This is a genomic window from Mesoterricola sp. MK458 (assembly GCF_055384935.1).
Genome location: NZ_AP045075.1, coordinates 2398389 through 2626812, shown reverse-complemented (window position 1 = coordinate 2626812; position 228424 = coordinate 2398389). Strand labels below are relative to the sequence as shown.

Annotated in this window: 184 protein-coding genes, 2 tRNA genes, 1 pseudogene and 1 riboswitch (2 of these 188 only partly in view); of the genes and pseudogenes, 81 read left to right on the top strand and 106 right to left on the bottom strand. The window is 68.5% G+C overall.

The window, feature by feature from the left end; all coding sequences use genetic code 11:
* The 12 genes from ACZ5LB_RS11440 to ACZ5LB_RS11385 all read right to left on the bottom strand — a co-directional run.
* On the bottom strand, positions 1-199 hold the 5' portion of the coding sequence (locus ACZ5LB_RS11440) for a hypothetical protein (RefSeq protein WP_464602350.1). It extends 80 nt beyond the left edge of the window; 199 of the gene's 279 nt are visible here — the first part of the coding sequence; the start codon lies at positions 197-199; its stop codon lies beyond the left edge, outside the window.
* 287 nt (positions 200-486) lie between these two features.
* Positions 487-1380, bottom strand: coding sequence for a hypothetical protein (locus tag ACZ5LB_RS11435; RefSeq protein WP_464602349.1), 894 nt, complete (start codon positions 1378-1380; stop codon positions 487-489).
* A 129-nt stretch (positions 1381-1509) separates the two neighbouring features.
* Entirely contained in the window at positions 1510-2901 is a 1392-nt protein-coding gene (locus tag ACZ5LB_RS11430; protein ID WP_464602348.1) for a hypothetical protein, read from the bottom strand.
* 9 nt (positions 2902-2910) lie between these two features.
* Entirely contained in the window at positions 2911-3807 is an 897-nt protein-coding gene (locus tag ACZ5LB_RS11425) for a hypothetical protein (RefSeq protein ID WP_464602347.1), read from the bottom strand.
* Positions 3808-3921: 114 nt separating this feature from the next.
* Entirely contained in the window at positions 3922-5349 is a 1428-nt protein-coding gene (gene accC, locus ACZ5LB_RS11420) for an acetyl-CoA carboxylase biotin carboxylase subunit (protein ID WP_464602346.1), read from the bottom strand.
* Between the two features lie 4 nt (positions 5350-5353).
* Complete coding sequence (accB, locus tag ACZ5LB_RS11415; RefSeq protein ID WP_464602345.1) at positions 5354-5893, bottom strand: acetyl-CoA carboxylase biotin carboxyl carrier protein; 540 nt, start codon at positions 5891-5893, stop codon at positions 5354-5356.
* Positions 5894-5912: 19 nt separating this feature from the next.
* Positions 5913-6398, bottom strand: coding sequence for a transcription antitermination factor NusB (nusB, locus tag ACZ5LB_RS11410; protein ID WP_464602344.1), 486 nt, complete (start codon positions 6396-6398; stop codon positions 5913-5915).
* Entirely contained in the window at positions 6398-6886 is a 489-nt protein-coding gene (ribH, locus tag ACZ5LB_RS11405; RefSeq protein ID WP_464602343.1) for a 6,7-dimethyl-8-ribityllumazine synthase, read from the bottom strand. Before ribH ends, nusB begins: the two co-directional genes overlap by 1 nt.
* Positions 6887-6946: 60 nt before the next feature.
* Positions 6947-8191: a hypothetical protein gene (locus ACZ5LB_RS11400; protein WP_464602342.1), complete on the bottom strand. Its 1245-nt coding sequence runs from the start codon at positions 8189-8191 to the stop codon at positions 6947-6949.
* 58 nt (positions 8192-8249) lie between these two features.
* Positions 8250-9260, bottom strand: a complete 1011-nt coding sequence (locus ACZ5LB_RS11395) for an agmatine deiminase family protein (RefSeq protein ID WP_464602341.1) — start codon at positions 9258-9260, stop codon at positions 8250-8252.
* Between the two features lie 7 nt (positions 9261-9267).
* Positions 9268-10134 (bottom strand): carbon-nitrogen hydrolase, encoded by an 867-nt coding sequence (locus ACZ5LB_RS11390; RefSeq protein ID WP_464602340.1) that lies wholly within the window; start codon positions 10132-10134, stop codon positions 9268-9270.
* A 118-nt stretch (positions 10135-10252) separates the two neighbouring features.
* A complete protein-coding gene (locus tag ACZ5LB_RS11385) occupies positions 10253-11392 on the bottom strand; it encodes a Kelch repeat-containing protein (protein ID WP_464602339.1) in 1140 nt (379 codons plus the stop codon).
* Positions 11393-11595: 203 nt separating this feature from the next.
* Between ACZ5LB_RS11385 and ACZ5LB_RS11380 the strand changes: the two genes are divergently transcribed.
* Entirely contained in the window at positions 11596-12627 is a 1032-nt protein-coding gene (locus ACZ5LB_RS11380; RefSeq protein WP_464602338.1) for a hypothetical protein, read from the top strand.
* Here ACZ5LB_RS11380 and ACZ5LB_RS11375 read toward each other — a convergent pair.
* From ACZ5LB_RS11375 to ACZ5LB_RS11350, 6 genes are read right to left on the bottom strand one after another with little or no spacing between them, the layout of a single operon-like run.
* On the bottom strand, positions 12617-13381 hold the full coding sequence (locus ACZ5LB_RS11375) for an NADH-quinone oxidoreductase subunit B family protein (protein WP_464602337.1): 765 nt from the start codon (positions 13379-13381) through the stop codon (positions 12617-12619). The two genes, ACZ5LB_RS11380 and ACZ5LB_RS11375, sit on opposite strands and share 11 nt — an antisense overlap.
* Complete coding sequence (locus ACZ5LB_RS11370; RefSeq protein WP_464602336.1) at positions 13381-14892, bottom strand: hydrogenase large subunit; 1512 nt, start codon at positions 14890-14892, stop codon at positions 13381-13383. The genes ACZ5LB_RS11375 and ACZ5LB_RS11370 overlap by 1 nt, the downstream gene beginning before the upstream one ends.
* Positions 14889-16322: a proton-conducting transporter transmembrane domain-containing protein gene (locus ACZ5LB_RS11365; protein ID WP_464602335.1), complete on the bottom strand. Its 1434-nt coding sequence runs from the start codon at positions 16320-16322 to the stop codon at positions 14889-14891. The genes ACZ5LB_RS11370 and ACZ5LB_RS11365 overlap by 4 nt, the downstream gene beginning before the upstream one ends.
* Before the next feature lie 4 nt (positions 16323-16326).
* The gene (locus ACZ5LB_RS11360) at positions 16327-16962 is read right to left on the bottom strand and encodes a hydrogenase (RefSeq protein WP_464602334.1); all 636 of its coding nucleotides are present in this window, start codon (positions 16960-16962) and stop codon (positions 16327-16329) included.
* Between the two features lie 3 nt (positions 16963-16965).
* On the bottom strand, positions 16966-17895 hold the full coding sequence (locus ACZ5LB_RS11355; RefSeq protein WP_464602333.1) for a respiratory chain complex I subunit 1 family protein: 930 nt from the start codon (positions 17893-17895) through the stop codon (positions 16966-16968).
* Positions 17892-19838, bottom strand: a complete 1947-nt coding sequence (locus ACZ5LB_RS11350; RefSeq protein WP_464602332.1) for a proton-conducting transporter transmembrane domain-containing protein — start codon at positions 19836-19838, stop codon at positions 17892-17894. The genes ACZ5LB_RS11355 and ACZ5LB_RS11350 overlap by 4 nt, the downstream gene beginning before the upstream one ends.
* A gap of 132 nt (positions 19839-19970) precedes the next feature.
* Here ACZ5LB_RS11350 and ACZ5LB_RS11345 point away from each other — a divergent pair, with 132 nt between their 5' ends.
* Entirely contained in the window at positions 19971-20942 is a 972-nt protein-coding gene (locus tag ACZ5LB_RS11345; protein ID WP_464602331.1) for a YoaK family protein, read from the top strand.
* Here the strand turns inward: ACZ5LB_RS11345 and ACZ5LB_RS11340 are convergent.
* The 10 genes from ACZ5LB_RS11340 to lysC all read right to left on the bottom strand — a co-directional run bounded on the left by ACZ5LB_RS11340 (position 20926) and on the right by lysC (position 33247).
* Positions 20926-23001 (bottom strand): transglutaminase domain-containing protein, encoded by a 2076-nt coding sequence (locus ACZ5LB_RS11340; protein ID WP_464602330.1) that lies wholly within the window; start codon positions 22999-23001, stop codon positions 20926-20928. The genes ACZ5LB_RS11345 and ACZ5LB_RS11340 overlap by 17 nt on opposite strands.
* On the bottom strand, positions 22998-24953 hold the full coding sequence (locus ACZ5LB_RS11335) for a hypothetical protein (protein ID WP_464602329.1): 1956 nt from the start codon (positions 24951-24953) through the stop codon (positions 22998-23000). Before ACZ5LB_RS11335 ends, ACZ5LB_RS11340 begins: the two co-directional genes overlap by 4 nt.
* A gap of 203 nt (positions 24954-25156) precedes the next feature.
* Positions 25157-26209, bottom strand: a complete 1053-nt coding sequence (asd, locus tag ACZ5LB_RS11330; protein WP_464602328.1) for an aspartate-semialdehyde dehydrogenase — start codon at positions 26207-26209, stop codon at positions 25157-25159.
* Positions 26206-27213 carry a M20 family metallopeptidase gene (locus ACZ5LB_RS11325; protein ID WP_464602327.1) on the bottom strand — a complete coding sequence of 336 codons (1008 nt, stop codon included), beginning with the start codon at positions 27211-27213 and terminating at the stop codon, positions 26206-26208. The genes asd and ACZ5LB_RS11325 overlap by 4 nt, the downstream gene beginning before the upstream one ends.
* 51 nt (positions 27214-27264) lie before the next feature.
* Positions 27265-28407 carry a type III PLP-dependent enzyme domain-containing protein gene (locus ACZ5LB_RS11320; RefSeq protein WP_464602326.1) on the bottom strand — a complete coding sequence of 381 codons (1143 nt, stop codon included), beginning with the start codon at positions 28405-28407 and terminating at the stop codon, positions 27265-27267.
* Positions 28404-29513: a pyridoxal phosphate-dependent aminotransferase gene (locus ACZ5LB_RS11315; RefSeq protein ID WP_464602325.1), complete on the bottom strand. Its 1110-nt coding sequence runs from the start codon at positions 29511-29513 to the stop codon at positions 28404-28406. The genes ACZ5LB_RS11320 and ACZ5LB_RS11315 overlap by 4 nt, the downstream gene beginning before the upstream one ends.
* Positions 29510-30286, bottom strand: coding sequence for a 2,3,4,5-tetrahydropyridine-2,6-dicarboxylate N-succinyltransferase (locus ACZ5LB_RS11310; protein ID WP_464606307.1), 777 nt, complete (start codon positions 30284-30286; stop codon positions 29510-29512). Before ACZ5LB_RS11310 ends, ACZ5LB_RS11315 begins: the two co-directional genes overlap by 4 nt.
* A 29-nt stretch (positions 30287-30315) precedes the next feature.
* Entirely contained in the window at positions 30316-31194 is an 879-nt protein-coding gene (gene dapA, locus ACZ5LB_RS11305; RefSeq protein ID WP_464602324.1) for a 4-hydroxy-tetrahydrodipicolinate synthase, read from the bottom strand.
* Positions 31191-31907 (bottom strand): 4-hydroxy-tetrahydrodipicolinate reductase, encoded by a 717-nt coding sequence (locus tag ACZ5LB_RS11300; protein WP_464602323.1) that lies wholly within the window; start codon positions 31905-31907, stop codon positions 31191-31193. The genes dapA and ACZ5LB_RS11300 overlap by 4 nt, the downstream gene beginning before the upstream one ends.
* Complete coding sequence (gene lysC, locus ACZ5LB_RS11295) at positions 31904-33247, bottom strand: lysine-sensitive aspartokinase 3 (RefSeq protein ID WP_464602322.1); 1344 nt, start codon at positions 33245-33247, stop codon at positions 31904-31906. Before lysC ends, ACZ5LB_RS11300 begins: the two co-directional genes overlap by 4 nt.
* Before the next feature lie 113 nt (positions 33248-33360).
* A riboswitch (Lysine riboswitch) is annotated at positions 33361-33541 on the bottom strand.
* Positions 33542-33585: 44 nt separating this feature from the next.
* Between lysC and ybaK the strand changes: the two genes are divergently transcribed.
* The gene (ybaK, locus tag ACZ5LB_RS11290) at positions 33586-34068 is read left to right on the top strand and encodes a Cys-tRNA(Pro) deacylase (RefSeq protein WP_464602321.1); all 483 of its coding nucleotides are present in this window, start codon (positions 33586-33588) and stop codon (positions 34066-34068) included.
* A gap of 74 nt (positions 34069-34142) precedes the next feature.
* Here ybaK and ACZ5LB_RS11285 read toward each other — a convergent pair whose 3' ends face one another.
* Positions 34143-35837, bottom strand: coding sequence for a cytochrome b/b6 domain-containing protein (locus tag ACZ5LB_RS11285; RefSeq protein WP_464602320.1), 1695 nt, complete (start codon positions 35835-35837; stop codon positions 34143-34145).
* A gap of 195 nt (positions 35838-36032) precedes the next feature.
* On the opposite strand from ACZ5LB_RS11285, the gene ACZ5LB_RS11280 reads away from it, so the two are divergent.
* From ACZ5LB_RS11280 to lon, 4 genes are all read left to right on the top strand, one after another.
* Entirely contained in the window at positions 36033-36998 is a 966-nt protein-coding gene (locus tag ACZ5LB_RS11280) for a lysophospholipid acyltransferase family protein (protein WP_464602319.1), read from the top strand.
* A gap of 41 nt (positions 36999-37039) precedes the next feature.
* Positions 37040-37507 carry a GreA/GreB family elongation factor gene (locus ACZ5LB_RS11275; RefSeq protein ID WP_464602318.1) on the top strand — a complete coding sequence of 156 codons (468 nt, stop codon included), beginning with the start codon at positions 37040-37042 and terminating at the stop codon, positions 37505-37507.
* A gap of 75 nt (positions 37508-37582) precedes the next feature.
* Positions 37583-38827, top strand: coding sequence for an ATP-dependent Clp protease ATP-binding subunit ClpX (clpX, locus tag ACZ5LB_RS11270; protein WP_464602316.1), 1245 nt, complete (start codon positions 37583-37585; stop codon positions 38825-38827).
* Between the two features lie 19 nt (positions 38828-38846).
* On the top strand, positions 38847-41153 hold the full coding sequence (lon, locus tag ACZ5LB_RS11265) for an endopeptidase La (RefSeq protein ID WP_464602315.1): 2307 nt from the start codon (positions 38847-38849) through the stop codon (positions 41151-41153).
* Here the strand turns inward: lon and ACZ5LB_RS11260 are convergent.
* The gene (locus tag ACZ5LB_RS11260; RefSeq protein WP_464602314.1) at positions 41143-41508 is read right to left on the bottom strand and encodes a hypothetical protein; all 366 of its coding nucleotides are present in this window, start codon (positions 41506-41508) and stop codon (positions 41143-41145) included. The genes lon and ACZ5LB_RS11260 overlap by 11 nt on opposite strands.
* Before the next feature lie 142 nt (positions 41509-41650).
* Here ACZ5LB_RS11260 and dnaE point away from each other — a divergent pair, with 142 nt between their 5' ends.
* From dnaE to ACZ5LB_RS11235, 5 genes are all read left to right on the top strand, one after another.
* Positions 41651-46579 carry a DNA polymerase III subunit alpha gene (dnaE, locus tag ACZ5LB_RS11255; RefSeq protein ID WP_464602313.1) on the top strand — a complete coding sequence of 1643 codons (4929 nt, stop codon included), beginning with the start codon at positions 41651-41653 and terminating at the stop codon, positions 46577-46579.
* A 53-nt stretch (positions 46580-46632) separates the two neighbouring features.
* The gene (pepF, locus tag ACZ5LB_RS11250) at positions 46633-48480 is read left to right on the top strand and encodes an oligoendopeptidase F (RefSeq protein WP_464602312.1); all 1848 of its coding nucleotides are present in this window, start codon (positions 46633-46635) and stop codon (positions 48478-48480) included.
* Positions 48481-48516: 36 nt separating this feature from the next.
* Positions 48517-49689 carry a metallophosphoesterase gene (locus tag ACZ5LB_RS11245; RefSeq protein WP_464602311.1) on the top strand — a complete coding sequence of 391 codons (1173 nt, stop codon included), beginning with the start codon at positions 48517-48519 and terminating at the stop codon, positions 49687-49689.
* A 55-nt stretch (positions 49690-49744) separates the two neighbouring features.
* Positions 49745-49819, top strand: a tRNA-Glu gene (locus ACZ5LB_RS11240).
* 221 nt (positions 49820-50040) lie between these two features.
* On the top strand, positions 50041-50346 hold the full coding sequence (locus tag ACZ5LB_RS11235; RefSeq protein WP_464602310.1) for a helix-turn-helix transcriptional regulator: 306 nt from the start codon (positions 50041-50043) through the stop codon (positions 50344-50346).
* A gap of 29 nt (positions 50347-50375) precedes the next feature.
* Here ACZ5LB_RS11235 and ACZ5LB_RS11230 read toward each other — a convergent pair whose 3' ends face one another.
* The 16 genes from ACZ5LB_RS11230 to ACZ5LB_RS11155 form a co-directional block, all read right to left on the bottom strand.
* Positions 50376-56114, bottom strand: a complete 5739-nt coding sequence (locus ACZ5LB_RS11230; RefSeq protein WP_464602309.1) for a hypothetical protein — start codon at positions 56112-56114, stop codon at positions 50376-50378.
* Positions 56115-56165: 51 nt separating this feature from the next.
* Positions 56166-57890 (bottom strand): hypothetical protein, encoded by a 1725-nt coding sequence (locus tag ACZ5LB_RS11225; RefSeq protein WP_464602308.1) that lies wholly within the window; start codon positions 57888-57890, stop codon positions 56166-56168.
* A 7-nt stretch (positions 57891-57897) separates the two neighbouring features.
* Entirely contained in the window at positions 57898-58599 is a 702-nt protein-coding gene (locus tag ACZ5LB_RS11220) for a hypothetical protein (protein WP_464602306.1), read from the bottom strand.
* A gap of 93 nt (positions 58600-58692) precedes the next feature.
* A complete protein-coding gene (locus ACZ5LB_RS11215; RefSeq protein WP_464602305.1) occupies positions 58693-58893 on the bottom strand; it encodes a hypothetical protein in 201 nt (66 codons plus the stop codon).
* Between the two features lie 2 nt (positions 58894-58895).
* Positions 58896-59141 carry a hypothetical protein gene (locus ACZ5LB_RS11210; protein ID WP_464602304.1) on the bottom strand — a complete coding sequence of 82 codons (246 nt, stop codon included), beginning with the start codon at positions 59139-59141 and terminating at the stop codon, positions 58896-58898.
* Positions 59138-59377, bottom strand: coding sequence for a hypothetical protein (locus ACZ5LB_RS11205; protein WP_464602303.1), 240 nt, complete (start codon positions 59375-59377; stop codon positions 59138-59140). Before ACZ5LB_RS11205 ends, ACZ5LB_RS11210 begins: the two co-directional genes overlap by 4 nt.
* A gap of 429 nt (positions 59378-59806) precedes the next feature.
* Positions 59807-60025 (bottom strand): hypothetical protein, encoded by a 219-nt coding sequence (locus ACZ5LB_RS11200; RefSeq protein WP_464602302.1) that lies wholly within the window; start codon positions 60023-60025, stop codon positions 59807-59809.
* An 86-nt stretch (positions 60026-60111) separates the two neighbouring features.
* Positions 60112-60828, bottom strand: coding sequence for a P-loop NTPase family protein (locus ACZ5LB_RS11195; RefSeq protein WP_464602301.1), 717 nt, complete (start codon positions 60826-60828; stop codon positions 60112-60114).
* Positions 60825-61685, bottom strand: a complete 861-nt coding sequence (locus ACZ5LB_RS11190) for a hypothetical protein (RefSeq protein WP_464602300.1) — start codon at positions 61683-61685, stop codon at positions 60825-60827. Before ACZ5LB_RS11190 ends, ACZ5LB_RS11195 begins: the two co-directional genes overlap by 4 nt.
* A 263-nt stretch (positions 61686-61948) precedes the next feature.
* Positions 61949-62263: a hypothetical protein gene (locus ACZ5LB_RS11185; RefSeq protein WP_464602299.1), complete on the bottom strand. Its 315-nt coding sequence runs from the start codon at positions 62261-62263 to the stop codon at positions 61949-61951.
* A 314-nt stretch (positions 62264-62577) separates the two neighbouring features.
* Positions 62578-62703, bottom strand: a complete 126-nt coding sequence (locus tag ACZ5LB_RS11180) for a hypothetical protein (RefSeq protein WP_464606305.1) — start codon at positions 62701-62703, stop codon at positions 62578-62580.
* 221 nt (positions 62704-62924) lie between these two features.
* Positions 62925-63617, bottom strand: a complete 693-nt coding sequence (locus ACZ5LB_RS11175) for a hypothetical protein (protein WP_464602298.1) — start codon at positions 63615-63617, stop codon at positions 62925-62927.
* Between the two features lie 112 nt (positions 63618-63729).
* Entirely contained in the window at positions 63730-65160 is a 1431-nt protein-coding gene (locus tag ACZ5LB_RS11170; protein WP_464602297.1) for a tyrosine-type recombinase/integrase, read from the bottom strand.
* Between the two features lie 338 nt (positions 65161-65498).
* Entirely contained in the window at positions 65499-65744 is a 246-nt protein-coding gene (locus tag ACZ5LB_RS11165) for a type II toxin-antitoxin system HicA family toxin (RefSeq protein WP_464602296.1), read from the bottom strand.
* On the bottom strand, positions 65741-65959 hold the full coding sequence (locus ACZ5LB_RS11160; RefSeq protein ID WP_464602295.1) for a 2-oxoisovalerate dehydrogenase: 219 nt from the start codon (positions 65957-65959) through the stop codon (positions 65741-65743). Before ACZ5LB_RS11160 ends, ACZ5LB_RS11165 begins: the two co-directional genes overlap by 4 nt.
* Positions 65960-66024: 65 nt before the next feature.
* The gene (locus tag ACZ5LB_RS11155; protein WP_464602294.1) at positions 66025-67200 is read right to left on the bottom strand and encodes a competence protein CoiA family protein; all 1176 of its coding nucleotides are present in this window, start codon (positions 67198-67200) and stop codon (positions 66025-66027) included.
* Positions 67201-67406: 206 nt separating this feature from the next.
* Between ACZ5LB_RS11155 and ACZ5LB_RS11150 the strand changes: the two genes are divergently transcribed.
* Positions 67407-70541 (top strand): fibronectin type III domain-containing protein, encoded by a 3135-nt coding sequence (locus ACZ5LB_RS11150; protein WP_464602293.1) that lies wholly within the window; start codon positions 67407-67409, stop codon positions 70539-70541.
* A gap of 154 nt (positions 70542-70695) precedes the next feature.
* Here ACZ5LB_RS11150 and ACZ5LB_RS11145 read toward each other — a convergent pair whose 3' ends face one another.
* The 10 genes from ACZ5LB_RS11145 to ACZ5LB_RS11100 form a co-directional block, all read right to left on the bottom strand.
* Positions 70696-71316 carry a hypothetical protein gene (locus tag ACZ5LB_RS11145; RefSeq protein WP_464602292.1) on the bottom strand — a complete coding sequence of 207 codons (621 nt, stop codon included), beginning with the start codon at positions 71314-71316 and terminating at the stop codon, positions 70696-70698.
* A 26-nt stretch (positions 71317-71342) separates the two neighbouring features.
* Positions 71343-72284, bottom strand: coding sequence for an ankyrin repeat domain-containing protein (locus ACZ5LB_RS11140; RefSeq protein ID WP_464602291.1), 942 nt, complete (start codon positions 72282-72284; stop codon positions 71343-71345).
* Between the two features lie 88 nt (positions 72285-72372).
* Positions 72373-72837 (bottom strand): hypothetical protein, encoded by a 465-nt coding sequence (locus tag ACZ5LB_RS11135; RefSeq protein ID WP_464602290.1) that lies wholly within the window; start codon positions 72835-72837, stop codon positions 72373-72375.
* Between the two features lie 33 nt (positions 72838-72870).
* Positions 72871-74286, bottom strand: coding sequence for an efflux transporter outer membrane subunit (locus tag ACZ5LB_RS11130; protein ID WP_464602289.1), 1416 nt, complete (start codon positions 74284-74286; stop codon positions 72871-72873).
* The gene (locus ACZ5LB_RS11125; RefSeq protein WP_464602288.1) at positions 74286-77438 is read right to left on the bottom strand and encodes an efflux RND transporter permease subunit; all 3153 of its coding nucleotides are present in this window, start codon (positions 77436-77438) and stop codon (positions 74286-74288) included. Before ACZ5LB_RS11125 ends, ACZ5LB_RS11130 begins: the two co-directional genes overlap by 1 nt.
* Positions 77439-77451: 13 nt before the next feature.
* A complete protein-coding gene (locus tag ACZ5LB_RS11120; RefSeq protein ID WP_464602287.1) occupies positions 77452-78597 on the bottom strand; it encodes an efflux RND transporter periplasmic adaptor subunit in 1146 nt (381 codons plus the stop codon).
* The gene (locus ACZ5LB_RS11115; RefSeq protein ID WP_464602286.1) at positions 78590-79285 is read right to left on the bottom strand and encodes a TetR/AcrR family transcriptional regulator; all 696 of its coding nucleotides are present in this window, start codon (positions 79283-79285) and stop codon (positions 78590-78592) included. The genes ACZ5LB_RS11120 and ACZ5LB_RS11115 overlap by 8 nt, the downstream gene beginning before the upstream one ends.
* A gap of 195 nt (positions 79286-79480) precedes the next feature.
* Positions 79481-80557, bottom strand: a complete 1077-nt coding sequence (locus tag ACZ5LB_RS11110; RefSeq protein ID WP_464602285.1) for a DUF3187 family protein — start codon at positions 80555-80557, stop codon at positions 79481-79483.
* Between the two features lie 2 nt (positions 80558-80559).
* A complete protein-coding gene (locus ACZ5LB_RS11105) occupies positions 80560-80865 on the bottom strand; it encodes a hypothetical protein (RefSeq protein WP_464602284.1) in 306 nt (101 codons plus the stop codon).
* A gap of 280 nt (positions 80866-81145) precedes the next feature.
* Positions 81146-81805, bottom strand: coding sequence for a TetR/AcrR family transcriptional regulator (locus tag ACZ5LB_RS11100; RefSeq protein ID WP_464602283.1), 660 nt, complete (start codon positions 81803-81805; stop codon positions 81146-81148).
* A 205-nt stretch (positions 81806-82010) separates the two neighbouring features.
* Between ACZ5LB_RS11100 and ACZ5LB_RS11095 the strand changes: the two are divergent.
* The 8 genes and pseudogenes from ACZ5LB_RS11095 to ACZ5LB_RS11060 all read left to right on the top strand — a co-directional run.
* Positions 82011-82949, top strand: a pseudogene (locus tag ACZ5LB_RS11095) (aldo/keto reductase); the annotation flags it as partial.
* Positions 82950-83088: 139 nt separating this feature from the next.
* Positions 83089-84972, top strand: coding sequence for an aldehyde ferredoxin oxidoreductase family protein (locus ACZ5LB_RS11090; protein ID WP_464602282.1), 1884 nt, complete (start codon positions 83089-83091; stop codon positions 84970-84972).
* Entirely contained in the window at positions 84969-85229 is a 261-nt protein-coding gene (locus ACZ5LB_RS11085; protein ID WP_464602281.1) for a MoaD/ThiS family protein, read from the top strand. The genes ACZ5LB_RS11090 and ACZ5LB_RS11085 overlap by 4 nt, the downstream gene beginning before the upstream one ends.
* Before the next feature lie 156 nt (positions 85230-85385).
* On the top strand, positions 85386-86510 hold the full coding sequence (locus tag ACZ5LB_RS11080; RefSeq protein ID WP_464602280.1) for an ABC transporter substrate-binding protein: 1125 nt from the start codon (positions 85386-85388) through the stop codon (positions 86508-86510).
* A complete protein-coding gene (locus tag ACZ5LB_RS11075; RefSeq protein WP_464602279.1) occupies positions 86511-87401 on the top strand; it encodes a branched-chain amino acid ABC transporter permease in 891 nt (296 codons plus the stop codon).
* A gap of 1 nt (position 87402) precedes the next feature.
* Entirely contained in the window at positions 87403-88395 is a 993-nt protein-coding gene (locus ACZ5LB_RS11070; protein WP_464602278.1) for a branched-chain amino acid ABC transporter permease, read from the top strand.
* A complete protein-coding gene (locus tag ACZ5LB_RS11065) occupies positions 88392-89159 on the top strand; it encodes an ABC transporter ATP-binding protein (protein WP_464602277.1) in 768 nt (255 codons plus the stop codon). The genes ACZ5LB_RS11070 and ACZ5LB_RS11065 overlap by 4 nt, the downstream gene beginning before the upstream one ends.
* Positions 89156-89866, top strand: coding sequence for an ABC transporter ATP-binding protein (locus ACZ5LB_RS11060; RefSeq protein WP_464602276.1), 711 nt, complete (start codon positions 89156-89158; stop codon positions 89864-89866). Before ACZ5LB_RS11065 ends, ACZ5LB_RS11060 begins: the two co-directional genes overlap by 4 nt.
* A gap of 82 nt (positions 89867-89948) precedes the next feature.
* Here the strand turns inward: ACZ5LB_RS11060 and ACZ5LB_RS11055 are convergent, their stop codons facing one another.
* Entirely contained in the window at positions 89949-91118 is a 1170-nt protein-coding gene (locus tag ACZ5LB_RS11055) for an IS4 family transposase (protein ID WP_464602275.1), read from the bottom strand.
* A gap of 168 nt (positions 91119-91286) precedes the next feature.
* On the opposite strand from ACZ5LB_RS11055, the gene ACZ5LB_RS11050 reads away from it, so the two are divergent.
* Positions 91287-91631, top strand: coding sequence for a hypothetical protein (locus ACZ5LB_RS11050; RefSeq protein ID WP_464602274.1), 345 nt, complete (start codon positions 91287-91289; stop codon positions 91629-91631).
* A gap of 227 nt (positions 91632-91858) precedes the next feature.
* Here the strand turns inward: ACZ5LB_RS11050 and ACZ5LB_RS11045 are convergent, their stop codons facing one another.
* Entirely contained in the window at positions 91859-92473 is a 615-nt protein-coding gene (locus ACZ5LB_RS11045; protein ID WP_464602273.1) for a family 1 glycosylhydrolase, read from the bottom strand.
* Between ACZ5LB_RS11045 and ACZ5LB_RS11040 the strand changes: the two genes are divergently transcribed.
* The 3 genes from ACZ5LB_RS11040 to ACZ5LB_RS11030 all read left to right on the top strand — a co-directional run bounded on the left by ACZ5LB_RS11040 (position 92472) and on the right by ACZ5LB_RS11030 (position 95756).
* Entirely contained in the window at positions 92472-93062 is a 591-nt protein-coding gene (locus ACZ5LB_RS11040) for an MFS transporter (protein ID WP_464602272.1), read from the top strand. The genes ACZ5LB_RS11045 and ACZ5LB_RS11040 overlap by 2 nt on opposite strands.
* Before the next feature lie 133 nt (positions 93063-93195).
* Complete coding sequence (locus ACZ5LB_RS11035) at positions 93196-93666, top strand: (2Fe-2S)-binding protein (RefSeq protein ID WP_464602271.1); 471 nt, start codon at positions 93196-93198, stop codon at positions 93664-93666.
* Positions 93663-95756 carry a xanthine dehydrogenase family protein molybdopterin-binding subunit gene (locus tag ACZ5LB_RS11030; RefSeq protein WP_464602270.1) on the top strand — a complete coding sequence of 698 codons (2094 nt, stop codon included), beginning with the start codon at positions 93663-93665 and terminating at the stop codon, positions 95754-95756. Before ACZ5LB_RS11035 ends, ACZ5LB_RS11030 begins: the two co-directional genes overlap by 4 nt.
* Here ACZ5LB_RS11030 and ACZ5LB_RS11025 read toward each other — a convergent pair whose 3' ends face one another.
* The 5 genes from ACZ5LB_RS11025 to ACZ5LB_RS11005 form a co-directional block, all read right to left on the bottom strand.
* Positions 95757-96404: a cytidylate kinase-like family protein gene (locus tag ACZ5LB_RS11025; RefSeq protein WP_464602269.1), complete on the bottom strand. Its 648-nt coding sequence runs from the start codon at positions 96402-96404 to the stop codon at positions 95757-95759.
* 79 nt (positions 96405-96483) lie between these two features.
* Positions 96484-97623, bottom strand: coding sequence for an iron-containing alcohol dehydrogenase (locus ACZ5LB_RS11020; RefSeq protein WP_464602268.1), 1140 nt, complete (start codon positions 97621-97623; stop codon positions 96484-96486).
* 64 nt (positions 97624-97687) lie between these two features.
* A complete protein-coding gene (mobB, locus tag ACZ5LB_RS11015; protein ID WP_464602267.1) occupies positions 97688-98185 on the bottom strand; it encodes a molybdopterin-guanine dinucleotide biosynthesis protein B in 498 nt (165 codons plus the stop codon).
* Positions 98186-98208: 23 nt separating this feature from the next.
* Positions 98209-98469, bottom strand: a complete 261-nt coding sequence (locus ACZ5LB_RS11010) for a sulfurtransferase TusA family protein (RefSeq protein ID WP_464602266.1) — start codon at positions 98467-98469, stop codon at positions 98209-98211.
* Positions 98466-99719, bottom strand: a complete 1254-nt coding sequence (locus tag ACZ5LB_RS11005) for a DUF438 domain-containing protein (RefSeq protein WP_464602265.1) — start codon at positions 99717-99719, stop codon at positions 98466-98468. The genes ACZ5LB_RS11010 and ACZ5LB_RS11005 overlap by 4 nt, the downstream gene beginning before the upstream one ends.
* 140 nt (positions 99720-99859) lie before the next feature.
* Here ACZ5LB_RS11005 and ACZ5LB_RS11000 point away from each other — a divergent pair, with 140 nt between their 5' ends.
* Entirely contained in the window at positions 99860-101743 is a 1884-nt protein-coding gene (locus ACZ5LB_RS11000) for a S9 family peptidase (RefSeq protein ID WP_464602264.1), read from the top strand.
* Between the two features lie 163 nt (positions 101744-101906).
* A complete protein-coding gene (locus tag ACZ5LB_RS10995) occupies positions 101907-104645 on the top strand; it encodes a putative Ig domain-containing protein (RefSeq protein ID WP_464602263.1) in 2739 nt (912 codons plus the stop codon).
* Positions 104646-104653: 8 nt separating this feature from the next.
* Here the strand turns inward: ACZ5LB_RS10995 and ACZ5LB_RS10990 are convergent, their stop codons facing one another.
* From ACZ5LB_RS10990 to ACZ5LB_RS10955, 8 genes are all read right to left on the bottom strand, one after another.
* Positions 104654-104824 (bottom strand): hypothetical protein, encoded by a 171-nt coding sequence (locus ACZ5LB_RS10990; protein WP_464602262.1) that lies wholly within the window; start codon positions 104822-104824, stop codon positions 104654-104656.
* Complete coding sequence (locus ACZ5LB_RS10985) at positions 104821-105837, bottom strand: hypothetical protein (RefSeq protein WP_464602261.1); 1017 nt, start codon at positions 105835-105837, stop codon at positions 104821-104823. The genes ACZ5LB_RS10990 and ACZ5LB_RS10985 overlap by 4 nt, the downstream gene beginning before the upstream one ends.
* A gap of 6 nt (positions 105838-105843) precedes the next feature.
* Complete coding sequence (locus ACZ5LB_RS10980) at positions 105844-106365, bottom strand: diheme cytochrome c-553 (RefSeq protein WP_464602260.1); 522 nt, start codon at positions 106363-106365, stop codon at positions 105844-105846.
* A gap of 26 nt (positions 106366-106391) precedes the next feature.
* Positions 106392-107387: an alpha-ketoacid dehydrogenase subunit beta gene (locus ACZ5LB_RS10975; RefSeq protein WP_464602259.1), complete on the bottom strand. Its 996-nt coding sequence runs from the start codon at positions 107385-107387 to the stop codon at positions 106392-106394.
* Between the two features lie 13 nt (positions 107388-107400).
* Positions 107401-108363 (bottom strand): thiamine pyrophosphate-dependent dehydrogenase E1 component subunit alpha, encoded by a 963-nt coding sequence (locus ACZ5LB_RS10970; RefSeq protein WP_464602258.1) that lies wholly within the window; start codon positions 108361-108363, stop codon positions 107401-107403.
* Positions 108364-108517: 154 nt separating this feature from the next.
* The gene (locus ACZ5LB_RS10965) at positions 108518-109867 is read right to left on the bottom strand and encodes a GAF domain-containing protein (RefSeq protein ID WP_464602257.1); all 1350 of its coding nucleotides are present in this window, start codon (positions 109865-109867) and stop codon (positions 108518-108520) included.
* The gene (locus tag ACZ5LB_RS10960; RefSeq protein ID WP_464602256.1) at positions 109864-110349 is read right to left on the bottom strand and encodes a hypothetical protein; all 486 of its coding nucleotides are present in this window, start codon (positions 110347-110349) and stop codon (positions 109864-109866) included. The genes ACZ5LB_RS10965 and ACZ5LB_RS10960 overlap by 4 nt, the downstream gene beginning before the upstream one ends.
* A gap of 100 nt (positions 110350-110449) precedes the next feature.
* Positions 110450-110644 carry a hypothetical protein gene (locus ACZ5LB_RS10955; RefSeq protein WP_464602255.1) on the bottom strand — a complete coding sequence of 65 codons (195 nt, stop codon included), beginning with the start codon at positions 110642-110644 and terminating at the stop codon, positions 110450-110452.
* A 76-nt stretch (positions 110645-110720) separates the two neighbouring features.
* On the opposite strand from ACZ5LB_RS10955, the gene ACZ5LB_RS10950 reads away from it, so the two are divergent.
* The 12 genes from ACZ5LB_RS10950 (at position 110721) to ACZ5LB_RS10895 (ending at position 124812) form a co-directional block, all read left to right on the top strand.
* Positions 110721-112277, top strand: a complete 1557-nt coding sequence (locus ACZ5LB_RS10950; protein ID WP_464602254.1) for a PAS domain-containing sensor histidine kinase — start codon at positions 110721-110723, stop codon at positions 112275-112277.
* A gap of 125 nt (positions 112278-112402) precedes the next feature.
* Positions 112403-114829, top strand: a complete 2427-nt coding sequence (locus ACZ5LB_RS10945) for a hypothetical protein (protein WP_464602253.1) — start codon at positions 112403-112405, stop codon at positions 114827-114829.
* A 36-nt stretch (positions 114830-114865) separates the two neighbouring features.
* Positions 114866-116197 carry an OmpP1/FadL family transporter gene (locus ACZ5LB_RS10940; RefSeq protein ID WP_464602252.1) on the top strand — a complete coding sequence of 444 codons (1332 nt, stop codon included), beginning with the start codon at positions 114866-114868 and terminating at the stop codon, positions 116195-116197.
* Positions 116198-116526: 329 nt separating this feature from the next.
* Positions 116527-117366: an ATP phosphoribosyltransferase gene (hisG, locus tag ACZ5LB_RS10935; RefSeq protein ID WP_464602251.1), complete on the top strand. Its 840-nt coding sequence runs from the start codon at positions 116527-116529 to the stop codon at positions 117364-117366.
* The gene (locus ACZ5LB_RS10930) at positions 117363-118334 is read left to right on the top strand and encodes a pyridoxal phosphate-dependent aminotransferase (RefSeq protein WP_464602250.1); all 972 of its coding nucleotides are present in this window, start codon (positions 117363-117365) and stop codon (positions 118332-118334) included. The genes hisG and ACZ5LB_RS10930 overlap by 4 nt, the downstream gene beginning before the upstream one ends.
* A complete protein-coding gene (hisB, locus tag ACZ5LB_RS10925) occupies positions 118331-118891 on the top strand; it encodes an imidazoleglycerol-phosphate dehydratase (RefSeq protein ID WP_464602249.1) in 561 nt (186 codons plus the stop codon). Before ACZ5LB_RS10930 ends, hisB begins: the two co-directional genes overlap by 4 nt.
* Positions 118888-119472 carry an imidazole glycerol phosphate synthase subunit HisH gene (gene hisH, locus ACZ5LB_RS10920; RefSeq protein WP_464602248.1) on the top strand — a complete coding sequence of 195 codons (585 nt, stop codon included), beginning with the start codon at positions 118888-118890 and terminating at the stop codon, positions 119470-119472. Before hisB ends, hisH begins: the two co-directional genes overlap by 4 nt.
* Positions 119463-120218, top strand: a complete 756-nt coding sequence (hisF, locus tag ACZ5LB_RS10915) for an imidazole glycerol phosphate synthase subunit HisF (protein WP_464602247.1) — start codon at positions 119463-119465, stop codon at positions 120216-120218. Before hisH ends, hisF begins: the two co-directional genes overlap by 10 nt.
* The gene (gene hisE, locus ACZ5LB_RS10910; RefSeq protein ID WP_464602246.1) at positions 120212-121480 is read left to right on the top strand and encodes a phosphoribosyl-ATP diphosphatase; all 1269 of its coding nucleotides are present in this window, start codon (positions 120212-120214) and stop codon (positions 121478-121480) included. The genes hisF and hisE overlap by 7 nt, the downstream gene beginning before the upstream one ends.
* Positions 121474-122718, top strand: a complete 1245-nt coding sequence (hisD, locus tag ACZ5LB_RS10905) for a histidinol dehydrogenase (RefSeq protein ID WP_464602245.1) — start codon at positions 121474-121476, stop codon at positions 122716-122718. Before hisE ends, hisD begins: the two co-directional genes overlap by 7 nt.
* A 134-nt stretch (positions 122719-122852) precedes the next feature.
* Complete coding sequence (locus ACZ5LB_RS10900; RefSeq protein WP_464602244.1) at positions 122853-124034, top strand: GGDEF domain-containing protein; 1182 nt, start codon at positions 122853-122855, stop codon at positions 124032-124034.
* Positions 124035-124104: 70 nt separating this feature from the next.
* Positions 124105-124812 (top strand): cytidylate kinase-like family protein, encoded by a 708-nt coding sequence (locus ACZ5LB_RS10895; RefSeq protein WP_464602243.1) that lies wholly within the window; start codon positions 124105-124107, stop codon positions 124810-124812.
* Here the strand turns inward: ACZ5LB_RS10895 and ACZ5LB_RS10890 are convergent, their stop codons facing one another.
* Positions 124813-125055, bottom strand: coding sequence for a hypothetical protein (locus ACZ5LB_RS10890; protein ID WP_464602242.1), 243 nt, complete (start codon positions 125053-125055; stop codon positions 124813-124815).
* Positions 125056-125281: 226 nt separating this feature from the next.
* On the opposite strand from ACZ5LB_RS10890, the gene ACZ5LB_RS10885 reads away from it, so the two are divergent.
* Positions 125282-126244 carry a serine O-acetyltransferase gene (locus ACZ5LB_RS10885; RefSeq protein ID WP_464602241.1) on the top strand — a complete coding sequence of 321 codons (963 nt, stop codon included), beginning with the start codon at positions 125282-125284 and terminating at the stop codon, positions 126242-126244.
* Between the two features lie 7 nt (positions 126245-126251).
* Here ACZ5LB_RS10885 and ACZ5LB_RS10880 read toward each other — a convergent pair whose 3' ends face one another.
* The 4 genes from ACZ5LB_RS10880 to ACZ5LB_RS10865 all read right to left on the bottom strand — a co-directional run bounded on the left by ACZ5LB_RS10880 (position 126252) and on the right by ACZ5LB_RS10865 (position 130527).
* Complete coding sequence (locus ACZ5LB_RS10880; protein ID WP_464602240.1) at positions 126252-126617, bottom strand: NYN domain-containing protein; 366 nt, start codon at positions 126615-126617, stop codon at positions 126252-126254.
* A gap of 469 nt (positions 126618-127086) precedes the next feature.
* The gene (locus ACZ5LB_RS10875) at positions 127087-127749 is read right to left on the bottom strand and encodes a MarC family protein (protein WP_464602239.1); all 663 of its coding nucleotides are present in this window, start codon (positions 127747-127749) and stop codon (positions 127087-127089) included.
* Positions 127750-127826: 77 nt separating this feature from the next.
* Positions 127827-130319: a S9 family peptidase gene (locus ACZ5LB_RS10870; RefSeq protein ID WP_464602238.1), complete on the bottom strand. Its 2493-nt coding sequence runs from the start codon at positions 130317-130319 to the stop codon at positions 127827-127829.
* 133 nt (positions 130320-130452) lie between these two features.
* A tRNA-Thr gene (locus ACZ5LB_RS10865) sits at positions 130453-130527 on the bottom strand.
* Positions 130528-130660: 133 nt separating this feature from the next.
* Here ACZ5LB_RS10865 and ACZ5LB_RS10860 point away from each other — a divergent pair.
* The 11 genes from ACZ5LB_RS10860 (at position 130661) to ACZ5LB_RS10810 (ending at position 143077) form a co-directional block, all read left to right on the top strand.
* The gene (locus ACZ5LB_RS10860; RefSeq protein ID WP_464602237.1) at positions 130661-131989 is read left to right on the top strand and encodes a PhoH family protein; all 1329 of its coding nucleotides are present in this window, start codon (positions 130661-130663) and stop codon (positions 131987-131989) included.
* Positions 131990-131999: 10 nt separating this feature from the next.
* Positions 132000-132503, top strand: a complete 504-nt coding sequence (locus tag ACZ5LB_RS10855; protein WP_464602236.1) for a hypothetical protein — start codon at positions 132000-132002, stop codon at positions 132501-132503.
* A gap of 40 nt (positions 132504-132543) precedes the next feature.
* Positions 132544-133734 carry a tyrosine--tRNA ligase gene (gene tyrS / locus ACZ5LB_RS10850; protein ID WP_464602235.1) on the top strand — a complete coding sequence of 397 codons (1191 nt, stop codon included), beginning with the start codon at positions 132544-132546 and terminating at the stop codon, positions 133732-133734.
* Positions 133731-135530 carry a hypothetical protein gene (locus tag ACZ5LB_RS10845; RefSeq protein ID WP_464602234.1) on the top strand — a complete coding sequence of 600 codons (1800 nt, stop codon included), beginning with the start codon at positions 133731-133733 and terminating at the stop codon, positions 135528-135530. The genes tyrS and ACZ5LB_RS10845 overlap by 4 nt, the downstream gene beginning before the upstream one ends.
* A gap of 155 nt (positions 135531-135685) precedes the next feature.
* Positions 135686-136546, top strand: a complete 861-nt coding sequence (locus ACZ5LB_RS10840; RefSeq protein ID WP_464602233.1) for a septal ring lytic transglycosylase RlpA family protein — start codon at positions 135686-135688, stop codon at positions 136544-136546.
* The gene (locus ACZ5LB_RS10835) at positions 136536-137306 is read left to right on the top strand and encodes an IspD/TarI family cytidylyltransferase (protein ID WP_464602232.1); all 771 of its coding nucleotides are present in this window, start codon (positions 136536-136538) and stop codon (positions 137304-137306) included. The genes ACZ5LB_RS10840 and ACZ5LB_RS10835 overlap by 11 nt, the downstream gene beginning before the upstream one ends.
* Positions 137307-137360: 54 nt before the next feature.
* A complete protein-coding gene (gene lpxC / locus ACZ5LB_RS10830; protein WP_464602231.1) occupies positions 137361-138281 on the top strand; it encodes a UDP-3-O-acyl-N-acetylglucosamine deacetylase in 921 nt (306 codons plus the stop codon).
* 66 nt (positions 138282-138347) lie between these two features.
* Entirely contained in the window at positions 138348-139634 is a 1287-nt protein-coding gene (locus tag ACZ5LB_RS10825; protein ID WP_464602230.1) for an HAD family hydrolase, read from the top strand.
* Positions 139631-140254, top strand: a complete 624-nt coding sequence (locus ACZ5LB_RS10820; protein ID WP_464602229.1) for a type 1 glutamine amidotransferase family protein — start codon at positions 139631-139633, stop codon at positions 140252-140254. The genes ACZ5LB_RS10825 and ACZ5LB_RS10820 overlap by 4 nt, the downstream gene beginning before the upstream one ends.
* 7 nt (positions 140255-140261) lie before the next feature.
* Positions 140262-140897: a HisA/HisF-related TIM barrel protein gene (locus tag ACZ5LB_RS10815; protein ID WP_464602228.1), complete on the top strand. Its 636-nt coding sequence runs from the start codon at positions 140262-140264 to the stop codon at positions 140895-140897.
* Between the two features lie 8 nt (positions 140898-140905).
* Positions 140906-143077, top strand: a complete 2172-nt coding sequence (locus ACZ5LB_RS10810; protein ID WP_464602227.1) for a hypothetical protein — start codon at positions 140906-140908, stop codon at positions 143075-143077.
* Between the two features lies 1 nt (position 143078).
* Here ACZ5LB_RS10810 and ACZ5LB_RS10805 read toward each other — a convergent pair whose 3' ends face one another.
* Positions 143079-143255, bottom strand: a complete 177-nt coding sequence (locus tag ACZ5LB_RS10805; protein ID WP_464602226.1) for a hypothetical protein — start codon at positions 143253-143255, stop codon at positions 143079-143081.
* Between the two features lie 266 nt (positions 143256-143521).
* Between ACZ5LB_RS10805 and ACZ5LB_RS10800 the strand changes: the two genes are divergently transcribed.
* Both ACZ5LB_RS10800 and ACZ5LB_RS10795 read left to right on the top strand, forming a co-directional pair.
* The gene (locus tag ACZ5LB_RS10800; RefSeq protein WP_464602225.1) at positions 143522-143905 is read left to right on the top strand and encodes a hypothetical protein; all 384 of its coding nucleotides are present in this window, start codon (positions 143522-143524) and stop codon (positions 143903-143905) included.
* Between the two features lie 60 nt (positions 143906-143965).
* Positions 143966-146140 carry a hypothetical protein gene (locus ACZ5LB_RS10795; protein ID WP_464602224.1) on the top strand — a complete coding sequence of 725 codons (2175 nt, stop codon included), beginning with the start codon at positions 143966-143968 and terminating at the stop codon, positions 146138-146140.
* 1 nt (position 146141) lies between these two features.
* Here the strand turns inward: ACZ5LB_RS10795 and ACZ5LB_RS10790 are convergent, their stop codons facing one another.
* The 8 genes from ACZ5LB_RS10790 to ACZ5LB_RS10755 all read right to left on the bottom strand — a co-directional run bounded on the left by ACZ5LB_RS10790 (position 146142) and on the right by ACZ5LB_RS10755 (position 153136).
* Positions 146142-146318, bottom strand: coding sequence for a hypothetical protein (locus ACZ5LB_RS10790; RefSeq protein WP_464602223.1), 177 nt, complete (start codon positions 146316-146318; stop codon positions 146142-146144).
* A complete protein-coding gene (locus ACZ5LB_RS10785) occupies positions 146318-146731 on the bottom strand; it encodes a hypothetical protein (RefSeq protein WP_464602222.1) in 414 nt (137 codons plus the stop codon). The genes ACZ5LB_RS10790 and ACZ5LB_RS10785 overlap by 1 nt, the downstream gene beginning before the upstream one ends.
* Before the next feature lie 100 nt (positions 146732-146831).
* Positions 146832-147887 (bottom strand): tartrate dehydrogenase, encoded by a 1056-nt coding sequence (locus tag ACZ5LB_RS10780; protein ID WP_464602221.1) that lies wholly within the window; start codon positions 147885-147887, stop codon positions 146832-146834.
* Positions 147888-147962: 75 nt separating this feature from the next.
* Positions 147963-148517: an OsmC family protein gene (locus ACZ5LB_RS10775; RefSeq protein ID WP_464602220.1), complete on the bottom strand. Its 555-nt coding sequence runs from the start codon at positions 148515-148517 to the stop codon at positions 147963-147965.
* A gap of 201 nt (positions 148518-148718) precedes the next feature.
* Positions 148719-149987 carry an ABC transporter permease gene (locus ACZ5LB_RS10770; RefSeq protein WP_464602219.1) on the bottom strand — a complete coding sequence of 423 codons (1269 nt, stop codon included), beginning with the start codon at positions 149985-149987 and terminating at the stop codon, positions 148719-148721.
* Complete coding sequence (locus ACZ5LB_RS10765) at positions 149980-151230, bottom strand: ABC transporter permease (protein ID WP_464602218.1); 1251 nt, start codon at positions 151228-151230, stop codon at positions 149980-149982. Before ACZ5LB_RS10765 ends, ACZ5LB_RS10770 begins: the two co-directional genes overlap by 8 nt.
* Positions 151227-151910 (bottom strand): ABC transporter ATP-binding protein, encoded by a 684-nt coding sequence (locus ACZ5LB_RS10760; RefSeq protein WP_464602217.1) that lies wholly within the window; start codon positions 151908-151910, stop codon positions 151227-151229. Before ACZ5LB_RS10760 ends, ACZ5LB_RS10765 begins: the two co-directional genes overlap by 4 nt.
* A gap of 11 nt (positions 151911-151921) precedes the next feature.
* Positions 151922-153136: an efflux RND transporter periplasmic adaptor subunit gene (locus ACZ5LB_RS10755; RefSeq protein WP_464602216.1), complete on the bottom strand. Its 1215-nt coding sequence runs from the start codon at positions 153134-153136 to the stop codon at positions 151922-151924.
* Positions 153137-153688: 552 nt separating this feature from the next.
* On the opposite strand from ACZ5LB_RS10755, the gene ACZ5LB_RS10750 reads away from it, so the two are divergent.
* Positions 153689-154936 (top strand): ISL3 family transposase, encoded by a 1248-nt coding sequence (locus ACZ5LB_RS10750; protein WP_464602215.1) that lies wholly within the window; start codon positions 153689-153691, stop codon positions 154934-154936.
* A 641-nt stretch (positions 154937-155577) separates the two neighbouring features.
* Here ACZ5LB_RS10750 and ACZ5LB_RS10745 read toward each other — a convergent pair.
* The 3 genes from ACZ5LB_RS10745 to ACZ5LB_RS10735 all read right to left on the bottom strand — a co-directional run bounded on the left by ACZ5LB_RS10745 (position 155578) and on the right by ACZ5LB_RS10735 (position 158316).
* On the bottom strand, positions 155578-156765 hold the full coding sequence (locus tag ACZ5LB_RS10745) for an acetate/propionate family kinase (protein WP_464602214.1): 1188 nt from the start codon (positions 156763-156765) through the stop codon (positions 155578-155580).
* A gap of 88 nt (positions 156766-156853) precedes the next feature.
* The gene (locus ACZ5LB_RS10740; RefSeq protein WP_464602213.1) at positions 156854-157717 is read right to left on the bottom strand and encodes a TIGR02757 family protein; all 864 of its coding nucleotides are present in this window, start codon (positions 157715-157717) and stop codon (positions 156854-156856) included.
* The gene (locus ACZ5LB_RS10735) at positions 157714-158316 is read right to left on the bottom strand and encodes a hypothetical protein (RefSeq protein ID WP_464602212.1); all 603 of its coding nucleotides are present in this window, start codon (positions 158314-158316) and stop codon (positions 157714-157716) included. Before ACZ5LB_RS10735 ends, ACZ5LB_RS10740 begins: the two co-directional genes overlap by 4 nt.
* Before the next feature lie 76 nt (positions 158317-158392).
* Here ACZ5LB_RS10735 and ACZ5LB_RS10730 point away from each other — a divergent pair, with 76 nt between their 5' ends.
* Positions 158393-159259 (top strand): GspE/PulE/PilB domain-containing protein, encoded by an 867-nt coding sequence (locus ACZ5LB_RS10730; protein WP_464602211.1) that lies wholly within the window; start codon positions 158393-158395, stop codon positions 159257-159259.
* Between the two features lies 1 nt (position 159260).
* Here the strand turns inward: ACZ5LB_RS10730 and ACZ5LB_RS10725 are convergent, their stop codons facing one another.
* From ACZ5LB_RS10725 to ACZ5LB_RS10715, 3 genes are read right to left on the bottom strand one after another with little or no spacing between them, the layout of a single operon-like run.
* The gene (locus ACZ5LB_RS10725) at positions 159261-159440 is read right to left on the bottom strand and encodes a hypothetical protein (RefSeq protein WP_464602210.1); all 180 of its coding nucleotides are present in this window, start codon (positions 159438-159440) and stop codon (positions 159261-159263) included.
* 7 nt (positions 159441-159447) lie between these two features.
* Positions 159448-161607: a ferrous iron transport protein B gene (gene feoB / locus ACZ5LB_RS10720; RefSeq protein ID WP_464602209.1), complete on the bottom strand. Its 2160-nt coding sequence runs from the start codon at positions 161605-161607 to the stop codon at positions 159448-159450.
* On the bottom strand, positions 161608-161853 hold the full coding sequence (locus tag ACZ5LB_RS10715; RefSeq protein WP_464602208.1) for a FeoA family protein: 246 nt from the start codon (positions 161851-161853) through the stop codon (positions 161608-161610). It lies immediately after the preceding gene.
* A 119-nt stretch (positions 161854-161972) separates the two neighbouring features.
* On the opposite strand from ACZ5LB_RS10715, the gene pgsA reads away from it, so the two are divergent.
* Genes pgsA through ACZ5LB_RS10695 form a run of 4 tightly spaced genes read left to right on the top strand, consistent with a single transcriptional unit; the run spans position 161973 to position 168092 of the window.
* The gene (pgsA, locus tag ACZ5LB_RS10710) at positions 161973-162533 is read left to right on the top strand and encodes a CDP-diacylglycerol--glycerol-3-phosphate 3-phosphatidyltransferase (protein ID WP_464602207.1); all 561 of its coding nucleotides are present in this window, start codon (positions 161973-161975) and stop codon (positions 162531-162533) included.
* Positions 162530-163573: an AI-2E family transporter gene (locus ACZ5LB_RS10705; protein ID WP_464602206.1), complete on the top strand. Its 1044-nt coding sequence runs from the start codon at positions 162530-162532 to the stop codon at positions 163571-163573. Before pgsA ends, ACZ5LB_RS10705 begins: the two co-directional genes overlap by 4 nt.
* Positions 163570-167457: a hybrid sensor histidine kinase/response regulator gene (locus tag ACZ5LB_RS10700; protein WP_464602205.1), complete on the top strand. Its 3888-nt coding sequence runs from the start codon at positions 163570-163572 to the stop codon at positions 167455-167457. The genes ACZ5LB_RS10705 and ACZ5LB_RS10700 overlap by 4 nt, the downstream gene beginning before the upstream one ends.
* Positions 167458-167483: 26 nt before the next feature.
* Positions 167484-168092: a response regulator gene (locus ACZ5LB_RS10695; RefSeq protein ID WP_464602204.1), complete on the top strand. Its 609-nt coding sequence runs from the start codon at positions 167484-167486 to the stop codon at positions 168090-168092.
* Here the strand turns inward: ACZ5LB_RS10695 and ACZ5LB_RS10690 are convergent.
* The 3 genes from ACZ5LB_RS10690 to ndk all read right to left on the bottom strand — a co-directional run bounded on the left by ACZ5LB_RS10690 (position 168071) and on the right by ndk (position 171326).
* Positions 168071-169849 (bottom strand): asparagine synthetase B family protein, encoded by a 1779-nt coding sequence (locus tag ACZ5LB_RS10690; protein ID WP_464602203.1) that lies wholly within the window; start codon positions 169847-169849, stop codon positions 168071-168073. The two genes, ACZ5LB_RS10695 and ACZ5LB_RS10690, sit on opposite strands and share 22 nt — an antisense overlap.
* A 101-nt stretch (positions 169850-169950) precedes the next feature.
* Entirely contained in the window at positions 169951-170673 is a 723-nt protein-coding gene (locus ACZ5LB_RS10685; protein ID WP_464602202.1) for a GNAT family N-acetyltransferase, read from the bottom strand.
* 233 nt (positions 170674-170906) lie between these two features.
* Positions 170907-171326, bottom strand: coding sequence for a nucleoside-diphosphate kinase (ndk, locus tag ACZ5LB_RS10680; protein ID WP_464602201.1), 420 nt, complete (start codon positions 171324-171326; stop codon positions 170907-170909).
* Between the two features lie 156 nt (positions 171327-171482).
* On the opposite strand from ndk, the gene secA reads away from it, so the two are divergent.
* The 4 genes from secA (at position 171483) to ltrA (ACZ5LB_RS10660) (ending at position 177851) form a co-directional block, all read left to right on the top strand.
* The gene (secA, locus tag ACZ5LB_RS10675) at positions 171483-174128 is read left to right on the top strand and encodes a preprotein translocase subunit SecA (RefSeq protein ID WP_464602200.1); all 2646 of its coding nucleotides are present in this window, start codon (positions 171483-171485) and stop codon (positions 174126-174128) included.
* Between the two features lie 103 nt (positions 174129-174231).
* Positions 174232-175035 (top strand): RNase adapter RapZ, encoded by an 804-nt coding sequence (gene rapZ / locus ACZ5LB_RS10670; RefSeq protein ID WP_464602199.1) that lies wholly within the window; start codon positions 174232-174234, stop codon positions 175033-175035.
* A gap of 193 nt (positions 175036-175228) precedes the next feature.
* Positions 175229-175873: a PilZ domain-containing protein gene (locus tag ACZ5LB_RS10665; RefSeq protein WP_464602198.1), complete on the top strand. Its 645-nt coding sequence runs from the start codon at positions 175229-175231 to the stop codon at positions 175871-175873.
* 727 nt (positions 175874-176600) lie between these two features.
* Positions 176601-177851, top strand: coding sequence for a group II intron reverse transcriptase/maturase (ltrA, locus tag ACZ5LB_RS10660; protein ID WP_464602178.1), 1251 nt, complete (start codon positions 176601-176603; stop codon positions 177849-177851).
* 643 nt (positions 177852-178494) lie between these two features.
* On the opposite strand, the gene ACZ5LB_RS10655 is transcribed toward ltrA (ACZ5LB_RS10660), so the two are convergent.
* Together ACZ5LB_RS10655 and ACZ5LB_RS10650 are read right to left on the bottom strand one after the other, a co-directional pair.
* Complete coding sequence (locus ACZ5LB_RS10655; protein ID WP_464602197.1) at positions 178495-179607, bottom strand: right-handed parallel beta-helix repeat-containing protein; 1113 nt, start codon at positions 179605-179607, stop codon at positions 178495-178497.
* A 3-nt stretch (positions 179608-179610) separates the two neighbouring features.
* The gene (locus ACZ5LB_RS10650; protein ID WP_464602196.1) at positions 179611-183516 is read right to left on the bottom strand and encodes a beta strand repeat-containing protein; all 3906 of its coding nucleotides are present in this window, start codon (positions 183514-183516) and stop codon (positions 179611-179613) included.
* A 255-nt stretch (positions 183517-183771) separates the two neighbouring features.
* Between ACZ5LB_RS10650 and ACZ5LB_RS10645 the strand changes: the two genes are divergently transcribed.
* From ACZ5LB_RS10645 to ACZ5LB_RS10600, 10 genes are all read left to right on the top strand, one after another.
* Entirely contained in the window at positions 183772-184275 is a 504-nt protein-coding gene (locus tag ACZ5LB_RS10645) for an acyltransferase (protein ID WP_464602195.1), read from the top strand.
* A gap of 252 nt (positions 184276-184527) precedes the next feature.
* Positions 184528-184962, top strand: a complete 435-nt coding sequence (locus ACZ5LB_RS10640; RefSeq protein WP_464602194.1) for an acyltransferase — start codon at positions 184528-184530, stop codon at positions 184960-184962.
* A gap of 296 nt (positions 184963-185258) precedes the next feature.
* Positions 185259-190070, top strand: coding sequence for a hypothetical protein (locus ACZ5LB_RS10635; protein WP_464602193.1), 4812 nt, complete (start codon positions 185259-185261; stop codon positions 190068-190070).
* A 143-nt stretch (positions 190071-190213) separates the two neighbouring features.
* The gene (locus ACZ5LB_RS10630) at positions 190214-191425 is read left to right on the top strand and encodes a right-handed parallel beta-helix repeat-containing protein (RefSeq protein ID WP_464602192.1); all 1212 of its coding nucleotides are present in this window, start codon (positions 190214-190216) and stop codon (positions 191423-191425) included.
* A 41-nt stretch (positions 191426-191466) separates the two neighbouring features.
* Positions 191467-193590 (top strand): glycosyltransferase, encoded by a 2124-nt coding sequence (locus ACZ5LB_RS10625; protein WP_464602191.1) that lies wholly within the window; start codon positions 191467-191469, stop codon positions 193588-193590.
* 119 nt (positions 193591-193709) lie between these two features.
* Positions 193710-194984 (top strand): nucleotide sugar dehydrogenase, encoded by a 1275-nt coding sequence (locus ACZ5LB_RS10620; RefSeq protein ID WP_464602190.1) that lies wholly within the window; start codon positions 193710-193712, stop codon positions 194982-194984.
* Positions 194981-196015: an SDR family oxidoreductase gene (locus tag ACZ5LB_RS10615; protein ID WP_464602189.1), complete on the top strand. Its 1035-nt coding sequence runs from the start codon at positions 194981-194983 to the stop codon at positions 196013-196015. Before ACZ5LB_RS10620 ends, ACZ5LB_RS10615 begins: the two co-directional genes overlap by 4 nt.
* Positions 196015-197160 carry a glycosyltransferase family 4 protein gene (locus ACZ5LB_RS10610; RefSeq protein WP_464602188.1) on the top strand — a complete coding sequence of 382 codons (1146 nt, stop codon included), beginning with the start codon at positions 196015-196017 and terminating at the stop codon, positions 197158-197160. Before ACZ5LB_RS10615 ends, ACZ5LB_RS10610 begins: the two co-directional genes overlap by 1 nt.
* Positions 197147-198556: a murein biosynthesis integral membrane protein MurJ gene (murJ, locus tag ACZ5LB_RS10605; protein WP_464602187.1), complete on the top strand. Its 1410-nt coding sequence runs from the start codon at positions 197147-197149 to the stop codon at positions 198554-198556. Before ACZ5LB_RS10610 ends, murJ begins: the two co-directional genes overlap by 14 nt.
* Positions 198553-199455 (top strand): hypothetical protein, encoded by a 903-nt coding sequence (locus ACZ5LB_RS10600; protein WP_464602186.1) that lies wholly within the window; start codon positions 198553-198555, stop codon positions 199453-199455. Before murJ ends, ACZ5LB_RS10600 begins: the two co-directional genes overlap by 4 nt.
* Positions 199456-199707: 252 nt before the next feature.
* Here ACZ5LB_RS10600 and ACZ5LB_RS10595 read toward each other — a convergent pair whose 3' ends face one another.
* The 3 genes from ACZ5LB_RS10595 to ACZ5LB_RS10585 are packed head-to-tail and all read right to left on the bottom strand — an operon-like array spanning position 199708 to position 203040.
* The gene (locus ACZ5LB_RS10595) at positions 199708-200994 is read right to left on the bottom strand and encodes an O-antigen ligase family protein (protein ID WP_464602185.1); all 1287 of its coding nucleotides are present in this window, start codon (positions 200992-200994) and stop codon (positions 199708-199710) included.
* On the bottom strand, positions 200994-201881 hold the full coding sequence (locus ACZ5LB_RS10590; protein WP_464602184.1) for a sugar transferase: 888 nt from the start codon (positions 201879-201881) through the stop codon (positions 200994-200996). Before ACZ5LB_RS10590 ends, ACZ5LB_RS10595 begins: the two co-directional genes overlap by 1 nt.
* 1 nt (position 201882) lies before the next feature.
* Positions 201883-203040 carry a DegT/DnrJ/EryC1/StrS family aminotransferase gene (locus ACZ5LB_RS10585; RefSeq protein WP_464602183.1) on the bottom strand — a complete coding sequence of 386 codons (1158 nt, stop codon included), beginning with the start codon at positions 203038-203040 and terminating at the stop codon, positions 201883-201885.
* A 608-nt stretch (positions 203041-203648) separates the two neighbouring features.
* Here ACZ5LB_RS10585 and ACZ5LB_RS10580 point away from each other — a divergent pair.
* The 5 genes from ACZ5LB_RS10580 to ltrA (ACZ5LB_RS10560) all read left to right on the top strand — a co-directional run bounded on the left by ACZ5LB_RS10580 (position 203649) and on the right by ltrA (ACZ5LB_RS10560) (position 212017).
* On the top strand, positions 203649-204764 hold the full coding sequence (locus ACZ5LB_RS10580) for a glycosyltransferase family 4 protein (protein ID WP_464602182.1): 1116 nt from the start codon (positions 203649-203651) through the stop codon (positions 204762-204764).
* A 41-nt stretch (positions 204765-204805) separates the two neighbouring features.
* Positions 204806-205591: a DUF2334 domain-containing protein gene (locus ACZ5LB_RS10575; RefSeq protein WP_464602181.1), complete on the top strand. Its 786-nt coding sequence runs from the start codon at positions 204806-204808 to the stop codon at positions 205589-205591.
* Complete coding sequence (locus ACZ5LB_RS10570; RefSeq protein WP_464602180.1) at positions 205588-206736, top strand: glycosyltransferase; 1149 nt, start codon at positions 205588-205590, stop codon at positions 206734-206736. The genes ACZ5LB_RS10575 and ACZ5LB_RS10570 overlap by 4 nt, the downstream gene beginning before the upstream one ends.
* 635 nt (positions 206737-207371) lie before the next feature.
* Positions 207372-209963, top strand: a complete 2592-nt coding sequence (locus tag ACZ5LB_RS10565; protein WP_464602179.1) for a right-handed parallel beta-helix repeat-containing protein — start codon at positions 207372-207374, stop codon at positions 209961-209963.
* Between the two features lie 803 nt (positions 209964-210766).
* Positions 210767-212017, top strand: coding sequence for a group II intron reverse transcriptase/maturase (gene ltrA, locus ACZ5LB_RS10560; protein ID WP_464602178.1), 1251 nt, complete (start codon positions 210767-210769; stop codon positions 212015-212017).
* A gap of 644 nt (positions 212018-212661) precedes the next feature.
* Here the strand turns inward: ltrA (ACZ5LB_RS10560) and ACZ5LB_RS10555 are convergent.
* The 5 genes from ACZ5LB_RS10555 to ACZ5LB_RS10535 form a co-directional block, all read right to left on the bottom strand.
* Positions 212662-214899 (bottom strand): polysaccharide biosynthesis tyrosine autokinase, encoded by a 2238-nt coding sequence (locus ACZ5LB_RS10555; RefSeq protein ID WP_464602177.1) that lies wholly within the window; start codon positions 214897-214899, stop codon positions 212662-212664.
* Positions 214896-215303 (bottom strand): low molecular weight protein-tyrosine-phosphatase, encoded by a 408-nt coding sequence (locus ACZ5LB_RS10550; protein ID WP_464602176.1) that lies wholly within the window; start codon positions 215301-215303, stop codon positions 214896-214898. The genes ACZ5LB_RS10555 and ACZ5LB_RS10550 overlap by 4 nt, the downstream gene beginning before the upstream one ends.
* 111 nt (positions 215304-215414) lie before the next feature.
* Complete coding sequence (locus ACZ5LB_RS10545) at positions 215415-216593, bottom strand: polysaccharide biosynthesis/export family protein (RefSeq protein WP_464602175.1); 1179 nt, start codon at positions 216591-216593, stop codon at positions 215415-215417.
* A 54-nt stretch (positions 216594-216647) separates the two neighbouring features.
* Positions 216648-218648: a polysaccharide biosynthesis protein gene (locus ACZ5LB_RS10540; RefSeq protein WP_464602174.1), complete on the bottom strand. Its 2001-nt coding sequence runs from the start codon at positions 218646-218648 to the stop codon at positions 216648-216650.
* Positions 218649-219048: 400 nt separating this feature from the next.
* On the bottom strand, positions 219049-220446 hold the full coding sequence (locus ACZ5LB_RS10535) for an APC family permease (protein ID WP_464602173.1): 1398 nt from the start codon (positions 220444-220446) through the stop codon (positions 219049-219051).
* Positions 220447-220529: 83 nt separating this feature from the next.
* On the opposite strand from ACZ5LB_RS10535, the gene mltG reads away from it, so the two are divergent.
* A complete protein-coding gene (gene mltG, locus ACZ5LB_RS10530) occupies positions 220530-221549 on the top strand; it encodes an endolytic transglycosylase MltG (protein ID WP_464602172.1) in 1020 nt (339 codons plus the stop codon).
* A complete protein-coding gene (locus tag ACZ5LB_RS10525) occupies positions 221542-222273 on the top strand; it encodes a TlyA family RNA methyltransferase (protein ID WP_464602171.1) in 732 nt (243 codons plus the stop codon). Before mltG ends, ACZ5LB_RS10525 begins: the two co-directional genes overlap by 8 nt.
* On the opposite strand, the gene ACZ5LB_RS10520 is transcribed toward ACZ5LB_RS10525, so the two are convergent.
* Positions 222263-226360, bottom strand: a complete 4098-nt coding sequence (locus ACZ5LB_RS10520; RefSeq protein ID WP_464602170.1) for a DUF3857 domain-containing protein — start codon at positions 226358-226360, stop codon at positions 222263-222265. The genes ACZ5LB_RS10525 and ACZ5LB_RS10520 overlap by 11 nt on opposite strands.
* A 150-nt stretch (positions 226361-226510) precedes the next feature.
* Here ACZ5LB_RS10520 and ACZ5LB_RS10515 point away from each other — a divergent pair, with 150 nt between their 5' ends.
* Positions 226511-227062 (top strand): TetR/AcrR family transcriptional regulator, encoded by a 552-nt coding sequence (locus ACZ5LB_RS10515; protein WP_464602169.1) that lies wholly within the window; start codon positions 226511-226513, stop codon positions 227060-227062.
* On the opposite strand, the gene ACZ5LB_RS10510 is transcribed toward ACZ5LB_RS10515, so the two are convergent.
* Positions 227063-228424, bottom strand: the 3' portion of a protein-coding gene (locus tag ACZ5LB_RS10510; RefSeq protein WP_464602168.1) for a DHA2 family efflux MFS transporter permease subunit. Its footprint extends 195 nt past the window's final position; only the last 1362 of its 1557 coding nucleotides appear in the window; its start codon lies beyond the right edge, outside the window; the stop codon is at positions 227063-227065.

The window sequence follows — 228424 nt, the reverse complement described above, 5'->3', positions numbered from 1 at the left end:
GGGGCGTGGTGGCGCAGCGGCGCCCGCAGCGCGGAACGCCGGCGCAGCGCCTTCCGCCGCAGCGGCGCTGCTCCAGGTCGGCCGCGGGGGCGGTCTGGCCCGCGGGGGTGATCTCCCGGGCCGAGAGGGTGGTCGTCGCGTCCGGCAGGGCGGGACCGGCGGTGAAGAGGGAGGCGATGCCGATGAGGGTCGTGATCATGGTGCGCTCCACGCGGCAGAGGCCGCACGGGGACCCCGGGGGATCCGGATGGATGGGGGCCCGGCGGAGGCGGCCACCGGGCGGGGTGGAGGGGACAGGGTTTTTGTCCAGGCTTAGCGTTTCGAATTCCACTGCTACCAATCGGGTGACGAAAGAATGGACTTGAGCGGAAAATTCGAATTAAATTTCAATTATAATAACGTTTACACATGCATTAAAAAGCCCGGATCCGCGGCCTGGAGGCCGGTGGACCCGGATCGCCTTACGTTAAATGAATTCGACTACCCTCACTTGCCCGTGGGTTCCTTCCCTTCGGAGGAGGAGGTGGCGGGCGCGGCGTGGGGCCAGTCCACCAGGGCCTGGTTCAGGCGCTCCCAGTGGCCCTTGAGGGGGGCCTTCTGCTGGATGAACTCCATGCCCTTGGGCACCAGCCGGATGAGGTGGTCGCTCCCGGCCCGGTAGTACGCCAGCCGGGTCCGCTGCCCTTTGCGGTTGGCCCTGTAGGCGAACAGCCAGTGGTTCCTGGGGCCCGGCACGCCCGGTTCGATGCCCTTGAGGTCGGCCTTCATGGTGATCACCCCGTGGCCGCCGACGATCCAGACCTGGTGCTGGCCGGGGCGGGTGTAGGCCAGTTGCTCGGTGCCGTTGCCCAGGAAGTCGCCCGTGGCGGCCAGCAGGTCCGGATCCACCGTGAGCTCGCTGGTGTCGGCGGGGATCAGGTCGGCCTTGGGCGCCTCGGCGTCCTTGTCGAAGTTGCCGGCCACGAAGCCCTGGGAGGGCTGCCGGAGCCGGGCCCCGTTGGTGAGGACCTTCCAGCCCGGCGCGCCCTTGCGGGCGTAGATGAGGTCGGAGACGCCGGCGCCCGTGAGGTCCAGGGGGGCGATGAAGGTGTCCTCCCCCAGGTCGCCCAGGTCCGCCGGGCCGGAGGCGCCCGGGGCCGCCAGCACGGGGAAGGCCATGGTTTCGGCCGAGTCCTGGGCCACGATGCCGAAGCTGCCCTTGTCCACGGACGCGAGGCGCTGGAGGGGCTGCAGCGGATGGATCGCGCCCTCGTCCTTGGCGTTCTTGGCCTCGGCCCCGGGCTTGAAGACCCCGTGGACGAGGGAATGGGTTAGGGGGGTGGCGGCGTGGGCGGCGCACAGGCCTGCGGCCAGGGTCGCTCCAATGAGGATGCGTTGCATGGGGTGCTCCTTTATGGATAAAAAATGGACGTTATGGCGCGCCATTCCTTGAATGCCGCGAGGGGTCCCCAGGTTCACGGCGTTCTCCCGCGGCGGGCCTGGGGATCCGGCCGATGGGGCGGCGCGCCTTCAGGGCCGCGGGGAGCCCGGGCAGTCCTTCAGGGCCGCGAGGGTGCCGTCGATGCGCTGCTGGATGGATTCGGCGGCCGCGAGGACCCGTCCGTTGATGGCCTGGGACTCGGCGATGCGCCGAAAGCTCAGGTACCAGCCCAGGGCGTCGTAGGTCTCGTTGATCGCCAGTTCCACGCCCGCGATGACGGGGATCTTGCGGGCCACCCACTTCCCCGCGACCTTGTTGGAGGCGGCGAGCCTGGAGAGGTCGAGGAGGGCGTGGAGGGCCGGCGAATCGCCGCCGAAATAGTCCTTCATCCGGGGATCGGCGAACAGCGGCTCCAGGTCCCGGTTGGTGCCCTCCATCTGGGCCGCCAGGGCGGAGAGGCCGTCCTTGAGGAAGCCCTGCCAGTCGCCCATGGTGCGGGTGAAGTCCAGGAGCTCCCCGGCGGAGCTGAGCCGGCGGAGGCGCTGGACCTTGGCGCGGATTTCGGCCACGTCCAGGCCCTGGGCGGTCATCTTCCCGGCGTTCGCGTCCAGGATCCGCTCTAGGCGCCCCGCGGCTTCGGCCCGCCTGGAGGCGGCGTCCAGCACCGTACCGGTGAGGGCCTCCATGCCGTCCTGGGCGGCCTTGAGGAGCGCGGCGCGATTGGCGGCCTCCCAGATCTCCACCTGCTCCTGGGCCGACTGCACCGTCTTCTGGAAGCGGGTCCGCTGCTGGACGGATCCTTCCAGGGTGCGGGCGAGCCGGTCGCAGTCGGGGGTCCGGGCCTGGGGCTTCAGGGCCGCCTCGACCTTCGGGGCGTCCTGTTTAAGGCTGGCCGCCACCCATTCCTTCGCCTGGCGCAGGTCCACCAGCCGGGGGTCGTTGCCGGGATTCGCCAGGAACCGGATGTCCTGGATGGGCATGGTGTCGCCGAAAAAGGGGGTGGGCGCGGCGGCCGTGTCGAAGGGGGCCCGGGCGTCCAGAGCCTGGTCATCCAGGGATTTCAGGGCCAGGCCGCCGGAGCCCAGGTCCCGGAAGGCGGTGTCCTGGGCCCCCTCGAGCTGCTTGTAGGAAGCCATCATCCGCAGGTAGGCCGCCTGGGCCTCGGCGTCCCGGGCCTTCCGCGCTTCCTCGGCCCGGGCCGCAGCCTCGGCAGCCGCCTGTTCCGCGGGGGCCTTCGTCTCCGGATCGGAGGCGAACAGGGTGGTGATCAGGCTCTGGAACAGGGTCCCGGCCAGGGCGGCCTTCGCCCCCGCGGGCCGGGTTCCGGCCTTCGGCGCGGCCTTGTGGTAGGGGCAACTGGCGGCGTGGACGCCGTAGGGAAGGGGGGTGCCGCAGTGGATGCACACCGGCTTCGAAGCGCCGGGCACGGTCTGGGCGCAGAGGGGGGCGATCAGCAGGAGAGGGACCAGGAACCGGCGCATGGGGACTCCCTATTCCAGGAGGATCTCCCACTCGTAGATCTTGTCCTGGGCGCCCCGGGCGTCCTTGGCCTCGGGCTCGAGGAGCAGGTACTGCTTCATGAAGCTGATGGCCAGGCGGAACCGCCCCATCTGCGCGGAGATCAGGGCCATGTTGAAGTAGGCCGCGGGGTAGGAGAGGGGGTCGACGGCCACGGCCCTGCGGTAGAGCTCCAGGGCCCGCCCATATTCCTTCTGCTGGTTCAGGAGGTTGGCCTGGACGATGAAGCGCCGCTGCTCTTCGGTGACCGGGGGCTTGACGGCCAGGGCGCGGTATTGGACGGCCAGGGCCTGGGCGCGGGCGGAATCCGCATCCTCCATCCTCGGCGTGGCCTGCTGGATGACCTGGAGGGCATCGGCGGCCTTCTGCGCAACGGCCAGGTCCTTCTTGGCGAAATGGAGGGAGACGTGGTCGCGCAGCCGGATCACGAAGGGATAGTCGGGGTTGGCCGGGTCCCTGGCCACGGTGACCGGGTTTCCGAGGATCTCGGTGAAGGGGAGCGCGATCCGGGGGCTCAGCTGGATGCGGTCCGCAAGCACCGGGATGGTCTCGTACAGGATGTACTGGAGATCATCCCTTTGGTCGTAATGGAGGCTCTTGATGTCGGCTCCGCCCTTCAGGAGGTCGATCAGCTCCCTGGCATTGGCCCGCTTCGTGAGGTCGGAGGAGGAGTAGTCGCCGGCCCCGAAACGGATGCCCACCTGGCGGCTCCGGTCGCGCAGGAGCGCGGTCAGGGTGGTCCGGGCGGACTGGACCGATTCGACGCCGGGCGAAAGGGCCGGGGAATAGATGGCCTCCAGGCGGGCCGGCGGAGACTGGGCCCCCAGGAGGGCGCCTGCGACCAGGATGAATGCGATGCGGGACCCCATGGCCTGCCCTCCTCGCCCGTGGACGGGTCGAAACGCCGGAGGGGGGATCCCCTTTCCGGCCGGCACTCCACCTGTACGATTCCCGGACATTCTAGTCCGGATCGGCGGCGGGGGTCAGGATTCTTCGGCCCGTTCCTTTTCCAGCTGGCCGAGGAACACTTCCAGCCACTTGGTGGAGAAGTCGCCCTTGATGAAGTCGGGGTGGTCCATGATGCGGCGGTGGAGGGGGCTGGTGGTCTTGATGCCCTCCACCACGATCGTGTCCAGGGCCCGCCGCATGCGGGCCAGGGCCTCGGTGCGGTCGTTGCCGTAGGCGATGAGCTTGGCGACCATGGAATCGTAGTAGGGGGGGATGACGGCGTCCTGGTGCATGGCGGTGTCCATGCGGATGCCGGGGCCGCCGGGGAAGTGGAGCGCGGTGATGCGGCCGGGGCAGGGGGTGAACTTCCAGGGGTCCTCGGCGTTGATGCGGCACTCGATGGCGGCGCCCCGGAGCACGATGTCGTCCTGGGCGTAGGAGAGCTTGCGGCCCGCGGCGATGCGGATCTGCTCCTTGACGATGTCGACGCCCGAGACCAGCTCGGTGATGGGGTGCTCCACCTGCACGCGGGTGTTCATCTCCATGAAGAAGAAGTCGCCCCGGGCGTCCAGCAGGAACTCGATGGTGCCGGCGTTGAAGTAGCCCACGGCCCGGGCGGCGCGGACCGCCGTCTCGTGGATGCGCTTGCGCAGGTCGGGGGTGAGCGCCGGGCTGGGGCTCTCCTCGATCAGCTTCTGGTGCCGGCGCTGGATCGAGCATTCGCGCTCGCCCAGGTGGATGATGTTGCCGAAGAGGTCGCCGAGGATCTGGACCTCGATGTGACGGGGTTCCAGGAGGTACTTCTCCATGTACACCGAGTCGTCCGTGAAGGCGGCCCGGGCCTCGGTGCGGGCGGTGTTGTACATGTCCGCCATCTCGTCGGGGGAGTTGACGATGCGCATGCCCCGGCCGCCGCCGCCGGCGCTGGCCTTGACGATGACGGGATAGCCGATCTTCTCGCCCCAGACCAGGGCCTCCTCCACCGTCTCCACGATGCCGTCGCTGCCGGGCATGAGGGGCACGCCCGCGGCCAGCATGGTGGCCTTGGCCTGGGCCTTGTTGCCCATGGTGCGGATGATCTCGGCGTTGGGGCCGATGAACACGATGCCGCAGGCCTGGCACACGTCCACGAAGTGCGGATTCTCGCTCAGGAAGCCGTAGCCCGGGTGGATGGCCTCGGCACCGGTGACCTCGGCGGCCGCGATGACCTGGGGGATGTTCAGGTAGGACTTGCCGCTGGCGGGGGGGCCGATGCAGATGTCCTCGTCGGCGAACCGCACGTGCAGGGCGTTGCGGTCGGCCTCGGAGTACACGGCCACGGTCTGGATCCCGAGCTCCTTGCAGGCGAAGATCACCCGCAGGGCGATCTCGCCGCGGTTGGCGACGAGGATCTTGCGGAAGGGCGGCTCGCCGTTCCGGGCGTCGGGCTTGCGGTTGGGGGTGGCGCGCTTGACGGGGCTCATGGCGCTAGCGCACCCGCACGGCGAAGAGCCGCTCGCCGTACTCCACGGGCTGCCCGTTCTCCACCAGGACCGCCACCACTTCGCCGGCCACGTCGCACTCGATCTCGTTCATGAGCTTCATGGCCTCGACGATGCAGAGCGTCTGGCCGGGCTTCACGAAGTCCCCGGGCTGCACGTAGCTGGGGCCGTTGGGCGTGGGGCTGCGGTAGTAGGTGCCCACGATGGGGCTGGTGATGTAGTGGATGCCGGGATCCTCGGGCTTCTCCTCCGCCGCGGGCTGGGCGGGGGCCACCAGGGTGTGGGTGGGCATGGCGGCCAGGGGCATGACGGGGGCCGCGGCGACGGGCACCGGCGCGGGGACGGGGTCGCCGCCCTTGCGGATGCGGAACTTCACGCCGCCCGTCTCCATCTCGAATTCGTCGATGGGCTCCCGGGCCACGAGGCCGATGAGGGCCTTGATGTCCTCCAGGCCCAGGGCGAGGGCCCCGGAGGGAGCCTTGGCGGGAAGGGCGCGGGCGGGAACGGGTTTCTTGGCAGGACTCATGGGCACTCCACGGGGAGCGTCAGTCGACGCTCGGGGGTTCATCCGGGGTTTGCGCGAGGGCGGCGGCCTTGCGGGAGCGTCCCTTAAGGCCGGTCTCGTCGGGCCGGAATTCCTTGCTGGCGGCGTCCAGGATCCCGTTCACGAACTGGGTTCCCTCCTGGTCGCTGAATTCCTTGACGATCTCCAGCGCCTCGTTGATGACGATGGGGAAGGGGATCTCCTTCAGGAACATCAGTTCGTAGACGCCCAGGCGCAGGAGGTTGCGGTCCACCACGGCCATGCGGTGGATCTTCCAGTGCTCGGCGAATCGGGTGAGGACGGCGTCGATCTCCTCCAGGTGCCCGTGCACCCCGTCCACCAGGCGCCGGGCGTAGTAGAACGCGTCCCGGTTCAGGTCCTGGATGGCGTTGAAGCCCGCGAACACCTCGTCGGGGAGGTAGTCCGTGAGGTCCATGGCATAGAGCATCTGGAGGGCGTATTCGCGCCCCCGCCTGCGAACACCCATTATTTCTTCCCCTTCCCGGGTCCCTGGAGGGCGCGGAACAGATCCACGGACTCCAGGAGCGTCATGGCCGCTTCCCAGCCCTTGTTTCCCATCTTGGTGCCGGCGCGGTCGATGGCCTGCTCCACCGAATCGGTGGTGAGCACCCCGAAGATGACCGGGATGCCGGCGTCCAGGCCCACCTGGGCCGTGCCTTTGGTGACTTCGTTGGCGATCATGTCGAAATGGGGCGTCCCGCCGCGGATGACCGCGCCCAGGACCACCACGCCGGCGTAGTTGCCGGTCTGCGCGGCCTTCTTGGCCACCTGGGGCAGCTCGAAGGCCCCGGGTACCCGGATGAGGTCGATCTGGGCCTCGCTCCCCCCGTGCCGGAGGATGCAGTCCGTGGCGCCGCCTATGAGCCGGTCCACGATGAATTCATTGAAACGCGAGGCCACCAGGGCGAACCGATCGCCCTTGTCCACACGCAGCTGGCCCTCAAAGATCCCCATGGGAACCCCCCGAAAGGTGGTTGAATTGATGACAATAGCACAAGTGGGAGCAAAGTCGAATCAAAGGCCGTGCTCGAAGGCCAGGCCCGCGTCCACGCCGCCCCAGGGAACCAGGTGGTCGATCTGGTCCCGGCCCAGGGTGATCCCGAACAGGCGCCACACGGCCAGGGAGTAGACGTCGGGCAGGTACCGGCCCCACATCTTCACCGGCAGCTCCCCCACCTCCAGGGTGGGCGAGAGGGCCAGCATGAGCATGTATTCGATGAGGAAGGAAGCGTTGGATGCGATGCGGCCCGAATACGTCACCCCCGCGCGCTGCTCGAGGATCCGCGCCTCGTGGATGCAGGATCCGAATTCGCTTTCCACCAGGTCGGACTCGGTGGTGAGGATCACCTCGGCGCGGAAGGTGCGCTGCCCGCCCTCCACGAAGGCCGGGAAGCCCTCGGCGAGCTCCTGGGGGGTCAGACCCTTGCCGGCGTGCCGGCTCCAGTCCCAGTCCCGGGCCAGGTCCACGAGGGTGCCGGGCTCGGGCACGCTGAGGTCCACCAGGAGGTTGATGTCGTTGTAGCGGCCCCGGTGCTCCTCCTTCACGACCCCCACCACGGCGGGGTGGTTCCGGATGGCCTCCTCCATGGATTCCATCTCCCCGGGGGTGCCCACGAACTTGAGGCCGATGCCGTCGTCGATGCGAAGGTCCTCGGGCTTGAAGACCAGCACGCCGTCCCGGAAGGTGCGGCTGACGAGGCGCTCGGCCTGGTCGTAGTCCTGGGCCATCTCCTGCTTGGAGGAGAGCAGTTCCGCCAGGGGGATCCCGTAGGTCTCCGCGCGCTGCTGGGCCAGGAGCCGGGCCCGCTCGTTGATGGCCCCCGCGAGCCGGTCGGCCACGCGCCGCGAGCACTTCTCGGCGATGCGCCGCAGGCGCTTGATGCGGGCCATGCCCAGGATGGTGCCATCCTCCCTCAGGCCGAGCATGACGTCCGAGGGCGTGCCGGGGAAGAAATCCTCGGGGTGGTTCCGGTAGAGGCTGAAGAGTTCCTGCTCGCGGGGGCCGGGGTTCCGGCAGGACTTGACGATGGCGTCGCGCAGTTCGTCCTTGGACCGGAGCCGCGTGAGGGTCACGGGCCCGGGGTGCACCGACTGCTTGATGCCGGTGAGCAGGTCGCGCACCACCGGAGCCGAGATGAGGTTCTCGTAGGTGGTCACCTGGGTGAGGAACCGGCCGTCGCCCCTCAGGGGGCAGTCCGCAAACCAGCGGGTGGCCAGCTCGAACAGTTCTTTGCGGTGGGTGATGCTGGTCAAGTGCATGGATTCGTGCCTGGTTCTAACTGATCTTACTCCCCCCTGCCAGGGCCGGGGTCACCCTTCATGCCGGCTGCTGCTGCGTCATGCAGTGCATGGCGCCGAAGCCCCAGATGAAATCCCCGCTGTAGATGCCGACGATCTCCCGGTCGGGGAAGAGGGAGGCGATGAGGTCCAGGGCGTGGCGGTCGTTGGGGTCGTTGAAGACCGGGACCAGCACCAGCCCGTTGGCGACGTAGAAGTTCCCGTAGCTGGCCGGAAGCCGGATGCCCCGGTAGGAAAGGGGCCCGGGCAGCGGGAGCTCCACCACCTCCAGGGGCCGGCCATCCTGGTCCGTGGCGGCCTTCAGGCGGCGGAGGTTCTCCTGGAGCGGGGCGTGGTTGGGGTCGTCCTTCCGGGGCTCCACCACCGTCACGACGGTGCGTTCGCCCACGAACCGGGAGAGGTCGTCCACGTGGCCGTGGGTGTCGTCCCCCTTGATGCCCTCGCCCAGCCAGATCACCTTCCGGATGCCCAGGTGCTCGGCGAAGGCCTTCTCGTAGCCGTCCCGGGACAGCCCCGGGTTGCGCTCCTGGACCTGGCTGAGCAGGCACTCCTCGGTGGTGAGCAGGGTGCCCCGGCCGTTCACGTCGATGCTGCCGCCCTCGAGGACCATCCCGGCCCGCCGGGCCTTCACACCCGCGGCGCGGGCCATGAAGGTCCCCACCCGGTCGTCCTGCTGGAAATTCTCGTACTTGGCCCAGGCGTTGAAGCGCCACTTCACCGCGCCCAGGGAATCGCCGTCCTTGACGAAGCAGCAGCCGGAGTCCCGCAGCCAGATGCGGTCCGTGGGCAGTGCGTGGAAGCGCACGTTGTGCGAGAGGGCCCCGGCGCGCTCCAGGACCCGGCGGGCCCGGGCTTCCATGGCGGCGTCGCGCACCAGGATCTCCACGCGCTCGCGGCGGCCCAGGTGGCGGATGATCTCGGCGAACACGAAGGGGATGGCGGCGAACTTGCCGGGCCAGTCCATGCGGTTGTGGGGCCAGGCCAGCCAGGTGGCGGCATGGGGCTCCCATTCGGCGGGCATGCGGATCATGGGACCCTCAGTCCAGATACCTTCGGGGCAGGTCCCCGTAGGCGTCGATGCGGCGGTCCCGCAGGAAGGGCCAGTTGCGCCGGGTGGTCTCCAGCAGCTCCAGGTCGATCTCGCCGATGAGGATCTCCTCCCGGTCGTGGCTGGCCTGCGCCAGGATCCGTCCGAACGGGTCGGCCAGGAAGGAGCCGCCCCAGAATTCCAGGCCCTGGCCCGGGGCCCGGTCCCCGCGGATGTCGCCGGTCTCGAAGCCCACCCGGTTCACCCCGGCCACGAACACGCCGTTGGCGATGGCGTGGCCCCGCTGGATGGTGCGCCAGGCATCGTACTGGGCCTCGCCGAATTCGGCCTTTTCCGCGGGGTGCCAGCCGATGGCCGTGGGGTAGAAGAGGACGGAGGCGCCCTGCATGGCCGTGAGGCGGGCCCCCTCGGGATACCACTGGTCCCAGCACACGAGGGTCCCCAGCTTGCCGAAGGTGGTGTCGTGGGCCTTGAAGCCCAGGTCCCCGGGGGTGAAGTAGAACTTCTCGTAGTACAGCGGGTCGTCGGGGATGTGCATCTTCCGGTAGAGCCCCTTGACGGCGCCGTCGGTCTCCAGCACCGCCAGGGTGTTGTGGTAGAGGCCCGCGGCCCTGCGTTCGAACAGCGAGGCGAGGATCACGATGCCGTGCCTGCGGGCGACTTCGCCCAGCAGGTTCGTGGCCGGTCCGGGGATGGGCTCGGCCAGGTCGAACAGCGCGATGTCCTCCCGCTGGCAGAAATACTGGGTCTGGAAGAGTTCAGGCAGACAGACCACCTGTGCGCCTCGGCCGGCCGCCTCCTCCACGAAGGCCGCGGCCCGGCGGAGGTTCTCCTCCGGATCGGGCCCACAGGCCATCTGGACCAATCCAACTCGGAAGTGCTTGGGCGTCAAGGCGGACCTCGGAAAAGGGGAACCCAGGATAGCAGGTCGGTTTCCGGGGCGCCTTGACGGGAGTGTGCCAAGAGCCGAATCGTTACTGATAAAGGGCTGCGTCGCTTATGGGTTCCAGGAGGTAATCCAGGCCTCCCGCGACCAGGACCTTCCCGCCGGGAAGCAGCGTCGCGGTGCCGTTCGTGGTGCCTTCCGCCTGTTTGCCTGATGGCACGAACGCCAACCGGGCGGCATCGAACAATTCGGCCTGGGCCGTGACGTTGAACCCTGCGTCCGCGGTGGTCCCCCCCGTGATCAGGACGGCACCGTTGGGAAGGAGGATCGCATTATGGTCGCGGCGGGGCACCCCCATGGCCTGGACGGCGGTGAAGGTGGGGGTGGCCTTGGACAGGTCGCACACCTCGTTCCCGGCCAGGGCGCCGCCCGCGAGCCCCCCGGCGAAGAGCAACCGGCTGCCCGGCAAGAGGGTCGCCGTATGGGCCGATCGCGCCTGGAGCATCGATCCCGCCACGGCCACGGTCCGCGTGGCCGGATCATAGACTTCCACCTCGGAGGTGGCCTTGCCGCCCGCAATGACCACCCGGCCGTCCTCCAGCACCGTGGCCGTGTGCCGTGTCCGTCCCCCGGCCAGGACCGCCGGACTCGGGGCGAAGGTTCCAGCGGCGGGATCGAACACCTCCATGGAGGCCAGAGGCGCGCTGGCGGTATCCATCCCCCCGATGATCAGCACCTTGCCGGCATCGGGCCCCACCGTGAGGAGGGTGGCGGTGTGGTTGCTCCTGGGTGTGGTCATGGGACCCGTGGGGGACACGGTGTTCGAGGCCGGGTCGTACCGCTCGGCGCTGGCCAGGGCGTTCCCGCCCATGCCTCCCGCCAGAAGCACCTTCCCGTCCCGCAGCAAGGTGGCGGTGTGGGCATAACGGGGCGTCCCCATGGCCGCGGCGGGGGCGAAGGCGCCGGCGGCGGGATCGTAGGTTTCCATGGACGCCGTCGGCACGAAACCGGAGGCGGAGGTTTGGCCCCCAGCCACCAGCACCTTGCCTGACGTCAGGAGGGTGGCGGAATGCTGGGCTCGCGGGGTGGCGAGGTTTCCCGTGGCCGTGAAGGTCCCCGCAGTGGGCGCGGGCGCGGGGGCGGGACTGGTGCCACGCTTGCCCCCGCCGCCACAACCGACGGCCAGGAGGGCCGCGAAAGGAATGAAAAGTTTAAATAATTTGTTCATTGCTGGTTCTCCGATACCATAAGTGATTCAAGTCCAATCCGGGTTTCATTCAGGGAAGCGATTTCCATTCATTTCCATTTTTTAGGGTGGATGCCTGTTTTCATAGATTTTGAAAGGATCATCTTATTGGGGTCTGGCGCCGGGGCGCCTTGACGGGGAGAAGATGATAAATAAATTCTTAATAAATAATCTCCGGGCTCCCCATGACGCCGTCTGGCAAATTCCAACTTCTTTTGCTGGCCCTGCTCATCCTGGGGGCGGCCCTGGGATGCGCGGAAGGCCGGCGGACCGCTTCGCCTTTCGCCGGGGCCACGGTCTACGCCGTGGGATCCGTCACCACGGAAACCGGCAGCAGGGCGGTCCTGTGGCGGAACGGGGAACCGGCGCCCCTGGCCCACGGCGAGGACAACGCCAACGCGAAGGCGGTCGCTGTCTCCGGAGGCACGGTCCATGTGGCGGGCAGCCTTTTTTCGGAGGAGGGCTCCGTGGCCGCCCTCTGGACCAACGGGGACCTGAGGCGGCTCACCGACGGCCTCAATGGGGCGGAGGCGCTGGGGGTGGCGGTTTCCGGGGAGGACGTCCTGGTGGCGGGCTACGAGTCCAACGGCACCCACTCCGTGGCCAAGATCTGGAAGAACGGCGAGCCCACGGCCCTCAGCGGCGGGCAGTCGGAAGCGGTGGCCTGTGCCGTGGCCGTGGATGGGGACGCGGTGCTGGTGGCGGGGTGGGAGGAGATGAAGGGCGTGCGGGTGGCCCGGTTGTGGCGGGACGGCCTCGCCCACACCCTTGGCGACGGTGCCGCGCCTTCAGAGGCCACGGCCGTCGAGGTCTCCGGCGGGGACGTCTACGTCGCGGGCATCCAGAGCGTGGACGGCGTGCACCGGGCCATGCTTTGGAAGAACGGCAGCGGCGCCTTCCTCACCGAAGGCCCCGGAGGATCCGAAGCGCTCTCCCTTTGCGTATCCGGCGGGGTCGTCTACGTGGCCGGCAAGGCCTTCCCGGGTGGGTCCGCGGAAGCCGTCGTCTGGAAAAACGGAACGGCCATCCGGCAATCCGACGCCCTGGGGGCCGCCTGCGCCGGGGGCCTGTCGGGCCAGGACCTGTATTTCGGGGGCTCGGTCCTGGACCATGAGGTCCTCACGGCCGTGATCTGGAAGAACGGCATTCCCATCCCCCTCACGGACGGTTCCCGGACCTCCGACCTGGAGGGCATGGCCGTGGTGCCTAGGCCTTGACCCGGTCCAGCAGCCTCAGCAGCCCGTCCAGGATGGTCAGCGGGTGCGGGGGGCACCCCGGGATGAACAGGTCCACGTGGATGCCCGCCCCCACGGCGCCGCACAGCTGCTCCTCCTGCTCCAGGTAGGGGCCGCCGCTGATGGCGCAGGCGCCCACGGCGATGACGAGCTTGGGGTCCGGGGTGGCCTCCAGGGTCTTGGCCAGGGCCAGTTCCATGTTCCGGGTCACGGGGCCGCAGATGAGCACGGCGTCGGCGTGGCGGGGGCTGGCCACCACCTGGATGCCGAAGCGGCCCAGGTCCCAGCCGATGGTTCCCAGCACGTTCACGTCCACTTCGCAGCCGTTGCAGCCGCCGGCGCTCACCACGCGGATCTTGAGGGAGCGCCCGAAGAGGGCGAGGGCCTTCGCGTCCAGGGCGGCCGCCGCCTGGAAGGTGAGGTCGGATCGCACGAGCAGGTCCTCCCGGGAGCGGGTCGCCAGGCGGAACTCGTCGGTGAAGCGCAGGCTCTTCTCGGGGCAGGCGTCGGTGCATTCCGTGCAGAACAGGCACCGGCCCAGGTCGATGGCCAGGCCCTGGCCGGCGCTGATGGCCTCGGTGGGACACGCGTCCACGCAGGCCCTGCATTCCGGGGGGCAGGGGCCCTCCGGCAGGGAGGGCAGGCCCCGGAAACGGTCCGGCATGGGCGGGACGGCGTCCGGGTAGTGGTTGGTGCGGTGCCCTTGCCGCAGTCGGGAAGCCAGGATCTTCAGCATCAGAGGTCGAACCCGCAGTAGGAGAGGTTGAAGCTCTTGTTGCAGAGGGGGAAATCCGAGATCTCCTCCCCGCGCAGGGCCAGGGCCAGCCCGGTCCAGTTGTGGAAGGAGGGGTCCACGATCTTGTAGTGCGCGAAGCGGCCGTCCTCGTCGGTAAGGGCCACATGGGCGATCTCGCCCCGCCAGCCTTCGGTCATGCCCAGGGCCAGGTGGTTCGGGGGCAGGGCCTTCGGCGCGGCCACCTCCACCGGTCCCGCGGGCAGGGCCCCGAGCACGTCCAGCGCCCAGCGCAGGAACTCGACGCTGGCCTGGATCTCCTGGGTGCGCACCCGGGCGCGGGCCGCCACGTCCCCCAGGTCTTCGCTCACGGCCGGGATGGCCGCCTCCAGGTAGGGTCCGAAGGGGTGGGTCCGGCGCACGTCCCGGTCCAGGCCGCAGGCGCGGGCCGCGGGCCCAACCAGGCCGAGATTCTTGGCCTGGGCCGGGATGACCCGCCCGGTGCCCTCCAGCCTCGCCAGCACCGAAGGGGTGTGCCAGAGCAGGTCCAGGGCGTTGGCGGTGTCGCCCGCGGTGGCCTCCAGGCGTTCGCGAAGATCGGCGATGCGGGCGGCGTCCACGTCGAAGCGCACCCCCCCGGGCTTCACGAGATCGCGCCCCAGGCGGCTGCCGCAGAGGACCGCGGTCATGTTGAGCCAGTCGCCCCGCAGGCGCCCGCAGTAGGAACTGGTGGGCAGGAAACCCACGTCGCCGGCGATGGCCCCCAGGTCCCCGGTGTGGTTGGCCAGGCGTTCGAGTTCCAGGGCCACCGCGCGGATGAGGTTGGCCCGCAGGGGCACCTCCAGGTCCAGGAGGCCCTCGATGGCAAGGCAATGGGCCCACAGGTGGCCGATGGTGGTGTCGCCCGAGGCGGTCTCCATGTGCTTGAGGGTGGTGCGGTGGGGGCCCCCGGCCAGGGTGCGCTCGATGCCCCGGTGCTGATAGCCCAGGGCGATCTCGAGGTTGAAGACGGTCTCGCCGTTGCACTGGAAGCGGAAGTGGCCCGGCTCGATGACGCCGGCATGCACGGGGCCCACGCCCACCTCGTGCACCTGGCGGCCCTCCACCCGGTAGAAGTCGGCCACGCCGGGCAGGATGGGCCCGGTGCGGTCCCAGGCGTCCCGGGGGGTGCCCAGGGCCCGCTGGTAGCGCACGGGCTTGAACCATGGGTGGCCGAAGATCTTCAGGCCGCGCTGCTCGGCGATCTCCCGCTCGAAGAGGTGGGCTTCGGGGCAGCGGGGCGTGATGGACGGGAATCCGGCGGCGGGAAAGGTGGTGCGCAGCGCCCGCAGCACCGGGCCCGCTCCCGAGGCGAGCACCGCGGTGCCCGCCAGGTCCGGGCCCACGGACAGGGCCACGAGCCGGTGGTCGGCACCACAGGACTCCACGATGTATTCCTGGAAATCCGGGAAGGGGAGGAGGGGCACCTCCGAGAGGGGGATGGCGGTGCCGTTGGTGATGGGCGCGCTGGTCACGGCTGGCCCTCCACGAGGAGCGCCGCCCGGGAGAGCAGCGACTGCAGGGGCCCCGGAAGCCAGGTTCCAAGCACCAGGGCCAGCCCCAGCGCCAGGATCAGGGGGGCCGTGAGGCCGAACGTGTCCTCGTAGTGGGTGCGCACGCTGGCGGGGTTCGGATTGCCCTGCAGCACGGGCAGGATCACCGAGCCCATGGCCGTGAAGATGGCCGCCAGCAGGGCCAGGAAGAGCGAACCCGCCAGGAGGTGCCCGCTGCCCAGGGCCGAGGATGCGATGCCGAAGATGCTGGTGAACGGCGCGAAGGGGGGTGATCCCACGATGGCCAGGAAGCCCAGCAGGAAGCACCAGCCCGACACCGGAAGGCGCCGCATGGCCCCGCTCACGTCGGCCAGGTTCTTGCTGGAGAAGCTGCGGACGATGTTGCCCGAGCCCAGGAAGAGCACGCTCTTCACCAGGGCGTTGGCCGCCACGTGGAACAGGGCGAAGAGGGTGGCCTTTCCGCCGATGCCCACCCCGAAGGCCAGGATCCCCATGTGCTCCACGCTGGAGTAGGCCAGGAGCCTGCGCAGGTCGCCCTGGCGGATCATGAAGACGAACGCCCAGGTCATGGACAGGAGGCCCATGCCCACCAGCAGCTCCCGGCAGAAGGGCCCCAGCCCCGCGGCGGCCATGATCGAGAAGAAGCGCAGGAGCGACAGGAAGGCCATGGTGGTCACGCCCCCGGCCAGGATGGTGCCCACGATGCCCGGAGTCTCCCCGTAGGCGTCGGGTTTCCAGGTGTGCATGGGGGCCAGGCCCATCTTGGTGCCGTAGCCCACCAGCAGGAGCACGAATCCGGCCTTGAGCCAGGGGGTGGGCATGGCCCGGGCATTGGCCACGAGGCGGTCGAGGTAGATGGGTTCGCCCAGGCCCCCCTGCTGCGCGGCGTAGGCCACGAAGAAGGTCCCGAGCAGCGCCAGGGCCATGCCCACCGAGCAGATGAGGAGGTACTTCCACGTGGCTTCGAGGCTTCGCTTGTTCTTGTTGTAGTAGAGCAGCGGGGTGGTGGAAAGGGCCGTGGCCTCCATGCCCACCCACAGGACGCCCGGGTGCCGCGAAACGGCGACCAGGGAAGCCATGCCCAGGAAGCCGAGCATGGCCACGCCGAACACGCCGAAGTTGCGCTCCATGCGCAGGGCGAGGTAGGCCGGCGCGTAGAGCGAGCACAGGGTGAAGATCGTGGACACCACCAGGAGCATCCACCCGCCCAGGGGGTCCAGGCGGAACCAGGCGCCGGGCTGGAGGTGGGAGGAACGGGCCAGGGCCACCAGCACCAGCGCCAGGTGGATCAGCCCCGCCACGGGCAGGACCCGGGCCCGGTGCAGCCCGGGCTTCATGAACCACACGACGGCCGCGGCGATCAGGGGGGTGCAGATGAGGGCGAGGATCACGGCGTCAGTCCTTCAGGTGCGCCAGGCGATGGGTGTCCTGGGAGTCGAAGGCGGTCTGGATGTGGTTGATGACGATCCCCATGACGAAGATGCCCACCACCAGGTCCAGCAGCACCCCGGTCTCCACCAGGAGCGGCATCTGCTTGACCAGCAGGAGGCTGAAGAGGTAGACCCCGTTCTCCAGCACCAGGTAGCCCACCACCTGCAGGAGGGCGCGCTTGCGGGTGGTCAGGAGCAGGAACCCCGTGAAGAGGGCCATGATGGAGGCCGGCACGAAGAGGGTGCCCAGGTTGCCGGCCTGGAGGGGAAGGCGCCGGGCCAGGATGAAGGCGAGGCCGGTGCCGGCCGCGGCCATGACCAGGGTGAGGGTGTAGCCCACGTAGGGCTCGGGCTCACGCTGGGGCTTCATGCGGTCCTGGGCCCGGTTGAGCATGGCGGGGATCACCACCCCTTTGATGGCCACGGTGCTGAAGGCCATGAGGAGGACGTGGAAGGGCCAGTGGTCGTGCATGAGCAGGAGCACCAGGGCCAGGAGCCCGCCCTGGAGGGCCGCCAACTGGATGCATTTGCTGACGCGGCTGCTGGCCACCAGCATGAAGTTGATGAGCATGATCGCGGCGAGCAGGAGATTCGGGGTCATGGTTCAGGCCAGGAGAAGGAGAAGGAAGCCGAAGGTGCCCGACACCACCGCGGCGATGAGGGCCTGGGAGACGCGGCGCATGCGCAGGCGGGCCATGATGGACTCGACCACCCCCACGCCGCAGGCCAGCAGGGTCATGCCCCCGAGAAACGCGGGCCAGTCGATCCACCAGGTGCCGCGCAGCGGCAGGCAGAGCTTGACCACCAGCGCGCCCAGCACCCAGAGCTTGAGGCTGGCGCCGTAGAGCACCGCGGCCAGGGGGGGGCCCGAGTGGTCCAGCACCATGGCCTCGTGGATCATGGTGAGCTCCAGGTGGGTGTTGGGATCGTCGAAGGGAATCCGGCAGTTCTCCACCAGGAACACGATGACCCAGGCCGTGAGCACCAGCGCGAGGGGTCCGCCGGCGGCGCGCCAGCCCTGGCCGGCGGCGGTGAGCATGGGCGCCAGGGTGGGCCCGCCCGAGAGGCGCGCGAGGGTGGCAAGTCCCATGAAGAGGGCGGCTTCGGCCAGGACCGCGAAGGTCACTTCGCGGGCCGCGCCCATGCCCTCGAAGGCCGAGCCGGTGTCGAGCGCGGCCAGCACCACGAAGAACCGGGCCACCCCGAAGAGGTAGGCCAGCACCACCGCGTCCCCCGCGAAGGAGACCGGGGCCGTGGCCCCGCCCATGGGGATGAGCAGCGCGGCCGTGAAGGGCACCGCCACCGACACCGCGGGCCCCGCCAGGAAGACCCCGGTGGTGGTGCGGCTGAAGACGGCGCCCTTGCGCAGGAGCCGGGCCAGGTCGTAGTAGAGCTGGAAAACCGGGGGACCCACCCGGCCCGCGAACAGGGCCTTCACCTTGTTCACGATCCCCGGAAGCAGCGGGGCCAGGGCCAGGGTCAGGGCCATCTGGGCCAGGAGCATGAGGGCGGGTTGAGCCAGGTTCCGGATCATTGCAGGGTCCACGCGAACAGGGCCACGAGGGTGAGCACCACGTACAGGAGGTAGATGGGCAGGTGCCCGGCCTGGAGGAAGCGCAGCCAGCTCAGCACCGAGGCCACGAAGGAGGCGGCGGGGTTCATGCCGCGGTCCAGCAGGGTGTCGGGGGCCTGGGACTGGAAGCGGGTCTCCCGGGGGAAGAGCCCCTGGATGCGGGGTATGCGCTCGATGGGCAGGAGCAGCCAGCGGAAGGCGTCGGTGAGCATGCGGGAGAAGCTGGAGGCCGTGTACTGGATGCGGGCCGTGGGGGCGGCGTAGCCGCAGTCCCAGGTGATGGAGCGGTTGGAGGGGCTCCTGCGGATGGTCTGCCAAACCGCCAGCCCCACCGGGATGCCGATGACCGCCACCAGGGTGAGTGCGCCCAGGCCCGCGAGGCTGCCCAGGGGGGGCAGGCCCGGGCCCAGGTCCCCCGCCGCCGCCTGCAGGGCCCTGCCCAGGGCGGCCGGGAACAGTCCGATGAACAGGCAGATCCCGGCCAGCACGGCCATGGTCCCGGTCATGCTCCGGGGGGACTCGTGGGCGGGTCCGCCCAGCTCCTTCCGGGGTTCGCCCAGGAAGACGATCCCGTAGGCCCGGGTGAAGCAGGCCACGGTCAGGGCCCCGATGACGGCCAGGGAGGCCAGGGTCACCACCGCCCACACCCAGCCCTGGGGCTGGATGGCGCGGAAGGCCCCCAGGTAGATGAGCCATTCCCCGGCGAAGCCGTTCAGGGGCGGAAGGGCGCAGATGCCGAAGGCCCCGGCCAGGAACAGGAAGGCCGTGCGCGGCATGGCGCGGGCCAGGCCTCCCAGCCGTTCCAGGTCCCGGGTGCCGGTGGCGTGCATCACCGAGCCCGCGCCCATGAAGAGCAGCGGCTTGAGCAGGGCGTGGTTGAGAAGGTGGAACAGGGCGCCGGCCCCGCCCAGCAGCACCAGGGCCGGCAGGCCCAGGCTCTTGCCCGCCAGGGCCAGTCCCAGGCCCAGGGCGATCACGCTGACGTTCTCGATGGAGCTGTAGGCCAGGAGCCGCTTGAGGTCCTTCTGGCCCAGGGCGAAGGCCATGGACATGATTCCCGAGGCGGCGCCCAGGCCCGTGAGGAGTCCCGCCCACCACAGGGGCGGGTCAGGGGTCCAGGCGATGATCCGGAGGATCCCGAGGATCCCCATCTTGAGCATGAGACCCGAAAGCAGTGCGCTCACGTGGCTGGGGGCCGCGGCGTGGGCGCCCGGGAGCCACACGTGGAGCGGGCCCACGCCCGCCTTGAGGAGGAAGCCCCCGAGCAGCAGGAGGAAGGCCGCGGTTCCCGCGGACGTCGAGGCGAAGCCGGGACGCATGGGACCCAGGTCGAAGCCGGTGCCGGTTCCCAGGGCCAGCAGGGCGAAGCCCGCGAAGAGCATGAGGGCGCTCGTGTGGGAGGCCACGAGGTAGACCCACCCCGCTTCGCGCACCGCGGCGTCCTGGTCGCTGGTGGTGACCATGAGGAAGGCCAGGATCGCCATGATCTCCCACCCGAAGAGGAAGAGCACCGCGTTGGCGGCCGCGGTGAGCAGGATCATGCAGCCCACCGAGATGCCGAAGAACAGGCGCAGCCCCGGGGCCGTGTCGGCGTGGGCGCCGTCGCTCCAGTAGCCTTCGGCGTAGAAGGAGAGGATGGCGGGCACCAGGGTGGCGGGCACCAGGATGAAGGTCCCGATGGGATCCCCCCTGAAAAGGAAATGGGCCCCGGGAAGGGCCCACCGCAGTTCGGCCTGCCAGGCCAGACCCCCGTAGAGGACGCTCCCGGCGAGCCCCAGCGCACACAGGGCCGAACCGGTCAGCATCCAGGATGCCACCCGGCCCCCGCGGGCGGACCCCGCCAAGCCGGGCACCCCCGAAAGGGTGGCCAGGAGCAGCGCGCTGAAATAAAGACTCTGAAGCACCATCGTTCCGCCGGAGCAGCACGGCCCCGGTTCGATGCGCGAGCTCTTCCTGCGGTGCGTCGGGTCGGGGCGTGTCAGCCAAGAGTCTATCATTTAATCCCATTCCGCACCTGCGGTCGGAATAATGGAGCCATGAGCCCGCATCGCCCCACCGCCCGTACGCGGCGGCACCACCGCTACCTCCGCGTCGCCCGGAAGCGCACCGTGCGCCTCCTCCAGGGGCACCTGAACCTGGAAACGGTGCCCCACGGCATCGGCAAGGCCATCGGCACCACCTTCGACCTGCTGCCCCTGGACGCCAACCTCCTCACCAAGCAGGGCGCGGACCGGACCAAGCGCCTGAACCGCCAGTTGGCCTGGTCCATGGCCTTCATCGCCGGGGCCGTCAACGCGGGCGGGTTCCTGGCCGTCAAGAGCTACACCTCCCACGTGTCGGGGACCTTCTCCCGGTTCGCCGACGCGATCGCCCGGGGCCGCATGCGCCTGGCCTACGCGGCGCTGGAGATCCTGGTGTGCTTCACCCTGGGCGCGTTCACCTCGGGCACCCTGATCAACCTGGGGCGCCGCCTGAAGTTCCGGGGCCACTATGCCCTGAGCCTGATGATCGAGGCCGGGCTCCTCCTGCTCTTCGGCCTCATGGGCGGGACCCTGAGCCATACGCGCGAATTCTTCCTGCCCATGACGGTGATCCTCCTGTCCTTCATGATGGGGATGCACAATTCCGTGGTGACCTCCATCTCCAACGCGGAGGTGCGCACCACCCACATGACAGGCAACCTCACCGACTTCGGCATCGAACTCAGTCGCCTGGTGTACCCCAACGTCTTCCACCGCCGCGGCAGCGACCCCATCCGGGGCAACCGCGACCGCCTCAAGCTCCACGGCCTGATCCTCCTGTCCTTCGCCGGCGGAGGCGTCGCCGGGGCCATGGGCTTCCGCCACGTGGGCTACAAGGTCACGGTGTTCCTGGCGGCCTTCCTTTTCGTGCTGGCGGTGCGGCCCGTGGTCCACGAGCTGCGGGTGCGCTGGCGCATGATGGGGGGGGCGCCCGACTACCGCAGCGCCAGGGCGCTGGCGCGGGAGCTGTTCATCCGCGGGAGGTAGGCCGCCTCTTCGCCTTGGCGGGGTTGGGGCGATCGGCGGGTTTCGCGGGTCTGGCGGGATCGACGGTCTGGGCCGGGACGGCGGCGGGGGCCGGCGGCACGGTCACGGTGAGGGCCTCGTCCACGAAGGTCCGGAAACGCTTCCAGTCGCTTCGCTGGGCCGCCACGCCTTCCTCGCGGCGCTCGTAGGGATAAGTTGCCTCCCGGCGGGTCTGGCGAAGCCGGAAGTCGAGGGTATCGCCCTTGCGCTCGGCGGTGAACCGGAGAGAGCGCATGGGCGTCTCCAGGTCGGCGGCGGGCATGGCGGGGGCCTTGGGGGTGCGCAGGCGGAGCGTGGCATGCCAGTCCCAGGTGGGCCCCCCCACGAGGGAGACCGGAAGGCGCCGGGGTTCGCCCAGGCGCTGGATGGACGCGGGGGAAGGCGGAAGGCCCAGGCGCGGGAGGAGCCACTCGGTGCCCGTGGCTTCCAAGGCCTCGGGGAGCTGGAAGTTGACCTTGATGCGGAACGCCTCCTGGCCGTCCTTGGGGTCCGGAAGGGGCGCGAGGTCCCACCGGGAGCCCGCGGGAAGCTGCAGGAGCGTCGCGCAGTGTTCCCGGACGGCCCGGGCCCCACCGGACAGGGCCAGGTGCCGGAGTCCGGCGCCCTCGCCGGTTTCGGTGACCGTGAGCGTGCCCTTCAGGGCGCCGGTGTCGGTCTCGGTCCCGTCCAGGAGCACCTCCACCCTGGAGGGAATGACGGCCTCCCCGGGGATCGAGGCCCAGGCACCGCCCTGATCGGTGCAGATGAGCACGCGCCGGCCCCGGTGCGCCTCGCCCAGGCGTCCCAGGGGCGTGAACTGCTCCGTGAGGTCCACGAGCAGGAAGCGGCCCTGGGGCGTCACCACTTCCGCCGGCAGGCCCTCGCTCTTGTCCAGGCGGATGCCTGCGATGACGTGGTTGAAGGCGAAGGGGCCCACGGGTTCGTCCGGTTCGATGGAACCCTCGGCGATGCGCGCATCGACGGGGACGGCGGTGAACCCCGCGCCCCGGGCCGCGGCGATGAACAGTCCAGCGAGGTCCTTGCAGTCGCCGAACCGCGCGCGGCGGACGTCCTCGGGCAATCCGGGGACCCAGCCCCGGTCGGGGGTCAGGTAGACCTGCTTGTAGGTCAGCTCCCGCTGCATCCAGCGGCGAATGGCCCGGAGCGCGTCCAGGCCGGTGGCCCCGGCCAGGTCCAGGCCGTTGTAGGGCCGGGTCCGGGGCTCGTACATGGCATGGGTCCACTTCGCGTAGGTGTCCCAGCTGGCCAGGTCGATGGCGTTGGGCACGACGGGGTCGGAAAAGGAAAGGGCCACCCAGGGCAGAACGTTCCGGGCTGCGGGTACACCGGATTCGTGGCGGGGCAGGGCGGGCACGTCGTCCAGGGCCAGGGAGGTGGCCTTGGGGTCGGGCTGGGGGAACAGCGGCGCGAAATGGCGGGCCTCCAGGCGCAGCCCGACGCCTTCGGTGGAGGTGGCGGTGAACCACCCCACCGACTTGACCATCGCAAGCTCCCAGCGCCGGATGGGACGGGGCTCCAGGATGTTCGTGGCGTCCAGCGGGCCCAGGGGATGGGTGATGACCTCTTCGGACTCGAAGGCCACCAAGCTGCCCTTCACGACCCGCGTCAGGGCGGCGACGGTGGTGGTGCCCGTGGAGTAGCTGGCCGCGTTCGCCGTGTCGACGGTCACGACGAAGCTCCTGTCGAGCTTCACGGTCTCGCCGTCGGGGCGGAGATTCCAGCCCTTCAGGGACTTGATGCGGCTGGAAGCCCCACCCAGGCCGTGGAGGACGTACCCGCCCTGGTCGAGTCCGCGCTCCGTGAGGATGCGCACGAGGCGGAAGTTGCGCTTGCGGATCTCCCCGTCGCCCCGGTAGGCGAATTCAGTGCGGTCCAAAAGCACCCAGGCGTCCGGATCCCCCGGAGGCGGGTTGGCGGCGCCCTTGAGGGCATGGGGCCCTGCCCAATCGGGAAGGCCGCGCACGTTCTGGGCGGCCAGGGCGGTGGCAAGGAGCGCGAAGAGGAGGCGGCGGGCGGTCATGGGTTTCTCTCGAGGATGAGCTGGGCGGAGCCGGCTTCGCGGATCCATCCCAGGAATTCCTTAAACGCTTTCCATCGGCCCGGGTTGGCCACGGCCCCGACCACCTTCACCTGGAGCGTGGCGACCCCTTCCGGGCCGTCGGGGCCGTCCTCGCGCACGGCGGTGAGGCTCACGGAGCCGAATTCGTTGGATCTCAGGTAGGGCGGCGTGCCCTTCCATCCGTAGCCCTCCGGGAGGCGGAACCTGCTGACGGCCTCCCGTTCCAGGCAGTAGGACAGCACGATGTAATCCGAGCGCGTTTCGGAGAGCGCGTCCGGAACCGGCAGGGCATCGGGCGTCATGGGGAAGGGATCCACCCGGCGGTGCCTTCCCATGGCCCGGTCGATGCGGCCTGACGCCTTCCACTGGATGGGCGTGCGCGGATCGGTGGCGTGGAGCACCTGGGCCTTGTCGACAAGCGTGTCCAGTCGCACCTCGAGCTGCTCGCGCAGCTTGCGGTCCTGCTCCCGGGGCTCCAGGTTCATGAACCGCACCTTCCAGCGGTAGTCGTCGTACCCGCGGAAGTCCGCCTCCATCGTGAACCGGTCCTGGTCGGGCAGGAGCTCAAGGCGGTAGGTGTCCCGCCGCCGGTTGGTGGACGCGGCCTGGAAAGGCAGGTCCGTGAAGCGGCTGGTCCAGGTTGTGGTGTCGATCTCGATGCAGGGCGTGCCCTGGTAGTCGGGGTGCACGAGGGTGGGCGGAGCGAACCGCATGGTGGGATCCAGGTGGATGGGCGGTCTCCCGGGCTCCTCGACGCTCACCAGGTAGTCGTCGATCTGGTTGATGTTCTTTTCCTCGCGGTGCAGGACGCCCTTGTCCCGGTCCACCACCAGGAGCACCTTGGGCTTGATTCCGGACTCCTTGAGCAGCTGCAGGAAGAGCACAAAGATCCCTTCGCTGTTGGCGGTGCCGCGTTTGGCCAGCGCCTCCAGGTCCTTCATCTCGATCTCCTCCTCGGCCTGCTTGCGGGTCCTGCGGGACTGCTCCTCCAGGCTCAGCCTCCGGAGGTTGAGGACCTTGGACTGGATCCGCAGGGCCAGTTCCTGGGCCAGGGCCTGGTGGCCCGCGGGAAGGTCCTGGCGTATGGCTTCCGAGAAGGCCCTGTAGCGCGATCCCATCTTCAGGTCCTTCGTGAAGTAGTCCCTGTAGAGCTCCACGACCTTCTTCCAGAACGCGTCCGTCCCTTCACGCGAAGCGGCCCGGATGATGTCGCCCTGGACGAAGAGCTTCAGCGTGGGGCTGTTCCGGGTCGCCTTCAGGGTGAAGGGGACCTCGGTCGAGGCCGGCACGTCCTTGAGGGTAAGCACCCTCCAGTCGGGTGTGGAAACCGGGACGCAGGCCAGGCCCGCGGGGCTGAAGAACCAGTCGAACCAGTTGCGCTGGCCGATCTCGACGGTGAGGACCTGGGTGGGGTAGGTGGAAGCCAGATCCCAGGTCTCCCTTCCCCGGCCGAGCTTGGCCCAGGAGAGCCATTGCCGCGGCGCCTCCCACCGGAGGTCCACCACGCAGTCGTCCGTGAGTCCCGGCGGAACCAGCACCTTCTCCTTCACCTCCCCGTCCCGGGTGGCGAGGCTCGTCTTGAGGTGGAAGTCCTTCTCGGAATCGAAGGCCAGTTCCGTGCCGTCGCGGTAGACCACCCTTCCGGCGACGGCGGCCTCCGGTCCGAAGGACGAGAATTCCGCGGCCCTGCGGCCCCGCTGGCTGCAGATGCGGATGCGGAATTCATTGAGCGCCAAGGTGTCCGTCACGCGCAGCCGCCGGGAGAGGTTGAGGGCCCCGAGGCCCCCGGGAAGGCTGGCCTCGGTCATGGCCCAGACGTCGGCGGGAATGGGCGGCCATTTCACCGGCGCCGCGCCCGCGAGGGTCCCCAGGAGCGCAAGGCCGAGGAACGCGGATGCCAGGAAGCGGTTCATGGGGACTCCGGGGCAGGGCGGGGGGCTTGCGGCGGTTGGGCCGGGGCCAGACGCGTTGGATGGGGATGGCCCAGGCTTGCGTACTTCGGCCGGGTTCGCAAGGCCGGCTCCCGCGGGGCCCGGCCGCAGAAACCCAGGCTAAGGAACAATTTATACGATTGGACCACCTTGAAGGTGGCCGGACCCCGGTGAATGCCGGGCTTCTAGGACACGAAGCCCTGGGACACGGCCAGCTCGGCGTTGAGCACGGAGCCCCCCGCGGCGCCGCGCTCGGTGTTGTGGCCCAGGAGCGCGAACTTGAGCCCCAGGACCCCGCAGGGGCGGATTCGGCCCACGTGGACGCTCATGCCGCCGTCCATCTCCACGTCCCGGCGCACCTGGGGCCGGTTCTCGGCCGCGTGGATCCGGATGGGGACCTCCGGGGCGCTGGGCAGGCCCAGGCGCTGGGGCAGGGGCTTCCAGGCCGCCAGGACCTCGCGCACCTGCTCGGGGGAGGGGTTGCCCTTGAGCCTGACGCTCACGCTCTCGGTGTGGCCGTCGATGACCGGCGCCCGGTAGCACAGGGCGGAGACCGCCATGGGATCGGACACCGCCAGGCCGTCCACGACCTTGCCCAGGAGGCGCCCCGTCTCGACCTCCACCTTGCCCTCCTCGCCGCCGATATGGGGGACGATGTTGCCCAGGATGTCCAGGCTGGGCACGCCGGGGTAGCCGGCGCCGCTCACGGCCTGCATGGAGGTCATGATCACCGCCTCCACGCCGAAGGCCTCGTGCAGCGGGGCCAGGGCCATCACCAGGACGGTGGTGGTGCAGTTGGGGTTGGTGAGGATGCTGCCCTTCCAGTCCCTGCGGGCGCGCTGGGTCTCCAGCAGGGCCAGGTGGCCGGGGTTGACCTCGGGCACCAGGAGCGGCACGTCCGGGTCCATGCGGAAGGACGCCGCGTTGCTGAAGACGTGGCCGCCGGCGCGGGCGAAGGCGGGCTCTATCTCCCGGGCGGGGGCGTTGTCCAGGGCGCTGAAGACGATGGGGGAGAGGGCCTCCGCGGGGTCGGAGGGCACCAGCACTTGGTCCCCCAGGCCCGCGTAGGGCTCGCCCTCCAGGCGCCACTCGCAGGCGTCCCGGTAGCGCTTGCCGGCGCTGCGGTCGCTGGCGGCGAGGCACGCCACCTCGAACATGGGGTGGTTCATGAGGCGGCGCACGAAACGCTGGCCGACGACGCCGGTGGCGCCAAGGACGGAGACGGGGATGCGGTTCATGGCTGCTCCTGGAGAAAATGCCGGGCGAGGCGCAGGTTGAGCTGCGCGCCGTCGGCGAGGTCCTGCATGGTGAGGTGTTCGTCCGCGGTGTGGGCCACCGTGATGCTGCCCGGGCCCGCGAGGACCGCGGTGAGGTCCGGGATGAGTTCCCGAAGGCAGGGAGCGTCGGACCCGAAGGGCACCATGGCCCGCTCGAAGCCCGGCAGGGCGGGGTAGAGGCAGGGGGGCTCGTCCACCTGCACCTCCAGCGTGCCCCGGGCGGGGCGGAGCGCCTCCACCCGGGCCAGGAAGGCCGAGGCGGGGACGGTGCGCACGTTGAGCAGGGCCTGGGCGCGGTCGGGGACGATGTTCACCGCCCCCCCGCCCTGGATGGTGCCGAGGTTCCACACCTCGGGGCCCAGGTCGGGGTCCCTTCCCGGCGGGATGCGGCGCACGCCTTCCAGCCAGTCCAGGAGGTCGAGGATGGCGCTGTGCCCCTGTTCGGGGCTGCCGCCGTGGGCGGCCTCCCCGCGGCAGGCCAGGCGCAGGTTCTTGACGCCGCGCTGCCCGGAGGCAACCTTCAGGCCGGTGGGTTCGCCGTTGACCAGGGCCCGGCAGGAGGCGAAGCGGTCCTTCCAGGCCAGGGCCTCGCGCGCGCCCAGGCTGTCGGTCTCCTCCCCGGCCACGCCCAGCCAGGCCACGCCCGCATCCCTCAGCTGTTCCACCGCCAGGAGCTGGGCCACGATCTGGCCCTTGGCGTCGCAGGCGCCCCGGGCGAAGAGGGCGTCCCCCTCCCAGCGCGGGGGCAGGAAGGGAGGCACGGTGTCCAGGTGGGTGGAGAAGAGCACCCGGGGTTCGCCCCAGGTGGCCAGCACGTTGCAGCGCCCGGGGGCCAGCTCCCGCACCTCCACCCGGGCCCCCAGGGCCTCCAGGGCCGGCAGGAGCGCGGGGAGCAGCGCGGCTTCCCGGCCCGTGGTCGAATCCAGGGCGCAAAGGTCCTCGATGAGGCGGCGCGGCGCAAGCATGGATGCTCCCACCCTAGAACCGTCCCATGGCGAATGCGTGATTTCAACCATTCAGGCCTCCCACCGTTCCCGCGGGGCGGGGTGGGACAGGAAGGGCGTCATGGCTTCCGTGAAGCCGTAGGCCCCCGCCATGCCCATGGCCAGCAGGCTCCCGGGGGCCACCTCGGGCAGCTCCACCTCCCCCAGGCGGTCCAGGCTGGTGCACAGGGGGCCTGCGAGGGTCGCGGGGCGTTTCGCCCCGCCCGAGGCCACGGCCCGGGTCGGAAAGGCCTGGCCCGTGAGCAGGGGCCGCAGCAGGTGGTTGACGCCCCCCTCCAGGATGACGAACCGCACGCCCCGGCTCTCCTTCACCCGGGTGACGCGGGTGAGGTAGACCCCGCAGGGGCCGGCCAGGAACCGGCCCGGCTCCAGCACAAGCTCGCCCGTGAACCAGGGGCAGGCCGCGAGCAGCTCGCCCAGGCCCCGGCCCAGGGCCTCCACGTCCAGGGGCGCCTCGCCCGCGGCGTACGGGATCCCCAGCCCCCCGCCCAGGTCCACCTGCTCGAGTTCCGTGCCCAGGGCTTCCTGGAGGGAGCGCGCCATGCCCAGGACGTGCCGGTGGGTGGCCAGGAGCCTGGCGGCGTCCCGCTCGTTGCTGGCGGCGAACACGTGCAGGCCGCGGATGGCCACCTTGCGCAGGCCTCCGGCGCGCTTGAGCAGCAGGGGGAGGTCCTCCTCGTCCACCCCGAACGCCGAGGGGCCCGTGCCCCCGATGATGGGCGACCCTTCCTGGATGCCGCCCGCGGGATGGACCCGCAGGTTCACGGCCACGGGGCCCGGGGCCAGGCGCTCCAGGCGTTCCAGGTCCTCCCAGCCCTCGGCCTGGACGCGCACCCCCAGGCTCAGGGCCAGGTCCAGCTCCGCGGTGCGCTTGCCGGGGCCGGCGTAGAGGATGCGGCCCGGGGCGAGCTCGGCCACCCGCGCCAACTCCCCGGCCGAGGCGCAGTCGAAGGAGGCCCCCAGGTCCCCGAAGAGCTGGAGGAGCGTGGGGTGGGGATTGGCCTTGACGGCGTAGGCCAGGCGCACCCGGGGGGGCAGGGCCCCACGCAGCGCGCGGAACTGGGCCTCGGCGGCCGCGAGGCTGTAGGCGAACAGCGGCGTGCCCTCCCGGGCGAGCCGGTCGCAGGCGGCGTCATCGAAGGCGAAGAGGTTCATGGGGTGCTCCAGAACGGGGCCAGGCGCCGGACGCCCTCCCGGATGAGGGCGGGATCCCCCGCGTAGCTGAGGCGGACGAAGCCGTGGCCGCGCGCCCCGAAGGCCTGCCCCGGCACCACCACCACCCGGCCCTCGTCGCGCAGGCGCAGGCAGAAGGGCATGGGGTCGACTCCCGGCGGCAGGGCCAGCCAGTGGTAGAAGCCTCCGGCGCCGTGTCCGGGAATCCGCCCGAAGTGGCGCGCGAAGGCCTCCGAGAAGGCCTCCCACCGCGTCCGCAGGTGCGCCCGCGCCTGGGCGAGCACGGCGCCGGACGCCCGCACCAGGGCCAGGGCCGCCAGCTGGGAGGTGCGGGCCGGCGCGGTGACCATGTACGCGTGCACGAGCCGGGCCGGCGCCAGGAGCGCCGGGTCGCCCAGGGCCCACCCCACCCGCAGGCCGGGGGCGCCCCAGGCCTTGCTCACCGAGCCCAGGACGATGCCGCCCCGGGTGACCTCCAGGAGGGAGGGCGCGCGCTCCCCCAGGTGCAGTTCGCGGTAGACCTCGTCGGAGAGGAGCAGGACGCCGCGCTTCTCGCAGGCCCGGGCCACCCGGGCCAGGGCCTCCCGGGAGCAGCCGGCTCCGGTGGGGTTCCCGGGGTGGTTCACCAGGGCCATGCGGGCCCGGTGGGAGGCGTCCAGGGCGGCCTCGAACAGGTCCGGGTCCAGCTCGAAGCCGGGGCCCAGGGCATAGGGCACGGGCTCGGCCCCGGCGAGGCGGGCCAGGGCGGGGTAGGCCAGGAAGCCCGGGTCGGGCACCAGCACCTCGTCGCCGGGATCCGCGTGGGCCTGTACCAGCGCGAACAGCGCCCCCTGGCTGCCGGCGGTGAGCAGGACGTCGCCGGCCGGCAGGCCATGGAACGCGCCCACCGCCTCCTGCATCTCGGGCAGGCCCGTGTTGGGCCCGTAGGCGCAGGGGCCGGAAAGGCGCGCCAGGGCCTCCACCGCGGGCAGGGGCAGGTCCCAGCCGGGTTCCCCCAGGCCCATGGGCACGGCGTCGGTGGGAGCGCCTTCGGAAAGGGCCCGGATGGGGCTGGGGCGCAGGTGGGCGAGGCGCGCGGCGGGGCTCACCGGAGGGCCTCCTCCAGGGCGGTGCCGGCGTCGGTCTTCCCGTCCCGGTACTTGACGATGCAGGGGGCGCTCACCGACAGGCGCTTCTGCATGGCGAACACACCCGATGCGGGCCGGGTGCCGGGCACCACCACCGCGCCCTCGGGCACCACGCGGGTGATCTCGCGCCCGTTGACCAGGTCGAAGATGCGCGTGGAAGCCGTGAGCAGGACGCCGGGGGCCAGCACCGCCCGGCGCTTGACCACCACCCCCTCGAACAGGCCGCAGAGCCCGCCCACGAAGGCGTCGTCCTCCACCACCACGGGCAGGGCTCCGGCGGGCTCCAGCACGCCGCCCACCTGGGCCGCGGCCGACAGGTGCACGCGCTTGCCGATCTGGGCGCAGCTGCCCACCAGGGCGTGGCTGTCCACCAGGGCCCCCTCGTCCACGAAGCACCCGACGTTGAGGTAGGCCGGCGGCACGATGACCACCCCCGGGGCGACGCAGGCGCCGCGGCGCACGGCGCTTCCGCCCGGCACGAGGCGCACCCCGTCGGCCAGGGCGAAGGCCCTGGGGGGGTAGGCGGTGCGGTCGAAGCAGGGCCCGGGCCACCCCGGCATTTCGGCGGTGGCGGTGGATCGGAAGCCGGCCAGGATGGCGGTCTTCACCCAGGCGTTGGCGTGCCAGGTCCCCTCAGCGTCGGGGAAGGCCGCGCGGACGGCGCCGCGCTCCAGGGCGTCCAGGAAGACCTCGAAGACCCGGGGCAGGGCCGGGTCGGCGAGGATCGCGTCCATGGGGCGGGAATAGAAGGCCTGCTGGTCCATCACGCCACCTCGCCGCGGCGGGGAAGGAGCGCCGCGAGGCGGGCCCGGGTGGCTTCGGTGGCCGGCACCAGGGGCAGGCGCAGGGCGGGTCCGCACAGGCCCAGGAGCTCCAGGGCCGCCTTCAGGGGGATGGGGTTGCTTTCCAGGAAGAGGGCGTCCATGAGGGGCAGCAGCCTCTGGTGAAGGGCGATGGCCTCCTCCCTGCGGCCCTCCAGGGCCAACGCCACCAGCCGCGCCGTTTCCCGGGGCAGGGCGTTGCCCAGGACGCTCACGAGGCCCGAGGCGCCCACGGCGATGCTGGCCAAGGCCAGGTTGTCGTCGCCCGCGAGCAGCGTCCTGCCCCCGGGCAGGGTGCGGGCGATCTCCGCGATCTGGGCGAGGTTGCCGCTGGACTCCTTCACCGCGGCCACCTGGGGGTTCTCCCACAGCCGGGCCAGGGCCTGGGGCGTGAGGTTGATCCCCGTGCGCCCCGGCACGTTGTAGACGATCATGGGCAGGCCGGGGGCCGCCTCGGCCACGGCCTCGAAGTGGGCCCGGAGGCCGTCCGGGGTGGGCTTGTTGTAGTAGGGGGTGACCACCAGCGCGCCGTGGGCGCCCTGGGCCTGGGCCCGGCGGGTCCATGCCGCGGCCTGACGCGTGGCGTTGGAGCCTGTGCCCACGATGACCGTGGCGGAACCGGCCTCCTCCAGGGTGGCGTCCACCAGGGCGTCCCGCTCGTCGTCCAGGATGGCCGGGGCCTCGCCGGTGGTCCCCAGGACCACCAGGTGGGCCCCGCCGCCGGCCACGTGGCGCACGAGGCGGCGGTAGGCGGGCAGGTCGATCTCCCCCGCCGGGGTGAAGGGCGTGGCCAGGGCCACGAAGAGTCCAGTGAAGGTCATGGCCGTTCTCCGAAAAGGGGGTCGAGGATCTCGCGGGCGAAGTCGTCAAAGGTGCACAGGCCCTTGCGGCCCCGCAGCCAGCGCGCCGCGCGCAGGGCGCCCCGGGCGAACACGGCCCGGGAGCGGGCCTGGTGGGACAGGCGCAGGGTCTCGGCGGGGCCGTCCAGGCCCAGGGTGTGGGCGCCGAACTCGGAACCGGCGCGGATGACGGAGATGCCCAGTTGGTCGGGCGCGGGCGGGGCGAGGGTCCAGCCCGTCTTGGCGGGGAACCCGGCCAGGACCGCCTCGGCCAGCCTGCGGGCGGTGCCGCTGGGGGCGTCGGCCTTGAGGCGGTGGTGGTGCTCCAGGAGGTAGGGGTCCAGGTCCCCGTCCAGGGCCGCGAAGCGCCCCAGGATGGTGGAGAACCTCGCCATGAGGGCCACCGCCAGGCTGAAGTTGGGCGCGGCCAGCACCCCGATGCGCCCGCCGATGCGCGCCTCGAGGCCGGGCAGCGCCCATCCCGTGGCGCCGATCACCAGGTCCGCGCCGGTTTCCAGGGCCCAGGCCAGGTGACCGTCCACGGCGCCCGCGACGCTTGCGTCGATGGCCAGGTCCACGGGGGTGGGCGCCTCCCCGGAACCCAGCACCCAGGCCAGCTCCAGGCCGGGGGCCGCCTGGGCCTCCAGGGCGATGGCCGATCCCAGGCGGCCCTTTCCGAAGATGCCGATCCTCATGCCTCACCTCCCCCGATGAGGACGGCGTGGAGGCGCCGCACGGCCTCCTTCGCCTCGCCTGCCGCGACGACGATGCTCAGGTTGATCTCGTTGGCCCCCATGCTGATCATCTCCACGTTGATGTCGCTCATGGCGCCGAAGGCCTGGCCCGTGATGCCCGGGGTGTGCTTGAGCCGCTCGCCCACGATGGCCACGATGGCGCGGTCCCGGGCCACCCCCACCGTGGCGAAGGCCGACAGGTCGGCGATCAGCTCCTCCAGGGGCGCGTCGGCCTCCACCGTGAGGCTGACGCTCACCTCGGCGGTGGCGATGAGGTCCACGCTCACCCGGTGCCGGGCGAAGACGTCGAAGAGCCGGGCCAGGAAGCCGCTCTGGTTCAGCATGCGGGCCGAAGCCACGGTGAGGACCGTCACCGGGCCCCGGTGCGCGAGGGCGGTGACGGGCCGGCCCGTGCGCACCTCGGCGGTGATGGTGGTGAAGCGGCCCCCGGGCCTGCGGGTGTGGCGGACCGTGACGGGGATGCCCTTGTCCACCGCGGGCTGGATGGTGGCGGGGTGGAGCACCTTGGCCCCGAAGGCGGCCAGCTCCCCGGCCTCGGCGAAGCTCAGCTCGGGGATGGGCTGGGCCTCGGGCACCACCCGCGGGTCGCTGGTGAGCACGCCCTCCACGTCGGTCCAGATCTGGATGTCCTCCGCCCCCAGCGCCGCGCCGAACAGCGCGGCGCTGAAGTCGCTGCCGCCGCGGCCCAGGGTGGTGGTGAGGCCCTGGGCAGTGGCGCCGATGTAGCCCTGGGTGACCACGGGGCCGCCGGGACCCAGGAGGGGCGCCAGGAGCGAAGCCGCCAGCGCCTCCAGCTCAGGCCCCAGGGGCCGGGCCGAGCCGAAGGTGGCGTCGGTGCGCACCACGGTCCTGGCGTCCACCCAGGGCGCGTCCATGTGGGCCGCGAGGATGCGGGTGGAGAGCCGCTCGCCGATGCTGGCGATGGCGTCCATGCTGCGCGGCGAGAGCTCCTTGAGGAGCGCCACGCCCCGCAGCAGGAGGTCCAGCTCGGCGGCGAGGCCGGCCAGGGCCCCGTCCAGTTCCCCGGAAAGCCCGCCGGGCATGAGCGCTTCCGCCAGGGCGCGGTGGCGGTCCACGAGCGCGGCGTGGAGGGCCAGGGCCGCGGGCAGGTCTCCGGCCTCGGCCCGGGAGGCCGCCTCGAAGAGCTGGTCGGTGGTGCCGGCCGTGGCCGAGAGGACCACCAGCGGGGAACGGGCCCGGGCCGCCGCGGCCAGGGCCGCCACCTCGCGCATGCGGGGCGCGTCGGCCACGGAGGAGCCGCCGAACTTCATGACGATCATCGCGCACCCCCGGAGGGCGCGGGAACCGGGTTGGGCAGGTGTGTCACGAGGGCCTCCGTCAGGAAACGGATGAAGACCCTTGACCCCTCCCCGGCCCCTGGCGGACCGGCTTGTCGTCCTAAGGCACTCCGCGGCGAATTGGTGCCGCGACAGCCGCCGGGTGTTAGCCCTGACGTCCAGGGAGTGCGTCGATGATCCGCAACCCCTTCGGCGATCCTCCCCTTTCAGCGGAGATCAACGGGTTCATCAACCCTCCCTCGGCCTACTGATGGGAATCGCTCCTCCATCGGTTTTTCAACCGTGTCACATTCCCACCCGGAGTGCAACATACTTGGGGCATGTCCAAGGTTCCTTCCACCCCGGCCACTCGTCTGCTCAGGGAACTCAAGATCCCCTATACGGAACATTTGTACACCTACCAGGACCACGGCGGCACGCAGGTGGCCGCCCAGTCGCTGGGCGTGGACGAGCATGCGGTGGTGAAGACCCTCGTCATGGAGGACGAGGCCGCCCGCCCGCTGATCGTGCTCATGCACGGCGACCGGGAAGTGAGCACCAAGGCCCTGGCGCGGCAAATCGGCTGCAAGACCGTGCACATCTGCAAGCCCGAGGTGGCCACCCGGCACTCCGGGTACCTGGTGGGCGGCACCAGCCCCCTGGGCACCCGCAAGGCGATGCCCGTGTACGTGGAGCGGGGCATCCTCGCCCTGGAGCGGATCTACCTCAACGGGGGGAGCCGGGGCTTCCTGGTGGGGCTGGCCCCTGAGGACCTGGCGCGGGCCGTGGGCACTGTGGCGGTGGAGGCGACCCAGGAAGGATGAGCCGACCGGGGAACCCTGGATGACAACGGGCGACCCTTGGGTCGCCCGTTTTTTGAAAGATTAATTCGTCCGGATCACTCGGCGGGTTCGTCCGGATCCGGACTCGGCGCCTCGCCCACGTGGTCCAGGGGGTGCTCCTCGTGGTGGTGGTGGGGGGTCACCTTGCCGTCCAGGAAGGCCCAGTTGATGGGGTAGACCTCCGGGTCGAAGATGACGAAGTAGAAGTGCCACACGATGATGGCCAGGGTGGCCAGGATGGCTTCGTAGTAGTGGACGGTGATGGAGACGTCCACGATCCAGCGGGGCATCCAGCGGGTGAAGTACATCTTGAACCAGATGAGGGCGCCGGTGGTGCCCATGAGGAAGGTGCCCCACACCACGGCCCAGTACTCGGCCTTCTCGGCGTAGCCGAAGCGCTTGAACTGGGGCTTGGCCGCGCCGGGCACCACGAGGTACTTCAGGTGCGTGAACACGTCCTTGAGGTCCTTGGTCTCGGGCAGCATGTCCATGACGAACTTCCGGCCGTCCTTGGTGAAGATGGCGTAGAAGAGGTGCACGACCGCGCCGGTGATCATGACCACGGCCGCGATGCGGTGGCCGATGCGGCGCACCACTTCGCTCGAGCCCATGCACCAGCCCAGCCAGGAGTTGGGGTACTTGAGGGCGAAGCCGCTCACCACCAGGAAGATGAAGCTGGAGGCCAGCATGGCGTGCTGGATGCGGGCCTGGACGTTCATGCGGACCACGGTGCGGTTGGGGTCGCGCAGGGCGGCCAGGGCCTTCTTGCGCAGGATCAGGATGTTGTGGATGCCCATGCCGCCGATGGTCACGATGATCAGCGAAAGGTAGGTGTAGCGCACCCAGTGGTCCACCTTGCTGCCGATGTCCGAGACCTCCTTCTTGTCCACGTGGATCTTGCCCAGCGAGAACTTCTCGTTGGCGTTGGGGTGGCACTTCTGGCAGGTCTGGACGAGGTTGGCCTTGTTGACCGAGGAACGGGTGTCCGAGGCCGGCAGCACCAGGTGGTAGCCGTGGCAGCTGGCGCAGTTGGCGGCGTTGGCCGAGCCCATCTTGGCGGCCATGCCGTGGTAGCTCTCGAAGAAGGTGGTGACGCGGTTGTCGGGAAGGTCGAACTTGGCGTTCATGCGGGAGGAGCCGTGGCAGCGGCTGCAGACCATCTGGGAGACCTTCATGGGCGAAGCCGACTTCAGGCCCTCGATGGCGTGGTCCGAGTGGCAGTCCGTGCACACCGGGGCTTCCCGGATGCCGGCGGCCGCGGCCTGGCCGTGCACCGAGGCGTCCATTTCGGCCACCACGTCCGGGTGGCACTGGCCGCAGGTGATGTGCAGGTTCTCCCGCCGCACCGGCGAGGTGGGCGCGGTGGCCTTGACGATCTCATGGGTGCCGTGGCACTCGGCGCAGCCCGCCGCGCCGGTGTTGCCCGCCTTCCGGGCCCGGCCGTGGGTGCTGGCTTCGTAGGTCTTGGAGGGCTTCTCGTGGCAGCTGGCGCAGTCCACCGGAGCCAGCTTGACGGCGGGATGGGTGGCGGTGTCCAGGTCCGCATGGCAGCTCACGCAGCCGTTGCCCGCGTGGATGGAGGCTTCGAACTTGGCCTTGTCCACGAAGGGGGCCTGCTTGCCCTTGGCGGTGGCGGCGGGCTTGCGCCCGTGGCAGGCGAAGCAGGCCGCGTCCGGCCCCGAAGGCTGGGCTGAGAGGGTCAGGGCAGCGGCCAGGGCCAGCAGCGACGATCGTACGATTCCCAAGTTCATCAAAGGACCTTTCCATCCGAAAATCTGAAATCCCAGTCTAGGGTTTTTTCCATGTAAGAAAAGTCACTTTACCGGGGGTTTCCTTCTTTTTCGATGAAAATGAGTCTCGCATTCGTTGTCCGGAAATCCCACCGGGACCGGGAATCTGCTACGCTAGTCGTTCGCGCCTCACCATCGGGGCGCACCTTTTTTTATATGGCACCTACCTCCGCAGACACCCGCCCCTCCTTCCGCCATCGCGCGGAAGCGGGCCTGTTCCACCTGGTGGAAGGCATCGTCAGCCGCCTGCCCTGGGAGACCACCCTCGTCCTGGGCCGCGGCCTGGGGCGCCTGGCCCATGCCCTGGACCGGCGCCACCGCACGGTGGTGCGGGACAACCTGCGCAAGGCCGACCTGGGCCTGACCGAGGCCGGGGTCCGGGCCGTCTCCCTGGACTGCTTCGAGCACTTCGGCACCCTGGCCCTCACGGCCATCCACCTGCTCCACATGGACGAGGAGGAGCTGGCGCGCCGCGTGAAGGTGGTGGGGGTCGAGAACTACGACGCCGCCCGGGCCGCGGGGAAGGGCTTCATCGTCCTCACCGGCCACTACGGCAACTGGGAGGCCACGGCCCTGGCCCTCAGCGCCCTGGGGCGGACCCTCTCGGTCATCGGCCGGGAGCTGGACAACCCCCTCCTGGAGCCCCGGCTCCGGCAGCTGCGGGGGCGCTTCGGCAACGAGGTGATCCCCAAGGACGGGGCCTTCCGCGGGGCCATCAAGGCGCTTCGGGAAGGCAAGGCCGTGGGCTTCCTCCTGGACCAGGACGCCCTCACCGCGGGCGTCTGGGTGAAGTTCCTGGGCCGCTGGGCCTCCACCTTCCCTTCCGCCGGGCTCCTGGCGGTCAAGTACGGCCTCCCCGTCGTCCAGCTCCGGAGCTGGCCCAACCCCGACGGCACCATCACGGTGTCGGTCGAGCCGCCCTTCCAGGTGCCCGTGACCGGGGCCATGGACCGGGACGTCTGGACCGCCACGCAGATCATGACCCAGAAGATCGAGGCCGATATCCGGCGGGAGCCTCGATGGTGGTTCTGGATGCACCGCCGGTTCAAGACCCGGCCCGGCGAGGGCGACCCCCTCCCGGCGCCGCTACCTCCTGATGAATGGCTCCTCAACAGCCGTTGAATCCCTCCCGGGGCTTTGGCCCCCCGACCCTGGACTTCCCCATGCCCAAGCACGTTCTCGCAAAGCTCGAGGTCGAACTGAAGGCCCTCAAGCAGGCCCTGCTCGTCGACATTCCCAAGGAAATCGCCAGCGCCGCCTCCCAGGGCGACCTGTCGGAAAACGCCGAATACGAGCAGGCCCTCGCCAAGAGGGACATGTTCCAGAACAAGGTCGTCGTCCTGGAAAAGCGCATCGCCGAGGTGGCCAGCCTCGACCTGGACCGCCTGCCCAAGGACAAGGTGGCCTACGGCACCCGGGTCACCCTCCTGGACCTTGACTCGGACAAGGAAGTCACCTACAAACTGGTGCTGCCCGAGGAGTTGGGGGACCACCCCGACCACCTGAGCATCAGCTCCCCCATCGGGATGGCCCTGGTGGGCCTCGAGGAAGGGGCGGAAGTGAAGATCAAGATTCCTGCGGGCATCAAGCGTTTCGAGGTCCTGGGGCTGGTCACCGTCCACCACCAGTGACGCCCGGCACGCGATTGCCAGGTGCCCGGAGGGCGCGCAGGCCCCACAATGAACGACGCAGTGGAGGGAGATCCCATGACAAAGCCCAAGCGTGACCAGCAGTGCTCCTTCTGCGGCAAGGCCCCCAACGAGGTCGAACAGCTCCTGGCTGGCCCCAACGCCTATATTTGCAATGAATGCGTTGAGGCCGGCCAGCTCCAGCTGCGCATGAGCCGCCAGGGCAAGCCAGCGGGCAAGCATGAGCCCCGCCTTTCCCGGCCCAAGGAGATCAAGGCCTTCCTGGACGACTACGTGATCGGGCAGGAGGGCGCCAAGAAGCGCCTGGCCGTGGCGGTGTACAACCACTACAAGCGCATCCTCACCCCCCAGAAGAGCCTGGGCGCCAGCGAGGTGGAGCTGTCCAAGAGCAACATCCTCCTCATCGGCCCCACGGGCACCGGCAAGACCCTCCTGGCCCAGACGCTCGCTCGTATGCTCGATGTGCCCCTGGCCATGGCCGACGCCACCACCCTCACGGAGGCCGGCTACGTGGGCGAGGACGTGGAGAACATCCTCACCAAGCTGCTCCAGGTGGCCAACTACGACGTGGAGCGGGCCCAGCGGGGCATCGTCTTCATCGACGAGATCGACAAGGTGGGCCGCAAGAGCGAGAACCCCAGCATCACCCGGGACGTGTCCGGCGAGGGCGTGCAGCAGGCCCTCCTGAAGCTGGTGGAAGGCACCGTGGCCAACGTCCCCCCCCAGGGCGGCCGCAAGCACCCCCACCAGGAGTTCATCCAACTGGACACCTCGAACATCCTCTTCATCTGCGGCGGCGCCTTCGTGGGCATCGAGGACACCATCAAGCAGCGGGTGCGCGCCAAGGCCGTGGGCTTCGGCGCCAAGGTCACCTCCAAGGGCAGCAAGGACAACCTCCTCCGCCTGGTGGAACCCGAGGACATCATCAAGTTCGGCCTGATCCCCGAGCTGGTGGGCCGCCTTCCCGTGGTGGCCACCCTCCAGCCCCTGGACCGGGACGCCCTGGTGGCCATCCTCACCCAGCCCAAGAACGCCGTCACCAAGCAGTTCACGCGGCTGTTCGAGATGGACGACATCGAGCTGACCTTCGAGGCCGGCGCCCTGGACACCATCGCCGACCAGGCCCTGCTGCGCAAGCTGGGCGCCCGCGGCCTGCGTTCCATGCTCGAGCAGATCCTCCTGGAGCCCATGTTCGAACTGCCCAGCGAGGAGCGCACCTCCAAGGCCACGCTGCACCTCACGCGGGCCATGGTGGAAAAGGAGCTGGGCATCGCCAGCCTGCCGATCCCCGCCGCGGGCTAGGCTTCCGGGGACCCCGACGATGGCCAACCCCCTCCGCAAGACCATCACCCTCCCCGCCATCCCCATCCGGGACATGGTGCTCTTCCCGGGCGCCCGGGTGCCCTTCATGGTGGGCCGGCGCGCCTCGGTGAAGACCCTCGAGCTGGGCATCAAGGTGGGCGACCACCTGCTCCTGCTCACCCAGCGCGACCCCAAGGAGGAGCAGCCCAAGCAGGAGTCCATCCACGCCGTGGGCACGCTGGCGCTGGTGGAGTCCCTCATCCCCCTGCCGCGGGACTACTACAAGGTGGGCGTCAAGGGCGTCGCCCGGGTGCGCCTGGAGCGGTACCTGGACGACGGCGACGTGGTGCAGGCTGAGGTGGAGCTCCTCCCCGAGCCCGAGACTCCGGGCGGGCCCGCCCTCCAGGAGGCCTTCGGCTCGGCGGTGGAGGGCTTCCTCCTGCGCAACCCCGAACTGGCCCGGGTCCTGAACCTGGACCCCGCCATCCCCCTGGGCCAGGCCATCGACGCGGTGGCCGCGGTGCTGCCCGCGGACGTGCGCGACAAGCAGGGCGTGCTCGACCAGCTGGAGATCGAGCCGCGGCTCCACACCCTTCTCAAGCTCCTGGAATCGGACGCCGCGCTGCACCAGGCCGAGGGCCGGGACGAGGCCGGGAACCTCGACAAGGACCACAAGGCCTTCGTGCTGGGCGAGAAGATGCGGGGAATCCTGCCCGAAGGCAGGAAGGACGAGCTGGCCCAGCTGCGGGAACGGATCCTGAAGGCCGGGATGGGCGAGGAGGCCGAAGGCAAGGCCCTGGAGGAGGTGGACCGCCTGGAGGGCATGCCCCCCCAGAGCGCCGAGGCCACCGTGAGCCGCACCTACGTCGACTGGCTCCTGGCGTTGCCCTGGACGAAGCTCGCCGACGACCGCCTGGACCTGGACGAGGCCGAACGCATCCTGGACGAGGACCACGCGGGCCTGGAGAAGGTCAAGGGGCGGATCCTGGAGTACCTCGCCGTCATGCGCCGGCTGCGGGACCGCAACGCGGGCGCCCCCCTGCGCGGCCCCATCCTCTGCCTCGTGGGCCCTCCCGGCGTGGGCAAGACGAGCCTGGCGCGGTCCATCGCCCGGGCCCTGAACCGGCCCTTCCTCCGATTCTCCCTGGGCGGCGTGCGGGACGAGGCGGAGATCCGCGGCCACCGCCGCACCTACATCGGCTCCATGCCCGGGCGCATCATCTCCCTCCTCAAGAAGGGCGGGGTGCGCAATCCCCTCATGCTCCTGGACGAGATCGACAAGATGGGCTCCGACTGGCGGGGCGACCCCAGCTCGGCCCTGCTGGAGGTGCTGGACCCCGAGCAGAATTCCACCTTCCAGGACCACTACCTGGACGTGGGTTTCGACCTGGGCCAGGTGCTCTTCCTCACCACCGCCAACGTGCGCGGCCAGATCCCCCTGCCCCTGGACGACCGCCTCGAGGTGATCGAGCTGAGCAGCTACACCCTGGGCGAGAAGAAGGCCATCGCCAAGGCCCACCTGGTTCCCAAGGCCCTGGAGCGCCACGGCATGGGGGACCTGGGCATCACGTTCCTGGACGAAGCCCTGGAGAAGGTCGTCCAGGCCTACACCAAGGAGGCCGGGGTGCGCCAGCTGGAGCGGGAGATCTCCGCCGTGCTGCGCAAGCTGGCCCGCCAGAGCCTCCAGCCCGGGCCCTTCGACCCCGTCGTCACCCCGGACCGCCTGCCCTCGCTCCTGGGCCCCGAGCGGTTCCTGGAGTCCCCCCTGTCGCGCCAGCCCGCCCCGGGCGTGGTCAACGGCCTGGCCTGGACGCCCACCGGCGGCGACCTCCTGACCATCGAGGCCGCGCGCCTTCCGGGCAAGGGCGTCCTCAAGCTCACGGGCAAGCTGGGCGAGGTGATGCAGGAGAGCGCCAACCTCGCCCTGAGCTACGTGCGCATGCGCGCCGACAGCCTGGGCCTCGCGCCCGACTTCCTCGAGAAGACCGATCTCCACGTGCACCTTCCCGAGGGCGCCATCCCCAAGGACGGCCCCAGCGCCGGCATCACGCTGGCCACGGCCCTCGTCTCGGCCCTCACGGACGTTCCCGTCCGCGCCGACCTGGCCATGACCGGCGAGCTCACCCTGAGCGGCAAGGTACTGCCCATCGGCGGCCTCAAGGAGAAGCTTCTGGCCGCCCACCGCATGGGGTGCCGCGCCGTCGTCATCCCCGCCGACAACGCCCGGCACCTGGAGGAGCTGCCCGCCGAGGTGCGCGAGGGGCTCGAGATCCACCTGGTGAGCCGCATGGACGAAGTGATCCCCCTGGCCCTGGTCAGAACTTGACCTTCACGCCGGCGCGGTAGTAGTTGTCGGCCACCACGCCCGCCTCCAGGAACACCGAGACCACCTGGAACCGCCGGCGCCAGGGCCGGGGCAGGGCGTAGCTGATGGCCGCGTGGGCCGCGACGTTGAGGATGCACAGCTGCGTGATGGTCTTCGCGCTGGGGTGGCGGGGCAGGAGGGGGTTGCGCTCATAGCGGTTCCCGTCCTCGATCTGCCGGCTCTGGCTGCAGTCCATGGCCACCATGGCCACGTAGGAGAGCTCCCAGGCGGTGTCGGCCTTGGACCAGGGGTCCGCGGCCCGGGCGGGCATGGCGAGGCAGAGGGCCGCCAGGCCCCAGGTGAGGCTTTTCAACATGGTTCACGACCCTCCGGCGATCGGGGTGAACCCAAATATGATTAATTAATTCTTCCGCGCAAGCCCCGTGCCTGCTCGTTTACAACTGCAACACTCGAGCAACTTTCCCCAACCCGCCCCCGGCAAGCGACAATGACCTTCTATGACCTTCGCGCACCTCCACCTCCACACCGAGTACTCCCTCCTCGACGGCCTCACCCGCATTCCCGATCTGGTCAAGAAGTGCAGGGCCACCGGCATGAATTCCGTGGCGGTGACCGACCACGGCAACATGTTCGGCATGATGAAGCTGTTCGACGCCTGCGAGAAGACGGCGGACAAGGACGGGAACTGGGCCGTCAAGCCCATCCTCGGCTGCGAGGTGTACGTGGCCCCCCGGTCGAGGCACGACCGCAAGCTGGACAACGCCGCCCTGAACGCCGAGGGCCTCGAGGACTGCCTGGATCCCTCCGGCCAGCGGGACGCGGGCTACCACCTGGTGCTCCTGGCCAAGAACCCCGTGGGCTTCCGCAACCTCTCCAACCTGGTCTCCAAGGGCTTCACGGAAGGCTTCTACTACAAGCCCCGGGTGGACAAGGAACTGCTGCGGGAGAACAGCGAGGGCCTCATCGCCCTCACGGCCTGCCTGGGCGGCGAGGTGCAGGCCCGGCTCCTCTCGGGCAACATCGACGCCGCCGAGCGCGTGGCCCGGGACTACCAGAGCATGTTCGGCGAGGACTTCTACCTGGAGATCCAGGACCAGGGCTTCGAGGCCGAGCGCCTGATCATCCCCAGCCAGTTCGAGCTCTCCCGGCGCACCGGCATCCCCCTGGTGGCCACCAACGACGCCCACTACCTCAACCACGACGACGCGGACCTCCACGACACGCTCCTTTGCATCGGAACCAAGCGGTTCAAGAGCGAGGCCAAGCGCATGCGCTTCTCCACGGACCAGTTCTTCGTGAAGTCGCCCGAGGAGATGGCCGCCGTCTTCCCGGACCACCCCGAACTGCTCGAGCGCACCCTGGAGATCGCCTCCAAGATCGACCTCTTCCCCATCACCCGGAAGCCCATCACGCCGCAGTTCCCGGTGCCCTCCGGGCACACCCTGGAGAGCTACTTCGTGCAGGTGGCCCGGGAGACCTTCGAGGAGCGTCTCCGGGAATGCCAGGTGCTGTGGCAGGCCGGGGCCCTCAAGCACTCCGAGGAGAAGTACCGCGCCCGCCTCGAGTTCGAGCTGGACACCATCCTGAAGATGGGGTTCCCAGGCTACTTCCTGCTGGTGTGGGACTTCATCCGCAAGGCCCGCGAGATGGGCGTCCCGGTGGGCCCGGGCCGCGGCAGCGCCGCCGGCAGCATCGTGGCGTGGTCCATGCACATCACCGACATCGACCCCATGCAGTACGACCTGCTCTTCGAACGGTTCCTGAACCCCGAGCGCATCTCCATGCCCGACGTGGACATCGACTTCTGCCGGGACGGGCGCCAGAAGGTCATCGACTACGTCACCGAGGCCTACGGCAAGGAGCGCGTCAGCAACATCGTCACCATCAACCAGCTCAAGACCAAGGCCGTCATCAAGGACGTGGCCCGGGTCTTCGAGAAGGACTTCGCCTTCGCCAACAACCTCACCAAGCTCGTGCCCCAGGAGCCCGGCAAGCCCATCACCGTGGCCATGGCGCTGGAGCAGAGCGACAAGCTGCGCGAGCTCTACGACTCCGAGCCCGAGGTGAAGAACATCCTGGACATCTCCGCGCGCCTGGAAGGCCTCGCGCGAAACACCGGCGTGCACGCCGCCGGCGTGATCATCGCCCCCGACGACCTCACCCGCTTCGCCCCCCTCAGCCGGGACAAGGACGGCAAGGTCATGGTGCAGTACACCATGACCGAGGCCGAGCGCGCCGGCCTCCTGAAGATGGACTTCCTGGGCCTGGAGACCCTCACCCAGATCGCCAAGACCCAGGGCTACATCGCCCAGACCCAGGGCCACCCCCTGGACATGACGCTCATCCGGACCTTCGACGACAAGAAGACCTTCGACCTGTTCAGCCAGGGGGACACCGACGGCATCTTCCAGTTCGAATCCGGCGGCATGAAGTCGCTGCTGGCCAAGCTGCGCCCCGACCGCTTCGACGACCTCATCGCCCTCAACGCGCTGTTCCGCCCCGGCCCCCTCGGCGCCGGCATGGGCGACACCTACGTGAACCGCCGCCACGGCCGCGAGCCCGTGACGTACATGTTCCCCACCCTCGAGCCCATCCTCGCCCCCACCTACGGCGTGATCCTGTACCAGGAGCAGGTGATGCAGATCGCCAGCCTCATCGCCGGTTACTCCCTGGGCGAGGCCGACATGCTCCGGCGCGCCATGGGCAAGAAGGACAAGGAGAAGATGGCGAAGGAGAAGACCAAGTTCATCGAGCAGGGCGTGCTGCGCGGCTACGAGCGGGACAAGGTCTCCGAACTGTTCGACCTGATCGAGTACTTCGCGGGCTACGGTTTCAACAAGTGCGTCCACGGCTCCACGCGCGTGATGCATGCGGACACCGGCGAGGTCCGGACGGTGGAGGAGATCTTCAACGAGGATCTGCCCTGGAGGATCCATGCCGTGGGCGCCTGCGGGAAGCTGAGGGCGCGGAAGGTCGAGAACGTGATCTCCAACGGGCGCAAGCCGGTCTTCCGGCTGACCACGGCCCAGGGGAAGCAGGTCATCGCCACGGGCAACCACCCCTTCCTGACGGTATCGGGATGGGCCAATCTGGAAAACCTCAAGGCCGGGGATCGCATCGCCGCCCCGCGCGCGCTCAACGTCCCCACCCGGAAATCCTGGCCGTCGCACGAGATCATCGCATTGGCCGGGCTCCTCTCCGAAGGGAATACCTGCCATCCGACGTGCCTCTATTTCTTCAATAACGATCCATCACTCATTGATGATTTCGCGGCCGCGGCCCAGGCCTTTCCCGCCTCCGTTCCTCGCATCGACCACCGGCCCAATGGCCGGATGGAAGTCTGCGTCAGCACGGGAAAGGACACGCGATTCCAGCTTGGCGGGGCAGGGAATGGCCATTCCGGGGCCCGCAGCGGGATGTTCGAATGGGCGAAGGCCCTGGGGCTCCTCGGGCTGAAGGCGGATTCCAAGCGCATCCCGTCGGGCGTATTCACGCTTCGGGACGAGGACATCGAACTGTTCCTAGGCCGTCTGTGGTCGGGCGACGGGTGCCTGGGTGATGCGGTCCTGAAGGTCCCCTACTACGCGACCTCCTCCAGGGAACTCGCATGGGGCGTCCAGGCCCTTCTGGCCCGCCTGGGCATCCTTTCCGGGATCCACGAGAAGGCTTTCAATTATCGTGGAGGCAGCCGCACAGGCTACACCGTGCACCTTTTTGGCGAGCGGTCCCTGGAGAAATTCCTGGGCAGGGTGGGACCCCACCTGTTGGGCCGGGCCGATCAGGTTGCCGTCCTCCACGGGCACATCGGCAACACGGACCGGGATCGAACGAGCCTCGACACCGTGCCCGTGGAGGTGCGGATCCATGTGAGGGAGGCCAAGCAGAGGCTGGGCATCACCTGGGATGAGCTGGAAACCCGGAGCGATCTCAGCATGAAGGAGTTCTACGGGAAGGGATCCGCGAACAAGCGTGGGTTCCGGCGTTCCACCCTGGCCAGGCTGGGCGAGGTGCTGGGCTCCGAGCCCCTGGCGCGCGAGGCGGCTTCGGATCTTTTCTGGGACCGCATCCTCTCCATCGAACCCATGGGGGAAGCCGAAACCTATGACCTCACCGTGGAGGAGGACCACAATTTCGTGGCCGAAGGCCTGGTGGTGCACAACAGCCACTCCGCAGCCTACGCCCTCGTCGCCTACGAGACGGCCTACCTCAAGGCCAACTTCCGCACCGAGTTCATGGCCGGGCTCCTGTCCACCAAGGCCCAGCGCACCGACGACGTGGTGAAGTACATCCAGAACTGCAAGGAGATGGGCCTGGACGTGCTGGGCCCGGACATCAACGAGAGCCAGCTGGACTTCACCATCACCGGCTCCCGCCAGATCCGCTTCGGGTTCGCGGCGGTCAAGGGTCTCGGCGAGGCCGCCCTGGAGGCCATCCTCGCCGCCCGGGCCGAGGAGGGCGGATTCAAGGACTTCTTCCACGCCCTCAAGGCCACCGACCTGCAGAAGGCCAACCGCCGGGTGTGGGAGGCCCTCATCAAGGCCGGCGCCTTCGATTCCATGGAACCCAACCGCGCCGCGCTCCTGGAGGGGCTGCCGTCCGCCATGGAGAACGCGGGGAAGGGGGGCCAGGACCTGGGCCTGGTCTCGCTCTTCGACGAGGCCGAGATGGCCAGCCTCGCCGACAACTGGGCCGTGCCGGAGGACGTCGAGTACTGGAGCCGCAAGGACCGCCTGCGCTACGAACGGGAATCCCTGGGCCTCTACGTGTCGGGCCATCCCCTGGAGGAGTTCAAGGACGCCATCAAAGTGCACACCGTGGGCACCATCACCTCCCTGAGGGAGGCCGCGGCCGCCGGCAAGTACCGGGACCGGGACGAGGTGTCCATCGGGGTCATGGTGAGCAACGTCCAGTTCAAGACCAACCAGAAGGGCGAACCCTGGGCGATCCTCTACCTGGAGGACCTCACCGACAAGGTGGAAGCCCTGCTCATGGCCGGGAGCTACAACCCCGTGACGCGCAAGCGGGGCCGGCCCTTCGAGCTGTTCCGCCACCTGGCCCTGCCCGACGCCCTCCTGCGCGTCACCGGGGAACTCAAGATCGAGACCACCGGCGCCAACGGCGAGGAGGACGAGGAGGAGCAGACCTCCATCAAGCTCTTCGTCACGTCCCTGGAGCCCCTGGAGGATTTCCAGGGCAAGGGCTTTTCCGGCGCCCTCATCCGGCTGCCCCGGGGGGAGTATCCCAGCCGGCTGCTGCCCCTCCTGCGCCTCTACCACGGCAACCTTCCCCTGCACCTGGAATACCGCGGCCCCCAGGGCATCCTCGCCCGCGTGAGGGCCGGCGGCGACCTCAATGTCCGCTTCGACCCCGACCTTTCGGAAAAGGTCGCCAAGGAAGCCGGATGCGCCCTGAGCTGGACCTACTGAAAAGGAGCCCCGCCATGTTCCGCCACACCCTCCCCCTGCTTGCCGGAGTTGCGATGATCGCAGGACAGCCCATACCCGACTTCTCCCAGACCGAGCGCGCCAAGGTGCCCGAGATCCACAAGTGGCGCGCCTCGGACATGTACAAGGACGATGCCGCCTGGCGCACCGAGCTGGACGCCGTCAAGGTCCTCATCGCCGCCCTGGACCCCCTGGGCAAGGCCTGGACCGCCTCCCCCAAGGCCATGGGCGACTTCATGGCGCGCCTGGACGAGGTCAACCTCCGGGGCGGGCGCCTCTACCGCTACGCCAGCCACCAGGGCGACATGGACCTGGGCGACACGAACTACCAGAAGATGAAGGGCGAGATCCAGTCCGTGCTGGTCGGCCTGGGCGCCAAGCTCGCGTTCATGGACGCCGACCTCATGGCCCTGGGCCAGGAGAAGGTGGAAGCCTACGTCAAGGCCGACCCCCGCCTCGCCTCGCACCGGGTGGGCTTCCTGAAGACCCTGCGGATGAAGGCCCACATCCTCCCCGAGGGCGAGGAACGGGTGGCCGCCACCGCCGGCCTCTTCGCCGAAGCGCCCTCCGCCGCCGCCGGCATGCTCAACAACGTGGACATGCCCCACGGAACCGTGACCCTCTCCACGGGCGAGAAGGTCGTCCTCAACACCGCCAACTACAACAAGCTGCGTGCCTCCAAGATCCCCGCGGACCGGCGGATGGTCATGGAGACCCACTTCCGCGAGCAGGCCCAGTACCAGAACACCTTCGCCACCCTCCTGGACGCCAACGTCAAGCGGGACCTCTTCCAGGCGAAGATCCGGAAGTATCCCACCTGCCTGGACGCCGCCCTCTATCCCGAGGCCATCGACACCGCCGTCTACCGGAACCTGGTGGCCACCGTGAAGGCCAACCTGGCGCCCCTCCATCGCCTCATGCGCCTGCGGGCGCGGATGCTGGGCCTGACCGACATGAACTACGGCGACGTGTACGCCTCCGCCGTGCAGTCCGTGGACAAGAAGTACACCTTCGAGGAGGCCCGCGACCTGGTGCTCAAGGCCACCGCCCCCCTGGGTCCCGACTACCGCAAGGGCCTGTCCCAGGCCTTCACCAACGGCTGGATCGACATCTACCCGAACAAGGGCAAGCAGTCCGGGGCCTACTCCGACGGCGTCTACGGTGTGCACCCCTTCGTGAAGATGAACTTCGACGGCTCCTTCCACGAGGTGTCCACCCTGGCCCACGAACTGGGCCACGCCATGCACTCCTACCTCTCGGACGCCGCCCAGCCCTTCCCCATGGCCGACTACCCCATCTTCCTCGCGGAGATCGCCAGCACGTTCAACGAGAACCTGCTCATGCACCACCTGCTGGACACGGTGAGCGACGACACGCTCAAGCTCTACCTCCTGGACAGCTACCTGGAGACCATCCGCGGTACCCTCTTCCGACAGACGCTCTTCGCGGACTTCGAACTGGCCATGCACGAGCGGGTGGAGCAGGGGCAGTCCCTCACCCCCGACTGGCTCGACGCGAAGTACCTGGAACTCACCCGCCTCTACTACGGCCACGACAAGGGCGTCATGAAGGTGGACGACTACATCAAGTCCGAGTGGAGCTCCATCCCGCACTTCTACTACAACTACTACGTCTTCCAGTACGCCACGGGCATCGTGAGCTCCATGGCCCTGTCCGAGGCCGCCCTGAAGGATCCCGCGGCCCGGGACCGGTACCTGGCCTTCCTTCGGTCGGGCGGCAGCCGCTTCCCCCTGGACACCCTCAAGGCCGCCGGTGTGGACCTCGCCACGCCCCAGCCCGTGGAGGCCGCCCTCAAGGCCTTCGACGCCCTGGTCGGGCGCATGGAGACGCTCTACGACCGCACCCGGACCGCCGGGAAGTAGCCCGGCCCGTCACCGCAAGCCCGGGGGACCCTGCCATTGCTAGCCCTGATCTTCATCGCCCTCATCGTCGGCCTTCAGTACTGCCACCGGCAGCTCATCCATCGGCTGCTGCCCGAGGGCTATGACCGGTGGGTGACCCCGGTGCTGGTCCTGATCCACCTTCCCCTGGCCCTGTACATGGCGATGCGCTTCACCGGCAACGCCACCTGGCTGCCGTGGCTCCGCCCGTTCTCCCGGGCGGGGCTGTACTTCCAGATGTTCAGCGCCTTCAACCTGACCCTGTGGCTGCTGTCCGAAGCGCTCTGGCGCCTGCGGCACCTGTGGCGGCCCCAGCCCGGGCAGCCACCGGAGGACCCCGGCCGGAGGACCTTCCTCCGCCAGACCACGGTCGTCGGCGTGGGCCTGGCCTCCTTCGGCGTGATGAGGGGGCGCCGCGAGGCCCTGGGGGACCCGGACATCGTGCACCTCCAGCTCTACTTCCACGACCTGCCCCCCGGCATGGACGGCCTGCGCATCGCCCAGATCAGCGACCTCCACGCCGGCCCCCTGGTGAAGTCCCCCCTGGTGGCCCGGTGGCGGACCCTCGTGCAGGCCGAGCGCCCGGAACTCCTCCTCCTCACCGGGGACGTCACCGACAGTGTCCCCGCGGAGGCCGGCATCGTGGAGGAGGCCTTCCGGAACTTCCCGGCCCCCCTGGGTTGCTACGCCATCCTGGGCAACCACGACTACTTCACCGACCCCCGTCCCATCTGGAAGATCCTGGAGCGCACCGGCTTCCAGTGCCTGGAGAACCGCTACGCCAACGTCTACCGCAACGGCTCCCGCATGGCCCTGGTGGGCCTGCAGGACCCCATGGCCCGCCACGGCCACTTCCAAGGCATCCGCTACGGTCCCGGCCCGTCCCCGAAGATCGCCACCGAGGGCCTGCCCCCCGACGTGTGGCGCCTGTGCCTCAGCCACCGCCCCAGCGACTGGCCCCTTGCCCGCCAAGCCGGCGCCCGCCTCACCCTCTCAGGCCACACCCACGGCGGCCAGATCAACATCATCCCCTTCGTGAACAGCGCCCTCCTCCTGGGCCCCTACGCCCAGGGCCTCTACCGCAAGGACGGCGACGTCCTCTACGTGAACCGCGGCCTGGGCGTGGTGGCCCTCCCCATCCGCATCGGCGCCCCCCCCGAAATCACGATCATCACCCTCCGCCGCCGTTGAAAACATCTTCCCCATCCGAGGTTCATGCGCTAGAATCAAGGTTCGGCATAACCGTGGCTCCATCGTCTAGCGGTTAGGACGGCGCCCTCTCACGGCGTTAACAGGGGTTCGATTCCCCTTGGGGCTACCAGTAAACAGAAGACTTAGGCCCGGGAAACCGGGCTTTTCTCTTGTCACAGTAAAACGACAGTAAAAACATGCCCCTAGTGATGGACATATCACCTTGGAGAGGCATGGAATAAATCGTTCGAAACAAACGGTTTCAGCCCCTTGGACCTAGAGGCTTGTTTTTTGTCATCCTACAGCTGTCCTACAGGGACGATGGAATCTCTGATCGGAATGGAGACGACCATGACCCTCCCCGCCGCCCTTCGCCTCGAGCTCCTCCGGGAAATGCTGCCGGAGGGCTACGTCATCGCCACCCAGGCGGAGCTCACCCGGGCCACCGGGGCGGACCTGCTGACGGAGAAGGAAGTGGCCGATGAGATGCACGTGGCGGTGGCCACCCTGCGGAAGTGGCGCACCACAGGGGAGGGGCCCCTCTTCGTGAAGGTCCCGGGCTTCCGGGCTCCGCAGTACCGCCGCTGCGACCTGGAGGAGTGGAAGGCCCACCTCCCCGGGCGGAGGTCCTCCCTGGAATGCCGCAAGGGTACATGAAGAGGCCCCCGAAGGGGCCTCGTCCACGTTCACTTCTTTTTCGGCGGCGCCCCGAAGGCGAGGCCTGAGAGCACGTCCCCAGGGCCTTTGGGCTTGACCTTCCCCTTCCGCACCTGGTTGAGGTACTGCGCGATGGTGGCCGCCTGGGAGGATCCGCCGACGCCGAAGAGCACGCCGAAGGATCCCAGGGCATCGATGCCGAGGTCGGCCAGGTCGTGGCTCTTGTCACCGGCCAGGATCTTCCCGCCCATCACAAAGGTCCTGCCCGCCCTCTCGATGGTGGACACCACCGGCGAGAACTTGTAGTCGACCTGGCGCCCGGAGAGCCCGGACTCGATCATGCCCGCAATATCTCGGAAGCCGACCATGGTCCCGGGGATGGAAAACGCTGCCTTCTGCAGGGCCCACTTCACCTTGTCCTCCCCGGGCCGGGGCCCGCGGTTCTTGATCAAGTCGACCAGGATCGCCGGCAGCATCGCCCCGAAGAACACCGCGGCCGCCACCTTGGGAATGTCCTTCGCTCCCGTGGCCTTGTGGATGGAGTCCCGGATCCACCCATAGACCGGTGTGGCATCGCCCATGTACATCGTCATGAAGGGCGCAATGCCGTCGGTCTTGTACTTGATGGCCGGCTGGTCCTTGGGGGCGTCGGCGCTCAGCAGGAGGCGCACGGTCCGGTTGGCCTCCTGCACCGCCTGGCCCTCCTGCCCGTGGGTGTCCATCCCCTTCCGGTAGACGGCCCACCAGGTGGGATAGCTGGTGATGGTGTCGGCCATGGCCAGGCCGTACATCCCGAAGCGTTGGACCTCCGCCCAGTTCGAATTCTTTCCGGCCAGGAGCTGGGCCTGCTTGCGCATGTCCCGGTCCAGGTTCTCGGAACGGCTCCGCATCTCGCCGGAGAGGGCCTGGACCTTTTCCACCAGCAGGTTCCTCCCGGGGCGAATGCTGGTGGTGAACTCCCGGATCCCGTCGGCGAGATACACCCCGTCGACCCGGGGCGAGGCCGCCACCCGCACGAAGTCCGTCGCCTGGGCCAGCACGGAGGAGGCCCGAAAGCACAGGGTCCCGATGACGATATTGGACCTGGAGGTGAAGGCCGCGCGGTTCAGTCGGGAGAGCGCATCCGCCGGGCTCCCGTTCCGGTCGTTGGCAACGTGGCGGAGCCAGTTGTCCAGAACGGACATGTATTCCTCGCCCCGGGTCTCCATGACCGCCTTGCGCACCTGGTCCTGCTTGAACAGCTTCCAGATGTCGGAGAGGGCCTCCTGGTGCGTCACCCGGTGGATGACCTGGGCCAGGTGCCGGGTGAGGATGGATTCGAAGTCCAGGAGGATGGGCCCGGCATACTTGGTGCGCTCCTTGGTGAACCCGTTGGGGGTGTTGGGGGCCAGGAAGCCGCGGTCCGTGAGATCCAGGATGTTGGTGTCCTGCATGGCGCCGTGGGTGTCCCGGGTGGAGTCGTACTTGACCGGGAAGTAGCCGCCCTTCAGGTGCATCTCCACGCCGTCGGAGGTGGTGATGGTGAAGGGCGAGGCCTCCACCCACTTGGGCTCCAGGCCGGTCATGCGCCGCTCCAGTTCGCCCAGGGCCGGCCGGAGGGCGTCCAGCGTGTCCCAGGTCTTCTGCACCAGGGCCCAGTCATGGGAGGTGAGGGTTCGCAGGGCCGCGTCCACCTTGTCCAGTTCCAGGTTCCAGCCGTAACCGTTGATTAGCTTGGTCCGCTGTTCCTGGTTCCCCCAGTTGAAGGCCATGGAGAGGACCTGGCGCCGGATGAGGTCCCGGTCCATGCCCGGGAGGCGGATCCCGACGGAGTCCGTCCCCTTCAGGCGCATCTCCTTGGGCATGGACTCCAGGGCGTCCAGGATGGGGCGAGAGACCTTCTGAGTGAGGTCATAGGCGGCGGTCTGCGCCTCCGAAATCCGATTGAAGACGAACGTCGACCAGGGCCCCTTGATGTCCCCGCCGTCCAGCTGCTCCATGACCTGCTCCGGGCGGAGTTGGATGGAGGAGAAGTACCGCTCAGCCTTGGCCAGGCGTTCGCCGGCGGAGAGGTCCGATCCGGAGAAGGGAACCGCCTTGGCCTTCCCGTTGGTGTAGGCCGCCTTCACCAGGGCCGCCGTCTGGTCCTCCCGCGTGACCCGGATGCCTTCGATAACGCTCTCCAGCTGCCGGCGCGCCACCGTCTCGATGTTCCGGAGGGCATCGTGGACCGCCTCCAGCTCCGTGATGGTCGCCTCCCGGTAGTTGATCCTCCGGGACTCGTTCATGACCGCGGGGTCGATGACCAGTTCCTCCCCTTCCTTGCGCTGGGCCTCCACGAATTCGGCGAGCGAGGTCTGCCGGGCGGCCAGCTCCTTGTTGGTGATCCGGGCGAACTCGTAGCGGTCCCGGATGGCGTTCGCCTGTTCCAGGAAGGGTCCGCCGGCCTTGCCGAAGTTGGCCCTCACCGATGGACGGTCGAACTTGGCCTGGTACCGGACGATGGTCTCCGCCCGGGCCTTGGCCTTCACCGCCTCCAGGTAGAGGAAGTGGTTCAGGATCTCCCTCTCCTTGGCGTCCCCGGCCGGGCCATACTCGCCCTTCCCGAAGGCGCGGAGGACCTCCCGCGAGGCCTGGCGGCTGGCGATGATGTAGCGGTCCGGCGTGAGGTCCTTGATGGCGGTCTTGGCCACCAAGTCGCGCGCCGCCACCCGGAAGGACTGCATGGGCGGGATCTCGTTCTGCAGGCCCCGGGCCCAGAACCGCTCCGCTCGGGCCTGATCCTTGAGGGCCAGGTCCACGAAGGGCCGGACCTCCCGCTGCTTCTTCCGAAGGCCGCGCAGCTCCATGGCCAGGACGTCCTCCCGCTTCTGGTTGTGGAGGGCCTCCATCGCCGCGTCGGCCACGGTGCCGTCCAGGCGCATGTCCCCGTGGCGCTCCTTCATCAGAGCGTCGGAGGTCGTCCGGATGGCCTCGCTGCGTTTTGGCGCACCTTCCAGGGCCTCCACCAAGTCCCGGCCCGAATCGAACCCCAGGGCCAGGGCGGCCGCCTCCGCGTCCATGCCGCCGTCCACCCGGTACACGTTCGGGTGCAGCTCGTGCAGGGCCCGCACCCGCTCCTCCCCGAACTGGTCCACCAGGGCCTTCCGGTTCAGGGTGACGGCGTCGCCTTCCTCCGTGGTGCCCTTCCGGAGGGCCTTGATGGCCTGGTATTCCGGCTTGGCGTCGATCTCCTTGGCGACCTGCTCGCGCACCTGGTCCAGCTCCGCCCGCCACTGGGCGGTGCGTTCCCGCTGCCCCTCCTTCATGAACTTGGCCTGGAGGATGTCCTGGGCCGTCTTGCCCTGGGTCGCATAGGCCTTGTCGTAGAGCGCGAACTCGGCCTGGCTGACGCCCATGTCCTCGGCACGGGCGAAGAGTTTGGACCCGCCCAGGCGCTGCCGCGCCGCCTCGATCTCCTGGTCCGTCGCGTACATGCGGTCGAACACGCCCCGCACGTCCTCATTCAGGCTGACGCCTAGGTTGGCCGCCTTCTGGTAGATCAACTGCATCCACGCCTTCACCCGCTGGAACACCCCGTGCAGGGCCTCGCTGGGGGCCTTGCCCTCCATGAGGTAGGCCTCGTTCGCCCGGGCGAACTTCTCGTGCTGCTTGGTCCCCACCTTCTCCCAGGCGTCCACGCCCATGAACTTCAAGACCTTCTGGAAGTCCTCCCGGATCTGGGGGGAGGCGCTCTCGCGGGTGGCCAGGTCGCTCATCATCTCCAGCCAGAGGTGCCCGGTTTCGTGGGTGAACGTGGAGAGGTCCCGGCCGGCCAGGAGGGCGATGTTGAACTGGCGGCCCTCGCCAACCTGGATGAAGCCGCGGGTCTCCGTTCCCCCCTCCGCCGGCCGTGCGGCGCGGAAGGTCTCCCCGGAGGGACCCTGCAGGAGCGGGGCCTCGAGGCGCTGGGTGATCATGTCGGCCAGATTGGCCGGAGCCTCCCCGGCCGGGCCGGAGATGACCGGCGCGTACATGGCGTGCAGCTCCGCCGGGTTCAGGCCCTCGCGCTGCGCCGCCGTGGCCATCCGGGCGGCGTAGAGGGTGGCGTTCGTCTCGGCGGTGCTGGGCTCCATCCCGACGGCCACCAGGCGCGCCTTGATGTCGGCCTTCACCTGCATCAGCTCCGGGGAGGGCAGGTTCGTCAGGTCCTGCTGCGCCGCCTGGACCCGGGCCTGCTCGTCCACCTGGCCCGCCTGGGTCTTCAGGGCATCCTCCGCCGCGGCTTGGGCCTCCGGAGGCAGGTCCCGCAGCTCCCGGATGGAGAGGTGCCCCGGGCGGAACCGCACATCCTCCAGGAGGCCGGCGTGCTCACCTCCCGCGATCTTGGCGGCGAGCTGGGCCGTAGGGATGACCAGGTCCGTGCCAGCGGCCCGGGCCTCCTCGAAATTCTTGGCGCCCAGGTCCTCCGCGGCTGCCCGGGGGTCGATTCCCTTGGACTGGAAGTAGGTCGTGAAGGCCTCCACCGGGACCAGGGCGTCCTCCAGGGCGGTGTCCTTCAGGATGGACTGGGTGAGCTCGCCGAACTTCTCCGGGGCCCGCTGGCGGAGCCTGGACTCGGCGGCCGCGTCGAAGATCCGGGCGCCCACCGGCGCCAGCTCGAACCCGATCATGGAGAGGATGTTCTGGCCGGCGCCCTGGAAGAGGGGCTGGGTGCTGCCGTGGAGCATGGAGAGGGCATTCTCCCCGGCCGTCACACCCAGGCCCAGGGCCGTGCCCCGCCCCGCCGCCTGCACCACGGCCCCGGGGATGGTCCGGGTGGGCAGGGAGGGTGGAAGCTTGGTCATCAGGGCCAGGTTCAGGCCGGCGCTGCCCAGGGCCTCGGCGCCCGCGGTGAAGGGGTTCGCACCCTCGGCGATGGCCTGCCGGTACTTCTCGGTCCCTGCGTTGAAGGCGAAGACCCCGGGCCCGGCCTTGCCCGCCACGCCAAAGGCGGCGATGGTCCCGGGCAGGGCCTCCGCCGTGTTCACCAGGGGGCGGCCCCACCAGGCGTAGTCGGGGTTCTCGAAGGGCTTGCCGGTGCTGGGGTCCACCAGGGAAGGGTTGGGCCCCTGCTTCACGTAGCCCCCCATGAACCGCTTGCCGGCATCGGTGAGGCTGCCCACGGCGCCGGCCAGGGTCCCCTCCCGCTGGGGGTTCCGCCACTGGCCCGCGATGTTCTCCGCGGTCTGGTTGAGGGTCTGGGGCCCCGTCACAAAGTTCCCCAGTTCGGAGGCCGTGCCCGCCGCGGCGCCCGCCCAGTGGGCCGCGGACTTCAGGAGGTCCAGGACGGGGGAGTAGAACGCCTGGTCCGTGTTGGCCAGGGCCGAGTTCACCTCGTTCCGGGTGTAGTTGTGGAGAAGCACCCGCTTCCGCTCCTCCACCACGGCCGCGCGCTGGGTCGGGGGGAGGTTGTAGAGGTTGGCCGCGGTCGAGGCGGCCTCCATGGACGCCAGGCGGTCCAGGTCGTCATGGGCGATCGCGGCGTTCTCCGGGCTGGAGGTCCACTGCGCCAGGCGTGGCGTCTCGCCCACGAACCGCTCGAAGTCGATGGCGTTGAGCTTCCCGGCCCGTTCGAAGTTGCTCCGTTTGTCCTGGGCGAAGGCGGGGGAGGTCCCCATCGCGGCGGCCGCGCGCTGGACCTTGGCCCGTTCGTCCGGGTCGAACTTCATCCCGAACCCCAGGGCTACCCGGGACTGCTGGGCCGTATCGGACTGCTGTATCGTCTGCCTCAGCATGGCGCCGAGGGGGTCATTCTCACCAGGATTCATGGTGGTCTCCGGAAGGGCCGGGGGAACCGGCAAGGGAGGTTGAGGGTGGGTCTACTTGGGGTTGCCGTTCTCGTCCACCAGGTCGCGGTCCTTGGCGTCGAACCAGAGCTGGGTGATCTCCTTCTTGGTGGGCTCCCGGAGGCCGCCCTGCTGCGCGCGGGTGCGCAGCGCCTGGATGAAGGGCTGCGGCACCTGGTCCTCCACCTGGAAGAGGCGTTTCTCGGTATTGCCGAGCCATCCCCGATTGGTGACGACCGTCTCCAGCTCACGGTCCATGACGGCCTCGGTCTCCTGCAGCGTCCAGGGCTTGCCGGAGGCCTGCTTCATCTTCTTGACCTTGTATTCCAGGACGGAAAGCAGGTTCTTCTCTTCGCCCGTGGGGTTCGCCTCGTCGGAGATGAGGCCTGCCGCGAACGCGCGGGACTTGAGCTGGTCCTGGTCCACCTTCAAGGCGCCCCACTTGTTGGGGTCCATCCGCACGTCGTTGAGCTCCTTCAGGAGGTCCACGGTCATCTTGGGCCCCAGGGCCGGGGCGAGCTTGCGGATCTGGTTGTCGGTGAGGGTCGGGAAGTTGGGGTCGTGGATGACGTTGTAGTAGGTCAGGTTCCGCTCCAGCTGCACCCCGGGCTCCTCCTCGTTCCGCTTCCGGAAGGCCTCGATCTGGCCCACTAGCCGGGCCTGCCGGGTCCCGTCCATGCCGAACTTGAACTCCGGCATGGCCCGGATGGCGCCCAGGGACTTCCCGGCCAGCACCTGGCCCCAGATGGTTCCCTGGTTGACGTCCTCCCTCTGCTTGACGCTGTAGTCGTGTTCCTTGGCCCGGTCGTTCAGGCTGGCCAGTGCGATTTTCTGGGCCTCCGGGTCGCTCGAGAACCGCTTGCGGATCTGCTGCCCCATGGCGTCCAGGTTCACGGCGGAGGTATCCCCCTTGGGGCCGCCGGCCGCCCACACCTCCTCAACGGCCTGGTCAACCTGCAGGGACCGGCCAGTCTTCCGGATCTGGGATTCCATGGTGGAGATCAGCTTGGGGTCCAATTGGTCCCGGTGGAGGTCGAAGTAGGCCTGGGCGGCCTGGGGGTTGTTCGCCTGCAGGAGGGACCCGATCACCAGGGAATGAGTGCCGCTCTGAGCTTCCATGATGCGACTCTGGCGAACCTCCGGGCCATCCCCCAGGACGTCGGAGAGGCGGCCCGCCGCGAAGACCTTCCGGTCCAGGGCGTTGATGATGGTGGTGGCACGGAGGCGCCCATCGGGTCCGACGGCGTTCTGGGCGACGTCCTGATCCGCCACCGCCGCGGCGCCCTTGTAGGTGTTCTGCTCGTAGTCGAGGTATTGCTGGTCCTGGTGGGCCTGCAGGTGGCCTTGGAGATCCAGCCTGAGACGCTGGGACGCCTGGGCGAACATCCGGCGCTGGGTGTCGTCGGCCAGGGACCTGGAGAGTTCCTCGACGTTCTGATCGAAGGCTTGGAGCCCGGTCGTCCGAAGGTCCTGGGGCATGCCGTCGTCGGATTGGTTCGTGTTCAGGACATTGATGCCCCGGACGGAGTTGCCCTGGGACTTGAGGTCCAGGGCCTGCTGTTGAAGCTGCGTGACGACGTCCTCCACCCGGGCTACCCGGGCGTCCTGCTGGAGCTTGGCCATGACCTGGCCGGCCTCATTCAGGCCCGCGGCCAGCCCCTCACCGAAGGTTCCCGGCGGGGTGCTGGTGGTGCGCATGCCGCCCTGCGCGGTTTGCGCCTGGACGTTGGAGTTGTAGACGGGGATGGGGCGCGGCATGGGTCACCTACCCGATACCGTATTCATTGATTACATCCGCCCGGAGCTGGGGCACCTCCCGCGTGTCCAGGGAGGGCAGGACAAACTCCAAGAACGCGGGCCAGCGCATGCACCCCTCATAAATTGCAAACGCCCGGTGCAGGGTGTGGAGTGCCTCCTTGGGGAGCTTGTTCAACTCCTCGGCCACCATATGGGTGATGGCCAGTTTTTCTGCGGCCTCGACGGCCAGTTCCTCGGCGCTCAGTTCAGGGGCGGGAGGGTTCTTCGCGACAATGGCCTTATGGCGGTCCTTCGCCGTCTCCAGGGCCAACCGCGCCTTCCGCAGTTGGGCCTGTGCCTTTTCCTCGCCCGGCGTGTCTACGGCCACGGCGAGAGCATCCATCGCATCTTCCACCGCCTGCTCCGCCTCGATCACCTGCTGATGGGCGGCCGCGGTTTGCATGGAGCCTTCCTTCCCCTGTTCCGTGGCATCGGTGATGGCCTTCTTGTGCCTCTGATACGTGGCCAGTGCCTTCTGCAGGGTTTCGGAGCTGGTGCAGAACCGGGAGTGGAAATTGTTGCTGCCGGGCAGCGCATCCGGGGCCGGGGTTGGGGCTGGTTCCGAAATACGCTCGGCTCCCAGGGTGGCCATCACCTCAACAAAGGTCGGGGTCCCTGCAAGAGGTGAAGGGTGAGATTTGGTTTGCACAGGGTTGGTGTGGTTGAACATTTGAATCTCCTATGGGGCCGGGATGACCGGCAAAGGGTGAAGGGTGCCCGCTAGGCCGGTCCGATCCGGCAAGGGCGGGGTGGTGAGTGCTGCCTATTCGCCGATGAGGGTCTTGGGACGGGTGGTGGCCGGGGCCATGACGCCCTGGCCGCTGGTGAGGACGGTGGACTTCAGGCCCTTGGCCTGGAGCTGCCGCTGCCGCTCGGCATCAAGGCGGGCCTGCACGGCAGGGTCCTGCGCGGTGGGGGTGGCGGGAATCTGGGGAGTGGAGACGCTGGGGGATCCGAGGCACATGGTCAGGACTCCTTTTCTGCGGGGGTGGTGCTGGGGTGGTGGAAGGAAGCGACCACCAGGTCCTCCAGAGTGGGGCCGGCCCCTTCCTTGAGGACGTCGTCCGGCACGAACCGCCGGATGATCTCCCTGCAGTGGGTCTTGTTGTTCTGCGCCCACCTGCGCAGCTCGTCCCATCCGCCCATGGCCTGGGCCGCGGCGTCGAAGGCAGCCTCCGCTTCCAGGGCTGCAATTCTCTTTTCGCTGGTCACAGATCCTCCTTCTTCGCAAGGTGGAGGAGCTCGCCGAGCGTCATTTGATTGTTGATCTCGCCTTTCCTCTGGCCTCGGATGATGTCCTCAGGGACGAACCGGGCCAGCACTTTCAGGAAGTCCGCTGGGTTGCTCCGCGCCCAGGATTCGAAAACCTGGACACCTCCCATCCGGTCGAAGGCATCCACCAAAGCGGCTTCAACCTCCAGCATTATGATACGTTTAGATATTTCCATTGGTTCCTCCAAGGGGCCGGTCTATTCCGGCAAAGGGGAAGTGAGAAGTTCAGTCCAGAATTGGACTATGAAACTCGCAGTTAGGCTGGGACGTCTCCATTTCCATGGATAGGGACGCGCACCAGCCCGGCCCGAGCGGGTCAGTGCGGGAGAAATGAATGCAGGTGCTGCAGCCCTTCGGAACGACGACGCTAAGACCGCGCCGACGAAACTCGTTCTGCAGTTCCTCCTGGTAGGCCTTGTACGGGAGACCACGTTGATAGGGCGCGCGCTCGTTTGAATCTAGGGTGCCCTTCTCGCATGCGATGGCAACCAGGAGGTCCGCGTCACTCATGGCCCGCACCTCCCTCCGGACCTCATGAGGAAGCTGCAGGTCGGGCGGGAGAGCCTTATTGAGGCATTCCGCCTGGTGGATTTTGTGATCATCCTTCACGATATTTTCCTCCTAATTGAAAATGAACGATATTCCAGCTTCTGGATGCGGTCCTCCATGTTGTGTCCCGAGAGGATGCTGGAGCAGGTCAGGGCGGCGTAGATCAGGACGCGGGCCTTATCGGGCTTCATCCGGTCGGCGGATGCTTCCGTGAACACCCAGGCGATGGCCCGCCGGCAATCCTCCTGAGACTTCAAGCGGCGCTGGGATGGCATGGGGGTCTCCTATCTTGGTCAAGTCGTGGCGGTGGTTCTAGCCGGTTCTATAGGGCAAGAAGTGGGGGTGATGGGGCAGAATTGGGTCATCCCCGGAGGGTTTGGAGACGCCTGTCAGGGAGGTTGGGGAGCATGATGGGGGGCGCGAGGGCCTGGAGGCGTGAGAAGGTGCGGGCGCCGTATCGTTCCGCGATCTCAAGAGGCGTGAGGTTCGAGGTCCAGATGATGGGTCCCTGCTGACGGAGGCGTTCATCAATCACCCGGGCCAGGACCTCGCCGGCCCAGTCCGTGCCCGTGGCGCGGTCGGCGCCGATGTCGTCCAGGATCACCATCCGGGAGGGGTCCTGGAGGGTCTGGATCCACTCCTCAACCTCGCCCTGCCGGTTCCTGCTGAAGAGGAGGGCGCGATTGGCTGCAACCTCCCCGGGCCAGTTGGTCCACGCGAACCAGGGGGATAGGGACACCTCTCCGTAAATGAGCGTGTCGAGGTTCCCACCCTTGACTATCTCCTCCATATGGGCGTCCACGCATCTTTCAGCGTTTCGCCGGATTACCGCGGCGATGGCGAATGTCTTGCCCACGCCGAACCCACCGATGAGGCCAAAACCTCTCCATGAGTTCGGGAGGAGGTCCCGAATCGCCTTGGAAACCTGGTCCCAGGTTGCGGTTAGCTCGTGGGGCGCCATGTGCACCCTGTCCATGTATGCCCGGATGAACCGCTCCCTCCGTCCGCGGAATGCGGAGATGGCCTCCTCCAGGGTGGGTGGGTGGTAGGTCTCAATTGCTTCTCTGGCGGTGGTCATGCTGGCTCCCTCCAAATTTCGGCCATTTCTTCCTCGGCGAGGGTCTCAACCTGGTGGGGCTCCATGGCGGCCAGTTGCTCGAGGTACTCCTGATCAACGGCGCTACGGTGGGAAGGAGCGCGTCCCGTTCCGCCGGCAACCTTGGGAAGGTCTGGGGTGAGGTAGCCTTCCCCCTCCAACCAGGTGCTGAGCTTGGGCATGAACTTCTCTTCGGAGGTGGCCTTCCTCAGGTTGTCGGCCCGGTTCTGGATCCGCTCTGCGGTAGTGCCGGCCTTCAGGGCACCCACATAGAGCCTTGCAGAGGTCTTGGGCGCCGGGTTCTTGGACTGCCCCCCGAAAGTGGACACCAATTTCCAGTACGCCTCCCAGGTTGGAGTGCCCTTCCCTCCATGAAGAATCTCTTCCAGGGACTCACCACCTTTAGTAACCCGCTTCTGGCGTCCGCCCACCCTGGGCGGAGAAGTGGATTCAAGTTTGGTGGTTCTGGGTTCTTCAGTTAAAGGGATTAAGGGATTAACGGATAGGCTTTCGATTGGCTTTCGATTGGGTTGACCTTCGCTTTCGATTGGGTTAACCGATGGGTTATCCGATGGGTTTATTCGAGGAGGACGACCACCCTTCGATCCATTGATTGCGTACGCTTCCCGCAATGCTTCAGCCTCAACCCGCATTTCGTGGCCGATCGTGAACCCAGCCAAGAATGGAACCGTGGCGCTATCCCGCGCAGTCCCTCTATTCATACCGCGGGAGAGGCCGGACAAGAACTGTGATAAGTCCTCGTCACCATCAAGGCTGGCGAATCCGGCGTTGAAATCGTCCAGATTCAAGCGCAGGTTCCAAGTCCTGGAGATCGCCATGTCAACGCCTCCTCTGGATGGGGACCAGGCCGCCTGTCCTTCGGCGAGGCTGCGGGGTGACCTTGGACGGAGGAATGGGCATGGCGTCGTTGCCGTACATCTCGGCAAAGATCCGAACCGAGGCCTCAGGATCCGCACCATGTTCCGGGTTGGCCTCCAGGAGTGGCCAAAGGGCAGGGTGATCGAGGGGGTTCACAAAACCCTTCCCGAACGCTTGGTTAAGGCTCAGGACGATATCGTGAGCGTCCCGTTTTGAATTCATCCTAGGCCCCCGCCGCGACCAGGTGGGCCGTCTCTTCCATCCAGGCTTTGTGGGCCTGGTGGACGTGCTTCATCCAGGTATCCGTGGAGACCAGACGGTCGTGGGGCTCGTTCTCCCAGATGGAGAGGGCGGCGCGCTCCCAGTTCTGGAGCCAGAGTTCGAAGTCGTTCTCCACCTCGTCCGCGGCCGCATTGACCATCGGCCGGATGACCTCGAAGACTTCTCTCCCCCTCGCACGGCCAACCTCCTTGATGCTGTTGAGCAGATCCTGGGACGTGCCTTCGGCAGTGAATTGGTGAAACGCGTTGACGGCCATTGCGGCCTCCGAATTAAATTCGCTAGGATTTGGCCCAGCGGTAGGTTGGGATACGTCGATCCCAGTGCACGGCCTGGAACCGGGAGTTTCGAACGGGGCATGTAGAACCCCTGCCCGTATTCGCCCCTGAGGGCTGTTGTATTTCGGGCACTCCCGGCATTGATGCCGTGGTGCCGCTTGTCGTGGTCCTGACTGTCGAGGGCGGTTCCCCGCTACATGGAGGTTCGAAGCTCCGAATCCCAAGTTACGGCTGAAAACAGGTGAATGCAATGCCTTATTTTCGCGCCCCGCAGCGCGTCCGAACCGACTCTCCATCACGCAGCCCAGGGGCCTTGGGGGAGGTGCGTAAGGCAGGCAGTCATGTCAGAAACCAGGATGAGCCTGCGAGCTCTCACCTTAACGAAGCGGAGTTTCCCCGACTTCATGAGGTCGTAGAGCATGCTCTTGCTTAAACTCGTTGCTTCGGCGGCTTCTGAAACGGAAAGGCTCAGCCTTGGGACCTGTGGCAGGAGTGCAGGGGCCTGAGGGATTGCGAGTGTCTTGAGCTTCGGCATGGGTCATCCTCCGTGCACTTCCACTCATGGGTGGTTGTGTAAGGAAAAGAATCAGCCCAGGACGAGCGCGGGGAAAGGCATGGCACAGGGCAAAGAACGGCCCTTAGTCATCCTTTGGGAGTGCGCTTCTTGTGGAAGATCCCCCATTCATCCTGCTTGGGTAGGTGCCCAGTAGCTGCCCAATGTGCTTTCTTGGCAAGGAGGAGCCCATCCTCCTTGGACCTCATTTCCTTCGTCGCCAAATTGATAGATCGGCTGATTAGCCACTTTTGGGGTGTCGTGGTGGCCTTTGGAAGGGGCATGTCAACGTACCCTTCAGCACGGCTTGCAGCCATTTGTAGGGCACTTCGAAGCATGTCAATAGCTGTCGGTTCACTACTCTTCCAGAATATATCCGGCTCAACAACGCCTTCCTCGTGCTGTTGTTCTATTCCAGAAAGCCAAGTTCCCAGGTCATCTTGGAGTCTCTCTGGGAATTGCGGATCGCCTAAGAGGTTTACCAGGGCTTCAGCATGGGTTCTTATCTTGACCGCAAAACGCTTTTCAAACTTCGCCGTCGTATCTCGATCCGAAGACGCAATGCGGTTTGTGTAATGCCGGACCATTTGGTCAAGGGATCTTGATAAAGAAATCGTCTTCAGTGATTCCGAAATCAACTTCGCCTTTGCTTGAGCGTCCAATTTCGCCAAACTCCCGTCCTCAAGACGAGGGGTCATTTCCGCACCGAGCAACTCAAACGCCTCCTTTTTGAAACGAGTTAGGCGCGTCTCGAATGGGTCAATAGTATTCGCCGTTCCCATTGCACCTCCCGTCGGTGCTTCCCGCAAAGGAGACGCGGCAACTGGTGCGGGAACCAGCGTTCGGGCCGTCGCCCTAGCCGCGTCATGCCAAGTGTAGCGCCGTCGCCTGCTGTCAACCTGTCCCGACAACTTTCAAAGGAATGACTTTCGCGGTGTCCATGAGGCCCAGCTTGGGCATGAGGGCTCGAACGGACTCTGCAAGGGCGGTAGGGGCCAAGTGCCCGTAATGCTTCTCAACCATCCGGGTATCCGTGTGCCCCAACTGGGCCGCCACGTAAGCCAGAGGGCAGCCGGCGTTCACCAGCATGGAGGCATAGGAATGGCGCAGCTCATGGAAGCCTAGAGGATCCAGGCCCGAGGTGGTGCACGCATCGGCCATGAACCGGCTCTGGTCACCATGGCCCCAGGCGGTGCCCACGTCCTGCCGCTTCCGGCGCGCAACCTTGGCCCGCTGGAAGATTAGTTCAACAGCGGAGCGGCCGGCGACGATCTCCTGGAAGAAGGCCTGGCCCTCATCGGTCAGAACCACCCGGCGGGGCTTTCCTTCCCCGGTGCCCTTGCCGATCAGGAAGAGCGTTCCGCCGGTGGCATCGAAATCCTGAACGGTGGCGCCGGCCAACTCGCCGTATCGGCCGCCGGTGTAGAGGGCGCCCTTGACCAGACTCCGGAAGTCCACCGGGCAGGCGTTGACCAGGCGCACCTGATCTTCAACGCTCAGGAAACGCACCCGGGCCTTGGTGGTCCCGCGGTAGGGCTTGGCTTCGCGCCATGCCTCCCCGGTGCAGGTGACGCGGCGGCGGTCCAAGGCGTGATTCAGGGCGGCCTTCAGGATCGTCAAGACGCGGTTGGCTGAATCCCGGCGGGCCCGCTTCTCATCGTCCGTGGCGGGCGGGGCAGGGGGCAGCGGAACGGGCTTGGGTTCCTTGGGCGTCTTGAAATTCCGAGGCTTCGCTGGGGCCTTGCGCGGGCGGATCCGCCGGGCGGAATCGGCCATCTCGGCAAGCCATGTCTCCAGTCGGCGGCGGGTGAGCTTCGTCACTTCCAGCTCCCCCAGCTTGGGATAGATCCAGAGGGCGGCCCGGGCTTCATCACGCTTGAGGCCCTTCACGCCCCGCCGCTTCCCGTCTTCGAAGTAGGCTTTGAGGGCATCGGTCACGGTGTAGGGGCCCACGTGGGCAGGCTCCCCGCCGGCAACCCGGGCGGCCTCGCTGGCGCAGTCCTTGAACCACACATCGGCGGCGTCCTGGGCTTGCTTGAAGTCCAGGACGGTGGCCCCGTCTGCGTCCCGATAATCATCTGCGGTGCCCATGGCCTTCATCTTGAAGGAGCGGGATTCAGGCAGGTAGAGCCGCGCGCGCCAAGTCCCTGCGCCCTTCTTGGGCTTGTGGTAACCGATCGCCTGGTTTGGCGCCACCACGAGCCAGTAGGGATTGGATGGTGAAGCCTTCAGCGATGCCCGGCCGGACCTGCTGCCCAGGTTTCCATCTCGAACGGTCCTGGTCATGACTGCCATTCCCCCACAGTAAAACCACAGTAAAAACATACCCCGGGAAGCGCATGGAGGCAAGTGGAGAGAAAACGTCCTATTTGCAGGCAGTTCAAGGGTATCCCGTGTCCATAGCCTTCCACGGGTGAGGCGCCAATGGCCTCTCTAGGCCCTCTCACGGCGTTAACAGGGGTTCGATTCCCCTTGGGGCTACCAGCAAACACCCTCGAGAATTCGAGGGTGTTCTTGTATCTGATCGGCATCCGGTTTTGCTCGACCCCGTCCGACCGGGTTCTTCGTTGCACGGGGATTCTAGGGTCGTAGGGCTTCCAGGCCTTGCCGGGAAGTCGCTGTGGATCAAGCCTGAGGCCGCGGGGCCCGGCGCAGGTCGGCGGTCAGTCGAACAATGCCCTCATTACCTCCTCCCGGCTCTGGCTCCGTGCCTGGGCCACCTCGTCCAGGATGCCGGCCAGGGTTCCAACCTTGAGCGGATCGTGCCTGGGAATGGTCAGGTGGTGCTGCGGAGGGCCCGGGCATGTCACCCGAACGTGGCTGCCGGTGGCCCGGGTTTCGTGGTAGTCCAGGCGCCGGAGGGCCTTGATTAGGTCGGCCCCGGAAAGGTCCCGGGGAAGGCGGGTCATACGGCCACCAGGTAGTCCTTCACCAGGTGCAGGCGGATCATCAAGGGGGCCTCGTCCTCGTCGAAATGGCAGAGCACCGCGTCCCGCACGGCCACCTTGAGGGCCTCCAGGTCGTCGGCTTGGGTCAGGATGCTCGCCCCCAGCGCGCGGGCGCATAACCCGCCCTCCGGGTCCTCGGTCACTTCGAAGATGATCTCCTTGATTCGGTCGGCCATGGGGCAGCTCCGGGATCATTATGAGGCATGATTTGCAGCCTGCCACGCCTGGGCCATACCCTCTCCTACTTCGGGAGGCAATCCGTTTGGCACATGGGCGTCCACGGCAACGGCAGTACGCCGATGCTATCTGCACCGCAATGAGGGCAAATGAACGCCAAAGGCCGGTTGGTCCCGTTCAAGGGCAGGCGATGCAACCGCTTGAGGTCAGGGGTCGCCCTGAGGCTCGGAACGGCTTCGGCGGGGAGTGGAACGACTGCCCAGGGGCGGTTGGCGTTTCTCGGGAACCCGAAGGAAACGTGGATGGTCCCTCCATCGGCGGCATGGAGGATCACCTGGGGCTCCAGGGCACTGCGAAGGGAGGAGGCCATCTCAGCCCCAAGGATCTTGTTCCGGACCAGGATTCGGGAGTTCTGTTTCCGGCACGACGGACACCGCCAACAAACCATCGGTTTCCTGCGGCGATGCCCTGACTGAAGCCAGCCCTGGATCTGTTCATGGAACCCGGCAGCGGCAAGCTGGGAAGGGTAGTCGCCAAGATCGGTGATCTCGGACATCGAGGACGGGTCAAGCCGGCTGATGCACGTGCAGATCAAGCATCGGCCGCTCCAGGGGTGGAGGCCCTGGCAAGGTCTCCAGGTTCGGGGGGAGGACAGAACGTGCATGGCATCCAGTTCGATCCAGGGCATGGAGGTCCTTACCGCTTTCTCCCGGTCGACCGCATGGCTCACCCTAACTTCAATGCCCAGAATGGGACGGCCTTCGTGCAGAAGCATCACGTCGGGTCGCAGCCCATCCGGTGTGGCGCGCTCCACTGCAACTTCATCAAAGGCAAGGTCGGCCAGGGAGAACCATGCTTCGCGTGGACAACGCCAGGAATCCGAAATGCCATCGGCATGCAAGGGCCCGGCGCAAGGCGCGAGAATCCGGGGCGCCCATGCCCGGCGCCCATTCAACATCCTGCCGAGCATCTGGGCGATGCGGTTCTTGACGCCCTGATGCAAGGCGGTTTCAGGGGAACAATAACCATCGCATTTGTGGGCAAAGTGAGGGGAACGGATGGCCCCCCGGCGAAGCACAAGCGGACGTGCGCAGCCAGGGCAGCGGTACTCGACGTCGCGACGGGCATCACGCGCACGCACCAGGCGGCCATTCGGGGCCTCACCTGCCGGGACCTTGAAGAAGGAGGACGTTGGAGCCTGGCCCTTTTCGCCCATGGATGAATCGAGGTCGGCTTCCATCATGTTTTCCAGAACGAGGCCGGGACCGGCTCTGTCTTGGATGAAGGGCAGGGCGCCGGGGTTCCAGCACTCCAACAGGGCATGAGGCCTATCAATGGCGGGTTGCGGAAAAAACCGTCACTTCCGCCGGAGCATGGTGCAGAATGGATTCACCGCATTCAACCTGTTTTTTCCCGGAGCGCCCCATGCACCCTGGCCGATGGCTGTTGCCAGCCCCACTCCTTCTCTGCCTTGCCTGCGGAGGCGGCGGATCCTCGGCGCCGGCGCCGGTGCCGGTGGCCAGCCCATCCATGCTGCCGCCCACCGTGGATGCGGCCTCGGGTTCGATCACCATCCAGTGGCTTGCGCCCTCCGGGAGCATCGACGGCTTCGACCTGGAGGCCCGGTATGGCGCCGAGGCCTATCAGAAGCTCAACACGAGCCTCCTTCCGGCCGGCACGCTCACCTATTCGCTCACCCTTCCGGCGTCCGTGGCCGAAACCACGGACTGCGCATTCCGGGCGAAGGCCCGCCGTGGGACCGAGGCCAGCCCCTATTCCAACGAAGTCACCTATCACAAGCCCCTTCTTGCCGCTGGGCAACCGGCCGCATCGTACGACTGGGCCAAGGCCGGCATGGTCCTCTCCTGGTCCAGCCCGTCCACCCAAGCGAACGGCTTCATCGTCAAGCGGGCCGAGTGCACCAATGGGGGCAGCCTCCTGGGGGACTGGGTCGCCCTCCAGACGGTCGCTTCCAGTGCGACGACCTGGCTGGACGTATCCGCCCGCCTCGGCACCTTCTACGTCTACCGGATCACCAACGTCAAGGGCGCAGAGGCCAGCGCGGACGGCCTGCCGTCGGCGGTGGTCTCCACCCAGGTACCCTCGCCCACCCAGCTGGTGGCGGTCTTCGATGCGGCCCAGGGGGGGGTGAACCTCACCTGGGGCAATTCCTTCTCGTATGGGGACGGTTTGCTGCTTGAGCGCGCTCCCGCCGATTATGGCGGCAACGCCGTCGGCGCCTGGGCGGCTCTGGCCACGCCTGCCGCGGGCGCCGCGGCCTTCCTGGACACCCAGGTGCAGGAAGCCCAGAATTACCTCTACCGCATCAGCAATGTCCGAAGTTCAGTGGACAGCCTGCCCCTGACCATCCAGGCCTGCGTCACCGTGCCTCCGGGCATGCCCACGGGTCTCACGGCGACCTTCAACCTCAGCCAGGGCGCGCCTTCGCTCACCTGGGTCTCCAATACGACGCGCGCCACGGGCGTGCGGGTGGAACGCGCGGAAGCGGGCGCATCCGGCCTGCCGTCCACGCCCTGGGTCAGTCTTCCGGTCCCCGCCGGGGTCATCACCTCCTTCACGGATTCCGGCGCCCAGGAATTCACGCGGTACGTCTACCGGGTCACCAACGGCTTCGGCGCAACCTGGGGCACGGCCAGCGCCATCTCGCCCAGCGTGGTCACGCCGTTGGCCGCGCCCACCCAGGTCGTGGCCACCTTCGACGCGGTCGCCAACAAGATGAACGTCGCCTGGGTGTCCAACACCACCAAGGCGGATCACGTGCAGGTGGAGCGGGTGGCGGCGGACGCCAATGGCCTGCCCGCCAGCACCTGGAGCTCCCTGACCTCCTACGGAGCCACCACCGGCTACACGGACCTTTACACCAGCGAGCTGACCTCGTACCTCTACCGCGTCACCAACCTGGCCGCAGGCGTTCCCAGCGCGGCTTCCGCGCCTTCGGCGCCCATCCGGACCCCCCTGGCCCTTCCCAGCTATCTTGACGCCTATGCATCCTCCAATGGGTCGGTCCAGGTGAGCTGGTCGGCCTCCTCTGCGAACAACTGCATCTACCTCCTGGGCCGGGCCGAGGCCGATGCGTCCGGGACCCCCACCAGCGCCTGGTCCTCCCTGACGTTGCCTGCTGGCCGCTCGTACGGCTACCAGGACACCGCGGTCACGGAGGGGAAGGCCTACGTGTACCACCTGGCCATTTCCCTCGATGGCTACACGACCCCCTTCCTCCGGACGACACGGCCGGTCCAGGTGCCCGTGTCGGCTCCAGTCCAGGTCCAGGCGACGCCCAAAGTCGCGGGCGTCGACCTAGCCTGGGTGAACAAGAGCACCACGGCCACGCAGATCGTCATCCGCCGCTCCGATAACCAGTCCACCCTGGACGTAGCCAGCCTTCCGCCCGGCACCACCTCGTATTCGGACACCGATCTTCAATTGGGCACGTACGCCTACCGGGTGGTGGCGAAGGTGGGCACGACGGAGACCGCGAGCAGTGAGGTCAAGGCCACCACCCTGAACCCCCCTGATGCCCTGGCACTCACCGCCACCACCCTTTCGGTGCTCCACGCCGATGACGCGGCCCTGTTGCCGACGGGCGCCTGGGCGTTCGCGGGGCAGAGCCCCTTCGGCATGCTGGCGAACCCCGGCGACCCGTGGGCGGCCTTCTACCCCGACACCGCCTCCCTGCTGAACGCCTCCCTGGTCCAGACCGATGCCTCCGGGCACCCGCATTCGGTCTACCTGATCCCCAGCACCACCGTGCCCACCCAGACCGTTGTCCGGCACCTCTGGCATGATGGGTCCGCCTGGCAGACCGAGGACCTGTGGGAGGGTACAATCCCGCGCTCCTACAGCGTGCAGAGCTTCCATTACACCCTTGATCAGGGCGGCCGGCCCCAGGTCCTGCTGAACACCAGCACCTCCTACTACCCCACGGTGGGCGCCATGCGGCACCTCCATTACAACGGAAGCGCATGGGTGTGCGATTCCCTAGCGGGCGCGGCGAACTCCACCCTTTCCATCTCCGGCTTCAGTCTGAGCCTCGACGCCGCCGACCAGCCCCACCTCCTGTTCCTCATCGATACTGCCGCGGTGGAATTCCTGCCCAGCGGCCCCGGCACCTGGACGTCCGCGACCCTGACTTCCGAACCCCTCGGAACCGGTTCCTCGTCCTACGTCCAGGGCGTCTGGGCGGATGCGGACAACGGGTGGCTTTTCTACACGCCGGTTCTCTCCAATTCCTATTCCAGGACCTCCCTGAAGGCCCGACAGAAGATCGCCGGTGTCTGGCAGGCTCCCCAGACGCTCATTTCGAGCGTCTCCGCATACTCCGCGGAAACGTCCATCAGGATCTGCACCACGCCTTCACGGTCCAAGGTCCTGGCCGGAATGGCCACGAGCGCGGGACTCAAGGTCTACCACCAGGCCGCGGGCGCGTGGCACGAAACCCTCGTCAACACCCCGAGTGTTTCCGTGTCCTGGTTCCGCCTGGGCCTGGACGGCGCGGGCCTCCTCCATGTGCTGGTTCCGGCCTCGGGTGGTACAGTCACCTACGCGGATTACCACCAGTAGCCCACCTTCGAACGTGTTCCTGGGGCCGGCCAATCGCCGGCCCCAGCCCATTCTGCCTTTCTTTGCCGATCCTCCCCGGAAAACGCGCGTTCACGACCTGGCTGACACGCGTTCAACCCGAAGATCCAGGTGATCTGTCATCCTGCGACCGGGCCTAGATCAGCCTGTCCTGGGCGAGCCGCTCGATGATCTTCGCCACCACCTCCCGGGAATCCATGCCGATGGCGGATTCCCCGGAATAGATGGCGCCCGGGGGCCCGAAGCTGGCGGCGCTCCATTCCAGGGAGACCATGGCCTTCCAGACGTCCTGTCCATCCCCCGAGGCCTTGAGGCCCAGCCTGAACCGGGCCGACGCCTTGCCTGCGCTGCGTCCGGTTTCGACCATCTGGAGGGTCATGAAGAAGGCCGGTTTGAAACCCGCCTGGATGGCCGCATCGCCGGGGGTGGGCAGGGCGGGGGCCACGGTGGGTTTGCCGTCGCCCAGGGGGAGGGTCGCGTAGGGAACGGAGAGGGTTCCGCCTCCTGCGCCGGGCTGGGCCGGTTTCACGACGAGCACGGCCGCCCGGATGTTCCGGGCCTCCAAGGCGGCCTCCAGGCTACCCTTCAGCCCTTCGAAGAAGGGTGCGTCGATGCTGCGCGCGCAGCTCGCCAGGACACAGAGATCGCTGACCTTGCATTCGTAGCTGGGGCGCACGCTGGATTCGATGTTCACGCTCGCGCACCCGGTGAGGGCGGCGAGGCCGAGGCAGAGGGGGATCCGATGCAGGTTCTTCATGGGCATAGTCCAGTCTCAGGGTTGGGTCAGAGGAGGTGGTCCGCTTCCAGTTCCGCCTGGAGGGCGGTGGCGAAAACCCGCGCCACGTCCTCCGCCGGCCCGAAGGGCGAGTGCTGCTTCGAGTCATGGGCAGTCAGGGACCTGGACCAGAGCACGTCGGGCGAGCCGGAAGCCCGCAGGGCGATTTCGAAGGTGGCCTCGAGGCGCATGGGGGCCGTCTTCTCCTGCCATGGGAGCCTCTTCGCCTTCCGCAGGGTGCCCGAGCCTTCCCACACCGTGAGGACAAACCTGGCCTTGGTGGACGCCACCTGCGCGGCCAGCGCCTTCTCCTCATCCAGGGCGAGCGGGTTCTGGCGGAAGAAGGTGAACTGGATCTTCCTGTCCTCCAGGCCGAACGCCAGGGAATTCTGCACGGCCGTCAGGAACGTGTCGGGCATCTCGCTTCCGGAGCCGAGCACGATCACCACGGGCGTGATCCGGCCGATGGTCGCCGGGGCGGGGCGGGCGGCCTCCGGGGCCTTGACCTTGCCCTCCAGGCGCGCGAGGCATTCGACGAACCCGAATTGCCGGGCCAGGTCCGCGGGCCGGACGCCCTTGGCATCCGCCAGGGAAGGGTCGGCCTTGCCGTCCATGAGGATGGCGATCCCGCTCTCGAAGCCGTAATAGGCGGCCACCGTGAGGGCCCGCGCGCCGGGGGCGAAGGAACGGTACGGCTGGGTGGCGGCGATGTTGGGATCGGCCCCCTTGGCCAGCAGCCAGCGCATCGCCGTATCCTGCTGGTAGAACGTGGCCCAGAGCAGGGGCGTCCAGCCCCATCGGTCCAGGGCGTTCACATCCTTCCCGGCTTCCGCCAGGGCGATCAGCCTCGGCAGGTCACCGGCGATGGCGGCCCTGGAAACCTCGGAGTCGGCCCCCAGGGAGCCCCCCGCCAGGGAAAGGCACAGAAGGGTTGCGAGCGGAACGCGCATGGGCAAATCCAGAGAGGAACGCTGTTGACGGATGGTCAGCAGTGTACTCCGTGCGAGGCGGCCTCGCAACGCGCGGCCCGTGGCGCCCTCAGGGCCGTGGGGTGGTTCCGGACGATTGCCGCCCGCCCTGCTCCAGGAAGTCGCCCAGGCGCCCGCCCTTCTCCAACGCCTGGCGGAGACCGCCGAACCAGCGAACGTCGTCCGCCTCCCGTTTCAGGGAGGCCAGGAGGAACGCCGCCCCGCAGAGGAGGGCGGCGATCCCCATCAGCGCGACGGCTTCCAGCCCGTTGCCCAGGGCTTCGGACACGTCGGGGTAAAGGTGCTCCGCGGCGGCCCAGCAGGCCATCAGGACGATTCCCGCGAGGGAGGCCCAGGCGGCGCGGTCGTGGAAGGGCCGGATGTCCTGGCGGTAGGCCAGGTCCTGCACCCTGGAGACGGACGCGAGGAAGGCTTCCCGGCTCAGGGTTCCGGCGTCGCAGTCCTTCTCCAGGCGCTCCAGTTCGGCCATGACCACGCTGGTTTTCCCTTTCCGCTGAAGGCGATGGAGGCTCATGGAGAACTCCGTGGGTTGGGGGAACGAAAGGTCCTACTTGCCGTCTTTCCCGGGCCGCCCGCCGCCCAGGACCTTGTAGAGGGTCACCAGGTTGCCGGCGCGGGCCCTGCGGAGGGCGATGAGGCCCTGCTGGGCCCCGTAGAGGGAGCGCTGGGCGTCCAGGACGCCCAGGTAGCCGTCGGCGCCCGCCTCGAACCGCAGGGTGGCCAGCTTGAAGGTGCGCTCCAGGGCCTTGGTGAGGGCTTCCTGGGCGGCAAGCTGCTCGCCGAGGGTGCCCCGCTGGACCAGGGTGTCGGCCACCTCCCGGAAGGCCACCTGGATGGCCTTCTCGTACTGGGCCACGCTGATGTCGCGCTCGGCCTTGGCCACGCTCAGGCCCGCGAAGGTGGCGCCCGTGTTGAACAGGGGCAGGACCACCTGGGGGGTGAAGGACCAGGTTTCCGAACCGGACTTGAACAGCGCCGAAAGCTCGTTGCCCATGGTGCCGAACCCGGTGGTGAGGGAGATGCGCGGGAAGAAGGCCGCGCGGGCGGCGCCAATGTTGGCGTTGCTGGCCTTTAGGAGGTTCTCGGCCATGAGGATGTCCGGGCGGCGCATCAGGGCCTCGGAGGGGAGGCCGGGGGTGAAGTCCCGCAGCGGCGCCAGGCCGTCCAGCCCCTCGGGAAGCCATTCCGCGGGCACGGGGGCGCCCGCCAGGAGCGTGAGCGCGTTCTCGTCCAGGGCCACCATGCGCGTGTAGGCCGCCACATCCGCCCGGGCCGTTTCCATGCCCACTTCGGCGCGGCGCGCGTCGAGTTCCGAGGCGATGCCCGCCTCGAAGCGGCGCTGGATGAGCGTGTGGGTCGCCTCCTGGCTGGCGAGGGTCCCCTTGGCGAGCCGGAGCCCGTCCCGGTCCGCGGCCAGGGTCACGTAGGCGTTGGCCACTTCGGCCAGGAGCGCGATGCGGGCCCCGGCCTGGGCCTGCTCGGAGGCGAAGTACTGCTCCAGGGCCCGGTTCTTGAGGCTGCGGACGCGGCCGAAGAGGTCCAGCTCCCAGGCGGTGACGCCCACCGTGGCGCTGTCCTGCTCGGCGATCATGGCCTGGCCCGTGGAGGACACGCTGGCGGGAATGCGCTGGCGGTTGCCCACGGCGGAGGCGTTGATGGAGGGCAGCAGCTCGGCCCGCTGGATGCGGTAGGCGGCCCGCACCTTCTCGGTGGTCAGGGTGGCCACGCGCAGGTCGCGGTTCTGGGCCAGCGCGAGGTCGAGGACCTTCCTCAGGCGCTCGTCCACGTAGAAGTCCCGCCAGGCAACGTCGGCGGCCGTGTTGGTGGCCCCCGCCGGGGCTTTGGAGGCCTCCGGCCACTGGTCGGCGGTGGGGCGGGGCGGCACCTTGTACCGGGGCGCCATGGACATGCAGCCGCCCATGGCCGCGAGCATGAGGAGGGAAAGGCCTTGGGTCGGTTTCATCACTGTGCCTCTCCGGTGGACCCGGTCGACGGGCGCTTTTTCGCGAACAGTTGGCTGACCAGGATGAAGGCCAGGGGAATGTAGAACACCGCGATGACGGTGGAGGTGATCATGCCGCCGATGACGCCGGTGCCGATGGCGTTCTGGGCGGCGGCGCCGGCGCCGCGGGTGATGGCCATGGGCAGCACGCCGAAGGTGAACGCCAGGCTGGTCATGAGGATGGGGCGAAGGCGCAGGCGCGAGGCCTCAACCGCCGCTTCCAGGAGACCCACCCCCTGGGCCATCTGCTCCTGGGCGAACTGCACGATGAGGATGGCGTTCTTGGCGGCCAGGCCCAGGGTGGTCAGCAGGCCGATCTGGAAGTAGACGTCGCTGGAAAGCCCCCGCGACCACGTGGCCAGCACGGCGCCCATGACGCCCAGGGGCAGGATGAGCAGGATCGAGAAGGGAATCGTCCAGCTCTCATAGAGCGCGGCCAGGCACAGGAAGATGACCAGCACCGACACCGCATACAGGGCCGGGGCCTGGGAACCCGCCTGGCGCTCCTGGAAGGAGAGGCCGGTCCATTCGAACCCGATGCCCGGGGGCAGCTGGGAGGCGAGGCTCTCCATGGCCAGCATGGCTTCGCCGGTGCTCTTGCCCTTGGCGGGTTCACCAAGGACTTCGATGGAGGGGAAGCCGTTGTAGCGCTGGAGGTTGGGCGAGCCGTACGACCACTTGCCCGTGGAGAAGGAGGAGAACGGCACCATGCTGCCGCTACGGCTGGGGACGTAGAGCTTGTTCAGGTCCTCCAACTGGCTGCGGAAGGGCGCGTCGGCCTGCATGTAGACGCGCTTGACCCGGCCGCGGTTGATGAAGTCGTTCACGTAGGAACCGCCCCAGGCGCTGGCGAGGGTGTCGCTGATGGCCGGCAGGGGCACGCCCAGGGCTCCGGCGCGGTCCTGATTGACGCTGACGTTGTATTCCGGCTGGTCGTCCAGGCCGTTGGGGCGCACGGCCTTGAGGGCCGGGTCCTTGGCGGCGAGGCCCAGCAGCTGGTTCCGGGCCGCCATGAGTTTCTCGTGGCCCACGCCGGCGCGGTCCTGCAGCTGGAAGTCGAAGCCGGTGGCGTTGCCCAGTTCGAGGATGGCCGGGGGGGCGAAGGCGAAGACCATGGCGTCCCGGCGGGGGCCGAAGGCGCGCATGGCGCGGCCGACCACGGCATCGGCCTTGAGGTCGGGGCGGTCGCGCAGGTGCCAGTCCTTGAGCTTGACGAAGGCCATGCCGTTGTTCTGGCCGCGGCCCGCCACGCTGTAGCCGGCCACGGTCATGCAGGAGGCCACGGCCTCCTTCTGGTCCACCAGGAAATGCTGCTGGACCTCCTTCATGATCTTCTGGGTCTGTTCCATGGTGGAGCCCGCGGGGAGCTGGATCATGGTCATGAGGATGCCCTGGTCCTCCTCGGGCAGGAACGCGGTGGGCATCCGCATGAAGAGCAGGCCCGTGCCGGCGACGATCAGGCCGTAGACGACGATGTAGCGCACGCGCTTGGCCAGCACCCGTCCCAGCTGCGCGACGAAGTAGTCGTTGAGCCGGTTATAGGTCTTGTCGAACCAGAGGAAGAAGGGGCGCGTGACCTTCCAGCCGGTTTCGGCGGCCTCGTGGCCCTTGGCGACGGGCTTCAGGAAGCTCACGCACAGCGACGGCGTGAGCACCAGGGCCACCACCACCGACAGCATCATGGCGGTGATCAGCGTGAAGGAGAACTGCCGGAAGATGATGCCCGTGGACCCGCCGAAGAAGGCCATGGGCCCGAACACCGCCGAGAGCACCAGGCCGATGCCCACCAGGGCGCCGGTGATCTGGCCCATGGACTTCCGGGTGGCCTCCAGGGGGGACAGGCCCTCCTCGTGCATGATGCGCTCGACGTTCTCCACCACCACGATGGCGTCGTCCACCAGGAGGCCGATGGCCAGCACCATGGCGAACATGGTGAGCATGTTGATGGACATGCCCGCGTACTGCAGCACCGCGAAGGTGCCCAGGAGCACCACGGGGACGGCGATGGTGGGGATCAGGGTGGCGCGGAAGTTCCCCAGGAAGAGCAGCATGACCAGGAAGACCAGGACCACCGCTTCGATGAGCGTCTTCACCACCTCGTTGATGGCCACGGACACGAAGGGCGTGGTCTCGTACGGGTACTCGGCCCTCACCCCGTCGGGGAAGTAGGGGGCCAGGGTGTCCATCTTGGCCTTGATGAGCTTGGACGTGTCCAGGGCGTTGGCGCCCGAGGCCAGGCGGATCAGCATGCCCGCCGCGGGCTGGCCGTTGAGCCGGGTGTCGCTCTCATAGGATTCGGTGCCCAGCTCCGTGCGGGCCACGTCCCGCAGGCGGATGGTGGAGCCGTCCGGGTTGATGCGCAGGGGGATGGCGCCGAACTGCTCGGGGGTCTGGAGGAGTTCCTGCACGTTCACGGTGACGTTGAGTTGCTGGCCCTTCATGGCCGGGAGGCCTCCGGCCTGGCCCGCCGAGATCTGGGCGTTGTAGGCCTTCACGGCCTGGCGCACGTCGTCGGGGGTGATCTTGTAGCCCACCATGCGGTCCGGGTTGAGCCAGATACGCATGGCGTACTGGGTGCCGAAGGAGGACACCTCGCCCACGCCCTCCACGCGGCTCAACACGTTCTCGATGTTCGAGGCCATGTAGTCCCGCAGGTCGTCGGCGTTCATGGCACCGTTGGAGGAGGTGATGGAGACGATCATGAAGATGTTCTTGGTGGACTTGGACACCGTGATGCCCATCTGCTGGACCACCTGGGGCATGAGGGGCTTGGCCAGCTCGAGCTTGTTCTGGACCTTGGCCCAGGCGGCGTCGGGGTCGGTGCCGGGCTGGAAGGTCAGGGTCACGCTGCCGTGGCCCGCCGAGTCGCTGCTGGCCGACATGTAGAGCAGCCGGTCCAGGCCCGTCATCTTCTGCTCGATGATCTGGGTGACGGTGTTCTCCACCGTCTTGGCGGAGGCGCCGGGGTAGAAGGCGTCCACCGAAATGGCCGGCGGCGCCACGGGGGGATACTGGGACACCGGCAGGGTCTTGATGGCCAGGAGGCCGGCCAGCATCATGACGATGGCCACCACCCAGGCGAAAATGGGCCGGTCGATGAAGAAATTGACCATGGTTCCGGCTCCCTTACTTCGACGCTGCGGTGAAGGGCACGACCTTGACGGCCATGCCCGGCCTGATCTTCTGCAGGCCCTCGAGGATCAGGCGGTCGCCTGCCCCCAGGCCCTCCAGCACCAGCCATTTGGCGCCCACGGCCCGGTCCACCTTGAGGGTGCGCTGCTGGACCTTGCCGGCGGCGTCCACCACCATGGCGATGGCGTTGCCCTTGGGGTCGCGCGTCACGCCCTGCTGGGGTGCGAGGATGGCCTGTTCGGCCACGCCCTCCTCCACGATGGCCCGCACGTACATGCCCGGCAGCAGGACCTGCCCGGGGTTGGGGAAGACCATGCGGAGCACCTGGGACCCGGTGGAGGGATCCACCGTCGCGTCCGAGAACTTCAGGACGCCCGTCTTGGGGTAGGGGGTGCCGTCCTCCAGGAGGAGCTTGACCTTGGCCTGTTCGCTTGAGCCGCCCTTGATGCGCCGGGTTTCCAGGTTCCGGCGCATGGCCATGAGGATGGCGCTGGACTGGGGGGAGTCCACGAAGACTTGGTCCAGCTGCTGGATGGTGGTGAAGGCCGGGCCCTGGTAGGCCGTGGCCAGGGCGCCAGGGGTGACGGCGGACCTGCCGGTGCGCCCGGAGATGGGGGCCGTGACGCGGGTGTAGCGCAGGTTGATGCGGGCGGCCTCCACCGCGGCCTTCCCGGCCAGCACTTCGGCCTCGGCCTGCTTGTGGGCGGCGGCGGCGTCCTCGTAGTCCTGCTGGCCCACGGCGTTGGACGCGACCAGTTCCTTGAAGCGCTCGGCCCGCTTGCGGGCCGCGGGCAGGTTGGCTTCGGCCCGGGCCAGGGCGGCCGAGGCGGTATCCAAGGCGGCCTGGTAGGGGCCCGGATCGATCTGGTAGAGGAGGTCGCCGGCCTTCACCAGGCCGCCCTCCGTGAAGACCTGCTTCTGGATGATGCCGCTCACCTGGGGGTGCACCTCGGCCACCAGGAGGGCGGAGACCCGCCCGGGCAGTTCCGAGGTGAGCACGGCCCGCTCGGGCGCGAGGGTCACCACCGCCACTTCAGGGGTGGCGGCGGGCCGGGCTTCCTTGGAGCATCCCGTCGCCAGGAACCCCGCCAGGGCGGCGCAGGAAAGGAGGACCGCTTGGTTTCGGATGGATCTAGGCATGGATGGGCTCCTTGGGCTTGCCGGGGGCGGGGTCGAGGGGGAAAGATCCGGGGGCGCCGAGCCCCCTGCATGCGAAATCCGTCAGCCGGTCCGCCATCCCCTCCAGGGAGAGGGTGGTGTCAGCGGCCGGCCAGACGAGTTTGTGAAGTTCTCCGTGAAGGGAATGGGCCATGCACATCCCCTGCAGGGTGATGCCCCAGAAGGCCAGCTCGGGCTCGGTCAGGTCCGGGCGGAGCGCCAGGAGGCAGGCCCGGATCTCCGCCACCAGAGGGGCGATGCGACCCAGGATGAGGTCCTTGACCTCGTCCTTGGGGCAGTGCAGTTCGGCCATGAAAAGCCACGCGGCCTGCTGCTGCAGCGGATCCTGGGAGCGCAGGTGCTCTTCCACCTGCCGCAGGAGGCGCCGGAAATGATGATTGAGGCGCTCCCGGGGGTTCCCCGGCGCCGCGGCGGCCGGTTCCTCGGGCTCGCACCCCTGGAAGCGGAGCAGCAGGTGCTTGAAGACCTCCCGGTAGAGGCCTTCCTTGCTCTTGAAATAGTAGGAGATGAGGGAGGAGTTCTTCCCGGCCATGGAGGCGATCAGGCGGATTGATGTGGCGTCGTAGCCGTATTTGGCAAAACAGGCCAGGGCCGCTTGCAGGAGGGAATCCCGGGTGTCGGGGCAGGTTGTGGGTAGGGAGGTGCTCATGGCGGATCACCTAATCGGTCGTACGACCGATTTAGAGAATAGTTCGATCGTCCAACCAAAACAAGCAACTTCTCCGCGAGCCTTCCCAACGCGCCGGAATTGGATATTCCTGGGAGTGCCCCCTGTTTTCCCACCCGGGATCCCCGGTGGCGGCCTGCTGTTCGTACGAACGATTGATCCATATGCTCCCGCTGGTCAGAAGGCCGTGGAAAAGCTGAGGCCCAGGCCCATGTCCGCGGTGTTCTCGTTGTGGGTGATGTTGTTGAGATACCGGAAGGTCAGCGCGGCCCTCCCGGGCAGGAGCCAGTGGAATCCCACGTCGTGCTGCAGGCTGGGGCGGTGGAGCTTCTGGTGGGGCTGCGCCGGCAGGAAGCCGCTCTGGGCGAAGAGCTGGATGAAGGGCCGGATCCGCTTCCAGCGCCGGTACTCCCAGGTGCCGTGGCCGCCCCAGCCACCGGACATCCGGCCGAAAGGCAGGTTCGAGTACGCCAGGGTGCCCCGGGGGCGGCGGATGAGGCCCAGGCCCCCATGGAGGACATGGTCCGGCGCCGCCTGCCACCGGGCCGCCACGCCCAGGCCGTGGTCCCATCCGGAGCGGAAGGTGCCGTACAGGGCGGTGACCGGCGGCTTCAGGGTCACATGGAAGGAAACGTCCAGGCCTGGCCGGGCGAGGAACCGGTGCACCACCCCGAAGGTGGGGTCCTGGGCCCGGGTCCGCAGGGGCTGGTCCGTGTAGAACGCCAGCCGGCCGTAGGCCATGACGGCCACGGTCATCTGGTCCTGCCGGACCCGGTCCCGGCCGAACTGCTTGAACCCCAGGGCATGGACCCCCTCGATCGCCCCGTCCAGTTCCCCCCCGCCGTGGCTGACGAAGGGCACCTCCACCCAGGCGTCCGTGCGTTCGGAGAGACCCACCCGGACGCGCAGGGAGGTCCGCTGCACCTCGTCATCGAAGTAGAAGAGGACGGGCATTTCCGGGTGGGCGGCGGCGGTGGCCTCGGCGCGCTCCCGGGTCGCGGTGATCCGCCCCGGGGGTTCGCCGGGGGGCACGCTCTTGAACACGTCCGAGAATTCAAAGGTGTTGGCCCGCATGTGGTCCAGGTCCACCCGCCAGCGTCCGCGGCCCAGGGGCGCGGGGGCCACCGGCTGGTAGGCCAGGGTGCTCAGGTACAGGGGGAACATCTCCCGGGTGGGGGCGGGTCCCGTCTCAAGATCCTGGGCTCCCAGGGCGAGCCCCGCAGCCAGGGCTAGGGCCCCCGGCCGGGGGCGCACGGTCAGGCGCCTTTGCGGAGCCGTCCCCAGGGGTTGGCGGGCGCTTCGCGCCTTCCGCACCCAGTGAAGTGGTAGCTGGCCATGCCCCCGGCCAGCAGGGGGTCCTGGGCCAGGAAGGCGATGAGGGCCGCGCCGGTGCCCGCGGGCGCCAGGGCGATGGGGGCCGTGTCACCGTCCGCCGATCCAAGCAGGCGGAAGAGACCGCGTCCCTCCCCTTCCCGGAGCAGGTCCTGGTGGCCCCGCATCCGGAGGGGGCTGATGTCCTTGGGCGGCACATGGTAGGTGAAGGTGACGAGGCGTTGCGTCATGGCGGGCTCCTGGGGCCGGACGGACGGCTTGAGGCGGGGGCGCTGAGGACTGGTGGTGGGATTAATCGGTCAGTTGTTCAAATTGATGATTTAGGATCAGTCTTTTGGATAACTTCCGCAATAGGTATATTTGTCATATTTTGATGACGCTTCTGTCACGAATGTACAGTTTTCGTGACACTCCTCTGGAGGGGAGTCATGCGCTCTAAATCGGACGTTCGACCGCGCCGAATAGGCCCGGCCGGGCGGCCAAGGGCACCCGGCCTCCGCCTTTTTCCCCTTAGTCCAGCCGCGCGCCGCCCAGGAGCCCGCCCAGGGCCAGGTCCACCAGGCGCTCGCAGGCCGCGAACTGGCTTTCGGGGGTGACGTCCTCGCCCCAGACCACCCGGTTCAGGCCCGCCATGGAGCCGTGGCCCGTCATCATTCCCATGATGGAGGCCCCGGTGAAGAGCACCTCGCCTTCGGTCAGTTCGGGACGCAGGGTCTGGATGCAGGCCTTCATGGTCGCGGTCACCGGGCCGATGTACTGGATGAAAAGGGGCCGCAGGCATTCCCGCGGGGAGCGGACCTCCTGGAGCCAGAGGCGGGATCCGCACTCATGGAGGGGATCCTGGTTCCTGGGGTCCCGGGCGATGTCGGCGAAGAGGTCGTGGATCAGTTCCCGGAGGATGCGGATGGCGTCCTGCTTGTCCCGGGGGGTGAATCCGCCTTCGGGAATGGGCGGCTTGCCCTTTCGCATCAGTTTCGTCTCGAAGAGGAACTTGAAGACTTCAAAATACATGCCTTCCTTGTTCCGGAAATAGTGGGCCAGCAGGGACAGGGGGCGCTGGGCATGGTCCGCGATCATCCGCGTGCTCGTGCCGTCGAACCCGCGCTCCGCGAAGCAGGCCAGGGCCGATTGCATCAGGACCGTGCGGGTGTCTTGTGCTGCGTTTTCCATGCGGATTCCCATCCAATGGACCCATCTTCCCGCATCGGGGGCGCAGGGTCCATCGGTTGGGCGGGCCGCGGGCCAGTGCGGGAACAATTGATGGGCCGGGGTTCAGGCCATAGGATCATAGGACCACCTTCCCGGGGATTCCGCCATGACCTCCACCCAGGCCCCCAACGCGACTCCGCCGGCTCCGGGGACCCCCAGCCCCGGGATGCGGCCCCTCGGGTCCACGGGCCTGAGGGTGGCGCCGCTGGTCCTGGGGTCCAACGTGTTCGGGTGGACCATCGACGAGCGGACCAGCTTCGAGCTGCTGGACGCGTTCGTGGACGCGGGCTTCAACGCCATCGACACGGCCGACATCTATTCCGTCTGGGCGGCCGGCAACCGGGGCGGGGAGTCCGAGGGCATCATCGGCCGGTGGCTGCGGGCCCGTCCGGGCATGCGCGAGCGGGTGCTGGTGTTCACGAAGGTGGGGGGTGACTTCCGCGACGGGCGCCGGGGCCTGTCGGCGGCCTGGATCGTCCGTGCGGCGGAGGACTCCCTGGCGCGGCTGCAGACCGACCGCATCGACCTGTACCAGGCCCACTGGCCGGATCCGGGCACCCCGCTGGGGGAGACCCTGGGCGCCTTCGGGAACCTGATGTCGGCGGGAAAGGTCCGGGCCATCGGATGCTCGAACATGCTTGCCGTCCAGGTGGAGGCGTCCCTGAAGGCCGCGCGGGCCCTGGGCCTGCCCGGCTACCAGACCCTGCAACCCGAGTACAACCTCTGCACCCGCACCGGCTTCGAGGGCGGGCTGCGGCGCCTGGCGGTGCGCGAAGGCCTGGGCGTGCTGGCCCACAGCGGCCTGGCCCGGGGCTTCCTCACCGGCAAGTACCGCTCCCGGGCGGACCTGGACAAGAGCACCCGGGGCGCGGACCTGGCGCGCTTCCTGGGCGGGCGGGGCCTGCGGATCCTGGGCGCCCTGGACCAGGTGGCTGACCGCCACGGCGCCCAGCCCGGGGAGGTGGCACTGGCCTGGCTCCTCACCCGGGAAGGGGTGACCGCGCCCATCGCCAGCGCCACCAGCCGCGCGCAGCTGGCCAGCCTGGTGCGCGCCGCGCGGCTGGAGCTCTCCGGCCCGGATCTCCGCCTGCTGGAGCAGGCCAGCGGAACGGCGTGGGACGCCGTGGGCCTGGGGGGCCTCCGGGCCCGGCTGGCCGGGACATTCCGCCGGCTCGCCTTCGCCCTGGGGCGCTGACCGCCTTGGGCTATACTTCGGTCGCCATGCCGGAGACCGGGAGGGACATGTGATCAAGGGATTCGCCGGGCGAGTGCTGGAGATCGACCTGGGGTCCCGCACCTTCGCCTTCCGGCCCCTGGACGAGGCCATCGCCCGCCTCTACCTGGGCGGCAAGGGCTACGGCACGCGGCTGCTGTACGACCTGACCCGGCCCGGGATCGACCCGCTGGGGCCGGAGAACCCCCTTATCTTCGCCACCGGACCGCTCAACGGATCCCTGGCGCCCCAGTCCAACCGGTTCGCGGTGGTGTGCAAGAGCCCCCTGACCGGGGGCATCGGGAGCTCGGCCTGCGGCGGTTCCTTCGCCTTCGGCCTGAAGAAGGCGGGCATCGACGTGGTGGTGGTGCAGGGGCGGTCGGAGGTCCCGGTGCGCGTGGAGATCGACGGCGACGCGGACGCGGTGCGGTTCCTGGACGCGGCGGAACTCTGGGGACTGGGCACGGAGGCCACCCAGAAGGCCCTGGGCAAGGGCATGCACCATGCGGTCATCGGGCCCGCGGGGGAGAACAAGGTCCTCTACGCCGGCATCGTTTCCGACGCCCGCATCGCGGGGCGCTGCGGCGTGGGGGCGGTCATGGGCTCCAAGGGCCTCAAGGCCCTTTCCGCCCAGGGCACCCGCAAGCTCGAGATGGAGGACGAGGGGGGATTCAAGAAATACACCCAGTGGGTGCGCCAGGTCTTCAAGGGGCATCCGGTGCTCGGCGAGAAGCTGCGCCGCTTCGGGACCCTGGGTATCGTCAACACCACCAACGGCCGCAACATGCTCCCCACCCGCAACTTCCAGGCGGGGCACCACCCCGATGCCATGGGGCTGTCGGGCGAGTACCTCGAGGACCACGGCCTGGTGGGGGTGCGCTCCAGCTGCCTCCACTGCCCCGTGGCCTGCGGCCGGGAGGTGGAGGTGCCCGGGGCCGGGCGGGTCAAGGGGCCCGAGTACGAGACCGCCGGGATGATGGGCACCAACCTCGGCATCACCGACCTGCCCCTGGTGAACCGGTGGAACTGGATGGCCGACGACCTGGGCCTGGACACCATCAGCCTGGGGGTGACCCTGGGGTTCGCCATGGAGCTCCAGGAGCGCGGCATGCTCGCCACGGGTCTGGCCTTCGGCAACCCCGAGGGGGTGGCGGAGATGATCGACGCCATCGCCCACCGGCGCGGCTTGGGCGATGAGCTGGCGGAGGGGACCCGGCGCATGAGCCAGAAGTTCGGCGGCAAGGAATTCGCCATGCACGTCAAGGGCCTGGAGCTTTCCGCCTACGATCCCCGGGGCTCGTTCGCCCAGGGCGTGGAGTACGCCACCACCAACCGCGGCGGCTGCCACGTGCAGGGCGCCAGCATGTACTTCGAGAGCACCGGCCCCCTGACCATCAACCCCCAGAACCTCAAGCTCAAGGCCGAGATTCCCGTGGTGCAGCAGAACCTGGCCTGCGCGGTGAACTCCATGGTGCTGTGCGTCTTCACGACCTACGGGCTCATCCCCAGGCACGTGCACGCCCTCAAGCCCGGAGGCTGGATGCACCGGCTGGCCCGGGTGCTCTTCGAGAACAGCGGGCCCGCCTACCGCCTGATCATGGGCGCCAAGCTCTTCCAGGCGACCTGGCTGGACATCTGGCTGTCCCGGGTCACCGGCATGCGCTTCACCCCCGGCCACCTGCAGGAGATCGGGGCGCGGATCTTCAACCTGGAGCGCATGTACAACCTGCGGGAGGGCCTCACCGGGGCCGACGACACCCTGCCGGACCGGATCCTCCACGAGCCCACCTTCAAGCACATGACCTCCGGGCACCCCCTGGCCGAGCTCCTGCCGCGGTACTACCAGATCCGCGGCTGGGACGAGCGCGGCGTGCCCCTCCCCGAGACCCTCGAGCGGCTCAAGGTGCGCGTATGACCGTCACCGTGGAACTGACCTACGACATGGCCAAGGTCCTCGGAACCCGGGCGATCCCCCTGGAGGGCCCCCGGACCGTGGGGGAGGCGCTCCGGGGGGCCCGGGACCGGTTCGGGGACCAGGGGGCTGCCTTTGACCGCATGGCCGCGGTGGCCGCCGTGGCCGTCAACGGCGTCCTGGTGGCCCATCGCCGGGAGGGTTTGCGGCTCGCGGACGGGGACCGGGTGACCTTCGTGAAGACCGCCGCCGGGGGGTGAACGGACCCCCGGGCGCCGGGGCATCCCCGGCCTTCCGTCCCGGGGCCGGTTTCAGGGTATTCTTGGCCAACGACTCCCGTACCCTCCCGTCCTCCAGCCCGACCCCGCCCCCTTTCCGGGACGGCGCCGGCCATCCCCAGCCCGAGGATCCTCCGCATGAAACCCGCCCTCCTGCTCCTGCCGATCCTTTTGGTCCTCCCCGGCTGCAAGCCCAAGGGCGACGCCCTGAAGATCGGTGTTTCCGCGCCCCTGACGGGGGACATCTCGGCCCTCGGGCAGTCCACGAAGAACGCCATCACCCTGGTGCAGGAGGAGGTCGCGGGGGGGATCGCCCTGGGCGGCCGGCAGGTGAAGGTGCGGTTCCTGGTGGAGGACGACGAGAACAAGCCCGAGTCCACGGCCACCGTGTTCCAGAAGCTCATCAGCCAGGACCGGGTGGTGGCCATCATCGGCTCCCAGTCCAGCAAGTGCTCCAACGCCGGCGCCCCCATCGCCGAGGCGGCCCGGATCCCCCAGGTGACGCCCTGGTCCACCAACCCCAACGTCACCCGGGGGCGCAGCTTCGTGTTCCGCGCGTGCTTCATCGATCCGTTCCAGGGCCGGGTGGTGGCCCAGTTCGCCGCGGGCAGGCTCAAGGCCCGTACCGCGGCGGTGGTCTACGACGTGGCCAGCGACTACAACAAGGGCATCGCCGAGGTGTTCCGGGACGAGTTCACGCGCCTGGGCGGAAGGATCGTGGGCTTCGAGACCTACAACACCAAGGACACCGACTTCTCGGGCCAGCTCACCAAGATCAAGGGCGCCAACCCCGAAGTGCTCTTCCTCCCCAATTACTTCAACGAGGTGCCCCTGCAGGTGCAGCAGGCCCGCAAGCTCGGGCTTTCCGCCACGATCCTGGGCGGCGACGGCTGGGACAACCCCGAGCTGGTCAAGCTGGGGGGCGCGGTCATGGACGGCGCCTACTTCTCCAACCACTATTCCCCCGACGCCGACAGCCCCGTGGCCAAGGCCTTCATCGCCGCCTACACCGCCCGCTTCAAGGCGGTGCCCGACGCCGCCGCGGCCCTCACCTACGACTCGGCGCGGCTCCTGCTCCAGGCCATCGCCAGGGCGGGCAAGGCCGACCCCCGGGCCATCCGGGACGCCCTGGCCGCCACCTCGGGCTTCCAGGGGGTGACGGGCGCCATCTCCTTCGCGGGCACCGGCGACCCGGTGAAGGGCGCGGTGGTCATCCGCATCGAGAAGGGGAAGTTCGTCTTCGACAGCGCGGTCAATCCCTGAATGGGCGTCCTTCTCCAGCAGCTCCTCAACGTCGCCCAGCTGGGCGCGGTGTACGCCCTCATCGCGCTGGGCTACAGCATGGTCTACGGCATCATCCGGCTCATCAACTTCGCCCACGGGGACATCTTCATGCTGGGGGGCTTCATCGGGCTGCTCATCGGCGTGCACCTGGCCTGGCTCCCGGTCTACGTCATGATGCCCCTGGCCATGGTCGTCACGGCCCTGGCCGGGGTGCTGGTGGAACGGGTGGCGTACCGGAGGCTCCGCAACGCCAACCGCATGTCCGTGGTCATCACGACCCTGGGCGTGGGCATCTTCCTGGAGAACCTGGTGCGCCTGGCCGTGGGACCCGAGACGCGCCAGATCCGGGCCGGCATGCCCACCGCCTCCGTGGCCTGGCTCCAGGCGCGCCTGGGCGTCTACGTCACCTGGGACAAGGTGCTGATCATCCTGGTGTCCCTGTCCCTCATGGCCATCCTGTGGCTGGTGGTGAACCGCACCCTGGTGGGCACGGCCATGCGCGCCGTGGCCGACAACAAGGACGCGGTGCCGCTGATGGGGGTGAACCTCGACCTGATCATCGCCGCCACCTTCGCCATCGGGTCGGCCCTCGCGGCGGCCGGCGGGATCTTCTACGGGCAGGCCTACGCCCTGGACCCCTACATGGGCATCGACCTGGGGTGGAAGGCCTTCATCGCCGCGGTCATCGGCGGCATCGGCTCCATCGAGGGGGCGGTGCTGGGCTCGTTCCTGCTGGCGGGGGTGGAGGTGGCGACCGTGGCGTACCTTTCCTCCAACCTGAAGAACGGCATCGCCTTCGGCCTGCTGATCCTGCTGCTGCTGGTGTGGCCCTGGGGCATCATGGGCAAGCCCGGCATGAGGAAGGTGTAGCATGGGCCGCGACCGGTTCTGGAAGGTGTGCGCGGCGGCGCTGGCCGTGGCGCTGGGGCTGCAGCTTGCGGTGGACGCGGGCGTGTTCCCGGACGTGCTCAATCCGTACTATCTGCACCTCCTGACGGTCATCGGGATGAACATTATCCTGGTGGCGAGCCTGAACCTCCTCAACGGCTACCTGGGGGAGTTCGCCCTGGGGCACGCCGGGTTCATGGCCGTGGGGGCCTACACCGCGGCCATCCTGGCCACGAAGGTGCTGCCCGCGGCCGCCGACCTTCCGCCGGTGCTGGGCCCCTGCCTGGTGCTGGGGGTGACCCTGGGCGGCGCCATGGCCGCGGCGGCCCTGGTGGGGTGGCTGGTGGGGCTGCTGACCTTCAAGACGGTGGGCGACTACCTGGCGATCATCACCCTGGGCTTCAACATGATCATCGTCAACGCCATCCAGAACCTGGACGTGGTGGGCGGCCCCCGGGGCTTCCCGGGCATTCCCCGGAACACCAGCTTTTTCGCCGTGGCCCTGTGCGCGGCGCTCACCCTGGCCATCCTCCGCAACCTCATCCAGTCCAGCTTCGGGCGGGTGTGGGTGTCCATCCGGGAAAACGCCATCGCCGCCGAAATGATGGGTGTGGCCGTGAACCGCGCCAAGAACCAGGTGTTCACCCTGGCCGCGGCCTTCGCGGGCCTGGCCGGAGGCCTCTGGGCGCAGAACCAGCAGTTCATCACCCCCCGCAGCTTCGACTACATCAAGACCACCGAGATCCTCGTGATGCTCTACCTGGGAGGCATGGCCAGCCTGTCGGGCTCCATCCTGGGGGTGGTGGCCTTCACCGTCCTCATGGAGGTGCTGCGCAACGTGCTGAGCGCCTTCGCACCCCAGCTCGCGGAATGGCGCATGCTCATCAGCCCCCTGGTGCTCATCGTGATCATGCTCACGCGCCCCTACGGCCTCATGGGCAACCGGGAATGGTCCTGGATGAGGAAGGCCCCATGACCCTCCTTCGCGCCGAGAACCTCGCCAAGACCTTCGGCGGCCTCCAGGCGGTGGCCGGCTTCAGCCTCGACCTGGGCCCGCTCGACATCCAGGGCGTCATCGGCCCCAACGGCGCGGGCAAGACCACCGTCTTCAACCTGCTCACCGGCGTCTACGCCGCCGACGGGGGCACGCTGGCCCTGGACGGCCTGGACCTGGCCCGGCTCGCCCCCGACGCCATCGCCCGGGCCGGCATCGCGCGGACCTTCCAGAACATCCGGCTCTTCGCGCAGATGACCGTGCTGGACACCATCGCCCAGGCCCTCCATGCCCGGGCCGGGTACCGCCTCCGGGACGCGGCCTTTCGCACCGGGGCCTTCCGGCGGGGCGAGGCCGCGCTCCTGGCCGAGGCCCTGGGCCACCTGGAGCGGTTCGGCCTAGCCAACGTGCGCGACGAGCCCTCCGGCAGCCTCCCCTACGGCGAGCAGCGCCGGCTGGAGATCGCCCGGGCCCTGGCCACGGGGCCCCGGGTCCTGCTCCTGGACGAGCCCGCCGCCGGCATGAACCCCCGGGAGGTCGAGCAGCTCATCGGGCTCATCCGCAAGGTGCACGAGGACTTCCCCCTGGCCATCCTCCTCATCGAGCACCAGCTGCCCGTGGTCATGGAACTGTGCGGGTTCGTGCAGGTGCTGGACTTCGGCCGGACCATCGCCGCGGGCGCCCCCCGGGACGTGGTGAAGGATCCGCGGGTGATCGAGGCCTACCTCGGCGTGGAGGAGGCATGACCTGCATCCGGGTGGAAAACCTTTCCGTGGCCTACGGGCCCATCCAGGCCCTGCACGGCGTCTCCCTGGAGATCCGGGAGGGCGAGATCGTCTCGCTCCTGGGAGCCAACGGCGCCGGCAAGTCCACCACCCTGCGGGCCCTTTCGGGCATGGTCCCCGTGCGCGGCGGGGACATCCTCTACCGGGACCAGAGCATCCGCCAGGTGCCCGCCCACCGCCTGGTGGCCCTGGGCATCGCCCACGTGCCCGAGGGACGAGGCATCTTCCCCAGCCTGACCGTGAAGGAGAACCTCGCCCTGGGGGCCTGGACCCGCAAGGACAAGGCGGGCCTGAAGGCTTCGTACGACGCCGTCTTCGGACTCTTCCCGCGCCTTTCCGAGCGGCTCTCCCAGCTGGGCGGAACCCTGTCCGGCGGCGAGCAGCAGATGCTGGCCGTGGCCCGGGCGCTCATGACGGACTGCCGCGTGATGCTCCTGGACGAGCCGAGCATGGGCCTGTCCCCGCTCCTGGTGAAGGAGGTGTTCCGGGCCCTGAAGGACATCAACGCCCGGGGCACGACGATGCTCCTGGTGGAGCAGAACGCCCGCATGGCCCTGAAGATCGCGCACCGGGGCTACGTCCTGGAAAACGGCCGCATGGTGATGGAAGGCCCCGCGGAGGTCCTGGCGACGGACCCGCGGGTGAAGGAGGCGTACCTGGCGGGGTAGGGGCGCCAGGACGGGACTTCCGGGAACCTTTCCTGGAATCAGGCCACCCGTTCATTCCCACTGTCACGTCACTAGTGTCCGGTTAGATCTCCAGCGGAAACAATGGTTTAGAGATCCACCCATTGTCGTTTTGGGGTTCGGGCTCCGCAAAGGCGCGCCGAAGCTCGGTTTTCTCGAAGACGGAAACTGAAAAGACCTGGAGCAAAGTGTACATGGAGGCCTCGATTTGCAGTTCCTTCTTGGCGATAGCGATCAGGGCATAGGTGGCCACGGCGCACCAAACCTGCGACTTGACGGCGTTCTCGCTAGTGCCCAGGAACCGCTTGATCCGCAGGTGCTGCTTGATCCACTTGAAGAACAGCTCCACCATCCACCGTTTCTTGTAGAGGGCGCAAATCGTCAGGGCTGGGAGGGCCATGTTGTTGGTCAGGAAGACCAGCGTCTTGCCCGTCTCCGGGTCTCGAAAGCGCACGCGGCGCAGTGGCTCGGGATAACCCCGCGAGGCGTAATGGCCGTTCAGCGCGATGTGTTGGTCGCAGATCACGCCCTGTTCCCGGTCGGAGGGCGCAGAACGCAGGCGCCGGGCATCCATGCCCACCTTGGCGCGTGTCACGAAGAACGCGCCGCTCGCTTGGAACCGATGGAGGCGGGCGAAATCGATGTAGCCTCGATCCATGACATAGAAGGCACCCGGCTCGACGGGAAGGATGTCCAGGACCCGCACATCGGCCATCTTGCCCGTGCTGATGTGGATGAAAGTCGGGATCGAGCCACGCAAGTCAATCATTGTGTGGAGCTTCACGGCCGACTTCGTGCTGCGGAAGTGGGCCCAGGGGAAGAGCGTCATGCACAGGTCGATCGTGGTGGAATCCAGGGCGTAGACCGTGGCTTCGAGGTCCAGGCCCAGGTCATCCCCGGCGTAGAGCTTGCGGGCCTTGTTGATGAGGAGCTGGGCCAGTTCCGCCCATATTCGCCAGTCGCGCTGTTCAAGCGCATCCGCCAGCGTGGAGCGGCGAACTGGCTGGCGGAAGCCCATGCCATAGAGTTTGTTGGGATGGGCGGCCAGGCATGCCTCCAGGTCGCGCAGGCTTTCGCGCCAGGTGAGCTGCACGAAGGCCATGGCCCGGAACTGCTCGGTGCACGGGAAGGTGCGAACGCCGTAGTCTCCCTGGTGTCGCCGAACGATTCGGTCGAAGCTGGTCCATGGCACCCAGGCCATCAGTTGGGCGAAAAGCGTCTTGCCCGAATTCATCGGCGACCCCCTCTACACCATCCTGGGGGCACTGCGCAAACGCCGTTTCAAATCGACACCAAGGTTTTGCGCCGGGATCGCGTTGAAATTACAGGCGCTTTTCAGAAAGATGCGTTAGGGAACCAGACGCCAGTGCTGTCACGTGGGGTAATTCAACGGGAGGCGATTATGAAAACGCCATTCTGCAAGCTGGCAGAGCGGGACCTTGTAAGCGTTCGTGGTGGCCAATTCTCTGTTCAAGGAAACGGCTGGAAAGGAGGCCGTGTCACGACACCAGGCGGTAATGTCATTGAAACAACCCCGCTGTATTCGACTGTTATACTTACAGATGGTTCTGCTGGGCGCATTGCCAACGGATTGAATACAATGGCCGCGGCTATGGCAATTCCATTTCCTCCCGCTGCCGCGGCGGCTGGTATAGCAGGTTGCATGATGAGTTTCATGAACAACGGAAACGGTGTGAGAGTCACAATTCCTCATGTGATGCCGAGTGTGTTTATCACCCCAATGTAGGTTTTAAATATCTTTGATGTCGCCCTTGCTAAAAATGATAATGATTGTTTCTCCATTGCTAACGGTAGCAATTGCGTACATTCATGTCTGGTGGAAGCCCGGATTTGCGAAATATGGAGTGAAGTTAAAGATTCTACTGATTTTGTTGAATTTGATTGGATATTTCTTGGCCTTGGCCATTTGGGGCTGATTGGCCACCCTTATCATCCGGGCCCTGCCCTGTGCCGCTACTCCAGCACCTTCCCGTTGGAGCGCGCCACCTCCGAGAGGAAACGCGCACTGGCCTTGGGGGTGCGTTTCAAGGTGGCATAGTCCACGTGGACGATGCCGAAGCGCTTGGCGAAGCCCAGGGCCCATTCGAAGTTGTCCAGAAGCGACCACGCCGAGTACCCGCGCACGTCGGCGCCTTGGGCCATGGCGTCGCGCACGGCCAGGATGTGGCTGCGGAAGTAGTCCACCCGCAGGATGTCCTGGATGCCGCCTTCGGGCACCGTGTCGGGGTCGGGGAAGGCGGCGCCGTTCTCGTTCACGTACAGCGGCAGCTCGCCGTAGCGCTCCCGCAGCCAGAGCAGGGTCTCCGTGAGGCCCTCGGGGTAGACCTCCCAGTCCATCTCCGTGCGCAGGTGCGTGGGGTGGGGCACGCTGCTCCACTGGCCGAAGGGGGCCGCGGGGTCGTGGCGGGTGATGCCGCGGCTGTAGTAGTTGACCCCCAGGCAGTCCAGGGGCTGGCGGATGAGCTTGAAGTCGCCGCCGGGGAATTTCGGCCAGGCCTCGCCGAAGAGCGCCGGCAGTTCCTCGGGGTGCCGGCCCAGGAGGACGGGGTCGAGGAACTGGCGGTTCATGTACGCATCGGCCCAGAACGGCACCCTCTGGGCCGCCGTGGGCATCGCGGGCGTGTTCCCGATGGTCTGGCTCTCGAAGCGCCTGGGGAAGAAGGGAACCGTGATCCTCAGCTTCGCCGTCATCTCGCTGGGCAACCTGCTCAAGGTCGTGTGCTACAACCGCGCCTTTCCCCGGCTCACGTTCCTGCCGACGATCTGCCTCTCCCTGGGGATGGTGATCTGCTTCTCGCTGGTGAACTCCATGATCTCGGACATCTGCGACGAGGAGGAGGCGCGGGTGGGAACCCGGCAGGAAGGCGTGTACTTCGCCGTCTACAACTGGTGGTGGAAGATGGGCGTGTCCATCGCCTCCGTCACCGGCGGCTACCTGCTCCGCTGGACGGGCTTCCTGGAGGGCGTCGGGACCCAGACGGCGAGCGTGATGTTCTGGATCCGGTTCTGGGAGATCGGACTGCCCACGGCGCTGTGCGTGGCGGGGATCTTCCTGCTGGCGAGCTATCCGCTGACGGAGGAGAGCGCCTACGAGACCAAGGCGCTGCTGGCGGAGCGGAAGGAGGCGGCCGTGGCCCTCGGGGGGGAATCAGTTTAAACATTTAATTGGGCGCCCTGGCGGGGCTCCTTCGGCAGTTCCGGCTTGACACGCCCGCCCGGCGGCGGGAGATTCAGCCTGTTCCCAGGCCGTTTCCGCACGCATTCCAGCTCCCCCACGGAGGAGAAGACCCATGGCGCAGACCACATCCTTCACCCTCAACGGCCGGCCCGCGCGCGTGGCCGGCGACCCTGACCGGAAGCTGGTGGACGTGCTCCGCTACGACCTGGGCCTCACCGGCACCAAACAGGGGTGCGGAGCCGGGCTCTGCGGCGCCTGCACGGTACTGCTGGACCACGAGCCGGTGCCGTCCTGTTCGACGGCCGTGGCGGACGTGGCGGGCAAATCGGTGATCACCATCGAGGGCCTCCTGAAGGGGGGGATCCTGGATCCGGTGCAGCAGGCATTCATCGACCACCACGCCTTCCAGTGCGGGTTCTGCACGCCTGGGATGATCCTCACGGCCTATGCGCTCCTGCGCCGGAAGCCGGGGGCCACCCGCGCCGAGATCGTCGAGGCCATGGAGGGCAACCTGTGCCGCTGCGGGGCCCATGTCCGGATCCTCGCCGCGGTGGAATCGGTGGCGAAGGGAGGTGCGAAGTGAAGCGCCGTTCCTTCCTCCAGGCCACCGGGGCCACGGGCCTCTTCCTCTTCTTCCGCGGGGTGCCGCTGGACGCGGCCCCGGCGCCCCTGGTGGCCCCGCGCCCCGCGGGCTATCCCGCGGACTGGAACGCCTACCTGCGCATCGGTCCCGACGGCCGCGTGGGCTGCTTCACGGGCAAGGTGGAGCTGGGCCAGGGCATCATGACCGCGCTGCCCATGCTCATCGCCGAGGAGCTGGACGTGGCCCTGGACAAGGTGGACATCCTCATGGGGGACACCGACCTCTGCCCGTGGGACAACGCCACGGGCGGGTCCACCACCCTTTGGCAGACGGCCCCGGCGCTGCGCGGGGCCGCGGCCGAGGCGAGGGCCGTCCTGCTTCGCATGGCCGGCGAACGCCTCGCGTCGCCGGTGGAGGCCCTGGAAGTCCGCCTGGGCGTGGTCTCGGTGAAGGGCGCCCCGGAACGGCGGGTGTCCTATGCGGAACTGGCGCAGGGCAGGCGCCTGGAGAAGTTCCTGGGCGTGGTGAAGCCCAAGGACCTGAAGGCGCGCACCCTGACCGGCATGTCCCCGGTCCGCAAGGACGCGCTGGAGAAGGTGACGGGGGCGGCCCGCTACGTGGCCGACCTGGGCTTTCCCGGCACCCTCCACGCCTTCCTCCTCCGTCCCCCGGCCCACGGCCTCAGGCTCAAGACCTTCGACGGCGCCGAGGCCGAGCGCGTCCCCGGGGCGCGCGTGGTGCGGGACGGCGACCTGGCCGCGGTCCTCCACGAGGACCCCGCCGAAGCGCGCAGGGCCCTGGCCCGGGTCAAGGCGACCTTCGAGGGCACGGAGCCGGCGGTGGACGATGCGACCATCCATGCCCACCTGGTGGCCAACGCCCCCGCCCTCCGGTCCGGGGCCAAGGCGGGGGACCTGAAGGAGGGCGAGGCCCGGGCGTCGGTGCGCGCCGAGGCGGAGTACCTCAACGACTACGTGGCCCACGCGCCCATGGAGCCCCACGGGGCCGTGGCCCGGTGGGAGGGCGGCAGGATGACGGTGTGGCTGAGCACCCAGGCCCCCTTCGCGGCCAAGGCCCAGGTGGCCCAGGCCCTGGGCCTGCCGGCGGACAAGGTGCGGATCATCACCCCCTACGTGGGTGGCGCCTTCGGCGGCAAGCTTCCGCCGGCGCCGCATGCCGTGGAGGCCGCGCGGCTGGCCCGCATCACGGGCCGGCCCGTGCAGGTGATGTGGACGCGCAAGGAGGAGTTCTTCCTGGACACCTACCGCCCCGCCGCGGCGATCCGGATCCGTTCCGGCGTGGACCGGAACGGGCGCATCAGCTTCTGGGACTACCAGGTGCACGGCATCGGCGACCGCGAGTCCGACATCGGCTACACGCTGCCGGTCCAGCAGGTGCGGTTCTCCGGGGATGTGCCCGCGGTCCACCCGGTGCTCACCGGCGCCTGGCGCGCCCCCGCGGCGGTGACCAACACCTTCGCCCGGGAGTCGCACATGGACGTCCTGGCCGCCAAGGCGGGCCGGGACCCCCTCGCCTTCCGCCTGGACCACCTCACCGACCCCCGCATGATCAAGCTGCTCAGGAAGGTGGCGGACCGCTTCGGCTGGACCCCCGGGCCCGCGGGCCGCGGTTGCGGCATGGCCATCGGCGCCTGGCGCGGCGGCCTCGCGGCGGCCATGGCGGAGGTGGCGGTGGACCGCAAGACGGGCCACGTGCAGGTCAAGCGGGTCGTCCACGGCCTGGACCTGGGGATCGTCGTGAATCCCGAGGGCGTCCGCCAGCAGGTGGAGGGCGGCACGACCATGGGGCTGGGCCAGGCGCTCACCGAAGGGCTCCGCTTCAAGGGCGGCAAGGTGCTGGACGAGAACTTCGACACCTACACCCTTCCGCGCTTCTCCTGGGTGCCCAGGATCGAAGTGGTGCTGGGCGACAGTCCCGAGGTGCCCTCCCAGGGCTGCGGGGAGCCGGCCATCGTGTGCATGGGCGCGGTGCTGGCCAACGCCGTGGCCGACGCCATCGGGGCGCGGGTGTTCCAGCTGCCCATGACCCCGGAGCGGGTCCTCGAAGCGATCCGGAGGGGCCGGGGGTGATCAGGCCTCCCGGCCCAGCCCGAAGCGGCGGCCGGCTTCCAGGACGATGCGCTCCACGCAATCCTCCAGGCCTTCCCCCGAGGTGTCCAGCACCAGGTCGAAGTGCCGGGGGTCCCGCCAGTCGGCGCCGGAAATGGCCCTGATGAACCCGGCCCGGCCCCGGTCCGAGTCCTCGATGGCGGCCAGGGCGGCGCGCCGGTCACGGACCCTGTGGCGCCGGATCAGGGACTCGATCCGGGACTCCAGGTCCGCGTGGAGACTCACGTGCAGCACATCCGGGTGGTCCTTCAGGGCGATGAATCCGCCCCTTCCGACGATCACGGAGGGCGCGTGCTCCACCATGCGCTCCATCACGGCCTTCTGCACGTCGAAGAGGTCCCGGCTGTAGATGGGCACCTCCTGGAGCAGCGTGCAGGGCGCCTCCGGGGAGCCCAGGGCGAAGATCGTCATGAGCCAGTCCTTGAAGCCGCTGGGATGGTCCTCCTGGTGGGCGAGGCTGGCGACGGAATGTCCCATGGCCCCCGCGGCCAGCCGCAGGATGCGGCGGTCGCAGAAATGCCAGCCCAGCCTTCGCGCCACCAGGAAACCCACCTGGGTGCCGCCGCTGCCGAGGCTGCGGGAGATGGTGATGGCAGGGTGGATCGTCATGGACGCCTCCGCATCCAGTTTTCGCCTTCCCGGACCGGATGTAAAATGTCATTTCACATCCACGGCCGAATTTCCGGGACTACAGGGCCCGCTCCAGGACCCTTCGCGACACGTCCAGGGTGACGTCCTTACGCTCGCCCAGGGCCGTCATGCCGTGGGCCTCCAGGGCCGCGAGCAGCGCCGGGATCGCTTCGGCGCCCACGCCGTAATCCTTCAGGCGGGTCCGGACGCCCAGGCTTTCGAAGAAGGCCCGGGTGGCCTCGATGGCTCCGGAGGCCGAGTCCAGGCCCCACACCCGCTGCGCGTACTGCTCGAGCTTGGCCCGCTTGGCCTCGAGGCGCTCCTCCAGCATCGGTGGCAGCACCACGGCAAGGCTCTGGGCGTGGTCCAGCCCGTGCAGGGCGGTGAGCTCGTGGCCGATCATGTGGGTGGCCCAGTCCTGGGGCACGCCCGCGCCGATCAGGCCGTTGAGGGCCAGGGTGGCCGCCCAGACGAAAGCCGCGCGCGCATCGTAGTCCCCGGGCTCGGCGAGGGTCTTCGGACCCACGCGCACGAGGGTCCGCAGGATCCCCTCGGAGAACTCGTCCTGCATGGGGGCGTCCGCGGGATAGGTGAGGTACTGCTCCAGGGTGTGCACGAAGGCGTCCACCACCCCGTTGCCGATCTGGCGGGGGGGGAGCGTGAAGGTCTTGCAGGGGTCCAGCACCGAGAAGCGGGGAAAGAGGAGGGGGCTGCCGAAGGGCAGCTTGGTGCCGAGCGACTTCCGGGTGATGACGGCGCCGCTGTTCATTTCGGAGCCGGTGGCGGGCAGCGTGAGCACGGTGCCGAAGGGCAGGGCGGCCTTCACGGGTGCTTTCTTCACGACGAGGTCCCAGGGGTCCTCTCCGGGGTAGGGCACCGCCGCGGCGATGAACTTGGTGCCGTCCATCACCGAACCGCCCCCCACGGCGAGGAGGAATTCCGTGCCGCTCTCCCGGGCCAGCTTCACGGCGCCCATCAGGGTCTCGTAGCTGGGATTGGGCTCGATGCCGCCGAATTCGGCGACCTGCGCGTGGGCCAGGGCCGCGCGGACCTCGTCCAGGGTGCCGTTGGCCTGGGCACTGCCCCCGCCGTAGGTGACGAGCACGCGCTGGCCGGCGGGGATCTCCCGGGCCAGGTCCTGGATGCGCCCCTTCCCGAAGAGGATCTTGGTGGGGTTGCAGAACGTGAAATTTTGCATGGGGTTCCTCGAAGGGTTTCAGGTAACGGGCGCGGCCACGGCGGCGCCCCGGGTCCACCGGGCGTCAGCCCAGCCCGGTGTGGGCCAGGATGAAGTCCGCGATGGCCGCGGGGTCGTTCAGGTCCAGTTGGGGAAGGGCGAGGTCCGGAAGGCGGGTGTCCGTGGCCACGGCGACGATGTCGGGGTCGCCGGGGCAGAGCAGCGGCTTGCCTTCGGATTCCCTGTGGATCTCCAGCTTGGGGTGGGGGTGGGTCTTGAAGCCCTCGATGAGCAGAAGGTCCACCGGGGTCATGCGCTGGATCAGGGACTCGATGGAGGGTTCGGGCTCCTCGCGGGACTCGTGCATGAGCACCCAGCGGCTGGAGGTCACCACGAGCACCTCGGAGGCGCCGGCCTCCCGGTGCTGGAACGAGTCCTTGCCGGGGCGGTCCACGTCGAAGCGGTGGTGGGCATGCTTCATGGTGGAGACCTTCAGGCCCCGCGCCCGGAGGAGGGGCAGCACCTGGACCAGGAGGCTGGTCTTGCCGCTGCCGCTCCAACCGACGATGCCCATCACCTTCATTCCGCCGACCTCCGGAATCGATCCTAGCTGGATTTCCGGATGCACGTATGGAAGGACCCGGCCTCTTCCCCGCACCACACTTCCATGCGGCGGTCCCGGAAGACCTGCAGGAGGGGCGTGGGCTCGAAGGCGCTGCGCAGCTCCACGATGTCCCCGGGCGCGGCGGATTCCAGGGTCTCCTGCACCTGCTGGAGGGGGTGGACGCCGCGGGCCAGCATCGCGCTCACGTCCACGGAGAGGATGACCCGCGCGGGGTCGAACCAGAGGGGTGGGGTCGTCGTCATGGGGCCTCCTGGACCTGATCGTACTGCAGGAGCCGGCGCTCTCCGCTCAGGGCGCGGAGCTGGCTGAGTTCCTGGGTGACCTCCAGGGTCCCCAGGTACGCCCCCGTCTCGCTGCGGACGGCGAAGTAGCGGATATGGACGAACTTCCCGCCCATCTCGATCCAGAACTCCGCCACGCTCTGGCGGCCTTCCCGGAAATCGGAGAGGATCCGCTCGACGATGGCCATGCTCTTGGGCGGGTGGCAGTTCTGCACGGCGCGGCCGATGATGGCCCGGCTCCGGGCGAAGACCCGGTCCGGCCCTTCGCTGAAGAACCCGACCCGGTCCTGGGCGTCCACGAAGGTGAGGTCCACGGGCAGGGCGTTGAAGATGCCCAGGAGCTGCTCGAAGGAGAGGGTGCCGCTGGGGAACTGGACGGCCTTGGCCGCCGGCAGCAGGAGCGCGTCCTGGGGCAGGCTGGCCTGGGGCGGCCGCCAGCCTTCCACCGGGGCCACCAGGCACCAGCCGTACTCCTGGCTCTGGCTGAACACCTCGCCCCATTCCTCCTCGGTGAACAGGTGCAGGGCCATGGGGAAGAGGATCTTCTCCTCCTTGTAGATCATGGATTCCAGGGCATCCAGGGCCGGAACCACGGCCGAGGCGGCCAGGATCTTCAGCTCGGCCCCGCAGAGCGTCTCTTCCCGCAGCCCGGCCATGGCGCCCTTGAGCAGGTCCCGCACCTCGTCATCCTTGCCCCACATCACCTTGGAGGGGCCGGTGTTGCCGTGGCGCTCCAGGATGGTGAACACCAGGTGCTCCTTGCGGCTGTAATGCTTCTCCACGTCCATGAGGGGAGCCAGGGCCTCCAGCAGGGCCAGGCGCTCGGCGGAAGGCGTTCCGGAATCCGGCAGGGCGGCGCAGGCCGCGGCGCGCTCCCGGACGATCCCGGCCGCCGCCTCCAGGGCGCGGTTCTCCCGCTGGAAGGTGTCCACGGGGTGTCCCGGCTGGAGCACCGGGGGCGCGCTGGGCTTGGCCATGACGTCCTTGAGCACGTCGGCGTGCAGGTCGCACATGCTTCGCACCTGTTCCGCCGTGAGCCCCTCGGCCATCAGCTGCTGCTCCATCGCGGCGATCTCGTTGGCGTCCACCTCGGACACGAGCCCCTTCAGGCGTTCCCGCACCGCCCCGGGGGCCTCGCCCCGGTGCAGGTGGAGGATGACCTCCTTGAGGGTCTGGATTCTCAGTTCCTGGTTGTTGATCAGTTCGCTCATGTTCACCGTCCCGGTTCCGACTATCGGTTCCGGTGGAGGGTGCCGCCTTGACGCAGGTCAATCCCGGATCCTTTTCCGGGGGGAATCCACCCGGAAGGTGTAAAATTCCGTCGAACCAAGCTTTCCAACGTGGAGGAATTATGAGTCGACGTCTTTCCGGGTGTCTCATGGCGGGTCTGCTGAGCGCCGGCCTGCTGGCCGCCCCCCCGCCTTCCGAGGTCCCCCCGACCCTCAAGGACTTCTTCCGGAACCCCGAGAAGACCGGTTTCTCCCTGTCGCCCGACGGGAAGTACCTCAGCTGGGTGGCTCCCTACGAGAACCGGCTGAACGTCTTCGTCAAGCCCCTGGCGGGCGGCGCGGAGCGGCGGGTGACCTCCGAGACGGCCCGGGACATTTCCGGCTACTTCTGGAAGGGGGACCGCATCCTCTACGTGAAGGACTTCGGGGGCGACGAGAACTTCCACGTGGTGAGCGTCGACCTTGAGGGCAAGGACCTCAAGGACCTCACCCCGGGCGAGAAGATCCGGGCCGAGATCGTGGACGACCTGGAGGACGACGCCGGGTACATCCTGCTCAGCCACAACCGCCGCGACCCCCGCGTGTTCGACGTGTTCCGCGTGGACGTCAAGACCGGCAAGGAGGAGCAGGTGGCCCAGAACCCGGGGAACATCACGGGCTGGATGACCGACCACGCCGGACGCCTCCGGGTGGCCACGGCCACGGACGGGGTCAACAACAGCCTGCTGTACCGCGCGACCGAGAAGGATCCCTTCAAGGTGATCCTGACCACCAACTTCAAGGAAACCGTCGCCCCCATGCTGTTCACCTTCGACAACAAGGGGCTGTACGTGGCCTCCAACCGGGGCCGGGACAAGTCCGCCATCTTCGAGTTCGACCTCGCCACGGCCAAGGAAGGCAAGCTGATCTTCGAGCACCCGCAGGTGGACGTGTCCGGGCTCGCCCACTCCAGGCTGAGGAAAGTCCTCATCGCCGCCACCTACACCACCTGGAAGAGCGAGCGCCACTTCCTGGATCCCGAGTACAAGGCCCTGTACGAGAAGGTCGCGGCCCGCCTCCCGGGCTACGAGGTGGCCTTCACGGCCAACGACAAGGCCGAGAAGCATTTCGTCATCGCCGCCCACAACGACCGTTCCCGCGGCGCCCGCTACCTGTACGACAAGGCCACCGGCAGCCTCACCCTCCTGGCCCAGGTCTCGCCCTGGCTCAAGGAGGCGGACATGGCGCCCATGAAGCCGGTGACCTACACCTCCCGGGACGGCCTCACCATCAACGGGTACCTGACCCTTCCCAACGGCAAGGAGGCCAAGAACCTGCCCGTGGTCATCAACCCCCACGGCGGCCCCTGGTACCGGGACGTGTGGGGCTTCAACCCCGAGGTGCAGTTCCTCGCGAGCCGCGGCTACGCCGTCTTCCAGATGAACTTCCGGGGCTCCACGGGCTACGGAAGGAAGTTCTGGGAAGCCAGCTTCAAGCAGTGGGGCGGCACCATGCAGAACGACATCACCGACGGCGTGACCTGGCTCGTCAAGCAGGGGATCGCGGATCCCAAGCGCGTCGCCATCTACGGCGGCAGCTACGGCGGCTACGCCACCCTCGCCGGCGTCACCCTCACGCCCGACCTCTACGCGGCGGCCGTGGACTACGTGGGCGTCGCCAACCTCTTCACCTTCATGAAGACGATCCCGCCCTACTGGAAGCCCTTCCTGGACATGATGTACGAGATGGTGGGCAACCCGGAGACCGACAAGGCCCGCATGGAAGCCACCAGCCCCGCGTTCCTGGCGGATCGCATCAAGACCCCCCTGCTCATCGCCCAGGGCGCCAAGGACCCCCGCGTGAACAAGGACGAGAGCGACCAGATGGTGGCCGCCCTCAAGAAGCGCGGCGTGGAGGTGGAGTACCTGGTCAAGGAGAACGAAGGCCACGGGTTCCACAACGAGGAGAACCGGTTCGCCTTCTACGGGGCCATGGAGACGTTCCTGGGCAAGCACCTCAAGCCCTGAATCGTTCTCCGCGCCAGCCGCCCTTGGTACCGGCAGGCCAGAGACCAAGCGTGCTGTAATAGCGACACATTCACAACCGAATCGCCACCCCTTATTCATATAATGGGGTGGCGATGTTTGCCGCGGGGGCAGAATGCTACCTTATCGATGGATCGGCCTTTCCATGGCCGGTGTTCTCCTTGTCAACCTTGGCTGTGGCGGCGGCGGTTCCTCCGCGCCCGAGGTGAAGGCCCCCACGAACCTCACGTACGCCACCAATCCGGCGGTCTTCACCCTGGGTCAGGCCATCACGAACGATGTGCCGTCCTCCTCCGGGGGGGCCCCGACGAGGTACGCCGTCTCCCCGGCGCTTCCCGCCGGGCTCACCCTGGATTCCACGTCCGGCGTCCTGGGCGGGACCCCTTCGGCGATCACGCCCAAGGCGACCTACACCGTCACCGCGTCCAACACGGCCGGCGGCACCACCGCGGCCCTGGTCATCACCGTCAACGACATCGCCCCCGCGAGCCTCACCTACAGCGCACCCACGGCCACCTATCCCCGTGGCGTGCCCATCGCCGCCAACGTCGCCTCCCACACGGGGGGGAACCCCACCTCGTACACCGTCGCGCCGGCCCTCCCGGCGGGGTTGACCCTCAACCCCTCCACGGGCGCCGTCACCGGGACGCCCACCGCCGTCACCGCCGAGGCCGCCTATGTGGTCACGGCTTCCAACGATGCCGGAAGCGTGACCGCCACCCTGAACCTCGCGGTGGCGGACATGGCCCCCACCGGCCTCACCTACACCCTCACCACCGCGGTCTATCCCCGGGGAACCGCCATCGCGGCGAACGTCCCCTCCTACGGAGGCGGCGCGCCGACATCCTACTCCGTGGCGCCGGCCCTTCCCACGGGCCTGTTCCTGGATCCGGTCCGCGGAATCATCAACGGGACCCCCACCACGCTTTCCGCGCCGGCCCCCTACGTCGTGACCGCCTCCAACCTCATCGGCAGCACCATGGCCACCCTCACGATCTCCGTGGTGGAAGCGGCCCCCACCGGCCTGGCCTACGCGGTGCCCGTCGCCTACTACGCGGTGGGCACGGCCATCGCGCCCAACACGCCTTCCTCGGGCGGAGGCCCCGTCTCCTCCTACGCGGTCAGCCCCGCGCTTCCCGGCGGGCTCAGCCTGTCGCCGACCACCGGCGTCATCACCGGAACGCCCACCGCCACGTCCGCCAAGGCGACCTACACGGTCACCGCCTCCAACGCGGGCGGCTCCAGTTCGGCGGCGATCTCCATCGTGGTCTTCCCTCCCGGCACCACGCTGGACCTGACGGTGGGGCAGATCGAGTTCACCCAGAGCACCCAGACTCCGGACAACACCGTGCCCATCGTCGCGGGCAAGAACGGCCTCGTCCGGGTCTACGTCCTGGCCAACCAGGCCAATTCCTCGGCGCCCCTGGTGCAGATCACCCTCACGAACAACGGGGTCCCGGTCGCCGGGTATCCCAAGACCGCGGCCGCCGCGGCCTCCAGCACCCCGCAGGCCGTGTCCGAGGGCAGCCTGGCCTCCAGTTGGAACCTCGCCATTCCCGGCACGGACCTGGCCGCTCCCACGGGCACCGGGTACGCCATCCAGGCCGCCGTCGACCCCGGGGGCCTGGTGACCGAAGGGGACCGCACCAACAACACGTCCCAGGTGGCCCTCGCCGTGACGGCGGTGCCCACCTTCCGCACCACGATCTTCCCGGTGGTCCTCTCCAGCGGCACGGGCAACGTCACCGAGTCCAACAAGGCCGCGTGGGTGAGCCGCCTTGCCAGGATGTGGCCCATCGCCGACGTGGACATCCGGGTGGGGGATCCCTTCACCCCCTCGGTCTCCGACCTGGGAGCCGATGACGACACCGCCTGGAAGAAGGTCCTGAGCGACCTCGCCGCCAAGCACGCCGCGGACGGCGCCACGGACCGCTACTACTACGGCGCCCTGAAGGTCGCCTACTCGAGTGGCACCGCCGGGATGGGCTACGTCCCCTCCGTGAATTCGTCCTTTTCCTCGCGCACCGCCATCGGGTGGGACAAGTCCTCCGGCTACGCAGACGGCGGCCACTTCCCGGAGGTGTTCGCCCACGAGGTCGGGCACAACTTCGGTCTCTCACATGCGCCGTGCGGAGTCTCGTCCTACGACACCTCCTACCCCTACCCCAACGGCAGCATCGGCGTCTGGGGCTATGATACCGCCACCAACCTCCTGGAGCCCCCCGCCTCCGTGGAGGACGTGATGAGCTACTGCAGCCCTGTCTGGGTGAGCGACTACAACTACAAGAAGGTCCTGGCGACCCGAGCGGCCACCGGGGCCTTCGTGGCCGTGGCCGCCGACGCCGGCCAGGAGTGCCTGCTGGTCCGCGGCGTCCTGCACCCGGACGGCACCGCCGAACTGCTCCCCGGTTTCCGCACCCGGGCGGTGGCTTCCACGGTCCACCCCGAGGGGGACCTGCGCCTGGAGGGGCTCGACGCCTCCGGCAAGGTGCTCCTCACTTCCACCTTCGAGGCGGAGGAACTGGGCTGCGATCCGGGCCCCCACGACCGGCACTTCGTGGTCGCCCTCCCCATGGCCGCCTCGGACCTGGACGCCCTGGCCGGTGTCCGGATCCTCCGGGACGGCCAGGTGCTGGCCAGCCGCACCTCGCCCCGGCGCGACGCCGGGGAGCCGTCGCTCCGCCGGATCTCCCAGGAGGAGGTGGCCCTGGCCTGGGACGCATCGGCCCAGCCCGCCGTGATGGTGCGGGACAACGCCACCGGCAAGGTCGTCGCCATCCTCGAGGGCGGCCAGAGGACCTTCCGCTCCGCCTCCACGTCGCTGGACCTGGTGTTCAGCGACGGGGTGAAGGGCCACACCATGCGGATGAAGGAAGTGGACTAGACAGCCTCCTACGCCTGGAACCGGTTCAGGAGGGTCCGGAGGCTGGTTTCCCTGGCCTCCAATCCCAGCTTGAATTCCAGGTTCCTGGCGTGGTGGATCTCCACGCGGGTCTCCTCCAGCTCCTTGACGAGGAGGAGCCTAAGGAGATCCGCGTCCTGCTCGGCGAAATCGATGTTCATGGCGCCCCCCCGGGGTTGGCTGGGCCTGGACGTGCGGGTCCGGAGGGAAGCGTACGGCCGTCCGCGGGGCCGCGCAAGGATTCGATCCATTCCCGGATGAGGCCCGTGGCCTCGGGGTCGGGCAGGGCGTTCCCCAGGGGGGGCATGCGCGCCTCGGGACGGGTGGAGGTCATGCGGTGGAGAAGGGAGCTGTGGGCGGGGTCCCCGGGGCTCACGAGGAGGCTCGCGGCCTCCCCGGGGATGGTGTAGTGGCCCGGGCGGCCCACGGCGGTGTCCGGACCGCCGTTGGCGGTCAGGTCCAGGCTGACGCCCCGGATGGGGTTGGCCGGGGTGTGGCAGGAGCCGCAGTTGGTTGAGAGGTAGCCCAGGGCGGCGCGGGCCAGGGGGGTGGCGGCCCGGATGCGCGGGGCGGGGCCCGGGGGAAGGGGCGGGTCCAGGAGCCGGCCCGCGGCGAGGGTGTCCAGGGTCGCCATTCCCGGGGCCAGCGGCTCGGCATGGGGAGCCAGGGGGTCCCGGTCCGGGGAGAGCTGGAGGGCGGTGAACCCCAGCACCGGCGTGGGGCCGTTGCCGTGGCAGGCCAGGCAGTCGGCGGTGGACGGAATGCCGTGGCTCAGCCCGCCCCCCAGGTCCGCGGCGTCCGCCACGCCCGAGGCGGGCGCCAGGTCGGCGTCGCGCTGGTCCTCCCGCCAACGGTAGGCGGCGTAGACCCACGCGTCCGCGGAAGCCCGCCAGAGCATCCGGGTCTCCACCTTCCGGCCCCCAAAGGCGAACTCCTTCCAGAGCTTCGTGCCCACCGGGAAATCCCAGGCCTGGGGGTCGCGCGTGCCGATGCGGGTGCCCGGGGGCAGGGCGATCCACCGCGCCTTGCCCGCGCCGTCGGACCAGAGCGGGTACTGGGGGGAGTAGGGCAGGACGTCCGGGGCCACCCGGTCCCCCTCGTAGAGCCCGGTGAGGGAGAGCTGGGCGGGAGGCGCGGCGGCCAGGGCCAGGGCGAGCAGGAACCGGGGGGACACAAATCCTCAGGAATGGGGCGGGAGGTAGTCGGGCACCGCGTTGCGGACAGGCTTCGTGGTCTGGAGGAACGCATAGATGGCCTTGATGTCCTCGTCCGTGGCCTCGTTCACGGAGGCGACGGGCATGGGGGGCATCACCGGACGCCCCTTGCCCAGGTGGCGTCCCGTGCGGAAGATCTGGAGGAAGTCCTTCTCGGAAACCCCGCCCATGCCGGTCTCCTTGTCCGAGGTGAGGTTGGCGGAGAAGGTGGTGCCCCAGGGGCCGGAGAAGGCGGTGAGGCTGCCGCTGCCCGCCCAGGCCCAGGGGCCCTTGCCCAGATCGGGCGCGGCGGGCATCTTGAGATCCGCGGGATGGCCGGAGAGGAACCGGTCCATGTCGGGTTCGGGCCCCTTGGGCCCCATCTTCAGGGGGGTGTGGCAGTCGTTGCATCCCATGATCTTCACCAGGTAGGCGCCGCGGGCGGCGGGGGTCTGGGCCTGGAGGGACGCGGAGAGGGCGAGGACGGCGAGAGCCGGAAGCAGGTTCATGGGAATTCCTTGGAAGGTGCGGGGGATCAGGCTCCCGCGGGGGTGGGGACGAGCCGGGATCCGGCGTGGGAGGTCAGGCGCAGCGCGGCTTCGACCACGGCGGCGGCCTGGGGGATGTAGGCCTGCTCCAGGACGTAGCTGGAGGGCGGGGGCACGTCGGGGCCGGTGAGGCGCACGATGGGGGCCTTGAGGTCGGCGAAGGCCTTCTCCGAGAGCAGGGCGGCCACTTCGGCGCCGACCCCGCACAGGCGCCCGGCTTCGTGGACGATCACGGCGCGGCCGGTCCTGGCCACGGACGCCAGGAGGGTGGCCTCGTCCAGGGGCTTGAGGGTGCGAAGGTCGATCACTTCGGCCTCCACCCCCTGACTGGACAGGGTCCTTGCGGCCTCCAGGCAGGTGTCGACGGTCTTGGCGTAGGAGATGAAGGTGACGTCCACGCCCTGCCGCACCACCGAGGCCACGCCCAGGGGCACCACGTGGTCCCCGTCGGGAACCTCGCCGGCCTTGAAGGAGAGGGCCATGTCGGTGAAGAAGAGCACCGGGTTCTCGTCCCGGATGGCGGCCTTGAGCAGGCCCTTGAAGTCGGCGGCGTTGCTGGGCATCACCACCTTGAGACCGGGGGCGTGGACGAACCAGGACTCCAGGTTGTGGTTGTGGTGGGCGCCCACGGTCCAGCCGCCGCCGGTGAGGGCCATGACGACCATGGGGAACTTGAACTGGCCGCCGGACATGTAGCGCAGCTTGCCCGCGCTGTTGACGATCTCGTCCATGGCGAAGCAAAGGAAAGGCGCGAAGAGCAGGTCGACCACGGGGCGGAGGCCCGTGGCCGCGGCGCCCGCGGCGGTGCCGGCGATGATCCCCTCGGCCAGGGGGGTGTTGCGCACGCGGGAGGCGCCGAAGGACTCCAGGAGGTCCTTGCGCTTGGTGGCGACGCCCTCCCCGAAGATGAGGACGGAGGGGTCGCGGTGCATCTCCTCGGCCAGGGCCTGGCCCACGGCGGCTTCAACGGTGATGGTCTGCATGGGTGGGGTCCTTTCAGGCGTAGACGTCGGTGAGGAGTTCGGCGGGGTCGGGGAAGGGCGAGGCGGAGGCGAAGGCCGCGGCGGCCTCCATGGCCTCCCGGGCCCGGGCGGCCATTTCCGCGAGGCCGTCCTCGGTGGCCAGGCCCCGCTCCAGGAGGCTGCGCTTCATGCGGAGGATGGGATCCTGCGGGCCCCAGAAGGCCAGTTCGGCCGGGTCCACGTAGGATTGGTCGTTGGGCTCCATGTGCCCGCGCAGGCGGTAGGTGTAGGTTTCCAGCAGGAAGGGCTTGCGGGTGGTCCGGACTTTGTCGGCGGCCTCCTTGGCGGCGGCCAGCACGGCCTCCACGTCGTTGCCGTCCACGGTGAGGCCCTCGACGCCGTAGCCGGCGGCGCGGGGCGAGATGCGGTCGCCCACCATGGTCTCGTTCCGGTGGACGAAAGCCTGCCAGTGGTTGTTCTCGCACACGTAGAGGACCGGAAGCTGCCAGACCGCGGCCAGGTTCAGGGACTCGTGGAAGATGCCCTCGGCCGCGGCGCCGTCGCCGAAAAAGCACACCGCGATGGCGTCGCTGCCCTGCATGGCCAGGCTGAGCCCGACGCCCGTGGCCAGGGAAAGCTCGCCCCCCACGATGGTGGAGGTGAGGATGACGCCCAGTTCCTTGGCGGAGACGTGCAGGGTGCCGCTCTTGCCCTTGCAGTAGCCGCCGGAACGGCCCATGACCTCGGCCAGGATCCTGCCGGGATCCGCGCCCCGGGCCAGGAGGTGCCCGGCGCTGCGGTGGTTGGTGAGGATGAGGTCCTGGGGCTCAAGGGCGGCCACGACGCCCACCGCCGAGGCCTCCTGGCCCACGGAGGTGCACACGTGGGGGAAGGGTCCCTTGGTGTGGAAGTCGACGATCTGCTCCTCGTAGGCCCGGATGAAGAGCATCCGCTCCAGGAGGGCCCGGGGGGTGGGTTTAAAGGGATAGTGGTTCATGTTCTCCTCGTTAATTTGCAAGGGGACGCCAGACGCGGCGCATGGATCCGAAGGAATTGCTGCCTCGGGTGACATGCAAAGCTACGCCCCTGGACGGGAAGTGGATATTCCAACTTCCTTAATAATAAATATTTAAGGTTTCCTTAAGGTTTCCTTAGGATTGCGGGACGTCCTCGAGGTGGAGGGCCCGGTCCACGCGCAGGCGGAAGCGGCCCCGGCCGGTCTTTTCCATGCGCACGCAGGCCTCCCGCTCCACCAGGCGCCGCCCCAGCAGCACCAGGCGCGCCTCCAGGTTGTCGCTGAGGCCGGGCAGCTTGATCCTGGGGTCCAGGCGCAGCTCCCGGTTGTTGAACGTGGTGCGCTGCTGGGTGACGTGGTCCCTCACCAGGGTCCAGAAGATGCTTCCGGCCACCCCCTTGATGAGGTAGTCGCCGTCCAGGAAGATGCTGTCGTCCTCGGCGTAGTGGCGCACCACCAGGGGCCCCCCGGGGACGCATCCCGGCAGGGGCTCGCCGGGCTCGGAGGCGGGCTCGTCGGGGGATTCCTGCCCCGTCTCCAGGTCCTGCACGACCATGCCGAACTGGGCGGCCACCACCATGAGGGCGTCCTCGTCGTCGCACGTGAAGCGGGAATCCTGCGGGCTCTCCACGTAGAGCACGCCCAGGAGGCGGCCCCGGGCCTGGATGGGGACGGCCAGCTGGCTCGCGGGCTCCGCCAGGCCGGGCAGGGGGATGCGGGTGTCCAGCCTGTCGCCCATGCCCTCCTCCTCCGCGCTGCGGCGCAGGGCGCGGCCGTAGCCGTACTCGGAGGTGGCGTGGCCGATGCGGATGGGCGTGCCCATGCGGGCGCACACGCCGATGACGCCTTCGCCGATGGGGATCTCCGAGCCGATCCCGGAGCGGTCGTAGCCGCGGGTCGCCAGGGTGTAGAGCTTCCGGCCCGCGGTGTCGGCCATGAGGACCATGGTGTGGGCGATGTCGAAATCCTTTTCCATGCAGTCCAGGACCCCGCCCAGGAGGCTCTCCAGGTCCTGGGCCGCCGCCAGGCGCGCCGCGGAGGAGCGCAGGGCCGTCATGCGGCTGGGCTGCGCGGGCGGGGGCAGGGGGTGTCCGGCCACCGGCTCGATGTCCAGGACCTCGAAGACGTCCGAGCCCAGGAGGCGGAACACGCCGGACATGCCCTCGTGGGAAGCGATGCCGGCGAGCTTGGCCTTCATGGTCTCGAAAAGCGGTCCCTCGGTCTCGGTGCGCAGGTAGCGCAGCGTCATGCGGTACTGGGCCGCGGTGAGGGGGCTGGTCAACTGGAGGCGGGCGATGGGGTTGGCCAGGATGTTGCGCCGCGTCTTGTTGAAGAACTGGTAGGAGAGCGCCAGGTGGCGTGCGTCCACGTACTGGGCCTGGGAGAGGGCGGTGATGTTGGGGGTGCCGTCCACGTCGCAGGTGGCCAGATGGCCCGGCACGGAGCCCTCCAGGCAATCGCGGATCGTCTCGAGCCGGATCTTCATGGGGCCTCCCCCAGGGGATCGCCCGCGGACGGGCCCGGGGTCTGGCTGAAGGCGGAGGTGGGCGTGAAGGTCACGGCCACCCAGTCCTCGGGGGTTTCCGGGGGGCTGGCGAAGAGGGCGCGGATGAGCCGGGGGGAGTAGCCCTCGGGCTCCACGACCCGCACGAAGGTTTCCACGTAGGCCCGGACGCGGGCCGCCTCGCCCCTGCCCAGGGGGCGCACGGCGGCGTCGGTGCCCTTGAACTGGTAGGAACGGTGGGTGAGGGGGTGGGAAGCCACCAGGGCGATGGCGCCGTGGGCCCGCACGTCCTCCAGGACGTCCGCGGCCTGGGACCGCGCGAGGAAGACCGACAGGCGGCGCCGGTCCCGGGAGACCTTGCAGCCCAGGGCCCGGCTCAGCGACGGAAGGCCGTCCCGGCCCCGGGTGGCCACGCACACCGACACCCCGCCCTCAAGGAGGGCGACCAGGGCGTCATGGGCCAAGGGAAAAGATTGCGGGTTCATCGGGCTGGAATGGTACCAGACCCGGCGGGCAAACCAAGGGAAAGTCGATCAAATCCGTAGGGGATTTTCCCCGCGGCCGTCATCCCTTCTTGGCGTCCTTGGAGCATTCCTTCTTGCAGCACGCCTTCTTCTGCTCGGAAGCCTTCTTGTCGCAGGCCTTCTGGTCCTTGCAGGACTCCTTGCAGCAGGCGGCGGCCTTGGCCGGCTTCTTGGGCTCCTCGGCGCGGGCGGTGGCGAACGCGAGGATGGCGAGGGCTGCGATGAGCGTCTTCATGATTCCTCCAGGGGGTTTCGTCATGATACCGCCGTTTCATATATTGGCATAAGAAAAAGAATAGGAATATACCCGCATGATCCGGCGCCGAATCGTATACTTGAACATGTTCTCGCTGGGCCGCAAAGCCAAGTCGCCCGCTGACCCGGGGGCTCTCCTGGACTGGATCCTGGACAAGGACCGGGAGGTGGTCTACACCCTGGGCGCCGACCGGCGCTTCCGCATGGTGCGGGGGGCCTCGTCCCGCCTGTGGGGCTACGGCAACGAGGAACTGCTGGGCAAGGATTTCGCGGACATGGTGGTGCCCCGGGAGCGGCGGTCCGTCCTGTCCATGTTCGATGGGCACATGCGGGGGAAGGTATCCGGTATTCATGAAAGCCATTTCCAGAAGCGGGACGGAACCCCCGTCCGCATGGTCTGGAAGCTGGCGGACCGGCCCACCGGGGACGCCATCCTCGGGGAGGCCCGGGAATACGCCGTGCGCAAACCCCGGCTGGACGCCCCGTCCTGGGAGGCCGTGGGGCTGGAAAGCTACCGGCGGGCCCTGGACGAGCATGCGATCGTGTCGCTCGCGGACGTCAAGGGCCGGCTCCTGGCCGTGAACGACAAGTTCTGCGCCCTGTCCGGCTACGCCCGGTCCGAACTGCTGGGCAGGACCTTCCAGCTGGTCAACAGCCGTTTCCACGGCGCGGCCTTCTTCCAGGACCTGTGGCGGACCATCCTGGCCGGCCAGGTCTGGAAGGGCGAGATCCGCAACCGGGCCAAGGGCGGCGAACCCTTCTGGGTCGCCACCACCATCGTGCCCGTGGCGGACCCGGCCGGCGCCCCCGGCCACTTCATCGCGATCCAGGCGGACATCACGGCCCTCAAGGGCGCCGAGGCGTCCCTGCGCGAAACCCACAAGATGGAGAGCCTCAAGGCCTTCGCGGGGGGGGTGGCCCACGACTTCAGCAACCTCCTCACGGCGATCCTGGGCAACTGCAACCTGGGCGTGCGGGAAGTGCATGCCGAAAGCCGCGCCCGGGCCAACTTCGACCGGATCGAACAGGCCGCGATGCGGGGGGCGGACCTCACCAACCAGCTCATGGCCTACCTGGGCCAGACGGTTTCCGCCCTGCGCGCGGTGGACCTCAACGGGCTGGTGGAGGACGCCCGGGATCTCCTCACCGCCATGCTGCCCCGGAACACGCGCCTGGAAATCAGCCTGGATCCCGCGGCGCCCCGGGTGCGGGGCGACCCCAGCCAGCTCCTCCAGGTGGTGCGGGCCCTGGCCGTGAACGCGTTCGAGGCCCTGGACCCCGCCTCCCCGCATGAGGTGGCCATCCGCACCGGCACCGGGCGCCTGGATCCGTCCCGGCCCGCCGTTCCGGCTCCGGCCCCCGGGGCCGGCGAGAAGCTCTACGCCTTCCTGGAGGTGCGCGACACCGGCGAGGGCATGACGGCGGAGGTGCTGCGGAAGGCCTTCGACCCCTTCTTCACGACGAAATTCATCGGGCGGGGCCTGGGTCTGCCCGCGGTGGCGGGGATCATCGGGAACCACAAGGGGACCGTGCAGATCCAGAGCGAGCCGGGGCGAGGCACGGGGGTGAGGGTGCTCCTTCCCCTGGAAATTCCGGAAAGGCCCGGACATTAAAACGACCTATAGATCATCTTTTAGGCCTGAAAAATAAGCATCTTTTGAAGTTTTTTTGTGGAAGACGTTCGCGAAGGCGTCTACGCTCGGGACCCAATCCATCAACCCGCCTCCCGAGGTGAAGAATGCATGCCTTCCTTCGAACGTCGCTGACGTGCGCGTCCCTCCTGGTCCTCGCGGCCTGCTCCTCCCGCCAGGAGGCGGTGCCCAACCCGGCTCCCGACACGAGTTCCAACGCGGCAGCCTTCGATCCGGCCTCGGGGGACGTGCCCCTGCCCAACATCCTGGCCACGGCCGCCGCCCCGGACCCCCTGGCCGGCCTCGCCGCCGGCACGGGCATGGATCCCAAGAAGGCCCTGGCCTACATCAACAAGTACGAAGTGGCCGGCACCAATGCGGTGGCCGGGGTGAACGCGCCCATCTACCTCCATTTCACCTATCCGCTTCTGGCCTCCACGGTTTCGCCGGCCAACATCAAAGTGTTCCAGATCACCCCTGACGCCGGGGGCACCGAAAACGGCCCGCTGGGGTTCACGGACGTCACCGGCATGTTCACGTTCAAATACCCCGCTGGCGGCACGGACCTGTGGCTGTTCCCGTCCTTCCCGCTCACCCCCGCCGCCCGATACGTGTACGTGGTCACCAGCCGCGTCCAGGACGCCGCCACCGGGGGCGCCGTGATCCCCTCGGTCTACTTCAACTACCTCAAGTCCACCGTTCCCCTCACGGGGACCCCCGCCGCCCTTGAGCCCATCCGGGCCAACGTCACTTCAGGCTCGACCATCCTGCTCTCGGGCTACGCCAAGGTCATGGACGACCTCATCGCCGCCAAGGCCACCACCACCATCGCCTCCCGCGCCGACATCGCCCTCATGGGCCGGTTCATCACCTCGGGCGCTGGGTTCGTCGTCCCCAACCCCGCCAGCCCCACGGCGGTGATCCCGGTGGAGTCGGCCCTGCGGGCCTTCGCCGCCGGCGCGCCTCTGGGCGGACTTTCCGGCAAGACCTGGGACAACGCCGTCACCGTCACCGCCACCTTCACCAAGGGCAACGCCAATCCCGCCCTGGACGTGGGGGCCTTCTGGCAGGGCGCCACGGGCGCCCCCGCCGCCACCGTGCCCGCCACCCTCGGCACCGTCGTCCTGGGCACGATCAACACCGCCTTCCTGAATGTCGATCCCGTGCTGGCCCGGGCCAACGCCGCCTCCATGGACCTGGGCGCCGTGACCGGCGCCTTCAACCCGCTCTCGGGCGTGGTGCAGCCCTTCCGGGGCGCCGGCGGGGTCCTCACCGGGTACTACCACGTGCCCACGACCATCCCCTTCGTCTACATCGCCCCCGACGCCGCGGCCCCCGCCGGCGGCTACCCGGTGGTGCTCTACCAGCACGGCATCACCAGCCAGAAGGAGACCGTCATCGGCCTGGCCCAGGTGCTCACGGGCGGCGGCTACGCGGCCCTGGCGGTGGACCTGCCCCAGCACGGGGCCCTCGCGACGGCCTCCCTGCAACTGGCCCCCGGCGACAGCGCCGCGGTTAAGGCCCAGAAACAGGCCGGCTGGGGCCAGGCCTTCATGGCGGTGGGAACCCCGCTGGCCACCCGGTCCAACATCCAGCAGGCCGCCTTCGACCTCCACCGGCTCGAACTGGTGCTGGCCACCCACGGGTTCGACGTCCTGGGCGCCAAGGCCCCGGCCACCACCGGTGCGAAGTTCGCGGGCCTCAGCCTGGGTTCCATCGTGGGGGCCTACTACCTGGCCGGGAACACCACCCTGGCGGCCACGGTGCCGCCCTACGCCCAGGCCACCCTCGCCAACGACATGAAGGGCCTCCTCAGCGTTCCGGGCGCCCGCATCGCGTACCTCATCCAGGCCAGCCCGGCCTTCGGGGCCACGGTGGACACGGGCCTGGCGGCCGCGGGAATCCCCAAGGGCAGCGTCACCTACAACGCCTTCTTCCAGGCCACCCAGACGGTGGTGGACACCGCGGATCCGGCGAGCATGACCACGCCGCTGGCTGCGGGCCTTCCCAGCCGGCTCTCGGGACGGGTCCTCATCCAGGAGGCCACCTCCTCCACCTTCGACGCCAACGGCAATCCCACCGACGGCGACCTGGTGATCACCAACCCCTTCACCCGCTACTTCGGCAACGCCCTGGGAGGCCGGGCCGTGCTGGGAACGCCGGCCGCGGCCGCCGTGGCCCCGGGCTTCTTCCAGCTGGGCTACGGCGCGGCGGACCGCATTCCCGCGACCTTCATGTACACCCTGAACGGCACCACCCCTGCGCCCAAGACCCAGCCTGCGGCGCTGCTCCCCTCCGACACCACCCCGGTGGAGGGCTACTTCCAGTTCGACCAGGCGGGGATCTCCCACGGCGGCCTGCTGGATCCCGCCCATCCCGCCAACGCGGGCCTCATGCAGAAGCAGCTTCTCTACTTCCTGGGCGTGACCGGGACCTCCATCGCGCTGGACCCCACCCAGACGCCCTCCGGCCTGGTCATGGGGGTTTCCGCCGAGGTCCAGGTGCCGGCCATCTGGACCGTCCCCGGCCTCTGATCCGATCCCCCCATCCGAACGAGGAGCCCCCTTCCCATGACCAAGCGCACCCTTTCCTCCCTCACCCTCTTCCTCGCCATCGCCTCCACCGCCTCCGCCTCGGGCTTCATGCTCCGGGAGCAGAGCGCCTCCGGCCTGGGCAACGCCTTCGCCGGGGCCAGCGCCGGCGCCCCGGACCTTTCCTCCCTCTTCTGGAACCCCGCGGTGCTGCCGCTCTTCCAGGGCGGGGAGGTCTCCCTGAGCGGGTCCTGGATCGGCATCCACATGGACCTCTCCAACGCCGCGGGGTCCCGCGCCCCGGTGTTCCAGCCGGCTTCCCGGACCATCTCCGGCTCCCCGGACCTGCCCAACGCCACCAGCCAGCCCATCCTTCCCGGCATCTACGCCCACTGGGCCGTGAACGACAAGGTCCACCTGGGCCTCTCCGTGAACGTGCCCTATGGCCTGGTGACCAACTACCCCGACAGCTTCATCGGCCGATATCACGGCCTGCGCACGGACCTCAAGACCTTCGACGTGGCCCCCAGCGTGGCCCTGCGCGCCGGGGATGCCTGGACCTTCGGGGTGGCCTTCGTGGCCCGCAAGGCCGAGGCGACCCTCAGTAACGCGGTGGACTTCGGCGCCATCGGCAACGCACTGGGCGTCCCGGGCTTCACGCCCGGGAGCGCGGACCGCGTGGCGACCCTCAAGGGCGACTGCTGGGCATACGGGTACAAGGCCGGCTTCACCTTCCAGCCCTCCCAGGACCTGCGGTTCGGCGTGGGCTACCAGGGCAAGACCACCCTGAAGGTGAAGGGGCAGATCGCCTACGAGACCGTCCCCGCCCCCTTCGACACCACCTTCGTCAACGGCGGCGGGGCCGCGGACGTGAACCTGCCCGCCACGGCCTCGGCGGGCTTCACCTGGCAGGTCACCCCCACCTTCAGCCTCCAGGGCGAGGCGGCCTGGACCGGCTGGTCGGACTTCAAGGAGCTGCGGGTGAAGTTCGCCTCCGGCCAACCCGATTCCGTGGTGGACGAGAACTGGAAGGACTCCTGGTTCCTGTCCGTGGGCACCCTCTGCAGGGTGTCGCCCGAGTGGGCCTTCCGCTTCGGCCTGGCCTACGACCGGTCTCCGGTGGACAACGCCCACCGCACCCCCCGCATCCCCGACGCCGACCGCAGGTGGGTTTCGGCAGGGGTCTCCTGGACCCTCTCCAAGGCCACCACCCTGGACTTCGGCGCCACGCAGATCTTCGGCTCGACGGTTCCCCTGGCCCAGGTGTCGGGCGTCTCGCAGTCTGACCCGGACTTCTTCCGCGGCAGCCTCTCCGGCACGTACAAGGTGGGCGCCACCATCCTCGCCCTGGGTGCCCGGTTCCGGTTCTGAGAGCCCCATGACTTGACGGCCACCCCCTTGCGGCGCTAGATTGTTGGCTTCGAGGTATCCGTGACCTTCTCCGTCATCCATCATCGCCATACCCACGCCGTTTCCGGCGGGGCCGTGGCATGCGGGACAGACGCCTAGCGAGCAAGGCGAAACGAACCCGGCACGAACCCCCCGGCCTTGACCCCCGGGGGGTTTCCGCATTCAAGGATCCACCATGAACCTGAACTTCCGCCATCACGCCCATCCGCCCCTTCCGGGCTAGGCCGGGCCCTGCAAGCCCGCAACCTCGCCCCGGAGCCATCCGGGGCTTTTTCTTTTCTGGAGAGAACATGGACACGATCAACCTGGCGATACCCAAGGGCCGCATGGCCGAAGGGGTCCTTCGCCTCATGGAGGACGCGGGCTTCAAGGTGCTGGCCAACGGCCGGAACTACCGGCCCGCCTGCGCCGACCCCCGCTTCCAGCTCAAGCTGCTCAAGCCCCAGGACATCGTCCGGATGGTGGAGCTGGGCCGGCACGACCTGGCCTTCGCGGGCCACGACTGGGTGGTGGAACTGGACGCCCGGGTGGATGACCTCCTGGACACGGGCCTGGACACGGTGCGCCTGGTGGCCGCCGCCCCCCGGGCGTCGGTGGCCTCCCTGCGGAGCCGGCCCATCGTGGTGGCCAGCGAGTACGAGCGGATCACCCGCACCTGGCTGGACCGGGAGGGCTACGACTACCTTTTCGTGCGCAGCCACGGCGCCACGGAGGTGTTCCCGCCCGAGGACGCCGACATGATCGTGGACAACACCGCCACAGGCCGGACCCTGGAGGAGAACGACCTGGAGATCGTGGACACCCTGCTGACCTCCTCCACCCGGCTCATCGCCAATCCCCGCCTGGGCCGGCGCGCCGAGGTGGACGAATTCCTCCTCCTGCTCAATTCCGTGCTCGACGCCCGCAAGCGGGTGATGCTGGAGATGAACGTGGCCGCCTCCAACCTGGACGCGGTCCTGGGGATCCTGCCCTGCATGCGCATGCCCACCGTCATGCCCCTGGCCGGGGAGGGCGGCTTCGCGGTGAAGTCCGCCGTCCCCGCCCGGGAGGTGCGCCGCCTCATCCCCCTCCTCAAGGCCGCCGGCGCCACGGACATCCTGGAATTCTCCTTCAGCAAGGTGGTGTCATGAGCGCCTACGCCAACCCCGCCTCCGGACGCGCGTCCTTCGTGCGCATGGACTTCAACGAGGGCCCGCCGCCCGACCCCGACCTGCTCGCCGTGGACCTGCGGGACTGCCTGTCCCGGTACCCCGAATACGAGGCCCTCACAGCCGGCGCCGCCCGCGTCTACGGCGTGGAGCCCGACCGCATCGTGCCGGTCAACGGCGCCGACGAGGGCATCCAGCTGCTGCTGAAGACCCTGGGCGGGGGTGGCCTGGTGCTGCCGGTGCCGGCCTTCTCCATGTACCGGGTGTACGCGGACCAGCTGGGCGTCCCGGTGCGGGAGGTGCCCATGGACGCCTCCTGGGATGTGGACGTGGAAGCCGTCCTGGCCGCGGAAGGCTCCGTGGTGGCCCTCACCAGCCCCAACAACCCCACGGGGCGCCGAGTGGATGACGAGACGGTGCTGCGGGTGCTCCGCCAGGGGCGCCCCGTGCTCCTGGACGAGACCTACGGCCCCTACTGCGGCCAGGACTTCGCGCCGCTCCTGCGGGACTGGCCCAACCTCGCCATCCTGCGCTCCCTGAGCAAGGTCTACGGCGTGCCGGGCCTCCGGTGCGGGTTCGTCCTGGCCTCCCGGGACCTGGCGGCCCGGCTCGAAGCCCTGCGCTCCCCCTTCAACGTCAACGGCCTCGCCGCGGCCCTGGGCGCCCGCCTCCTGGAAGGGGACATCCGTTTCCGGGACCGCATCGCCGCGGCGGTGGCGGCCCGGCGTTCCCTGCAGTACCGGGTGGAGGAGGCGGGGTACCGCACCATCGCCTCCGACGCCCACTTCTTCCTGGCCGAGCTGGGCCCCGGCGCCGCGGACCGCCTGAGGGAGCGCGGCATCCTCGTGCGCGACATGGCCAAGGCCATGCCCGGCTGGTGCCGGATCAGCGTCACGACGGCCGACGAGGCGGCCGTTTTCGAGCGCGCATTCCTGGGAGGCAGACCATGACTCGGTTCGAACGCATCACCAAGGAGACCCGGGTCGTCCTGACCCTGGGGGCGGGGGGCGCCGTGGCCACCTCGGTGCCCATGCTCACCCACTTCCTGGACCAGCTCAACCTGTACGGCGGCCTCGGCCTGGACCTGGAGGCCGTGGACCTCATGCCCCTGGGCGACGGGCACCACCTGGCCGAGGACGTGGCCATCGCCCTGGGCCGCGCCCTGGACCAGGCCCTGGGCGGCCGCGAAGGCCGGGCCCGCTACGGCCAGCGCCTGCTGCCCATGGACGAGGCCCTGGCCACGGTGGCCCTGGACATCGGCGGCCGGCCCTTCCCGGTGGTCGACCTTCCCTTCCGGGCGGAGATGCTGGGCGGGCTCGCCACCGAGAACATCGCGCACTTCTTCCGGACCCTGGCCCTGGAGGCCCGGTTCACGCTGCACCTGAAGGTGACGGGGGAGAATGCCCACCACATGGCCGAGGCCGCCTTCAAGGGCGTGGGGCTCGCCCTGCGCGAGGCCATGGGCGAGGCCGAGGGCCTGCGCTCCACCAAGGGGGTGCTCCGTTGATCGGCATCGTGGACTACGGCTGCGGGAACCTCCGGAGCCTGGAGAACGCCCTGGAGTTCCTGGGCCTGGAATCCCGGCGGGTCGCGGCCCGGGAGGACGTCCTGGCCATGGACCGGCTCATCCTTCCCGGCGTGGGGAATTTCGGCCACGCCGGCGCGGAGCTGGCCCGGCGCGGCCTGGGGGACGTCCTGAAGGAACGGGCGGCCCTGGAACGCCCCCTGCTGGGCATCTGCCTGGGCATGCAACTGCTCTTCGAGGGCTCGGAGGAGGCCCCGGACACCCCCGGCCTGGGGCTCCTGACGGGACGCGGCGAGCGTTTCGCGGACCCGTCCCTCAAGGTGCCGCACATGGGCTGGAGCGCGGTGGACTTCGGGGAGCTCTCGGGGGCCGCCTACTTCGTCCATTCCTACTTCGTCCCGGCCTTCCCCGGCGGCCGCGGGGCGGCCGTGGCCACGGCCCGGTACGGCCGGCCCTTCCTGGCGGGCTTCCGCAGCGGGAACCTGGCCGGCTTCCAGTTCCACCCCGAGAAGAGCGGCGCCTACGGACTGAACCTGCTCAAGGAGGCGCTCGCATGGTCATGAAACGGATCATCCCCTGTCTGGACGTGAAGGACGGACGGGTCGTCAAGGGCGTGCGGTTCCAGGACCTCAAGGACAGCGGCGACCCCGTGGAACTGGCGGCGCGCTACGGGGCCGAAGGCGCCGACGAGCTGGTGTTCCTGGACATCACCGCGGGCATCGAGAAGCGGGACACCGCGGCGAGGATGGTTGCGGCCGTGGCCCGGGAGGTATTCATCCCGTTCACGGTGGGCGGAGGCATCCGCACCGTGGCCGACGCGGAGGCCCTGCTCATGGCCGGGTGCGACAAGGTGGCCGTGAATTCCGCCGCGGTGCGCCGCCCGGAGCTCATCACGGAGCTGGCCACGCGGTTCGGCAGCCAGTGCGTGGTCCTCGCCGTGGACGTGCGGCGACCGGCGTACGGGATCCTGGTGGCCGTGGACGCGGGGCGGACCCTCACCCAGCTCACCATGGGCGCGTGGCTGGCCGAGGCCCAGGACCGGGGCGCGGGGGAGATCCTCCTCACCAGCATGGACAAGGACGGCACGGGGTCGGGCTACGACCTGGACGTGCTGCGGCGGGCCTCCCGCGGTCTGAGGATCCCCCTGATCGCCAGCGGCGGCTTCGGGGAGGCCAGTCACGCCGTGGAGGCCTTCGAGGCCGGCGCCGACGCCGTGCTCGCCGCCGGGGTCTTCCACACCGGCGGCCTCACGGTGCGCCGGCTCAAGGAACAGCTTGCCCGCGAGGGCGTGGAGGTGCGCCCATGCTGATCCCCAGCATCGATCTCATGGACGGCAAGGCCGTGCAGCTGGTGGGGGGACGCACCAAGGTCCTGGAGGTGGAGGACGTCCTCGGCCTCGCCCGGCGCTGGCGGGTGTACGGGGACCTGGCCGTCATCGACCTGGACGCCGCCCTGGGCCGCGGCGACAACCTGGCCCTGGTGAAGGAGCTCTGCGCGGTGGCCCGGTGCCGGGTGGGGGGCGGCGTGCGCACCCCGGACCGCGCCGTCGAGCTGCTCCGCGCGGGCGCGTCCTCGATCATCCTGGGCACCGCCGCCTCCGAGGACCTGCTGCGCCGGCTCCCCCGGGAACGCACCCTGGTGGCCGTGGACCAGCGGGCCGGAAGGCTCCAGTCCCGGGGCTGGACGGAGGACGAGGCCGAGGCGCCCCTGGACCGCATGCGGCGCCTGGGCGCCTTCTGCGGCGGCTTCCTCATGACCGTGGTGGACAAGGAGGGGCGGCTGGAAGGCCTGGACTGGGATGCCGCGCGGGCCGCGCGGGCCGCCACGGACCTGCCCATCGTCTACGCCGGCGGCGTCGCCACGGCGGCGGACGTGGCGGCCCTGGACCGGCTGGGGCTGGATGCCCAGGTGGGCATGGCGCTCTACAAGGGCCTCCTCGACCCCGCCGAGGCCTTCCTGACCTGCCTGGACTGGGACAAGCAGGGGGGACTGATCCCCGCCGCGGTCATGGACGAGGCCGGCAGGCTGCGCATGGTGGCCTACGAGAACCCCGCCTGCCTGCGGGAGGCCCTGGAGCGGGGCAGGGGCGTCTACTGGTCCCGCTCCCGCCAGGGCCGGTGGGAGAAGGGGGAGCGCAGCGGCCACGGCCAGGAGCTCCTGCGGGTGGAGGCGGACTGCGACCGGGACACCCTGCGCTTCGTGGTTCGCCAGGACGGGCCCACCTGCCACACCGGGGCCGGAACCTGCTTCGGCCGGGCGGAGTTCTCCCTGGAGGACCTGGAGACCACCCTCCGCTCGCGCCTGGAACGCGCAGCGCCGGGCAGCTACACCGCGCGGCTCTTCCGGGAGGAAGGGCTCCTGGCCGCCAAGCTCGTGGAGGAGGCGGGGGAAGTCGCCGCGGCCGAAAGCCAGGATGATCTGGTGTGGGAGGGGGCCGACCTGCTCTACTTCCTCATGGTCCGCCTCGCCCAGGGCGGCGTGCGCATGGAGCAGGTCCTCCGCGAACTCGAGCGCCGCGCCACCACCGACACCCGCAAGCCCGGCAACGCCAAAGGAGCGCCCACATGCTGAAGACCCTCTCCTTCGCCAAGGCCATGGACCAGGCGGGGACCGTGTTCCCGCCGGTACCGCCCGAGGTGGGCGCCATCCTCGACGACATCCGCAGGCGCGGCAACGAGGCCGTGTTCGACTGGGCCCGCAAGCTGGACGGCTTCAAGGGCGGCCCCTTCGAGGTGGACCCCCGGAAGGTGGAGGAGGCCCCCGGCAAGCTGCACCCCGAACTCCGCGGCCACCTGGAGGAGGCCATCCGCCGCGTGGAGGCCTTCTCCCGGGCCCAGAAGGAGAGCATCCGGGACTTCAGCACGGAGGTGGACGGCATGGTGCTGGGCCAGCGGGTGCTGCCGGTGGGCCGCGCCGCGTGCTACGCCCCCGGCGGGCGCTACCCGCTCCCCAGCTCCGTGGTCATGGGCGTGGTGCCCGCGCGGGTGGCCGGGGTGAAGGAGATCCTCGTCCTCAGCCCCCGGCTCCACCCCGTCACCCTCGCCGCCGCGGCCCTGGCCGGGGCGGACCGGGTCTTCGACCTGGGCGGCGTGCACGGCATGGCCGCCGTGGCCTGGGGCCTGGCCGGCGTCCCCCGGGCCGACCTGGTGGTGGGGCCCGGCAACCGCTTCGTCACCGGCGCCAAGCGCCTCCTGTACGGCGACGTGGGCATCGACTTCCCCGCGGGCCCAAGCGAACTGCTGGTCATCGCCTCCCCCGGGGCCCGGCCCGCCTGGATCGCCGCCGACCTCCTGGCCCAGGCCGAGCATGACCCCGACGCCCGGCCCCTGCTGGCGGTCTTCGACGCCGCCCTCATCCCCCAGGTGAACGCCGAGCTCAAGGCCCAGCTGGCCGCCCTGCCTCCGGACTCCCCGGCCCGGGACAGCCTGCGCAACGGCTTCGCCGTGGTCCTGGCCGGCGACGCCGAGGCCGTGGCCCTGGCCGACGCCCTGGCCCCCGAGCACCTGGAGCTCCAGGGCGCCCGGGCCGAGGCCCTGGAAGGCCGCTTCTCCAACTTCGGAAGCCTCTTTGTGGGCGAGGACGCCGCGGAGGTCTTCGGGGACTACGGCAGCGGCACCAACCACATCCTGCCCACCTCGGGCGCCGCGCGCTTCACCGGCGGGGTTTCCGTGGCCACCTTCCTGAAAATCCTCACCTGGCAGCGCACCCTCCCCGCGGGCCGCGCCGCCCTGGCCGCCCAGGCCGCGGCCCTGGCGAGGGCCGAGGGCCTGGCCGCCCACGAGGCCTCGGCCCGCACGCGGATTCCGTGAGTTGGATGGAAATGCGATGAATAGAAAATATTGCATGTTTTTTCCATAGCAAACGCCATGTCCATTGACTGGAGGCGGGTGGTGAAGGAATATTGAGGTTCCAAACGTGAAGGCTGGCCTCCCACAGGAACCCCATGACCTCGCCGCTCGCGGCAATCTTCGCCCTGGATGTCCGTACCGTCCTGGTGCTGCTCTTCACCGGAAACGCCGCCATGGCGGCCTTGATCTTCGTGTTCGAAGGGTTCGCCGCGGAATCCGGCCACCGGCATCCCCTGCGCTGCCATGCCCTGGCCCGGCTCCTGCAATCCCTGGCCTGGCTGCTGATGCTCCAGCGGGGGGAACTGCCGGGGGTCCTCTCCATCCTGGCCGCGGACAACCTGCTCGTGGCGGGCTTCTTCCTGGAATCCATGGTCGCCCTGGAGCTGGCCGGCATCGACCGGCCCCGGGCGCGGCGGGTCCACGTCGTCCTGTCCGGTGCGGCCCTCCTGCTCATGAACCTGGTGACGCTGCTCCAGGGCACCCCGGGCCAGCGCATGGCCGCCACGTCCCTGGGCGTGGGGGTCTGCATGGCGATCCCCTCGGTGCTCTTCGTGACGGCCCCCCGGGAATCGGCGTTCCGGCGGATCCTGGGCACCGCGAACCTCGCCTTCATCACGATCCTGGGGGTGCGGGCCGTCCTGGCCGTTTCCGACAGCTCCTTCACCCTCTACTCCACCGGCATGGTGCAGAGCCTCACCTTCTTCCTGCTGATCCTCATGATGATCCTCGGGGGCGCGGTGGTCCTGCTCCTCGCCAAGGAGGACGCGGACCGGGAGCTGCGGGAACTGGCCACCCAGGACTCCCTCACGGGCCTGTCCAACCGGAGGGCCTTCACCGCCCAGGCCGCCCGGGTCCTGGCCTACCACCAGCGGTACGGTCTGGAGGTCTCGGTGCTCTTCATCGACATCGACCACTTCAAGGCGGTGAACGACCGCCACGGCCACGCCGCGGGGGACCGGGTGATCCAGCACCTGGCCGCGGTGCTCCGCCGCACCATCCGGGAATTCGACCTCCACTGCCGCTACGGCGGGGAGGAGTTCGTGCTGCTCCTGCCCAATTCCTCCCTGGCCGAAGGCCTCCACGTGGCCGAGCGCATCCGGGAGGAGGTCGCCCACGGGGGGGCCGCCACGGTGCCCTACACGGTCAGCGTGGGCCTCGCCTCCAGCCAGGCCCAGGCCCGGGATCCCCTGGAGGACCTCCTCGCCCGGAGCGACGCGGCCCTGTACCGCGCCAAGAAGGCCGGCCGGGACCGGGTCGAGGTGGATGGTGGGTCCTAGCGGACCTATACTTGCGGTGGTCCTACGGAAACGTTCACCTGCATGCGTCGGCATCCCCGGGAGGTGCGCCATGACGTCCGGAACGAACCTGCCAGCCAGCGTGGAGGAGCGCCTGTCGGGGTGGGTGGCCATCCAGGAACGCCGGGGCCAGGCCCCCGTCAAGGCCCGGCCGGGGCCGGCCATCACCCTCTCCAGGTCCTACGGGTGCGAGGCCTTCGCCGTGGCCCAGCGGCTGCAGGAACTCTTCTCGGAAGGGAGCGGCGAGCCCTGGAGCCTGTTCGACAAGGCCCTGCTCGACAAGGTGGCCCTGGACGAGGGCATCTCCAAGAACCTCCTGGAAGGCCTGGGGGACGCCACCCGGAACCTGGAGGCCTTCGGCTTCCACCCCAGGGGGGGCGTCACCCAGGACGAAATGTTCGACAAGGTGGCCGGGACCCTCGTGGGCATCGCGCGGCAGGGCAACGCCATCATCGTGGGCCGCGGCGGGGCCGTCCTGTGCCGGGGCCTGGACAACGCCTTCCATTTCAGACTGGACGCCGGACTGCCCTGGCGGGTGGCGTCCCTGGCGCGCCGCCTGGGCATTCCCCGGGAGGAGGCGGAACACTTCATGAAGATCGAGACCCGGCGGCGGGACCAGTTCGTCAAGGAGCGCCTGGGGGCCGACCTGGCCGATCCTGCCCACTACGATGCGGTGTTCAACAACGAGCACCACACCGCCCGCCAGGTGGCGGCCGCCATCCACGCCTACGTGCGCAGCGCCCTGCAGGACCGCGGCTGATCAGAAGCGGAACCCGGCGGGAAGCCCCTCCAGGCCGCGGCGGGGCTCCGGCTGGCCGGGGCGCACCAGCCGGAAGGCCTCGCCGGCCTTCAAGGGGCGTCCGCCCTCCGGGATGAGGGCCACGGGGCGCTGCTGCGCCGCGGGGCGGTGCGGGGGGGGACCGAAGAGGGCCCGCTGGCGCTGGGGCCCCAGCATCCAGGCCGTGGTCAGGCAAAGCATCAGCCACCCTTGGCGCATGGGCATGGTTCCTCCTGGTGTCGTCGGGGTCCGGGGTCGGGACTGTATGAGTCAATTATAGGAACCGGAAAAGTCCTGGCGAGGGGACGGGAACAAAATATCTGCTGGGTGCACCCCCGGCCGGGCGTGTTGTCCAAATCAACGAAGGGACGCCGGTTTCCTCCCGGTCCGGCCCCGGATCCTCCGGGAGCTTTGTGTATGCTTGTTCCTGAACCTGTGAACGAGGCTTCCCATGAACCCAGAAGCGCGACCGGATCAAGGGAACCCCGCCCCCCTGGGCCCCGTGGTGGAAGCCCTGTGCAGGGCCGGCAAGGGCTGGGAGGGCGCCCACTCGAAGCCCAACCTCCGCCGGGAATTCCCGTCCCGCCAGGCGGTGGTGGACCTGGTGGAGGACCTGCGGTCCGTGCTCTTCCCGGGCTATTTCGGGCCTTCGGAACTCACCGCCGAGACCATGGGCTTCCACGCGGGCGCCGCCCTGGACCGCATTCTCCAGGGCATGCAGGAACAGATCCGGCGCGGCTTCTGCGCCGTTTCCGGAAACGGCGGGGAGGCCTGCACCTCCCCCGAGCGCGCCCGGGCCCTGGCCGAGGCCTTCGTGGAGCGCCTGCCCGAGGTGCGGCGCATGCTGGGCACGGACGTGGAGGCCGCCTACGAGGGCGACCCCGCCCTCACCAACCCCGACGAGGCCATCTTCTGCTATCCGGGAATCCTCGCCGTCACCAGCCAGCGCCTGGCCCACGAACTGCACGTGCTGGGCGTTCCCCTCATCCCCCGCATGATCACCGAGCACGCCCACAGCGTCACCGGCATCGACATCCATCCCGGCGCCCGCATCGGCGAGGGCTTCTTCATCGACCACGGCACCGGCGTGGTCATCGGCGAGACCACCATCATCGGCCGCAAGGTCCGCCTCTACCAGGGCGTCACCCTGGGCGCCAAGAGCTTCCCCCTGGACGAGCACGGCAACCCCATCAAGGGGGTGGACCGGCATCCCATCGTGGAGGACGAGGTGACGATTTACTCCAACGCCACGATCCTCGGTCGCATCACCCTGGGCCGCGGCTCCACCATCGGCGGCAACGTCTGGCTCACCCAGAGCGTCCCGGCCGGGGCGATGGTGACCCAGCTCTCCCAGTACACAGCCACTCAGATCCACGGGGCCTTCAACCCAGCCTGGTCGTCCTGGATGATCTAGCGAGGAATTAGCCGAGAACAACGTCCGCGTGGGCCCTGAGTTCGTCCCTGATGCCTACCTTGCTACCGAGCGTGTGAAGGAAGATGCGAATTCCCTCCTTCCTCGCGAATTTCATCGCGGGAACCATGTCTGAATCCCCACTGACCAGGACCAGGGTTTCGGCAATCCGCTTTAGGGCAATCCAGGCAATGTCCAAGCCGATCTTGATGTCGACCTGCTTCTGTTCCAGATCGGGTTTGAAGTCGTCCGGACGGAGGAGGCGAGGCCCGGTTTGCAGGTCCGCCACGGCTTGCGACGTCAATCGCCAACCATGGTGGAGGAGCGTTCCCCGTCGAACTGCGAAATCCGGCTGCAGGTCCAGTTCATGCAACAACCGAGAATTCCGAGCCGCGGTGGGTTCGGAGCTGTAACGGATCTGTTGGCGACTGATGGGGTGCGTGGCTCCGCCGGCATAGGGTGGGGAGTCATAGAAGAACACCCTGAACAGGACCTTCCCGATTAGCCTGGGGTGCTGGAGGATGCAGGCGCATTCCGTTGCGATGTCGGAGGCGGTTGCATGTCGCTTCAGTGAGGAATGGAGACGTCGTTTGACGAACCCCCCATCCATGAGGATTGCTACTCGGTCGTTCATAAGCACCTATAAAATTGCCCCATCATGCGCGGGGCCTTTCGGTCCTCTTGAATGGGTGGCGCAATCCGGGGCGGTATATCTCGACCCCATCAGTATGGTGAATTCGATTCCTTTTCTCCAGGGGGGAAGTAGCTACAAAATCGTCATAACATACTTAATAATTAATCAAATGAGTGGCGTCTCAACGCCGCCACGGCTGCAGGTTCCGCGATCATTGAACCGCCGCCACCACGGGATTCCGGATCTCCGCGGCCACCTCCTTCACCCCGTTGATGAGGAACTGCATGGCCACGGCGGCCAGGATCAGGCCCATCAGCTTCGTGACGATCTTCGTGCCGGTGCCGCCCAGCCGGTCCGTGATCCACCGCGCCTGGAGCAGGAACATGTGGATCAGCCAGCCGTTCACCAGGATCGCGGCCAGCAGCACCAGGGCTTCCGAAATGCTCAGGCCCGCGATGAACCCCATGACCGTCGAGATGGTGCCCGGCCCGGCCAGCATGGGGATGCCCAGGGGGATGACCGCGATGTCCGAGGACTTGGGCTTCTCGTGGGTGGCGTCCTTGAGGTGGGGGTCCTCGCCGTAGAGCATCCCCATGGCCGAGTGCATCACCAGGATGCCGCCCACGAACCGCATGGCCAGGGCGGTGAAGCCGAACACCCCGAAGACCACCTTGCCCAGGAGCGCGAAGCCCACCATGACGCAGGTGGCCGTGAGGCTGGCCCGGAAGGCGGTCTGGCGCACCCGGGCCCGGTCCCACCCGGCGGTGAGGCCCGAATAGATGACCGCGGCGCTGGTGGGGTTGATCACCGAGAACAGGGAGGTGAAGACTCCCAGGGCGAAGGCCAGGGTGGGGAAGGGGCGCAGGTGGAACATGGGGGGATTCTAGCGCGATTCGTCCCGGCGCCCCCTCGCGGGAGGGGATGCCGGGACGGGGTCTTGCATCCAGCGGATCAGCGGCGGGGCGGCGCGTTCTTCACGTAGGCGTCGAACCAGTTGAGCATTTCAAAGACAAGGTGCTCGTTGGATTCCCGCGCGGTGTACCAGTGGGGCTCGTGGGGCAGCATGACGAGCCGGGTGGTGCCGCCGTTGCCTCGGATGGCCTCGAACAGTTTGGTGGCCTGGAGGGGGGTGGTGCCGGGGTTGGCGTCGTCGGCGCCGTGGACGATGAGCAGGGGCGCCTTCACCTTGTCCGCGAAGAAGAAGGTGGAAACCTGCCGGTACACGTCCGGGGCCTCCCACACGGACCGCCGCTCGCTCTGGAAGCCGAAGGGCGTCAAGGTCTTGTTGTAGGAGCCGCTGGTGGCCACGCCGGCCCGGAACAGCCCGGAGTGGGCCACCAGGTTGGCGGTCATCAGGGCGCCGTGGCTGTGGCCGGTGACCCCGATGCGGTCGGGATCGGCCACGCCCAGCTCGACGGCCTTGTCCACGGCGGCCTTGGCGTCGGCCACCAGCTGTTCAAGGTAGGTGTCGTAGGCCTTCTTCGGGTCGCCCACCACCGGGAAGGAGGCGTCGTCGATGATGGCGTAGCCCGCCATCAGCAGCAGTCGGTAGTCCCGCAGCCGGGTGAAGGTGTACTGGGACCCGGTGACCTGGCCGGCCTTGGAGGGGTCGGCGTAGTCCAGGGGGTAGGCGTAGAGGATGGTGGGCACCCGCTTCCCCTCCTGGTACCCGGGGGGCGTGTAGAGGGTGAAGGACAGGTCAAGGCCGTCGGCGCGCTTGTAGGTGACGAGCCGCTTCTTGATCTGCCGGACCGCCGGGGTGGGATCCGGGATGTGGGTGAAGGGCGCGCGCTTGGAAACGAAGGCCGCTTCGCCCGCCGGGGCCTTGCAGGCCGAACCCAGGGTGTGGATGAAGGCGTTGGGCGGATCGGTGGGCGTCTGGTGCCAGGTGAGGAAGGTGCGGGAGCCCGGGCCCGTGAAGGCCAGGAACCGCTCGAACTCGGTCTTGCCGCTGCGGAACAGCCGCTCGGTCTTGAGGGTGCGCAGGTCCAGGCGGTCCAGGAAGGGCCGCTCCCCTTCGGGGGAGGCCCCCATGCCCGAAAGGAAGATGAAATCCCCCTCCTGGCGGAGCACGGAGGTCCCGTTGGGCAGCGTGCGTCCCACGGGGCTGCCCGGGTCGCCGTACTGCTCGTCCGTGGACAGGTCCCACAACAGGCGGGGCGCCTGCTTGGCCTGGTCGAAGTCGATGATGTAGGTGCGGAACCAGTGGCGGTTGTTGTCGTATTCATAGAGGAGGGCGACCCCGGGGCGCTCGCCCCAGGCCAGGCCAGAATAGCGCTGCTCGGTGCGGAGAACCTCCACCGGCGCGGCGGTGAAGGGGGCCTTGAGGGCCATGACCTTGTCCCGGTGGGGCACCTTCACGTTCCAGTCGCCCCCGTCCAGGGCCTCGGCCCACACCAGGGTGGCGGCGTCCGTGGGCCTCCAACTGAAGGCGCGGGGCCCCAGCGGCGAGCCGTGGACGGGAACCCGGTCCGCCAGGGGCAGCGAGGCGATGGGGTGGGTGGCCGCGACGGCGCGGCCGGCCAGGTCCCAGACCTCCACCTGCCGGGGGAAGCGCTCGTAGGTGGTGACGTAGGAGTAGGGCTTGCGGAGGGTGGAAACCCGCACGTGGGCGCCGTCCGGCGACGGGCTCAGCTCCAGGAGGCGGTCGGCCTTGCCCAGGGGGCTCACGGCGCCGGTTTCCGCGTCCACCAGGGCGGCCTGGGAGGTGCCGTAGTAGTCGAACAGGTCCTCGTCGTGGGCGTTGCCCAGGGTGTCGCGGTTCTCGTAGGTGCTGCTCTGGCCCTTGCCGCCGAGGGATTCCTGGATGCTGGGGCCGGCGGGGACCGCGGGCGCGGGCGGGGGCGCCCCCTGGCCCGGGGGCACCAGCTTGACCAGCAGGCTCTTCTGGTCGGGCATCCACTGGAGTTCGCCGCCGAGCATGGGGTTCAGGCGGACACCGGGCACGCGGCGCACGGCGCCGGTGGTGCCGTCGCCCACCCACAGCTCCACGGCGTCCGTGGCCACGTTCTGGAACGCGAAGCGCTTCCCGTCGGCGCTCCACACGGGCCCGCCCGGGCAGCCGCCCTTGGGCAGGTCCACGTGGATGGAGGTGCCGTCGGGAATGCGCAGGAGGTCGTAGCTCTGGGCCGAGGGGGTGATGCCGTAGCCCCCGGGCGTGTCGTGCCGGCTGTGGTTCTTCGGCTCGACGCGGACGCCCGCCAGGCGCAGGAAGGGCGTGGCCACGCGCCCGATGGAGGGGTAGGCCTCCCAGGCCACCAGGAGCATGCGGTCCCGGGTGGGGTTGAGGAAGGGGACGGGCGCGGAGGGCGCCCGCATGACGTCCAGGATGGCCTGGGGCGGCTGGCGGTAGCCCTGGGCCGGGGCCTGGGCGAGCCCCGCGAAGGGAAGGGTGGCGCACAGCAGGGCTGCCCTGCCGGCGATCTGGAACCGTCCTGGTGACATGGATACCTCGTGGCTTGGGGTTGGGGGTATTTGACTCCCCAAGTCTCACACCCGCCCGGTCCCTTTTCCAGGCGGAACTGCGCGCCGGTGCCGCAAAAAACCCCCCAGGGCGAGAGGCCATGGAGGGCGGTTCTGGAGCCGGTAGAGGGATTTGAACCCCCGACCTACGGTTTACGAAACCGTTGCTCTACCCCTGAGCTATACCGGCTGGTCCTGTCGGGCAGGACCCCTAGACTAACGCGGCTTGGGCCCGGGGTTCAAGCCTCCAATTGGGCGGCACCCTCCCGCGGGGACGGTGCTAGGCTTGCCCAGAGCTGCCCCAGCCGATGGAGGTTCCCAAGATGGTCGCGTCCAGCAAGAAGGTGTTCGTCCTGGATACCAACGTCCTCCTCCACGATCCCGCCGCCATCTTCCACTTCCAGGAGCATGAAGTGGTCATTCCGATCGTGGTCATCGAGGAGATCGACACGTTCAAGAAGGACCAGACGGAAATCGGCCGCAACGCCCGCAACGTCTCGCGCCAGCTGGACAAGCTCCGGGCCCTGGGCAACCTCAGCGCGGGCGTGCCCCTGGAGGGGGGTGGATCCCTCAAGGTGGACGTGGCCCACCACCCCCTGGACCTGACCATCACGACGCTGGACAAGCACAAGGCGGACAACCAGATCCTGGCCTGCGCCCTGGCGCTCCTGGGGACCCGCAAGGAGAAGGTGGTCATGGTGTCCAAGGACACCAACCTGCGCATCAAGGCCGACGCCCTGGGCCTTTCGGCCGAGGACTACACCACCGACCGGGTGGCCCTGGACGAGCTCTACACCGGCACCGCCGCGTGGACCGTGGACGCCGTGAAGGTCGACCAGCTCTTCGACGGCGGGCTCCAGCCCGAGGCGGACCAGGTCCTCAACCCCAACCAGTTCGTGACCCTGGTGGACAGGGCCAACGAGACCCACACGGCCCTGGGCCGGTTCTACGCCGCCGACGGGCGGGTGCATCCCCTCAAGCGCCTGGAGATGCCCCCCTGGGGTGTCAAGCCCCGCAACCGCGAGCAGCAGTTCGCCCTGGACCTCCTCCTGGACGATTCCATCCAGGTGGTCACCCTCATGGGCAAGGCCGGGACCGGCAAGACCCTCCTGGCCATCGCCGCGGGCCTCCAGCAGGTGGTGGACGAGGAGCGCTTCAACAAGCTCCTGGTGAGCCGCCCGGTCATGCCCCTGGGCCGCGACCTGGGCTTCCTGCCCGGCGACATCAGCGAGAAGCTGCGGCCCTACATGCAGCCCATCTACGACAACCTGGACTTCATCGTGGCCGCCAACATGGAGCAGCGCCGCAGGTCCTCCATGACCCCGGCCCAGCTGGAGGAGGGCGGCTACATGGCCGTCGAGCCCCTCACCTACATCCGCGGGCGCAGCATCCCCAACCAGTACATCATCGTGGACGAGGCCCAGAACCTCACGCCCCACGAGGTCAAGACCATCCTCACCCGCGCCGGCGACGGCACCAAGATCGTGTTCACCGGAGACCCCTTCCAGATCGACAATCCCTACGTGGACGCCTCCAGCAACGGCCTGAGCTACCTCGCCGAGCACTTCAAGCACCTGGAGCTATCCGGCCACGTCACCCTGGTGAAGGGCGAGCGGAGCAGGATGGCCGAACTGGCCAGCAACCTTCTGTAGGAGCCCGACCATGCCCGATTCCTCCTGGGACCAAGCGGCGCCCCCGCCCCCCAAGAAGGGGCTTTCCCTCTTCGGCAAGGTGGCCATCGGCTGCGGCGGGGCGCTGCTGTGCTTTCTCCTGGCCATCGGGGCCATGGCCTGGGTGGTCTTCAGCAAGGCCACCAAGGCCCTGGACCAGGGCTGGGCCGAGCTCCACACCGAGTTGCGAAGCCTTCGCACCGAGCAGGGCGCCCGGACCCTCTACCGGGAGAACCCGGGCCTGGCCCAGAACTACCCCACCGAGGAGGAATTCGTGAAGGCCTCGGCGGTGTGGCGGGCGAAGCTGGGCGACATCCCCGAAAAGCGCCCGGAGCTCAAGCAGATCCTGGAGGGCAAGGCCCCCGGGGGCATCACCCTGCGCCGGCGGGACGCCGGGGGCCGGAAGGCCCTTTCCGTCAGCATGCGCATGTCCACCGGCGCCACCCTGACGGTGGAGCTGGAGAACGACAAGCTTGTGGACATCCAGGTCGACTGAACCGCTGGAGAAAATCGGCTGGATACGCCACTATGCTTGCATGGCAAATGCTTCTCCCCTGGATGCCCTGGACCTGCTCAAGAAAGGCACGGTTACGTGCCACACGGAGGAACTGCTGCTGGCGCGCCTGCGCTCCGGCAAGCCCCTGCGCGTGAAGGCCGGCTTCGATCCCACCGCCCCCGACCTGCACCTCGGCCACGGCGTGCTGCTGCGCAAGATGGCCCAGTTCCAGGAACTGGGTCATACCGTCATCTTCCTCATCGGCGACTTCACGGGCATGATCGGCGACCCCACCGGCAAGAAGGCCACCCGCCCCCCCCTCACCCGGGACGAGGTGCTGGCCAACGCGGAGACCTACAAGGCCCAGGTCTTCAAGGTGCTCGACCCTGATCGCACCGAGATCCGCTTCAACAGCGAGTGGATGGGCGGGCTCCACGGCGAGGACTGGATCCGCCTGGCGAGCCGGTTCACCCTGGCGCAGATGCTGGAAAGAAATGATTTCCAAAAGCGCATGAACGCATCCGAACCCATCGCCCTGCACGAGCTGCTGTACCCCCTCGTGCAGGCCTACGACTCCGTGGCGCTCACCTGCGACGTGGAACTGGGCGGCAACGACCAGCTCTTCAACCTCATGAAGGGCCGCGACCTGCAGGCCGCCCTCGGCCAGCCCCCCCAGGTGGTGCTGACCGTGCCCCTGCTGCTGGGCCTGGACGGCGTTGAGAAGATGAGCAAGTCCCTGGGCAACTACATCGGGTTCATGGAGGACGCCGACACCCAGTTCGGCAAGGCCATGAGCATCTCCGACGAGAACATGTGGAACTGGTGGCTTCTGCTCACCGACCTCCTCCCCCGGGACATCGAGGCCCTCAAGCAGGGCCACCCCATGGACGCCAAGAAGGGCCTGGCCCGGGAGATCGTGGGCCAGTTCCACGGCAAGGCCGAGGGTCTGGCGGCGGAGGAGCGCTGGGTGAAGCGCTTTTCCGAGCGGAAGACCGACGACGCCCCCGAGGTGGAAGTGGCCGCCTTCCAGGGCGAGATCCTGGCCAAGCTCCTCGTGGAGCGGGGCCTGGCCGCCTCCCGCAAGGAGGCCGAGCGCCTCATCCAGCAGGGGGCCGTGAGCCTGGACGGCGTCAAGGTGCAGGACCCCCGGCTGGCCGTGGACCTGGCCCCGGGCGGCTCCCTGCTGGTCAAGGCGGGCAAATTGAAACTTCAGAGGTGGGTGGTGCGATGAGCTTGCTGGCCCTCCAGGATCTTTTCCGGCGGTACCGAGACAGGGCGACGGGGGTCTGGAGGCTGGGCCAGGACCCGAGCCGAACCATCTACATGGACTACGGCGACACCGTCTTCGCCCAGAGCACGCACCTGGCGGACCGCCTCACCACCATCCTCGTGGAGCGGGGCCGGATCACCCAGGCGCAGATGGATTACGCCCTGGCCAACCTCAAGCCCGGCATCAGCATCGGCAAGAACCTCATCGAGATGGGCTTCATCACCCAGCGGGACCTCCTGGACGTGGCCAAGATCCAGGTGGAGCGCATCATCTACGGCTGCCTGGCCCAGCCGGACATGCTGCCGGTGTTCGAAGCCCGGGAGCTGGACGCCCACGTGGTGCGCCTGCCCCTGAACACCGCCCAGTTGCTCCTGAGCGGCATGCTGGCCATCCAGGACCGGGAGGCCCTCCTGGAGCTGCTGGGCCCCCTCAACCAGGTGGTGGTCCTCCAGGGCCGGAGCCTGCTGGACCTTTCCCTGCCGCCGGACCTGGGCCGGCTCACCGGCCTCCTGGACGGCACCCACACCCTGCTGGAGCTGAGCCGGGAGGCCCAGGCCGAGCCCATGCGCGTGGGGGCCTTCGCGCTGTTCCTCCGCGAGATGAACTGGGCCCGGCTCCACGAGATGCCCCCCGTGGACCGCCAGGCCCTGGACCTGGCCCTGTCCCCGGAACCCGAGCCCCTTTCCGTGATCCTGCCCGAGCCGCCGGTGGAAGCGGCGCCCTCCCTCTTCGAGACCATCCAGGAGGCCGCCCGGCCCACCACGAACCTGGAGCACCTGTCCCAGGCCCTGGACGAGGAGCCGCCCCCCGCCCCCGAACCGCTCTACCTGCCCGAGGGCCTCCAGGTTCCCGGCATTCCCGACCCCCCGCCCCCGCCGGCGCCCGAGGTGCACGTGGAAACCGGCCAGGCCGAACTTCCCACCCCCTCCGTGGAACTGCCCCCCCTTCCCGAGACCCTGGCCGAGGAGCCCCGGGTGATGCTGTCGGTGCCCCCCGAGCCGGCCCTGGTGGACCCGCCGCCGCCCGAGCCCGACCTGCCCCGGTCGTCCAGCTTCCGCTGGGCGGGATTGGGCCTCCTGCTCGCTGCTTGCCTTCTCGGTGGCTTCTTCTGGATGCGCCGCAAGGGCCACCCCCCCGTGCCCAAGGCCCTGCCCGGGGAACCGGCCCAGCCCGTGCCCGACAAACCCAAGGCGGAACCCGCCCCCTCCATCGCGGTGCCGGCCCCCGCCGAACCGGCCCAGGCCGAACCCGCTCCCCCCGAACCCCCCAAGCCTGAACCCAAGCCCGAGCCCAAGGCCGAAGCCAAGGCCGAGCCCAAGGCCAAGGCCGAGCCCAAGGCCAAGGCCGAGCCCAAGGCCGAGCCCAAGGCCAAGGCCGAACCCAAGGCCAAGGCCGTGGGCGCCACCCTCCCCGAGCGCCTGGAGGCCCTGCGCAAGGGCGACCTGACCCGGGCCGTGGCCCAGGGGGCGCAACACGTCAAGGAAACGCCGGCCGGCCACTTCGTCCTTCGCCTGGAGATCGCCTGCCAGGGCGAGACCATCCGGCGGGTCTCCGAACTCTTCAAGGACGGCAAGCCCGATCTCTTCATCCTCCCCATGACCCTCCGGGACGGGAGGACCTGCTACCAGGTGCTTTACGGCAATTTCTCCGGCAAGGACGCCGCCGAGAAGGAGATCAAGCGTCTCCCCCCCGCCTTCCAGGGCGAGCGGAACCGTCCGAAGGTCTTCCGGTTCTCCGAAATCCCCAAGGAGCAGTAAAAAAGTTCTGCAGTATATTATTCGACATACTCGATTAAGGCGGCCGATTTGTAAATTCGGTACCCCTGCCGGTTGGATGTCAATTTACAAATGCGAAGAAATGGTTAAAATGGAAGTTTGGGATACAAACCGCCCAAAGATCTTTCCGGAGAACCATGGACTTCAATGCGCTGTGCACTCAGAACTGGAGCAGGCATTTCAGCGTCTGGATCGAAGACATCCAGGTGGTCTGCCATCCCGTCGTCGCGGCGCCTTCCCTGATCCAGGTGAACCTCCTCCGGAAGGCCCGGGCCCTGAGCCGGGTCACGGCGGTGGTGGTGGTCCTGCTCTTCTCCCTGCACTGCACCCGGCCCGAGGCGGCCCCCGTCGTGACCGTCCCCGAGGCTCCGGCCCAGGAGGAGGCCGGCGAGCGCTCCGAGGCCAAGGTCTACACCGAGACCGGTGAAGCCAGCTGGTACGGCGGCGAGGACGACGGCTTCGCCGGCCGGGCCACGGCCAACGGCGAGACCTTCGATCCCCGCGAACTCACCTGCGCCCACCGCACCCTGCCGTTCGGCGCCATGATCGAGGTGCGGAACCTGGACACCGGGAAGCGCGCCATCCTCCGGGTGAACGACCGCGGCCCCTTCATCCGGGGGCGCATGCTGGACGTGTCGGAGCGGGCAGCCAAGGACCTGGGCATGCACGGCCGCGGCACTTCCCGGGTGCGCATCCGCTCCGTGGACACCCAGGGCAAGCCGGCCCCCATCGATCCCGCCACGATGCTGGGCGACGCCTACACCGTCCAGGTGGCGGCCCTGTCGGACCCTGCCAACATCGCGCGCATTTCCAAGGAATTGCAGTCCGCCGTGGGCCCCGTGAACCTCGTGGAGGCCCGGACCCGGGGGGGCGTGACGGTCAAGCGGGTGCGGGTGGGCAGCTACGCCACCCAGGACGAGGCCCAGAAGGCTTCGGACCTCATCACCAAGCTTTTCAAGGACCGGGGCCTGGAGCCCTTCATCACCCGTGAGAATTGATATGAACGAGGGGGGACCCCACGGGGAAGCCGGGCGGCCCTTCCTGGTGATTCCCGCCGGCGGGCGGGGGGTGCGCATGGGCGGCGGCACGCCCAAGCAGTTCCGGGACTGGGGCGGCGTCACCCTTCTCGAGGCCACCGTGCGGGCCTTCCTGGCCCCTGGCATGCCGGACCTGGCGGGCATCGCCCTGGCGGTGCCCGAGGACCGGCTGGACCAGGTGCGGGCCTGGCGCTTCGGCGTACCCCACTGGACCGTGGCGGGGGGCGACACCCGGCAGGCCTCCGTGGCCCTGGCCCTGGCCGCCCTGCCGGAAGTCCCCTCGGCTCCGGTGCTCATCCATGATGCCGTGCGCCCGTTTCCGCCCGCCCTTCCGGTCCATGAAGCCCTGGCCGCCCTGGACGCCTGGGACGGCGCGGTGCTGGGGGAACCCTCCACCGACACCCTCAAGCGGGTGGACGCCCAGGGCCTGATCCTCGGCACCGAGCCCCGCGAGGGGATCTTCCGGGCGCAGACGCCCCAGGTCGCGAGGCTGTCCCTTTGGCTGGAGGCCTTCCGGTGGGCCGGGGACCGGGGGTTCGCCGCCACCGACGACGTCTCCCTGCTGGAAGCCATGGGCCTGCGGGTGAAGCTCATCCCGTCCACCCCCGCCAACCTCAAGCTGACCACCCCGGAGGACTGGGATCGCTGGCACCCCGGGACCACAGGGTGTGGTGGATCGGCCCACAGTCGGGCGGGTGCCATTTCGGATCAATCCCTTTAGATTCAATTATTAACGGGTAGGCATGGTTCTTGCTCAATGCGTGGCGAGGATTTTATGCACCGGAACCGCCACGCCCAAACGCTCCGCCAGGCCGCGACACTGTCGGGCCGGGGGCTCCATGGCGACCTCCCCTGCACCGTGGTTCTCCGGCCGGCCGAACGGGCCTCGGGCATCACCTTCGTCCACACCCCCACCGGCGTGGAGATTCCCGCCCGCGCCGAGTTCGTGGGCGACTGCAGCCTGGCCACCTCCCTGACCCGGGACGGCGTCCGACTCCAGACCGTGGAACACCTCCTCTCCGCCCTCATGGGCCTGGGCATCGACCACGTCACCATCGAGGTGGACGGGGAGGAGCTTCCCATCCTGGACGGTTCCTCCGAACCCTGGGTGCGCCTGATCCTGGAAGCCGGCATCCGCCCCATGGCCATCTGGCCCCGCGCCCTGCGGATCCTGAAGCCCGTGGAAGTGCGCATGGGCGACAAGTGGATGCGCGTGACCCCCTGGAACGGCCTGCGGCTCGCCTACACCATCGTCTACGACAACCCCTACATCGGCCGCCAGAGCCGGGAACTGTCCCTCACCCCGGAGAAGTACGTCCGGGAGCTGGGCCTGGCCCGCACGTTCTGCCTGGAGAGCGACATCACCTTCATGCGTTCCCGGGGCCTTGCCAAGGGCGGCAGCCTGGACAACGCGGTGGTCTTCGGCGCCGACGGCCCCCTCAACGAGTCGCTGCGCTTCGAGGACGAAGCCGTCCGCCACAAGATGATGGACCTGGTGGGTGACCTTGCCCTGCTGGGCGCGCCCCTGGAGGGCTTCGTGGAGGCCCACTGCGCCGGCCACGCCGTCCACGTCGCGCTGGCCAAGGCGATTCTCGACGATCCCACCGCCTGGACCTGGGCGGATTCCGAGTCGGAGCTCCGGCCCAGGAAGCTTTTTGCTCAGGGCCTCCCCGCCGCCCACGCCATTCCCGCCTGATTTCCCCGCGCCCGACCCGCGCCCCTGGGCTAAGCTGGAAGAGTGAAGGCAATGGGAGAAGGCATCGTGGAGAACAGGACCCTGGCGGCGCTGGGCGCCCCCCCGGGCGGAGCCCTGGCGGGAGCGTCCATCGACGCCCTGCTCCAGGCCCTGCTGGCGGGACGCGCCCCGGTGCGGGTCTGGGTGGCGGAATCCCTCCGCCCTGAGTGGGAGGACCGGATCCGGGCCGCCGGAGCCGAGTGCCGCTCCCTCTGGCTGGAAGGCCGGGAGGTGCTGAACACCCTCATGGACGCCGCCTCCGACTGCGGCCCCCGGGAGCAGATCTGGCTGAACCTGGACCGCACGCCGACCCTGGACGCCATGGACCTGCTCACCCTGGACGCCTTCCTCGCGTTCGCCGCCACCCGGCCCCACCCGCCGCTGGTGGTCCTCATGCGGGACGACGCCCCGGGCCTGGTGCGAACCCAGCGCCTGGCGGTGGATCGGCACCGCATCGCGCTGCTGCTGCGGGAGGGCCCCTACGGGGCCTGCGCCCTGGGCCAGCCCGAGGTGCTGGCGACCCTGGGTGGGGCGGGCGGTGGCCGTCTGCCCGCGACCTTCGCCACGGCCGAAGGGGAGCGCCGGCTTCTGGCCCTGGACGTGGACGGCGTGCTCATCGATCCGGGCCGGTCCTTCGTGGAGGCCGTTTCCGCCGCCCTGGCCGAACTGGCGCCGTCCCTGGCGTGGGACGACGAGCACTTCGCCGCGTTCAAGCGCGTGGGGGGCTTCAACAACGATTTCCGCCTCACCGCCGGGGCCCTGGCCCTGGCCGAGATCGGGGGCCTGGACGGCCTGCGCCACGCCACCGGCAAGGGCTTCCCCCACCTGGAGTCGCGCATCCGGGAACTGGAGCCCCGCTGCCGGGACACCGTGCAGAAGCACTACGCCCGCACCCGGCGCATGGAGCGCCCCATGGTCAGCCGCCAGGACCTGGACGCCTTCCCCGGCGACCTAGCCATCTTCACCGGCCGCCCGCCGGACGAGCTCACCCTCGCCTTCCAGGTGCTGGGCTTCCGCATCCCCGCCGTGGCCGACAGCGCCCCCCACCTGCGCAAGCCCCGGGCCGAGGGCCTCGTCCAGCTCGCCGACGCCTTCCGGAGCACCCAGGTGATCTTCGTGGGCGACACCTGCGACGACGCCTCCGCCCTGCGGGGGGCCCGGGACCTGTGCCCCGGCGTGGACTGGATTTTCGCCGCCGTGGGCCCCGACCGGCAATGGATCGCCGGGGAGGGGGACCTCCAGGCCCCCCGGCTCCGGGATCTCCTGTCCACCCTGGATGCCCGGACCGCCGCGGAGCCCCGGCCGGCCCCATGATCACCCTCGTGGAAACGGGCGCCGAAAGCCTGCACACCCTGGAGGGGGCGCTGGACCACCTGGGCTTCCTGCACCGCCGGGCCCAGGACCCGGATTCCGCCGGATCGGTCGGCCCTCTGGTCATCCTCGGATCCGGCCCCTTCGACCCCGCCTGCGCCGCCCTGAAGGCCAGCGGCTGGTGGTACGAACTGCCCCAGCTGGCGGCAGCCGGCCGCCCGGTTCTGGGCATCGGCCTCGGCCTCCATCTATTGGCGGAAGGCAGCGAGGAATCGCCCCGGGGCGCCGGCCTGGGCCTGATCCCCGGCATCGTGCGGAGCCTGGGCCCCGGCGTGAAGCTCCCCCACGACGGCTGGACGGTCATCACCCGGCACAGCCCCCACCCCGTCATTCCCGAGGCCAGAGGGGCCTGGCTCTACTTCAAGCACGCCCATGCCCTGGAACCCGGCAGCCGCACCCTCCACACCGCCGTCCACGGACGCCCCTTCTCCGTCCTGGAAATGCGCGGCCAGACCCTGGGCCTCCAGGCCCACCCCGAGAAGTCCGGCTCCTTCGGCCTGGCCTTCCTGGAAAAGATCCTGGCGGGCCTGGGCGAATTTCCCGCCGCCCGCGCCGGAAACTGAGGTCCCCATGGATGCCAAACGCCTGGTCCCGGTGGTCCACGTCCTGGAAGGCCGCGTGGTGGACCCCGCCGACGCCGCCGACCTGGGAGCCCCCGCCGAATGGGCCCGCCGCCTGGAGCTGGAGGGCGCCGACGGCCTCCTGTTCGTGGAACGGGGCCGGGGAAGGCGTCTGCGCCAGGCCTGGATGGTGGACGTGGCCCGTGCCCTCTTCCTCCCCTTCGCCCTCGAAGCCCCCTTCCAGGACCCCGCCGAAATCCAGGAGGCCCTGGAGGATGGCGCCGACCGCGTGGTGCTCCCCGCCCGGGACCTGGACGCCCTGGACGCCGCCCGCTTCGGCCGCGCCCGGATCACCGCCTCCCTGGAGGTCGCCTGGTCCGGCGGCTGGGACACGGCCCAGGAGGACCTGCGCAACCTGGGCGGGGCAGGGGAGATCCTCCTCAAGGCCGGCGACCGCCACCTGGCCGACCTCTGCGCCTGGGCCGCCCACCTGCCGACACCCATCCTGCTCAGCTGCTCCGACCCCGCCCTGGCCGCGGAGGCCCTGGCCCACGGGGCCGACGGCATCGCCTATCCCGCGGCGCTGATGACCGCGGGGGCGTTCAAGGACGCGCTGGAACCGGCCGGAATCGCGCTTAGAAGGTAGACTGGCGCATGCGTCCGAGACACCTGTGCCCCCTGGCCCTCGTCAGCCTGCTGCCCCTCTACGCCCAGGACACCCTGGAAGGCGCCCTCAGGCACGTCCGCCCCGGTGGCTACGCCCTCCTCATCCGCGCCGAGGACGCCAGTGCCTTCGCGGCCCAGTGGGACGAGGATGCCCTGCGGCTCCGCCTGGACGGCCAGTTGTACCGCAATGCTGTGGGGCCCCAGACGGCGGCGAGGCTCTGGAAGGCTCACGGCTGGGGAAACGGGATCGGCTGGATCCTGGTGGACGGCCGGGGCACCGAACTGGATGCCGGCACCGGCGCCCTCTACGGGACCCGCGCCCTGGCCGTCCTCCGGGACAAGGGCCTCGTGCCCCGGTGGGAGGCGCGCCGGACCTTCCTCAAGGAACATCCGGAGAACGGCGAGGCGTGGTCGGAGGAGGTCATGCGCTGCATGAGCATCGCCAGGCTCCACATGACCGCCCTGGCGCGCCAGGGCAAGGCGGCTAGGGGCGCGGAGACGGTGCTGGACATGGTAGGAGCCCTGGCCCTCACGGAGCCGGACCCCGAGGTGCGGGAGCGCCTGGCGGACCAGGTCTTCGGAGAACTGGCGGTGGCCCTGGAGGGGGCGAAGTCCGTGGTGGACTGGTGGAGGAATGAGCTCGACCCCTCGATCCTGCTGGTAATCGCGGGGGCCCAGGAATCCCTCCGCATGCGGGAGGTGTGTTCCCGACTCGCGGCCGACCTCGAGGAGGCTTACGCGCTGGGCGGGTGGGACCAAGGGATCGAGCGTCGCCTTGCCCATTACCGCACCGCTGCGGGGCGGCCCCTGCGGGACTTGCCGGACCGGGTGGCACTCCCGGGGCCGGAATTACCGCCCATGACCCTTCTCCTGGCCTGTGTGGCCACCCGGGAAGCGGTGCAGGACTGGGAGGGAATCCTGGCGTTCCTGGACAATTCGGCCCTCTTGGGGGAGGGGGAAGTGCGTTCCTCCGCGGACTGGGGGTCCCGATGCGCGGCCAGGTCCCTGATCGCGGCCATGAGGGTCCGGCCCCTCATGGAGCTGGGCCGGACCCGGGAGGCCCGGGAGGCAATCGCCGATGCGCGGTCCTGGGGCGGCGAATCGATGGAGGAGTCGTCCCTCGGCTTCATCCTGGGCCGAAAGGTGGCGAACCAGACCCTCTTCAAGGAGGTCATGAAGGAACCGGTCCGCCCGGCCCCCCTCATGCCCCCCCTGCCTCCGGCCCCCCGCCTGGCCCTGCTGGGCGCCCCCGTCTGGCTCAAGGACTGGGAGGCCCTGCGCGGTTCCGAAGCCCTCCTCCCCTGGTCCCGGTCCGAGCTGGCGTGGACCACCCTGGCCCCGGCGGAGGCCGAGGCCTTGCGGGCCCGCATGGGCTGGGGTCCCGAGCCCCGCTGGGTGCTGCTCCTGGGCGAGGAATCCGTGGCTTCGGGCACCCGATGCCCGGTACCCGGCCTGCTGGCCGGGATCCTGGAGCGGGAGCGACCCTCCACCCTCCAGCGCCTGGACCGGATCTTGGAGCGCCATCCCGGCCACCTGGGCGCCCGCCGTGCCCGCATGGCCCTGCTGAAGGGGCGTATGCCCGAACCCCGGCTGGAGCGGATCCTGGCCGAGGACGCCCGGGTGGCCTTCCAGCCGGCGGAATGGAGCTTCCAGGATTACCTCCTGGATTTCGCCCCCGACGCCCCCTGGAAGCCGGATCCGGCCCTGTGGCAGTGGTCCGCCCAGCAGGTCCTGCCCCGCCTGGAGACCCTGCTCCGCAGCTGGCCGAACAATCAGGCGGTATGGAAGGCCTGGGTAGCCTGGGCCCGCTTCCATCCCGACCGCCCCTCGGTGGTGGCCTTTTCCGGGACCCTGACCCTCTGGACCAGCCGGGAGCGGTGGATGGGGGGCCTGTCCCTGGAGGTGCTCCGGGCCGTCACCGAGGAGCTGCGCCGGGACCGGAACTACCCCGAGCTGGTCCGTTGGCTGGACGCGGCCTGGCGGGCCCGCCTCGAGGAACGCAGGAACACGACGACGACCATGGAGGTCGAACGGCGCAAGGACTGGGAAGCCCTGGGCCCGGCCCTGGTAACGCCCCTGGTCGAGACGCTGCGCCTGACCGGTCGACCGGACCAGGCCCGCGAGGTGGAAACCACCTACCGGGACATCCTGGCCCGCTAGATTACTTCCCCTTGTTGCCGCCGTTCCGGTGGGCGATGGACGTGCGCGCGGGGCGGATGCTCTCCCGCTCCGTGAGGGAGCTCTTGGGCTTGGCCTCCGGCCTGGGCGCGGCGGCGGGGGCCTCCTTGGCCTTGCGGATGGCGGCGAGGATGTCCGGCGAGATCGTGGGCTTGGCCACTAGAAGATCGGATCGCCCGGCTTGCGGCGCCAGGCCTCGGCGCGGTTCGTGCCGCCCTCGTTCTTGGCCTTGGCATCCTTGGCGGCGTTGGCCAGGCCCATCCCGAGAAGTCCGGCTCCTTCAGCCCTGCCTTCCTGGAAAAGATCCTGGCCGGCCTGGGAGCCCCCGCCGAATGGGCCCGCCGCCTGGAACTGGAGGGGGCCGACGGCCTCCTGTTCGTGGAACGGGGCCGGGGAAGGCGCCTTCGCCAGGCGTGGTTGCTGGACGTGGCCCGTCTCCTCTTCCTCCCCTTCGCGCTCGAAGCCCCCTTCCAGGATCCTGCCGAAATCCAGGAGGCCCTGGACGACGGTGCCGACCGCGTGGTGGTCCCCGCCCGGGACCTGGACGCCCTGGACGCGGCCCTGGAGGACTTGCGCGACCTGGGCGGGGCAGGGGAGATCCTTCTCTGGGCCGGCGACCGCCACCTGGCCGAACTCTGCGCCCAGGCCGCCCACCTGCCGACACCCATCCTCTTCAGCTGCTCCGACCCCGCCCTGGCCGCGGAGGCCCTGGCCCACGGGGCGGACGGAATCGCCTATCCCGCGGCGCTTTTGAGCGAGGGTGCGTTCAAGGAACGGCTGGAACTTGCGGGGGTTCCCCTGAGGCGGTAGAAACCCGGCGAGGTACCTCTCCGGTCGAGGAAGCAAGGTCCACATGGATTAGACTTGGATATGCCTCCCACCAGCCGTTACGCCGCGATGGCCCTTGTCAGCTTCCTGCTGCCTAGCCCCGCCCACTCCCAGGACACCCTCGAAGGCGCCTTGAGAGGCCTGCACCCCGGAACCTATGCCGTCCTCACCCGGCGGGAGGACGCCGGCGCCTTCTCCGCCCAGTGGGACGCGGACGCCCTGCGGCTGCGCATCGAGAACCAGGCGCTACGCGTCGTCCTGGGCCCCCAGACGGCGGCCCGGCTCTGGAAGGCCCATGGATGGGGAAACGGGGCAGGGTGGATCCTGGTGGAGGGCGACGGCCGGGAGCTGGACGCCGGCACCGGGGCCCTTTACGGCGCGCGGGTCCTATCCGTGCTGCGCGACAAGGGCCTCGTGCCCGCCTGGGAGGCGCGCCAGGCCTTCCGCAAGGAGCACCCGGAGAACGGCGAGGCCTGGGCCGAGGAGGTGTTCCGGTGCAGCCGGCTCGCCATGGCGCACCTGAACGCCCTGGCCGCCCAGGGCAAGGCGGCCTGGAGCCCGGCTCCGGGACCCTTTGGGATGCGGACGATGACGTTCACGGACCCCGATCCCGAGGCCCGGGAGCGCCTGGCGGACGAGGTCTTCGGCGACCTGGCGGCGGCCCTGGAAGGCGCCTGGTCCGTGGAGGGCTGGTGGCGGAATGAGTTCGATACCTCCATCGCCCTGGCGATGGAGGGGGCCCGGCTATCTCCCCGCGTTCGCGACGTCTGCCTCCGCCTCGGGGCCGACCTGGAGCAGGTCCTCGCCCGGGGAGACGGGGGGCCTTCCCTGGAGGCCCGGATGACCCATTTCCTGGCCGCGGCGGGGCGGCCCTTGCGGGAGCTTCCGGAGCGGGTGGCGCTTCCGGACCAGGAACTGCCGTCCCCGGCCTTCCTGCTGGCCTGCCTCCAAACCCGGGAAGCGCTTGGGGACTGGGAGGGCATGCTGGCCTTCCTGGGGAACCCGGCCCTGGTCCGCGACGGCGCCACGGCGTCGAAGGCGGCGTGGGAGTCCCGCTGCGTGGCCCGGGCCCTGGTGGCCGCCCTCAAGGTCCGCCCCCTCATGGAGCTGGGCCGGACCCGGGAAGCCCGGGATGAGTTGGCCGAGGCGCGGTACTGGGGGGGCGATCACATGGTGGAGTCGAATCTCGCCGTCTTCGCGGGACCCAAGGTGGTGAACCAGCCCCTCTTCAAGGAGGCCATGAAGGAACCTGTCCGCACGGCCCCTCCCATGCCCCCCCTGCCGCCGACCCCGCGCCTGACTCTGCTGGGGACCCCCGACTGGCGGCAGGACTGGGAGGCCCTGCGCGCCTCCGAGGCCCTCCTCCCCTGGTCTCCTTCCGAGCTTGCATGGACCTCCCTGGCCCCCGCGGAGGCCGCCGCCCTCCGGGCCCGCCACGGCTGGGGCCCGGAACCCCGCTGGGTCCTCCTCCTGGGCGAGGCGTCCGCGGCCTCGGGCACCCGGTGCCCGGCCCCGGCCCTGGTGGCCGGGATCCTGGAACGGGAGCGCCCCTCGGACCTGCAGCGCCTGGAACGGATCCTGGAGCGCCACCCGGACCACCTGGGCGCCCACCGGGCCCGCCTGGCCCTGCTCAAGGCGCGCATGCCCGAACCCCGGCTGGAGCGGATCCTGGCGGAGGACGCCCGGGCGTGTTACCCGCCGGCGGAATATGGCTTCTTGAACTACGTCCTGGACTTCGGACCGGACGCTCCTTGGAAGCCCGACCCCACCCTATGGCAGTGGTCCGCCCAGCAGGTCCTCCCCCGCCTGGAGGTCCTCCTGCGCAGCTGGCCGAACCAGCCCGCCATCTGGAAGGCCTGGGTGGCCTGGGCGCGCTTCCACCCCGCCCGCCCATCGGTGGTGGCCCTGGCCGGGACCCTGACCCTGTGGACGGACCGGGAGCGGTGGATCGGCCGGCTCCCCCTGGAGGTTCTCCGGGCCGTCACCGAGGAGTTGCGCCGGGACCGGAACTACCCGGAGCTGGCCCGGTGGCTGGGCACGGCATGGGAGGCCCGCGCCCGAAGGAAGGGCAGGGCCCTCCAAGGCTGGGAGCGCGACCAATGGGAAGCCCTGGGCCCGGCCCTGGTGACGCCCCTGGTCGAGACGCTGCGCCTGACCGGTCGACCGGACCAGGCCCGCGAGGTGGAAACCACCTACCGGGACATCCTGGCCCGCTAGATTACTTCCCCTTGTTGCCGCCGTTCCGGTGGGCGATGGACGTGCGCGCGGGGCGGATGCTCTCCCGCTCCGTGAGGGAGCTCTTGGGCTTGGCCTCCGGCCTGGGCGCGGCGACTGGGGCCTCCTTGGCCTTGCGGATGGCGGCGAGGATGTCCGGCGAGATCGTGGGCTTGGCCACTAGAAGATCGGATCGCCCGGCTTGCGGCGCCAGGCCTCGGCGCGGTTCTTGCCGCCCTCGTTCTTGGCCTTGGCGTCCTTGGCGGCGTTGGCCAGGCTCTCCAGGAGGCTGCCCCCCACCCGCGTGGCGGCGGCCTTGGTGATCCCCGGGGTGTGCACCCGGTCGGGACCCTTGGGGCTTTCGGCGGCATTGTTCGTGGCGGCCTCGGCCTGCTCCCGGAGCCGCTTCTCGTACCAGAGCTTGCGCTTGGGATCCAGGGCCCGCACCTGCTTGATGCCGCCCCCCTTCCGCGTGGCCGTGGGTTTGGGTTTCAACTCCCTCTTGTCCTCCCGATGATCGGATTCAGGATCGGAGGCTTCTTCCAGGATCTTGGCGAGGTCCGCCAGGCTTCCAAGGCCGCGCTGCTTGCTCATGTGTCGACACGACTCCCAAAGGACCTAGACCAGGCCCAGTCCTCAAGCCTACCCCGGTATCCCACGGCGGCCAAGACTCTTTAACGGTCGTGACGAAATTTCAAAGGGCGTCCGCGATGGCCTTGCCCATGTCCGAGGTGGTGGCCCGGCCGCCCAGGTCGGGGGTGCGGGGGCCTTCGGCCAGCACCTTCTCGATGGCCCGCATGATCGCTGCGGCCGCCCCGGGCTGGCCCAGGTGGTCCAGCATCATGGACCCGGCCCAGATCTGGCCCACAGGGTTGGCGATGCCCTTGCCGGCGATGTCGGGGGCCGAGCCGTGCACGGGTTCGAACATGGAGGGGTGCACGCGCTCGGGGTTGAGGTTGGCCGAGGGGGCGATGGCGATGGTGCCCGCGCACGCCGGGGCCAGGTCGGAAAGGATGTCTCCGAAGAGGTTGGAGCCCACCACCACGTCGAACCAGTCGGGGTTCCGCACGAACTGGGCTGTGAGGATGTCGATGTGGTACTGGTCGACCCGCACCTCGGGGTAGTTCCTGGCCATGAGGGCGAAGCGCTCGTCCCAGTAGGGCATGGTGATGGCCAGGCCGTTGGACTTGGTGGCCGACGTGACGTGCTTTCCACGGACCATGGCCTGCTCGAAGGCGTACTTCAGGATCCGGTCCACGCCCTTGCGCGTGAACGTGGCCTCGCCCACGACCCGCTCGTCCTCGGTGCCCTTGTGCTCGAAGCGGCCCTGGGTGCCGTACTCGCCCTCGGTGTTCTCCCGGACGATCATCATGTCGATGCTCCCGGGCTCGCGCCCGGCCAGGGGCGACTTCACGCCCGGCATGAGGTACACCGGGCGGATGTTGGCGTACTGGTCGAATTCGCGGCGGATGGGGATGAGCAGACCCCACAGGGAGACGTGGTCGGGCACCCCCGGAAAGCCCACGGCGCCCAGGAACACCGAATCGAAGGGCCGCAACTGGTCGATGCCGTCGGCGGGCATCATGGCGCCGTGCCGGGCGTAGTATTCGCAGGACCAGTCGAAATGCGTCCAGTCCATGCGGAAGCCGAACCGCGTCGCGGCCGCGTCCAGGACGCAGATGCCTTCGACCATGACTTCCTTGCCGATCCCGTCGCCGGGAATGGACGCGATGCGGATGGGGGTGGACATGACGGGCCTCCGGGGGGCGATGGACTGGGCGGGGACCAGTATGATCCCAACCGCGCCCCCCGGAGGGGCCGGAGGTCAGTATTTCATCTTGATGTCCACGGGGTTCTTGAACGTGTCGTACAGGGGCGAGGTCCTGACCACGGCCTCGTGGAGCTCCTTCACCTGCTGCGGGGTGCCGTTGCAGGTGAGGTTCACCTTGATGCGGATCTGCGAGAGCCCCGGCCGGATCTTCTTGTCCAGCTCCATGAACCCGCGCAGGTCGGTGTCGGTCTCCACGTCGAAGCTCAGGCTGTGGATGTCGATGCCCATGGCCGTGGCGTTGTAGGCGTAGGTGACGTTCAGGCAGCTCGTCAGGGCGTGGAGCGCCGCCTCCCCGGCGTTGGGCGCCAGGTCCGTGCCCAGCAGGGTCGCGGGCTCGTCGCCCTCCAGGAAGGCCGGGGTGCTGCGCTTGTGCTCCTTGCCCAGGGCGTAGTGCGAGTCGAAGGTGCTCTGGGAATGGGCCCCGTTGATCCACTTGGACCGGGAACGGAACGTCAGCTTGCCCAGGGAGGGCGTGGCCTTGACCTTGTTCATGAGGCCCGTGAGATCCTCCACGGAGACGCCGTTGTGGGTGGCTTGCATCGTGCTCATTTCGCCTCCTCGGGGGCGGCCTGATCCGTTGAGACACACCCTGGCCGCCCCCGTACCGTGGGGTGGACGTGCCGGTCCCTGGAGAACCGCTGAACCGGGAAGGTGCCCGCGTTCGTGCCCTCGCTGGTAAACCGAGGCCAAGGTAGGTCAAACCGGTATCGAGTCAAGGTCGCGGCGCGGGCCGCTTCCCGGCTCCCATGATCAGCGCATGGCTTCCATGGGGCTGAGGCGCATGGCCCTGAAGGCGGGATACATGCCGAACACCAGGGACAGGGCCAGCGCCACGCCCCAGGCCATGAGGAGGCCATACATATTCACCACCAGGCCGTAGGGGAAATTGCTCGAGAGGGCCTGGCAGAGGGCGCCGCCCGCCAGGGTGCCCGTAAGGGCGCCAAGCGCCGCCAGCACGGCCGCCTCCAGCAGGAACTGCACGAAGATCTCCTGGTCCGAGGCCCCCAGGGCCTTGCGCAGGCCGATCTCGTAGCGGCGGTCCGAGAAGGAGATGAGCATCACCGAGAGCACCCCCACGCCGCCCACCAGGAGCACCGTGCCCGCCAGGCTCATGAGGACGATGGTCCAGCCCCGCATCTGCTGCATGAAGTTCTGCCAGCTGCGTGCGGCCTCGGCGTCCAGGTCCAGGATCTCCACGTCCTCGATGCCGTGGTGGGCCTGCTTGGCCCGGCCCAGCACCAGGGCGGTTACGTCCTTGGCGTCCCGCTTGGCCTTGAGCTTGACGCCCAGCTGGCTCAGCTTGTGCGTGGGGTCCAGGCGGTCCATGTAGGCTTCCAGGGGGATGAGCATGCCGTTGGCGTCCACCCAGGAGTCCTCGTTGAAGATCATGAGGGGGGCCAGGACGCCCACCACCCGGAAGGGGATGCCGTCGACCATGATGTCCTTGCCCACCGGGTCCGCGCCGCCCAGGAACTTGGAGGCCAGGCTAGCGCCCAGCACGGCCACCGTGGAGCGGCGCTTCTGGTCGTCCACGGTGAGGCCGCGTCCGGAGGCGATCCTGCGGTTCATGACGGGGATGTAGTCCGGCACGTTGCCGGCGACCATGATCCGCTCGTTGCCGCTGGCCACACGCACACTGGTCTGTTTCACCGCCCGGGGCATGAAGGCCATGACCTTGTCGTAGGGCGCGGTGAGGCGGGGAACGTCCTCCATGCGCAGGCCCGGGCTCATGGCGAAGCGCTTCTGCTCCTCGGAGGTCTCGGCGGTCTTGGGGGCCATGACGAGGGTGCCGTCCCAGCTCATGCCGGAAAAGCCCGTGCCGATCTTGTCCAGGATGCCGTCCAGGACCGACGTCATCACCACCAGGGCGAAGACGCCCAGCATGAGGAGGGTGAGCGTGAGGATGCTCCGCATCTTGTGGGCCCACAGCTCGGTCAGGCCGCTGACCACCACTTCCCAGGCCAGGGCGGCCTGGTGCCCGATGCCCCGCGCGGCCACGGGAGTCGACGTTTCACTCATAGCGAAGGGCCTCCATGGGGGAGAGGCGGCTGGCCTTCCACGCGGGATACAGGGCGAAGGCGAAGCCGAAGACGGCCGCCAGCAGGAAGGCCCACACGAAGCTGGAGGCCCGCATGTAGAGCGGCACGCCCAGGCTCAGGCAGATGCTCCAGGAGAAGAGAACGCCCGCCGTGAGGCCCAGGAAGGCGCCCAGCAGCGTGAGGAGCAGGGCCTCGGTCATGAAGCCCTTGAAGACTTCCCGGCCCGAGGCGCCGATGGCCATCTTCACGCCCACCTCGCGCACCCGCTCCTTGAGGGAGGCCATCTGGATGTTCACGTTCACGATGCCCCCGCCCAGCAGGGCCAGGACGCCCGAGAGCAGGAAGATGATGTTGTAGACGTCGCCCTGGCTGCGGCGCTTGGCCATGCGCGCGGCCACGTCGTCCAGGCGGAAGTCCTCCTGCTGGCGGTGGCTGGCCTTGAGGAAGGCGCTGAGGCCCTTGGCGAAGCCCTGGATGGCGTTGACCTCGGGCAGGCGGAAGGTGACGCGGTCCGTGCGGCGGTACTGGTCGCCCTGCATGCGCTTCTGCACGAAGGACGAGGGCAGGGCGATGATGCGGTTGCGCCACTGGAAGATGTTGCCCTGGCCCTCCCGGAACCGGAAGACGCGTTCCTCGAAGAGCCCCACCACGGTGACGGGGATGTTGCCGATGGTCATGACCTGCCCGATGGCGTCGCCGGCGGGGAAGAAGGTCTGGGCGGCTTCCGCGCCCAGGATGGCCACGGCTTCGCCCTGGTCCAGGTCGGTGGCGCTGAAGGAGCGCCCCGTGGCCACGGCGTAGCCCTCCATGGGGATGAAGTCGGCGCCGATGCCGGTGATCTGGCGGTCCTGGTCGGCGTAGGGGGACTTGGTGCGGGCCCTGGCGTTCCTGCGCACGCTCACGCCGGCCACGGCCTTGGTGTCCAGTTCCGCGCCCTGCTCGGCGTCGTCGTGGCGCAGGCCGCGGTTGGCGGTCTGCAGCGCCGTGGCCTGGCCGTCCTTGACGATGGCGTTGGGCTGGACGTTGAGCTTGTCCAGGCCCCCCAGCTTCACGAAGAGCCGGTCGCTCTGGGCCCGCTGGCTGTCGGAGATGGAAAATCCCCCCAGCACCGAGGCCACGCCCAGGATCACGCCCAGGGCCTGGAGGATGGAACGGCCCAGGTTCTCCCGGATCTCCGCATAGGATTCCAGGAGCCGTTCGCGGAAGGCGCCCGAGCCGCTCATTCCTGTTCGCCCGTGGCGATGAGGCCGTCGCGGATCTCCACCTTGCGCTGGGCCATGGCGGCGATGCCCAGGTCGTGGGTGACGAGGATGACGGTGTTGCCCTGGCGGTTGAGCTCCTTGAACAGGGCCAGGATCTCGGCGCCGGTGTGGGAGTCCAGGGCCCCGGTGGGCTCGTCGGCCAGGAGGATGGTGGGGCGGTTGGCCAGGGACCTGGCGATGGACACCCGCTGCTTCTGGCCCCCGGAGAGCTCGCCGGGTAGCTTCATGGCCTTGTCGGCGATGCCCACCCGGTCCAGCAGCTCCAGGGCCCGGGCCCGGCGCTCCTTGCGCCCCACGCCCGCGTAGAGCATGGGCAGTTCCACGTTGCGCACCACCGAGGCCTTGGGCAGGAGGTTGTAGGCCTGGAACACGAAGCCGATCTTGGTGTTGCGGATGCGGGCCAGGTCGCCTCCGGAGAGGCCCTGGACGGGGTGGCCGTCCAGTTCGTAGGTGCCGGCGGTGGGCCGGTCCAGGCAGCCCAGGATGGCCATGAGGGTGGACTTCCCGGAGCCGCTGGGGCCGATGAGGGCGATGAACTCCCCGGCTTCCACCTGCAGGTCGATTCCGCGCAGGGCGTGGACGGCGGTGCCGTTGGCGCCGAAGACCTTCTTGATCTCCCGCGTTTCGATGACGAGCGGCATGATGGCTCCAGCTAGAAGTTGTCTTCGTCCTTTTCCACCTTCTTGCGGGTGGGGTCCTCGAGGCACACCTGCTCGTCCTTGTTCAGGCCCGAGAGGATCTCCACACGCTCCAGGGTGGCGATGCCGGCCTTCACGGGGACCACGTCGAAGTAGTCCCGCCAGTGGTCCGAGAGCCACACGAACTTGGACCGGCCGGAAAGCCCTTCCTTGGCCGCGGCCATCTTCTGGGGGTCCAGGTCCTTCTTCAGGCGGAACACCACGGTGCCGCCGTCGCGGCGCTGCAGGGCCTCCAGGGGCACGCTCACGGCCTTGTCCCGCTTCTCGCCCAGGATCTCGACGTTGGCGCTCATGCCGGTGCGGTAGGCTTCGCTCAGCTCGTCCAGCTTGACCTCCACCTTGAAGACCTTGATCTTGTCCACCAGCTCGGCGGCGGGGGACACGAAGCGCACCCGGCCGTTGAAGGTCCGCTGGGGGAAGGCGTCCAGGGTGATGCGCACCGGCTGGCCCACCATCACCTTGGCCACGTCCACCTCGTTGACGTTGACCTTGATGATCAGGGACTTCAGGTCGGCCACGGTGTAGACCACCGTGCCGGCGTTGAAGCTGTTCACGCCGCTCATGATGGTGTCGCCCAGCTCCACGCCCTTCTTGATGATCATGCCGCTCATGGGGCTGATGACCTTGGCGATCTGGGTGGAGGCGTTGCCGGCGATGGGGATGCCCCGGTCCTCGACGATCTGGTACCGCGTCTGGGCGGACTTGAGCGTCTCCTGGGCCATGTCCCGGGCGGTGCGGGAGGCCCGGAAGGCCTGCTCCGACACGAGCCCCTCCTTGAAGAGGGCCTCCTGCTGCTTGAAGTCCTTGTCCGCGTTCATGAAGGCCACCTTGGCCGAGGACACGCTGCCCTGCACGTCGGAGAGGGTCTGGGCCTGGTTCACGTCGGGCTCCACCTCGGCGAGCACCTCGCCGGCGGTGACCATGTCGCCCTCGCGCACCTTGTAGGAGAGGACCCGGCCCGAGACCGTCGACTTGATGTCGACCTTCACGAAGGGATCCACCACCCCCACCTCCCGGACGCTGACCTGGAGGTCCTCGGCCTGCACCTTGCCCAGGCGGAAGGGGGTTTCCTGGTTCCCCTTGGGCTTATGGGTGCTCTTGGCCGCCACAAGCAGGCCGCCCACCAGCACGACACCCGCCACGCCTAGGATCCACCAGCGCTTTTTCATAACTCTCCCGCATGTCCATGAGCTTGGAACTGAAATGACTACGGCTCAAGTTTCGCCACGTTTAGGGGGCGGATAACCGGTCATTCGGCGGCCACGGGGCGGGAGTCGGCCAACGCAGGTCTGTCGCCGGGGAATGGCCGCTGCATAGCGAGCGGGCGGCATTTTTCGTTGGAATGCATGGACGGTTGATCGTACGTTCCAACCCATTCGTGTTGGCAGAGTTAGGTAAAAAACAGGCCCGTCGCTGTTTCGTGTGGGTAACCAGCGCATAAACCGCCGACCTGTTCCGTGCTGTGGCCCAGTTCCGCAAGGTTTCCTGGAACGGTGAAACCAGGACTCGGATCCCAGGAAAGAAGTGGCTCAAAACCATGCTGCTGCTGACCGTCGCTGTGGGCGGTGTGGGAAACGCGTCAGCGTTTTCCAGGCGGAGCCCGAGGGTGTGGGAAGGACGCGGACCCGAAGGGCGGCCATAGGCCGTTCCGCGGAGCGGAATCCGCCGGGCTTTCCATTCCCGAGCACCGGCCACAGAGGGTGGGTCGGCGCGCCTGTTCCATGGACAATGGGGCCATGGACACCAACACCCTGTTCACCATGGCACTCGGCCTCCAGGCCCCTTGGGAGGTCAAGAATCTCCAGTTCGACGAGGAGGCCAAGCGGTTGGACATCACGATCGATTTCACCCGTGGGGCTGACTTTCCATGCCCGGTCTGCGGCCAGCCCGCCAAGGTCCACGACACCGAGGAGAAGACCTGGCGGCACCTGGACTTCTTTCAGCACGCCGCTTACCTGACGGCCCGGGTGCCTCGCTGCAAGTGCGATGTGGACGGGGTCAAGCAAGTCCAGGTCCCCTGGGCTCGACCCGGATCAGGTTTCACCCTCCTGTTCGAAGCCTTGATCATGACCTTGGTCCAGGCCATGCCGGTAGCCACAGTCGCCAAGCTGGTCGGCGAGCACGATACCAAGCTCTGGCGGTTGGTACATCACCACGTGGATGAGGCCCGGGCAAAGGTGGACATGTCCACCGTCACCCGGATCGGCATTGACGAGACCGCCGCCAAGCGCGGGCACAACTACATCACCCTGGTCATGGACATGGAGGAGAAGAAGGTCCTGTTCGGTGTGGCCGGGCGAAGCCATGAGACCGTGCAGGCCTTCAAGGCCGACCTCGTGGCCCACATGGGTGACCCAGAGAGGATCGAGGAGGCCTGCCTGGACATGTCTCCCTCGTTCATCAAGGGGCTGAGAGCGCATTTCCCGAAGGCGCACCTGACCTTCGACCGCTTCCATGTCATGCAGATGATCAACAGGGCCGTGGACGACGTGCGGCGCGGAGAGGCCAAGGATCGGCCCGAGCTCAAGAAGACCCGCTACATCTGGCTGAAGAACCCCTCGAACCTCAGGGCGACCCAGGCTGGGAGGCTCCAGGAGCTGCGGGGCGCGAACCTGCTGACGGCTGAGGCCTACCGAATGAAACTCACCCTCCAGGACTTCTATGAGCAGGCGAATCCACAAGCGGCTGGGATGTTCCTGAAAGAGTGGATCACGATGGTCCGGGAGTCCGGCATCCAACCCATGGTCAAAGCCGCCGACACGCTCAAGGACCACATGGCTGGGGTTCTGCGCTGGTTCAAGAGCGGCCTGGCCAATGGGCTGCTGGAAGGCATCAACTCGCTGCTCCAGGCCGCCAAGTCCAAAGCCCGGGGCTACCGGACCATCCGCAACCTGGTGACGATGGCCTACCTCATCGCCGGCAAGCTGAAGTTCGATCTGACCCCAGCCTGGCAAACCGCCCGGTTATAACCGGTCGCTACCCACTCGATTCAGCGAGGAACCAAAAAACAATGACGCTGAGGTCGCCGAGTCGCCGAGGACGCGGAGGGAGCGCCGACCCATCCACGCACGGGCCCTGGCCCGCTGACGCGGGCCGCAGCGCTGGCGCGCTGCCCTTTCGAGGCGGAAGCCTGTCCGCATGCAAGCATGCGGACAGGCCCCCGCCTCGAAAGGGCGGACGGGCCCATGCTGCCTTTCAGGTTCGTGCCTCTGGCACTCACGTGCGATTCAGGACGCCTCGAAACCGGTTCATCCAACGGTGGGCGGTGAACCCGAACCTCTGAATCCGATCCCGGGTGCCGTCAAGGCTGTTGTCCTGGTTCCGGTCCCTGGACTTGAGTCGGGGGGGGGACTCGAAGGCTAGCACGGGCCCGATCACCCTTTCGATGCGTGGGCCTGTCCGAATGCTTGCATGCGGACAGGCCCACGCATCGAAAGGGGCAGCGCGCCAGTGCTGCGGCCCGCGTCAGCGGGCCAGGGCCCGTGCGAGGATGGGTCGGCGCTCTCTCCGCGTCCTCGGCGACTCGGCGGCCTCTGCGTCATTGTTTTTTACATAACTCTACCGACGCAATGGGATTAGCCCGAGCGTTCGCGTCGACCGAGATGGGTTTTCAGTGCGAGGAAGTCAGCCGCTTGGCTTCCCGGGCGATCATGAGTTCCTCATTCGTGGGCACCACCACCACGGCCACCTTGGAGTCGGGCCGGGAGATGAAGCGGTCCGCCTTGCTGCGGGTGGCGTTGATCTCCTCGTCCAGGGACACGCCCAGGAAGCCCAGGCGCTGGCAGATCCAGCTGCGCAGGCCGGGGGAGTTCTCGCCGATGCCGGCGGTGAAGCAGATGGCGTCCACGCCGTTCATGGCCGCGGCGTACCCGCCCACGTACTTCAGGACGCCGTAGCACAGCACCTCGTGGGCCAGCTTGGCGCGCTTGTTCTTCTCCATGGCCTCCTCCACCTCGCGGCAGTCGGAGGAGACGCCGGAGATGCCCAGCAGGCCGGACTTCTTGTTGAGCAGGGCGGAGAGGGCAGGGCCGTCGAGCTTCTCCTGCTCCATGAGGGTGGTGAGCACGCCCGGGTCCAGGTTGCCGCTGCGGGTGCCCATGACCACGCCTTCCAGGGGCGTGAGGCCCATGGAGGTGTCCACGCTGCGGCCGTTGTGCACGGCGGTGATGCTCGAGCCGTTGCCCAGGTGGCAGGTGATGATCTTGGTGGCTTCCAGGGGCTTGCCCAGGAGGTTGGCGGTGCGTTCGGCCACGTAGCGGTGGCTGGTGCCGTGGAAGCCGTAGCGGCGCAGGCCCAGGCGCTGGCAGAGCTCGTAGGGCAGGCCGTAGGTGTAGGCGTATTCGGGCATGCTGTGGTGGAAGGACGTGTCGAAGACCGCCACCTGGGGCACGCCGGGGAAGAGCTCCTGGGCGGTGCGGATGCCCGAGGCCGAGGCGGGGTTGTGCAGGGGCGCGTAGAAGGCCAGTTCCTCGATCTCCTTCAGCACCGCCGGGGTGATCACCTCGGAGTCGCCGAAATTGGGACCCCCGTGGGCCACGCGGTGGCCCACGGCGTAGACCTCCTGGTCCTCGCCCAGCACGGTGTGCCTGAGCTGGTCCATGATCGCGGCCAGGGCCTTCTTGTGGTTCGCCATGTCGAGCTCGAGACGGCCCTTCTCGCCCTGGATGGTCCAGCGGATGAAGCCCTCGGAGATCCCGATGCGCTCGGCGATGCCATCCGCCAGCGTCCTCTCCTCCTCCATGTCGACTAGGTTGAACTTCAGCGAGGATGAGCCGGCATTCAGGACGAGGATCAACACAAGATACTCCTATCGTTAATTCGATTCTCCCTAGTCTAAACCGAACGCAGGCCCGATCCGCATGGGATCGGCCCACTTTTGAGCAAGATCACCGGCCCGCTCTGCATAGGTCCACCAGGGGGCACGCGGCGCATCCCGGCAGGCGCCGCACGCCGGGGCAGTCCCCGAGGATCCCCAGGTGGGCCATGGGGAAGTCGTAGCGGAGGGGGTCCTCCGGGCACAGGGCACGCAGCGCCTCGGTGATCTCCCGGGCCAGCTTGCCGTCGGGGGTGCGGCGGCGGCCGATGCCGATGAACCCCGAGATCCTCGCCACGTGCGTATCCAGGGGCATCACCAGGTCCGCTTTCGGGTAGTCGCGCCAAAGGCCCAGGTCGGGCCACTCGTCCCGGACCATCCAGCGCAGGAACATTCGCCAGCGCTTGCAGGCCGCGCCCTGGAGCGGATCAGGCAGATTGAATCTCAGTCCCGCGGTTTCCGGCAGTTCCTTGCGCAGCCGCAGGACCAGGGCGGAAAGCCGCTGGTCGGCGCCGGCGCCCTCCCGCGGGACCAGGTGGGGCTCCAGGCCCCGCCCTCCGCATTCCCGGGACAGCCGCGCCCAGGCGTGGATCCACTGGGCCATGTCCTCGCCGGTGTGGAAGCGCCAGGTCCAGCCCTTCAGGGCGGACCGCAGGTGGTCCAGGGCGCCGGGTTCCGCGGCCGCGGCCGCCGGATGGGCCCCCAGGGGCGCCAGGGCCGCCGCGATGGCCGTGAGCATGGGCGCGACCCTGCCGTAGGCCAGGTGCGCGGCGACGAAGGCCGCCAGCTCCTGGTCCGCCGCGGCGTCGAAGGTGCGGGGGATCGCCAGGGGATCCAGGGCCAGGGACGCCTCGCCCAGGTACCGGTCATGGAGCGCGTCGAGGCGCACCTTCAACGGGTCGAGGGGGGGCTTTCCGGGGCGGGGCGGTTTCTTCAAGGGCGGGGGACCTGTATCCACAGGCCTCCATCATCGCAGGTCAGGGTGACCCCCAGGGGAGCCGCCAGGGCCCAGGCCCACCGGGCGCCGATGTCGCCCGGCCGCTCTGGATCCTGCGCGGCGAGCCCCTCGGGCAGGAGGTTCACGGGCTCCATGCGGATGCACCATCGGGTGGGCTCCGCGGCGCAGCGGATCGTGAGGAGGTGGTCGCGCACGTAGGGCAGCGCCTGGCGCGCCACGGCCCGCAGGTACGAGCGGAGCCGGGTGCCGGGCCACTGGTCGGCCCCGCCCCGGGGCTCGAAGGTCACCGCGAACGCGCATCTGAAAAGGACACCCATGGGCTTGAGCTCGTCCAGAAGCTGGGCGCGCCAGTCGGATCCCTCCTGGAGGGCGGCCTCCGGGAGCGTGCCCATGGCCAGATGGCGGGCACGCTCGAGGGTGGCCATGCCTTCCTCCACCACGGCGTCCAGGCGGTCCTTGTCGCGGGTGCCCAGGGGCCGGCCGGGATCGGTGAGTTCCAGAACCCCCTGGATGCCCGCAAGCACGTTGGCCATGTCATGAAGTGCGGCCCGCATGAGAAGTTCCGCTTGTTTTTCCATGTTCACAACTTTCTGGGCAACGGAGGCATAGTGTGATTAAACTTCTGGGATAGTAACCTGGAAAGGCCCACCCCAAATGCACCCGGAGACCAAGAAATTGGGAGAAATGCTGGTGGACGCCGGCCTGATCACGCCGGCGCAGCAGCAGGAGGCCCTCCGCTACCAGAAGGCCGCGGGTGGGCGCATGGGCAGCAACCTGGTGGCCATGGGCATCATCAGCGACGACTCCCTCATGGATTTCCTGGCCCAGCAGACCGGTGTCCCGCGCCTGGACGTCAAGCATCTGGAGGTCGTCCCGGCGGTGCTGGAACGGATCCCCCGCCGGCTGGCGGAGCAGATGATGATGCTCCCCGTGGCCTTCAAGGAGCCCAAGTCCCTGGTGCTGGCCATGGCGGACCCTTCCGACCTGAACGCCGTGGACAGCGCGCGCTTCGCCTCCGGGCTCACCATCGAGCCCATGGTGGCCTCCCACTCCGCCCTGCGCCTGGCCATCGCCGACCAGTACCGCAAGCTGGAATCCGGAACCCTGGGCGTGACCATCGACGTGGGCCGCACACCGGTGGAGGAAAGCCTCCCGGTGAACTTCGAGCTGCCGTCCTCGGTGCCCACCCTCAAGCTGCCCCCCGCCGCCTTCCCCCGGGACCCCTTCTTCGACGGCCTGCCCTTCAAGGCGGAGACGACGCCTGCGGGACCCTTCGAGTTCTTCGTGGAACCGGAACCCGGGAGTCCCGCGGAGCCCCCGGCCCAGATCATCCACGCCCGCTCCGCCGTGGGCGAGCAGATCCAACCCATCGACCGCATCCCGTCCCGGGCCCTGCTGCTGGGCCTCATCCGGCTCCTGCAGCGCAGGGGCATCCTGGGCGCGGACGAACTGCAGCGCTTCATCGCCAACCTGGTGGAAGCAGGTGAATTGCCGGACGGGAGCAGCAGCCAGCAGCTGTAAGTCACACCTGCGAGTGCGAATCCTCCAGCCGGGCGCGGATGGCCTCCAGCTTCTTCGCGGGGCACTCCTTGGACTTGCAGGAACCGCATCCGGAGCCGCAGGCGGACTTGAACAGGCCCCGGGCCAGGTAGGCGCCGGCGAGGGTCGTCAGGGCAAGCATGATCCAGTGCTGAAGCGTCATGGCATCCTCACACGTAGCCCAAAAGGTGGCCGCCCACGACCGTCAGCCAGGCCATGAACCAGGCCAGTCCGGAACCGTAGACGATGGTGAAGCCGGCCCACAGCACGCTCCGGGTCTCCTTCATGATCATGCCCACCGTGCCCAGGCAGGGGGTGTAGATGAGCGTGAAGACCATGAAGGCCAGGGCCGTGAGGGGCGTCAGGCCGGAACGCTGCTTGAGGGCCTCCTGGAGGGCGCGGGCCTCGTCGCCCTCCCCGCCCTGGGCCTGGTGGATGACGGCCATGGTGCTCACGACGATCTCCTTGGCCACGAATCCCGCGGTCAGGGCCACGGTGTCCTTCCAGGCTTCGGGGCGGGTGTGGTAGGGATCGAGGATGGGGGCCAGGGTGGGCTGCAGGACCTTGCCGAACCGGGCCGCGAGGCTGGAGTTCACCACCCGGCTCTCGTGGGCCCGGTCCAGGGCGGCGAGCCGGATCTCCCGGTCGGCCTCGGGGAGGTTGAGGGCGCGCACCGCGGCGTGCTGGCTGTGGAGCTCGGCGGTCCACGAGGCGTTGGCGATCCCCGGGTAGTGGGAAAGGAACCACACCAGGGTGGAGCCCGCCAGGATCACCGTGCCGGCGCGGTTCAGGAAGACGCTCCCCTTCTCCCACATGTGGATCACGGTGCTCTTGAGCACCGGGAGGCGGTAGGGGGGCAGCTCCATGACGAAGGGCGCGTTCTCGCCGCGGAAAATCGACAGGCGCAGGAGCTTGCCCATGGCCATGGCCAGGAAGAAGCCCAGGAAGTGCATGGCGAGGATGGCGAAGGCGGCCTGCACGGGCCTGAAGAAGGTGCCGGCGATGACGATGTAGATCTGCAGGCGGGCCGAACAGGAGATGAGCGGCGCCACCAGGATGGTGATGAACCGGTCCTCCCGGGCCTCGATGGTGCGCGTGGCCTGCACCGCGGGCACGTTGCAGCCGGTGCCCATGATGAGGGGGATGAAGCTCTTGCCGTGGAGGCCCATGAGGTGCATGAGGCGGTCCATGATGAACGCCGCCCGGGCCATGTACCCCGTGTCCTCCAGGAAGGCGATGCAGCCCATGAGGAGCATGATCACCGGCACGAACACGATGACCGCGCCCACGCCGGGGATGATGCCGTCCACGAGGAGGCTGGCGAGCTCCCCGGCGGGAAGGTGGGCCGAGGCGTAGCCGTGGAGCCACCCGAAGGCCGCGGCGATCCAGTCCTGGGGGTACTTCCCCACCACGAAGGTGACGGTGTAGACCCCGATCATGATGGCGATGAAGATGGGGATGCCCAGGTACCGGTGGGTGAGCAGGGTATCCAGGCGGCCGGTGATGTCCGCGTGCTTGCGCCCGGTGCGCTGGACCACCTCCTCCACGAGCCCGTGCACGAAGCCGTAGCGGCCCTCGGCCAGCAGCGTGGACCCGTCGGACCCCAGGTGCGACTCCAGGAACGCGAGGCTGGCCTTCACCTGCGCGCCGACGGCCTTGCGGGCGTGGCTGCGTTCGACCAGCTCCAGGGCGTGGGGCACGCTCTCCAGCAGCTGCAGGGCGAGCCTGCGGGGCGGCTGGACCTGGGCGAGCTCCTCGTCGCGCAGGATCTCCTGGACGATTTTCTGGATCTCGCCCTCCATGTCCGGGCCGTAGTTCACCGAGGCCAGCTTGGCCGCGGACGCGCCGGCCACCTTGAGGACGGCTTCCTTGAGGGCCAGGATGCCCTCCTCGCGGTTGCCCACGGTGGGCACCACCGGGCCCCCCAGGAGCCTCTCCAGGGCGGGCACGTCGATCTTCAGGCCCTTCTCCTCGGCGTCATCCATCATGTTCAGCACGAAGACCATGGGCCGTCCCAGCTCAAGGAGCTGGGTGGTGAGGTAGAAGTTGCGTTCCAGGTTGGAGGCGTCCACCACGTTGACGATGACGTCCACGCTGGGGTCGGCCACGAACACGGCGGCGATGCGCTCGTCCTCGCTGCGCGCGGAAAGGGAGTACGTGCCGGGCAGGTCCACGACCTCCACGGTTCCCTGGGGCGTCTCGAAGGTTCCGCTGCGGCGCTCCACCGTGACCCCGGGCCAGTTGCCGACGTGGTGGCGCGACCCGGTAAGGGCATTGAAGATGGTGGTTTTCCCGCAGTTGGGGTTACCCGCAAGCGCCAGGGTGGTCATCTAGGTCTCCTCGGACACGAGGATGCACTGACCCTCTTCCCGCCTCAGAGAAAGGTGATAACCCTTGATTACAAGTTCCATGGGGTCACCCATGGGGGCGAGCTTCTCCACCTTGATGCGGGCGCCGCGGATGAATCCCATCTCCAGGAGCCGGTGGCGGATCTTACCCGTGGCCAGGATTTCGGTTACCACGGCCTCGGCGCCTGGCTGGAGGTCGCTGAGGGTTCTGGCTTGTACATGAGACATGATCTCAACTCCGTTCATTCAGAATAGAACAACAGGCCCCTGAAACAAGCGGGAATGCTGCGACACTAATCACAAGACCGCCAGGTTCCATTGCTACAATGCTTGTATAAACGGCTCCCATGGTCATCACATTTCCCAACATCCTGACGCTTCTGCGCATCTGCGCCGTCCCGTTCTTCGCGATCGCCGTGTGGTACGGGCGCACGACGGAGGCCTGCGTCCTGTTCGCCTGCGCGGGACTCACGGACCTCCTGGACGGGTGGATCGCCCGGCGCTTCAACCAGAAGTCCACCCTGGGCGCCGTCCTCGACCCGGCCGCGGACAAGCTCCTCATGACGACCGCCTTCGTGCTCCTGGCCTTTCCCCGGGAGGTGTACACCGTTCGGGTGCCCGCCTGGGTCGCCATCCTCGCCATCTCCCGGGACGTGATCATCTCCCTGGTGGCCCTGGTGGCCTACGAGCGTCTGGACCCCAGCAAGTTCGCGCCCTCCTGGCTGGGCAAGGCCACCACGTTCGTGGAACTGGTGGCCATCTCCCTGGCGCTGCTGTTCAACCACCTGGGTCCCCGGTACTGGTACAAATACCTGGTGCCCTGGGTCTTCTATCTCATCGCGGCCATGGTCGTCGCCTCGGGGGTCCATTACTTCTTCCGGGCCACCCACGTGACGGAACCTTCGTGAACGGGCCGGGCAGGGTGCGGATTCCCCTGGGGTTCCTCGCCCTGGCGGGGGCGGCCCTGGCGGCGCTGTGGTTCCTGCGCAGCGCGCTGGCGCCCTTCTTCCTGGCCCTGGTGCTGGCCTACGTGCTGGAACCCCTGGTGGCCCGCGCCGCCCGGAAGGTGGGGCGCGAATGGGCCTCCATCCTGGTCATCCTGGGGGCGGTGGCCGTGGCGGCGCTTCTGGCCTGGGCCCTCCTGCCGCTGCTGTGGGACCAGGGGGAACGCCTGGTGGCGTCCCTCCCGGATTACAAGGTTCGCCTGGAGGGTCGTTTCCTCCCCTGGCTCCAGGCCCACCCCGTGGTCCTGGCGAAGCTCCGCCAGGGCCTGGAAGGGCTGGAGCCCATGGCGCTCGTGAAGGAGGTGGGCATGGCCGGCGCGGGCCTCCTGGGCTGGCTCCTGTCGCTCATCACCCTGATCCTGGTGCCCCTCATCCTCTACTACCTCCTGGTGGAGGGCCACCGCCTCCTCCAGGAACTGGACGAGCTGGTCCCCAGCCGCCACCTGGAGCGGGCCAAGGGCATCGCGGACGAGATCAACCGGCGTCTGGGCGGCTACATCCGCGGGCAGCTGGCGGTGTCGCTGGTCATGTCGCTGCTCCAGGGCCTCGCCTTCCAGATCCTGGGGGTGCCCAACGCCTGGCTCCTGGGGCTGGTGGCGGGCTTTTCCAACGTGGTGCCGTACTCCCCCTACATCACCGCGCTGCCCCCCGCGCTGCTGTTCGCCGCGGTGAACGGGACCTCGGGCGGCGGCCTCCTCCTGGTGGCCCTGGTCTTCACGGTGGTGCAGAAGGCCGAGACGGTCTATTTCACCCCCGTTTGGGTGGGCCGCGCCAGCGGGCTCCACCCGCTGGAGGTGCTGCTGGCCATCCTGTCGTTCGGGTACGCGTTCGGGCTGGTCGGATTGATCTTCGCGGTGCCCCTGATGATCGTCCTCAAGGTGGCCGGGCGCATCGCCCTGGAGCACTACAAGGCCCATCCCTGGTTCGTGGGCGACGCGCCGTGAGGCGCGCGCTGGCCGTCCTGGCCCTGGCGGCGGGGTTGTGGGCGGGACAGCCGGGGGAATTGGGCCTGCCCTTCATCACCAACTACCGGCCCCGGGAGTATGCGGGACCGCCCCAGAACTGGGACTTCGTGGAGGACGTCCGCGGCGTCCTGTTCGCCGGCAACACGGCCGGGGTGCTGGAGTACGACGGCAACACCTGGCGCCTGATCCCCACCCGGAACCGCACCGCCGTGCGGTCCCTGGGCATGGATGCCGGCGGGCGCATCTTCGTGGGCGCCAAGAACGAATTCGGCTACCTGGCCCCGGATGCCAGCGGGCAGTTGCGCTACGTGCCCCTGGAGGACCTGGTGGAGCCCTCGGCGCGGCACTTCTCGGACGTGTGGAACGTGCTGCCCACCGCGGATGGCGTCTACTTCCAGACCCGCGAGCACCTTTTCCTGTACGACGGGAAGACCGTGAAGGACTTCAAGGCCGACACCTCCTTCACCCTCGCCTGGAAGGTCCGCGGCCGGATCCATCTCTACGAGCGCGGGATCGGGCCGGTGGTCTTCGACAACGGCCGGTTCGTGCCGTTGGCGGGGGCCGACCGGTTCGCCAAGGAGCTCGTGAACTTCATGCTCCCCTGGGGCTCCGGCCAGTCGATCATCCTGGGCACCAGCCACCAGGGGCTCTTCCTCTACGACGGCTGGGACATCGTGCCGTTCCCCACGGACGCCGACGCGGACCTGGCCCGGATCACCATCAGCCACGGGGCGATCCTGCGGGACGGAAACCTCGCGGTGGCGGCCATCCGGGGCGGCTGCTGGATCTTCGACCGCCAGGGCCGCCTCCTGCTGCGCCTGGACCGCCAGGGCGGCCTCCAGGAGGAGTTCGTGAACCGGATCTTCGTGGACCGGAACTCGCGGCTCTGGCTGGGCCTGAACCGGGGCATGGCCCGGGTGGAGTGGCCGTCGCCCTTCACCACCTTCGGCGAGGAGGCGGGGCTGGAGGGCACCGTCAACGCGCTGACCCGGCACGGGGGCCAGCTGTACGCGGGCACCAGCAAGGGGCTGTTCGTCCTGGGCCGCAGCCGCCCCAAGGCGCCGGCCGAGGACGCCCTGCCGCCGGGGGGGCCCCTGTGGCGCTTCCGCCGGGTGGAAGGCATCCGCGGCCAGGTGTGGGGCTTCCGCACGGTCAGGGACCGCCTTTTCGTGACCTGCAACGCGGGGCTCTTCGAGGCCCGCGGGGACCGGGCCGTCCTGGCCGTCTCCACCGCCGGCGAGCGGGACGCCTTCTGTCTCCTGCCCTCGCGGCGGGACGCCTCCCGGTACTACCTCGGGCTCACCACCGGCGTGGCACTCCTGCGCTGGAACGGCGCCCGGTGGAAGGACGAAGGGCGGATCCGGGACCTCAAGGCCGAGGCGCGCACCCTCGCGGAAGCCGAGGACGGGAGCCTGTGGGTGGGCACCCAGTCCTCGGGCGTCCGGCGCGTGAGGATGGGCCCCGGGGGCGCCCAGGAGGTGGAGTCCTTCGGCCTCGCCCAGGGGCTGCCCTCCATGGCCCACGACTTCGTGCGCGAGCTCTCCACGGGGCTGGTCTTCACCACCCACGCCGGGTTCTACCGGTTCGACGAGGGGACGAAGCGCTTCCGGCCCGATCCGCGGTTCGCGGCGCTGTTCCCGTTGGGCCCGCGGTACCCCGACGGCGTGGTGGAAGGGCCCGGCGGCCGGATCTGGATGCACGCCCAGGACGAGGCGACCCAGGAGCGGGACACGGGATACGCGGCGGCGGGCCCCGGGCTCCCCTACCGGTTCGAGAAGGGCAGCTTCCGGCGTCTGGGGGACGCAACCATCTACGCCATCCTGCCGGAGGCGGACGGCGCGGTGTGGATGGGCGGGCCCGAAGGCCTCGTGCGCTACGATGCCGGCCAGGAATTCGGCCGGCCCTGGACCAGCGGGGCGCAGGTGCGCCGGGTCACGGGCCCCGGGCGGCAGACGCTCTACGGCGGGGAAGGGGCCTGGAACGGCTCGGACCGCCTGCCTTACGCCTCCAATACGCTGCGGTTCGAATTCGCGGCCCCGGGCGGTTCCCCGGAGTCCGCCACCCAGTACCAGGTTCGCCTGGAGGGCTACGACCGGGCCTGGTCGCCCTGGACGTCCGAGACCTTCCGGGACTACACCAACCTGCCCGAGGGCACCTACCGCTTCCGGGTCGCCGCCCGCAACGGGGAGGGCCAGGTGGCCCCGGCCAGCTCCGTGGCCTTCCGCATCCTTCCGCCCTTCTACCGCACGTGGTGGGCCTACATGGCCTACTTCGCCCTGGGGGCCGTCCTGCTCAACCTGGTCATCAAGTGGCGCCTCTGGCGGAGCCGTCTGGCCCGGCGGATCCTGGTGCGCAAGGTGGTCGAGCGCACCGAGCAGCTGCGGCGCAAGACCGTCCAGCTCGAGCTCGCCAAGACCCAGGCCGAGGCCGCCACCCGCGCCAAGAGCGAATTCCTGGCCAACATGAGCCACGAGATCCGCACCCCCCTCAACGCCATCCTGGGCTATTCGGAGATCCTCCGGGACGAGGTCGGCGAACCGCGGCTGAGGGACCACCTCGCCGCCATCAGCAGCGGCGGCAAGGCCCTTCTGGGCATCATCGGCGACATCCTGGACCTCTCGAAGATCGAGGCGGGCCGCACGGAGATGGAATACGCGCCCGCCGACGTGGGCGGACTCGTGCGGGACGTGGTGAACACCTTCGCGCTGCGGTGCCGGGAGAAGGGACTGGACCTCCGGGTGGATGCAGATGCCGCGCTCCCCAGGATCCTGGTGGTCTCCCAGGTGCACCTCCGCCAGATCCTCTTCAACGTGGTGGGCAACGCGGTCAAGTTCACCGAGAAGGGCTCCGTGACCGTGGCGCTGCGGGAACGGGGACGGGGCCCGGACACCGTGGACCTGGCCATCGAGGTGAGCGACACGGGCATCGGCATCCCCGCCGGACAGGTGGAGACGATCTTCGAGGCCTTCCACCAGGTTTCGGGCCAGGACGCCGCCCGGTACGGCGGGACGGGCCTGGGCCTCGCCATCTGCCGGCGCCTGGCCGGCATGATGGGCGGCGAGTTGCGCGTGGCCAGCACCGAGGGCCTGGGCAGCACCTTCACCCTCCTCCTCCACGGGGTGGCCGTCTCCAGCGAGGACGAAGTGCGCGAAGACCAGGACGCGCCGTTCCGGGGCGAGTTCCTGCCGGCCACCCTGCTCCTGGTGGATGACCTGAAGGCCAACCGCGACCTGCTCAAGCACCTCTTCGGGAGCTACCCCTTCCGCTTCGAGGAGGCCGCCGACGGCGCCGAGGGCGTGGAGCTGGCCCGGAAGGTCCGCCCCGACCTCATCGTCATGGACCTGCGCATGCCCGTCCTGGACGGCATCCAGGCCACCCGGATCCTCAAGGCCGACGACCGCCTGAAGTCCATCCCCATCATCGTCCTCACCGCCTCCACGACCCAGGCCGACGAGGCGCCGGTGCTGGAGAGCGGCGCCGACGCCTTCCTGCGCAAGCCGGTGTCCCGGTCCAGGCTCGCCGCCGAACTGGCCCGGTTCCTCCCCGTGCGGGCCGAAGCCGCCGCCGGCGCCCCCGCGGAGCCGGCGCCCGAGGTGCGCGCCGCCCTGCCGCGGCTCCTGGCCGAACTGGAGGGCCAGGCCATGGAGGAGTGGGGCCAGCTCAAGGATTCCTTCTTCATCGACCGCATGACGGGCTTTGCCGCGCGCATGTCGGCCCAGGCCGACGCCTTCGGGGAACCGGGCCTGAAGGCGTGGTCGGCCCAGGTGCTTGACCAGGCCGGGGCGTTCGACATGGAGAACCTTCCGGCGACCTTCCGGCGCTTCCCCGAAGTGGTGGAGGCCGTGCGCGGCCACTGCCGGTAGACTTGACCCAGCCCAGGACCCTGACCGTGCCTGACACCATCCCCCATATCCTCATCGTGGACGACATCCCCCGGAACCTCCAGGTGCTCGCGCTTCTCCTGGACAAGGCCGGATACCGGGTGTCCATGGCCATGGAAGGTGGCAGGGCCCTGGAGATGATCAAGGTGGAGCCGCCCGACCTCATCCTCCTGGACGTGATGATGCCCGGGCTGGACGGGCTGGAGGTGTGCCGCCGCCTCCAGGCCGACGAGGCCGTGCGCGACATCCCCGTCATCTTCCTCACCGCCCGGGCCGAACTGGAGGACCTGGAGGAGGGGTTCCGCCTGGGGGCCGTGGACTACGTCACCAAGCCCTTCCGCGGCGCCGAACTCCTGGCCCGGGTCGCCATCCACGTGCGGCTGCGCCAGGCCCTGGAGCGCGAGCGCGAGCTCAGGCGCAGCCTGGAGGACACCCTGGCCCAGGTCAAGACCCTTTCGGGCCTGCTGCCCATCTGCGCCCGGTGCAAGAAGATCCGGGACGACAACGGGTACTGGAACCAGATCGAGGCCTTCATCTCCGCCCACAGCGACGCGGACTTCACGCACGGCATCTGCCCGGAATGCTCCAGCGCGCTCTATCCCGAGATGGAGGCCTGACCGTCGGGCTTCCAGGCGCCGTCGCGGGGCCGAGTAATACTTGGACAGCCTCCTGGACCCAGCGTCGACGCGTCCCCCTCGAAGATCCGGATCAGCCGGCTGACCAGGGCGCTGCGGAAGGCCATCACCCGCAGGGTCGGTCCCACCGGCCGCCCCATGGTCCTCAGGGCCGAGATCAGGGGGGCGGGGATGATCCGCTTGAGGATGGCCCGCGCGTGGCCCGAGTTCGCGATGGGCATGGCATCGCTGCGCAGGGCGGCCTCCAGGGAGGCCCGGAACGGCGGCGGCAGCAGGCGGTTCAAGGATTCGCCGTGGAGCTCGTCCTGCATCCAGGTCTGGTACGGTTCCGTGTGCAGGAACTGGTTGCGGGAATCGTCGGCGGCCAGGACCGCGAAGGGGATCGGCGGGCTCAGCGACCTGACCAGCTGCTCGTAGAGATTCCGCCGTACGCGGAGGTGGTCGGGCAGCTGGCGCACGAACTCCATGACGGACTGGGCGAGCATGGGGTTGGCGACCTCTACGAAGGGGGTCTTGACGTCCGTGAGGGCGGCCAGGGAGATGGGAATGAAGCAGGTGTGGATGAGGCGGTCCCCGTAGGTCTGCAGGGACTCGTCCGGGTAGCGCTTCAGGTCGTCGGGGAGCGCCTGCCGGCCGTCGGAGATCATCCCGGCGGTCTCCTCCCCCAGGATCTCGGAAAGGAGGACCATGTCCTGGGCGTACCGGTGGTGCATCTCGGGCCGGGAGATCGTGCCGAAGCCCTCATCCCCCCGGATGATGCCTCCCACCCCTTCGCGGGCGAGGCGGGTCCACATCCTGAGACCGTCGAGGTAGGGGAACAGGGCGTCCGTGGTGCCGCCGTGGGCGGCGAGGAACGCGTCCACCACCTCCCGGGGCGCGGCGTCCGACCGCTCCGTGAGGAAGTAGTCGTTGGCCAGCCCGTAATGCCTGGCGAGGCGTTCGGCGACGAAGGCGTCGTTGCCCCGCTGGGTGCGCGACGAAGCCATCCCCCAGGTCACGGTGCGGGGCCGGAACCCGGTGCCGTCGAGGGCGGCGAGCACCATCCGGCTGTCGTAGCCCCCCGACAGGGGCACCACCCATTGGGGCGAACGGGTGCGGCATTCCCGGATGGCGTTGCCCAGGACCGCGCCCAGGCCCTCCAGGGCCTCGGCCGTGGTCATGTTCCGGTTCTGGAAGACCACCGGGGTGGTGTGCAGGTCCAGGGTCCAGCGCGCCCGGTCCAGGGTCAGGCGCGCGCCCCGGGGCAGGCGCCGGATGCGGGCATCCCACGCGTCCGTGGGGCCCAGGGATCCCGAGGAGAGGAACCACGCGAAGGCGGACCGGTTGAAATGAAGATCCCGGAGGAGGCAGATGAGCGCCCGCTGGGAGGTGGAGGCCAGGAATTCGCCGTCCAGGAAGGCGTACCAGAGCGTCCGGGTCCCGCTGAAGTCGGAGCAGAGCTCCGTGGTCCCGCCGTGGGAGCGCACCAGCGCGTACGTCCCGTCCGGGAGCGCGGTCCCCGGGAGGTGCCAGTCCTTCCAGTCCCCCACGAAGGCGCCCAGGTGGGCCGAGAACCCCTCGATGCAGGCCGTGCCGTCCGGGCCCGTCACGCACAGCGCCTGGCCCGCCTCCTGGCGGATCCGGTGGGGGAATTCCCCCCGCAGGGCGTCTGGCGTGATGCGGTCCGCCACCCGCGCAAGGCTGTCCCCGGCCGACCCGCCGAGGCCAACGGGGCGGCACATGTAGATCAGGTTTGCCATGGGGCCATCATGTCGGGTCGATCCTGTTCACAGAGATTCCATTCTTGCAGGGGGATCCCTTCACCCCTGCGGCCTGGATGGGTTTTCGGAAGCAGGCTCCATCATACCTCCGGTACGCGTTCCTCCGACGCCCGGGCGCGGGAGTCCGAAGGGCCGGCGAGGACCCCCGGCGGCAACGGGAGGAGGCGGATCTTCCAGACCATGGCCAGCACCATGCGGACCCGGAGGAGGCCCAGGCACCTGGCCGGACTCTTGGCGAGGCTCGCCTGGGAGGCGCGGTTCTCCACGGCCACCAGCATGACGACCCGGGTGCCCACCGGCATGTGCCCAGTCACGTAGGCGAAGAACGCGCCGTTGATGCCCCGGCCCCGCCATTCGGGACGCACCCAGGCGCTGCCCAGGTACACCGCGTCCGGCCCCAGCCACCGTGCGACCGGGTCCCAGGGGTACCGCCAGCCGTGGGCCACCGGTTCCCCGTCGATGCTGAGGACGTAGGCCACCGCCTGCCGGCGGAAATGATGCATTTCATCCCCTCCGCCCGCCCGCACGAGCCGGTCGATGTCCGGGTCCCCCTCGCTGTGGAACATCTGGACGGTCCAGCCTTCGGGCAGGCTGGGATTCCCGCCGACGGTGCGGTACTCGTACACCAGGTTCTCGGTCAGCTCCGTCACCCGGCTCAGAAGGTAGGAGGCGGCGGCGCGGAATCCCTGGGTCCTCCCCTTACGTACCAGGTCCAGGAGGAAGGGGCGCGCCCGGCGGAGCACATCCCCGGCCGCGGCCCGCAAGGAACGGGACCGGCGGTGAAGGGGGGGTGTCTCGCTCATGCCTGGCCTCTCCTGGGGAGATCTCCGGGCCTCGCGACGTTCCGCGGGGGTGGGGATTCTTGCGGCGCGGAATTCGGGGGGGTAGGCGATCGGGTGCGTGGAATTTAGCCTTGACTATGACAAAACGGTTCCGGCCGATCAAGCCCTCGAATTATTAACCTTCCCTGAAAGCAAAAATAAGGACGTCCTCCGGAGGTCCTCCGGGGGACGTCCCAGGCCGGGCCTGCGCGGGATCAGACCCGGTCGAAGGCGCTGAAGAAGTAGCTCACCTCGCGGGCCGCCGACTCCGGGGAATCGGAACCGTGGGTGGCATTGCGCCCCATGTTCGCGCCGTAGAGCTTGCGGAGGGTGCCCTCGGCGGCCTTGGCGGGGTCCGTGGCGCCCATGAGCTCGCGCCAGCGGAGGATGGCGTTCTCGCCCTCCAGGCAGAGGAGGACCACGGGGCCTTCGGTCATGAAGGCCTCCAGTTCGGGGTAGAACCCCTTGTGGACGTGTTCGGCGTAGAAGCCCTTGCAGATGGCGGGGGTGAGGCGGGCCATGCGCATGCCCCGGAGGGTGAAGCCGGCCTTCTCGATGGCGGAGAGGATGTTGCCGATGTTGCCGTCCTGGACGGCGTTGGGCTTGATGATGCCAAACGTCTGTTCCACGCTCATTGATGCTCCATAAACAATCCCACAGTTTGCCTGGGGGTCCTGGAACACTCAAGCGTTTAGGTCAGGAATACAACCCTCCGGCGAATTGCGGACGCAAGGTGGGCAATTCGGCCCGCCGCATGTAAAATGGAGGGCTTGACGGAACTGGAACCCAGCATGCTTGATAATATCCTTAAGAAATTCATCGGCTCGAAGAACGATCGCGAGCTGAAGCGCCTCTGGGCCAAGGTCCAGGAGATCAACGCCCTCGAGGCGGGGATCCGCGAGCTCTCCGACGACGAGCTGAAGGCTAAGACTCCCTATTTCAAGGAGCTTCTGGCCGGAGGGGCGACGCTGGACGAGATCCTGCCCGAAGCCTTCGCGGTGGTCCGCGAAGCGTCCAGGCGAGTTCTTCGCATGCGTCATTTTGATGTGCAGCTCATAGGTGGCATGGTCCTCCACTACGGCAAGGTCGCCGAGATGCGCACGGGCGAGGGCAAGACGCTCACCGCCACCCTGCCCCTGTACCTGAACGGCCTGGCCGGCAAGGGCGCCCACCTGGTGACCGTGAACGACTACCTGGCCCGGCGCGACGCCGAGTGGATGGGCCGCCTCTACGGCTGGCTGGGTCTCACCGTGGGCGTCGTGCAGCACGGCCTCACGGACGAGGAACGCCGCGCCGCCTACGGCTGCGACATCACCTACGCCACCAACAACGAGATCGGCTTCGACTACCTGCGCGACAACATGAAGTGGTCGCTGGAGGACTTCACCCAGCGCGGCTTCACGTTCGCCATCGTGGACGAGGTGGACTCCATCCTCATCGACGAGGCCCGCACCCCGCTGATCATCGCCGGCAGCAGCGAGGAGGACACCTCCAAGTACTTCCGCATCGACGCCGTGGTGCCCAAGCTCAAGCCCGAGGTGGATTTCAAGGTGGACGAGAAGGACCGCCAGGTCACCCTGACGGACGAGGGCATCCGCCACGCGGAGCAGATCCTGGGCGTGGCCAACCTCTACGACCCCTCCGCCATCGAGACCCTGCACGGCCTCAACCAGGCCCTGCTGGCCCACAACCTCTACAAGCGGGACGTGGAGTACATGGTCCGCGACAAGGAGGACGGCAAGGGCCTCGAGGTGGTCATCGTGGACGAGTTCACGGGCCGCATGATGCCGGGCCGCCGCTGGTCCAACGGCCTCCACCAGGCCATCGAGGCCAAGGAGGGCGTGGAGGTCAACGCCGAGAACCAGACCCTGGCCACCGTGACCTTCCAGAACTTCTTCCGGATGTACGAGAAGCTCGCGGGCATGACCGGCACCGCCGAGACCGAGGCGAGGGAGCTCCTCCAGATCTACAAGCTCGAAGTGATCGTCATCCCCACCAACATGCCCATGATCCGTTCGGACTTCGCCGACACGGTGTACGCCTCCAAGGCCGGCAAGAAGGCGGCCATCATCGCCGAGATCAAGGAACTGCACGCCAAGGGCCAGCCCATCCTCGTGGGCACGGCCAGCATCGAGAGCAGCGAGGACCTTTCCGAGGCCCTCAAGACCGCGAAGATCCGCCACGTCGTCCTCAACGCCAAGCACCACGCCAAGGAGGCCGAGATCATCGCGCAGGCCGGGCGGAAGGGCTCCGTGACCATCGCCACCAACATGGCCGGCCGCGGCACCGACATCGTGCTGGGCGGCAACCCCGAAGGCATGGCCAAGATGGAGGCCCCCAAGCGCGGCATCGAGATCTACAGCGAGGACGGCCGCGAGACGGCCGAATTCCTCGCCCTGGTGGACGAGATGGCCCGCCAGACCGAAGCCGAGAAGGCCGAGGTCATCGAGGCCGGCGGCCTCCACATCCTGGGCACCGAGCGCCACGAGAGCCGGCGCATCGACAACCAGCTCCGCGGCCGCGCCGGCCGCCAGGGCGACCCCGGTTCCTCCCGCTTCTTCCTGAGCCTCGAAGACGACCTCATGCGAATCTTCGGCGGGGAACGCATCAAGAGCATGATGAGCACGCTGGGCATGAACGACGACGAGCCCATCGAGGCCGGCATGGTCACCCGCGCCATCGAGCGCTCCCAGAAGCGCGTGGAAGCCCACCACTTCGAGATCCGCAAGCACCTGCTCGAATACGACGACGTCATGAACAAGCAGCGCATCTTCTTCTACGGCCTGCGCTGCGAGATCCTGCGGGGCAACACGAAGGAGTACGTGCTCCGCGTGGCCGCCGAGATCGTGGAAGGCCTGGTGCACGACTACCTCCCCGAGAAGGGCGAGCGGGACGTGGCGGGCTTCAAGGAGCGGTTCGAGCAGCTCTACGCCCTGGAAGGCGTGGACCTGGACGAGATCGCCACCATGGGTCACAACCAGGCCATCGACCGGCTTACCACCCTCGTGACCGAGGCCTACGAGGAGAAGGAACGCCGCCTGGGCAGCGAGGACGTGCTGCGCTGGCACGAGCGGGTCGCCATCCTCCAGATCATCGACTCCGCCTGGAAGCGCCACCTCCTGGTCATGGACCACCTCAAGGAGGCCATCGGGTTCCGGGGCTACGGCCAGAAGGATCCCCTGGTGGAGTACAAGCGGGAAAGCTACGAGTACTTCGAACAGATGCGCTTCGGGTACGAGGACGAGATCATCAGCTACCTCTACCGGGTCGAGCCCCAGCCCGCCTACATCCCCGACGACGACGCCTTCTTCCGGGAACCCGCCGAGATGCACGAGCTTGGGCCCAACGAGCTGGGCTCCCTGGAGGAGATGGGCCTTCCCGGCGACGTGGTCAAGCGCGTGATGCGCTTCTCCGCCGGCGGACTCGAGGAAGAGTAGCGGCGACTGGAAAATTCCGCCTGACATCCGCCCTGCTTTATGTTTCGCTAGTTCCATGGAACTGGTGATCGTAACGGGGATGTCGGGAGCTGGAAGGCGTTCGGTGCTGAGCGCCCTGGAGGACGCCGGCTGCACCGCGCTGGACAACGTGCCGGCGCGCCTTCTGGAACCGCTCCTGGAACTGGAGGCCAAGCTGAACCCCAGCCGGCCCCGGCTGGCGGTGGGCATGGACAACCGCCACCCCGAGTTCGCCGAGGAGCTTCCGGCCCTGGTGGACCGCCTCATGGACAGCTCCATCCCCGTCTACATGGTGTTCGTGGAGGCCCAGGACGACGCCCTCCTGCGCCGGTTCTCGGAATCCCGCCGCCCCCATTTCCTGGCCAAGGACGGCGGCCTCAGCGAGGCCATCAAGCGCGAGCGCGAGAGCCTCGTGCCCGTGCGGGAAATGGCCACCGCCATCATCGACACCACCAACCTCACCCTCTCCCAGCTGCGCCACCGCATCTCCGAACTGCTCCCCGACCTCCCGGTGGAAGGCACCACCCTCCGGCTCATCAGCTTCGGGTTCAAGCACGGGGTCCCGCCCGAATCGGACATGGTCCTGGACGCGCGATTCCTGCCCAACCCCCACTATGTCGCCGAGCTCAAGCCCCTCACCGGCAAGGACATCCCCGTCAGGGATTTCCTCCTGAAATCGGACATCTTCGGCACCTTCCTGGCCCTGACCGAGAACTGGATCCTCTGGGCCTGGCCCTACATCCAGCAGGAGGGGAGGGCCTACCACACCATCTCCATCGGCTGCACCGGGGGCCAGCACCGCAGCGTCGCCCTGGTGGAGATGCTGGCCCAGCGGCTGCGGCGGGACATCCCTAAGTTAGTATTGACACATAGAGAGTTGCACGGCTGACCCCCCCCAAGGGCCCCCCTGGGACGGTTCGACGGGACCCCAAGGAACTCAAGAAATCCCCGTGCCGTGTCGATATTCCTTTCAGCAGGGCGAATTTTTTCTGCCCAAGTGCCGAGTTTTTGCAAGAATGGATCTTGCATCAATGTGGGCGAGAGGTAATCTTCGGGCAGCAATCCTCCTTGGGAGGCACACCATGAGCGGGACCATTGAGTCGAGAACGGCCAAGCGAATTCCCCTGGGCGCCCCTGTCAAGGTCCTGGTCAAGGGGAAGGTCATCCTCGCGGCCATCGCGGTGAACATCAGCATGGGCGGGATCTATCTCAATGCCTCCCAGGCCCTGCCCGTGGGCAGCCAGTGCGAGGTCGCCATCGGCCTTCCGGAGGGCTCCGGGGCCGAGAGTTTCCTGACCCTGGGCCGCGTGGTGCGCACCGGCGAGGACGGCACGGCCATCCAGTTCGCCAAGATGCTGGCCGACCAGACCCTGGAGGTCCTGGCGCGCCCGGCGAACCCGTCCTGGGCCGCCTCGGTCTTCAACGCCTACCTGAACTACTTCAAGGTGAGCCAGAGCCGCATCGGCTACGACAGCGAGCGGGTGTTCGGGATCACGGCCAGGACCTTCCGCAGGGTCTCCACCGCGTCCTTCATCACCTGCATCCCCACCGCGATCCTCCCCGTGTGGGCGCTCCGGGCCTACATCCCCAACATCCCCGACTGGGCCAAGATCATCGCCGCCTTCGCCTACGGCGCCGTATGGCTTCTCGTGCTGCAACCCCTGGTGGACCTCACCATCTTCAAGGCAATGAAGTCCCGGATCCAGCACCGCAGCCAAAGCACCTAGTAGCCCGATTTTAGGCTTCGGTATCTTCGGGCAAAGGACACGTACGGTGCGCCAGGCAAAGCTTGGGCGAGGAGGACGGATGACCTAATCACCTGAAACCTCGCAATGGGACCCGATGGGTAGCCAACCCCATCTGGCAAAGCTGGCCAGCAGCCAGAAGCGAGTCTTGCGTGGTGGTGGGGTGACCCACCCTTCGAAGCGTAGACAGCGAGCGTATAGGCCGTGTGATCGAGCCTCGAAAGTCTTATTACCGTGGGAGCCGACGTTTTCGTACGAACGGAAGGCCGCACCTGAGAGCCGCAACGGCCTGGCTCAAAGGTCCCGCCGGGGTCGCAGAGCAGGGCATGTCCGCAGGGGGTCCCCCAGGAACCTGGGAGGCCCTGTCGTTTCCGCCTGGACCCGTGGTTGGGGACGCCACGATCCAAACAACCCTGGCCTGGACGGGGGGCACCGACCCGATCAGGAGCGAACAACCGGATGCGAAGGCGGTACCGCCAGCCGGAACCAAATGACGGCGGCGGGAAGGGCGGCAGGGAGTCGGAGCAGCTCGTAGTAGCGATGAAGGTGGGGAACCGTTCCGAGGGACCCGCTGGAGCCAAGGGGCTGCCAGATCACGGAATCGTTGGAGGGAAAGACCATGGGAATATCGACTCCCAGCTCGGTCTGCACGAAACAACAACGGATAGCGGAACTGTCCCGGCAAATGCCGGAGGCGGCAATTCGCAGCTTGTCCCACCACATGGACATCGAATGGCTTCAGGAAGCCTACCGGCAAACCCGTAAGGACGGGGCAGTAGGGGTGGATGGCCAAACAGCCCAGGAATACGCGGAGAATCTGGAGGCAAATCTCCAATCCCTGCTGAACCGAGCCAAAGCCGGCGACCCCTACAAGGCCCCTCCGGTGCGAAGGGTATACATCCCCAAAGCGGATGGAACCCAGCGTCCTCTGGGCATCCCCACCTTCGAGGACAAGGTCCTCCAGAGGGCGGTGGTCATGCTCCTGGAACCCCTCTATGAGCAGGACTTTCTGGACTGCTCGTATGGATTCCGGCCCGGGAGGTCGGCGCACCAGGCACTGCAGGCGATCTGGCAGCAGACGATGAACCTGAGCGGTGGGTGGCTGCTAGACGTGGATATCCGGCAGTATTTCGACACGCTGGACCACGGCTGCCTGCGGGAAATCCTGGACAAGCGGATGCGGGACGGAGTGGTAAAGCGTCTGATCGGCAAATGGCTGAAGGCGGGGGTTCTCGACCAAGGATGCATCACGCACCCGGAAACGGGCACTCCCCAGGGGGGTGTGATCTCCCCGACCCTGGCCAACATCTACCTCCACGAAGTGCTGGACGTATGGTTCGAGCGGGAAGTGAAGCCCCGTCTGCGGGGTCAAGCCTTTCTGGTCCGCTACGCGGACGACTTCGTGATGGGCTTTGCCCTTGAGGAAGATGCCCGGCGAGTCCTGGAGGTGCTGCCGAAGCGCTTCGAAAGGTTCGGACTGAGGATCCACCCGGACAAGACCCGGCTGGTGGAGTTCCGGAAACCGAAGGAACCGCGGGACCCCGGAGGGGGACCCGGCAACTTCGACTTCCTGGGATTCACCCATTACTGGGGCAAGTCCCTCAAGGGGGCTTGGGTGGTGAAGCGGAAGACCTCGAAGAAACGGTTCAGCCGCGCCATCAAGGCCACAGGGGACTGGCTGAAGAAGAACCGGCATAACCGGCTCTCGGACCAGCACAAGACCCTGCGCCAGAAGCTAATCGGACACTACAACTACTACGGGATTACGGGGAACTTCAGATCCATCAGGAACTTCGCTCGGGAGGTGAGTCACCTCTGGAAGAAGTGGCTGGGCCGAAGATCCCAAAGGGCAGTCCTGACCTGGGAGGCCATGGAGAAGGTGTTGAAGCGGTTCCCGCTCCCGCCCCCAAGGCTGAAGCGGACAGTGACGCTCATGCCCGCAGCTACTCACGTGATCTGAGGAGCCGGATGCCTTAATCGGGCACGTCCGGATCTGAGGGGGGCCTGGGGCGGCAACGCCCCGGGCCTACCCGACCCGAGCACGCCGAGGCGCAGAGTTGCGCAGAGGTGCTTCGCAACTCCATTTCGCGACCCATGCCGCCCAGGCCCTGACCGCTATCGCGGTCCGCACCGCTAACGCGGCGCGCGGCAGGGTGCGCGGGCCCTTCCGCATGCGAGCCTGAGGAAGGACCCGCGCACCCTGCCTTGGACGGTCCTGGGCTTGATGCGGCGGATGCCGGAATCCGGCGAGGCAAGTACATTCTTGTGCGTGCCAGACCCCCTTCCGGGAGGGTCCCTTTCCCCCCAGGAAGATCCCCCACCTGACACCTGAACCGATTGCTGAGCCCAGGCCCGTTCAAGGCAGGGGGCGCTGGCCCGCCACAGGCTTGCATGCGGAAGGGCCTGCGCCCCCTGTCGCGCGCCGGTCACGGCGCGGCCCGCGACAGCGGGCGGGGCCTGGGCGGCATGGGTCGGCGCCAAGGATGCGAAGCCGCCTCAGCGTAACTCTGCGCCTCGGCGTGCTCGGCGTACGTGTTCTTTACTCGAATATTTCTCAACATTCCATTTGGGCGAAAGGGTTCCGCTAATCCAATTGCCCTGCACTAGCTTCCGTTTCCCGCCACCTGGTTTGCCCCCAGCGAAGCCCCGTTGCCCCGGTCCTGGCGGATGCCCCGGCCCCTGTTGCCGCGGACCACGTTGCCCTCCACCCAGGTGCCCGGACAGGACTCCAGGTAGATGCCGTCCCGGGTGCTGCCCGTGACGGTGTTCCCCTGGACGGTCATGCCTGTTGCGTTGGTGCGCAGGTGGATGCCGTACCCGTCGGTGGACTGGATCGTGTTGTCCTTGATCAGGTTCCCGTCGCACGCCGAGATGCCCACGCCGAAGCCGCCATTCCCTGAGATGACGTTGCGCAGGATCTGGGAGTTGTTGAAGAAGGCGGAATTGCTGTACCTGGCCGGGGGGCCGCCGGCGATTCCGCCGCCCCGGTTGCCGGTGACCGTGCAGTCGGCGATGACCAGGCGGGTCACCGTCTCCCCTGCGTTGGGCTCCACGTCGATGCCGCATTCGGGCGGGGTCCCCTGGGTGTTCCGGAACGTGGAGGCCTTGACCAGGATGTCCTGGCCGCCGACGATGGACATCCCCTGGCGGCGGTTGCGGTCCGCGACCACCTTGCTGAAGGTGAGCGCCGAGCAGGCCTTGGCCACGTAGAACCCGTCCCCCCAGCAGTCCGAGACGGCCAGGCCCTGCACGAGGATCCGGCTGGAGGAGATGACCGAAAGGCCCATGCCCCATTCCCCGGCGAGGCCCTGGTGGGTGTCCCGGTCCCCCTGGAGGGACCCTCCCTGGATGGTCACGTCGCTGGCCCCGTCCAGGGTCAGGATCGAATAGCGCGGGGCCGCGGAGGGAAAGGCCTTCAGCACGGCCCGGGGGGCCAGGCGCAGGGTCATGCGGCTGCCCAGGATCAGGCCGTTCCGCCCGTCCCGGGCGGTGGCGTTGATCATGTACGTTCCGTCGGGGATCTCCACCGTGCCCCCGCTGCCGGCGACCGCGTCGATGGCCCGCTGGATGGCCGCGGTGTCGTCGGTGATCCCGTCGCCCCGGGCGCCGTAGGGCGCCTTGCGGACCTGGGCGTGGGGCATGGCCGGCGGCTTCGGCGCCGCGACGGCCACACCGGCCACCTGCATCAGTGCGAGCATCAGGGTCAGGGGCTTCATGGGCTACTTGGTCGTATTGGTGCCCACGGTGGCGGACCCGTCGGCGTTGCGGATGGCGGTTCCGGTGTTGCCGAGGACGGTGTTGCCGTTGACGACGGTCCCCGTGCAGTAGGACAGGTAGATGCCGTCGCCCTGGTTCCCGGTGACGGTGTTCCCCGTGATCACGAAATCCATGGCGTAGTAGTCGATCCAGATGCCGTCCCCCTTGTTGTTCCGGATCGTGTTGTTGGTGAAGGAGATGCGCTCGGACTCGTCCCAGGCGATGCCGCCGAGGTGGTAGTTGCTGCCGCCGTTGTCGGTGATGGTGCAGCCGGTGACGACGCAGTCCGTGCAGAAGGCGGTGCCGTTGCCGGTGGGGCCGTTCTTCGTGGAACCGCCGCCGGCGATGCCGCCCCCGGCGTTGCCGAAGATGTTGCAGCCGATGACCTGGACGTTCTTGACGGTGGAACCCGAGTTGGGCTCGAAATCCAGGCCGCAGGCCGGGTCGTTGCCGTTGGTGTTGCTGAAGGTGCTGTACTGGATGACGACGCCGTTGCAGTAGACCAGTGAACAGCCCTGGCGGCGGTTGTTGTCCGAGGTGCAGTCGGAGATCACGACGCCGGACACGTTGTTGTAGATGTAGAAGCCGTCGTTGCAGTTGTTCTTGGAGGTGACCCCCAGGAGGGTGATGCCGTTGGCGGTGCCGATGGAAACCCCGTTGCCGACCTCCATGTCCGAGCCGACCCCGTTGATGTAGGTGGGAAGGTTCCGGGCCACCCGGTCGCCGATGAGGGTGCCGCCCACCAGGGCGATGTTGCTCTCCCGCATCCCCACCAGGGCGTAGCCGCTCCCGATGCTCATGGTCTTGCACTGGAGCACCGCGCCCGGATCCAGCAGCAGCGTGTTGCCGGAATTGAGGTAGAGGCCGAACTGGCTGGAGGACGCGACGGGATTGATGAGGTAGGTGCCGGCGGGGACGTAGCAGATGCCCGAGCCCGTGGCGGCCAGGGCCCGGTTGATGGCGGCGGTGTCGTCGGTGGTGCCGTCACCGGTGGCGCCGTACTGGGTCTTGGCGTTGAGGGTGGTGTTGCTGGCCACCGTCAGGATTCGCACGCTGGCGCTGACCGAAGGCGTCGAGACGGAGGTGGCCGTGATCCTGCGGATCGCCTTGGCGGATGCGGCAGGGCAGGTGTAGACGCCGGCGGAGCTGATGGTCCCGACGGTGGAATTGCCGCCGGTGATCCCGTCCACGCTCCAGGTCACGGAATCGGTGGAGGAGCCGGTGATGGCCGCGGAGAAGGTCAACTGGCCGCCGCTGCCGATGGCGGTGGGCGTGCCGGGGGTCAGTTCGATGGCCGAGGTGGTGCCGGGGGCCGCCACCGTGACCACGGTGGAGGAGGACTTGGTCGGGTCGGCGACGCTGGTGGCCTTCACCGTGTGGGTGCCGGCCGCGGCGGGGGCCGCGTAGGTGACGGTTCCCCCGGTCCCCGAGAGGGTGCCGACCGTGGAATTGCCGCCGACGATCGTGTCGACCGTCCAGGTGACGCCGGTTTCGCTCGTCCCGGTCACCGTGGCCGTGAAGGAGAGGCTGCCGGAGGTGGCGACGCTGGCCGTGGCCGCGGGGCTCAGGACCAGGACCACCACCGGGGCGGTCACCGTGACGGTGGCCGAAGCGTTGCGGGTGGTGTCGCCCACGCTCTGGGCCAGGATGGTATGGGTCCCTGCGGCGAGGGGCGCGGTGTAGGTGACCGTGGTGCCGGTGCCCGAGAGGGTGCCGGTGGTGGCGTTGCCGCCGGGCACGTTGTCCACGTTCCAGGTGACCCCGGCGGTGGATCCGGTGACCGTGGCGGTGAAGGTCTTCGTGGTGCCGCCCGTGACGGTGGTGCTGCCCGGGCTGAGGGTGACCGTCACGCCGGTGGTGACCGTGACGGTGGAGGAGGCCGACTTGGTGGTGTCGGCGGTGCTCCTGGCCGAGACGACGTGGGTGCCCGCGGCGGCGGGCGCCGTGTAGGTGGCCGTGCTCCCCGTGCCGGAGATGACGCCCACGGTGGCGTTGCCGCCGGCGATGTCGTCCACCGCCCAGGTGACGCCGGTCGCCGTGGTGCCGGTGACCGTGGCGGTGAAGGTCTTCGTGGTGCCGCCCGTGAGGGTGGTGGTGCCCGGGCTGAGGGTGACCGTCACGCCGGCGGTGACCGTGACGGTGGAGGAGGCCGACTTGGTGGTGTCGGTGGTGCTCCTGGCCGAGACGACGTGGGTACCGGCTGTGGCGGGCGCCGTATAGGTGACCGTGGCTCCCGTGCCGGAGATGACGCCCACGGTGGCGTTGCCGCCCGCGATGTCGTCCACCGTCCAGGTGACGCCGGTGGAGGTGGTGCCGGTGACCGTCGCCGTGAAGGAGAGGGCCGTGCCTGTGGCGAGGGAGCCGGTCCCCGGCGTCAGGGTCACGGCGACGCCGGACTGGACCGTGACGGTCCCGGAGGCGGACCGGGTGGGGTCGGCGACGCTGGTGGCGACGATGGTGTGGGTGCCCGCGGCCGCGGGGGCCGTGTAGGTGCGGGTGTTGCCGGTGCCGGTGAGGGTGCCCACGGTGGTGTTGCCGTTGGCGATGCTGTCCACGGTCCAGGTGACGGCCGTGTTGGAGGTTCCGGTGACGGTGGCGGTCACGGAGGCCGTGGCGCCCGTGCTCAGGGTGCCTCCGGACGGGCTGATGCTCACCTGCACCGGCGGCAGCACCGTCATCACCGCCGTGGCGGACCGGGTGGCGTCCGCGGCGCAGGTGGCGGATACGGTGTGGGATCCCGCCGCGGCGGGGGCGGTATAGGTGACGAGGTTCCCGGTGCCCGTGATCGTGCCCACGGTCGCGTTGCCGGAGGGGATGCCGTCGACGTACCAGGCCACCCCGGTGGTGTCCGTTCCGGTGACCGTGGCCGTGATGGAGGCGGTGCCGCCCGGGGAGAGGCTCGCGGAGGCGGGCGTGAGGGCCACCTGCACGGGAAGCGCCACGGTGATGGCGGCCGCCCCCGAACTGGCGGGGGCCGCGGCGCTGGTGGCCCTGACCGTGTGGGTCCCGGCGGTGGCGGGGGCGGTGTAGACGACGGTGCTGCCGGTGCCGGTGAGGGTTCCCGTCGAGGCGTTGCCGCCCGCGATGCCATCCACGTCCCAGGTGACCGCGGGGTTCGTGGAGCCGGTGACGGTGGCCGTCAGGGAGACGGTGCCTCCGTTCGGGATGGAGGCGCTGGCAGGGCTTACGCCCACGACGATCGCGCCCGGGGCGACCACAGTCAGGACGGCCCTTTCGAAGACCTGGGGATTCACGGAACTGGCGGCCTGGATGGTGTGGCTCCCCGAGGACGCGGGCGCGGTATAGGTCACGGTGGAACCGGACCCGGTGATGATGCCCGTGGACGCATTGCCCCCCGCGACGCCGTCCACGGACCAGGCGACGCTCGTATGGCGGGTTCCCGTCACGGATGCCGTGAGGGTCAGGGTCTCGGATGGGGCCAGGCTGCCGGAGGCCGGTTCCAGGGCCACCTCCATGGCCGGTGCGAAGACCCGCACGGGTGCGGTGGCCACCCGTTTGGCGTCCGCCGTGCTGACGGCCGTGATGGTGTGGAGGCCGGGGAGGGTCGGGGCCACGTAGGTGCCCGCCGTGCCGGTGCCGGAAATGGTGCCCACGGCCTCGTTGCCGCCCGGGATGTTGTCCACCGACCAGACCATCCCGGTGTCCGAGGCCGTGTGGTTGGACACGGTGGCCGTGACGATGTCATTGCCGTTGGTGTCCACGTAATCGAGGTTGAGGGTCAACGGCGCGGCGCCGGTCGCCGTCAGGCCCGGGTTCGGGGACCCCGCCCCGCCGCAGGCGATGAGGGAGCAGACGGTTCCGATGACGAGCAGACCCAGGAGACGTAATTGGATGCCAATACCGTTCATGGGCTCCTCCGCCCTCACGCCCGTTCTATCGGGTCCTTTTTGGCAACCCATTAGACATGAGATCCAAGGAATTTTATATTCATTGCAGAAACACGGGGTGTAAAAAGGAAAAAGGAATGATTTTCGTTCCCTTCGGGGAAATTCTGATTAATAAAATATAACTTTCGCCGCAGTCCAGGGTAGCCGCGCCCCAAGGATTCCTCCCCGTGGCCGCATCCACTACACTGGGCGGGCCCAACCGGAAAGGTGTACCCGATGCTCGGATCCCTGATCTACAAATGGCGACTCAGGGGCTACCTGAAGCAGGGCCTTCAGGTGGCTCCCGACTGCCGCATGGTGAGCATTCCGGATTTCGGCTCCGAGCCTTACCTGATCAGCATCGGCCGGCACGTGACCCTGGCGAGTAATGTCACTTTCATTACACATGATGGGGGCACGTGGGTGATCCGGGACCAGGAGCGGTTCCGGGAGGTCATCCGCTATGGGCGCATCACCATTCACGACAACTGTTTCATCGGGAAGGGGGCCTACCTCATGCCCGGCGTCAGCGTCGGGCCCAACGCGGTGGTGGCCAGCGGCTCGATCGTGACCAAGGATGTGCCCCCCAACAGCGTGGCGGCCGGGGTTCCCGCCCGGGTCATCCGGGACATCGATTCCTACGCGGAGAACCTCCTGGCCGCCAACCCGCCCTATGACCGGGAGGCGTACCGCAGGGACAAGGTGCGGGAACTGCTGAGGCTGTTCCCCCGTCCCTGGTGATCCCTTTTCCCTTCCAGGACCGTGGTTGCGGTTGAAAAAAATAGCCTTGATCGGTTGAATGCTTCGAGTGCATGATCCTTAGGGCAACCACAGGTGTCAATGATGGGCATTATCAGGGAGCTCAAGAATTTATATAAAAGGATAAGGATTTGGCAGGCTCGCAGGGCCGGTCTGGTCCTGGGCGAAGGCTGCCGGTTCGCTCGCTTTCCTTCCTTCGGTACGGAACCCTACCTGATCACCCTCGGGAACCATGTGGCCATTGCTTCGGATGTGGTCTTCATCACCCACGACGGAGGGACCTTCGCCTTCCGCCATCAGGAGCGGTACCGCAAGGTCATCAAGTACGGCCGGATCAACATTCTGGACAATTGCGTCATCGGGGAGCGGGCCATCCTCCTGCCGGGGGTCACCATCGGTCCCAATTCGGTGGTCGCCGCGGGCGCCGTGGTGTCCCGCAACGTCCCCCCCAACGTCCTGGCGGCGGGGAACCCGGCCAAGCCGGTGATGACCATGCTCCAGTATGCGGAATGGTCGCTGGCTTCCACGCCGGATTACGACGAGGCCGCCTACCACCGGGACAAGAAGACCTTCCTGATGAACATGCGTATGCGAGGTTCTTCCATGAAGCCCCGGGAGCCCCAGGCTGCGGACCCGGGCCGGGTCGAAGGCGTCGACACCGAGCCCTGAAGCTAAGATCCATAAATATAATTTTTATGTTTTGACGACCCGTCCCTTCGGGACGTTGGCGGCGTGCTGTAAAAAAATCTTTTAATTGGGTTATTGAATGGATTGTAGAAAACATGCATCCTAGGGTGTTCCTCAAGCTTTCTGAACCCGGCTTGTAATGCACCACACCTAAGAAGGCCTCCCATGGGCCTTCGCGGTGGTTTGACCTTCAAGGAGCAACAATGGGCGCCGCCTTCCTCGATCACCCCCCCCAAAAGGGCACCTTGCGAACGGTTCTATCCGGCCTCGCAACCTCCGTGGCACTTGTCTTCATGGCCGCCTGCAGCAGCGGGGGGGGTTCCGGCCCCGCCCCGGTGCCTGCGCCCACCGTGCCGGTGGTGACGGCCCCGGCCAACGTTACCGCGGGGGCCACCGGCCTGGCCGCGTCCACCACCGCCCAGGCGAACTGCACCTTCTCCTGGACCATCACCAACGGCACGATCACCGCCGGCGCGTCCAGCACCGCCGTCACCTTCACGGCCGGCGCCACCGGCACCGTGCAGCTGTCCTGCGTGGCCACCAATTCGGCCGGCGTCTCCAGCGCCGCGGGAACCAAGTCCTGCACCATCGTCGCCGCCCCCGTCCTCCCGGTCATCACCGCGCCCGCCAACGTCGCCCCCGGCGCCACCGGCCTGACGGCCTCGGTTCCCGCCCAGGCCGGCTGCACCTATGCCTGGACGATCACCAACGGCACCATCGACGCCGGCGCGACCACCGCGAGCATCACCTACACGGCCGGCACCACCGGCACCACGGATCTCGGCTGCGTGGTCACCAATGCCGCGGGCACCGCCAGCGCCAAGGGCGTCGCCTCGTCCACCATCGTGACCATGACCCTCGTCCAGCCCGTCATCTCCGCTCCCGCCGCGGCCACCGCCGGGGCCACGGGGCTCACGGCCTCCGTGCCCCCCCAGGCCGGCGCCACTTTCGCGTGGACCATCACCGGCGGCACCATCACCGCCGGGGCGGCCACCACCAGCGTCACCTTCACCGCCGGCGCCACCGGCACCGTCGAACTGGCCTGCGTCGCGACCAACGGCGTCGGCGCTTCCACCACGCCCGGCACGGCCACGGTCACCATCGTCGCCGCGCCCACCACGCCCGTCATCACCGTCGCCTCCAAGGTCACGGCCGGCACCACGGGCCTGACTGCCTCCGTCGCCGCCCAGGCCGGCAGCACCTACGCCTGGACCCTCACTGGCGGCACCATCACCGCCGGGGCCACCACCAACGCCATCACCTTCACCGCTGGCGCCAGCGGCACCGTCGGGCTGAGCTGCGTCGTCACCAACGGCGCGGGCACCGCCAGCGCCCCGGGCACCGCCTCCAGCACCATCTACGCCGCGCCCACCACGCCCGTCATCACCGTGGCTTCCAAGGTCACGGCCGGCACCGCGGGCCTCACGGCCTCCGTCCCCACCCAGGCCGGCAGCACCTACGCCTGGACCCTCACCGGCGGCACCATCACCGCCGGCGCCGCCACCAACGCCATCACCTTCACCGCCGGCGCCAGCGGCACCGTCGGGCTGAGCTGCGTCGTCACCAACGGCGCGGGCCTGGCCAGCACCGCGGGCACCGCCACCAGCACCATCTACGCCGCGCCCACGACCCCGGTCATCACCGTGGCCGACAAGGTCACGGCCGGCACCGCGGGCCTCACAGCCTCCGTGCCTGCCCAGGCCGGTTCCACCTATGCCTGGACCCTCACCGGCGGCACCATCACGGCGGGTGACGCCACCGACACCATCACCTTCACCGCCGGCGCCAGCGGCACCGTCGGGCTGAGCTGCGTCGTCACCAACGGCGCGGGCACCGCCAGCACCCCGGGCACCGCCACCAGCACCATCTTCGCCGCGCCCACGACCCCCGCCATCACCGTGGCCGACAAGGTCACGGCCGGCGCCACGGGCCTCACGGCTTCCGTGCCTCCCCAGGCCGGTTCCACCTACGCCTGGACCCTCACCGGCGGCACCGTCACGGCGGGTGACGCCACCGACGCCATCACCTTCACCGCCGGCGCCAGCGGCACCGTCGGCCTGAGCTGCGTCGTCACCAACGGCGCGGGCCTGGCCAGCACCCCCGGCATCGCCACCAGCACCATCTTCGCCGTGCCCACCACCCCGGTCATCACCGTGAGCGACAAGGTCACGGCCGGCGCCACGGGCCTCACGGCCTCGGTGCCCACCCAGGCCAGTTCCACCTATGCCTGGACCCTCACCGGCGGCACCATCACGGACGGCGCCACCACCGACGCCATCACCTTCACCGCCGGCGCCAGCGGCACCGTCGGCCTGAGCTGCGTCGTCACCAACGGTGCGGGCACCGCCAGCACCCCGGGCACCGCCTCCAGCACCATCGTCAGCGCGCCCACCACTCCCGTCATCACGGTTGCGCCCTACGTCACCACCGTCTCCACCGGGAACGCGGCCTCCGTGCCTCCCCAGGCCGATTCCACCTACGCCTGGACCATCACCGGCGGCACCTTCACCGCCGGCGACACCACCGCGGCCCCGACCTTCACGGCCGACGCCTCCGGCACCGTCCACCTCACCTGCATCGTGACCAACCTGGCCGGAACGCCCAGCACCGCGGGCACCGCCGACAGCACCATCGTCCCGGTCGCCACCCAGCCGACCATCACCGTGGTGTCCTACGTGACCCAGAACAAGGTCGGCGGCTACACCGCCACCGTCACGGACCAGGGGAACAACTCCACCTACCTCTGGACCATCAACGGCAACGGAACCCTCACCAGCGGTGACACCACGCCGACCCTGACCTTTATGCCCACCACCGTCGGCACCGTCACCCTCACCTGCACCGTGACCAACGCCGCGGGCCTGGCGGCCACCGCCGGCACCCAGGACACCACCTGCGTCGCGGCGCCCGCCGTGACCTCCTTCGCCCCCGGCGCCGCCATCATCGGGACCGGCGCGGCCACGACGCTCAACGCCGTCTTCACCGGCTCCGGCGCCACGGTCACCGGAGGCGCCTTCACGGACGCGGCCATCACCAGCGGCGCGCCCCTGGCCACCGGCAACCTGGCCTCCACGACCACCTACACCCTCACCGTCTCCAACGAGGCCGGCGACACCACCCCCGCCACCGCCAAGGTCCTGGTGGGTTCCCTGGAAGCCTTCTCCGGCATTCCCTCCGGCCAGGGCAACACCGAAGGCGCTTACCCCGACGCGCGGTTCTGGGAGCCCAACGGCATGGTCCTCGCCCCCTCGGGCAACATCTACGTGTCCGACTACGACAACAACACCATCCGGATGATCAACGCCGGAGGCGTTGTGTCCACCCCGTACGGCGTTGCCGGCACCCACGGCACCACCGACGCAAAGGACACCGACGCCCGGTTCTTCGGACCCAGCGGCCTGGCCGTGGACGGCACGGGCGTCCTCTACGTCGCCGACGCCTGGAACCAGACGATCCGCAAGATCGACACCGGCGGCAATGTCAGCACCATCGCCGGCACCCCCGGAACCGCCGGCTCCGGCCCCATGCTCTTCAACTTCAGCACCAACAACGTTCCCGTGGGCATCGCCCTGAGGGGGACCGACCTCTACGTGGCCGACCACCTCAACAACGCGATCCGCATCGTGCCCACGGGTGGCGGCCTCATCTCCACCCTCACCCTCACCGGCGCCGTGACCACGCTCGACTGGCCCACGGGACTGGTCTACGATTCCTCCAACGACGTGCTCTATGTGACGAACAAGGGCGACCACAGCATCATCGGGATCGACCCCACCAGCGGTAATACCCTTGTCGTCGCCGACGCCTTCACGAACCCGGTTGGTCTCGCGCTGTCCCTGGACAACAACACCCTCTACGTGTCCGACTACGAGGACAGCCTGATCAAGGCGGTCGACCTCGCGAATCCTGACCTGCTGACCAACACGACCGTCATCGCCGGCGTCGCCGGATCCACCGGCAGCAACGACAACGCCACCGGCACCTTGGCACGCTTCCTCTACCCCACGGCCCTCATGATGGACGGGGCCGGCGTCCTCAACGTCGCCGACTTCGGCAACAACACGATTCGCACCGTCAACACCACCGCCCCCCATGCCGTGGCCACCATCCATGGCGTCCCCGGCGGCGCGGCCCACAGGAACCGTACGGCTCCCATGGAAGTCGCCCAGTACAACAGCCCCCGCGGCATCGCGGTGGACTACGCGCACAACATCGCCTTCGTCGCGGAAACCAGCGGCAACTACATCCGGGCCATCGACCTCGCCACCGGCCTCACCGGCGACGTGGCCAGCCTCGGATCCGGCGCCTCGCCCAACGGCATCGCCGTGAGCGCGGACGGCACCCAGATCTACTTCTCCGAAACGGGCCACAACCTGATCAAGGTCGTCACCTATAACCTCGGAGACGTCACGGATCCCGGTTCCTTCAGCGCGCCGGTCATCCTGGCGGGTTCGGGCGCCACCGGCAGCGACAACAACGCCACCGGCACCCTGGCCACCTTCAACAAGCCCATGGGCCTCGCGGTGGATGGCACCGGCAACGTCTACGTCGCCGACCAGGGCAACCACCTGATCCGCATGATCTCCTCGGCCTCCGGCAACGAGGTCACCACCATCGGTGGCCAGGCGGGCATCGGAAGCTTCACGAACGGGGACAGCACCGTCTCCACCTTCAACAACCCCACCGGCCTGGCCCTTTCCGGGACCAACCTCTTCGTGGCCGACCAGAGCAACAACGCCATCCGCCAGATCGCCCTCGGCCCCAACACCGTGAGCACCTTCGCGGGCCAGGCGACGCCGGGCTCCGGCGACGGCAACGGCATCAACGCCTCCTTCCTCAACCCCAACGCCCTCTCGGTGGACGGGGCCGGCAACCTCTTCGTGGCTGACACCTACAACAACACCGTCCGCATGATCACCCCCGCGGGCGACGTCACCACCATCGTGGGAATCGCCGGAATGATGAAGAACGTGCTCTCCTCCACGCCGCTGTCCGCCACCCTGGCCTTCCCCGTGGGGATCGCCGTGCCCGCCTCCCTTGGCACGATGTATATCGTGGTTCCGGACGCGATCATGAAGGTGGCCTTCTAGTCGAAAACGCATGTGAAGCAGGGAAAGGGGGATCGCTTGCGATCCCCCTTTTCTTGCGAAATTCAGGGTGTTCCCGGGCGGCAATGAGGGTACCATCACCGACGCGCACACCTTTCTCCCACTTCTTTTTCTAAGAGACCTTCATGTCCTTCAATCCTTCGGGACCCGCCTTGGCCGGGTTTGTGCTTGGGGCGCTCGCGCTGCTGGCGTCCTGCGGGGGGGGCACCCAGGCCCTGGGCACCGTGGTCACGCCCGCCCCGCCCCCGCCACCCGTCACGGACCCCTGCGCCCCGGCGGTGGGCTCCGCCACCTTCAACGTCAGGAACTCCCCCTACAACGCCAAGGGGGACGGCGTCACGGACGACACGGCGGCCATCCAGCGGGCCGTGAACGCGGCGGCCGGCTCCGGCGGGTCCGTGGTGGTTCCCGACGGCACCTACCTCATCGACGCCGCCAACGGCGGCGTCTCCCTCCGGAGCGGCATGACCCTGGCTCTTTCCGCCGGGGCCGTCCTCCAGGCCATTCCCAATTCGGTGGGCAACTACAATGTCCTCTACCTGGGCGGCGTCAGCCGGGTGAACGTCACCGGCGGGACCGTGGCGGGGGAGCGCGGCAGCCACACCGGCACCTCCGGGGAATGGGGCATCGGCATCGCCATCGAGAGCTCCAGCAACGTCGTGATCCAGGGGGTCCTGGTGAGGGAATGCTGGGGGGACGGCATCTACATCTCCGGCGCCAGCCAGTCGGTGGTGGTCTGCTCGGTCAAGCTGGACCACAACCGGCGCAACGCCTTGTCCATCGTGGAGGGCCGGGACATCCAGGTGAAGGACTCCACCTTCAGCAACACCCGGGGCACGGCCCCGGAGTGCGGGCTGGACATCGAGCCCAACGCGGGCGACGCGGTCACCGGGGTGACGGTCTCCAACTGCACCTTCACGGCCAACGCCGGCTACGGGGCCGCCCTGGGCCCGGCCTTCGTGAACATCGCCACCTCCTCCGTGACCGGGACGGTCATCTCCGGCTGCACGTTCTCCGGCAACGGCGAGGGGAGCCTCTCCGGCAACGCGGCGGGCATCGCCATCTCGGCCTGCGACGGCAACACCATCACCGGCAACACGGTCACCCGGACCACCGGCCAGGGCATCATGGTGGTGGCCCTGGCCACCCACACGACGGTCTCCAATAACACGGTCACGGCCAACAGCCAGAACGGGATCCACCTGGAGAACTGCGCGGGTTCGGTGGTTTCGGGCAACACCTGCACCGGCAACGGGCAGTACGGGATTCGCAACAGCAGCGGCAGTGGCGCTACCCTGAGCGGAAACTCCGTCTCCGGGAACGGGATCGCGCCTTGACGGGCGGCTCCGCACCGGGACCTTTCCCGGGATCCCCAGCCATGGACGTCGTCTTCATCACGGACCACCTGATCCGGGGCGGCGCGGACCGGCAACTCCACCGCATCGCCACGACGCTGCAGCGCCGGGGCTGGCGGGTGGGGGTCATCACCATGCTGCCTTCGGTGGCCTACCTGGACGACCTGCGGGCCTCGGGGGTGGCGGTCCACGAATGCTCGCCCACCCTGGGATGGCCGCCGGCCATGGCCTTTCGGGTAGCCCTGCGCATGACCGCGCAGCTGCGCCGCTGGCGGCCCGCGGTGGTCATCACCTTCAACTACCACGGCGACATCATGGGCCGCCTCTGCGGGCGCCTGGCGGGGGTCCCGGCCGTGGTGTCGTCCCTGCGCACCGCCCACGTGAAGAACGGCCTGCGCCGGCAGCTGTACCGGCGCACCGAGCGCCTCATCGCCCTGACCGCCTCCAACTCCCATGCGGGCATCGCCTACATGGTCGCCCGGGGCCTGCTCACCCCCGCCAAGACCCTGGTGATCCCCAACGGCATCGAAGCGGCCGACTTCCCGTCCCCGGTGCCCCGGGAGGAGGTGCGGGCGGAGTTCGGGCTGGGGCCCGGCGACTTCACCTGGCTGGCGGTGGGCAACCTCCGGGCGGCCAAGGACTATCCCACGCTCCTGGCGGCCATGGCCCGCTGCGGGGCGGGGCGCCTCCTCATCGCCGGCGACGGAGAGGACGAGGGGGCCCTGCGGGCGGAGGCCCGGCAAAGGGGCCTGGACGCGCGCGTGCGCTTCCTGGGGTCGCGCACGGACGTGGGGCGGCTGCTGAAGGGCTGCGACGCCTATGTGCTCTCCTCGGCCTGGGAAGGGCTGCCCAACACCGTGATGGAAGCCATGGCCGCGGGGGTCCCCGTGGTGAGCACCGATGCCGGCGGGGTGCGGGAACTGGTGGTGGAAGGCGTCACCGGCCACATCGTCCCCTGCGGCGATGCGGAGGCCTTGGCCCGTCGCATGGGCGACCTCATGGCCCTGCCTCCGGCCGAGCGTATGGCCATGGGCGCCGCCGGCCGCACGCGCATCGAGACCCACTTCGACAACGACCGCGTGGTGGACCGGTGGGAGACCCTGATCCGGCAGGTGGTCCACGCCGCCACCGGAACCCCGCCCCGGGTGGAGGCCGCGGCCGCGCGCGCGGCCGCGCCGCCCCCGCCCGCCTTCGTCATCTCATTGGATTTCGAGCTCATGTGGGGGGTGAGGGGCGGCCGCACCGTGGAGGGGTACGGCGACCACATCCTGGGGGAGCGGGAGGCCGTGCCGGCCATGCTCGCCCTCTTCAAGCGCCACGGGGTGCGGGCCACCTGGGCCGCGGTGGGCATGTCCCTCTTCGAATCCCGGAAGGACCTCCTCGCCCATCTGCCCGAGCTCCGCCCCGCCTACGCGCGGCGGGAGCTGAACCCCTACCTCGCCCTGGACGAGATCGGGGAGGACGAACGGGCCGACCCCTACCACTTCGGCCTGTCCCTGGTGCGGCAGGTGCTGGACTGCGAGGGGATGGAACTGGGCAGCCACACCTTCTCCCACTTCTACTGTCTGGAGGAAGGCCAGGACGCCGCCATGTTCAAGGCCGATCTGGCCGCCTGGCAGGAGGCCGCCCGGCCCCTGGGCGCCGGCGGAAGCTTCGTCTTCCCCCGCAACCAGTTCAACCAGGCCTACCTGGCCGCCTGCCAGGAACTGGGGTTCACCGTGTTCCGGGGCAACGAGGCGGCCTGGATGTACCAGGAAGGCTCCGGTCCGGGCCAGTCCCTCCTGACCCGCGGGGCGCGGGTGGCCGACCACTACCTGGACCTTTCCGGCCCCAACGGCTTCGTGCCCCGGCCGTGGCTGGACACGGGGCTCGTGAACTGCCCCTCCAGCCGCTTCCTCCGGCCCTTCTCGCCCCGCCTCGCCGGCCTCGACGGATTGCGCGTGGCCCGGATCCGGAAGGCCATGGAGCGCGCGGCCCGCAGGGGGGAGTCCTTCCACCTGTGGTGGCACCCCCACAACTTCGGCACCCACCTGCGGGAGAACCTCGCGATCCTGGATGACCTGCTCAGGTTCCACGTGGCGCTGAGGGACCGGTACGGCGTCGTTCCCATGACCATGGGCGAGGTGGGGGAACGGTACGGCGCCTGACCGGGGGAAGTTCCAGGGGCGTTACCGGAAGTGTGCCTTAAAAATCCTACCCGCCCCCAACGGTTCATGGGATGATTCCTTCCTAACCGTTACCGGAAACCAGCTTGAAAGGGACATCCATGCGAATCGCCGTTGTGGGCCTTGGATACGTGGGGCTTCCCCTCGCTCTGTCGCTTGCCAAGAAGTTCCCCAACACCATCGGGTTCGACATCCACCAGGTGAAGGTGCAGGAACTGCGCGACGGCATCGACCGCACGCGCGAGGTGGATCCCGCCGAGCTGAAGGCCACCACCCTCGTCATGACCAGCGTCCTGGAAGATCTTCGCGGGTCGGACTTCTTCATCGTGGCCGTGCCCACGCCCGTGGACGACTGGAACCGCCCCGACCTCACGCCCGTGGTGAAGGCCTCGGAGTCGGTGGGCAAGGTGCTCGGCAAGGGCGGCATCGTCGTCTACGAATCCACCGTGTTCCCCGGGGTCACCGAGGACATCTGCGGGCCCATCCTCGAGAAGCTCTCGGGCCTGAAATGCGGCGTGGACTTCAAGCTCGGCTATTCCCCCGAACGCATCAACCCCGGTGACAAGGTCCACACCGTCGAGAAGATCGTGAAGGTGGTGTCGGGCCAGGATGCCGAGAGCAGCGAGATCATCGCCGGCGTCTACAGCGCGGTCATCACGGCGGGCGTGCACCGGGCCTCCTCCATCAAGGTGGCCGAGACCGCCAAGGTCATCGAGAACACCCAGCGCGACATCAACATCGCCCTGATGAACGAGCTGGCGATCATCTGCGAGAAGGTGGGCATCCGCACCAGCGAGGTCCTCGCCGCGGCCCGCACCAAGTGGAACTTCCTGCCCTTCAGCCCGGGCCTGGTGGGCGGCCACTGCATCGGCGTCGACCCCTACTACCTCACCACCAAGGCGCAGGAACTGGGCTACCACCCCGAGGTGATCCTCGCGGGCCGGCGCATCAACGACAGCATGGGCTCCTACGTGGCCCAGAAGCTCGTCAAGCTCCTCATCCAGCAGCAGCTCAAGGTCAAGAACGCCAAGGTGGGCATCCTGGGCCTGACCTTCAAGGAGAACGTCCACGACATCCGCAACAGCAAGGTGCCCGACATCATCACCGAGCTGAAGGAGTTCGGCATCGCGCCCCTGGTGCACGATCCCATGGCCGACCCGGCCGAGACCCGCCACGAGTACGGGCTGGACCTGCAGCCCCTTGCGGATTTCCAGGAGCTCGACGCCCTGGTGCTGGCGGTCAACCACGCGTCCTTCCTGGAGGCGGGGGTCGCCGACCTCATCAGGCGCATGAAGCCCGCATCGGTGTTCATCGACGTGAAGTCCTGCTTCGACCCGGCCCAGTTCCCTGGCCAGATCGCCTACTGGAGTCTTTGATGGCGAAGTACGCCGAGGTTTCCCAACAGCTCCGGGAGCGTCCACGCACCTGGCTCGTCACGGGCGTGGCGGGGTTCATCGGGTCCAACATCCTCCAGCGGCTCCTGGAACTGGACCAGAAAGTGGTGGGCCTGGACAACTTCTCCACCGGCAGGCGGGAGAATCTCGAGGACGTGCGCCAGTGCGTCAAGCCCGGCGCCTGGGAGAACTTCACCTTCCACGAAGGGGATACCCGGGATCTGGACACCTGCCGGCGCGCCTGCGAGGGCGCCGGGATCCTCCTGCACCAGGCGGCCCTGGGCTCCGTGCCCCGTTCCATCAAGGACCCCATCGCCAGCCACGAATCCAACGTGAACGGCTTCCTGAACATGCTGGTGGCGGCGCGGGACGCCGGCGTGTCCCGCATGGTCTACGCGTCCTCCAGTTCGGTCTACGGGGACGACGCCCAGCTGCCCAAGGTGGAGCAGCGGGTGGGCAACCCCCTGTCCCCGTACGCCGTCACCAAGGCCATCAACGAGGCCTACGCCGCGGTCTTCGGCCGCGCCTACGGCTTCCAGGCGGTGGGCCTGCGCTATTTCAACGTCTTCGGCCCCCGCCAGGACCCCGACGGCCCCTACGCGGCCGTCATGCCCAAGTGGATCGACGCCCTGGTCAAAAGCCAGCCCTGCCAGATCCATGGGGACGGCGAGACCAGCCGCGACTTCTGCTTCGTGGCCAACGCGGTGCAGGCCAACATCCTAGCGGGCACGGCTCCGGGGGAGGGGCTGGCGGACGTCTTCAACGTGTCGTATGGAGGCACCACCACGCTGACGCAGCTCTACTGGATGATCGCCGAGCGCCTGGCTGCCCTCAGGCCTGGCCTCACGCCGGGGGACCCGGTGTACGCGCCCTTCCGGCCCGGGGACATCCGCCATTCCCAGGCGGATCTCACCCGGATCAAGACCCTCCTGGGGTATGAACCCACCCATTCGGTGGCGCAGGGCCTGGACGAGCTGGTGCCCTGGTTCGCCGCCACCCATGCCCGCTCCTGATGCGCGTCGGCGTTCTGGGCACCCAGGCCAGGGATCTGGTCAATTTCCGCGGACACCTGCTTTCGGAACTGGCCCGGGCCGGTCACGAGGCCTTCGGCATCGCGCCGGGGGGCAATGAGGCCACCCGGACGGCCCTGGCGAACCTGGGGGCCGTCTTTGTACCCATCCAGCTGGACCGCACGGGCCTCAACCCCGTCGGCGAAGCCCTGGGCTTCCTGCGGCTCTGGCGCACCCTGCGGAGCCTGCGCCTGGACCTGCTCCTGTGCTACGAACTGAAATCCGTGGCCTTCGGGACCCTGGCCGCCCGGCTCGCCGGGGTGCCCCGGCGTTTCGCCATGATCACCGGACGGGGCACCACGCTCCAGGGGGCCACCTCGGGCTTCCAGGAGAAGCTGGTGAGGGCGGTGGTCACCCGCCTGTACCGCATGGCGCTGCCCCGGACCCGGGGCGTATTCTTCCAGAACCAGGACGACTGCACCTTCTTCCGGGACCTGGGCATGCTTCCGGATTCGGTGCCCCGGCGCATCATCAACGGATCGGGCGTGGACCTGGCCCACTTCGCCCCGCGTCCCCTGCCCGGGGGGCCCGTGACGTTCCTGTTCGTGGGACGGCTCCTGAGGAACAAGGGGGTCTTCGAGCTGGTGGAGGCCTGCCGGATCCTGGCGGGCCGGAACGTGCCCTTCCGCGCCCGCATCCTCGGGCCGCTGGACACGAACCCCAACGGCATCACCGCAGGCCAGTTGGAGGCCTGGGTGGACGAGGGGGTCGTGGAGTATCTGGGCGAACTCGCGGACGTGCGGCCCGCCCTGGCCGCGGCCCACGTCATGGTGCTCCCCTCGTACGGCGAAGGCACCCCCCGCTCGGTGCTGGAGGCCCTGAGCGTGGGCCGCGCCGTGGTGACCACGGATGCCCCCGGCTGCCGGGAGGTGGTCGCCGAAGGCGTCAACGGGCACCGGGTGCCCGTGGGGGACGCGGGCGCCCTGGCGGACGCCATGGAGAACCTGGTTCGCAACCCCGAGCTGATCCAGCGGTTCGCCCAGGAGGGGCGCAGGCTGGCGGAGCGGAAGTACGACGTGCGGCTGGTGACGGCCGATATCATCGAATTCATGGATTGCGGGAAAGGGAAGGCCCATGGAGCCCACTGAGACGCCTGCGCCATCCGGCGCGGCCGGCTGGCTTCAGCGGGGCCGGGCCTCGTGGCTCAGGCTCACCACCGGCAGCGCGAACCGGCGGATCTTCGGGGCGGCCATGGTGGTGGGCGTCCTGACCCTGGGCATCAAGGTCTTCTCGCTGCTCAAGGAATCGTTCGTGGCGGCCTGCTACGGCACGGGCAACGACTACGACGCCTTCATCATCGCCATGATCGTTCCCGCCTCCCTGGCGGCCATTTTGTCCGGTTCCCTGGACGCCGCCCTGATCCCCACCTACATCGAAGTGCGGGAGACCGAGGACACCGAAGCGGCCCATCGCCTCTACGCCACCATCCTCCTGTGGAACACCGTCATCCTGGCCGGAACCATCGCCCTGCTGGCGTTCACCGTGGACCTGTGGCTGCCCCTCCTGGCGTCCCGCTTCGACCCGGCGAAGATGGCCCTGGCCCGCAACCTGGTGTTCGCCTCCCTGCCCATCGTGGTGCTCACGGGCTTCTCGACGGTGTGGGGCGCCCTGCTCAACGCCGGGGAGCGGTTCGCCGGGGCGGCCCTGGCGCCCGCGCTGCAGTCGGTGGCGGTCATCCTCCTCCTGGCCCTCTGCTTCCGCAGCCTGGGGATCTGGGCCCTGGTGGCCGGCTCCCTGGTGGGCATCCTGGCCGAGACCGTGATGAAGGGCTGGCTCCTGAAAAAGCGTGGGCATCCGCTCATGCCCAAGTGGCACGGGGTCACCGCGGCGTTCCGGAAGGTGCTGGGCCAGTACGCCACCGCCATCGCCGCCTCCTTCATCGTCAACGGCATGAGCCTGGTGGACCAGGCCTTCGCCTCCACCCTGGGGCCCCGGAGCAATTCGGCGCTCAGCTACGGGAGCCGGCTGCAGGCCTTCGCCCTGTCGCTGGGCGTGACGGCCCTGGCCACGGCGTGCCTGCCCGCCCTGTCCAAGATGGTGGCCCTCCGGGACTGGGGCGGCATCCGAAGGTTCCTGCGGTTCTACGGGGGCATGATCCTGGCCGTGACCGTTCCGGCCACCGTCCTGCTCATCCTCCTGTCCCGGTTCCTGGTCCAGACGATGTACCAGCACGGCTCCTTCACCGCCGCGGACACCGAGCTGGTGGTGCAGATCCAGATCTTCCACCTGCTGCGCATCCCCTTCGCCACCTGCCACGTGCTGGTGACCCGGACCCTCACCGCCATGAAGTCCGTGCACTTCCTGCTGATCATGTCCTTCAGCAGCTTCGCGCTGAACGCGTTCATGGACTGGCTCCTCATCAAGAAGTACGGGATCGCCGGCATCACGCTTTCCACCTCGGTCTGCAGCGTCGTGACGCTGGTGTGCCTGGGGTTGGCGCTGAACCATCTGTTGAAGAAGAAGGCTCAGGAGGCCAGCGCATGAGGTTCCTTCCCTGGATCCGGCCCGTTCCCCTCACCCAGGACCCCGCGCCCGACGGCCAGGTGCGCAGCACCCGCCGGGGCGGCAGGATCAAGGTGGTCGAGACCTGGTTCAACGACGACCCCGCCAGCCTGGACGGCGTGGACGTGTGGATCGCCCACCAGCGCCCCTCCCGCCTCACCCCCTGGGGCTGGCACTACCGGTACACCCTTCTGGTGGACCTCACGGCCTCCGCGGAGGAGATCCTGGCCCGCATGAACCGCACCACCCGCCAGGAGGTGAGGAAGTCCATCAAGGACGGGGAATTCACCTGCACCTTCATTCCCTCGCCCACCGACGCGGAGCTGGAGGCCTTCGCCGACGCCCATGACGCCCACCCCATCCACCCCGACGCGCCCAAGCTGGAGCGGGACCGCCTGCGGGAGCTGCACGCCACGGGCATCCTGCAGCTGTCGGAATGCCGGGACCGGAACGGGACGATCCTGGTGTGGCATGGCGTCCTGGGCCACCGGCGCGCCGGCATCGCCCAGCCGGTGTACCAGATCTCCAACTACCATCAGGCCGAGGACCAGGCCAGCGCCAACGCCACGGGCCGGGCGAACCGGGTGCTGTACTACCAGGAGTTCGTCCATTACAAGGAACAGGGCTACGCCACCTACGACCTGAACGGCTGGTACACCGGCTCCGAGGACGCCAAGCGGCTCAAGATCAACAAGTTCAAGGAGGCCTTCCGGGGCCGCCTCTGGTTCGGCTACGACTGCGAGGAGCCCCTGACGTTGCGCGGGTGGGCCTACGTGGCGCTGAAGACCCTGAAGCGCTGGCTTTTCCTGAGGGGCCGGGCCAGCGAATTGAGGCGGCTCAGGCAGAAGCCCGTCCTGAATTTGCCGGAGCATCTTCAATAGGCCACCAGAAATAGGGTCCTCACTGAATCGAGTGGAGACCTCCACCTGCACTCACTTTGGCCTGCGCCTGGAAGGGTCTTGGGAGGGGTGGTCGAAGGCCGTCCTGATCCCGTCGTCGAGGCAGGTCGAAACGAAGAGCCTTGTCGCCGAGGCGCCGAAGACGCCGAGGATCGCCGATGAAAAAAGAAGATCATTTCTCGGCGAACCCCGGCGCGCCTTGCCATGCTTCGGAGATGGTCGTCACGCTCTGGGCTATCGGGTCTGGCCGGTGGCCTCCAGCTCGGCCAGGGCGGGGCTCACGGGCAGGAGGAACATCAGCGCGAAGGCCACCATGCCCTCGAAGCTGAAAAGGAGGCTGTGGCTGAAGAACAGGTACGTGAGGTTCACCAGGCACAGGGACACCAGGGCCCACTTTACCTGGGGGCCGCCCCGGTAGGTCAGGGACCGCTTCGCGTAGTGGTAGATGATCAGCAGGAACGCGAGGAAGCCCACGGGGCCCACGTCGATCCAGACGCCCAGGTACGTGTTGTGGGTGCCCAGCATCACCCGGCCCAGGCCGACCACCTTCATGGTGTCGTCGTCCACCCGGGTGCCGGCCATGGCCTGCATGCCGTAGCCGTACCAGGGCTCCTGGTCCAGCTGGGAGGACCACTCCTCGAAGAGGTCCAGCCGGGTGGTGCCCCCGCGGGCGGTGGTGTTCTTCTCCTCCACGTCCAGCATGCGGGAAAGGGCGCCGCGGCTCGAGGCGCTGCGAACCTGGTGGCGCATGGACTGGCTCAGGGAGAAGGCGATCACCAGGAAGACGGCGGTGACGATGCCCCCGACCCACCACCGCAGGTCCTTGCGTTTGACGATGAGCAGGTAGAGCACCAGGACGAACACGAAGAAGAGGCCCGCCCGGCGGCTGGCGGTGAGGTAGATGATGGGCACGGCGCAGAGCCGGCCCATCCAGGCCAGCCAGGGGGTGGCGAACACCGAGAGGATCACGACGAGAAGGGCGATGTACCCGCCCACGTTGGGGTTGCCCCACATGCCGCCGTAGCGCCCGGAGCCCTCCATGTTGAGCATGCCCGACCGCTGGGTGACCGCGAAAATGACCGAAGCGACCTTGGAACTCAGGGGGATCAGGAACAGGAGCAGCAGGTTCGCCGCCACCGCGAACTGGGCCGCGTTGGCGAAGGACCGCAGGGCCTTGGCGCTGGAGGTGAGCAGGGCCACCGCGCCGCCCAGCAGAAGCGTGATGACCCAGGCCTTGATGGCGAAGGGATAGTCCCGGGTGGGCGCGACGATGAGGCCCCAGATGAAATAGAACGTGAACCAGGCCATGTAGGGCACCATGGGGCCCATCAGCCGGGTGTACTTCAGCCGCATGGCCGTGCACACCAGGATCGTCAGGACCAGCATCCAGACCATCCAGGTGAAGCCCCGGAAGAAGTAGGAGAGGAAGGGCAGGGCGCCGGCCAGGACCAGGCCCATCAGGAACGCCATGGCGCTGCCTCCAAGGGCCAGCCATGGGGAATCGTCCCGGGTCCAGTCCATCAGGGCTTCTCCTCTCCGAAGGGGGCGGCGGGCAGAGGCTCTGGGAACCTTACGGCCGTGCCGTGGCCGTCGCTGCGTACGATGGTACCTTCCAGGACCACCGAACCGCCACCGGGATCGGCGCCGGGGACCGTCACCTGGATGGTGGAGCCCACCGGCCGGTCCACCGCATCCAGGAGCAGTCCCCCGGGGCCCAGGTTCACCACCCGCGCGGGCGTTCCGTCTGCCATGACGGTTTCCGGGGCGGGCCGGGGACCCCGGTCGAAGGCCCGGCGGTCACCGGGCTTGCGGGGCGCGATGGGCGGCCGCACCAGCCCCAGGGTCGCCAGGATGATCCGGACGTTTCCCCAGAGGGTCGCCTTGGCGGCGTATTCAAGGTTGATGCGGATCTTGTTGGGCAGGACGTTCTCGGCGTAGAAGCGGCCGGGGTCCTCCCCGCCGTGGAAGATGTGGTTCTCGTGGCGGTACACGATGGAGGCCGCGTCGGTGATGCCCGGGCGGACATCCAGCACGCGCCTCTGGGCCTCGGTGTAGAGGGCGACGAACTTGGGCACCTCCGGCCGGGGGCCCACCAGGCTCATGTCGCCCAGGACCACGTTCACCAACTGGGGCAGCTCGTCGATCTTCAGGTCCCTGAGCCACATTCCGATCGGCGTGATGCGGGCGTCCTGGGCCACGGTGAGCAGGTCCCCCACCTTGTCGGCGTCCACGCGCATGGTCCTGAACTTGAGGATCCGGAAGGGCCGGCCTCCCTTGCCGATGCGCTCCTGGCGGTAGAAGACGGGTCCCCCGTCGCCCAGCCGGATGGCGGCCCCCACCAGGATCAGCAGGGGGGACAGCACGGCGAGCCCGAGGATCGACCAGAACAGATCGAACAGCCGGAACATCCTAGGCCCGGTGGGCCGCGACGAGTTCCTCCACCGCGGTGCACACGTCGTCCACGTCCTGGTCCGTGAGGCCCGGGTGCAGGGGGAGGGAGAGCATCCGGGAGAAGGCGTCCGCGGCCACGGGGCAGTCCTCGGGGCGGTAGCCGTACTTGTTCCGGTAGAAGGGCTGCATGTGGACGGGCAGGTAGTGCACGGAGGTGCCGATCTGGCGCTCCTTGAGCTTCTCGATGAACTCGTTGCGCCCCAGGGTGAGGCGTTCCGGGCGCAGGCGCAGGATGTACAGGTGGAGGCTGGATTCCGCGTCCGGGTCCTCCACGGGGATCTGCAGCTCGGGCAGGCGCGCGAACCGGGCGTTGTAGGCGTCCACCACCTGGCGCCGCCGGGCCTGGAAGGCTTCCAGCCGGGTCAGCTGGTGGAGGCCGATGGCGGCCTGGAGGTCGGTCATGTTGTACTTGAAGCCGGGCAGCAGGACCTCGTAATACCAGGAGCCGGACCGGTCGAACCGCTTCCAGGCCTCCTTGTCCATGCCGTGGTGGCCGATGATCCGGGCCTTGGCCAGCAGTTCCGGGTCCCCCGTCAGGGCCCCGCCTTCGGCCGTGGTGAGGTTCTTGGTGGCGTAGAAGCTGAAAGAAGCCAGGTTGCCCCGGGAGCCCACGAGCCGGCCCTTGTACCGGGTGGGAAGCGCGTGGGCGGCGTCCTCCAGGATGTGGAGGCCGTGGGCATGGGCCAGTTCGAAGAGGGGATCGAGCTGGACGGGGTGCCCGGCGTAGTGCACCGGCATGATCGCCTTGGTGCGGCCGGTGATGGCCCGGGCGGCGGCCTCGGGGTCCAGGGTGAGGGTTCCGGGGACGACGTCCACGAGGATGGGCTTGGCTCCCACGTGCTCCACCACGTTGGCCGTGGCGCAGAAGGTGAGGCTGGGGACGATCACCTCGTCGCCCGGTCCCACGCCCAGGACCGCCAGGCCCACATGGAGGCCCGCGGTGCAGGAATTGAAGGCGGCCAGGTCGGGCGCCCCCAGGTAGCTCTTCAGGTTGGCCTCGAAGAGGCGGGTCTTGGGCCCGGTGGTGATCCAGTCCGACATCAGGGTGTCGAGGACCTCCGATCGCTCTCCGTCGCCGATGGAGGGGGGGCTGAACTGCAGGAAACGATCGCGCATTCGAGGGCCTTTCAAGGGGAAGGGGTCGGCCGCCTGGAGAGGTGGGGGTGGCAACGGAAAATAATTAAGGATATAGAGACCATAACATCCTATTAATCAATCTAATACAAACCTTACGTTGAAGAAAGCTTATTTCATCCGGAAGCCCTGGGCTGTCCCTGGGGCGTTTATATTAAATGCTGCTTAAAAAGGGTTTGCCTTGGCGCGAAAACAAAATACTATTGATTAATAGTATGAAATTCATAAAATCAATCGTTATTTTCATAAAAAGGCACTCCCTGCAGCCCCGGCGGGACCCCCCTGTGTCCTTGGCCTCGGATGGGGAATCTTGTATGGGCGTCTGGGTTTTCATCTTTTTTTTCATAAATACCCGTTCCGATCAGTGCCCGCCCCCCGCGGGGCCGCAGTGGCTTAAACGGGCAGGGTAGAAGGGTTTTCTTGCCCCAAGGCCTCCTCGTCCGGTAAACTCCACCCATGATCTTCTTTATATCTCAGGGGCCAAGGCCGAGGTCGCGTCGCTTGACCGCCTCACCCCGGTTGTGGGCAAAAAAGGGCCATTCCCTGATCCTGGCCTGGGAGTTCCGGTGATCGAGGGGCCGCCGGGAAACGTGACGCTGGTCGTCAACCAGCTCTACGCCGGCGGCGCGGCTCGGGTCGCCGTGAACCTTTCCCGGGCCTGGGCGGAGATGGGGCGCACCGTCACGATCCTCACCACGGACAACGGGGAAGTGCCCCCGTCCTTCCCGCTCCATCCCTCGGTCGCCCACCGGCCCCTTGGCCTCATGCACAATTCCCGGAACCCCCTGGAAGGGCTCTGGCTGAACCTGGGCCGGCTCGCGCGCCTGCGCAGGGCCATTGCCGACACCCGGCCCGACGTCCTCATCTCCTTCCTGGACAAGAACAATATCCTCAGCCTCCTGGCGGGCCGGACCCTGCCGCGGATTCCGACCCTCGTGTCCGAACGCACCGACCCCAGTGAACGCACCATCGGCTGGCCCTGGGAGTGGCTGCGCCGGTGGACCTACCCCATGGCCGACTGCCTGGTGGTCCAGACCCTCCATGCCAAGGGCTTCTTCTCTCCCGCCGTGCAGGCCCGCACCCGGGTGATTCCCAACCCAGTCATCCTCCCGCCCCCGGGTCCGGCCCTGGAGGGGCCCCCCGGCCGGCACCACCTGACAACCCTGGGGCGCATGGACCCCGTGAAGGGCCACGAGATGCTCATCGATGCCTTCGCGGCCATCGAAGGGCGATTCCCGGACTGGGACCTGGTCATCCACGGCGACGGACCCACCCGCAGGGCCATGGAGGCCAAGGTGCGGAACCTGGGCCTGGAAACGAGGATCCGGTTCCCCGGCGCCACCTTCGAGGTGGGCGCCCGCCTGCGGGAGGCCGATGTGTTCGTGCTCACCTCCCGGGCGGAGGGCTTTCCCAATTCCCTGGCCGAGGCCATGGCCTGCGGCCTTCCGGTGGTGAGCTTCGACTGCCGGAGCGGCCCCTCGGAGCTCATCCGGGACGGCGTGGATGGACTCCTGGTGCCGCCCCTGGATGTGCCCGCCCTCTCCGCGGCGCTCGCCCGCCTCATGGCCGACCCCGGCCTTCGGGCGCGCCTGGGCGCTGCCGCGCCGGACGTTCTCCAGCGGTTCAGCGAATCAAGTGTCCTGGCCCAATGGGAATCCGCAATACAATTAGCGGTCCTGACCGCCCGCGGAGCGCAGCCCTCATGATCAGGCCAGCGCCAGGCCCCCAGGTTAAGGAGTAAGTCGCAATGGCCAAGAACAGCTATCTCCTGCGCTTCGATGACATCTGCCCCACGATGAACTGGGCGGTCTGGGAAGCGATTGAGCGGGAACTGCTGCTCCATGACGTTCGCCCCATCCTTGCGGTGGTGCCCGACAACCGGGATCCCGGGCTCAAGCTGGACCCCCCGGCGGCGGATTTCTGGGAGCGGGTCCGGCGCTGGCAGGCCATGGGGTTCACCATCGCCGTCCACGGCTACCAGCATCTCTACACCAACCGCGAGAAGGGGCTGATGAAGCTGACCCCCCACAGCGAATTCGCCGGCCTGCCCTACGAGACCCAGCTGGACATGCTCCGGAAGGCCCTGGCCATCTTCGCGGAGAACGGGGTCCGGGCCGACGGCTTCGTGGCCCCTTCCCATTCCTTCGACCAGAACACCCTCAAGGCGCTTGCCGAGTTGAAGATCAACGTCGTCAGCGACGGGCTCTGGCCCTGGCCGCACCAGGACGCCAACGGGCTCTTCTGGGTCCCCCAGCAGCTCTGGCGGTTCAGCCCGAAGCCTGCGGGCGTCTGGACCGTCTGCCTCCACCACAACAAATGGCCGGACAAGACCCTGCAGCTCTTCCGCAGCGAGCTGGCCAAGTACGCCGATCGGATGACGGACGTGGCTGCGGTGAAGGCCGCCTTCGCCGGCCGGCCCCAGACCCTGGGCGACCGGATCAGCGCCTTCCATAACCTGATGTGGTACCACCGGGTCCTGCCCGCCCTGGGGGCCCTCCGGCGTACCCTGGTCCCCTCCAGGCAGGGGGCATGAGCCCGGACAGGCGGCGTCTGCTCTTCCTCATCAACTCCCTCAACCCCGGGGGGGCGGAAAGGCAGCTCACGGAACTGGTGGCCAACCTGGACCCCGCTCGGTTCGAGACGATGGTGGTGGTGACCTACGATCCCGCCGGCCCCGGCAAGGACGGCTTCTACCGGCAGGTGGCCGCCGTGCCGGGGGTGACCCTGGCCAGCCTGCACAAGCGCCACGGGGCCCTGGGGTATGTCCGTTCGCTTCCGCGCCTCTTCGGCCTGGTGCGGGCCTTCGACCCCCACGTCCTCCATGGGTACATGGAAGGGAACCTGCCCGTCCTCCTCGCCGGGGCGCGCTTCCGGAAGCCCGTGGCGTGGGGCATCCGCAGGAGCAGCGTCGACCATTCAAAGATGGACCTCCTTTCCCGGTGGCTGCTCCGGGTGACGATCCGCCTCTCGGGGTTCGCCGACATGGTCATTTTCAATTCCGAGGCCGGACGGACGAACCATGCGCGCATGGGCATGCGGTGCGCCCGGATGTGCGTCGTGCCCAACGGCTTCGACATGGACCGGTTCCAGGCCGACCCGGGCGCGGGCAGGGCCTGGAGGCGGGCCCAGGGACTGCCGGAGGACGCGCCCCTCATCGGCATCGTCGGCCGCCTGGACCCCGTCAAGGACCATCCCACCTTCCTGCGGGCGGCGGCCCGGATCCGGAGCCAGTGGCCCGGGGCGGCGTTCGTGTGCGTGGGCGGAGGGCCCGAGGGCTACACCCGGACCCTCCAGGCCCAGGCCGAGGCGCTGGGCCTGGGGGCCAGCGTGCATTGGCCCGGCACCTGTCCAAGCATGGCCGACGTGTACAACGCGCTCACCGTGCTGGCCCTGACGTCCACGGATGAGGGCTTCCCCAACGTCCTGGGGGAGGCCATGGCCTGCGGGGTGCCCTGCGTGACCACCCGGGTGGGGGACGCCGCCCTCCTGGTGGGCGAGACGGGCACCGTGTGCGAGGTCGGCGACGACGCGGGCATCGCGGCGGCCGTCCTGGCCCTCCTGGGGGAGGGCGCCCCGGCCCGCGAAGCCCGTTCGGCGGCCGCCCGGGAACGGATCCGCCAGAACTTCAGCGCCCGGGCCCTGGCCAGGAACACTGAGGCCCTGCTGGCCTCCCTCTGATTCCCCGGACCGGTTTTCCGACCCACCCCAACTATCACTAACGATGCAAACACATATCAGATGCCGACGCCTGTCCCCTTCATCCTGTTCATCCGATTCATCCCCGTTTCTGCCGGGCCTGCGATGAGGTGGGGCGTTGCGTAGGTGACCTGCGGGCCCCGACCCATCCCGGCTCCGGCCCTGCTGAAACGGGGATGGGCTGGATGAAAAGGATGGATGGGATGGGAAAGGGAATCACCGGCGGGGCCTCCGGGTCGGGAGGGCCTTTTCTCCCTTGAAAAAATCGAGCAGGTCGGATGAGAAATTTTAGCGAAATTATTTATCGGTTTATCAATTTCTGAATGCACATTAAGGCTTAACTACCATTTAAGAACATATAGCTACCATTTTGGTCATAATTTTTGATGAATAATTCGTTTGAAAATACCGGCGTGACGATTTGCACTAGCGTGTCCACAGGGGCAGGCCGATACTCCTGGCATCTGGTTCTCTGATCGGTTTCAAGCAGAGCGACCGGGTCACTCACCAACCCCATAGCGTCCACCGGCACTCCACCTTCTGGAGGGTGTGCCAACGTTCCCACCCTTGCTCCATGCCCGCCGGTCGTTTCCGGCGGGCTGTGGATTGGAGATCGCATGTCCGAGAACCGCTTTGCCGGAGGCCTGTCCCGCAGCCGCGCCGCCTTCCTCAATGCCTCCATGGCCCTGGCCGTGGTGGGTGGGGGATTCGCGAGCCTGCCCGCCGCAGCTCAAACCACCTCCACCTGGCTGAAGGTGTCCCCTTCCGATTCCCTGACCATCACCGGCGGGACCAAGGTCGCCTATTCGGCCAAGGTTTCGGGCCTCACGAGCTACACGACCAAGTGGTACGTGGACGGCATCCAGAACGGCAACGCCACGGTGGGAACCCTGGCGCCCGGCTCCAGCCAGAACTCGGTGGTGTACCAGTCCCCCGCCGGGGCCGGCAAGCACACCATCCTGGCCATCGCCACCAAGGATTCCTCCCACTACACGGCCGGCTCCAAGTCGGTTACCGTCCTGGCGGGCACCACCGCCACGCCGACCGTGACCGTGGCCGCCAGCCCCTCCACCCTGTCCATGGGCACCGGCGCCTCGGCCTCCGTTTCCGCATCGGTCTCCGGGTCCACCAACACCGCCGTCATCTGGTCGGTGGATGGGGTCGCCGGCGGCAATTCCACCGTGGGAACGCTGACGGGCACGGGCACCACCGTGACCTACAAGGCCCCCGCCACGGCCGGGAGCCACACCATCAAGGCCACCAGCTCGGCGAACACCGCCTCCAGCGCCACCGTGGGCGTCTCCGTGGTGGCCCCGGCCGTCACGGTCTCGACCAGCCCTTCCTCGCTCTCGCTCTTGGTTTCGGCCTCAGGCACCGTCTCCGCCACGGTCTCCGGCTCCTCCAACACGGCCGTCTCCTGGTCCGTTGACGGCGTGGTGGGCGGCAATTCCACGGTGGGCGTCGTCTCCGGCACGGGGAACACCGTCACCTACACGGCCCCCGCCACGGCCGGAAGCCACACCCTCAAGGCCACCAGCGCGGCCAACCCCGCCTCCAGCGCCACCGTGGCGGTCTCCGTGGCCGCGCCCGTGGCCATCTCCCTCAGCCCCTCGGGCACCACGTCGGTGACCGCCTCCGGGTCCTGCACCTTCCAGGCGTCCGTGACCGGGACCTCCAACACGGCCGTCACCTGGACCGTGGACGGCATCCTGGGCGGCAACGGCACCGTCGGCACCCTCAGCGGGTCCGGCTCCTCCGTCACCTACGCGGCCCCCGCCACCGGCGGCAACCACACCATCACCGCCACCAGCGCGGCGGATTCCACCAAGACCGCCTCCGCGACGATCTCCGTGGTGGCCCCCACCGGCACCGCCACGGGCATCACCCTCACGCCTTCGGTCCCCACCGCGGTGGGCAGCGGCGGCCAGGTCGCCTTCTCCGCGGCCCTCGCCGGCACCACCTCGGGCGCGGTCACCTGGAGCGTGGACGGCATCGCGGGCGGCAACAGCACCGTGGGCACCATCTCCTCCTCCGGCGTCTACACCTGCCCGTCGGTCACCACCAAGACGGTCCGCCTCATCACCGCCACCTCCGCCACCACCCCCTCCGTCAGCGCCAGCGTGCGCATCCTGACGGTGGCCAGCAACACCACCATCAACGCCAAGACCCAGTACGGGGCCACCGGCAACGGCACCACCGATGACACCGCGGCCATCATCAAGGCCCTGGCCGCCACGGGCTCGGGCATCTGCTACCTGCCCGCCGGCAAGTACCTCATCAATCCCGTCGCCTCCTCCAGCCAGTTCGGCCTCTACCTCAATTCCGGCAACACGCTGCTGCTGGATCCCGGCGCGGTGCTCCAGTGCAAGACCATGACCACCTCTGGGGGCTACTCCGTGGTGGGGATGAAGGAGAACAACATCGCCCTGGTGGGCGGCACCATCATCGGCGACCGGGTCGCCCGCAACCTTCCCACCTACATCAACGGTTCCGGCTCGGACTTCGAAGCCGGCAACGGGGTCGCCATCGGCAACGCCAGCGGCATGATCATCCTGGGCGTCACCTCCAAGAACAACTGCAACGACGGCTTCTACATCTACAACAACGTCTCCAACGTCCTGATGTCGGACTGCATCTCGGACAACAACCGCCGCCAGGGCTGCTCACTGGTCTACTGCAACGGCGTCATCATCCAGTACAGCACCTTCAGCAACACCAACGGCAACGATCCGGCCTGCGGCCTGGACTTCGAACCCAACTCCGGCTCCACCGTCAAGAACGTCCAGGTGATCGGCTGCAACATCTTCGGCAACGCGGGCGGCGGCATCGCCGGCGGCGGCTCCACGAAGAACGGCCCCACCGGCAACGGCACCGCGTTCTGCACCGACTGCATCGTCACCGGCAGCACCATCACCGGCAACGGCGGCAGCAACTACCAGCTGGGCGGCATCGCCTGGGACGAGTCCGAGCGCATCACCTTCTCCAACAACATCATCAGCAAGAACAAGGGTGACGGCATCTGGATCGACTACTACTCCATGGACTTCCGGATCAACGGCAACACGATCACCTCCAACCAGGGCGACGGCATCTACCTGTCCTACTGCACCGGCACCGTCGTCAGCGGCAACACCCTCAGCGGCAACACCGGCACCGCCATCCGCAACGCCGACGGCAGCGCCACGGTGGGAACGAACACCATCAAGTAAGGACCTTCGGGTCTTGATCGAAACGGCCGGCCCGGACTTCCGGGCCGGCCTTTTGGTTGGAATAGCGGAACTTTCTTAGCCCGATTTGAAGCTTCGGCAGCTTCGGGTAAAGAACACGTACGGTGCGCCAGGCAAAGCTTGGGCGAGGAGGACGGATGACCTAATCACCTGAAACCTCGCAATGGGACCCGATGGGTAGCCAACCCCATCTGGCAAAGCTGGCCAGCAGCCAGAAGCGAGTCTTGCGTGGTGGTGGGGTGACCCACCCTTCGAAGCGTAGACAGCGAGCGTATAGGCCGTGTGATCGAGCCTCGAAAGTCTTATTACCGTGGGAGCCGACGTTTTCGTACGAACGGAAGGCCGCACCTGAGAGCCGCAACGGCCTGGCTCAAAGGTCCCGCCGGGGTCGCAGAGCAGGGCATGTCCGCAGGGGGTCCCCCAGGAACCTGGGAGGCCCTGTCGTTTCCGCCTGGACCCGTGGTTGGGGACGCCACGATCCAAACAACCCTGGCCTGGACGGGGGGCACCGACCCGATCAGGAGCGAACAACCGGATGCGAAGGCGGTACCGCCAGCCGGAACCAAATGACGGCGGCGGGAAGGGCGGCAGGGAGTCGGAGCAGCTCGTAGTAGCGATGAAGGTGGGGAACCGTTCCGAGGGACCCGCTGGAGCCAAGGGGCTGCCAGATCACGGAATCGTTGGAGGGAAAGACCATGGGAATATCGACTCCCAGCTCGGTCTGCACGAAACAACAACGGATAGCGGAACTGTCCCGGCAAATGCCGGAGGCGGCAATTCGCAGCTTGTCCCACCACATGGACATCGAATGGCTTCAGGAAGCCTACCGGCAAACCCGTAAGGACGGGGCAGTAGGGGTGGATGGCCAAACAGCCCAGGAATACGCGGAGAATCTGGAGGCAAATCTCCAATCCCTGCTGAACCGAGCCAAAGCCGGCGACCCCTACAAGGCCCCTCCGGTGCGAAGGGTATACATCCCCAAAGCGGATGGAACCCAGCGTCCTCTGGGCATCCCCACCTTCGAGGACAAGGTCCTCCAGAGGGCGGTGGTCATGCTCCTGGAACCCCTCTATGAGCAGGACTTTCTGGACTGCTCGTATGGATTCCGGCCCGGGAGGTCGGCGCACCAGGCACTGCAGGCGATCTGGCAGCAGACGATGAACCTGAGCGGTGGGTGGCTGCTAGACGTGGATATCCGGCAGTATTTCGACACGCTGGACCACGGCTGCCTGCGGGAAATCCTGGACAAGCGGATGCGGGACGGAGTGGTAAAGCGTCTGATCGGCAAATGGCTGAAGGCGGGGGTTCTCGACCAAGGATGCATCACGCACCCGGAAACGGGCACTCCCCAGGGGGGTGTGATCTCCCCGACCCTGGCCAACATCTACCTCCACGAAGTGCTGGACGTATGGTTCGAGCGGGAAGTGAAGCCCCGTCTGCGGGGTCAAGCCTTTCTGGTCCGCTACGCGGACGACTTCGTGATGGGCTTTGCCCTTGAGGAAGATGCCCGGCGAGTCCTGGAGGTGCTGCCGAAGCGCTTCGAAAGGTTCGGACTGAGGATCCACCCGGACAAGACCCGGCTGGTGGAGTTCCGGAAACCGAAGGAACCGCGGGACCCCGGAGGGGGACCCGGCAACTTCGACTTCCTGGGATTCACCCATTACTGGGGCAAGTCCCTCAAGGGGGCTTGGGTGGTGAAGCGGAAGACCTCGAAGAAACGGTTCAGCCGCGCCATCAAGGCCACAGGGGACTGGCTGAAGAAGAACCGGCATAACCGGCTCTCGGACCAGCACAAGACCCTGCGCCAGAAGCTAATCGGACACTACAACTACTACGGGATTACGGGGAACTTCAGATCCATCAGGAACTTCGCTCGGGAGGTGAGTCACCTCTGGAAGAAGTGGCTGGGCCGAAGATCCCAAAGGGCAGTCCTGACCTGGGAGGCCATGGAGAAGGTGTTGAAGCGGTTCCCGCTCCCGCCCCCAAGGCTGAAGCGGACAGTGACGCTCATGCCCGCAGCTACTCACGTGATCTGAGGAGCCGGATGCCTTAATCGGGCACGTCCGGATCTGAGGGGGGCCTGGGGCGGCAACGCCCCGGGCCTACCCGACCCGAGCACGCCGAGGCGCAGAGTTGCGCCGAGGTGGCTTCGCAACTCCATTTCGCGACCCATGCCGCCCAGGCCCTGACCGCTATCGCGGTCCGCACCGCTGACGCGGCGCGCGGCAGGGTGCGCGGGCCCTTGCGCATGCGAGCCTGTGGAAGGACCCGCGCACCCTGCCTTGGACGGGCCTGGGCTTGATGCGGCGGATGCCGGAATCCGTGGCCTGGAGATGACGCTTGGGGATGCAAGGTCGTTCTTGTGCGTGCCAGCCCCCTTCAGGGAGGATCTCCCGACCTGACATCCGAACCGATTGCTGAGCCCAGGCCCGTTCAAGGCAGGGGGCGCTGGCCCGCCACAGGCTTGCATGCGGAAGGGCCAGCGCCCCCTGCCGCGCGCCGGTCACGGCGCGGCCCGCGAAAGCGGGCAGGGCCTGGGCGGCATGGGTCGGCGCCAAGGATGCGAAGCCGCCTCAGCGTAACTCTGCGCCTCGGCGTGCTCGGCGTACGTGTTCTTTGCTCGAATATTTCTCAACATTCCATTTGGGCGAAATGGTTCCCCTAATCCAATCGACCCAAACTAGCTTTCCCCCCGGTGGTACTTGTAGTCGAACTCATACCGGTAGTACCCGTACAGCCCACCCACGCTCACCAGCTTGATGTCGTTGAACACGCATCCCTTCAGCTTGCCTTCCAGGTGCTTCAGGCGGTTCTGGCAGGTGCGGATCTCCTCGATGGGGTGCGCCCCGTACTTGGCGACCAGGAGGATGGTCTCCACCTTGGCGCCCAGGACGGTGGCATCGCTCACCGGCAGGATCGGGGGGGCGTCGATGATGACGAAGTCGTAGGCTTCGGAAACCTGGGCCGTGAATTCGGCATACCGGGCGGACATGAGCAGCACCAGAGGATCCGGCGGCAGGATTCCGGTGCTGAGGAGGCTGAGGCCGGGGACCGTGGTCTCCTTGACCTGGGTCTTCCAGTCCGCCCTGCCGGCCAGGACTTCCGCCAAGCCGCCAGCGCGGCCCTTCACGCCGAAGGTGCGATGGAGCTTGCCCCGCCGCAGGTCGGCGTCCACCAGCAGCACCTTGGCCCCGCCCTGGGCGAAGACCGTGGCGAGGTTGGTGCTCACGAAGGACTTCCCCACCTGGGGCGAAGGCCCGGTTACGAGGATGATGCGGTTGGCGGCCTTCTCCATGGTGAAGTGCAGGAGGGTCCGGAGGCTCCGGAGGCTTTCGGTGGCGATGTCCTCGGGTTCCCCGACGGCCAGGAGGTGGATGCCGGGGTGCTGGCGGTTGATCAGCTTGTCGAAGTTCTTCTGGCCCTCGCTGTGGGGGATCGTCACGAGGATGGGAAGGCCGAGCTTGGCCTCGATGATCCGGTGATCCTGGATGCCCCGGCGCAGGAGCCGGCGCACCACCGTCAGGCCGAACCCGACGACCAGCCCTATGAAGGTGAAGAGCACCATCAGGACCTTCTTCTTGGGGGCGACCGCATCATAGGCCGGGATGGCGTAGTCCACCACCCGGGCATTGCCCACCGAACCGGCGAGGGTGTTCTGGAGCTGCTGGATGCTGGTGAGCAGGGAGGTGTACATCTCGGACTTCACCTGGGCGTCCCGGGTCAGGCGCACGATCTCCTGCTGGGTCCGGGGAAGGCCCGTCACCCTCCCGTTCACCTTGTTGGCCTCGGCCTGGAGGTGGGCGATCTGCTGGTCGGTGGTGGTGACCAGGTCGGAGTGCTCGGTGTAGGTGCGCAGCAGTTCCTGGCGGCGCTGCTTGAGGGTCGAGATCTGGGCCTCCAGCGAGGCGCCCTGCTGGAGGAAGAGCGCGCCCTCCTGGGCGATGTCCACGGCGGCGTTCTGCCTGCGGTATTCGTTGAGGCGGCTCTCGGCCTCCGAAAGCTGGGCCTGGAGCGCGGGACGCTGGCTCTGCAGGAGGGCGAGGGCCTTGGAGGAGTCTCCGGCCTTGCGCTCGATGGACTGGCGGACGTACTGGTTGAGGATCTCGTTCAGGATCAGGGCGCCATGGTCCGGGTCCGGCGCCTGGAGGGACAGGCCCAGGATGTTGGAGGACTGGTTGGCGTTCTTGCCGCGCTCCTCGACCATGAGGGCCAGCCTCAGGTTGGTGATGCAGTCCACGATGGGCGTCACGGAGAGCAGGAACTGCTGTCCGGGCTTCCCGCGGAGGTTGCGCACCTTCAGCCGCATGGGCATGCCGTTCCAGGTGGCGGTGACGCGCTCCCCGGGCCGGCCCTGGATGAGCTCGGACCCGTCGGGGCCGCTCAGGCGGTAGGCCCCGCCGTTCAGGGCCGTGGCCTTGAAGACGATGCCCCGGAGCTTGTCGGGGACCTCGAAGGCTTCGATGTCCAGGCGCGGGCGGGTGAGCGGATTCCGGTTGAAGAGGCGGCCGATCACGGGGGTGAGGACGGGGGAGCATTCGATGTCCAGGCCCAGGTTGGAGACGACCCGGCCCAGCACGAGGTTGCTCTTGATGATCTCGATCTCCCCCTGGGCCACCGTCAGCTGGGTGTAGACCCCCTCCATCTTGGTGAACTCCTGGTTCTGGGTGCCGTAGCTCTTGGGCACCTCCGTCTGCAGGAGGCCTTCGACCTGGTAGATGGGGGTGGCGGCCAGCACATAGATGAGGCCGGCGGCCACGCACACCACCAGTGACCCGAGGATCAGGCCCCTGCCTTCCCAGAGGTTGGCAAAGACCTCGCCCAGGTTCAGTTCGGACCCGCGGTCGGGGCCGTCCGGGCCCGGGGCGGACCGCTGATGGGCCATGGGTGGCCTGGAATCGGGATTCAGTTCATTGTTCATATGGACCTTTGTTCTGGATTCACACGGGAAAGCCAGTCCCCCACGGACAGTTTGATCTGGTCGAAGGCGCGCCGGAAGGCCGCGGGTCCCCGGCGGAACGGGTCCGGGATCTCCCGCTGGTCCTGGGGACGCCAGTGCCCGAGGAGGAAGACCCGGCCCCGGGTCCGGGGCGCCTTGTTCTCGCACTCTGCCTTCTGCTTCTCGTTCATCACCAGGATGAGGTCCGCCGCCATGGCCAGGGCGGGAGTGAACTGCCTTCCCCGGTGGGCGGAGAGGTCCAGGCCCTCTTCCGAGGCGACGCGCTGGGCGTCCCCGTCGGCCGGGAGGCCCTCCAGGGCCGAAAGACCCGCGGAACTGACGGACATTCCCTCCCCCGTTCCCGAACGGAACAGGGCTTCGGCCATGGGACTGCGGCAGTGGTTGCCTTCGCAGATGATGAGAACGGACGCGATTCTAAGCGGTGAAATCAGCTGGGGACCTCTGGGATGGCGGGAGGGGGTGGAGGGCTAGGAGGCCTAGAGCCGCTTCTGGAAGTAGTACACCTGGGCGCTGGTGGAGGCCCCGGCCGTGACCGCGTTGATGGTGGGCAGGAGCAGGTTCATGACCCGGCTGAACCGCACCAGCGTGCCCGCGTCGACGTAGACGATGTCCCTGGGGTTCAGGGCGAACTTGTCGGCCAGGATCATGGACGCGGGGTTGCGAGCGTCCAGGTGGAAGACGTCCACCTTGTTGGAGGCTCCGGCGGAACGGATGACGTAGACCGACGTCGCGTCCGCGCTGGCGACCTGGATTCCGCCCACTTCGGAGAGCGCCTTGGCGAGGGTGAGCTTGCCGTGGACCAGGGGGACGTTCCCGGGCCGCATGAGTTCTCCCATGAGGTACACGGGCTCTTCGCTGGCGTTGGGGATCTGCAGGGAGTCGCCGTCCTGGAGCAGGATCTGGCCCGAGGCGGTGCCCATGGCCAGGAGGGCCTGGAAATTCAGCGTCCAGGACTTGCCGCCCCGGGTCAGCACCATGCGGCTGTCGTCCGCGGCGGGGAGCAGACCGCCGGCGCGGGCGATGGCCTCGGCGAGGGTGAAGGGCACGTCGGTGACCGGGTAGATGGCCGGATTGCGCACTTCACCGCCCACGTACACCTTCTGGGAACGGTAGACCAGCACCTTCACGTCCACCTGGGGATTGCGCAGGGACTTGGCCAGCTGGGTGGTGAGGGTGTCGCGGACCTGGCCGATGGTCATGCCCGCGACCTTCAGCTTTCCGACATAGGGGAAGAAGATGTTGCCATCCTCGTCCACCAGGTTGCCGTACGACGTGTCCGTGCGGTTGGGACCCATGGGCAGGGAGATCTCCGGGTGATCCCACACCGTCACGAGAAGCACGTCCTGGGAGCCCAGGCGATAGGCCTGGGCCCGGTCGGAAACGAGGGCGGAGAGGTCCACGGGGACCGCGGGACGCGCCGCCTGGCGGTTGACCAGGTCCGGCGAGAGGGGGTGGAGCGTGACGGAAAGGCCGCCCACGTCCTCGGCCCGGCCGTGGCTGTTGGGCCGCGAGGTGAGCTTCATTCCCGGCGACTGGCATCCGGCGAGGAGGGACAGGGCCACCACCCCGAGGCCCAGGACCAGGCGGGGCCGCGAAGGGGCCACCCGGCCCGGCATGGAGGAAGGAACTTGAGCGTGGCCCAGGGTTCGCAACACGTTGCGCTCCAAAGAAAAATGGCTAGGTGGATGGTTGTGGATCCAAGTATGGCATCAGATGAAGGCGCGCAGGCCCAGGCTTTCGGGGGACCTGAAATCGATGGGCGCCGCGGGCGCCAGGCCCTTGCCGCTGATGGGCTCCGCCGAGGCGTCCAGGTAGCGGCCCAGGCCGTGGGGGGAGGGCTGGAAGGTGGGAAGAAGCTTGCTGAAGCACCGGAGCATCCTCGGGTAGCAGGCCTCGCCTCCGCCGTCCTGGATCTCCTTCAGGATCGCCAGCCCCTCCGTGAGCAGGTCGGGGTCCACGGGGTATTCCCGGGCCTCGAACACCTTGGGATGGACGGTGGTGCGATGCACCCGGCCTTCGGTGAAGAGCTCCTCCACCAGCTTCTCGCCCGGACGGACCCCGGTGAACCGGATGTCCACGTCCACCCCGGGGGAGAACCCCGACAGGCGGACCATCTCCTCGGCCAGGTTCACGATGTGCACGGGCTCGCCCATGTCCAGGGCGAAGACCTTGCCCGTGTCGCCCAGGATGCCCGCCTGGAGCACCAGCTGGGCCGCTTCGGGGATGGTCATGAAGTAGCGCACCATGTCCGGGTGGGTGATGGTGACCGGTCCGCCGCCCCGGATCTGGTCGCGGAACAAGGGGATCACGCTGCCGCGGCTGCCCAGGACGTTGCCGAACCGCACGCTCACGAACTTGGAGGCCGGGCATTCCACCGCCGCCCGGGCCACCAGGAGCTCGCCCACGGCCTTGGACGCCCCGAGCATGTTGACGGGGTTGACGGCCTTGTCGGTGGAGACGTTCACGAAGATGCGCGTGCCGCAGGCCTTGGCGGCCTCGATGACGTTGCGGGTGCCGAAGATGTTGTTCTCGATGGCCTCCTCGGGGTTGGCCTCCAGGAAGGGCACATGCTTGTGGGCGGCGGCGTGCAGGACGACCTTGGGCCGCCACTTCTCGAACACCTGGTGCAGGCGGGCGGGATTGCGGATGTCGCACAGGGCGATTTCCACTTCCTGGTTCGGGAAGAGGTTCACCAGCTGCCGCTGGACCTCCCAGAGGCTGTTCTCGCCGCGGCCCAGAAGCACGAGCCGGCCGGGGTGGATGTCGGCCACCCGGCGGGCCAGTTCGCTGCCGATGGAGCCGCCGGCGCCGGTGATGAGCACCACCTCGTTGTCCAGGGCCTGCCGGATGGCCTCGGTGTCGAGGGTGATGGGATCGCGGCGCAGCAGGTCCTCGATGGCGATGTCCCGCACTTCGGGCTTCCAGGGGCGGTCGCCCACGAGGTCCATGATGCCGGGCACGGTCTTGAGCTTGATGCCCTCGGCCATGACGATCTTCGAGAGCTCGCGGAGCCGGGCGCCGCGCACCCCAGCCATGCCCAGGATCACCTGGGAGACGTTCTGTTCGCGGATGATGAGCGGCAGGAGCGCGGTGGGACCCAGGACGGGGATGCCCAGGATCCGCAGTCCCTGCTTCTCCAGGTCGTCGTCGATGAAGCCCAGCACGTTGCAGCGCAGGCGCGGATGCTCCCGGAGCTCCTGGCACAGCAGGACGCCGGCGCGTCCCGCGCCGATGATGAGGGTGCGCTCGGCCAGCGTGGCTCCGGGCACCATGGCCGGATGCGCGTGGCGCCGCTGGTGGATGGCCAGGGCGGCCATGCGTACCACCACCCAGAGGATGCCGGTGATGAGGCTGGCGCCCAGGACCACGTCCGGGCGCACGTTGTCCGTCCAGCCGCCCCGGATCAGGCAAAGGGTCATGTTGGTGCCCGCGAGGGTGGCGGTTCCCAGGACGAGCCACCGGGCATCATGGATGTCCAGCGCCCGGTAGTGCTGGGTGTGGAAGCGCAGGCCGAGGTTGATGAACATGGCGATGAGCACGAAGGCCACCATGCCCCGGCCCACGTTCATCCCCTGGAGGAGCACGCTGGAAGCGGCCACGAAACCCACGCAGGCCACGAAGGTGTCCAGGCCGATCTTGACGAGCTTCCTCAGAAGGGGACCCTTCAGGAACCGGTTGCCAGCCTGGGGAGGGTCTGCGGATTCAGCCATGGCAAGGATCTCCGGTCTTCAAGGAACGAGCCGTTCGGGAAGGTGACGCCAACTGTCCTGCTTGAAGTTGAGGCATCGGTGGACCTGCTGGATCCGTGGGCTGCGTTGGGGTGGAAGTCGGAAGCAATTGAGTCGCAAGCAAGGCATGTGGGATTCGAGGTGAAGGGGTTGTCTTGAATTATTCTTCATACCTGCTCCCTGGTGGCAAGCGGTATTTTCGGGTACGGCCTCTCAAGCCGTGCGTAACTAACGTTTTGCCGGGCGGAAACCTTCCGCCGGCACCGGTATCGGAAGTCAAAGGGCCAGCATTTCCCAGTCAATTCATTGGGACACGTTGCAAAGTAAAAAGTAATTCATTTCTGGCCTCCCCACCCATTTCTTTTTCGTGGGGCCGGGACGGCTACCGCTTCCGGAACACGGCCAGATAGACGGGAACCCCCGCCGCCACCAGGATCAGGCCGGGCCAGGTGAAGGATGGCCGATAAACAAGCAATGCAGCCATGAAGGCCAGGGAGCCGGTCAGGTAGAGGAGGGGCGGCAACGGGTAGGCGAAGATCTTCACCGGCCGCGCCAGGTTCGGACGCTTTCGCCTGAGCACGAATATCCCGCCTACTGTCAATACATAAAAGAGCGTTGCGGCCATCATTGAAAATTCAAGGAGCTGGGCGTAGCTGCCGGTGAGGGTGAGGAGGCAGGCCCAGGCCGCCTGGAATCCCATGGCCCAGGCGGGGACCCCGAAGCGGTTCAAGCGGGCGGCCGATGCAAAGAACAGGCCCTCCGCCGCCATGGCCTGGTAGAGCCGGGACCCGGCCATCACCAGTCCGTTGGCGCACCCGAAGGTGCTCACCAGGATGGCCAGGGCCATGGCGCTGGAGCCGGCCGGCCCGAACAGGGCGTGGAGGGTGGCGGTGCCCACCCGGTCACCCTCGGCCGACGCGATGCCGCCGGGTCCCAGGACCCGGAGGTAGACGGCGTTGGCCAGGAGGTACAGTCCCAGCACCAGGAGGGGGGCCACCAGGAGGGCGAAGGGGATGGACCGGCGCGGCTCCCGGATCTCCCCGGCGATGAAGGTGACGGAGTTCCAGGAATCCGACGAGAACAGGCTTCCGCTCTGCACAACCAGAAGGGCGGCCAGGAAGGGCAGGGCCTCGCCGGGGGGGAGCACCGCCCCGGCGGGGTGGGCGGGGGCGGCCGCCAGGAGCCCCACCAGGATGAGGGTGGCCAGGCTGCCCAGTTTGGCCACCGTGAAGACGTTCTGGATCCAGACCCCGATGCGCCCCCCGAAGGCGTTCACGGTGCTCAGGAGGATGATGACGACGATGGCCGCCAGCCGCGCGGGGGTCAAACCCAGGTGGTAGGGCCCCACCACGACGCCGGGCGCCACGGCCAGCGCCGGCACCTCCAGGGGGCCCGCCAGGTAGCGGGTCTCGCTCACCGCGGGCAGGAAGGTCGCCAGGAACTTCCCGAAGGCCATGGTCACCGCCGCCAGGGCCCCCGTCTCGATGATGAGGAAGGTGGTCCATCCATATAGAAAGGCCACCAGGCGCCCGTAGCTTTCCTTGAGGTACACGAACTGCCCCCCCGCCGAGGGGAACATGCCGGCCAGTTCCCCGTAGGCGTGGGCCCCGAGGAGGGTGAGGGCGGCCGTGAGGCCCCAGGCCAGGAGCAGGAAGGCGCCGGTGCCGCCGGTGCGGACCATTTCCGCGGGGACGATGAAGATGCCGCTGCCGATCATGGAGCCGGCGATGAGCATGGATGCGGAAAAGGGGCCGATGTGGCGGCGATACGAATCGCTCATGAATAATCCATAAACTAGATAAATGCCTGTTGGCCGCCGGGGGTTCCATGGCAAGGCGACGGATTTGCCCTTAGGCTGGAACCATGGCCCGATCCCGCACTTCCACCCGTCTTGCCGCCGCCGTGGCCCTCGTGGCCCTGCTGCCCCTGTCGGGCCTTTGGCTCTGGAAGCGCCAGGGCCCCCTGGCCGCCCAGTCCATGCTCCTGGTGAAGCGGGGCACCACCGTGGACGCCCTGGCCGAGCAGATGGAGCGGGACGGCCTCATCCGGAGCGCGGCCCTCTTCAAGCTCTGGGCCCGGGCCCGCAAGCTCCAGCTCATCCGGGGCGAGTACACCATCGAGCCCCGGGCCTCCCTCGCCGACGTGGCCAACAAGCTCAAGCGGGCCGACATCCATTACACCAACATCGTGCTGCCGGTGGGTGCGCATGGCTGGGCGGTGCAGCACCGGCTCCGGGACTTCGTGCCCGAGGACGTGTTCTGGGCCCTCTGGAAGAGCCCGCGCCTGGCGAAGACCGCCGGGTTCCCCGAGGCGGAGACCCTGGAGGGGCTGCTGGCCCCGGCCACCTACCGGGTGAACCACGCCCAGGAACCCGAGGAGATCCTCCTGGCCATGGTGGAGGCCTTCCGGGACAAGGTGCTGCCCACCCTGGAGGGGGGGGCCCTGCCACCCTACCAGACCCTCGTCCTCGCCAGCCTGGCCGAGAAGGAGACCCGCCTGCCCGAGGAGCTCACCAAGGTTGCCGGGGTCTACGCCCAGCGCCTGCGCATCGGCATGCGGCTGCAGTGCGATCCCACCACCCTCTATGCCCGGTGGGCCGCCGGCGACATGCGGTTCACCGCCCCCACCTCCGAGGACCTGCGCCGGCCCAGCCGCTTCAATACGTATGCCGTGGGCGGGCTGCCGCCGACGCCCATCGCCATCCCCAGCGCGGCGGCCATCGAGGCCGCCAAGGTCCCCCAGATGGGCAGGGACCTCTATTTCGTCGCCACGGGCCGGGGCGGGCACTCCTTCGCCCCCAGCCTGGCCGAGCACAACCGCAACGTGGGCGCCTACCGCAAGGAAGTGAAGCGCCAGAAGAAGGCCATGGCCCTCCATGGCTAGGACGCGCCTGGATCTCCTCCTGGTCCAGCGGGGCCTCTGCGAGAACCGCAGCAAGGCCGCCGCCCGCATCATGGCCGGGGACGCCCTGGTGGACGACCGTCCCGTCACCAAGGCCGGCGCCCTCGTGGCCGAGGAGGCCGTCCTGCGCCTTCGCGGGGAGGCCCTGCCCTACGTCAGCCGGGGCGGCCTGAAGCTGGCCCACGGCCTGGACGTTTTCCAGGTGGATCCGGGGGGCCGCGTGTGCTTCGACGCCGGCAGCTCCACCGGGGGCTTCACGGACTGCCTGCTCCAGCGCGGCGCCGTCCGGGTCTACGCCGTGGACGTGGGCACCAACCAGCTCCACTGGAAGCTCCGCAGCGATCCCAGGGTGGTTTCCATGGAACAGGTGAACCTCCGCCTGTGGGACCCGGCCCGCATTCCCGAGCCGTGTTCCCTCCTGGTGGCCGATCTGAGCTTCATCTCCCTGCGCCTGGCCATCCCGCCCATCGTCCCGTCCCTGGCCCCGGGCGCCGACGCCGTGCTCCTGGTGAAGCCCCAGTTCGAGGCGGGCCGGGACGACGTGGGCGCCGGCGGCATCGTGCGCGACGCCGCGGTGCACGACCGGGTGAAGCGGGAGATCTGGGACTTCTTCCTGGAGACGGACCTCCGGCCCCTGGCCTGGGACGTGAGTCCGATCCTGGGGGGGGAGGGGAACCGGGAGTTCCTATTGCACCTCAGACGGTAGGGGCCTGGCGGAGGTGCCGCAGCCGCCTCGCGGCAAGGGCGTGGCAGGTGTCCATTTCGATTTCGGTCTCGGCACCCTCCTTGGGCGGGGTCACGCGCCGGTAGCTGTCGATGGCGGCGGCGGTCTCTCCCATCTGCTCGGCGATGCGGCCCAGGAGATACCAGTCCTGGCTCCGCGGCTCGTCCTCTTCGAGGTTCGACATCTCCTTCTGGAAGATGTCCAGGGCCTCGGCGGTCTCCCCCCGCTCGGCCAGAAGGGCGGCGAGGGTGTTCTGCGCCGCGTCGTTCTTCTCGGCCTTGAGGAGCACTGAGCGGCGGGCCCACTCCACGGACTGGTCCGTGACCCGGTCCCGCACCAGGGTGCCCCAGGCCAGGTTGTTGAAGTCGGCGGAGGTGGCCTTGCCCGAATCCACCAGGGCCTTGAGCACGTCCTCCCGTTCCTGGTGCCGGCCCAGCATGCCCAGGGCCTTGGCCTTCCAGTTGGTGAATTCGTCGTCGTCGGGGGTCCCGGCGAGCGCATCGTTCGCGGCGGCCAGGAGCCGGGTCCATTGCCGGGTCCCGTTCAGGCTGCCGCCCAGGGCGCGGGTGGCCACCTTGGAGGCGGGATGGGCCTTGAGGAGGCGTTCGGCGAGGGGCAGCGCGGCGGCCCATTCCGAGCGGGCCAGGTGGGCGTTCATGAGGACCAGATCCCGGCGCTCCGAGGGCGGGTCCTCCCGCAGGATCGGCATCGCCCCGGCGCAGTCCTTGTCCATGCCCTCCAGGGCGGCGGCGGCGAGGCGGATCTCGGCGGGGGCGCCCTGCCGGCCCTTTTCCCAGAACAGGCGGAAGGGGTGGCCCGAAAGGGGATCGTCCTGGGTTCCCGGCCTCACCTGCTCCAGGGCATGGTCCAGCATCGCCCGGGCCCCGGCCTCGTCGCCCCGTTCCAGGCGGCGCCGGGCCTCGATTCCCAGGGTCGAGGGGATGGTGTCGGTGGCGGCGAGGAGGAGCCGCCCCTGGTCCTGGGCCACGAACCAGGAAAGGGCGTTGTCGTCGTTGGCGCCGGGCGTCTTGAGGGCGACCTTGAACCCCGAGGCCGCGTCCCCGGTCACCACCACCTGGCTCAGGACGCGGAGGACGTCCACCGTGACCACGGGGGCCACGCCGGTGCCGTCGCGCTTCTGGGTGTTGAACCCCAGGCCCTTGCGGAAGTCTTTGACGCCGCTTTCCTTGCCCATGTTGGCCCGCAGGGCGGGTGTGAAGAGGTCGAAGAACTCGGCGTCCGTGGCCCCGGGGGCCGCCGCGATCTGCAGCAGGCGCCACACCGGCGTGGCGGGGTGGGCGGGATCCAGTTTGCGGGCGTCGAAGGGGCGGGTCCTGGCCAGCACGGCGACCCGGCCCCGGATGGCCGGGGCGTTGGCCGCGCCATCCGCCCCGGCGGACAGGAGCGTGGCCGCTTCATCGTATTTCCGGGCGCCTGCGAGGAGGTCGCCCGCTTCCAGGAGGGCCGTTCGGCGCTGCCCCTGGTCCGGGATGAAGCCGGCGCCTTCGGTGATGGCCGCCTGTCCTCCCCGGGTGGCGGCCACCGCCGCCAGGAACCACGCGTGGCCCTCCCGGGGCACGGGCAGGGTCCGGGCGCACGCCTCCACCTCCCCGTAACGGCCCGCCCGCCAAAGGGCGGTCAGGAGGTTCACGTTCATGTCCTCCACCTTGAGGTCCTTGCGAAGGTCCCGGTATTCCTTGACCGCCCCGTCCAGGTCGGCGCCGGGGCCGTAGCGCACGCCCTCCGGGTTGTGCTCCAGGAGGATGGCCAGGTTCTTCCGGGTCAGGGCGTCCTGGGGGGCCAGTTCCCGGGCCCGTCGGTAGGCGGCGAGAGCCCCGGCGCGGTCCCACCCCGGGTGGTAGGCCCGGTTCACGAGGTCGTGGAGATACACCCAGCCCAGCGCCCGGTGGGTGAACATGTGGGTGGGCTCCAGGGTGCAGGCCTTGCGGGCGGCATCCCGGGCGGCCCCGCCCAGGCCGGCCCGCAGCAGGGCGATGGCCAGGCGGCTGAGGGGGATGCCCTTGGTGGGCTGGGCCTCGGCCTGGGTGCGGAAGGTCTGGATGGCCTCCTTCACGCGACCCGCCGCCAGGTGGGCCTCACCCACCTGGTCGAAGAGCAGGCGCGTGGGCGCCGACGCGCCGAAGGCCTCCAGGGCCTCCCGGGCCGCCTCCACCTCGGCGGGGGTCCACCGGGCCTTCCCGGAATCGAAGCGGAAGGTGGCCAGGATCAGGCCCTCCGGGCTTTTCGCGAAGGTCCGCTCCAGGCTGGCGGGGCCGAAGGGGAGGCGGTCCGAGGGCGGGAGGGGGCGGGCCTCGAAGCCCGCGGGGACGGCGATGCGGTACCGCCACTCCACCGCGTAGGGTTCCGGCAGGATCAGGTCCTGCTTCCGGCGCTGGGCCGGTTCCTTTGCCTTGCGGTCATACGAAGTGGGGATCAGCTTGCGCAGCCGGGAGCTCATGTCCCAGGCGTTGAGGGTCACCAACGCGTCCACGTCGGTGGTGATGCCCATTTCGCAGTCCAGGGCCTCCAGGCGCAGGGTGAAGGGACGTCCCAGGTCGGCGGCTTCGGCCACCTCGCAGGCGCCCAGGTCCCGGGCGGCGTAGGCGCCCTGCATGTATTTCTTGAGGTTCTCCCGCTGCTTCTTCGGGTCCGCGGGCGGGAACTCGCTCCGCAGCTTCATCTCGGCGAGCCCGGAGGGATGGGAGGTCTCCACGACCCGGGCCTTCCCGGAATCCGCCAGGAACACCTCCCGGGTCTCCAGGGCCAGGTTCGCGGTGGACGGGGCGGCGGGGATGGTCACCAGGCCCGTGGTGGCCCGGTCCACGATCAGGGCCAGGCGGCCCTGGTCCATGAACGGCAGGTCGCCGGCGCGGGCGAACTCGGCGGTGGCGTCGATCCACAGGGGCTCGGGGCCGGGCACCACGACGATGGCATGGTCGAAGTGGTTCAACCCGGGCAGGGCCGGGTCCACGTCCTGCCCCGGGCCGGTCTCCAGCAGGGCCAGGCGGGCTTCGATGCCGGCCTGGCGGAGCAGGGCCACCAGGAGCGCGGCCTTGTCCTTGCAGTCGCCGTAGCCGCGCTTGAGGGTTTCGGCGGGGGTGCGCGGCACGATGCCGGCTTCCCCGAATTCCACGCCCGTATAGCGGATGGTCCGGTTCATGTGGGCCAGGAGCCGGTTGATCTTCTCCCGGGGCTCCGTGGCGTCGCCCAGGGCCGTGCGGGCCCAGGCGGCCAGGTCGGAACCGGCGATCTGGCGCTCGGCGATCTCCAGGTAGCTGGCCGCCGCCGCCGCCCAGGAAGGCACGGTGGAGAAGGTGAGGCGGGGCCTGGGCTGGGCCTCGGGATCCGCGTAGGCCTCCCGCTCCTCGGGGGGCTCCATGGGGCCCAGGTCCACGGCCAGGCGGATCCGGCCGTCGGCCCGGGTCTCCTGGGGCTGCACGGGGCCCAGGCCGGACAGCTTCCACTGGAAGGGCAGGGTCCCGGGGACGTCCACCCGCACCCGGGTGCGCTCCACCGGCACCGACTGGTGCAGGAAGAACGAGACGAGGGTTCCCGACGCATGCACCGGGGCCGTCTCGCGGGTGACGATCTCCACTTCGGCCACCGCGCCCAGGGCCAGTTGGGGCAGGGGCCCGGCCAGCTTCCTGCGGTCGTCGTAGAGGGTGGTGTCGTCCTCGTTCATGGGAAACTCGCCCAGGGTGCCGGGATCCAGGGTGTGGACCCGCCCGTCGGGCGTGATGACCCGGGCCCGGATGACCGGCCGTTCCTGGTGCCAGGGCGCCCAGGCGCAGCCCACGGTGCGCCAGGCATTGACGCCCGACTCGTGGTCGACCTTGAAGACGTAGCGGTAGACGGTTTCGCGGCGCCCCTGGGCGTCGAAGGTGACCCGGGTGTCCTCCAGCAGTTCGTGGACCGCATGCCCTTCCTGGGGCTTGCGCTTCGCCCCCTCCCTCAGCAGGAGGGCGGGGTCGGCGGAAAAGGCCGGAAGGAGGTGCCAGTCCGTTTCCGGGGGCGCGGCCAGCGCGATGGCGCAGGGAAGGGTGGCAGCAAGAAGGACATGGGCTCGCATGGAGGCTTCCTCGGCTCGGAGAAAACGGGCGGCACAGGGGCGGGACCGCCTGGGCTGGTGTTGGAGTTGCCTTGACGGTATCAGCAGACCGGGTCCCTGGGGATCCCCGGCGGGCGTTGACAAATCGCAAAATAATGTCAAACCTTGGGTATGGGCAAAGAACGGGACCAGAAGATCATCGAGGCCGCGACCTCCGTCTTCCTGCGCTACGGCTTCCGCCGCACCACCATGGGCGACATCGCCGGGGCCGCCGGGATCTCCAGGCCCGCCCTTTACCTGAGGTTCTGCAACAAGGAGCAGATCTTCGAGCGCGCCATGGCCGAATTCATGGCGCGGACCCTGGCCGGGATCGAACGGGGCCTGGCGGACCGTCCGACGCCCCTCGAGCAGCTGCGCTTCGCGTTCGAAGGCTGGATCGTGCAGCCCTACCGCATGATGCAGGGTTCGCCCGACGCTCGGGACCTGGCCAGCTGCGGCCTGCCCTTCGCCGAGGACGTGAAGGCCAGAGGCTTCGCCGCCTTCGAGGCGCTGCTGGTGCCCATCCTCCGGCGGTGCCCGGCCCTGGGGGCGAGGGACGACGCCTCGCTGGCGGGCGTCGCCCGGGTGCTGGCGGCCTCCGCCCGGGGCTTCAAGGCCGAGGCGCGCGACGAGGAGGAGTTGCGGGGCATGCTCGAGACCCTCCTGGGGCTGGCCATCCGGTGATTAGTGCGCCATGGGGCGGTGCGTGCCGTCGCTCCGGAAATGCCGCATGAGCAGGACCAGGGGCAGGGCCATGGCCAGCGACCCCGCCAGGAACGCGAAGATGTCGATGAAGCTGAGAAGGTAGGCCTGGCGGTTCACCTCGGCGCCCACGAGGCCCGCGGCCAGGCCGGGCATGGAGGCCGGATCGAGGCCGGCCTTGGGGAAGAGGCCGCGCGCCAGCTCCACGCCGCGCAGCTGGAGGCCCGGGCTGAACAGGGTGACGTGCTCGGCGAGGCGCGCGTGGTGGAACTGGGCCCGCTGGGCCAGCACGGTGGTGCAAAGGGCGATGCCGACGCTGCCGCCTTCGTTGCGCATGAGGTTGAACATGCCCGTGGCCGTGCCCACCAGCTGCGGAGGCACCCGCCGGATGGACTCGCTGCCGATGGGCACCAGCACGAGGCCCATGCCGAAGCCGAACATGCACATGGCCAGGGCCAGGAAGGCCACGTCCGTGGAGAGGCTGATGCGCGTGAGGAGCCAGACCCCGGCGCTCATGCTCACGAACCCCGCGCCCACCAGGATGCGCACGTGCACCTTGCCCACCAGGAAGCCCGCCAGGGCCATGGCGAGCATGGAGCACGCCCCCGCCGGGGCCAGCACGATGCCCGCCCAGGTGGGGGTGAAGTGAAGGAAGGTCTGGACGAAGATGGGCACGCAGATGAAGGTGCCGTACATGCCCATGCCCGCCACGAAGATGAGGGCCATGCCGCCGGAGAATTCCGGCAGCCTGAAGATCCGCAGGTCCACCAGGGGGTTTTCCGCCGTGAGCGAGCGCCAGATGAAGAGCGCGATGCCCAGCGCCGCCAGGCCCAGGAAGGTCTTGACGATGGGGCTGGCGAACCAGTCGTAGCGCTCGCCCCGGTTGAGGAACAGTTCCAGGCAGCCCAGTCCCACCGCGATGAACAGCAGGCTCCAGTAGTCCACCCGGCCCTTGGGCTTCTCCAGGTAGGACGGGTCCTTCACGAAGACCGCGGCCGCCACGAAGGCCACGAGACCCACGGGGATGTTGATGTAGAAGATCCACGGCCAGGACCAGTTGTCCGTGATCCACCCCCCCAGCAGGGGACCCAGGATGGGCCCGCAGATGGCGCCGATGCCGTAGATGGCCGCGGCGTAGCCCTGTTCCTCGGACGGGAAGGCCTCGAAGGTGATGGCCTGGGAAAGGGGCACCATGGCGCCTCCCGCCAGCCCCTGGACAACCCGCATGAAGATCAGGAAGGACAGGGACTGGGCGGCCCCCGAGCCCAGGGAGGCCAGGGTGAAGATGCCCAGGCAGGTCAGGTAGAGCCGCTTGCGCCCGAAGAAGTTCCCCAGCCAGCCCGT

Excerpts from the sequence above, each read along its gene's own strand:
- ACZ5LB_RS11435 (WP_464602349.1), bottom strand. The coding sequence starts at position 1,380 with ATGCAACGCATCCTCATTGGAGCGACCCTGGCCGCAGGCCTGTGCGCC.
- ACZ5LB_RS11430 (WP_464602348.1), bottom strand. The coding sequence starts at position 2,901 with ATGCGCCGGTTCCTGGTCCCTCTCCTGCTGATCGCCCCCCTCTGCGCC.
- ACZ5LB_RS11425 (WP_464602347.1), bottom strand. The coding sequence starts at position 3,807 with ATGGGGTCCCGCATCGCATTCATCCTGGTCGCAGGCGCCCTCCTGGGG.
- accC (WP_464602346.1), bottom strand. The coding sequence starts at position 5,349 with ATGAGCCCCGTCAAGCGCGCCACCCCCAACCGCAAGCCCGACGCCCGG.
- accB (WP_464602345.1), bottom strand. The coding sequence starts at position 5,893 with ATGAGTCCTGCCAAGAAACCCGTTCCCGCCCGCGCCCTTCCCGCCAAG.
- nusB (WP_464602344.1), bottom strand. The coding sequence starts at position 6,398 with ATGGGTGTTCGCAGGCGGGGGCGCGAATACGCCCTCCAGATGCTCTAT.
- ribH (WP_464602343.1), bottom strand. The coding sequence starts at position 6,886 with ATGGGGATCTTTGAGGGCCAGCTGCGTGTGGACAAGGGCGATCGGTTC.
- ACZ5LB_RS11400 (WP_464602342.1), bottom strand. The coding sequence starts at position 8,191 with ATGCACTTGACCAGCATCACCCACCGCAAAGAACTGTTCGAGCTGGCC.
- ACZ5LB_RS11395 (WP_464602341.1), bottom strand. The coding sequence starts at position 9,260 with ATGATCCGCATGCCCGCCGAATGGGAGCCCCATGCCGCCACCTGGCTG.
- ACZ5LB_RS11390 (WP_464602340.1), bottom strand. The coding sequence starts at position 10,134 with ATGGCCTGTGGGCCCGATCCGGAGGAGAACCTCCGCCGGGCCGCGGCC.
- ACZ5LB_RS11385 (WP_464602339.1), bottom strand. The coding sequence starts at position 11,392 with ATGAACAAATTATTTAAACTTTTCATTCCTTTCGCGGCCCTCCTGGCC.
- ACZ5LB_RS11380 (WP_464602338.1), top strand. The coding sequence starts at position 11,596 with ATGACGCCGTCTGGCAAATTCCAACTTCTTTTGCTGGCCCTGCTCATC.
- ACZ5LB_RS11375 (WP_464602337.1), bottom strand. The coding sequence starts at position 13,381 with ATGCTGAAGATCCTGGCTTCCCGACTGCGGCAAGGGCACCGCACCAAC.
- ACZ5LB_RS11360 (WP_464602334.1), bottom strand. The coding sequence starts at position 16,962 with ATGACCCCGAATCTCCTGCTCGCCGCGATCATGCTCATCAACTTCATG.
- ACZ5LB_RS11355 (WP_464602333.1), bottom strand. The coding sequence starts at position 17,895 with ATGATCCGGAACCTGGCTCAACCCGCCCTCATGCTCCTGGCCCAGATG.
- ACZ5LB_RS11345 (WP_464602331.1), top strand. The coding sequence starts at position 19,971 with ATGAGCCCGCATCGCCCCACCGCCCGTACGCGGCGGCACCACCGCTAC.
- ACZ5LB_RS11340 (WP_464602330.1), bottom strand. The coding sequence starts at position 23,001 with ATGACCGCCCGCCGCCTCCTCTTCGCGCTCCTTGCCACCGCCCTGGCC.
- ACZ5LB_RS11335 (WP_464602329.1), bottom strand. The coding sequence starts at position 24,953 with ATGAACCGCTTCCTGGCATCCGCGTTCCTCGGCCTTGCGCTCCTGGGG.
- asd (WP_464602328.1), bottom strand. The coding sequence starts at position 26,209 with ATGAACCGCATCCCCGTCTCCGTCCTTGGCGCCACCGGCGTCGTCGGC.
- ACZ5LB_RS11325 (WP_464602327.1), bottom strand. The coding sequence starts at position 27,213 with ATGCTTGCGCCGCGCCGCCTCATCGAGGACCTTTGCGCCCTGGATTCG.
- ACZ5LB_RS11320 (WP_464602326.1), bottom strand. The coding sequence starts at position 28,407 with ATGAACCTCTTCGCCTTCGATGACGCCGCCTGCGACCGGCTCGCCCGG.
- ACZ5LB_RS11310 (WP_464606307.1), bottom strand. The coding sequence starts at position 30,286 with ATGGACGCGATCCTCGCCGACCCGGCCCTGCCCCGGGTCTTCGAGGTC.
- dapA (WP_464602324.1), bottom strand. The coding sequence starts at position 31,194 with ATGACCTTCACTGGACTCTTCGTGGCCCTGGCCACGCCCTTCACCCCG.
- ACZ5LB_RS11300 (WP_464602323.1), bottom strand. The coding sequence starts at position 31,907 with ATGAGGATCGGCATCTTCGGAAAGGGCCGCCTGGGATCGGCCATCGCC.
- lysC (WP_464602322.1), bottom strand. The coding sequence starts at position 33,247 with ATGATCGTCATGAAGTTCGGCGGCTCCTCCGTGGCCGACGCGCCCCGC.
- ybaK (WP_464602321.1), top strand. The coding sequence starts at position 33,586 with ATGTCCAAGGTTCCTTCCACCCCGGCCACTCGTCTGCTCAGGGAACTC.
- ACZ5LB_RS11285 (WP_464602320.1), bottom strand. The coding sequence starts at position 35,837 with ATGAACTTGGGAATCGTACGATCGTCGCTGCTGGCCCTGGCCGCTGCC.
- ACZ5LB_RS11280 (WP_464602319.1), top strand. The coding sequence starts at position 36,033 with ATGGCACCTACCTCCGCAGACACCCGCCCCTCCTTCCGCCATCGCGCG.
- ACZ5LB_RS11275 (WP_464602318.1), top strand. The coding sequence starts at position 37,040 with ATGCCCAAGCACGTTCTCGCAAAGCTCGAGGTCGAACTGAAGGCCCTC.
- clpX (WP_464602316.1), top strand. The coding sequence starts at position 37,583 with ATGACAAAGCCCAAGCGTGACCAGCAGTGCTCCTTCTGCGGCAAGGCC.
- lon (WP_464602315.1), top strand. The coding sequence starts at position 38,847 with ATGGCCAACCCCCTCCGCAAGACCATCACCCTCCCCGCCATCCCCATC.
- ACZ5LB_RS11260 (WP_464602314.1), bottom strand. The coding sequence starts at position 41,508 with ATGTTGAAAAGCCTCACCTGGGGCCTGGCGGCCCTCTGCCTCGCCATG.
- dnaE (WP_464602313.1), top strand. The coding sequence starts at position 41,651 with ATGACCTTCGCGCACCTCCACCTCCACACCGAGTACTCCCTCCTCGAC.
- pepF (WP_464602312.1), top strand. The coding sequence starts at position 46,633 with ATGATCGCAGGACAGCCCATACCCGACTTCTCCCAGACCGAGCGCGCC.
- ACZ5LB_RS11235 (WP_464602310.1), top strand. The coding sequence starts at position 50,041 with ATGACCCTCCCCGCCGCCCTTCGCCTCGAGCTCCTCCGGGAAATGCTG.
- ACZ5LB_RS11230 (WP_464602309.1), bottom strand. The coding sequence starts at position 56,114 with ATGAATCCTGGTGAGAATGACCCCCTCGGCGCCATGCTGAGGCAGACG.
- ACZ5LB_RS11225 (WP_464602308.1), bottom strand. The coding sequence starts at position 57,890 with ATGCCGCGCCCCATCCCCGTCTACAACTCCAACGTCCAGGCGCAAACC.
- ACZ5LB_RS11220 (WP_464602306.1), bottom strand. The coding sequence starts at position 58,599 with ATGTTCAACCACACCAACCCTGTGCAAACCAAATCTCACCCTTCACCT.
- ACZ5LB_RS11215 (WP_464602305.1), bottom strand. The coding sequence starts at position 58,893 with ATGTGCCTCGGATCCCCCAGCGTCTCCACTCCCCAGATTCCCGCCACC.
- ACZ5LB_RS11205 (WP_464602303.1), bottom strand. The coding sequence starts at position 59,377 with ATGGAAATATCTAAACGTATCATAATGCTGGAGGTTGAAGCCGCTTTG.
- ACZ5LB_RS11200 (WP_464602302.1), bottom strand. The coding sequence starts at position 60,025 with ATGCCATCCCAGCGCCGCTTGAAGTCTCAGGAGGATTGCCGGCGGGCC.
- ACZ5LB_RS11195 (WP_464602301.1), bottom strand. The coding sequence starts at position 60,828 with ATGACCACCGCCAGAGAAGCAATTGAGACCTACCACCCACCCACCCTG.
- ACZ5LB_RS11190 (WP_464602300.1), bottom strand. The coding sequence starts at position 61,685 with ATGGCGATCTCCAGGACTTGGAACCTGCGCTTGAATCTGGACGATTTC.
- ACZ5LB_RS11185 (WP_464602299.1), bottom strand. The coding sequence starts at position 62,263 with ATGGCCGTCAACGCGTTTCACCAATTCACTGCCGAAGGCACGTCCCAG.
- ACZ5LB_RS11180 (WP_464606305.1), bottom strand. The coding sequence starts at position 62,703 with ATGCTCTACGACCTCATGAAGTCGGGGAAACTCCGCTTCGTTAAGGTG.
- ACZ5LB_RS11175 (WP_464602298.1), bottom strand. The coding sequence starts at position 63,617 with ATGGGAACGGCGAATACTATTGACCCATTCGAGACGCGCCTAACTCGT.
- ACZ5LB_RS11170 (WP_464602297.1), bottom strand. The coding sequence starts at position 65,160 with ATGTTTTTACTGTGGTTTTACTGTGGGGGAATGGCAGTCATGACCAGG.
- ACZ5LB_RS11165 (WP_464602296.1), bottom strand. The coding sequence starts at position 65,744 with ATGACCCGCCTTCCCCGGGACCTTTCCGGGGCCGACCTAATCAAGGCC.
- ACZ5LB_RS11160 (WP_464602295.1), bottom strand. The coding sequence starts at position 65,959 with ATGGCCGACCGAATCAAGGAGATCATCTTCGAAGTGACCGAGGACCCG.
- ACZ5LB_RS11155 (WP_464602294.1), bottom strand. The coding sequence starts at position 67,200 with ATGGAAGCCGACCTCGATTCATCCATGGGCGAAAAGGGCCAGGCTCCA.
- ACZ5LB_RS11145 (WP_464602292.1), bottom strand. The coding sequence starts at position 71,316 with ATGAAGAACCTGCATCGGATCCCCCTCTGCCTCGGCCTCGCCGCCCTC.
- ACZ5LB_RS11140 (WP_464602291.1), bottom strand. The coding sequence starts at position 72,284 with ATGCGCGTTCCGCTCGCAACCCTTCTGTGCCTTTCCCTGGCGGGGGGC.
- ACZ5LB_RS11135 (WP_464602290.1), bottom strand. The coding sequence starts at position 72,837 with ATGAGCCTCCATCGCCTTCAGCGGAAAGGGAAAACCAGCGTGGTCATG.
- ACZ5LB_RS11130 (WP_464602289.1), bottom strand. The coding sequence starts at position 74,286 with ATGAAACCGACCCAAGGCCTTTCCCTCCTCATGCTCGCGGCCATGGGC.
- ACZ5LB_RS11125 (WP_464602288.1), bottom strand. The coding sequence starts at position 77,438 with ATGGTCAATTTCTTCATCGACCGGCCCATTTTCGCCTGGGTGGTGGCC.
- ACZ5LB_RS11120 (WP_464602287.1), bottom strand. The coding sequence starts at position 78,597 with ATGCCTAGATCCATCCGAAACCAAGCGGTCCTCCTTTCCTGCGCCGCC.
- ACZ5LB_RS11115 (WP_464602286.1), bottom strand. The coding sequence starts at position 79,285 with ATGAGCACCTCCCTACCCACAACCTGCCCCGACACCCGGGATTCCCTC.
- ACZ5LB_RS11105 (WP_464602284.1), bottom strand. The coding sequence starts at position 80,865 with ATGACGCAACGCCTCGTCACCTTCACCTACCATGTGCCGCCCAAGGAC.
- ACZ5LB_RS11100 (WP_464602283.1), bottom strand. The coding sequence starts at position 81,805 with ATGGAAAACGCAGCACAAGACACCCGCACGGTCCTGATGCAATCGGCC.
- ACZ5LB_RS11085 (WP_464602281.1), top strand. The coding sequence starts at position 84,969 with ATGACCGTCACCGTGGAACTGACCTACGACATGGCCAAGGTCCTCGGA.
- ACZ5LB_RS11080 (WP_464602280.1), top strand. The coding sequence starts at position 85,386 with ATGAAACCCGCCCTCCTGCTCCTGCCGATCCTTTTGGTCCTCCCCGGC.
- ACZ5LB_RS11075 (WP_464602279.1), top strand. The coding sequence starts at position 86,511 with ATGGGCGTCCTTCTCCAGCAGCTCCTCAACGTCGCCCAGCTGGGCGCG.
- ACZ5LB_RS11070 (WP_464602278.1), top strand. The coding sequence starts at position 87,403 with ATGGGCCGCGACCGGTTCTGGAAGGTGTGCGCGGCGGCGCTGGCCGTG.
- ACZ5LB_RS11065 (WP_464602277.1), top strand. The coding sequence starts at position 88,392 with ATGACCCTCCTTCGCGCCGAGAACCTCGCCAAGACCTTCGGCGGCCTC.
- ACZ5LB_RS11060 (WP_464602276.1), top strand. The coding sequence starts at position 89,156 with ATGACCTGCATCCGGGTGGAAAACCTTTCCGTGGCCTACGGGCCCATC.
- ACZ5LB_RS11055 (WP_464602275.1), bottom strand. The coding sequence starts at position 91,118 with ATGAATTCGGGCAAGACGCTTTTCGCCCAACTGATGGCCTGGGTGCCA.
- ACZ5LB_RS11050 (WP_464602274.1), top strand. The coding sequence starts at position 91,287 with ATGAAAACGCCATTCTGCAAGCTGGCAGAGCGGGACCTTGTAAGCGTT.
- ACZ5LB_RS11040 (WP_464602272.1), top strand. The coding sequence starts at position 92,472 with ATGTACGCATCGGCCCAGAACGGCACCCTCTGGGCCGCCGTGGGCATC.
- ACZ5LB_RS11045 (WP_464602273.1), bottom strand. The coding sequence starts at position 92,473 with ATGAACCGCCAGTTCCTCGACCCCGTCCTCCTGGGCCGGCACCCCGAG.
- ACZ5LB_RS11035 (WP_464602271.1), top strand. The coding sequence starts at position 93,196 with ATGGCGCAGACCACATCCTTCACCCTCAACGGCCGGCCCGCGCGCGTG.
- ACZ5LB_RS11025 (WP_464602269.1), bottom strand. The coding sequence starts at position 96,404 with ATGACGATCCACCCTGCCATCACCATCTCCCGCAGCCTCGGCAGCGGC.
- ACZ5LB_RS11020 (WP_464602268.1), bottom strand. The coding sequence starts at position 97,623 with ATGCAAAATTTCACGTTCTGCAACCCCACCAAGATCCTCTTCGGGAAG.
- mobB (WP_464602267.1), bottom strand. The coding sequence starts at position 98,185 with ATGAAGGTGATGGGCATCGTCGGTTGGAGCGGCAGCGGCAAGACCAGC.
- ACZ5LB_RS11010 (WP_464602266.1), bottom strand. The coding sequence starts at position 98,469 with ATGACGACGACCCCACCCCTCTGGTTCGACCCCGCGCGGGTCATCCTC.
- ACZ5LB_RS11005 (WP_464602265.1), bottom strand. The coding sequence starts at position 99,719 with ATGAGCGAACTGATCAACAACCAGGAACTGAGAATCCAGACCCTCAAG.
- ACZ5LB_RS11000 (WP_464602264.1), top strand. The coding sequence starts at position 99,860 with ATGAGTCGACGTCTTTCCGGGTGTCTCATGGCGGGTCTGCTGAGCGCC.
- ACZ5LB_RS10995 (WP_464602263.1), top strand. The coding sequence starts at position 101,907 with ATGGCCGGTGTTCTCCTTGTCAACCTTGGCTGTGGCGGCGGCGGTTCC.
- ACZ5LB_RS10990 (WP_464602262.1), bottom strand. The coding sequence starts at position 104,824 with ATGAACATCGATTTCGCCGAGCAGGACGCGGATCTCCTTAGGCTCCTC.
- ACZ5LB_RS10980 (WP_464602260.1), bottom strand. The coding sequence starts at position 106,365 with ATGAACCTGCTTCCGGCTCTCGCCGTCCTCGCCCTCTCCGCGTCCCTC.
- ACZ5LB_RS10975 (WP_464602259.1), bottom strand. The coding sequence starts at position 107,387 with ATGCAGACCATCACCGTTGAAGCCGCCGTGGGCCAGGCCCTGGCCGAG.
- ACZ5LB_RS10970 (WP_464602258.1), bottom strand. The coding sequence starts at position 108,363 with ATGAACCACTATCCCTTTAAACCCACCCCCCGGGCCCTCCTGGAGCGG.
- ACZ5LB_RS10965 (WP_464602257.1), bottom strand. The coding sequence starts at position 109,867 with ATGAAGATCCGGCTCGAGACGATCCGCGATTGCCTGGAGGGCTCCGTG.
- ACZ5LB_RS10955 (WP_464602255.1), bottom strand. The coding sequence starts at position 110,644 with ATGAAGACGCTCATCGCAGCCCTCGCCATCCTCGCGTTCGCCACCGCC.
- ACZ5LB_RS10950 (WP_464602254.1), top strand. The coding sequence starts at position 110,721 with ATGATCCGGCGCCGAATCGTATACTTGAACATGTTCTCGCTGGGCCGC.
- ACZ5LB_RS10945 (WP_464602253.1), top strand. The coding sequence starts at position 112,403 with ATGCATGCCTTCCTTCGAACGTCGCTGACGTGCGCGTCCCTCCTGGTC.
- ACZ5LB_RS10940 (WP_464602252.1), top strand. The coding sequence starts at position 114,866 with ATGACCAAGCGCACCCTTTCCTCCCTCACCCTCTTCCTCGCCATCGCC.
- hisG (WP_464602251.1), top strand. The coding sequence starts at position 116,527 with ATGGACACGATCAACCTGGCGATACCCAAGGGCCGCATGGCCGAAGGG.
- ACZ5LB_RS10930 (WP_464602250.1), top strand. The coding sequence starts at position 117,363 with ATGAGCGCCTACGCCAACCCCGCCTCCGGACGCGCGTCCTTCGTGCGC.
- hisB (WP_464602249.1), top strand. The coding sequence starts at position 118,331 with ATGACTCGGTTCGAACGCATCACCAAGGAGACCCGGGTCGTCCTGACC.
- hisF (WP_464602247.1), top strand. The coding sequence starts at position 119,463 with ATGGTCATGAAACGGATCATCCCCTGTCTGGACGTGAAGGACGGACGG.
- hisE (WP_464602246.1), top strand. The coding sequence starts at position 120,212 with ATGCTGATCCCCAGCATCGATCTCATGGACGGCAAGGCCGTGCAGCTG.
- hisD (WP_464602245.1), top strand. The coding sequence starts at position 121,474 with ATGCTGAAGACCCTCTCCTTCGCCAAGGCCATGGACCAGGCGGGGACC.
- ACZ5LB_RS10900 (WP_464602244.1), top strand. The coding sequence starts at position 122,853 with ATGACCTCGCCGCTCGCGGCAATCTTCGCCCTGGATGTCCGTACCGTC.
- ACZ5LB_RS10895 (WP_464602243.1), top strand. The coding sequence starts at position 124,105 with ATGACGTCCGGAACGAACCTGCCAGCCAGCGTGGAGGAGCGCCTGTCG.
- ACZ5LB_RS10890 (WP_464602242.1), bottom strand. The coding sequence starts at position 125,055 with ATGCCCATGCGCCAAGGGTGGCTGATGCTTTGCCTGACCACGGCCTGG.
- ACZ5LB_RS10885 (WP_464602241.1), top strand. The coding sequence starts at position 125,282 with ATGAACCCAGAAGCGCGACCGGATCAAGGGAACCCCGCCCCCCTGGGC.
- ACZ5LB_RS10875 (WP_464602239.1), bottom strand. The coding sequence starts at position 127,749 with ATGTTCCACCTGCGCCCCTTCCCCACCCTGGCCTTCGCCCTGGGAGTC.
- ACZ5LB_RS10870 (WP_464602238.1), bottom strand. The coding sequence starts at position 130,319 with ATGTCACCAGGACGGTTCCAGATCGCCGGCAGGGCAGCCCTGCTGTGC.
- ACZ5LB_RS10860 (WP_464602237.1), top strand. The coding sequence starts at position 130,661 with ATGGTCGCGTCCAGCAAGAAGGTGTTCGTCCTGGATACCAACGTCCTC.
- ACZ5LB_RS10855 (WP_464602236.1), top strand. The coding sequence starts at position 132,000 with ATGCCCGATTCCTCCTGGGACCAAGCGGCGCCCCCGCCCCCCAAGAAG.
- tyrS (WP_464602235.1), top strand. The coding sequence starts at position 132,544 with ATGGCAAATGCTTCTCCCCTGGATGCCCTGGACCTGCTCAAGAAAGGC.
- ACZ5LB_RS10845 (WP_464602234.1), top strand. The coding sequence starts at position 133,731 with ATGAGCTTGCTGGCCCTCCAGGATCTTTTCCGGCGGTACCGAGACAGG.
- ACZ5LB_RS10840 (WP_464602233.1), top strand. The coding sequence starts at position 135,686 with ATGGACTTCAATGCGCTGTGCACTCAGAACTGGAGCAGGCATTTCAGC.
- lpxC (WP_464602231.1), top strand. The coding sequence starts at position 137,361 with ATGCACCGGAACCGCCACGCCCAAACGCTCCGCCAGGCCGCGACACTG.
- ACZ5LB_RS10820 (WP_464602229.1), top strand. The coding sequence starts at position 139,631 with ATGATCACCCTCGTGGAAACGGGCGCCGAAAGCCTGCACACCCTGGAG.
- ACZ5LB_RS10815 (WP_464602228.1), top strand. The coding sequence starts at position 140,262 with ATGGATGCCAAACGCCTGGTCCCGGTGGTCCACGTCCTGGAAGGCCGC.
- ACZ5LB_RS10810 (WP_464602227.1), top strand. The coding sequence starts at position 140,906 with ATGCGTCCGAGACACCTGTGCCCCCTGGCCCTCGTCAGCCTGCTGCCC.
- ACZ5LB_RS10795 (WP_464602224.1), top strand. The coding sequence starts at position 143,966 with ATGCCTCCCACCAGCCGTTACGCCGCGATGGCCCTTGTCAGCTTCCTG.
- ACZ5LB_RS10785 (WP_464602222.1), bottom strand. The coding sequence starts at position 146,731 with ATGAGCAAGCAGCGCGGCCTTGGAAGCCTGGCGGACCTCGCCAAGATC.
- ACZ5LB_RS10780 (WP_464602221.1), bottom strand. The coding sequence starts at position 147,887 with ATGTCCACCCCCATCCGCATCGCGTCCATTCCCGGCGACGGGATCGGC.
- ACZ5LB_RS10775 (WP_464602220.1), bottom strand. The coding sequence starts at position 148,517 with ATGAGCACGATGCAAGCCACCCACAACGGCGTCTCCGTGGAGGATCTC.
- ACZ5LB_RS10770 (WP_464602219.1), bottom strand. The coding sequence starts at position 149,987 with ATGAGTGAAACGTCGACTCCCGTGGCCGCGCGGGGCATCGGGCACCAG.
- ACZ5LB_RS10765 (WP_464602218.1), bottom strand. The coding sequence starts at position 151,230 with ATGAGCGGCTCGGGCGCCTTCCGCGAACGGCTCCTGGAATCCTATGCG.
- ACZ5LB_RS10760 (WP_464602217.1), bottom strand. The coding sequence starts at position 151,910 with ATGCCGCTCGTCATCGAAACGCGGGAGATCAAGAAGGTCTTCGGCGCC.
- ACZ5LB_RS10755 (WP_464602216.1), bottom strand. The coding sequence starts at position 153,136 with ATGAAAAAGCGCTGGTGGATCCTAGGCGTGGCGGGTGTCGTGCTGGTG.
- ACZ5LB_RS10750 (WP_464602215.1), top strand. The coding sequence starts at position 153,689 with ATGGACAATGGGGCCATGGACACCAACACCCTGTTCACCATGGCACTC.
- ACZ5LB_RS10735 (WP_464602212.1), bottom strand. The coding sequence starts at position 158,316 with ATGGAAAAACAAGCGGAACTTCTCATGCGGGCCGCACTTCATGACATG.
- ACZ5LB_RS10730 (WP_464602211.1), top strand. The coding sequence starts at position 158,393 with ATGCACCCGGAGACCAAGAAATTGGGAGAAATGCTGGTGGACGCCGGC.
- ACZ5LB_RS10725 (WP_464602210.1), bottom strand. The coding sequence starts at position 159,440 with ATGACGCTTCAGCACTGGATCATGCTTGCCCTGACGACCCTCGCCGGC.
- feoB (WP_464602209.1), bottom strand. The coding sequence starts at position 161,607 with ATGACCACCCTGGCGCTTGCGGGTAACCCCAACTGCGGGAAAACCACC.
- ACZ5LB_RS10715 (WP_464602208.1), bottom strand. The coding sequence starts at position 161,853 with ATGTCTCATGTACAAGCCAGAACCCTCAGCGACCTCCAGCCAGGCGCC.
- pgsA (WP_464602207.1), top strand. The coding sequence starts at position 161,973 with ATGGTCATCACATTTCCCAACATCCTGACGCTTCTGCGCATCTGCGCC.
- ACZ5LB_RS10690 (WP_464602203.1), bottom strand. The coding sequence starts at position 169,849 with ATGGCAAACCTGATCTACATGTGCCGCCCCGTTGGCCTCGGCGGGTCG.
- ACZ5LB_RS10685 (WP_464602202.1), bottom strand. The coding sequence starts at position 170,673 with ATGAGCGAGACACCCCCCCTTCACCGCCGGTCCCGTTCCTTGCGGGCC.
- ndk (WP_464602201.1), bottom strand. The coding sequence starts at position 171,326 with ATGAGCGTGGAACAGACGTTTGGCATCATCAAGCCCAACGCCGTCCAG.
- secA (WP_464602200.1), top strand. The coding sequence starts at position 171,483 with ATGCTTGATAATATCCTTAAGAAATTCATCGGCTCGAAGAACGATCGC.
- ACZ5LB_RS10665 (WP_464602198.1), top strand. The coding sequence starts at position 175,229 with ATGAGCGGGACCATTGAGTCGAGAACGGCCAAGCGAATTCCCCTGGGC.
- ACZ5LB_RS10655 (WP_464602197.1), bottom strand. The coding sequence starts at position 179,607 with ATGAAGCCCCTGACCCTGATGCTCGCACTGATGCAGGTGGCCGGTGTG.
- ACZ5LB_RS10650 (WP_464602196.1), bottom strand. The coding sequence starts at position 183,516 with ATGAACGGTATTGGCATCCAATTACGTCTCCTGGGTCTGCTCGTCATC.
- ACZ5LB_RS10645 (WP_464602195.1), top strand. The coding sequence starts at position 183,772 with ATGCTCGGATCCCTGATCTACAAATGGCGACTCAGGGGCTACCTGAAG.
- ACZ5LB_RS10630 (WP_464602192.1), top strand. The coding sequence starts at position 190,214 with ATGTCCTTCAATCCTTCGGGACCCGCCTTGGCCGGGTTTGTGCTTGGG.
- ACZ5LB_RS10625 (WP_464602191.1), top strand. The coding sequence starts at position 191,467 with ATGGACGTCGTCTTCATCACGGACCACCTGATCCGGGGCGGCGCGGAC.
- ACZ5LB_RS10620 (WP_464602190.1), top strand. The coding sequence starts at position 193,710 with ATGCGAATCGCCGTTGTGGGCCTTGGATACGTGGGGCTTCCCCTCGCT.
- ACZ5LB_RS10610 (WP_464602188.1), top strand. The coding sequence starts at position 196,015 with ATGCGCGTCGGCGTTCTGGGCACCCAGGCCAGGGATCTGGTCAATTTC.
- murJ (WP_464602187.1), top strand. The coding sequence starts at position 197,147 with ATGGAGCCCACTGAGACGCCTGCGCCATCCGGCGCGGCCGGCTGGCTT.
- ACZ5LB_RS10600 (WP_464602186.1), top strand. The coding sequence starts at position 198,553 with ATGAGGTTCCTTCCCTGGATCCGGCCCGTTCCCCTCACCCAGGACCCC.
- ACZ5LB_RS10595 (WP_464602185.1), bottom strand. The coding sequence starts at position 200,994 with ATGGACTGGACCCGGGACGATTCCCCATGGCTGGCCCTTGGAGGCAGC.
- ACZ5LB_RS10590 (WP_464602184.1), bottom strand. The coding sequence starts at position 201,881 with ATGTTCCGGCTGTTCGATCTGTTCTGGTCGATCCTCGGGCTCGCCGTG.
- ACZ5LB_RS10585 (WP_464602183.1), bottom strand. The coding sequence starts at position 203,040 with ATGCGCGATCGTTTCCTGCAGTTCAGCCCCCCCTCCATCGGCGACGGA.
- ACZ5LB_RS10575 (WP_464602181.1), top strand. The coding sequence starts at position 204,806 with ATGGCCAAGAACAGCTATCTCCTGCGCTTCGATGACATCTGCCCCACG.
- ACZ5LB_RS10570 (WP_464602180.1), top strand. The coding sequence starts at position 205,588 with ATGAGCCCGGACAGGCGGCGTCTGCTCTTCCTCATCAACTCCCTCAAC.
- ACZ5LB_RS10565 (WP_464602179.1), top strand. The coding sequence starts at position 207,372 with ATGTCCGAGAACCGCTTTGCCGGAGGCCTGTCCCGCAGCCGCGCCGCC.
- ACZ5LB_RS10555 (WP_464602177.1), bottom strand. The coding sequence starts at position 214,899 with ATGAACAATGAACTGAATCCCGATTCCAGGCCACCCATGGCCCATCAG.
- ACZ5LB_RS10550 (WP_464602176.1), bottom strand. The coding sequence starts at position 215,303 with ATGGCCGAAGCCCTGTTCCGTTCGGGAACGGGGGAGGGAATGTCCGTC.
- ACZ5LB_RS10540 (WP_464602174.1), bottom strand. The coding sequence starts at position 218,648 with ATGGCTGAATCCGCAGACCCTCCCCAGGCTGGCAACCGGTTCCTGAAG.
- ACZ5LB_RS10535 (WP_464602173.1), bottom strand. The coding sequence starts at position 220,446 with ATGAGCGATTCGTATCGCCGCCACATCGGCCCCTTTTCCGCATCCATG.
- mltG (WP_464602172.1), top strand. The coding sequence starts at position 220,530 with ATGGCCCGATCCCGCACTTCCACCCGTCTTGCCGCCGCCGTGGCCCTC.
- ACZ5LB_RS10525 (WP_464602171.1), top strand. The coding sequence starts at position 221,542 with ATGGCTAGGACGCGCCTGGATCTCCTCCTGGTCCAGCGGGGCCTCTGC.
- ACZ5LB_RS10520 (WP_464602170.1), bottom strand. The coding sequence starts at position 226,360 with ATGCGAGCCCATGTCCTTCTTGCTGCCACCCTTCCCTGCGCCATCGCG.
- ACZ5LB_RS10515 (WP_464602169.1), top strand. The coding sequence starts at position 226,511 with ATGGGCAAAGAACGGGACCAGAAGATCATCGAGGCCGCGACCTCCGTC.